This is a genomic window from Reyranella sp., from assembly GCF_965249915.1.
GTDB lineage: Bacteria > Pseudomonadota > Alphaproteobacteria > Reyranellales > Reyranellaceae > Reyranella.
The window spans coordinates 5,805,467-6,029,048 of sequence record NZ_OZ252257.1 but is presented as its reverse complement, the minus strand read 5'-3'; the positions used below and the strand labels follow the sequence as shown (position 1 = coordinate 6,029,048).

At 66.3% G+C, this 223,582-nt stretch carries 217 protein-coding genes, 1 tRNA gene, 1 other RNA gene, 3 pseudogenes and 1 riboswitch (2 of these 223 cut by a window edge); of the genes and pseudogenes, 94 read left to right on the top strand and 128 right to left on the bottom strand.

The annotated features are described in order from the left end of the window. Positions 1-40, bottom strand: partial view of an FtsH protease activity modulator HflK gene (gene hflK / locus ACP15H_RS29635; protein ID WP_425069694.1) — the start only. It extends 1,175 nt beyond the left edge of the window; the window shows 40 of its 1,215 coding nt (coding positions 1-40); it begins with the start codon at positions 38-40; its stop codon lies beyond the left edge, outside the window. Between the two features lie 150 nt (positions 41-190). Between hflK and apbC the strand changes: the two genes are divergently transcribed. Next, the gene (apbC, locus tag ACP15H_RS29630; RefSeq protein WP_425069693.1) at positions 191-1,342 is read left to right on the top strand and encodes an iron-sulfur cluster carrier protein ApbC; all 1,152 of its coding nucleotides are present in this window, start codon (positions 191-193) and stop codon (positions 1,340-1,342) included. Positions 1,343-1,403: 61 nt separating this feature from the next. After that, entirely contained in the window at positions 1,404-1,694 is a 291-nt protein-coding gene (locus ACP15H_RS29625) for a GIY-YIG nuclease family protein (protein WP_425069692.1), read from the top strand. A gap of 42 nt (positions 1,695-1,736) precedes the next feature. On the opposite strand, the gene ACP15H_RS29620 is transcribed toward ACP15H_RS29625, so the two are convergent. Both ACP15H_RS29620 and thyX read right to left on the bottom strand, forming a co-directional pair. Then, positions 1,737-2,285 carry a GNAT family N-acetyltransferase gene (locus ACP15H_RS29620; RefSeq protein ID WP_425069691.1) on the bottom strand — a complete coding sequence of 183 codons (549 nt, stop codon included), beginning with the start codon at positions 2,283-2,285 and terminating at the stop codon, positions 1,737-1,739. Next, entirely contained in the window at positions 2,282-3,220 is a 939-nt protein-coding gene (thyX, locus tag ACP15H_RS29615) for an FAD-dependent thymidylate synthase (protein ID WP_425069690.1), read from the bottom strand. The genes ACP15H_RS29620 and thyX overlap by 4 nt, the downstream gene beginning before the upstream one ends. Positions 3,221-3,300: 80 nt before the next feature. Here thyX and ssrA point away from each other — a divergent pair. The 3 genes from ssrA to ACP15H_RS29600 all read left to right on the top strand — a co-directional run bounded on the left by ssrA (position 3,301) and on the right by ACP15H_RS29600 (position 5,971). Beyond that, positions 3,301-3,621: a transfer-messenger RNA gene (gene ssrA / locus ACP15H_RS29610) on the top strand. 105 nt (positions 3,622-3,726) lie between these two features. Then, the gene (locus ACP15H_RS29605) at positions 3,727-4,287 is read left to right on the top strand and encodes an SspB family protein (RefSeq protein ID WP_425069689.1); all 561 of its coding nucleotides are present in this window, start codon (positions 3,727-3,729) and stop codon (positions 4,285-4,287) included. Positions 4,288-4,354: 67 nt separating this feature from the next. Continuing rightward, positions 4,355-5,971 (top strand): fumarate hydratase, encoded by a 1,617-nt coding sequence (locus ACP15H_RS29600; RefSeq protein ID WP_425069688.1) that lies wholly within the window; start codon positions 4,355-4,357, stop codon positions 5,969-5,971. A gap of 48 nt (positions 5,972-6,019) precedes the next feature. Here the strand turns inward: ACP15H_RS29600 and ACP15H_RS29595 are convergent, their stop codons facing one another. Further along, positions 6,020-6,493, bottom strand: a complete 474-nt coding sequence (locus ACP15H_RS29595; RefSeq protein WP_425069687.1) for a hypothetical protein — start codon at positions 6,491-6,493, stop codon at positions 6,020-6,022. A gap of 136 nt (positions 6,494-6,629) precedes the next feature. Here ACP15H_RS29595 and ACP15H_RS29590 point away from each other — a divergent pair, with 136 nt between their 5' ends. Further along, positions 6,630-7,310 carry a VOC family protein gene (locus tag ACP15H_RS29590; RefSeq protein ID WP_425069686.1) on the top strand — a complete coding sequence of 227 codons (681 nt, stop codon included), beginning with the start codon at positions 6,630-6,632 and terminating at the stop codon, positions 7,308-7,310. 102 nt (positions 7,311-7,412) lie between these two features. On the opposite strand, the gene ACP15H_RS29585 is transcribed toward ACP15H_RS29590, so the two are convergent. Both ACP15H_RS29585 and typA read right to left on the bottom strand, forming a co-directional pair. After that, positions 7,413-7,838, bottom strand: a complete 426-nt coding sequence (locus ACP15H_RS29585; protein ID WP_425069685.1) for a DUF6481 family protein — start codon at positions 7,836-7,838, stop codon at positions 7,413-7,415. 10 nt (positions 7,839-7,848) lie between these two features. Beyond that, a complete protein-coding gene (gene typA / locus ACP15H_RS29580) occupies positions 7,849-9,678 on the bottom strand; it encodes a translational GTPase TypA (RefSeq protein ID WP_425069684.1) in 1,830 nt (609 codons plus the stop codon). A 114-nt stretch (positions 9,679-9,792) separates the two neighbouring features. On the opposite strand from typA, the gene ACP15H_RS29575 reads away from it, so the two are divergent. Then, positions 9,793-10,017: a ribbon-helix-helix domain-containing protein gene (locus ACP15H_RS29575; RefSeq protein WP_425069683.1), complete on the top strand. Its 225-nt coding sequence runs from the start codon at positions 9,793-9,795 to the stop codon at positions 10,015-10,017. Here the strand turns inward: ACP15H_RS29575 and ACP15H_RS29570 are convergent. Beyond that, positions 10,004-10,834, bottom strand: coding sequence for a nitroreductase family protein (locus ACP15H_RS29570; RefSeq protein ID WP_425069682.1), 831 nt, complete (start codon positions 10,832-10,834; stop codon positions 10,004-10,006). The two genes, ACP15H_RS29575 and ACP15H_RS29570, sit on opposite strands and share 14 nt — an antisense overlap. 8 nt (positions 10,835-10,842) lie before the next feature. After that, positions 10,843-14,049 (bottom strand): AsmA family protein, encoded by a 3,207-nt coding sequence (locus tag ACP15H_RS29565; protein WP_425069681.1) that lies wholly within the window; start codon positions 14,047-14,049, stop codon positions 10,843-10,845. A 67-nt stretch (positions 14,050-14,116) separates the two neighbouring features. On the opposite strand from ACP15H_RS29565, the gene ACP15H_RS29560 reads away from it, so the two are divergent. Continuing rightward, positions 14,117-14,305, top strand: a complete 189-nt coding sequence (locus ACP15H_RS29560) for a DUF4169 family protein (RefSeq protein WP_425069680.1) — start codon at positions 14,117-14,119, stop codon at positions 14,303-14,305. Positions 14,306-14,410: 105 nt separating this feature from the next. On the opposite strand, the gene ACP15H_RS29555 is transcribed toward ACP15H_RS29560, so the two are convergent. The 4 genes from ACP15H_RS29555 to ACP15H_RS29540 all read right to left on the bottom strand — a co-directional run bounded on the left by ACP15H_RS29555 (position 14,411) and on the right by ACP15H_RS29540 (position 19,114). Continuing rightward, entirely contained in the window at positions 14,411-14,917 is a 507-nt protein-coding gene (locus tag ACP15H_RS29555; RefSeq protein ID WP_425069679.1) for a winged helix-turn-helix transcriptional regulator, read from the bottom strand. Between the two features lie 122 nt (positions 14,918-15,039). Beyond that, complete coding sequence (locus ACP15H_RS29550) at positions 15,040-15,789, bottom strand: Bax inhibitor-1/YccA family protein (RefSeq protein WP_425069678.1); 750 nt, start codon at positions 15,787-15,789, stop codon at positions 15,040-15,042. A 135-nt stretch (positions 15,790-15,924) separates the two neighbouring features. Continuing rightward, a complete protein-coding gene (locus tag ACP15H_RS29545) occupies positions 15,925-18,444 on the bottom strand; it encodes an ABC transporter permease (protein WP_425069677.1) in 2,520 nt (839 codons plus the stop codon). A gap of 10 nt (positions 18,445-18,454) precedes the next feature. After that, the gene (locus ACP15H_RS29540; RefSeq protein ID WP_425069987.1) at positions 18,455-19,114 is read right to left on the bottom strand and encodes an ABC transporter ATP-binding protein; all 660 of its coding nucleotides are present in this window, start codon (positions 19,112-19,114) and stop codon (positions 18,455-18,457) included. Positions 19,115-19,201: 87 nt separating this feature from the next. Here ACP15H_RS29540 and ACP15H_RS29535 point away from each other — a divergent pair, with 87 nt between their 5' ends. Beyond that, entirely contained in the window at positions 19,202-19,921 is a 720-nt protein-coding gene (locus ACP15H_RS29535; protein ID WP_425069676.1) for an arylesterase, read from the top strand. Beyond that, positions 19,887-20,432 (top strand): RNA 2',3'-cyclic phosphodiesterase, encoded by a 546-nt coding sequence (gene thpR, locus ACP15H_RS29530; protein WP_425069675.1) that lies wholly within the window; start codon positions 19,887-19,889, stop codon positions 20,430-20,432. Before ACP15H_RS29535 ends, thpR begins: the two co-directional genes overlap by 35 nt. A gap of 124 nt (positions 20,433-20,556) precedes the next feature. On the opposite strand, the gene ACP15H_RS29525 is transcribed toward thpR, so the two are convergent. Both ACP15H_RS29525 and ACP15H_RS29520 read right to left on the bottom strand, forming a co-directional pair. Beyond that, positions 20,557-21,600, bottom strand: a complete 1,044-nt coding sequence (locus ACP15H_RS29525) for a phosphotriesterase family protein (RefSeq protein WP_425069674.1) — start codon at positions 21,598-21,600, stop codon at positions 20,557-20,559. Next, complete coding sequence (locus tag ACP15H_RS29520; RefSeq protein WP_425069673.1) at positions 21,597-22,610, bottom strand: Bug family tripartite tricarboxylate transporter substrate binding protein; 1,014 nt, start codon at positions 22,608-22,610, stop codon at positions 21,597-21,599. Before ACP15H_RS29520 ends, ACP15H_RS29525 begins: the two co-directional genes overlap by 4 nt. Before the next feature lie 54 nt (positions 22,611-22,664). On the opposite strand from ACP15H_RS29520, the gene ACP15H_RS29515 reads away from it, so the two are divergent. Continuing rightward, on the top strand, positions 22,665-24,815 hold the full coding sequence (locus tag ACP15H_RS29515; protein WP_425069672.1) for a N,N-dimethylformamidase beta subunit family domain-containing protein: 2,151 nt from the start codon (positions 22,665-22,667) through the stop codon (positions 24,813-24,815). Here the strand turns inward: ACP15H_RS29515 and ACP15H_RS29510 are convergent. Continuing rightward, a complete protein-coding gene (locus tag ACP15H_RS29510) occupies positions 24,799-25,284 on the bottom strand; it encodes a low molecular weight protein-tyrosine-phosphatase (RefSeq protein WP_425069671.1) in 486 nt (161 codons plus the stop codon). The genes ACP15H_RS29515 and ACP15H_RS29510 overlap by 17 nt on opposite strands. 35 nt (positions 25,285-25,319) lie before the next feature. Between ACP15H_RS29510 and ACP15H_RS29505 the strand changes: the two genes are divergently transcribed. After that, entirely contained in the window at positions 25,320-26,054 is a 735-nt protein-coding gene (locus ACP15H_RS29505; protein WP_425069670.1) for an NAD-dependent deacylase, read from the top strand. A gap of 26 nt (positions 26,055-26,080) precedes the next feature. Next, positions 26,081-27,874 carry an acyl-CoA dehydrogenase family protein gene (locus ACP15H_RS29500; protein ID WP_425069669.1) on the top strand — a complete coding sequence of 598 codons (1,794 nt, stop codon included), beginning with the start codon at positions 26,081-26,083 and terminating at the stop codon, positions 27,872-27,874. A gap of 105 nt (positions 27,875-27,979) precedes the next feature. Here the strand turns inward: ACP15H_RS29500 and ACP15H_RS29495 are convergent, their stop codons facing one another. From ACP15H_RS29495 to ACP15H_RS29485, 3 genes are read right to left on the bottom strand one after another with little or no spacing between them, the layout of a single operon-like run. After that, positions 27,980-29,086, bottom strand: a complete 1,107-nt coding sequence (locus ACP15H_RS29495; protein ID WP_425069668.1) for a CaiB/BaiF CoA transferase family protein — start codon at positions 29,084-29,086, stop codon at positions 27,980-27,982. Next, positions 29,083-30,228 carry a CaiB/BaiF CoA transferase family protein gene (locus ACP15H_RS29490; protein WP_425069667.1) on the bottom strand — a complete coding sequence of 382 codons (1,146 nt, stop codon included), beginning with the start codon at positions 30,226-30,228 and terminating at the stop codon, positions 29,083-29,085. The genes ACP15H_RS29495 and ACP15H_RS29490 overlap by 4 nt, the downstream gene beginning before the upstream one ends. After that, on the bottom strand, positions 30,225-31,385 hold the full coding sequence (locus ACP15H_RS29485) for an acyl-CoA dehydrogenase family protein (RefSeq protein WP_425069666.1): 1,161 nt from the start codon (positions 31,383-31,385) through the stop codon (positions 30,225-30,227). Before ACP15H_RS29485 ends, ACP15H_RS29490 begins: the two co-directional genes overlap by 4 nt. A 154-nt stretch (positions 31,386-31,539) precedes the next feature. On the opposite strand from ACP15H_RS29485, the gene ACP15H_RS29480 reads away from it, so the two are divergent. The 4 genes from ACP15H_RS29480 to ACP15H_RS29465 are packed head-to-tail and all read left to right on the top strand — an operon-like array spanning position 31,540 to position 35,189. Continuing rightward, positions 31,540-32,514 carry a Bug family tripartite tricarboxylate transporter substrate binding protein gene (locus ACP15H_RS29480; protein ID WP_425069665.1) on the top strand — a complete coding sequence of 325 codons (975 nt, stop codon included), beginning with the start codon at positions 31,540-31,542 and terminating at the stop codon, positions 32,512-32,514. Further along, entirely contained in the window at positions 32,489-33,031 is a 543-nt protein-coding gene (locus ACP15H_RS29475) for a mismatch-specific DNA-glycosylase (protein WP_425069664.1), read from the top strand. Before ACP15H_RS29480 ends, ACP15H_RS29475 begins: the two co-directional genes overlap by 26 nt. Then, on the top strand, positions 33,028-34,440 hold the full coding sequence (locus ACP15H_RS29470; RefSeq protein ID WP_425069663.1) for a DUF1254 domain-containing protein: 1,413 nt from the start codon (positions 33,028-33,030) through the stop codon (positions 34,438-34,440). Before ACP15H_RS29475 ends, ACP15H_RS29470 begins: the two co-directional genes overlap by 4 nt. A 35-nt stretch (positions 34,441-34,475) precedes the next feature. Beyond that, complete coding sequence (locus ACP15H_RS29465; RefSeq protein ID WP_425069662.1) at positions 34,476-35,189, top strand: superoxide dismutase; 714 nt, start codon at positions 34,476-34,478, stop codon at positions 35,187-35,189. 24 nt (positions 35,190-35,213) lie between these two features. Here the strand turns inward: ACP15H_RS29465 and ACP15H_RS29460 are convergent, their stop codons facing one another. Beyond that, positions 35,214-35,657 (bottom strand): metallopeptidase family protein, encoded by a 444-nt coding sequence (locus tag ACP15H_RS29460; RefSeq protein ID WP_425069661.1) that lies wholly within the window; start codon positions 35,655-35,657, stop codon positions 35,214-35,216. Between the two features lie 130 nt (positions 35,658-35,787). On the opposite strand from ACP15H_RS29460, the gene ACP15H_RS29455 reads away from it, so the two are divergent. The 4 genes from ACP15H_RS29455 to ACP15H_RS29440 are packed head-to-tail and all read left to right on the top strand — an operon-like array spanning position 35,788 to position 39,474. Next, positions 35,788-36,702 (top strand): ABC transporter permease, encoded by a 915-nt coding sequence (locus ACP15H_RS29455; RefSeq protein ID WP_425069660.1) that lies wholly within the window; start codon positions 35,788-35,790, stop codon positions 36,700-36,702. After that, positions 36,699-37,565: an ABC transporter permease gene (locus ACP15H_RS29450; RefSeq protein ID WP_425069659.1), complete on the top strand. Its 867-nt coding sequence runs from the start codon at positions 36,699-36,701 to the stop codon at positions 37,563-37,565. The genes ACP15H_RS29455 and ACP15H_RS29450 overlap by 4 nt, the downstream gene beginning before the upstream one ends. Further along, entirely contained in the window at positions 37,562-38,515 is a 954-nt protein-coding gene (locus ACP15H_RS29445) for an ABC transporter ATP-binding protein (RefSeq protein ID WP_425069658.1), read from the top strand. Before ACP15H_RS29450 ends, ACP15H_RS29445 begins: the two co-directional genes overlap by 4 nt. Beyond that, positions 38,512-39,474 (top strand): ABC transporter ATP-binding protein, encoded by a 963-nt coding sequence (locus ACP15H_RS29440; RefSeq protein WP_425069657.1) that lies wholly within the window; start codon positions 38,512-38,514, stop codon positions 39,472-39,474. The genes ACP15H_RS29445 and ACP15H_RS29440 overlap by 4 nt, the downstream gene beginning before the upstream one ends. A 153-nt stretch (positions 39,475-39,627) precedes the next feature. On the opposite strand, the gene ACP15H_RS29435 is transcribed toward ACP15H_RS29440, so the two are convergent. Further along, entirely contained in the window at positions 39,628-41,166 is a 1,539-nt protein-coding gene (locus tag ACP15H_RS29435; RefSeq protein WP_425069656.1) for an ABC transporter substrate-binding protein, read from the bottom strand. A 36-nt stretch (positions 41,167-41,202) separates the two neighbouring features. Between ACP15H_RS29435 and ACP15H_RS29430 the strand changes: the two genes are divergently transcribed. Together ACP15H_RS29430 and ACP15H_RS29425 are read left to right on the top strand one after the other, a co-directional pair. Beyond that, a complete protein-coding gene (locus ACP15H_RS29430) occupies positions 41,203-41,535 on the top strand; it encodes a 4a-hydroxytetrahydrobiopterin dehydratase (RefSeq protein ID WP_425069986.1) in 333 nt (110 codons plus the stop codon). A 155-nt stretch (positions 41,536-41,690) separates the two neighbouring features. Then, positions 41,691-43,220, top strand: a complete 1,530-nt coding sequence (locus tag ACP15H_RS29425) for a cyclic nucleotide-binding domain-containing protein (protein ID WP_425069985.1) — start codon at positions 41,691-41,693, stop codon at positions 43,218-43,220. Positions 43,221-43,244: 24 nt separating this feature from the next. Here the strand turns inward: ACP15H_RS29425 and ACP15H_RS29420 are convergent, their stop codons facing one another. Further along, on the bottom strand, positions 43,245-43,973 hold the full coding sequence (locus ACP15H_RS29420) for a GntR family transcriptional regulator (protein ID WP_425069655.1): 729 nt from the start codon (positions 43,971-43,973) through the stop codon (positions 43,245-43,247). A gap of 91 nt (positions 43,974-44,064) precedes the next feature. Here ACP15H_RS29420 and ACP15H_RS29415 point away from each other — a divergent pair, with 91 nt between their 5' ends. The 3 genes from ACP15H_RS29415 (at position 44,065) to ACP15H_RS29405 (ending at position 46,505) form a co-directional block, all read left to right on the top strand. Next, positions 44,065-44,982: a TauD/TfdA dioxygenase family protein gene (locus ACP15H_RS29415; protein ID WP_425069654.1), complete on the top strand. Its 918-nt coding sequence runs from the start codon at positions 44,065-44,067 to the stop codon at positions 44,980-44,982. A gap of 54 nt (positions 44,983-45,036) precedes the next feature. After that, positions 45,037-46,011: a tripartite tricarboxylate transporter substrate binding protein gene (locus ACP15H_RS29410; protein ID WP_425069653.1), complete on the top strand. Its 975-nt coding sequence runs from the start codon at positions 45,037-45,039 to the stop codon at positions 46,009-46,011. 107 nt (positions 46,012-46,118) lie between these two features. Continuing rightward, positions 46,119-46,505, top strand: coding sequence for a copper-binding protein (locus tag ACP15H_RS29405; RefSeq protein WP_425069652.1), 387 nt, complete (start codon positions 46,119-46,121; stop codon positions 46,503-46,505). Here the strand turns inward: ACP15H_RS29405 and ACP15H_RS29400 are convergent. Further along, positions 46,502-46,708, bottom strand: coding sequence for a hypothetical protein (locus ACP15H_RS29400; RefSeq protein WP_425069651.1), 207 nt, complete (start codon positions 46,706-46,708; stop codon positions 46,502-46,504). The genes ACP15H_RS29405 and ACP15H_RS29400 overlap by 4 nt on opposite strands. Before the next feature lies 1 nt (position 46,709). On the opposite strand from ACP15H_RS29400, the gene ACP15H_RS29395 reads away from it, so the two are divergent. After that, entirely contained in the window at positions 46,710-47,684 is a 975-nt protein-coding gene (locus ACP15H_RS29395) for a Bug family tripartite tricarboxylate transporter substrate binding protein (RefSeq protein WP_425069650.1), read from the top strand. Positions 47,685-47,688: 4 nt separating this feature from the next. Here the strand turns inward: ACP15H_RS29395 and ACP15H_RS29390 are convergent, their stop codons facing one another. From ACP15H_RS29390 to ACP15H_RS29370, 5 genes are read right to left on the bottom strand one after another with little or no spacing between them, the layout of a single operon-like run. After that, a complete protein-coding gene (locus ACP15H_RS29390; RefSeq protein WP_425069649.1) occupies positions 47,689-47,910 on the bottom strand; it encodes a hypothetical protein in 222 nt (73 codons plus the stop codon). A 49-nt stretch (positions 47,911-47,959) separates the two neighbouring features. Further along, positions 47,960-48,958 (bottom strand): TAXI family TRAP transporter solute-binding subunit, encoded by a 999-nt coding sequence (locus tag ACP15H_RS29385; RefSeq protein ID WP_425069648.1) that lies wholly within the window; start codon positions 48,956-48,958, stop codon positions 47,960-47,962. A gap of 8 nt (positions 48,959-48,966) precedes the next feature. Next, on the bottom strand, positions 48,967-49,212 hold the full coding sequence (locus ACP15H_RS29380) for a DUF3297 family protein (protein ID WP_425069647.1): 246 nt from the start codon (positions 49,210-49,212) through the stop codon (positions 48,967-48,969). A 7-nt stretch (positions 49,213-49,219) separates the two neighbouring features. After that, on the bottom strand, positions 49,220-50,584 hold the full coding sequence (gene chrA, locus ACP15H_RS29375; RefSeq protein ID WP_425069646.1) for a chromate efflux transporter: 1,365 nt from the start codon (positions 50,582-50,584) through the stop codon (positions 49,220-49,222). Then, positions 50,581-51,411, bottom strand: coding sequence for a chromate resistance protein ChrB domain-containing protein (locus ACP15H_RS29370; RefSeq protein WP_425069645.1), 831 nt, complete (start codon positions 51,409-51,411; stop codon positions 50,581-50,583). The genes chrA and ACP15H_RS29370 overlap by 4 nt, the downstream gene beginning before the upstream one ends. A gap of 196 nt (positions 51,412-51,607) precedes the next feature. Here ACP15H_RS29370 and ACP15H_RS29365 point away from each other — a divergent pair, with 196 nt between their 5' ends. Then, the gene (locus tag ACP15H_RS29365; RefSeq protein ID WP_425069644.1) at positions 51,608-52,216 is read left to right on the top strand and encodes a hypothetical protein; all 609 of its coding nucleotides are present in this window, start codon (positions 51,608-51,610) and stop codon (positions 52,214-52,216) included. A gap of 5 nt (positions 52,217-52,221) precedes the next feature. Here ACP15H_RS29365 and ACP15H_RS29360 read toward each other — a convergent pair whose 3' ends face one another. Together ACP15H_RS29360 and ACP15H_RS29355 are read right to left on the bottom strand one after the other, a co-directional pair. Further along, positions 52,222-52,590: a hypothetical protein gene (locus ACP15H_RS29360; RefSeq protein ID WP_425069643.1), complete on the bottom strand. Its 369-nt coding sequence runs from the start codon at positions 52,588-52,590 to the stop codon at positions 52,222-52,224. A gap of 20 nt (positions 52,591-52,610) precedes the next feature. Beyond that, positions 52,611-53,372 (bottom strand): SDR family NAD(P)-dependent oxidoreductase, encoded by a 762-nt coding sequence (locus ACP15H_RS29355; protein ID WP_425069642.1) that lies wholly within the window; start codon positions 53,370-53,372, stop codon positions 52,611-52,613. 80 nt (positions 53,373-53,452) lie between these two features. Between ACP15H_RS29355 and ACP15H_RS29350 the strand changes: the two genes are divergently transcribed. Further along, complete coding sequence (locus tag ACP15H_RS29350) at positions 53,453-53,830, top strand: YkvA family protein (RefSeq protein ID WP_425069641.1); 378 nt, start codon at positions 53,453-53,455, stop codon at positions 53,828-53,830. Here ACP15H_RS29350 and ACP15H_RS29345 read toward each other — a convergent pair. From ACP15H_RS29345 to ACP15H_RS29330, 4 genes are read right to left on the bottom strand one after another with little or no spacing between them, the layout of a single operon-like run. Then, the gene (locus ACP15H_RS29345; protein WP_425069640.1) at positions 53,778-54,725 is read right to left on the bottom strand and encodes a DMT family transporter; all 948 of its coding nucleotides are present in this window, start codon (positions 54,723-54,725) and stop codon (positions 53,778-53,780) included. The genes ACP15H_RS29350 and ACP15H_RS29345 overlap by 53 nt on opposite strands. After that, positions 54,725-56,260 carry a class I adenylate-forming enzyme family protein gene (locus tag ACP15H_RS29340; RefSeq protein ID WP_425069639.1) on the bottom strand — a complete coding sequence of 512 codons (1,536 nt, stop codon included), beginning with the start codon at positions 56,258-56,260 and terminating at the stop codon, positions 54,725-54,727. Before ACP15H_RS29340 ends, ACP15H_RS29345 begins: the two co-directional genes overlap by 1 nt. Positions 56,261-56,276: 16 nt before the next feature. Beyond that, positions 56,277-56,813 carry an N-acetyltransferase family protein gene (locus tag ACP15H_RS29335; RefSeq protein ID WP_425069638.1) on the bottom strand — a complete coding sequence of 179 codons (537 nt, stop codon included), beginning with the start codon at positions 56,811-56,813 and terminating at the stop codon, positions 56,277-56,279. A 41-nt stretch (positions 56,814-56,854) separates the two neighbouring features. After that, positions 56,855-57,556, bottom strand: coding sequence for a LolA family protein (locus tag ACP15H_RS29330; RefSeq protein WP_425069637.1), 702 nt, complete (start codon positions 57,554-57,556; stop codon positions 56,855-56,857). Positions 57,557-57,622: 66 nt separating this feature from the next. On the opposite strand from ACP15H_RS29330, the gene ACP15H_RS29325 reads away from it, so the two are divergent. The 11 genes from ACP15H_RS29325 to ACP15H_RS29275 all read left to right on the top strand — a co-directional run bounded on the left by ACP15H_RS29325 (position 57,623) and on the right by ACP15H_RS29275 (position 69,531). Further along, on the top strand, positions 57,623-58,750 hold the full coding sequence (locus ACP15H_RS29325) for an LLM class flavin-dependent oxidoreductase (RefSeq protein ID WP_425069636.1): 1,128 nt from the start codon (positions 57,623-57,625) through the stop codon (positions 58,748-58,750). Between the two features lie 177 nt (positions 58,751-58,927). Then, positions 58,928-60,094 (top strand): patatin-like phospholipase family protein, encoded by a 1,167-nt coding sequence (locus tag ACP15H_RS29320; protein WP_425069635.1) that lies wholly within the window; start codon positions 58,928-58,930, stop codon positions 60,092-60,094. Then, complete coding sequence (locus ACP15H_RS29315; RefSeq protein WP_422017528.1) at positions 60,091-60,846, top strand: acetoacetate decarboxylase; 756 nt, start codon at positions 60,091-60,093, stop codon at positions 60,844-60,846. The genes ACP15H_RS29320 and ACP15H_RS29315 overlap by 4 nt, the downstream gene beginning before the upstream one ends. A gap of 25 nt (positions 60,847-60,871) precedes the next feature. Continuing rightward, the gene (locus ACP15H_RS29310; RefSeq protein ID WP_425069634.1) at positions 60,872-61,654 is read left to right on the top strand and encodes a 3-hydroxybutyrate dehydrogenase; all 783 of its coding nucleotides are present in this window, start codon (positions 60,872-60,874) and stop codon (positions 61,652-61,654) included. A 163-nt stretch (positions 61,655-61,817) separates the two neighbouring features. Further along, positions 61,818-62,777, top strand: a complete 960-nt coding sequence (locus ACP15H_RS29305; protein ID WP_425069633.1) for an OmpA family protein — start codon at positions 61,818-61,820, stop codon at positions 62,775-62,777. A 261-nt stretch (positions 62,778-63,038) separates the two neighbouring features. Beyond that, the gene (locus ACP15H_RS29300; protein WP_425069632.1) at positions 63,039-63,902 is read left to right on the top strand and encodes a TauD/TfdA dioxygenase family protein; all 864 of its coding nucleotides are present in this window, start codon (positions 63,039-63,041) and stop codon (positions 63,900-63,902) included. Between the two features lie 14 nt (positions 63,903-63,916). Continuing rightward, entirely contained in the window at positions 63,917-64,864 is a 948-nt protein-coding gene (locus ACP15H_RS29295; RefSeq protein WP_425069631.1) for a tripartite tricarboxylate transporter substrate-binding protein, read from the top strand. 105 nt (positions 64,865-64,969) lie between these two features. Continuing rightward, on the top strand, positions 64,970-66,154 hold the full coding sequence (locus ACP15H_RS29290) for an acyl-CoA dehydrogenase family protein (protein ID WP_425069630.1): 1,185 nt from the start codon (positions 64,970-64,972) through the stop codon (positions 66,152-66,154). Positions 66,155-66,264: 110 nt separating this feature from the next. Continuing rightward, positions 66,265-67,083, top strand: a complete 819-nt coding sequence (locus ACP15H_RS29285) for a Crp/Fnr family transcriptional regulator (RefSeq protein ID WP_425069629.1) — start codon at positions 66,265-66,267, stop codon at positions 67,081-67,083. Between the two features lie 54 nt (positions 67,084-67,137). Beyond that, positions 67,138-69,042, top strand: a complete 1,905-nt coding sequence (locus ACP15H_RS29280) for an adenylate/guanylate cyclase domain-containing protein (RefSeq protein ID WP_425069628.1) — start codon at positions 67,138-67,140, stop codon at positions 69,040-69,042. Positions 69,043-69,177: 135 nt separating this feature from the next. Further along, positions 69,178-69,531 carry a hypothetical protein gene (locus ACP15H_RS29275; RefSeq protein WP_425069627.1) on the top strand — a complete coding sequence of 118 codons (354 nt, stop codon included), beginning with the start codon at positions 69,178-69,180 and terminating at the stop codon, positions 69,529-69,531. Positions 69,532-69,607: 76 nt separating this feature from the next. Here the strand turns inward: ACP15H_RS29275 and ACP15H_RS29270 are convergent, their stop codons facing one another. The 5 genes from ACP15H_RS29270 to ACP15H_RS29250 all read right to left on the bottom strand — a co-directional run bounded on the left by ACP15H_RS29270 (position 69,608) and on the right by ACP15H_RS29250 (position 75,584). Continuing rightward, positions 69,608-69,937, bottom strand: a complete 330-nt coding sequence (locus tag ACP15H_RS29270) for a hypothetical protein (protein ID WP_425069626.1) — start codon at positions 69,935-69,937, stop codon at positions 69,608-69,610. A 207-nt stretch (positions 69,938-70,144) separates the two neighbouring features. Further along, positions 70,145-70,996 (bottom strand): VOC family protein, encoded by an 852-nt coding sequence (locus tag ACP15H_RS29265; protein ID WP_425069625.1) that lies wholly within the window; start codon positions 70,994-70,996, stop codon positions 70,145-70,147. 40 nt (positions 70,997-71,036) lie between these two features. Further along, positions 71,037-71,531 (bottom strand): hypothetical protein, encoded by a 495-nt coding sequence (locus ACP15H_RS29260; RefSeq protein ID WP_425069624.1) that lies wholly within the window; start codon positions 71,529-71,531, stop codon positions 71,037-71,039. A 77-nt stretch (positions 71,532-71,608) separates the two neighbouring features. Next, positions 71,609-72,724 carry an SMP-30/gluconolactonase/LRE family protein gene (locus ACP15H_RS29255; RefSeq protein ID WP_425069623.1) on the bottom strand — a complete coding sequence of 372 codons (1,116 nt, stop codon included), beginning with the start codon at positions 72,722-72,724 and terminating at the stop codon, positions 71,609-71,611. 106 nt (positions 72,725-72,830) lie between these two features. Next, positions 72,831-75,584, bottom strand: coding sequence for an ATP-binding protein (locus ACP15H_RS29250; RefSeq protein WP_425069984.1), 2,754 nt, complete (start codon positions 75,582-75,584; stop codon positions 72,831-72,833). On the opposite strand from ACP15H_RS29250, the gene ACP15H_RS29245 reads away from it, so the two are divergent. Beyond that, on the top strand, positions 75,471-75,725 hold the full coding sequence (locus ACP15H_RS29245) for a hypothetical protein (RefSeq protein ID WP_425069992.1): 255 nt from the start codon (positions 75,471-75,473) through the stop codon (positions 75,723-75,725). The genes ACP15H_RS29250 and ACP15H_RS29245 overlap by 114 nt on opposite strands. 201 nt (positions 75,726-75,926) lie before the next feature. Here the strand turns inward: ACP15H_RS29245 and ACP15H_RS29240 are convergent, their stop codons facing one another. Further along, positions 75,927-76,604, bottom strand: a complete 678-nt coding sequence (locus tag ACP15H_RS29240; protein ID WP_425069622.1) for a nitroreductase — start codon at positions 76,602-76,604, stop codon at positions 75,927-75,929. 310 nt (positions 76,605-76,914) lie between these two features. Between ACP15H_RS29240 and ACP15H_RS29235 the strand changes: the two genes are divergently transcribed. After that, on the top strand, positions 76,915-80,199 hold the full coding sequence (locus ACP15H_RS29235; protein ID WP_425069621.1) for a Calx-beta domain-containing protein: 3,285 nt from the start codon (positions 76,915-76,917) through the stop codon (positions 80,197-80,199). A gap of 110 nt (positions 80,200-80,309) precedes the next feature. Here the strand turns inward: ACP15H_RS29235 and asd are convergent, their stop codons facing one another. Then, positions 80,310-81,182, bottom strand: coding sequence for an archaetidylserine decarboxylase (asd, locus tag ACP15H_RS29230; RefSeq protein WP_425069620.1), 873 nt, complete (start codon positions 81,180-81,182; stop codon positions 80,310-80,312). A 26-nt stretch (positions 81,183-81,208) separates the two neighbouring features. Between asd and ACP15H_RS29225 the strand changes: the two genes are divergently transcribed. Further along, complete coding sequence (locus ACP15H_RS29225) at positions 81,209-82,933, top strand: aminotransferase class III-fold pyridoxal phosphate-dependent enzyme (protein ID WP_425069983.1); 1,725 nt, start codon at positions 81,209-81,211, stop codon at positions 82,931-82,933. On the opposite strand, the gene ACP15H_RS29220 is transcribed toward ACP15H_RS29225, so the two are convergent. Genes ACP15H_RS29220 through ACP15H_RS29210 form a run of 3 tightly spaced genes read right to left on the bottom strand, consistent with a single transcriptional unit; the run spans position 82,916 to position 85,163 of the window. After that, positions 82,916-83,620, bottom strand: a complete 705-nt coding sequence (locus ACP15H_RS29220; protein WP_425069619.1) for a hypothetical protein — start codon at positions 83,618-83,620, stop codon at positions 82,916-82,918. The genes ACP15H_RS29225 and ACP15H_RS29220 overlap by 18 nt on opposite strands. A 35-nt stretch (positions 83,621-83,655) precedes the next feature. Further along, a complete protein-coding gene (locus tag ACP15H_RS29215; protein ID WP_425069618.1) occupies positions 83,656-84,498 on the bottom strand; it encodes a hypothetical protein in 843 nt (280 codons plus the stop codon). After that, entirely contained in the window at positions 84,495-85,163 is a 669-nt protein-coding gene (locus ACP15H_RS29210) for a methyltransferase (protein ID WP_425069617.1), read from the bottom strand. Before ACP15H_RS29210 ends, ACP15H_RS29215 begins: the two co-directional genes overlap by 4 nt. A gap of 226 nt (positions 85,164-85,389) precedes the next feature. On the opposite strand from ACP15H_RS29210, the gene ACP15H_RS29205 reads away from it, so the two are divergent. Together ACP15H_RS29205 and ACP15H_RS29200 are read left to right on the top strand one after the other, a co-directional pair. Next, positions 85,390-85,839, top strand: a complete 450-nt coding sequence (locus ACP15H_RS29205; protein ID WP_422017566.1) for a potassium channel family protein — start codon at positions 85,390-85,392, stop codon at positions 85,837-85,839. A gap of 342 nt (positions 85,840-86,181) precedes the next feature. Then, a complete protein-coding gene (locus ACP15H_RS29200; protein ID WP_425069616.1) occupies positions 86,182-86,538 on the top strand; it encodes a response regulator in 357 nt (118 codons plus the stop codon). A gap of 111 nt (positions 86,539-86,649) precedes the next feature. Here ACP15H_RS29200 and ACP15H_RS29195 read toward each other — a convergent pair whose 3' ends face one another. Genes ACP15H_RS29195 through ACP15H_RS29155 form a run of 9 tightly spaced genes read right to left on the bottom strand, consistent with a single transcriptional unit; the run spans position 86,650 to position 98,348 of the window. Beyond that, the gene (locus tag ACP15H_RS29195) at positions 86,650-87,120 is read right to left on the bottom strand and encodes a hypothetical protein (protein WP_425069615.1); all 471 of its coding nucleotides are present in this window, start codon (positions 87,118-87,120) and stop codon (positions 86,650-86,652) included. Next, a complete protein-coding gene (locus tag ACP15H_RS29190; protein WP_425069614.1) occupies positions 87,108-87,677 on the bottom strand; it encodes a DUF2478 domain-containing protein in 570 nt (189 codons plus the stop codon). The genes ACP15H_RS29195 and ACP15H_RS29190 overlap by 13 nt, the downstream gene beginning before the upstream one ends. Before the next feature lie 2 nt (positions 87,678-87,679). After that, on the bottom strand, positions 87,680-88,009 hold the full coding sequence (locus ACP15H_RS29185) for a hypothetical protein (protein WP_425069613.1): 330 nt from the start codon (positions 88,007-88,009) through the stop codon (positions 87,680-87,682). Between the two features lie 8 nt (positions 88,010-88,017). Further along, on the bottom strand, positions 88,018-88,848 hold the full coding sequence (locus tag ACP15H_RS29180; RefSeq protein ID WP_425069612.1) for a peptidylprolyl isomerase: 831 nt from the start codon (positions 88,846-88,848) through the stop codon (positions 88,018-88,020). A 5-nt stretch (positions 88,849-88,853) separates the two neighbouring features. Next, positions 88,854-89,582: a respiratory nitrate reductase subunit gamma gene (narI, locus tag ACP15H_RS29175; protein ID WP_425069611.1), complete on the bottom strand. Its 729-nt coding sequence runs from the start codon at positions 89,580-89,582 to the stop codon at positions 88,854-88,856. Next, positions 89,579-90,349 (bottom strand): nitrate reductase molybdenum cofactor assembly chaperone, encoded by a 771-nt coding sequence (gene narJ / locus ACP15H_RS29170; protein ID WP_425069610.1) that lies wholly within the window; start codon positions 90,347-90,349, stop codon positions 89,579-89,581. The genes narI and narJ overlap by 4 nt, the downstream gene beginning before the upstream one ends. Next, positions 90,349-91,872, bottom strand: coding sequence for a nitrate reductase subunit beta (narH, locus tag ACP15H_RS29165; protein ID WP_425069609.1), 1,524 nt, complete (start codon positions 91,870-91,872; stop codon positions 90,349-90,351). Before narH ends, narJ begins: the two co-directional genes overlap by 1 nt. 14 nt (positions 91,873-91,886) lie before the next feature. Next, positions 91,887-95,633, bottom strand: a complete 3,747-nt coding sequence (locus tag ACP15H_RS29160) for a nitrate reductase subunit alpha (RefSeq protein WP_425069608.1) — start codon at positions 95,631-95,633, stop codon at positions 91,887-91,889. Between the two features lie 12 nt (positions 95,634-95,645). Further along, on the bottom strand, positions 95,646-98,348 hold the full coding sequence (locus tag ACP15H_RS29155; RefSeq protein ID WP_295132013.1) for a nitrate/nitrite transporter: 2,703 nt from the start codon (positions 98,346-98,348) through the stop codon (positions 95,646-95,648). 291 nt (positions 98,349-98,639) lie between these two features. Between ACP15H_RS29155 and ACP15H_RS29150 the strand changes: the two genes are divergently transcribed. Beyond that, a complete protein-coding gene (locus tag ACP15H_RS29150; RefSeq protein WP_425069607.1) occupies positions 98,640-99,341 on the top strand; it encodes a cyclic nucleotide-binding domain-containing protein in 702 nt (233 codons plus the stop codon). Positions 99,342-99,369: 28 nt separating this feature from the next. Then, entirely contained in the window at positions 99,370-100,584 is a 1,215-nt protein-coding gene (locus ACP15H_RS29145) for an NnrS family protein (protein ID WP_295132021.1), read from the top strand. A gap of 84 nt (positions 100,585-100,668) precedes the next feature. On the opposite strand, the pseudogene ACP15H_RS29140 reads toward ACP15H_RS29145, so the two are convergent. From ACP15H_RS29140 to ACP15H_RS29085, 12 genes and pseudogenes are all read right to left on the bottom strand, one after another. Beyond that, positions 100,669-100,820, bottom strand: a pseudogene (locus ACP15H_RS29140) (IS3 family transposase); the annotation flags it as partial. A 139-nt stretch (positions 100,821-100,959) separates the two neighbouring features. Continuing rightward, entirely contained in the window at positions 100,960-101,277 is a 318-nt protein-coding gene (locus ACP15H_RS29135; protein ID WP_295132023.1) for a TrbI/VirB10 family protein, read from the bottom strand. Between the two features lie 610 nt (positions 101,278-101,887). Next, a complete protein-coding gene (locus tag ACP15H_RS29130) occupies positions 101,888-103,336 on the bottom strand; it encodes a TolC family protein (protein WP_425069606.1) in 1,449 nt (482 codons plus the stop codon). Between the two features lie 166 nt (positions 103,337-103,502). Next, positions 103,503-106,646, bottom strand: coding sequence for an efflux RND transporter permease subunit (locus ACP15H_RS29125; protein ID WP_425069605.1), 3,144 nt, complete (start codon positions 106,644-106,646; stop codon positions 103,503-103,505). Next, positions 106,643-107,908 (bottom strand): efflux RND transporter periplasmic adaptor subunit, encoded by a 1,266-nt coding sequence (locus ACP15H_RS29120; protein ID WP_425069604.1) that lies wholly within the window; start codon positions 107,906-107,908, stop codon positions 106,643-106,645. Before ACP15H_RS29120 ends, ACP15H_RS29125 begins: the two co-directional genes overlap by 4 nt. A gap of 989 nt (positions 107,909-108,897) precedes the next feature. Then, entirely contained in the window at positions 108,898-109,317 is a 420-nt protein-coding gene (locus ACP15H_RS29115; RefSeq protein WP_425069603.1) for a c-type cytochrome, read from the bottom strand. A 359-nt stretch (positions 109,318-109,676) separates the two neighbouring features. Beyond that, positions 109,677-109,967: a copper-binding protein gene (locus ACP15H_RS29110; protein WP_425069602.1), complete on the bottom strand. Its 291-nt coding sequence runs from the start codon at positions 109,965-109,967 to the stop codon at positions 109,677-109,679. A 25-nt stretch (positions 109,968-109,992) separates the two neighbouring features. Next, positions 109,993-110,484, bottom strand: a complete 492-nt coding sequence (locus tag ACP15H_RS29105) for a cupredoxin domain-containing protein (RefSeq protein WP_425069601.1) — start codon at positions 110,482-110,484, stop codon at positions 109,993-109,995. A 19-nt stretch (positions 110,485-110,503) separates the two neighbouring features. Continuing rightward, a complete protein-coding gene (locus ACP15H_RS29100) occupies positions 110,504-111,895 on the bottom strand; it encodes a multicopper oxidase family protein (RefSeq protein ID WP_425069600.1) in 1,392 nt (463 codons plus the stop codon). 14 nt (positions 111,896-111,909) lie between these two features. Next, on the bottom strand, positions 111,910-113,346 hold the full coding sequence (locus ACP15H_RS29095) for a TolC family protein (RefSeq protein ID WP_425069599.1): 1,437 nt from the start codon (positions 113,344-113,346) through the stop codon (positions 111,910-111,912). A gap of 374 nt (positions 113,347-113,720) precedes the next feature. Further along, positions 113,721-114,146 carry a hypothetical protein gene (locus ACP15H_RS29090; protein ID WP_425069598.1) on the bottom strand — a complete coding sequence of 142 codons (426 nt, stop codon included), beginning with the start codon at positions 114,144-114,146 and terminating at the stop codon, positions 113,721-113,723. Between the two features lie 55 nt (positions 114,147-114,201). Continuing rightward, on the bottom strand, positions 114,202-114,570 hold the full coding sequence (locus tag ACP15H_RS29085; protein ID WP_425069597.1) for a metal-sensitive transcriptional regulator: 369 nt from the start codon (positions 114,568-114,570) through the stop codon (positions 114,202-114,204). Between ACP15H_RS29085 and ACP15H_RS29080 the strand changes: the two genes are divergently transcribed. From ACP15H_RS29080 to ACP15H_RS29070, 3 genes and pseudogenes are all read left to right on the top strand, one after another. Then, the gene (locus tag ACP15H_RS29080; RefSeq protein ID WP_425069596.1) at positions 114,517-116,868 is read left to right on the top strand and encodes a heavy metal translocating P-type ATPase; all 2,352 of its coding nucleotides are present in this window, start codon (positions 114,517-114,519) and stop codon (positions 116,866-116,868) included. The genes ACP15H_RS29085 and ACP15H_RS29080 overlap by 54 nt on opposite strands. Positions 116,869-116,936: 68 nt before the next feature. Further along, on the top strand, positions 116,937-117,695 hold the full coding sequence (locus ACP15H_RS29075; protein ID WP_425069595.1) for a hypothetical protein: 759 nt from the start codon (positions 116,937-116,939) through the stop codon (positions 117,693-117,695). A 77-nt stretch (positions 117,696-117,772) separates the two neighbouring features. Beyond that, positions 117,773-118,378 (top strand): annotated as a pseudogene (locus ACP15H_RS29070) (LysR family transcriptional regulator); the annotation flags it as partial. A 50-nt stretch (positions 118,379-118,428) separates the two neighbouring features. Here the strand turns inward: ACP15H_RS29070 and ACP15H_RS29065 are convergent. The 13 genes and pseudogenes from ACP15H_RS29065 to ACP15H_RS29005 all read right to left on the bottom strand — a co-directional run. After that, positions 118,429-118,644 (bottom strand): annotated as a pseudogene (locus tag ACP15H_RS29065) (DUF2274 domain-containing protein); the annotation flags it as partial. A gap of 10 nt (positions 118,645-118,654) precedes the next feature. Continuing rightward, a complete protein-coding gene (locus ACP15H_RS29060) occupies positions 118,655-119,824 on the bottom strand; it encodes a TrbI/VirB10 family protein (protein WP_425069594.1) in 1,170 nt (389 codons plus the stop codon). Further along, on the bottom strand, positions 119,821-120,768 hold the full coding sequence (trbG, locus tag ACP15H_RS29055) for a P-type conjugative transfer protein TrbG (RefSeq protein ID WP_425069593.1): 948 nt from the start codon (positions 120,766-120,768) through the stop codon (positions 119,821-119,823). Before trbG ends, ACP15H_RS29060 begins: the two co-directional genes overlap by 4 nt. Continuing rightward, positions 120,765-121,448 (bottom strand): conjugal transfer protein TrbF, encoded by a 684-nt coding sequence (gene trbF, locus ACP15H_RS29050; RefSeq protein ID WP_425069592.1) that lies wholly within the window; start codon positions 121,446-121,448, stop codon positions 120,765-120,767. Before trbF ends, trbG begins: the two co-directional genes overlap by 4 nt. Beyond that, positions 121,448-122,701 (bottom strand): P-type conjugative transfer protein TrbL, encoded by a 1,254-nt coding sequence (gene trbL, locus ACP15H_RS29045; RefSeq protein ID WP_425069591.1) that lies wholly within the window; start codon positions 122,699-122,701, stop codon positions 121,448-121,450. Before trbL ends, trbF begins: the two co-directional genes overlap by 1 nt. Positions 122,702-122,741: 40 nt before the next feature. Further along, positions 122,742-123,479 (bottom strand): P-type conjugative transfer protein TrbJ, encoded by a 738-nt coding sequence (gene trbJ, locus ACP15H_RS29040; RefSeq protein ID WP_425069590.1) that lies wholly within the window; start codon positions 123,477-123,479, stop codon positions 122,742-122,744. Then, positions 123,476-125,914 carry a conjugal transfer protein TrbE gene (trbE, locus tag ACP15H_RS29035; RefSeq protein ID WP_425069589.1) on the bottom strand — a complete coding sequence of 813 codons (2,439 nt, stop codon included), beginning with the start codon at positions 125,912-125,914 and terminating at the stop codon, positions 123,476-123,478. The genes trbJ and trbE overlap by 4 nt, the downstream gene beginning before the upstream one ends. A 10-nt stretch (positions 125,915-125,924) precedes the next feature. Further along, positions 125,925-126,188 carry a VirB3 family type IV secretion system protein gene (locus tag ACP15H_RS29030; RefSeq protein WP_425069588.1) on the bottom strand — a complete coding sequence of 88 codons (264 nt, stop codon included), beginning with the start codon at positions 126,186-126,188 and terminating at the stop codon, positions 125,925-125,927. Further along, positions 126,188-126,457: a TrbC/VirB2 family protein gene (locus ACP15H_RS29025; protein ID WP_425069587.1), complete on the bottom strand. Its 270-nt coding sequence runs from the start codon at positions 126,455-126,457 to the stop codon at positions 126,188-126,190. Before ACP15H_RS29025 ends, ACP15H_RS29030 begins: the two co-directional genes overlap by 1 nt. 53 nt (positions 126,458-126,510) lie before the next feature. Beyond that, positions 126,511-127,479, bottom strand: coding sequence for a P-type conjugative transfer ATPase TrbB (gene trbB, locus ACP15H_RS29020; RefSeq protein WP_425069586.1), 969 nt, complete (start codon positions 127,477-127,479; stop codon positions 126,511-126,513). A gap of 138 nt (positions 127,480-127,617) precedes the next feature. Further along, positions 127,618-128,061 (bottom strand): CopG family transcriptional regulator, encoded by a 444-nt coding sequence (locus ACP15H_RS29015; protein WP_425069585.1) that lies wholly within the window; start codon positions 128,059-128,061, stop codon positions 127,618-127,620. An 8-nt stretch (positions 128,062-128,069) separates the two neighbouring features. After that, entirely contained in the window at positions 128,070-130,070 is a 2,001-nt protein-coding gene (locus ACP15H_RS29010; protein ID WP_425069584.1) for a conjugal transfer protein TraG, read from the bottom strand. 129 nt (positions 130,071-130,199) lie between these two features. Continuing rightward, positions 130,200-132,305, bottom strand: a complete 2,106-nt coding sequence (locus ACP15H_RS29005) for a DUF3363 domain-containing protein (protein ID WP_425069583.1) — start codon at positions 132,303-132,305, stop codon at positions 130,200-130,202. Between the two features lie 362 nt (positions 132,306-132,667). On the opposite strand from ACP15H_RS29005, the gene tnpA reads away from it, so the two are divergent. The 3 genes from tnpA (at position 132,668) to tnpC (ending at position 135,537) form a co-directional block, all read left to right on the top strand. Then, positions 132,668-133,588 carry an IS66 family insertion sequence element accessory protein TnpA gene (tnpA, locus tag ACP15H_RS29000; protein ID WP_304845260.1) on the top strand — a complete coding sequence of 307 codons (921 nt, stop codon included), beginning with the start codon at positions 132,668-132,670 and terminating at the stop codon, positions 133,586-133,588. Continuing rightward, on the top strand, positions 133,585-133,938 hold the full coding sequence (tnpB, locus tag ACP15H_RS28995) for an IS66 family insertion sequence element accessory protein TnpB (protein ID WP_296321565.1): 354 nt from the start codon (positions 133,585-133,587) through the stop codon (positions 133,936-133,938). Before tnpA ends, tnpB begins: the two co-directional genes overlap by 4 nt. Positions 133,939-134,007: 69 nt before the next feature. Next, positions 134,008-135,537 carry an IS66 family transposase gene (tnpC, locus tag ACP15H_RS28990; RefSeq protein WP_370692526.1) on the top strand — a complete coding sequence of 510 codons (1,530 nt, stop codon included), beginning with the start codon at positions 134,008-134,010 and terminating at the stop codon, positions 135,535-135,537. A 103-nt stretch (positions 135,538-135,640) separates the two neighbouring features. Here the strand turns inward: tnpC and ACP15H_RS28985 are convergent, their stop codons facing one another. From ACP15H_RS28985 to ACP15H_RS28950, 8 genes are all read right to left on the bottom strand, one after another. Beyond that, on the bottom strand, positions 135,641-136,459 hold the full coding sequence (locus ACP15H_RS28985; RefSeq protein ID WP_425069582.1) for a lytic transglycosylase domain-containing protein: 819 nt from the start codon (positions 136,457-136,459) through the stop codon (positions 135,641-135,643). Positions 136,460-136,461: 2 nt separating this feature from the next. Further along, the gene (locus tag ACP15H_RS28980; RefSeq protein WP_425069982.1) at positions 136,462-136,968 is read right to left on the bottom strand and encodes a S26 family signal peptidase; all 507 of its coding nucleotides are present in this window, start codon (positions 136,966-136,968) and stop codon (positions 136,462-136,464) included. Then, positions 136,968-137,432, bottom strand: a complete 465-nt coding sequence (locus ACP15H_RS28975; protein WP_425069581.1) for a DUF2840 domain-containing protein — start codon at positions 137,430-137,432, stop codon at positions 136,968-136,970. Before ACP15H_RS28975 ends, ACP15H_RS28980 begins: the two co-directional genes overlap by 1 nt. Positions 137,433-137,676: 244 nt before the next feature. Beyond that, positions 137,677-138,549 carry a replication initiator protein A gene (locus ACP15H_RS28970; protein ID WP_425069580.1) on the bottom strand — a complete coding sequence of 291 codons (873 nt, stop codon included), beginning with the start codon at positions 138,547-138,549 and terminating at the stop codon, positions 137,677-137,679. A gap of 13 nt (positions 138,550-138,562) precedes the next feature. Beyond that, positions 138,563-138,844 (bottom strand): helix-turn-helix transcriptional regulator, encoded by a 282-nt coding sequence (locus ACP15H_RS28965; protein ID WP_425069579.1) that lies wholly within the window; start codon positions 138,842-138,844, stop codon positions 138,563-138,565. Between the two features lie 141 nt (positions 138,845-138,985). Then, a complete protein-coding gene (locus ACP15H_RS28960) occupies positions 138,986-139,498 on the bottom strand; it encodes a DUF2285 domain-containing protein (RefSeq protein WP_425069578.1) in 513 nt (170 codons plus the stop codon). A 16-nt stretch (positions 139,499-139,514) separates the two neighbouring features. Further along, positions 139,515-139,760 carry a transcriptional regulator domain-containing protein gene (locus ACP15H_RS28955; RefSeq protein ID WP_425069577.1) on the bottom strand — a complete coding sequence of 82 codons (246 nt, stop codon included), beginning with the start codon at positions 139,758-139,760 and terminating at the stop codon, positions 139,515-139,517. 150 nt (positions 139,761-139,910) lie between these two features. Beyond that, positions 139,911-140,174, bottom strand: a complete 264-nt coding sequence (locus ACP15H_RS28950) for a DUF2285 domain-containing protein (protein WP_425069576.1) — start codon at positions 140,172-140,174, stop codon at positions 139,911-139,913. 244 nt (positions 140,175-140,418) lie between these two features. On the opposite strand from ACP15H_RS28950, the gene ACP15H_RS28945 reads away from it, so the two are divergent. From ACP15H_RS28945 to ACP15H_RS28935, 3 genes are all read left to right on the top strand, one after another. Continuing rightward, on the top strand, positions 140,419-140,646 hold the full coding sequence (locus ACP15H_RS28945) for a helix-turn-helix domain-containing protein (RefSeq protein WP_425069575.1): 228 nt from the start codon (positions 140,419-140,421) through the stop codon (positions 140,644-140,646). A gap of 512 nt (positions 140,647-141,158) precedes the next feature. Continuing rightward, positions 141,159-141,659 carry a TSUP family transporter gene (locus ACP15H_RS28940; protein ID WP_425069574.1) on the top strand — a complete coding sequence of 167 codons (501 nt, stop codon included), beginning with the start codon at positions 141,159-141,161 and terminating at the stop codon, positions 141,657-141,659. Beyond that, a complete protein-coding gene (locus ACP15H_RS28935) occupies positions 141,659-142,024 on the top strand; it encodes a TSUP family transporter (RefSeq protein WP_425069573.1) in 366 nt (121 codons plus the stop codon). Before ACP15H_RS28940 ends, ACP15H_RS28935 begins: the two co-directional genes overlap by 1 nt. Here the strand turns inward: ACP15H_RS28935 and ACP15H_RS28930 are convergent. Further along, positions 141,996-142,397 (bottom strand): MerR family transcriptional regulator, encoded by a 402-nt coding sequence (locus ACP15H_RS28930; RefSeq protein WP_425069572.1) that lies wholly within the window; start codon positions 142,395-142,397, stop codon positions 141,996-141,998. The two genes, ACP15H_RS28935 and ACP15H_RS28930, sit on opposite strands and share 29 nt — an antisense overlap. Positions 142,398-142,465: 68 nt before the next feature. On the opposite strand from ACP15H_RS28930, the gene ACP15H_RS28925 reads away from it, so the two are divergent. Beyond that, entirely contained in the window at positions 142,466-143,128 is a 663-nt protein-coding gene (locus ACP15H_RS28925; RefSeq protein WP_425069571.1) for a cation transporter, read from the top strand. Here ACP15H_RS28925 and ACP15H_RS28920 read toward each other — a convergent pair. Beyond that, complete coding sequence (locus ACP15H_RS28920; RefSeq protein ID WP_425069570.1) at positions 143,098-143,718, bottom strand: class I SAM-dependent methyltransferase; 621 nt, start codon at positions 143,716-143,718, stop codon at positions 143,098-143,100. The two genes, ACP15H_RS28925 and ACP15H_RS28920, sit on opposite strands and share 31 nt — an antisense overlap. 161 nt (positions 143,719-143,879) lie before the next feature. Between ACP15H_RS28920 and ACP15H_RS28915 the strand changes: the two genes are divergently transcribed. After that, positions 143,880-144,212: an MAPEG family protein gene (locus ACP15H_RS28915; RefSeq protein WP_425069569.1), complete on the top strand. Its 333-nt coding sequence runs from the start codon at positions 143,880-143,882 to the stop codon at positions 144,210-144,212. 233 nt (positions 144,213-144,445) lie between these two features. Here ACP15H_RS28915 and ACP15H_RS28910 read toward each other — a convergent pair whose 3' ends face one another. The 3 genes from ACP15H_RS28910 to ACP15H_RS28900 form a co-directional block, all read right to left on the bottom strand. Continuing rightward, positions 144,446-145,159, bottom strand: coding sequence for a sulfite exporter TauE/SafE family protein (locus tag ACP15H_RS28910; protein ID WP_425069568.1), 714 nt, complete (start codon positions 145,157-145,159; stop codon positions 144,446-144,448). A 501-nt stretch (positions 145,160-145,660) separates the two neighbouring features. Further along, positions 145,661-145,984, bottom strand: a complete 324-nt coding sequence (locus ACP15H_RS28905) for a DUF736 domain-containing protein (RefSeq protein ID WP_425069567.1) — start codon at positions 145,982-145,984, stop codon at positions 145,661-145,663. Positions 145,985-146,516: 532 nt separating this feature from the next. Continuing rightward, a complete protein-coding gene (locus tag ACP15H_RS28900; protein WP_425069566.1) occupies positions 146,517-146,993 on the bottom strand; it encodes a hypothetical protein in 477 nt (158 codons plus the stop codon). Positions 146,994-147,158: 165 nt separating this feature from the next. Here ACP15H_RS28900 and ACP15H_RS28895 point away from each other — a divergent pair, with 165 nt between their 5' ends. Further along, positions 147,159-147,719, top strand: a complete 561-nt coding sequence (locus ACP15H_RS28895; RefSeq protein WP_425069565.1) for a flavin reductase family protein — start codon at positions 147,159-147,161, stop codon at positions 147,717-147,719. An 11-nt stretch (positions 147,720-147,730) separates the two neighbouring features. Here ACP15H_RS28895 and radC read toward each other — a convergent pair whose 3' ends face one another. The 11 genes from radC to ACP15H_RS28840 form a co-directional block, all read right to left on the bottom strand. Continuing rightward, a complete protein-coding gene (gene radC / locus ACP15H_RS28890; RefSeq protein ID WP_425069564.1) occupies positions 147,731-148,396 on the bottom strand; it encodes a RadC family protein in 666 nt (221 codons plus the stop codon). Positions 148,397-148,546: 150 nt separating this feature from the next. After that, the gene (locus ACP15H_RS28885; protein WP_425069563.1) at positions 148,547-149,482 is read right to left on the bottom strand and encodes a DUF2493 domain-containing protein; all 936 of its coding nucleotides are present in this window, start codon (positions 149,480-149,482) and stop codon (positions 148,547-148,549) included. A gap of 300 nt (positions 149,483-149,782) precedes the next feature. Then, positions 149,783-150,823 (bottom strand): DUF7146 domain-containing protein, encoded by a 1,041-nt coding sequence (locus ACP15H_RS28880; protein WP_425069562.1) that lies wholly within the window; start codon positions 150,821-150,823, stop codon positions 149,783-149,785. Between the two features lie 10 nt (positions 150,824-150,833). Next, on the bottom strand, positions 150,834-155,165 hold the full coding sequence (locus tag ACP15H_RS28875; protein ID WP_425069561.1) for a strawberry notch-like NTP hydrolase domain-containing protein: 4,332 nt from the start codon (positions 155,163-155,165) through the stop codon (positions 150,834-150,836). A gap of 212 nt (positions 155,166-155,377) precedes the next feature. Then, the gene (locus ACP15H_RS28870; protein ID WP_425069560.1) at positions 155,378-157,495 is read right to left on the bottom strand and encodes a ParB/RepB/Spo0J family partition protein; all 2,118 of its coding nucleotides are present in this window, start codon (positions 157,493-157,495) and stop codon (positions 155,378-155,380) included. 343 nt (positions 157,496-157,838) lie between these two features. Continuing rightward, complete coding sequence (locus tag ACP15H_RS28865) at positions 157,839-158,282, bottom strand: DUF6527 family protein (protein WP_425069559.1); 444 nt, start codon at positions 158,280-158,282, stop codon at positions 157,839-157,841. Continuing rightward, positions 158,282-159,454: a ThiF family adenylyltransferase gene (locus ACP15H_RS28860; protein WP_425069558.1), complete on the bottom strand. Its 1,173-nt coding sequence runs from the start codon at positions 159,452-159,454 to the stop codon at positions 158,282-158,284. The genes ACP15H_RS28865 and ACP15H_RS28860 overlap by 1 nt, the downstream gene beginning before the upstream one ends. Then, positions 159,429-159,827 (bottom strand): multiubiquitin domain-containing protein, encoded by a 399-nt coding sequence (locus ACP15H_RS28855; protein WP_425069557.1) that lies wholly within the window; start codon positions 159,825-159,827, stop codon positions 159,429-159,431. The genes ACP15H_RS28860 and ACP15H_RS28855 overlap by 26 nt, the downstream gene beginning before the upstream one ends. 89 nt (positions 159,828-159,916) lie before the next feature. Further along, positions 159,917-163,324 (bottom strand): UvrD-helicase domain-containing protein, encoded by a 3,408-nt coding sequence (locus tag ACP15H_RS28850; RefSeq protein ID WP_425069556.1) that lies wholly within the window; start codon positions 163,322-163,324, stop codon positions 159,917-159,919. A 1-nt stretch (position 163,325) separates the two neighbouring features. After that, positions 163,326-163,901 (bottom strand): hypothetical protein, encoded by a 576-nt coding sequence (locus tag ACP15H_RS28845; protein WP_425069555.1) that lies wholly within the window; start codon positions 163,899-163,901, stop codon positions 163,326-163,328. Then, positions 163,898-164,779: a DNA-binding response regulator gene (locus ACP15H_RS28840; RefSeq protein ID WP_425069554.1), complete on the bottom strand. Its 882-nt coding sequence runs from the start codon at positions 164,777-164,779 to the stop codon at positions 163,898-163,900. Before ACP15H_RS28840 ends, ACP15H_RS28845 begins: the two co-directional genes overlap by 4 nt. A gap of 235 nt (positions 164,780-165,014) precedes the next feature. Here ACP15H_RS28840 and ACP15H_RS28835 point away from each other — a divergent pair, with 235 nt between their 5' ends. Continuing rightward, the gene (locus tag ACP15H_RS28835) at positions 165,015-165,188 is read left to right on the top strand and encodes a hypothetical protein (protein ID WP_425069553.1); all 174 of its coding nucleotides are present in this window, start codon (positions 165,015-165,017) and stop codon (positions 165,186-165,188) included. A gap of 206 nt (positions 165,189-165,394) precedes the next feature. After that, the gene (locus tag ACP15H_RS28830) at positions 165,395-165,769 is read left to right on the top strand and encodes a hypothetical protein (RefSeq protein ID WP_425069552.1); all 375 of its coding nucleotides are present in this window, start codon (positions 165,395-165,397) and stop codon (positions 165,767-165,769) included. Here the strand turns inward: ACP15H_RS28830 and ACP15H_RS28825 are convergent. Beyond that, positions 165,766-167,061 (bottom strand): tyrosine-type recombinase/integrase, encoded by a 1,296-nt coding sequence (locus tag ACP15H_RS28825; protein ID WP_425069551.1) that lies wholly within the window; start codon positions 167,059-167,061, stop codon positions 165,766-165,768. The two genes, ACP15H_RS28830 and ACP15H_RS28825, sit on opposite strands and share 4 nt — an antisense overlap. A 201-nt stretch (positions 167,062-167,262) precedes the next feature. After that, positions 167,263-167,338: transfer RNA gene (locus ACP15H_RS28820), tRNA-Thr, on the bottom strand. Between the two features lie 131 nt (positions 167,339-167,469). Here ACP15H_RS28820 and ACP15H_RS28815 point away from each other — a divergent pair. From ACP15H_RS28815 to ACP15H_RS28775, 9 genes are all read left to right on the top strand, one after another. Then, complete coding sequence (locus tag ACP15H_RS28815) at positions 167,470-168,924, top strand: L-lactate permease (protein ID WP_425069550.1); 1,455 nt, start codon at positions 167,470-167,472, stop codon at positions 168,922-168,924. A gap of 130 nt (positions 168,925-169,054) precedes the next feature. Then, positions 169,055-169,951 (top strand): trypsin-like serine protease, encoded by an 897-nt coding sequence (locus ACP15H_RS28810; RefSeq protein ID WP_425069549.1) that lies wholly within the window; start codon positions 169,055-169,057, stop codon positions 169,949-169,951. 3 nt (positions 169,952-169,954) lie between these two features. Beyond that, positions 169,955-170,245 (top strand): DnaB-like helicase C-terminal domain-containing protein, encoded by a 291-nt coding sequence (locus ACP15H_RS28805; RefSeq protein WP_425069548.1) that lies wholly within the window; start codon positions 169,955-169,957, stop codon positions 170,243-170,245. Positions 170,246-170,367: 122 nt separating this feature from the next. After that, the gene (locus tag ACP15H_RS28800) at positions 170,368-171,984 is read left to right on the top strand and encodes an AAA family ATPase (protein WP_425069547.1); all 1,617 of its coding nucleotides are present in this window, start codon (positions 170,368-170,370) and stop codon (positions 171,982-171,984) included. Positions 171,985-172,078: 94 nt separating this feature from the next. Then, on the top strand, positions 172,079-172,786 hold the full coding sequence (locus ACP15H_RS28795; RefSeq protein ID WP_425069546.1) for a hypothetical protein: 708 nt from the start codon (positions 172,079-172,081) through the stop codon (positions 172,784-172,786). A 98-nt stretch (positions 172,787-172,884) separates the two neighbouring features. Next, the gene (locus tag ACP15H_RS28790; protein WP_425069545.1) at positions 172,885-173,754 is read left to right on the top strand and encodes an NAD(P)-dependent oxidoreductase; all 870 of its coding nucleotides are present in this window, start codon (positions 172,885-172,887) and stop codon (positions 173,752-173,754) included. Positions 173,755-173,873: 119 nt separating this feature from the next. Further along, a complete protein-coding gene (locus ACP15H_RS28785; RefSeq protein ID WP_425069544.1) occupies positions 173,874-174,500 on the top strand; it encodes a glutathione S-transferase family protein in 627 nt (208 codons plus the stop codon). Further along, positions 174,497-175,501: a Bug family tripartite tricarboxylate transporter substrate binding protein gene (locus tag ACP15H_RS28780; RefSeq protein WP_425069543.1), complete on the top strand. Its 1,005-nt coding sequence runs from the start codon at positions 174,497-174,499 to the stop codon at positions 175,499-175,501. The genes ACP15H_RS28785 and ACP15H_RS28780 overlap by 4 nt, the downstream gene beginning before the upstream one ends. A gap of 7 nt (positions 175,502-175,508) precedes the next feature. Beyond that, entirely contained in the window at positions 175,509-176,195 is a 687-nt protein-coding gene (locus ACP15H_RS28775) for an aspartate/glutamate racemase family protein (RefSeq protein ID WP_425069542.1), read from the top strand. A gap of 130 nt (positions 176,196-176,325) precedes the next feature. Here the strand turns inward: ACP15H_RS28775 and ACP15H_RS28770 are convergent, their stop codons facing one another. Then, a complete protein-coding gene (locus ACP15H_RS28770; protein ID WP_425069541.1) occupies positions 176,326-176,580 on the bottom strand; it encodes a hypothetical protein in 255 nt (84 codons plus the stop codon). Positions 176,581-176,756: 176 nt separating this feature from the next. Here ACP15H_RS28770 and ACP15H_RS28765 point away from each other — a divergent pair, with 176 nt between their 5' ends. Together ACP15H_RS28765 and ACP15H_RS28760 are read left to right on the top strand one after the other, a co-directional pair. Next, positions 176,757-177,572: an N-acyl homoserine lactonase family protein gene (locus ACP15H_RS28765; RefSeq protein ID WP_425069540.1), complete on the top strand. Its 816-nt coding sequence runs from the start codon at positions 176,757-176,759 to the stop codon at positions 177,570-177,572. Between the two features lie 29 nt (positions 177,573-177,601). Next, the gene (locus tag ACP15H_RS28760; protein WP_425069539.1) at positions 177,602-178,138 is read left to right on the top strand and encodes a dihydrofolate reductase family protein; all 537 of its coding nucleotides are present in this window, start codon (positions 177,602-177,604) and stop codon (positions 178,136-178,138) included. Between the two features lie 15 nt (positions 178,139-178,153). Here the strand turns inward: ACP15H_RS28760 and ACP15H_RS28755 are convergent, their stop codons facing one another. Next, positions 178,154-179,050: an NAD(P)-dependent oxidoreductase gene (locus ACP15H_RS28755; protein ID WP_425069538.1), complete on the bottom strand. Its 897-nt coding sequence runs from the start codon at positions 179,048-179,050 to the stop codon at positions 178,154-178,156. A 94-nt stretch (positions 179,051-179,144) separates the two neighbouring features. Between ACP15H_RS28755 and ACP15H_RS28750 the strand changes: the two genes are divergently transcribed. The 3 genes from ACP15H_RS28750 to ACP15H_RS28740 all read left to right on the top strand — a co-directional run bounded on the left by ACP15H_RS28750 (position 179,145) and on the right by ACP15H_RS28740 (position 182,134). Beyond that, complete coding sequence (locus ACP15H_RS28750; RefSeq protein ID WP_425069537.1) at positions 179,145-180,170, top strand: LacI family DNA-binding transcriptional regulator; 1,026 nt, start codon at positions 179,145-179,147, stop codon at positions 180,168-180,170. An 8-nt stretch (positions 180,171-180,178) separates the two neighbouring features. Continuing rightward, complete coding sequence (locus ACP15H_RS28745; RefSeq protein ID WP_425069536.1) at positions 180,179-180,961, top strand: SDR family NAD(P)-dependent oxidoreductase; 783 nt, start codon at positions 180,179-180,181, stop codon at positions 180,959-180,961. 84 nt (positions 180,962-181,045) lie between these two features. Further along, positions 181,046-182,134: a TRAP transporter substrate-binding protein gene (locus tag ACP15H_RS28740; RefSeq protein ID WP_425069535.1), complete on the top strand. Its 1,089-nt coding sequence runs from the start codon at positions 181,046-181,048 to the stop codon at positions 182,132-182,134. 142 nt (positions 182,135-182,276) lie between these two features. Here ACP15H_RS28740 and ACP15H_RS28735 read toward each other — a convergent pair whose 3' ends face one another. The 3 genes from ACP15H_RS28735 to ACP15H_RS28725 all read right to left on the bottom strand — a co-directional run bounded on the left by ACP15H_RS28735 (position 182,277) and on the right by ACP15H_RS28725 (position 185,942). Next, positions 182,277-182,711: a 6,7-dimethyl-8-ribityllumazine synthase gene (locus ACP15H_RS28735; RefSeq protein ID WP_425069534.1), complete on the bottom strand. Its 435-nt coding sequence runs from the start codon at positions 182,709-182,711 to the stop codon at positions 182,277-182,279. A 78-nt stretch (positions 182,712-182,789) separates the two neighbouring features. Beyond that, a riboswitch (FMN riboswitch) is annotated at positions 182,790-182,934 on the bottom strand. A 127-nt stretch (positions 182,935-183,061) separates the two neighbouring features. Beyond that, positions 183,062-184,657 carry an ABC transporter substrate-binding protein gene (locus tag ACP15H_RS28730; RefSeq protein WP_425069533.1) on the bottom strand — a complete coding sequence of 532 codons (1,596 nt, stop codon included), beginning with the start codon at positions 184,655-184,657 and terminating at the stop codon, positions 183,062-183,064. Positions 184,658-184,757: 100 nt separating this feature from the next. Then, positions 184,758-185,942: an FAD-dependent oxidoreductase gene (locus ACP15H_RS28725; RefSeq protein ID WP_425069532.1), complete on the bottom strand. Its 1,185-nt coding sequence runs from the start codon at positions 185,940-185,942 to the stop codon at positions 184,758-184,760. A gap of 28 nt (positions 185,943-185,970) precedes the next feature. Here ACP15H_RS28725 and queF point away from each other — a divergent pair, with 28 nt between their 5' ends. Genes queF through ACP15H_RS28710 form a run of 3 tightly spaced genes read left to right on the top strand, consistent with a single transcriptional unit; the run spans position 185,971 to position 188,476 of the window. Next, positions 185,971-186,429, top strand: a complete 459-nt coding sequence (gene queF, locus ACP15H_RS28720) for a preQ(1) synthase (RefSeq protein WP_425069531.1) — start codon at positions 185,971-185,973, stop codon at positions 186,427-186,429. Continuing rightward, positions 186,429-187,616, top strand: a complete 1,188-nt coding sequence (queG, locus tag ACP15H_RS28715) for a tRNA epoxyqueuosine(34) reductase QueG (protein WP_425069530.1) — start codon at positions 186,429-186,431, stop codon at positions 187,614-187,616. The genes queF and queG overlap by 1 nt, the downstream gene beginning before the upstream one ends. Continuing rightward, positions 187,613-188,476, top strand: coding sequence for a class I SAM-dependent methyltransferase (locus ACP15H_RS28710; protein ID WP_425069529.1), 864 nt, complete (start codon positions 187,613-187,615; stop codon positions 188,474-188,476). The genes queG and ACP15H_RS28710 overlap by 4 nt, the downstream gene beginning before the upstream one ends. Positions 188,477-188,628: 152 nt before the next feature. Here ACP15H_RS28710 and ACP15H_RS28705 read toward each other — a convergent pair whose 3' ends face one another. After that, on the bottom strand, positions 188,629-189,087 hold the full coding sequence (locus ACP15H_RS28705; RefSeq protein ID WP_425069528.1) for a nucleoside deaminase: 459 nt from the start codon (positions 189,085-189,087) through the stop codon (positions 188,629-188,631). A 49-nt stretch (positions 189,088-189,136) separates the two neighbouring features. Here ACP15H_RS28705 and ACP15H_RS28700 point away from each other — a divergent pair, with 49 nt between their 5' ends. Genes ACP15H_RS28700 through ACP15H_RS28680 form a run of 5 tightly spaced genes read left to right on the top strand, consistent with a single transcriptional unit; the run spans position 189,137 to position 193,277 of the window. Next, positions 189,137-189,853 carry a gamma-glutamyl-gamma-aminobutyrate hydrolase family protein gene (locus tag ACP15H_RS28700; RefSeq protein ID WP_425069527.1) on the top strand — a complete coding sequence of 239 codons (717 nt, stop codon included), beginning with the start codon at positions 189,137-189,139 and terminating at the stop codon, positions 189,851-189,853. Beyond that, entirely contained in the window at positions 189,850-190,659 is an 810-nt protein-coding gene (locus tag ACP15H_RS28695; protein WP_425069526.1) for a pseudouridine synthase, read from the top strand. Before ACP15H_RS28700 ends, ACP15H_RS28695 begins: the two co-directional genes overlap by 4 nt. After that, positions 190,659-191,237 (top strand): 16S rRNA (guanine(966)-N(2))-methyltransferase RsmD, encoded by a 579-nt coding sequence (rsmD, locus tag ACP15H_RS28690; protein WP_425069525.1) that lies wholly within the window; start codon positions 190,659-190,661, stop codon positions 191,235-191,237. Before ACP15H_RS28695 ends, rsmD begins: the two co-directional genes overlap by 1 nt. Next, positions 191,234-191,845: a histidine phosphatase family protein gene (locus ACP15H_RS28685; RefSeq protein ID WP_425069524.1), complete on the top strand. Its 612-nt coding sequence runs from the start codon at positions 191,234-191,236 to the stop codon at positions 191,843-191,845. Before rsmD ends, ACP15H_RS28685 begins: the two co-directional genes overlap by 4 nt. A 31-nt stretch (positions 191,846-191,876) precedes the next feature. Then, a complete protein-coding gene (locus ACP15H_RS28680; RefSeq protein ID WP_425069523.1) occupies positions 191,877-193,277 on the top strand; it encodes an MATE family efflux transporter in 1,401 nt (466 codons plus the stop codon). On the opposite strand, the gene ACP15H_RS28675 is transcribed toward ACP15H_RS28680, so the two are convergent. Continuing rightward, positions 193,274-194,224 carry a LysR family transcriptional regulator gene (locus ACP15H_RS28675; protein ID WP_425069981.1) on the bottom strand — a complete coding sequence of 317 codons (951 nt, stop codon included), beginning with the start codon at positions 194,222-194,224 and terminating at the stop codon, positions 193,274-193,276. The genes ACP15H_RS28680 and ACP15H_RS28675 overlap by 4 nt on opposite strands. Before the next feature lie 129 nt (positions 194,225-194,353). On the opposite strand from ACP15H_RS28675, the gene ACP15H_RS28670 reads away from it, so the two are divergent. The 3 genes from ACP15H_RS28670 to ACP15H_RS28660 all read left to right on the top strand — a co-directional run bounded on the left by ACP15H_RS28670 (position 194,354) and on the right by ACP15H_RS28660 (position 199,164). Continuing rightward, positions 194,354-195,319: a Bug family tripartite tricarboxylate transporter substrate binding protein gene (locus tag ACP15H_RS28670; RefSeq protein ID WP_425069522.1), complete on the top strand. Its 966-nt coding sequence runs from the start codon at positions 194,354-194,356 to the stop codon at positions 195,317-195,319. Between the two features lie 64 nt (positions 195,320-195,383). Further along, on the top strand, positions 195,384-197,021 hold the full coding sequence (locus ACP15H_RS28665; RefSeq protein WP_425069521.1) for a thiamine pyrophosphate-binding protein: 1,638 nt from the start codon (positions 195,384-195,386) through the stop codon (positions 197,019-197,021). Positions 197,022-197,031: 10 nt separating this feature from the next. After that, a complete protein-coding gene (locus tag ACP15H_RS28660; protein ID WP_425069520.1) occupies positions 197,032-199,164 on the top strand; it encodes an acetate--CoA ligase family protein in 2,133 nt (710 codons plus the stop codon). 176 nt (positions 199,165-199,340) lie between these two features. On the opposite strand, the gene ACP15H_RS28655 is transcribed toward ACP15H_RS28660, so the two are convergent. The 10 genes from ACP15H_RS28655 to ACP15H_RS28610 all read right to left on the bottom strand — a co-directional run bounded on the left by ACP15H_RS28655 (position 199,341) and on the right by ACP15H_RS28610 (position 211,306). Further along, positions 199,341-199,814, bottom strand: a complete 474-nt coding sequence (locus tag ACP15H_RS28655) for a hypothetical protein (RefSeq protein ID WP_425069519.1) — start codon at positions 199,812-199,814, stop codon at positions 199,341-199,343. Then, positions 199,811-201,646, bottom strand: a complete 1,836-nt coding sequence (gene mutL / locus ACP15H_RS28650; RefSeq protein ID WP_425069518.1) for a DNA mismatch repair endonuclease MutL — start codon at positions 201,644-201,646, stop codon at positions 199,811-199,813. The genes ACP15H_RS28655 and mutL overlap by 4 nt, the downstream gene beginning before the upstream one ends. Positions 201,647-201,658: 12 nt before the next feature. Next, entirely contained in the window at positions 201,659-202,981 is a 1,323-nt protein-coding gene (locus ACP15H_RS28645) for a glucose-6-phosphate isomerase (protein ID WP_425069517.1), read from the bottom strand. Between the two features lie 16 nt (positions 202,982-202,997). Then, positions 202,998-204,323, bottom strand: a complete 1,326-nt coding sequence (locus tag ACP15H_RS28640) for a M16 family metallopeptidase (RefSeq protein ID WP_425069516.1) — start codon at positions 204,321-204,323, stop codon at positions 202,998-203,000. Continuing rightward, on the bottom strand, positions 204,320-205,654 hold the full coding sequence (locus ACP15H_RS28635) for a M16 family metallopeptidase (RefSeq protein WP_425069515.1): 1,335 nt from the start codon (positions 205,652-205,654) through the stop codon (positions 204,320-204,322). Before ACP15H_RS28635 ends, ACP15H_RS28640 begins: the two co-directional genes overlap by 4 nt. A gap of 44 nt (positions 205,655-205,698) precedes the next feature. Beyond that, on the bottom strand, positions 205,699-206,283 hold the full coding sequence (locus ACP15H_RS28630) for a DUF3035 domain-containing protein (protein ID WP_425069514.1): 585 nt from the start codon (positions 206,281-206,283) through the stop codon (positions 205,699-205,701). Between the two features lie 45 nt (positions 206,284-206,328). Then, positions 206,329-206,787 carry a signal peptidase II gene (gene lspA, locus ACP15H_RS28625; protein WP_425069513.1) on the bottom strand — a complete coding sequence of 153 codons (459 nt, stop codon included), beginning with the start codon at positions 206,785-206,787 and terminating at the stop codon, positions 206,329-206,331. Positions 206,788-206,807: 20 nt separating this feature from the next. Further along, positions 206,808-209,606 (bottom strand): isoleucine--tRNA ligase, encoded by a 2,799-nt coding sequence (gene ileS, locus ACP15H_RS28620; protein WP_425069980.1) that lies wholly within the window; start codon positions 209,604-209,606, stop codon positions 206,808-206,810. A 211-nt stretch (positions 209,607-209,817) separates the two neighbouring features. Next, the gene (locus tag ACP15H_RS28615; protein WP_425069512.1) at positions 209,818-210,624 is read right to left on the bottom strand and encodes a class I SAM-dependent methyltransferase; all 807 of its coding nucleotides are present in this window, start codon (positions 210,622-210,624) and stop codon (positions 209,818-209,820) included. A 70-nt stretch (positions 210,625-210,694) separates the two neighbouring features. After that, a complete protein-coding gene (locus ACP15H_RS28610; RefSeq protein ID WP_425069511.1) occupies positions 210,695-211,306 on the bottom strand; it encodes a hypothetical protein in 612 nt (203 codons plus the stop codon). A gap of 107 nt (positions 211,307-211,413) precedes the next feature. Here ACP15H_RS28610 and ACP15H_RS28605 point away from each other — a divergent pair, with 107 nt between their 5' ends. Beyond that, positions 211,414-212,046 (top strand): TetR/AcrR family transcriptional regulator, encoded by a 633-nt coding sequence (locus ACP15H_RS28605; RefSeq protein ID WP_425069510.1) that lies wholly within the window; start codon positions 211,414-211,416, stop codon positions 212,044-212,046. Here ACP15H_RS28605 and ACP15H_RS28600 read toward each other — a convergent pair. Beyond that, a complete protein-coding gene (locus ACP15H_RS28600) occupies positions 212,030-212,956 on the bottom strand; it encodes a bifunctional riboflavin kinase/FAD synthetase (protein WP_425069509.1) in 927 nt (308 codons plus the stop codon). The genes ACP15H_RS28605 and ACP15H_RS28600 overlap by 17 nt on opposite strands. 9 nt (positions 212,957-212,965) lie before the next feature. Continuing rightward, positions 212,966-213,412 (bottom strand): MaoC family dehydratase, encoded by a 447-nt coding sequence (locus ACP15H_RS28595; protein ID WP_425069508.1) that lies wholly within the window; start codon positions 213,410-213,412, stop codon positions 212,966-212,968. 68 nt (positions 213,413-213,480) lie between these two features. Here ACP15H_RS28595 and ACP15H_RS28590 point away from each other — a divergent pair, with 68 nt between their 5' ends. The 3 genes from ACP15H_RS28590 (at position 213,481) to ACP15H_RS28580 (ending at position 215,706) form a co-directional block, all read left to right on the top strand. Then, positions 213,481-214,506 carry a phosphotransferase family protein gene (locus tag ACP15H_RS28590; protein ID WP_425069507.1) on the top strand — a complete coding sequence of 342 codons (1,026 nt, stop codon included), beginning with the start codon at positions 213,481-213,483 and terminating at the stop codon, positions 214,504-214,506. A 2-nt stretch (positions 214,507-214,508) separates the two neighbouring features. Next, the gene (locus ACP15H_RS28585; protein WP_425069506.1) at positions 214,509-214,868 is read left to right on the top strand and encodes a DUF6285 domain-containing protein; all 360 of its coding nucleotides are present in this window, start codon (positions 214,509-214,511) and stop codon (positions 214,866-214,868) included. 139 nt (positions 214,869-215,007) lie between these two features. Then, on the top strand, positions 215,008-215,706 hold the full coding sequence (locus ACP15H_RS28580; RefSeq protein ID WP_425069505.1) for an ArsR/SmtB family transcription factor: 699 nt from the start codon (positions 215,008-215,010) through the stop codon (positions 215,704-215,706). Position 215,707: 1 nt separating this feature from the next. Here ACP15H_RS28580 and ACP15H_RS28575 read toward each other — a convergent pair whose 3' ends face one another. From ACP15H_RS28575 to ACP15H_RS28565, 3 genes are read right to left on the bottom strand one after another with little or no spacing between them, the layout of a single operon-like run. Beyond that, positions 215,708-216,832 (bottom strand): DSD1 family PLP-dependent enzyme, encoded by a 1,125-nt coding sequence (locus ACP15H_RS28575; RefSeq protein ID WP_425069979.1) that lies wholly within the window; start codon positions 216,830-216,832, stop codon positions 215,708-215,710. Positions 216,833-216,852: 20 nt separating this feature from the next. Further along, positions 216,853-217,827, bottom strand: coding sequence for a tripartite tricarboxylate transporter substrate-binding protein (locus tag ACP15H_RS28570; protein ID WP_425069504.1), 975 nt, complete (start codon positions 217,825-217,827; stop codon positions 216,853-216,855). Continuing rightward, complete coding sequence (locus tag ACP15H_RS28565; RefSeq protein ID WP_425069503.1) at positions 217,824-218,462, bottom strand: HAD-IA family hydrolase; 639 nt, start codon at positions 218,460-218,462, stop codon at positions 217,824-217,826. Before ACP15H_RS28565 ends, ACP15H_RS28570 begins: the two co-directional genes overlap by 4 nt. Before the next feature lie 70 nt (positions 218,463-218,532). On the opposite strand from ACP15H_RS28565, the gene ACP15H_RS28560 reads away from it, so the two are divergent. Beyond that, the gene (locus tag ACP15H_RS28560; protein ID WP_425069502.1) at positions 218,533-219,432 is read left to right on the top strand and encodes a LysR family transcriptional regulator; all 900 of its coding nucleotides are present in this window, start codon (positions 218,533-218,535) and stop codon (positions 219,430-219,432) included. A 318-nt stretch (positions 219,433-219,750) separates the two neighbouring features. Beyond that, entirely contained in the window at positions 219,751-220,674 is a 924-nt protein-coding gene (locus tag ACP15H_RS28555; RefSeq protein ID WP_425064637.1) for an IS110 family transposase, read from the top strand. 16 nt (positions 220,675-220,690) lie between these two features. Here ACP15H_RS28555 and ACP15H_RS28550 read toward each other — a convergent pair whose 3' ends face one another. From ACP15H_RS28550 to ACP15H_RS28540, 3 genes are read right to left on the bottom strand one after another with little or no spacing between them, the layout of a single operon-like run. Then, positions 220,691-221,212, bottom strand: a complete 522-nt coding sequence (locus tag ACP15H_RS28550) for a PaaI family thioesterase (protein ID WP_425069501.1) — start codon at positions 221,210-221,212, stop codon at positions 220,691-220,693. 1 nt (position 221,213) lies between these two features. Then, positions 221,214-221,636, bottom strand: a complete 423-nt coding sequence (locus ACP15H_RS28545) for a PaaI family thioesterase (protein ID WP_425069500.1) — start codon at positions 221,634-221,636, stop codon at positions 221,214-221,216. 8 nt (positions 221,637-221,644) lie between these two features. Next, positions 221,645-222,391 (bottom strand): TSUP family transporter, encoded by a 747-nt coding sequence (locus tag ACP15H_RS28540; protein WP_425069499.1) that lies wholly within the window; start codon positions 222,389-222,391, stop codon positions 221,645-221,647. A 208-nt stretch (positions 222,392-222,599) separates the two neighbouring features. Between ACP15H_RS28540 and ACP15H_RS28535 the strand changes: the two genes are divergently transcribed. Both ACP15H_RS28535 and ACP15H_RS28530 read left to right on the top strand, forming a co-directional pair. Continuing rightward, positions 222,600-223,487, top strand: a complete 888-nt coding sequence (locus tag ACP15H_RS28535) for a LysR family transcriptional regulator (protein ID WP_425069498.1) — start codon at positions 222,600-222,602, stop codon at positions 223,485-223,487. Beyond that, positions 223,484-223,582, top strand: the beginning of a protein-coding gene (locus ACP15H_RS28530; protein WP_425069497.1) for a DUF488 family protein. 465 nt of this gene lie beyond the right edge of the window; only the first 99 of its 564 coding nucleotides appear in the window; the start codon lies at positions 223,484-223,486; its stop codon lies off the right edge, out of view. The genes ACP15H_RS28535 and ACP15H_RS28530 overlap by 4 nt, the downstream gene beginning before the upstream one ends.

Sequence of the window (223,582 nt, the reverse complement as noted above, 5' to 3'; positions counted from 1 at the left end):
CGCCCCAGGGGCCGCCGCCGCCGTTGTTATTCCACGCCATTTGTCACCTCAGGGCCCCTGCTGCCGCTTGTCACCGCGCTTGGGCGCGTTGTCGCTTTTGATTTCCAGACGCTCTGCATATATGTGACCACAGGCCCACCTTCAATCAAGCGGCGGACGTGAAATTGCGCCGCAGCGGAAGCAGCAGAACATGGCGGAAATCACCGAATCGGCCGTCCGCAAGGTTCTCGACACCGTGATCGATCCGGTGACGGGCCGCAGCGTCGCCGCACTTGGCATGGTGAGCGGTGTCGTAACCCGCGCCGGCCACGTCGCCGTCACCCTCGAGGTCGATCCGGCGCGCGGCACGGCGCTCGAGCCGCTGCGCCAGGCCTGCGAACAGGCAATCCGCGCGATGCCCGGCGTTCTCTCGGCAACCGCGGTGATGACGGCGGAGCGCGCCGCGCCGCCCCCGCCGCCTGCGGCGGGCGGCCACCACGGCCACAGCCACACCCACGGCGCGCCCGCGGCCAAGACGACCGGCGGCGGCGGCCGCATCGACGTGCCGGGCGTGAAGCACATCATCGCCGTGGCGTCCGGCAAGGGCGGCGTCGGCAAGTCGACCACCGCCGTCAACCTGGCGCTCGGCCTCGCCGCCAACGGTCTCGCGACCGGGCTGCTCGATGCCGACATCTATGGCCCCTCGATGCCACGCATGCTGGGCGTGACGGAGAAGCCCGAATCGGCCGACGGCAAGATGCTGAAGCCGATCGAGAAGTACGGGCTGAAGACCATGTCGATCGGCTACATCGTGAACGAGGACACGCCGATGATCTGGCGCGGCCCCATGGTGTCGAGTGCGCTCGAGCAGATGCTGCGCGACGTGCAGTGGGGCGACCTCGACGTGCTGGTGGTCGACATGCCGCCGGGCACCGGCGACGCCCAGCTCACTCTGGCCCAGCGCGTGGCGCTCTCGGGCGCCGTCATCGTCTCGACGCCGCAGGACATCGCCCTGGTCGACGCCCGCAAGGGCCTCAACATGTTTCGCAAGGTCGCCGTGCCGGTGCTCGGCATCGTCGAGAACATGAGCTACTTCCTCTGCCCCCACTGCGGCGAGCGCTCGGAGATCTTCGGCCATGGCGGCGCCCGCGAGGAGGCCGACAAGCTCGGCGTGCCGTTCCTCGGCGAGGTGCCGCTGCACCTCGACATCCGCACGACGTCCGACAGCGGCCATCCCATCGTCGTGTCGAAGCCCGACAGCGCCCACGCACAGGCCTACAAGAACATCGCCGGCCGCGTCTGGAAACAGCTCTCCGCCAACCAGCGCGGCGCCCGCAAGGCCCCGAACATCGTGGTGCAGTGACTAATGTCGTCCTGAGCGGCAGCGAAGGACCTCACCGGGCGGCCAGACAGGGACCTTCGTCATGGGCACCCGGCAATATTGGACCTACATCCTGGTCAGCAGCTCCGGAAACGCGATGTACATCGGCGTCACGAACGATCTCGAACGCCGGATCTGGGAACATCGCAACGGGCAAGGCAGCACGTTTGCCAAGAAATACCGGGCGACTCGGCTGGTCTATGCCGAGGAATACGACAATCCGAACGACGCCATCGCACGCGAAAAGCAGCTGAAGGGCTTGCGGCGCGAACGCAAGAACGAGTTGGTGCGTACGATCAACCCGGAGTTTCGGGATTTGATGCCGAGCGAGTAGCTGGCGTGAGGTCCTTCGCTGTCGCTCAGGACGACAAAAAATCTAGCCGCGCTGGCGGGTCTTCTTTGGCCGCCAGCCGGGGCGCCATTGGCCGATCATGCCGTGGACGCCGATCATCGAGCCGGCGACCAGTTCGAGGGCGAGGAAGCGGCGGTCTTCGACCCAGCCGGGGAGCTGGATGTTCAGCGCGAGATCGCGGCGGAAGCCGAACTGGTTGTAGTATTCGGGGTCGCCGACCAGGATGATGCGGCTGTGGCCCAGCATGCGCGACTGCGCCATCGAGTGCCACATCAGCGCCTTGCCGTAGCCCAGGCCGCGCAGTTCGGGCGAGATGGCGAGCGGGCCCAGCATCACCGCCGCCCACTTGTCGTTGATCAGGATCGGCCAGTTGCGGATCGAGGCCACCATCCTGTCCTTCTGGTCGATCGCCACGAAGCACAGTTCGCGGATCGGCTTCACGCCTTCGCGCAGCCGGTAGACCGTCTTCTGCTGACGGTCGGGGCCGAAGGCCGCCTCGTTCATCTCCTCGACCGCCGTATTGTCGCGCGGCCGCTCGCGCAGCAGCCGCAGCCGGCCGGGATCGCGGATCACGTCGCCTGACCGAGCGACGCCATCAGCTCGCGCCATTCGCGGGCGCTGAGCCCGCTCGACTTCTGCTCGACCTTCTCGCCCGCCAGCAGACGCTTCACGATGGCGAGGCCCGTCTTGGAGAGGTGCGTGCCGCCCAGGCGATATTCGACGAAGGCGTCGTGGCTGATCGGGCACCAGCGCTTCAGCGTATCGAGCATCGTCTCGGCATAGACGCGGATCTCGTACTGCGCGTGGGCATCGGCGCGCAGCGACAGGAAGTGCATCAGGTTGTGCAGGTTCGTCTTCCAGTACCACTGCGTATAGAAGCCGAGCGACAGGTTCATGCGGGCGAGCTCGCGCGCGAGGCCGGACCGTTCGGGATCGAGCGGCGCCCCGGCTTCACCCTCGTTCAGCATCTCGAGATAGTGCTCGTAGACCAGCTCGGCGTCCTGCTTCAGCAGCCCGAAGACACGCTCGGCTTCCTTGCCGGTCAGCACCTGGTCGCGGCCCTGCCGGTTCATGGCGCTCTGGGCAGCCAGATGCTCGGGCTTCGGCAGATAGAATTCGTTGTCGAGGATCGAGTAGCGCGCGGAATATTCGTTCACGTTGGCGGTGCGATGGCGGATCCACTGCCGCGCCACGAAAATCGGCAGCTTCACGTGGTACTTGATCTCGCACATCTCGAACGGCGTCGTATGGCGGTGCCGCATCAGATAGTTGATGAGGCCGCGATCCTCGCTGACCTTCTTGGTGCCGCGGCCGTAGCTCACCCGCGCGGCCTGCACCACGGCGGCGTCGTCGCCCATGTAGTCGACGACGCGGACGAAGCCGTGATCGAGCACCGGCAGCGCCTGGTAGAGGATTTCCTCCAGCGCCGGGGCGACCGGGCGCAAGGTCGGCTGGGCGCCGGCCCGGGCCTGGTCGATTTCTGCCTGCTGGTCGCTGGAGAGGGGCATCGGTTCGCTGTCCTTGGTTTCGCCGGGCTTTATGGGGGGAATCGGCCGCGGCGGGCAAGGAAGGATCGAGGGGGCGGACACGCCTTCAAAAAGCCGAGGGAAGCGCCTATATAGGGCGCGTCGGGAAACCGACTATGGCGATAAACGCCGCGTGAAATAAGCGTTTCGGACCCGGGGGCAGTACCCGGCGCCTCCACCATTTCTCTCCGTCCTCGGGCGGAACCGATGGGGGCGAACCAGGATCGACGAGCGTGGTAAAGGCGCGGTTTTTGCCCGGTATGGTTCCGCCGTGACGGGCCATTCACAAGTGCTAACGATAACACCGTTACACTCGCTGCTGCCGCCTAAACAGCGGACGTAAGCGCGGTCCGGGGGGCACCGGGCAACAGAAGCCCCCCACTCGTCCGTAGAGCCATCCCCACTTTCTTTCCCGGCAATTGCCCGCTATTGCCATCGTTGACTCTCCGGCAGGGCGGGTCGATGCTTTCACAAATTTCCGACAGGCCATGAACGATCGCTTTCACTACGACGCTCTCGTCGACGATGCGCTGCGCAGCGTCGTGCGACGCGTGCTGACTCAGGTCGCGGAAACGGGACTGCCGGGCTCGCACCATTTCTACATCAGCTTCCGCAGCAACGATCCCGGCGTGGAACTGCCGGATTACCTGCGGGCGAAGTATCCCGACGAAATGACCATCGTGCTGCAGCACCAGTACTGGGACCTGATCATCCGCGAGGACGATTTCGAGGTCACGGTCAGCTTCAACAAGCTGCAGGAGCGCATAAAGGTGCCGTTCGCCGCGCTCTCGGCCTTCGTCGATCCGTCGGTTCGCTTCGGCCTGCAGTTCGATCGCCGGGACAAGGAAACGGGCGAGAAGGTCTCGGCCGAGAAGCCGGAAGGCGCGACCGTGCCGACCCCGCTGCCCGTGCCGGAGAAGCGGCCGGCGCCGCCCGCTCAGGAAGGCGAGACCGCCGCGACCGACGGCGAGGCCGCGACCGCCGACGCGCCCAAGCCCGAGGATGCAGCCTCCAAGGTCGTCAAGCTCGACAGCTTCCGAAAGAAGTAGGTAGACGCCGCGCCCCGGCTGCGGCAGGAAACCGGCGCCCCGAGAGGGTCGCCAGGAGAGAAGACGCATGCCCGAGTTCCAGTTTCAGGAAATGTTCCCGAGCCACGAGGACACGACGCCCTACCGCAAGCTCACCTCCGACTTCGTCGGCACCACCAGGTTCAACGGCCGCGACGTGCTCACCGTCGCGCCCGAGGCCCTGACGACCCTGACGGCCGCGGCCTTCCACGACATTTCCCACCTGCTGCGCCCGGGCCACCTCCAGCAGCTGCGCAACATCCTCGACGACGGCGAGGCCTCGGCCAACGACCGCTACGTGGCGCTCGAGCTGCTGAAGAACGCCAACATCTCCGCCGGCGGCGTGCTGCCGATGTGCCAGGACACCGGCACCGCCATCGTCATGGCCAAGAAGGGCCAGGCGGTGTGGACCGGCGGCGGCGACGAGGAGGCGATCGCCAAGGGCGTCTACAAGACCTACACCGAGACCAACCTGCGTTATTCGCAGGTCTCGCCGCTGTCGATGTTCAAGGAAGTGCAGACAGGCACCAACCTGCCGGCGCAGATCGACATCTATGCGACCGACGGCGACGCCTACAAGTTCCTGTTCGTCGCCAAGGGCGGCGGCTCGGCCAACAAGACCTACCTGCACCAGCAGACGCCGGCGGTGCTGAACGAGGCCTCGCTGCTCAAGTTCCTCGATACCCAGATCCGCACGCTCGGCACCGCCGCCTGCCCGCCCTATCACCTGGCCATCGTGGTCGGCGGCACCTCGGCGGAGATGAACCTCAAGACGGTGAAGCTCGCCTCGACGCGCTATCTCGACGACCTGCCCACCGAGGGCAACAACAAGGGCGTGGCGATCCGCGATCGCGAGATGGAGCAGAAGGTGCTGGAGCTCACGCGCCAGATGGGCATCGGCGCGCAGTTCGGCGGCAAGTATTTCTGCCACGACGTGCGCGTGATCCGCATCGCCCGCCACGGCGCCTCGGTGCCGATCGGCATCGGCGTCTCCTGCTCGGCCGACCGCCAGGCCGTCGGCAAGATCACCAAGGACGGCGTCTTCCTCGAACAGCTCGAGCACAATCCGGCGCAGTTCCTGCCCGAGATCGAGCCGGCGCAGCTCTCGGGCGACGTCGTCTCGGTCGACCTGAACAAGGGCATGGCCTACACGCTGTCGGTGCTGACGAAGCATCCGGTGAAGACCCGCGTGAACCTCAGCGGCACGCTCATCGTGGCGCGCGATTCCGCGCACGCCAAGCTCAAGGAGCGGCTCGATCGCGGCGAGGGCCTGCCGGACTATTTCAAGCAGTTCCCGGTTTACTATGCCGGCCCCGCCAAGACGCCGACCGGCATGGCCTCGGGCTCGTTCGGCCCGACCACCGCCGGCCGCATGGATTCCTACGTCGACCTCTTCCAGGCCAATGGCGGCTCGATGGTCATGCTGGCCAAGGGCAACCGCAGCAAGCAGGTCGTCGACGCCTGCCGCAAGCACAAGGGCTTCTATCTCGGCTCGATCGGCGGCCCGGCCGCCATCCTGGCGCAGGACGTCATCAAGAAGGTCGAGGTGCTGGAATATCCCGAGCTCGGCATGGAAGCGATCTGGCGCATCGAGGTCGAGAACTTCCCGGCCTTCATCATCACCGACGACAAGGGCAACGACTTCTTCAGCGACCTGAAGATCTGACAGCGGAGATTTCGTCGTCCTGATCGGCGGCGCCCGAAGGGCGGGCGCTTACGGCGACTGGCGGCTGTCGATCCACACGGCGCCGGTGCGGGCGTTGATGACGCGCAGCCAGGTTCCGTGGCATCCGAGGACGCGGAAGCTCTCCGCGGCGCCCTCGGACAGTGCAAGCAGGCTGCCCATCGGCCCCGGCAGGCTGTAGAGCGCGCGGCCCGGCTCGACATCGACCCAGAGCTGGTCCGCCGGCACCCAGCCATCGAGGTGTGGGGCAGCCGCGACGGAGATGTGCGCCCAGCCGCTCTGACCGCCGGACAGGATGAGCGCAGCGTCTCCCCGAAGCGCCCCGATCTCGGGCGAGAGCAGCGTCGGCCCCGACCTCAGCGCGAGCGTGTCGCCCGACGGCAGAAGCGGATGGACATCGGTTGGCGTGCACGACCCGGCCGGGCCGGTTCTGGCGTCGACCGAACGCTCGACGACGGCAAAACCGGCCAGCACGGCGAGCGTGCCGATCATGGCGCGAATCATCGACTGCCCTTCCCGCAACGTGCCGGCTGCCCCCCGGCAACCGGCCCCCCACCGCCGTCCTTCTAGGATCACGCTGCAGCGGAGTCGCGGCAGGGTTTGTAAGAATTGTTTTGCGGCCTGCGCTACACTTCCCGCCATGAACCTCGCCAAGCAGCATCTCGACGTCGGCCTGTTCTCGAACAAGCGCGACGAACAACTCGCCTTCTGGCAGGAGACGGTCGGCCTGCCCTACGATCACATGGGCAAGCTGGGCGGCGGCATGCAGCAGCACCGCCATCACATGAACGGCTCGATCCTGAAGATGAACCACGCGCGCGGGCCCCTCCCCGACGCGCCGCCCTCCGGCATCATCGGCCTCCAGATCGCGCGCGAGGGGCTGGCGGCATCGCAGCCGCTCGCCGATCCGGACGGCAACAGGGTGACCCTCGTCCCCAAGGGCCTGGCCGGCGTCGAGGGCGTCGCCATCCTGCTGCGGGTCAACGATCCCGCCGCCCACGACCGCTTCTGGACGCACGCCATGCAGTTCGAGCGCGCAGGCGAGGGCCGCTATCGCTGCGGCGACTCGCTGGTCGTGGTGGCCGAGCAAGGCAAGGTCGAGAGCGCGGTCGGCCAGTGGCGCGGACCGGGCTATCGCTACATGACGGTGCAGGTGTGGGATTGCCTCGCCGAATACGCGGGCATCCTGGAGCGCGGCGGCGCCTCAGGGGGCGAGCCGCGCGTGCTGGGCGAGACGGTGCGTTATGCGTTCGTCTGCGATCCCGACGGCAATCACATCGAGATCAGCCAGCGCGCGTCGTTGACGGGCGGGACGCTCTGACCCTTCGGGGCCGTTCGTCCTTCGGCGCTCTCGGACATTGCAGGCTTAGCGGCTTGTAACCAAGCCGCAGCCTGTCGCTCAGCAGGCCGAGCTCCGCTCGGCCTAACGCTTGCCCTTGCGGGCCTTGCGGGCGGCGTAGCGGGCGTCGCGGGCGGCCTTCTGCTCGGCCTCGGTCAGGACCGGCTTGGCAGCGGCCCGTCGGGCGGCACGCTCGGCCTCCGCGGCTTCGGCCGCCGCAGCGGCTTCTGCTGCCGCGGCTGCAGCCTCTGCGGCCGCCTTTGCAGCGGCCGCTTCGGCCGCTTCCTTTGCCGCCGCCAATTCGGCGGCGATGCGCGCCTCTTCCTGGCGCTTGGCTTCCCGGCGCTCGGCCTCGCGAGCCTCGCGGGCGGCCGCGATGGCAGCGCGCTCGGCCTGCTTCTTGATCAGTTCCGGATCGTTGGCCTTGGCCTTGGCCTTCTCGAGCAAGGCCTGCTTGGCCGCCGCGGCGGTCGCCAGGCGATCGCCGAAATCCACGTTCCTGCCGCTCATGTCCTAGTCTTTACTCCGCCGCCGCAGCGGCCTGCTTCTTGGCGCGCTTGCGGTCCTCGGCATTGAGGAAGCGCTTGCGCAGCCGAATCGATTTCGGGGTGATCTCGACCAGTTCGTCTTCCTCAATATAGGCGATGGCCTGCTCGAGCGACATCTTGCGCGGCGGCGTGAGGCGGACGGCCTCGTCCTTGCCCGCGGCACGGATGTTGGTGAGCTGCTTGCCCTTGAGGACGTTCACTTCGAGGTCGTTGCCGCGGCTGTGCTCGCCGATCACCATGCCCATGTAAACGGGCACGCCGGGCTCGATGAACATCGGGCCGCGATCCTCGAGATTCCACATCGCGTACATCACCGCGTTGCCCGCGGCATTGGCGATCAGCGCACCGTTGCGACGGCCCGCGATCGGGCCGCGATAGGCGCCGTACTCGTGGAACAGGCGGTTCATCACGCCGGTGCCGCGCGTGTCGGTCAGGAACTCACCGTGATAGCCGATCAGGCCGCGCGACGGGGCGTAGAACACCAGGCGGGTCTTGCCGGCGCCCGACGGACGCATGTCCTGCAGCTCGCCCTTGCGCAGCGAGATCTGCTCGACGACGGCACCGGTATAGGCGTCGTCGACGTCGATCACGACTTCCTCGATCGGCTCCTGGCGCTGGCCGGTGACCGGATCGGTCTGGAACAGCACGCGCGGACGGCCGACGGCGAGTTCGAAGCCCTCGCGGCGCATCGTCTCGATCAGCACGCCGAGCTGCAATTCGCCGCGACCGGCGACCTCGTAGGAATCGGCGTTCTCGGTGTCGCTGACGCGAATCGCCACGTTGCCTTCCGCCTCGCGCATCAGGCGCGCGCGGATCATGCGGGTCGTGACCTTGTCGCCTTCGGTGCCGGCGAGCGGCGAGTCGTTCACCATGAAGGTCATGGCGAGCGTCGGCGGATCGATCGGCTGCGAGTGTATCGGCTCGGAGATCGTCAGATCGCCGATCGTGTCGGCCACGGTCGCGACCTTCATGCCGGCAATGGCCACGATGTCGCCGGCCTCGGCCGATTCGAGCGCCACACGCTCCAGGCCGCGGAAGGCCAGGATGCGCGTGATACGGGTCTGCTCGAGTTCCTTGCCGTCTCGGGCCAGCGCCTTGACCATCGAGTTGGGCTTGATCGAGCCCGACAGGATGCGGCCCGTGAGGATGCGGCCCAGGAAGTTGTCGGCCTCGAGCGTCGTCACCAGCATGCGGAACGCCGGATCGGGATCGACCTTCGGCGCCGGCACGTGGTTCACCAGCAGCTCGAACAGCGGCGTCATGTCCGTGTGCTCGGCCTCGAGCGAGGTCGCGGCCCAGCCCTGGCGGGCCGAGGCGAAGAGCGTCGGGAAGTCGAGCTGCTCGTCGGAAGCCTCGAGCGCCGAGAAGAGATCGAACACCTCGTCGTGCACTTCGTGGGCGCGCGCGTCGGAGCGGTCGACCTTGTTGATCAGCACGATCGGCTTCAGGCCGAGGCGCAGCGCCTTGCCGAGCACGAACTTGGTCTGGGGCAGCGGCCCTTCGGCAGCGTCGACCAGCAGCACGACACCGTCGACCATCGACAGGATGCGCTCGACCTCGCCGCCGAAGTCGGCGTGGCCCGGCGTGTCGACGATGTTGATACGCGTGCCATGCCATTCGACCGAAGTCGCCTTGGCGAGAATGGTGATACCCCGTTCGCGTTCGAGGTCGTTCGAATCCATGGCGCGCTCGGCCACCTGCTGGTTCTCGCGGAACGTGCCGCTCTGCTTCAGCAGGCAATCGACCAGTGTGGTCTTGCCATGGTCGACGTGCGCGATGATCGCGACGTTACGGATTTCCATAATGATTTGTCCGGAGGGTTGGTTGGGCGCGCTTATACGCACGCTCTGTGACGGCGGCAAGGCAGGTTGAGGAGGCGTGTTGCCGCTACCGGGGCCCGCTGCCACAGTCCCGTAATGCGTAAACGCTCGGTCACCATCGAAGGCCACCGCACCAGCATCTCTCTGGAAGATGCCTTCTGGAGCGAGCTTTCAGCCCTCTCCCAGGCGCGCGGCCTGTCGCTCAACGCCCTGGTCGCGGAGATCGACCGCGGCCGGGCGCAGGAGCTCACCAACCTCTCGAGCGCCCTGCGGCTCTATGTACTCCACGAGTTGAAGCAACGCACGATCAGTCGAGATTGAAGCCCTTGGCACGCACGAATGCGCCGAAATCGGCGCGCTCGGGAACCGAATATTGCCGAGCCTTGTCCTCGGACCAGCCATAGGCCGCGTCCTCGCCGAATTTCTCCACGAAGCGCTGGCTTTTGTAGGGTTGGGTCTCGTTGCGCCGCCGATCGTAGGCTTCGACCTTCTCCTGGAGGCCCGTTTCGTCGTAGCGATCGCGATGAATCGACACGTCGAGCCCCAGCCGCGGGCTCATCACGCCCTCGAAGGACGGCCAGCCGACACCGAGCCCGGCCACCGGGAAGACATGCGGCGGCAGGCCCAATACCTCGGAAACCCGGGCCGCCTGGTTGCGGATCTGGCTGATCGGGCAGGTCCCGAGCCCGACCCGGTCGGCGGCGGCGATGAAGGTCGCCAGCACGATGCCGGCATCGACGGCGGCATTGAAGAACGGGTCGAGATGGTCGTTCACGAAGGGCCGGCCGCGCCAGTCGAACAGCAGCCGGTGGCGGCGGTTGTTGCCGCAGAACACCAGCAGCGCCGGGCCGGCGGCGGCCCACGGGTTCTCCGGGATCAGGGCCTGGAGCTTCTCGCGCTGTTCCTTGTCGGTGACGATCACGATGTCGGCCTGCTGCAGGTCGCTCTTGGACGGCGCCGACAGCGCCACGGCGCACAGCGTGTCCAGCAGCGCCGGATCGAGCGGCTTGTCGGAATAGCGCCGCACGACGCGGCGGTTGGCCATCTCGGCCAGGACATCGACACCCTTCGGCGCCTCCGACAAGGCGGGCGCGGAACCGAACCGCGCCTTGAGCACGGACTTCAAACGATCGAGCACGGGTACTCCTAACGGCCGAAAATGTTGGGGATCGGAATGTTGGGGATCAGCGAGCGCGGCTGCCCCGGCAGGATCTGCTCCAATTGCTGCAGCTGCTGGGCGCCCGGCAGGGTGCTGGCCATGCCCGGCGGGTCCTTGGCGCTACCGCGCGAGACGCCGAGCGACGGCGAGGACAGCGCGCCGCGTGCGGTGGTAATCAGGTAGGGCGCCGACCCGTCCTCGGCGATGTAGAAATTGACCGTCGTGTCGGTGGTCGAGGCGCCGAGATTGGTGCGGGTCGAGATCCGCGCCGTCGCGCGGTTGCCCTGGACAGTGAGGCCCTTGTCGGTGAGCACGCCGCCCGCGATGTCGATCTGTCCTCCGATCGGGCTGTCGTGATTGACGAAGCGGTTCAGCACCAGCGAGATCGCGTTCAGCATGCTGGTGGGCGACATCCCGCGCTGGCCGACGGCACCCAGCACGTTGCCCAGCGTCTGGTCGATCACCGTGCTGGCCGCACCGGCCGCCACCGAGCCCAGCATCTGCAGCGCCTTGTCGGCACCGACGAAGATGTGGCCGCCGAGTTGCGCGCTGCCCGCCATCGAGGCCCTGATCTGGTCGGCGGTCGTGCCGGCGGCGCGCAGGGCGATGCCGTTGGCGTTGAGCTTGCCGTCGATCGTCACCTTGATGGCGCCGCCGAACTGATTGGAGCCGGAGGTGCTGCGCAGCATCTCGCCCAGGATGATGCCGTTGGCGTCGCCCTTGAAGTCGAGGGAGAGCGCCGGCTTGGTGGCGTTGACAGTCCCGGCGAGCGCCAGCGAGCCGCCATAGAGCGAGCCCTTGAAGTGCTGGACCGTGAGGATGCCGTCCTTCAGCGAGGCCGCGAGGTCGGCATTACCGATGCGCAGCGACGAGCTGACCAAAGTACCGGCCACCAGCTTCAGCGAGCCGTCGATGCTGCGCAGCGCCGCCGTGTCGATCGGCTTGGCGGCTGCCTGGCCTCTCGCCGCCGGTCGCGCAGGCGCTCCCCCGCTGCCGCCGATCCGGTCGAGGTCGAGCACGCCGGCGCGCAGGTCGGCATTCACGGTGGTGCGGCCGGTCAGGCGGGCATCGATCGAGCCGTCGACCGCCTGGCCGTTCAGCACCAGATTGCCCTTGTAGGCGGCCGACTGAGGCGCGCCCTTGGACGCGCCCGGCAGCGCCAGGGTGCCGGTCGCCTTCACGCTCTGGCCCAGGACGTTGACGGCGAGATCGCGCAGGGTGAGCTGTTCGATCGTGCCCGTGACACCCCCGCTTGCGCTCACCGCGCCGAGATCGGCCGGCGCCGTGGTGCCGGCGACCTTGAGCACGCGGCTCATGTCGGGGGCCTCGAAATTGAAGGCGATGTCGGCGCGCGGCTGTGGCGCCGAATAATTCGCAACGGAGCCGCGCACCGCGAGCCGGCCGCCGCCCAGGTTCGAGACCTTGACGTCGTTCAGGCGCAGCGTGCTGCCCTGCAGCGCCACATCGACGTCGACACCCTGGATCGTCTCTTTGTTGTAGATGAGCCTGGCCACCTTGGCCTTGAGCCCGACCGAGGGGCCGGCCACGGCCAGTACCGAAGGCGCGGCGGAGGCGCCGGCGGCAGCCGCAGGCTTCTGCCGCGCCGCGACCGGAACCAGGAAGGAATCGAGGTCGAGCGTGTCGAGACTGACGCTGGTCACGATCGACAGCGGCACGGTGAAGGTGACCGTCACGCCGCCGCTGCCCTTGAGATCGTCGAGTTCGAAGACGGCATCGCTCACCTGGACGTTGCCGCCGGTCGAGGACATGCGGCCGCGCAGGCTGAGCTTCTGCAGCTTGGAGGGCGGCACCGACGACAGGTCGACGGCAAGCCAGGACAGGGTTTCGCGCAGCTTGGGCCCGACCAGGCTGAACTGCCCGGTGACCCCGGGTCGCGCGGCGTCGCCCGTCAGGGTCGACTGCGCCTGCAGGACCATGTCGCCGGGCAGCGTGGCCGTGAGCTTCGGCACCGCGACGGCGCCGCCCTTGGCATCGATCTCCAGCACGACGTTGCGGACCGGCTGCTTGTTGTAGATCACCTCGCCGACTTCGAAGGCGACCTTGGCCGTCAGATCCCCGAGGTAGCTCTGCGACGTCGCAGCGGGGGTGTTCGCGGGCGGCGCAGCGGCAGCGGCGGGTGTTGCGGCGGGCGCGGGCTGCTGAATCGCCGCCAGCCACCGGTCGAGGTCGAGCTTCGGCACCGCCACCTTGCCCTCGACGGCGAGCTTGGGTTTCAGCGCGACGGAAAGCGATCCGGAGCCGCTGTCCTGGCCCAGGGCGATCTTGAAGTCGCGCGCGGCGAACGCCGTCTGCGAAACGTCGATGCTGCCGTCGAAGCTGAACTTGCCGGCAAGAATCGGCGGCAGGACGGGCGCTGGTTGACCCGCGAGCGTGACCAGGGTGCCGACGAAGGTCGTGAGCTGCTCGGCCGAAGCGGAGGCCACGCCGGAAATCTTTGCGGCCGCGCCCAGCTCGCTCAGCGTGCCCTTGAAGCCGAGCTTGCCGCCGCCCGCCTGCAGCGACAGGTCGGCCGTGTGTCCGTTGCTGCCGCGGGCGCCGACCGCGAGGTCGAGCCTGAGCGGCGCGCCGTTGACCGAGGCGTCGCCCGCCAACGAATAGGGACCGTCGATCGAGCCCACCGAGGCGGTGAAGTTCGCCTTCTCCGCCAGCACCGAAAGGCCCGCCTTCGAATCGCTGAAGATCAACGTACCGTTGTCGATGGTGAGCCGGCCGAGCGACAGCGGCCGCGGCGAGCTGGGCTTGGCCGCGGCGGGCTTCGCTTCGGCGACCGACGGCGCGAACTCCCAGTTGGGCTTACCCTCGGCGTTGATCTCCAGAACGATCTTGGGCTCGACCAGCGTCACCTCGCTCACTTCGATGCTGCCGCCCAGCAGCGCCAGCAGCGACGGCTTCACGGTGACCGACTTCACCTCGACCATGTTGGCGTTCTTGGAGCCGGCGGCATTGAAGAACTTCACGCCGGTGACCGACACGGTTGGCGTCGGCAGCAGCGACAGCGAGATCGGCCCGTCGATCACCAGATCGCGGCCCGTCGCCGTCTTCACCTGCGAAACGATCAGCGGCTTGTAGGAATTGACGTCGATCAGGGAGGGCAAGGCCACGAGGGCCACGATCAGCAGGGCGACGATGCCGCCGCCACCGATCAGGAGACGCTTGCGGGTGGTTGGTGTCATGGCAGGGCTCCCCGGTCCGGCGGTGCAAGACTAGCGCATCGACTGCAGGCACGGCATAGAGAAATCCATGGCCGAGATCGTCAACCTGCGACGCGCCCGCAAGGACAAGGCGAAACGCGAACGCGAGACGGAAGCAGACGCGAACCGCCGCCGCTTCGGCCGCACGCGCGCCGAGAAAGACGCCGACAAGGATGCCACAGACCGCGCCGCGCGCCTGATCGACGGCAAGCGCCTCGAACCGGATACGAAGGACTAGCTCTTTCCTGTCGTCCTGAGTGCAGCGAAGGACCTCACGCCCGTCACGCGGTACGCTGCTCGGCCAGCTAGGTCCTTCGCTGTGCTCAGGACGACTGAGGGGGCGTTACCTCGCCGGGCGATTGAGCGCCAGCCGTTCGAAAAAGGTGCGCGTGCTCTCGTCCGCGCCCGGACCCGCCACGGCGCGCACGTTGGTGAGTTCGAGACGGCGCCCGCTCTCGGCGTCGATCAGCACGGGCTCGAGGGGGCGTTTGTCGGCGCGATCCACCAGATCCATCGGCTTGCCGCCGCGCGCGGCGGGGCCGAAGCGGTCGCCCCATTGCTTCAGCCCGACGATGACGGTGAACAGCGCCGCTCCCTTTTCGGTGAGACGGTATTCGTGGCGCAGCGGACGCTGGCGATAGGCGGTCTTGCGGAAGATGCCGGCCTCCACGAGCTTCTTCAGCCGCGCGGTCAGCACGTTGCGCGCGATCCCGAGATTCTCCTGGAAGTCGTCGAAGCGGCGCACGCCATAGAAGGCATCGCGCACGATGAGCAGCGTCCACGGCTCGCCGACGACATCGAGCGCCGCAGCGATCGAGCAATTCATCTGTTCGTAGGAGGTGCGCCGCATTCGCAAAGTATAGGGCGGCAGGCGCACGGCGCAATCTTGGGAGGCGGGCCCGCTCCCTCAAAAGCAGAACGCCCGGGTCTTTCGACCCGGGCGCCCTTGGACTGTCTCGATGGTTCGGTCGGCTAGTCGCGCGACTGGCCCATGAAGCTCATGAGGAACTGGAACAGGTTCACGAAGTCCAGGTACAGGCTGAGCGCGCCGAACACGGCGACCTTCTCGATCATGTCCGTGCCCCAGGCCTCGGAATACTGTTCCTTGATCTTCTGGGTGTCGTAGGCGATCAGGCCCGAGAAGATCAGCACGCCGGCGGCGGAGATGATGAAGCTCATCGTGCCCGACGGCCAGATCATGTTGACGAGGCCGGCCAGGATGAGGCCGATCACGCCCATGAACAGGAACTTGCCCATCGCCGTCAGGTCGCGCTTCGTCGTGTAGCCATAGAGGCTGAGCGCGCCGAAGGCGGCGGCCGTCACGAAGAAGGTGCGCGCGACACTGGCGCCGGTGTAGCGGAACAGCAGCAGCGACAGGCTGACGCCCATCAGAGCCGTGACCGCCCAGTAGACCGCCTGTACCGCAGTGGTGCTCATCTGAGCAGCGCGGAACGAGGTCAGCAGCAGCAGGCCGAGCGGAGCGAAGATCGCGATCCAGCCCAGCACGTTCAGTCCGACGACGCGACCCGCCTGAACCTGGAAGAACAGGCTGGCGAGTTCCGGCGAGCTGAACAGACCGAAGGCCACGATGCCCGACAAAGCGAGCCCCGAAGCCATGTAGTTGTACACACGCACCATGTGGGCGCGCAGACCGACATCAAACGACGCCTGGTCGGCAACGGTGCCGGCGCGATTGAAGGTGCCGAAGTTCGGATTTACCATTTGGTTTCAAGCCTCCAAGGGGGCCTCGTTTGCCGAGCCCCTTCGACAGATAATCTGGGGTTACAGATCGACTGAATCAATAGCGAACTCGCCTGACGGGATTCCAATTTGGAGCCGTTCCGGAGAATAATTAGTTCACTCATTGCGCAACAAGGCAAGAGGCCTTTGCCTCAAAGCCGCTAAAGTTCCCGCGAGGCCGAACGCCAGGGTGAGCGCCATGGCACCCACGGCGACCGCCACGGCGACCATCGGCAGGAACGTCCACTCAAGGTTCATGAGCCGCCGCACCACCAGATAGGCGGCCAGGGTCCCCACGCCCACCGACGCCATCGCGGTGGCGAGGCCCAGGAAGGCGAACTCCCAGGCGAAGGTCCCGGCGATGCGGGCCCGGGTCGCGCCCAGCACCTTCATCACCACCGCCTCGTGGACGCGGCGGCGCTGGGTGGCGAGCATCGCCCCCGCCAGCACCAGCACGCCGGCCAGGATGCTGAGGAAGCCGATCACCCGGCTGGCGAGGCCGATATTGCCCAGCACCCCGGCCGCGGTCTCGATGGCATCGCGGATGCGCACCACGGTGACGTTGGGGAACTGGTCGGTGACGGCCTTGAAGATCGCGTCCTCTGCCTCGGGCGTGGATTTCACCGTGGCGAGGAAGGTGTGCGGCGCCTTGTCGAGCGTGCCGGGCGAGTAGACGAACACGAAGTTGATGGCCAGCGTCGTCCACTCGATGCGTCGCAGCGAGGCGATCTTCGCCTCGATGTCGCGGCCCAGGATGTTCACCGTGATGGTGTCGCCCAGCTTCAGGCCGAACTGATTGGCCAGGTTCTCGTCGAACGAGATGAGCTGCGGCCCTCGATAATCGGCCGGCCACCATTCGCCGGCGACGATGCGCGAGCCCTCGGGCGGCGTCGCGGAATAGGTGACCCCGCGATCGCCCTCGACCGCCCAGCGCGCATCGGAAGGCACGGCGACCTCGCTCACCGGCTTGCCGCCGATCTTGACGATGCGCCCGCGCAGCGACGGCACCTTGTCGAGCGGCCCGGCGCCGGGAATGGCGGCGATCGCCGTCTCGAAGGCCGGCATCTGGCTCGACTGGATGTCGACGAAGAAGAAGGCCGGCGCATCGCCCGGGATGCGCCGCGTGAGCTGCTCGCGCAGATTGCCCTCGATCAGGGCCGTCGCCACCAGCACGGTGAGGCCGAGCCCCAGCGACAGCATGACGATGGGCGTGGGCGCGCCCGGCCGGTGCAGGTTGGCCAGCGCCAGCCGCAGCGCGGCGAACTTGGGCTTGCCGATCCGGGCGGCGCCGAACATGAGCAGCCGCGCCAGGAGGGGAAAGGCGATGAAGGCGCCGACCGAGCCCAGCACGAAATAGGCCGCGATGCGGCGGCTGTCGGCGGTGAAGATCGTGAAGGCCGCCAGCGCCACTGCCGCGGCGCCCAGTACCAGCGCGTCGCGCCAGGCCAGCCGCCCGCCCTGCTGGACCACGGCGCCGCGCATCAACGTCGCCGCCGAAACGCTGCGGGCGCGCATCAGCGGCACCAGCGCGAACAGCAGCGAGACCAGCAGGCCGAAGCCCGCCGCCGTCGCCAGCGGCCCGGCATAGAGTGCCACCCGCGCCCGGACCGGCAGCAGGTCGGCGATCGCCGACTGGGCCACGAACGGCAGGGCCGCGCCGATCACCAGGCCGATGCCGACACCCAGCGCCGCCAGCGCGGCGAGCTGGATGAAATAGGTGGTGAAGACCAGCCGCTCCGGCGCGCCCAGGCATTTCAGGGTCGCAATGGTGCGCAGCCGTGCCGCGAGAAAGCTCGAGACGGCATTGCCCACGCCCACGCCGCCCACGAGCAGCGAGGCCAGCCCGATCAGGCCGATGAACTGTGTCAGCCGGTCGAGCCAGAAGCGGATGCCGCCGCCGGCATCGTCGAGCCCCCTCACCCGCCAGCCGGCATCGGGGAAGCGGGCTTTCAGCGTCTCGATGACCGCGCGATCGGAGCGGCCGGGCGGCAGACGCAGCCGGTATTCCCAGGTAAGCATGCTGCCCGGCTGAACAATGCCCGCTTCGATCGCCGCGTCGAGCGGGATCATCAGACGGGGGCCCAGGCTCGCGAAGGCATTGAGGCCGCGGTCTGGCTCGCGCGCGATGATCCCGCGCACCTCGACCGCCGTGTCGCCGACCCTCAGCATGTCGCCGGGCGCCATGTTCATGCGGCGCAGCGCGGACTCCTCGACGGCCGCGCCCCAGATGCCGTCGCGCTTGCCCATGGCATTGGCCAGCGTGCCGCCATCGGCCATCTCGAGCTTGCCGTAGAGCGGATAGGCAGGTTCGACGGCCTTGAGTTGCACCAAGGTCGGCCGTCCGTCGGACTTGGTCGGTCGCGCCATGGCGCGGCTGTCGAGCCAGCGCACCAGCTCGCCCTGCTCGCGCATGAAGGCAATCTGCTCTTGCGTCGCCTCGCGATAGAGCAGCGAGATCGCGACGTCGCCGCCCAGTATCTCGCGGGCGTCGGCGCGCAGCCCTTCCTCGACGGCGCGGCTGAACGACAGGATCGCCGCAATGGCGCCGACACCCAGCGCCAGGCAGGCGATGAACAGGCGGAAACCGCCGAGGCCGCTGCGCATCTCGCGGCGGGCGAGGCGGAAGGCGAGGTTCATGGAAACGCCGTCACTGCGCGGCGAGCGTGCGCAGGCGATCGTCCGCGACCAGCAGGCCGTCGGCGATGCGCAGCACGCGGTCGCACCGCTCGGCCAGACCCATGTCGTGCGTGATCAGGATCAGGGTCGTGTTGTCGGTGCGCGCGACCTCGAACAGCAGGTCCATCACCTGCTTGCCGGTGGCGCCGTCGAGATTGCCGGTCGGTTCGTCCGCCAGCATCAGCTTCGGCCGGCCGACGAAGGCGCGGGCGACGGCCACGCGCTGCTGCTCGCCGCCGGACAGTTGCGCAGGATAGTGGCCGATGCGATGGCCGAGCCCGACGCGCTTCAGCGCCGCTTCCGCCAGTTCGAACGCATCGGAGCGGCCGGCGAATTCGAGCGGCAGCGCCACGTTCTCGTGCGCCGTCATGGTCGGAATGAGATGGAATCCCTGGAAAACGATGCCGATATGGTCGCGGCGCAGCCGCGCCCGGTCGTCGTCGCCCATCGGTCCGAGATCGTTGCCCGCGACCTCGACCCGGCCCGACGTCGCGCGCTCGAGCCCGCCCGCCACCATCATCAGGCTCGACTTGCCGGCACCCGAAGGCCCCACCACCGCCGCAATCTCGCCGGCCGCGATGTCGAGAGTGACGCCGCGCAGGATATTGACCGTGCCGGCATCGCTCGCCATGTCGAGATGCACGTCGGTCAGGCGAACGATCGGAAAGTGTGCGATGGGAAGCGGCTCGGCCAAGCGGGCTCCTGGGACAGGCAAGGAATGAAACTGCAAAGTCGATATGGTGGTTTTACGGCGACGGTCAATTCGCGGATCGCGGCATTCGTGGCGCTGATCCTGTGCCTTGCGGCCCTGACAGCGCCCGCAGCGGTCCATGCACAAACCGGGCAAACCGGGGCCGAGCCGGTGAAGCTCGCGATCCTGGGCGACAGCCTGGCCGCGGGCTACGGCCTCGCCCCGGCCCAGGCCTTTCCCACCCGCCTGCAGGCGGCGCTTAAGGACAAGGGCCGCAACGTCACCGTCATAAATCACGGCGTCTCGGGCGACACGACGATGGGCGGTCTCGAACGCATCGACTGGATGCTGGCCGACAAGCCCGACATCGTGATGGTCGAGCTGGGCGGCAACGACATGCTGCGCGCCCTCGATCCGGCCAGCACCGAGAAGAATCTCGATGCCATCGTCGACAAACTGAAACAGGCCGGTGCCACCGTCTGGCTGGTCGGCATGATGGCGCCCCGCAACTACGGACCGGAGTACGTCAAGCAATTCGACGGCCTCTACAAGCGGCTCGCCGACAAGCACGGCGTGCCGCTCTATCCCTTCTTCCTCGACGGCGTGGCCCAGGATCCCGCGCTCAACCAGCCCGACGGCATCCATCCCAACGCCAAGGGCGTCGACATCATCGTCGAGCGTATCCTCCCCTTCGTTACGAAGAATCTCGACGATGCCGCGTCTGTTCGTCGCCCTGCCCGTCCCTGACGAGATCGCCGAGGAACTCTCGGCGCTGCAATCGGGGGTCCCCGACGCCCACTGGGTGCCGGCCGAGAACCTGCATGTCACCCTGTGCTTCGCGGGCGAGGTCCAGGGCGGCACGATGCGCGACTTCGAGGAGGAGCTGGGCGACATCGCCGGCCCGCCCTTCTCGGTGGCGATCGCCGGCGTCGACCAGTTCAGCAGCGGCAAGCAGCCCCGGGCGCTGGTCGCCCTGGTCGAACGCAGCGAGCGCCTCGACTGGCTGCAGCAGAAGGTGACGACCGTTGCGCGCAACTGCGGCATCGAGGTCGACCGCCGCAACTACCGTCCCCACGTCACCCTGGCGCGCTTTCCCGCAGGCGGCGAGACCGGCCATCACATCGCGCAGTTCATGGCGAGCCACGGCACGTTCCGCCTGGAACCCTGGATCGCCGAACACTTCACGCTCTATTCGAGCCGCCTCGGCCGCGGGGGTCCGATCTACACGGCGGAAGCGGAGTATCCGCTGACTTTCTGACCGTGAAAGAGGGAAAGGTCCCTCACTTCGTTCGGGATGACAACTTTGGCGGGATTGGCGCAGTGCGCCGCTACAAAAACGCTGTCATCCCGAACGAGAAGTGAGGGACCTTCGCTCTCTCTCGTCACACGAAGGTCAGCAGCCGCCGCGGATTGCCCACCAGGATGGCGTCGATCTCGGCCTCGCTGTAGCCGCGCTTCTGCATCATCGGCACGACGTTGCGGAAGATGTGGCCGTAGCCGTGGCCGCCGAAGCTCGCGAGGCGGGTGCGGTAGCAGATGTCGTGGCTGATCACGACGCGCTCCAGGTGACCGGCATCGATCAGCGCGCGGATCAGCTTGAGCCGCGTCGCGTCGTTGGGCATGTCGATATCGGAGAGGCCGTAATAACTCGATTCCTGGCCGAACAGGTCGAACTCGACCGTCACGCCGGAGTCGGCCAGCTTCAAGAGCCGCGGCTCGTCGAAGATGGTGCGGTCGATGTGGCTGATGACGATGCGCTCGGTCGGGAAGCCCGCTTCCCTGGCGAAGTCGGCGATCTCCTGCGGCTGGTCGGGATCGCGGCCGGGATGCACATTGATCGACGCACCGGTCTCGGTGGCGGCAATGAACGCGCCCTGCATCACGCGCTTCTCGGTGTCGGTCCACGGCGCCTGGCAGCCGATCTCGCCGATCATGCCGGCGCAGACGTCGGTGCCCCAGGCGCCGTCGTGGATCTGGCCGATCATCTCGGCGGCGAAGTCGTCGACCGTGCGGCCGTGGTTCTTCGGATCCTGGTAGTCGTTCACGTAGTAGCCGCAGCCCATCACCAGATGGACGCCGGTGCCGGCCGCGATGCGGCGCAGGCCGTTCGGATCGGGCGAGAGGCCGCCGCAGGACAGTTCGACGATAGCGTCGCCGCCCTCGTGCTTCATCATCGCCACTTCGCGGGTGGCGATGTCCTCGAGGTCGAGCATGTACTTGCGCCCGGCGCGCTTGAGGCCGCGGCCATAGTTGATCTGCCAGACGTTCTCCAGAGTGATCTCGGGGCCGAGATCGTTGTCGGAGCGCGTCCCGGGCGGACGGATGTCGCAGAGCACGTGTTCGTGCATCAGCGTGCGGCCGAGCTTCTCGGGCTCGATCGGCCCGAGAACGGTCTGGATCTTTCCCTTCAGTTCAGGACGGCTCATTGCGGCTCCAGTTTGGCGGCCTCGACGACCTTCTTCCACTTAACGTATTCGCTCTGCATGTGCTTCGCGAGGTCTTCCGACGAGCCGCCCAGCTCGGCGGCGCCGGCATCGCGGATCTTCTTGATGACGTCGGGCTGCTTCGACGCCTTCACCAGCTCGTCCGAGAGCTTCTTCACGATCTCCGGCGGCGTGCCGGCCGGTGCCGAGACGTACCACCAGGGCGCCGCATCGAAGCCCGCGAAGCCCTGCTCGGCGATGGTCGGCGTGTCCGGCAGCGAGAACCAGCGCTTGCCCGAGCTGACGCCCAGCGCCCGCAGCGCCCCCGACTGGATGTGCGGCAGGTAGGGCGGCAGGTTGTCCATCGTGCTGGGAATGTGGCCGGCCAGCAGGTCCTTCAGCACCAGCGAGCTGCCGCGATAGACGACATGCTCGACCTTGAAGTCGGCCAGCGACTCGAAATACTCCATCGCCAGGTGGCCGGTACCGCCGACCGCCGGGGAGCCGAAGCTCACCTTGTTGGGGCCCTGCTTCTTGCAATACTCGACATATTCCTTGGCCGTCTTCACCGGCACGTCGGGATGGACCGCGAGCACGTTGGCGACCTCGCCGAACAGCGCGACCGGCGCGAAGCTCTTCACGCTGTCATAGGGCATGTTCTTGTAGAGGAACTGGTTGGTGACGGCGGTGCCGACCGTCCCCAGCAGCAGCGTGTAGCCGTCGGCCGGCGACTTGGCGACGATCTCCGCCCCGACATTGCCGCCGGCACCGCTCTTGTTGTCGACCACGACGGTCTGGCCCCAGACTTCCTGGAGATGCGCCGCGGCGATGCGGCCCAGCAAGTCGGTCGTGCCGGCCGGCGCGAAGGGCACGACCATGCGGATCTGCTTGTTGGGATAGGTCGATTGCGCCCAGCCGTGGCGGGCCAGCATCGGTGCCGCGAGAGGCGCGAGGGCGGCACCCGCGATGAGGGCACGGCGTCGAATCGTCTTGGCGATTGTCTTATTGGTCATGGCGAAGCTCCCTGATTTCAGGCGACTATATCGGCCGCCAATTGGGAGTTAAATGTGACCGCAGCGTTGATCGGCTACTCGGACCGCATCTCGGTACGGAGCGGCGAGAAAATCTCCTTCAAGGTCTCCAGCGCGGGACCGACCCCTTACCACGCGATGCTGGTCCGCATCGTGCGCGGCGATCCCAATCCCGGCGGACCACCGCCCAAGTTCGAGGATCTGTCCGAGCTGTTCGACGGCCGCTTCGCCTCGCGCGTCCAGCACGCCTGGCCCGGGTCCTACGGCCTGGTCGAGGGCGCAAAGACTCTCGGACTTCCCGGCGCGCTCCAGGTCGAGGCGCTGATCTGGCCGACCCTGCCCGAAGATGGGCCGCAAACCGTGATCTCGCGCCGGGATGCGGCCACCGGCGCGGGCTTCGCGCTGGTGCTGACGCCGGACGGCTTGGCGCTGGAGACCGGCACGGAGCGCGTCGTGGTGGGCAAGAAGCTGCGGGCGCGCATCTGGTATCGCGTCTGGGCGAGCGCCGATCCCGAGACCGGCCTCCTGCGTGTCGGCCAGCAGCCGCTGGCGCGCGCCTTCGGCACCGACGACGAAGGCGAGGCAAGCGGCAAGGCCTCCGCCCCGGCGCTGGAGGCTGCGGCGGCCGTGATGATCGGAGCGGAGGCCGCGACGGACCGGCCGGCACGGCGCTGCTTCAACGGCAAGATCGAGGCGCCGAGCATCCAGGGCTTCGCCGCCTGGGATTTCACGCGCCGCATGGACTCGATGGACATCGAGGACACCGGTCCCAACAAACTGCACGGCAAGCTCGTCAACCTGCCGACGCGCGCCATGAAGGGCTCGGCCTGGACCGGCGCCGAGCGCGACTGGCGTCGCGCGCCGCATCACTACGCCGCCATCCATTTCCACGACGACGACCTGCACGATTGCGGCTGGCTCGACGATTTCACCTTCACGATCCCCAAGGAAATGAAGAGCGGCATCTATGGGATGCAGCTCTCCTGCGGGCCCCATCGCGACATCATCCCGTTCTTCGTGCGGCCGCAGGTCGGCAAGCCTCAGGCCAAGGTCTGCTACCTCGCCTCGACCTTCACCTATCAGGTCTATTCCAACTTCTCGCGCGGAATGTTCGACGATGCCTTCCGCAAGCGGGTCGCCGACTGGAAGGCCTATCCGCACAATCCCGACGATCATGGCGACTACGGCCTGTCGACCTACAACCATCATCGCGACGGTTCGGGCGTGGCCTATTCCTCGCGGCTGCGGCCACTGCTGACCTGGCGGCCGAACTTCCTCAGTTTCAACGACGAGGCGGGCTCGGGCCTGCGCCACCTGCCGGCCGACACGCATCTCACCGGATGGCTCGATCGCATGGGCGTGGCGTTCGACGTCGTGACCGACCACGATCTCGACGAGAAGGGCGTCGAGTTGCTCGCCTCCTACAAGGTCGTGCTGACCGGCTCGCACCCGGAATATCACACCGAGGGTACGCTCGATGCGCTGCAGGCCTATACCGAGAGCGGCGGGCGGCTGATGTATCTCGGCGGCAACGGCTTCTACTGGCGCGTGGCGCTGTCGCCCAAGGTGCCGGGCGCCATCGAGGTACGGCGGACCGAAGGCGGCATCCGCACCTGGGCGGCCGAACCGGGCGAATATTACCACGCGTTCGACGGCGCCTATGGCGGCCTGTGGCGGCGCTCGGACCGGCCGCCGAACCTGCTCTGCGGCATCGGCTTCTCGAGCCAGGGCACCTTCGTGGGCGATTCCTACCGGCAATCGCCGGCGGCGCGCGACAACACCCACGCCTGGGTGTTCGAGGGCGTGAAGGACGAGCTGTTCGGCGGCTACGGCTTCTCGGGCGGCGGCGCGGCGGGTTTCGAACTCGACCGGCTCGATCACCGGCTGGGTAGCCCGCTCAACGCCGTGGTCCTGGCCTCGTCGGAAGGACACGACCGCCGGAACTTCGTCGTGGTCCACGAGGAACGTCTGGGCTTCACGACGACGATCCCCGGCCAGACGCTGGAACAGCTCATCCGCGCCGACATGACCTATATCGAGAAGCCGAAGGGCGGCGCGGTGTTCTCCGTGGGCTCGATCACCTATTGCGGCAGCCTGCCCCACAACAAGTTCGACAACGACGTGTCGCGGCTCACCTTCAACGTGCTGAACCGGTTCGGCGAGCTCGGCCTCAAATGGCCTTTCTGACCTCGGGGGCGAGCCGGGCGACGAGGCCGCGCGTGGCGGCCTCGATCAACCCAAGGGCACGCTCATAATCGTCGGGGGTGCCGCCGAACGGATCGACAATATCGAGGACCCCGATCGGCGGTGCGTAGCTCATCAGGAGCTGCGGCCGTTCGGCCAGCTCGCGCGGCGCCAGCCAGCGCAAATCGACGAGATGGGTGCGGGTCATTGCGAGAACGTAGTCGAAGCGCTTGATGTCCTCGCCCGTCACCTGGCGGGCCCGGAGGCCGGAAATATCGTAGCCGCGCGCGGCCGCTGCCTCGACGGCGAGCCGGGTCGGCGGCTGGCCGACATGGCTGGCGCCGGTGCCGGCCGAGTCGATCTCGAACGCGTCCGCGAGGCCCGCCTTTGCAGCCAAAGACCGGAACGCGCCTTCGGCCATCGGCGAGCGGCACAGGTTCGCGGTGCAGACGAACAGAACTCCAATGGTCATGGCCGCGGACACTAGCACGGCGCTAGATTGGCGGCATGCACCAGGATTTCTTCCCGCCCGGCATCGCCGTGCTGACCGGCGCCGGCATCTCCAAGGAAAGCGGCATCGACACGTTCCGTGACGCCGACGGGCTGTGGAACAGGGTCAACCTCGAGGAGGTCGCGACGCTGGAAGCCTGGCACCGCGACAAGAAGAAGGTGCTCGACTTCTACAACGAGACCCGCAGCATGTTCCGGGCCGCCGGCATCGGCCCGAACGAGGCGCACAAGGCGCTGGCGCGGCTCGAGCGCGAGTATGACGGCGAGGTGACGATCATCACGCAAAATATCGACCTGCTGCACGAGCAGGCCGGCTCGAAGCGCGTGATCCACATGCACGGCCGCGACGGCGAGATCCGCTGCATGGAATGCAAGACGGTGTTCTCCTCCGACTACGACCTGACGCCCGCTTCGATCTGCCCTCACTGCAATTCCGTGGGCGAGCTGCGCCCCAACATCGTGTGGTTCGGCGAGATGCCGATACATCTCGAGGAAATCTACGAAGTGCTGGAGCGCTGCGGGCTCTTCCTCGCGATCGGCACGTCGGGCGAAGTCTATCCCGCCGCCGGCTTCGTCCTGCATGTGCGCCGCCACGCGCCGCGCGCCCGCACGGTCGAGCTCAATCTCGAACCGACCGACAACAAGAGCCTGTTCCACGAACACATCTATGGCCCCGCCACCGAGACCGTGCCGCCCTATGTGACGCGCGTGCTGACGCAGGGCTGGCGATAATAAGAAACGACCAGACGGAGGAAACCATGCCCGACATGACTCACGGATTGAACGAAGGGCCGCACGGCGCCCACCACATCGCCACCGACGCGCACGGCCAGAATTTCTTTTCGATCGACCGGCAGTTCCAGGACCTGATGCGGCTCTACATGGAGCCCGGCCTGCTGCGGCAGATGACACCGCATTTCGAGCTGCTGGGCGGGCTGGCCGGCGGACGGCTCGACGAACTGGCAATGGTCGCCGACAAGCATCCGCCGGTGCTGCAACCGCGCGACCGCTTCGGCCGCGACGAGGACTGGATCGATTACCACCCCGCCTATCGCGAGATGGAGAAGATCGCCTTCGAGGAATTCGGCATGCACGCGATGAGCCATCGCGCCGGCGTGCTGGGTCTGGCGGAGCCGGCCCCTCCGCTGGTCAAGTACGCCATCACCTATCTGTTCGTTCAGGGCGAGTTCGGCCTGATGTGTCCGGTCTCCGTCTCCGACACCTCGAACTTCATCATCAAGCGCTACGGCTCGCCCGAGCTGAAGAAGCTGCTGCTCGACCGGCTGCTCAGCCAGGATCCGGCCACGATGCTGAAGGGCACGCAGTTCATGACCGAGAAGGCCGGCGGCTCCGACGTCGGCGCGCTGGAGACCGAGGCCGAGCGGGTGGGAGTCGGCCCCGACGGTGTCGAGCGCTGGAAGCTCTACGGCCAGAAATGGTTCTGCAGCCATGCCGACGCCGATGTGGCGGTGATGCTGGCGCGGCCGCGCGGTGCGGCGCCGGGTACCTCGGGCCTCGGCCTGTTCGCCCTGCCGCGCCGGCTCGAGGACGGTCGCCGCAACAGCTACCGGATCGTGCGTCTCAAGGACAAGCTCGGCACGCGTTCGATGGCCTCGGGCGAGATCATCCTCGACGGCGCCACGGCCTATCTCGTGGGCGACGTGAACCGCGGCTTCAAGCAGATGATGGAGCAGGTGAACCTGTCGCGGCTGAGCCACGGCGTCCGCGCCGCCTCGATGATGCGCCGCTGCCTCAACGAAGCGCTGGCCGCCGCGCGCGGCCGCCGCGCCTTCGGTCGCTCGATCGCGGAATACCCGCTGCTGCGCCGCCAGCTCATGAAGATCATGCTGCCGACCGAGCAGGCGCTGTCGATGTTCGCCTTCTCCGCCGACGCGATGGGCCGTGCGGATAAGGGTGACCAGGACGCGGCGAACCTGCTGCGTATCCTGACCCCGGTCTACAAGTTCCGCGCCTGCCGCGACAACATCCCGGTCGCCAGCGCCGCGCTCGAGGTCAAGGGCGGGCTGGGCTACATCGAGGAATGGGTGACGGCGCGGCTGGTGCGCGATGCGCAGATCGGCACCCTGTGGGAGGGCACCTCCAACATCAACGCACTCGACGTGGTGCAGCGCGCCGTCGGCAAGTCGGGCGGTCACAAGACCCTCTCGGCTGCCCTCAAGGCGAAGTACGAGCCGAGCGGCGCCCTGCCCGGCCAGTACAAGGGCCTGCTGGGCGCCACGCTCGACCGGGTCGAACGCTTCGTCGAAGCGGTGGCCGCAGATCCCAAACACGAGAAGCGCTCCCGCCTCGCCGCCGGCGCGCTCTATCACGCGACGAGCGCGGCCTTGCTGGGCTGGGAAGGCGCCACCCTCGGCGCCGAAGGCGGCGACGCCCGCCGCCTGCTTCTGTCGCGCCTGGTCATCGAACACCGGCTCGCGCCACAGGACCCGCTGTCGCTCGGCGAGTCCGGCTGGGAGGAAGAAGCGATCAACCTCCTTCTCGACGACACGCCGGTGCCGCTGGCGAAGGCCGTGGAGCTGGTGGCGGCCTAACGAGAAAGGTCCCTTGCTGCGCTCGGGATGACAACGTTTTCTTAATGGATTGTGTGCGTTAGCAACCCATAAGTGTCATCCCGAGCGCAGCGAGGGACCTTTCTTCTAACGCCTCAACACTTCGTCCGTATGCTCACCCAGCAACGGCTCGCGATAGAGCGGGCTCGACGGTTCGTTCCTGAAGCGGACGACGGGACCGAAGTGGAGGCGGCCCTGCTCGTCCATGACCATGAAGCCGCGCTTCTGCAGGTTGGCGTCGGCGATGGCTTCGGGGAGCGTGTTCACCGGGCCGTAGCAGATGTCGAGCGTTGCCAGATACTCCATCCAGTGGGCGAGCGGCTTCGCGCTGAAGGTCGCGGCAAGGAAATCCATCACCGGCTTCTGGTGGGCGCCGGGCCATTCGCACAACGGCGCCATCTCCGGTTTGCCGAGCGCGCCCAGCAGGTTCCTGATGAACTTCATCTCCTGACCCGCGATGACCAGCTGGCGGCCGTCTGACGTATCGTAGACACGATAGAAGGCCGAACCGCCGGTCGTGCGCTGCTGCTTCACGTCGGGCGCCTTGTTCTCGGCGAAGGTCGTGCCGACGACGTTCGCACACGAGGCCATCAGCGATTCGTGCATCGACACGTCGATATAGTCGCCGCGGCCGGTATCCTTGCGGCGCAGCAGCGCCATCAGCACGCCCGCGAGACCATGAAGACCGCTCACCAGATCGGCGACCGGGATGCCGGGGATTGCAGGACGGCCATCGTCGCCCAGGGTCAGGCTCAACACGCCGGTCATGGCTTCCAGCGCAAGATCGTGCGCGGCGCGGCCGGGATAGGCGCCGTCCTGGCCGAAGGCGCTGATCGAGCAATAGACGATGCCCGGGTTCCTGGCGGCGACGGCTTCGTAGCCGATGCCGAAGCGGGCCGCGACGCCGGGCCGGAACGATTCGACCAGCACGTCGGCCTCGCAGGCGAGACGGAACAGATCGGCGCGGCCCTGCTCGCTCTTGAGGTCGAGCACGACGCTCTTCTTGCCGCGGCCCATGTTGCGGAAGAACACCGAGGTGCGTTCGTCGGGCGGCAGGATATGACGGCCGGGATCGCCCTCGCCCGGCGGCTCGACCTTGATCACCTCGGCGCCATGGTCGGCGAGCGAGGTGGTGAGATAGGGGCCCGGCAGGAACCAGGAGAGATCGACGACCTTGATGCCCTGAAGTTTCATGACGACTTGCCCAGCAGTTCTTCGTTGTCGGCGCCCAGCGGCGAACAGGCGGACTGCGCCAACCGCTCGCCATCGATGCGCAGGGGATTGGCGAGGATGCGCAGGTCGCCCTTCATCGGATGCGGCACGGTCGAGACCATGCCGGTCTCACGGGCAAAGGAACTGTCGAGCGCCTGGTCGAGGCGGTAGACCGGCGCTGCGGGCAGCAAACCGTTCATCGCAGCGAGCCACTCTTCCGTCGTGCGCGTGCGGAACGTCGCGTCCAGTTCGGCCGAAAGAATCGCTCGGTTCCTCGCCCGCGTGTTGGGATCGGGGAAACGCGGATCGGCCACGAGATCGCCACGGCCCATCACCTCGCAGAGCGCCAGCCAGAATTTCTGCGTCATGCACATGACGTAGATCCAGCCGTCCTTCGTCGGGAAGGTCTGGACCGGCGCCAGCGAGAGATGCGCGCTTCTAGGCACGCGCGGCGAGACATCGCCTTCATTCAGATACCAGAGGCCGGGATAGGTGAGCTGGTGCATGGCGACGTCGTAGAGGCAGGTGTCGACATCGCAGCCCTGCCCCGTGGTGCGGGCCCGCAGCAGGCAGCTCAGGAGACCGACGATGCCGGTCAGACCGCTCATGCTGTCGATCATCGAGACACCGACCCGCGTCGGCGGCCCGTCGGGCTCGCCGGTCAGTTCCATCAGCCCGGCCTCGGCCTGCATCAGGAAATCGTAGCCGGGCCAGTCCTTGCGCTCGTTGTCCCGCCCATAGGCGGAGATGTGCAGGCAAACGATCGCCGGCTTCAGGTGTTTGAGGCTGGCATAGTCGATGCCGAGCTTGGCGGGCTGGGTCCCGCGCATGTTGTTCACGACGCAGTCGGCGCCCTGGACCAGCGCCTCGAACTGGCGCCGTCCCTCTGCCGACTTCATGTCGAGGGTCACGCTCTTCTTGCCGAGGTTCCAGGCCTGGAAATACTCGCTGTCGTTCTCACCGAGCTTGTGGGGCCCGACCTGGCGCGAGGGATCGCCGCCCTCGGGCGCCTCGATCTTGATCACCTCGGCGCCGAGCTCGGCCAGGAACATCGTACCATAGGGGCCGGCGCCGAACTGTTCGAGCGTGAGAACGCGGATGCCTTCGAGCGGCTTGCCGCTCACGAGATCGGGTTCCGCTTGATCAGCTGCCGCGCGATGATGATGCGCTGCATCTCGTTGGTGCCCTCGCCGATGCAGGTCAGCGGGGCGTCGCGATAGAGCCGTTCGATGTCGTATTCCTTGGAATAGCCATAGGCGCCGTGGATGCGCATCGATTCGATGCTGTTCTCCAGCGCCGCCTCGGACGCGAAGTATTTCGCCATGCCGGCTTCCATGTCGCAGCGTTCACCGCGATCGAAGATGGCGGCGGCATCGAGAGTCAGCAGGCGGGCGGCGCGGGCGCGCGTCGCCATTTCGCCGAGCTTGAGCTGGATCGCCTGGTGCTCGCAGATCGGCTTGCCGAAGGTCCTGCGCATCTGCGAGTAGCTGGTCGCCAGCCTGAGCGCACCCTCGGCGATGCCGACGCCGCGCGAGGCGACGTTGATGCGGCCCAGTTCGAGCCCGCCCGCGACTTGCGCGAAGCCTTGGCCCTCGACCTCGCCGATCAGGTGATCGGCCGGGATCCTGTAGTCCTCGAACACCAGCTCGCCGGAATCGATCGACTTGTAGCCGAGCTTCTCGAGCTTGCGGCCGACCGTGAAGCCCGGCCCCTTGGGCGTGATGAACAGGCTCATGCCGGTGTGGCGCGGATTGGCCTCGGGATCGGTCTTCACCAGCATGGCGAAGCAATGGCCCTCGATGCCGTTGGAGATCCAGGTCTTGGTACCGTTGATGACATAGCCATCATTGCCGTCGCGCTTCGCCACCATGCGGATCGACTGCAGGTCGGTGCCGGCATCGGGTTCGGTGAGCGCCAGGCCGCCGCGGATTTCGCCGCTCGCGAACTTCGGCAGCCAGTGCTCCTTCTGGCGCGGCGTGCCGAATTTCTCCACGGCCAGCGCGAGCATCAGGTGGGAATTGAAGATGCCGGTGATGGCCATCCACACCGACGAGACGCGCATCACGATCTCGGCGTAGGTCGTGGCCGGCAGGCCCAGCCCGCCATATTCCGGGCTGATCGTGGCGCCGAACAGGCCGAGTTCCTTCATCTGCTCGACGATCTCGGCCGGCCATTTGTCGGCATGGTCGAATTCCTTGACGCGCGGCGCCACCTCGCGCTCGATCCAGCGGTCGATGGTGGCGAGAAGCTGGGCTTCGTCGGCCTTGTCGATCTTGTTCATTGGGTCCTCCCGACCGCCATCATGCCCGACGGCTGGGAGCGGACAAGGCCGCGGAACCTCAGGACGAAATGCAGGCAAGGGACCGCCCTAGGCGGCGCGTCACAGCTCGTGCATCATCCACGGCCAAGACATTCCGAATCAAAGGAAGAAAGACATGAGGAGACGTCACTTCACGGCCGGCCTGGCGACGCTGCCCTTCATCCCGACCTTCGCCCTGGCGCAGGGCGACGACTGGCCCAACCGCAGCGTCCGCATCGTCTGCCCCTTCACCGCAGGCGGTTCGCAGGACAACATCGCCCGACGTCTCGCCGCCAAGCTCGGCGACGAGCTCGGCCAGACCTTCGTGGTCGAAAACCGCACGGGCGCCGGCGGCTCGATCGCCGCCGACAATGTCGCCAAGTCGCCGCCCGACGGCTACTCGGTGCTGCTGGGCAATATCGGCAGCCACGCGCTCGTGCCGCATCTCTATCGCAAGCCGGCCTACAATGCCGTCACCGACCTCGAGACGGTGGCGTGGATCGGCACGCAGCCCAATCTCCTGTGCTGCAATCCCAACTTTCCACACGACACGCTGCCCAAGCTGATCGAGGCGGCGAAGAAGGAGCCCGGCAAATATTCCTTCGGCTCGTCCGGCCTCGGCACCTCGCCGACCCTGACCATGGAGCTGTTCAAGCAGAAGACCGGCGCCGACATCACCTTCATTAGCTATCGCGGCGCCGCCGCGGCGGCCGCCGACGTGCTGGCCGGCCACGTGCCGATGGTGATCTCCAACATCGATTCGCTGATGAGCCAGGTCAGCGCCGGCAAGCTGAAGCCGATGGCCTCGAGCGGCGCCAAGCGCTCGCCGGTCACGCCCAACACGCCGACCTTCGCCGAGGTCGTGTCGCCGGATCTCGTCGTCACCTCCTGGTCGATCTGGGCGGTGCCGACCGGCACGCCGGCCCGGATCAAGGAGAAGCTTCGCAACGCGACGGAGAAGGCGCTGAAGTCGCCGGACGTCGTGGAAAGCATGAAGGCCGGCGGCTTCGAGCCCGGTATCATGACGGTCCCCGAGATCGACGCCTATATCCAGACCGAGATCAAACGCTGGGGCGAGGTCATCCGTGCCGCGGGCATCAAGGCAGAATAGTCCTCTCATCCCGGACCTGCTGGCACCGGGTCTCGACCTGGTGTTCTGCGGCACCGCGCCGAGCCCGGCCTCGTTCAAGGCGCGTGCCTACTATGCCAACCCCGGCAACGCCTTCTGGCCGACCCTGCATGCGGTCGGCCTGACGCCCGAGCGACTGGCGCCGCAGCGCTACCCCGAGCTGCTGACGCTGCGCCTGGGACTGACCGATCTCAACAAGACCGAGGTCGGATCGGACCATGAGCTCACGCCCGAGGCGATGGATGCCGGCTCGCTGCATGCCAAGCTGCGGCGCTTCCGTCCCGCGGCCATCGCCTTCACCTCCAAGCACGCCGCCTCGCTGGCGCTGGGCGTTAAGGCGCCCGCCTATGGCCGGCACGCGGAGCTGCTGGAAGGGGCGGTGGCTTTCGTGCTGGCTTCGCCCTCGGGCCGGGCGCGCTCGTTCTGGACGCTGGCCCCGTGGAAAGAAGCCGCCGCCTTCGTCGCCGAACGGCGGCAGTTGCGCGAGCGCGCCGCATGAGGATCGGCCGTCGCGCCGCGCTGGCCGGGCTGGTCGGCCTGCCGGCGACGGCGCGCGCGCAGGACCCGCCGGCAACGCTGCGCGAGCTCGCCCGGCGCGCCACGATCTATCTCTTCCCGGTCTACGAGATGTATCGCGCGCGCTGGCGCGCGACGGCCGACGAAACGAACCCGCACCGCCAGCGGCTCAACCGCTTTCGCCACATGCCGGGACTCGCCGATGCGCGCACGCGCGACGTCACCACGCCGAATGCCGACACGCTCTATTCCTCGGCCTGGCTCGACCTCACGCTGGAGCCGTTGTTCCTCACCGTGCCGCCGGTCGGCGACCTCTACTACAGCTACGCCTTCCTCGACCTGTTCACGGACAACTTCCTCGTCGTCAGCCATCGCCTCAAGGCCGACGGGCTGGCGACCCACATGATCGTCGGACCGTCCTGGACGGGCGCCGCGCCGGGCGACGTGACGCTGGTCCGTGCGCCGACCAATTCGGTGTGGCTGCTCGGGCGCATCCTCGTCGAGAGCGCCGGCGAACTCGATCGCGTCCGCATCATCCAGGACCGTGTGCTGCTCGAAACACCCGACATGCGCAACGAGCGGCGCATCCTCGAAGTCGGCGAGCTGATGCGCTTCCGCACACAGCCCCCTCCCGAGCCCGCCGCCGACTGGCCCGCCGCCGATCCCGCCGATCCGCTCGACCTGTTCGACATCGGCATGCTTGCGCTTGCCGAAAGTCCCTTGCCCGAGCGCGACCGGCCGCTGTTGGAGATGCTGGCGCCGCTGAAGCTGAAGCCGGGGCGCAAGTTCGACCGGCGCGCCTTCGACGAGGCGGAGCGTCGTGCCGTTCTCGCGGGCATCACGCAAGGGCACGCCGACATCCGCGCCGCCGCGGAACGCGGCCGGACCATCGAAGGCTGGACCTACGGCGAGCGACACCTCGGCAATTTCGGCGACGACTATCTCTATCGGGCGGCCACCGCACTGACGGCGCTCGGCGCGCTGATCCCTGCCGAAGCCGCCTATGCGAGCTGCGCCGTCGACGCGGAGCGGCAGCCCCTCTCGGGCGACCGGCGCTATACGCTCGACTTCCCGGCGAACGGCCTGCCGCCCGCCCGCGCCTTCTGGTCGCTCTCGGCCTACGAGGTCATACCGGACGGGCGCGCCTTCTTCGTCGACAATCCGATCGACCGCTATTCGATCGGCGACCTCACGCCAGGACTGGTGCGCAGCGCCGATGGCTCTCTCACGATCTACATCCAGCAGGATCGGCCGTCGGACGAGCGTGCGGCCAACTGGCTGCCGGCCCCGGCGGGACCGATGCGCCTCGTGCTGCGCGCCTACGAACCCGACGAGGCCGTGGTGGAAGGCACCTATCGCGTGCCGCCCGTGCGCCGCAACTCCTCTCCCTGAAACGCGTTGCTCCAGCGAACAAGCGAGGAGCCCCCATGACCGACATCTCCCGCCGCTCCCTGGCCGCGGGCGCCGGCCTGCTGGCTGGCGCCTTTGCCTTGGGCGCACGCGCCCAGCAGATGGCCCCGCAGGTGGCAACTGCCATTCCCGTGCCGAAGGTCACCCCCAAGCCGCTGATCGTCAACCCGGACAAGGTGAAAGGCCTCTCGGGCGACCTGCTGCGCAAACACCACGACACGGTGTACGCCGAAGAGGTGAAGAAGCTGAACGCGATCGGCGAGGAACTCTCGAAGATCGACTTCGCCGAAGTGACGCCGGAGAAACTCGGCAAACTGAAGCAGGACGAGCAGGCGGCCCAGAACTCGACGCTCCTGCACGAGATTTATTTCGACGGCCTGGCCGAAGCCCCGACCCAGCCCGCTGGTCTTCTGGCCCAGGCCCTGTCGCGCGATTTCGGCAGCCTGGATCGCTGGAAGGCGGAATTCGTCCTCACCGGCAAGTCGCTCGCCGCAGGAAGCGGCTGGGTGATCTTGGCCTATGCGCCACGCGACAAGCGGCTGTTCAACTGTCGCGCCGAGAACGATTCGATGGCACCGGCCGCCGGCGTGCCGTTGCTCGCGATGGACATGTACGAGCACGCCTATGCCACCGACTACGGCACCGACACGGCGAAATACATCGAAGCCTTCGTTCAGGCGATCAAGTGGACCAATGCAGAGCGCCTCTATCGCGAGGCGATGCGGGTCTGAGCCAACGACCTTCGCAGCGCTCGTCTAGGCGCGCTGCGATTCTTCCTCGGCCTTGGCTTCGATCGCTTCCATGTCGTCGTCGCTGAGGCCGAAATGATGGCCGATCTCGTGAATCAGCACGTGACGCACGATATGCGGCAGGTCCTCACCCGATTCGCACCAATAGTCGAGGATGGGCCGGCGATACAGGAAGATGCGATCGATGTCGTTGGCGACATGACCGGCGCCGCGTTCCATCATCGACACGCCCTGATAGAGACCGAGCAGGTCGAACGGCGTTTCGAGATCCATCTGCTTCTCGACCTCGTCGGACGGGAAGTCGTCGATCTGGATGCGCACGTTCCCGACGTGCCGACGGAACTCCTCGGGAATCGTCGCCAGCGCCTCGGCTGAGATCGCTTCGAAGTCCTCGAGAGTGGGCGCAATGCCGAAACCGGGCGTACGCCGTGGATTGTTGAAGACCGGCATGACTCCCCCTTATAGGACCCGTGCGCCTTCGCCAAGCGCCGCGTCGTGACCGTTCGGGCACCTCCCCGAGGTTTGGCGCGGTATTCGCATGATCGCCTTCCCCATCGATCCGCATTAAACTCGCCCGCACATGCTTCAGTTCCTCTTACGCCGCCTCATCGTGGCACTCCTCGTGGCGGCGACGGTCATGACCCTCGCCTTCATCCTCACGCGGCTATCGGGCGATCTCGCCATCTCGATCGCCGGCCCCAACGCCACCGCCGCCGACATCGAGGCCGTGCGCAAGGCCTATGGGCTCGACCGGCCGGTCCTCAGCCAGTTCTTCGACTGGGTGGGCCGCGCCGCCACCGGCGACCTGGGCAACAGCTACTTCTTCCAGACGCGCGTTTCGACGCTGATCGCCGAGCGCATGCCGGTGACGTTGACCCTCGGCCTGACCGGCCTCTCCATCGCGCTGCTGGTGTCGCTGCCGATGGGCATCCTGGCCGCGGTGCGCGAGAACACCGGCTTCGATCGCGCCGTGCAGATGGTCGCCTTGATCGGTCAGGCGATGCCCTCCTTCTGGCTCGGCCTGCTGCTGATGATCCTCTTCGGCCTCACGCTGGGCTGGCTGCCGATCTCGGGCACCGGTTCGTGGGAAAATTTCGTCATGCCGGGCATCGTGCTCGCCTTCTCGGCCATTCCCGCGCTCACGCGCCTCACCCGCGCCGGCATGATCCAGGCGATGGGCAGCGATTACATTCGCACCGCCCGCGCCAAGGGCCTGTCGCGCGCCTCCATCCTGCTGAAGCACGCGCTGCGCAACGCCGCCATTCCGGTCGTCGCGATCGCCGCCGTGCAGCTCGGCTTCATGCTGGGCGGCTCGATCGTCATCGAGCAGGTCTTCGCCCTGCACGGCGTCGGCTTCCTCGCCTGGGAGAGCATCGCCAAGAACGACTTCCCGGTCGTGCAGGCCGTCGTGCTGGTGCTCGCCGTCATCTACGTGGCCCTGACGATGGTTTCCGACCTGATGAACGCCGTCCTCGATCCGCGGCTGCGCGCATGAGCACCGCCGTTTCGATCAATGCCGGCCCGCGTCGGGGCTGGAAGAGCGCCGGCACGTGGATCGGCGCGGTCATCGTGGGCCTTGCCCTGTTCTGCGCGATCTTCGCACCGCTGATCGTGCCGCACGATCCGTTCGCGCAGGACCTCGACCGTCGTCTCCTGGTGCCCTTCTGGATGGAGGGGCACAATCCCGACTTCATCCTCGGCACCGACCAGCTCGGCCGCGACTATCTCTCCCGCCTGATCTGGGGCTGCCGCATCTCGATGCTGATCGGCGTCACCGTCACGATCGTGTCGGGCCTGATCGGCATCACCATCGGTGTGCTGGGCGGCTTCTTCGGCGGCCGTATCGACGACGCCGTGCTGTTCGCCATCACGACACGCCTCTCGATCCCCGTCGTCCTGGTGGCGCTCGCGGTCGTCGGCCTGCTCGGCACCTCGATGACCCTGCTGGTGCTCACGCTCGGCCTGCTGCTGTGGGACCGCTTCGCCGTGGTGGCGCGCTCGACCTCCATGCAGGTGCGCAACCTCGACTTCGTCGCCGCCGCCTGGTGCGCCGGCTGCTCGCGCTTCCGCGTCCTGTCGCGCGAGGTGCTGCCCAACATCGCGAGCCACCTCGTCGTGGTGGCGACGCTCGAGATCGCACTCGCCATCCTGCTCGAAGCGACGCTGTCGTTCCTCGGGCTCGGCGTGCCGCCCCCGCTGCCCTCTTGGGGACTGATGATCGCCGAGGCCAAGGACTACATGTTCTTCAGCCCCTGGGTGATCGTGATCCCCGGCGTGGCGCTGTTCGTTCTTGTGCTCGGCATCAACCTGCTCGGCGACGGGCTGCGCGACGCCTTTGCGACGAGGTCCCGCACGTGAGCGCGCTTCTCGAAGTCGAAAAGCTCGAAGTGGGCTTCGGCGGCACCGCCGCGGTGCGCGGCGCCTCGCTCACGGTCGAGCGCGGCGAGACCCACTGTCTGGTGGGCGAATCGGGCTGCGGCAAGTCGGTGACCTCGCTCGCGATCATGAACCTGCTGGCGCGCGGCGGGCACCGCACGGCGCAGCGCCTCACCTTCCAGGGCGACGATCTGCTGAAGCTCGACGACCGGGGCATGGCGCGGCTGCGCGGCAATGCCATGGCGATGATCTTCCAGGAGCCCATGACCAGCCTCAACCCGGCCTACACGATCGGCTCGCAGATGACCGAGGTGATGCGCCGCCACAAGAAGGTGAGCCAGCGGGTCGCCACCGATCGCGCCGCCGACCTCTTGGGCCGGGTCGGCATCACCGCGCCGGGCCTGCGCCTCGGCCAGTTCCCGCACCAGCTCTCGGGCGGCCTGCGCCAGAGGGTGATGATCGCCATGGCGCTGATGTGCGAGCCGCAGCTCCTGATCGCCGACGAGCCGACGACCGCGCTCGACGTCACGGTGCAGGCGCAGATCCTGCGCCTGCTGGCGCAGCTCCAGCGCGATCTCGGTCTCGGCATGCTGCTGATCACGCACGATCTCGGCATCGTCGCGCGTGTCGCCCATCGGGTTTCCGTCATGTACGCGGGCGAAGTGGTCGAGAGCGCGGCGACCGCGCAACTCTTCGCCGATCCCAAGCATCCCTATACGCAGGGCCTGCTGCGCTGCGTGCCGGTACCGGGCAAGCAGCGCCAGGACGAGCCGCTGGGCTCGATTCCTGGCACGGTGCCGCGCATCGGCCCGGGCTTCCAAGGCTGCGGCTTCCGCGATCGCTGCAGCTTCGCCGACGCGAGTTGCGCCCATACCGTCCCGCACCAGACCGCGGCGCCGGGACACGATTATCTCTGCCGGCTGGCCCCATGAACGCGACGACCCAAGCTGCGATCGAACTCAAGTCGGTCGGCAAGACCTTCCGTGTCTCCGGCGGCCTCCTGGGCAAGGACCGCAAAGTCGTGGCCGTCGACAGCGTTTCCTTCGCCGTGCCGCCGGGCGGCGTGCTGGGCGTGGTGGGCGAGTCGGGCTGCGGCAAGTCCACCCTCGCCCGCCTGATCCTCGGCCTGCTCACGCCCGATTCCGGCGACATCGCCGTCGAAGGCCAGCGCGTCGTCGACATGGACCGCAAGGCGCGCGCCCGCCTGATCCAGCCGGTGTTTCAGGACCCGTTCTCGTCGCTCAATCCGCTGACCCGCATTCGCGACATCGTGGCGATGCCACTGCAGGCCCAGGGCAACTTCTCGCGTGCCGAGATCGCCAAGCGCGTCGACGAGATGCTGGAGCGCGTCGGCCTGCCCGGCGAAATGGGCAACCGCCTGCCGTCCGAACTGTCCGGCGGCCAGCGCCAGCGGGTCGCCATCGCGCGCGCCCTGGTGCTGCGGCCGCGCATCGTGGTGTGCGATGAGCCGACCTCCGCGCTCGACGTCTCGGTGCAGGCGCAGATCCTGAACCTGCTGGCCGAACTGCGCCGCGACCTTGGCCTCACCTACCTGTTCATCAGCCACAATCTCGCGGTGGTGGAGCATGTCGCGAGCGAAGTGGCGGTCATGTATCTCGGCCGCATCGTCGAGAAGAAGCCGACCGAGGCACTGTTTCACACGCCCGAGCATCCCTACACCCAGGCGCTGCTGGCCTCGGTGCTGACACCCGAGCCCGGTCTCGGCGTGCCCGACGTGGGCCTGGGCGACGTCATGCCCGACCCGGCCAACATCCCGCCGGGCTGCCGCTTCCATCCGCGCTGCCCGATCGCCGAACCGCGCTGCGCCACGCAAGCGCCGCCGCTCAGGCCTCGGCCCGGCGGCGGCGTGGAGTGTCTGCTGGTCCCTTAAGCGCCCCGACTCTCCTCCTCCCGTCAAACGGGGGAGGCCGGGAGGGGGAAAGCAACGCCATGAATCCCGACCGGGAGAGTTCAGACTCATGGCCTTCCCTCTCCGGCCTTCGGCCACCTCCCCCGTGTGACGGGGGAGGAAAGCTCTAGATCGTCACTTCCACTTCGCCAGATAGAAGCGCGGCAGCTCGTCCGGGAAGGTCTTGAAATCGAGCGTCTTCGAGAACGCGTAGGTGTTCACGTAGGTGTTGATCGGCAGCCAGTAGGCCTTCTCGGTCGCAATCTTGATCGCGGCCGAGTAGGCCTTCTTGCGCGCCTCGGTATTGGAAGTGGCGCCGCCCTCGGCCACCAGCTTCTCGAGCTCGGGGTCCTTCGAATAATTGTCGAGCGCGCCGGCGCCGAACATCACCGGCAGGATCGCCGAGACGTCGTTGATCGAGTAGCTGCCCCAGCTTCCCATGTAGAGCGGCGCCTCGCCCTTCTGGGCCTTCTGGATGGCCGGCGCGACCTGGAGCTGGGTGATCTTCACGCGGATGCCGACGGCGGTGAGATAGTTCTGGATGGCCGCGCCCCACGAGGTCGGCTGCACGTAGCTCACCATCTCGACGTCGAAGCCGTTGGGAAAGCCCGCCTCCGCCATCAGCGCCTTGGCCTTGGCCGGATCGTAGTCGTACTTCACCGCGGCGTCGGCATCGCAGCCGAACTGGCTGGGGAAGCATGGCGCCGGCGGCACGCGGCTGCCGCCGCCGACCAGCTTCTCGGCGAACTGCTTGCGGTCGACGGCATGCCAGATCGCCTGGCGCACCTTGAGCTTGGTCAGCGGATTGTCCGCGCCGGTACGGCCGGCGGCGTCGATCGAGAGGTAGCCGACGCGCATCGATTCCTGGCGAACCGCCTGCAGGAACGGCATCTTGTTGATGCTGTCGGCCTGGTCGGGATTGATGTTCCAGATCCAGTCGGCCTTCTGCGCCAGCACCTCGGTCACGGCCGTGGCGAGATCGGGCACGAAGCGGACATGCAGCTTCTTGATCGCGGGCACGCCCTTGGGCGAGCCCTTCCAGTAATCGTCGAAGCGCTCGAAGAATATCTCCTTGCCCTGGTCGTTCTTGACGATCTTGTAGGGGCCGGCGCCGATCGGCTTGGCCGAGAAGCCCTCGGGGCCGACCTTCTCGCGATAGGCCTTGGGATGGATCGGCGTCACCATGGCGAGGTATTCGAGTGCCGCCGGCGTCGGCCGCTTCATCTTGATGCGCACGGTCCAGTCGCCGGTCTTCTCGGCCTTGTCGATCCACGCATAGTTCGAGGGCGTCGCGACCTTGGAGGCCGGATCGGCCGCCATGTTGATGGTGTAGACGACGTCGTCGGGGGAGAGCGTGCTGCCATCGTGGAACTTCACGCCCTGGCGGATCGTGAGATCGAGCGTATTGTCGTCGGTGAACTTCCAGTCCGTGGCGAGCGACGGCTTGATCTCGAAGGTCGCGGGATCGCGATGGACCAGCATGTCCCAGGCCTGGTGCGCCAGGATCAATCCGGTGCGCTGGCTGTTGAAATACATGTCGACGTTGGGCACCGCGTCGTTGAACAGGATGCGCAGCGTGTCGGCAGCCTTCTGCGCCGAGGCGGGCGCGGCAACGACCGCGCCGAGCATGGCGGCGGTGCTGGAAAGCAGGGCAGTACGACGAGTGATTTTCAAGAAAGCCTCCGGTTTGTTGGGGGGGAGCCTAGGCTGCTGCCCCGCGATGAGGCAAGCTTCACGCCAAATGAGGAGAGACAGATGATCGCCAAACTCGCCGGAAAATCCCGCACCCAGGCCCTCGCTTCGATCAAGGGCTGGAAGAAGGTGCGCGGACGCGACGCGCTCCAGAAGAGCTTCAAGTTCGCCGACTTCAACGAAGCCTGGGGCTTCATGACGCGCGTCGCGATGGCCGCGGAGAAGGCCGACCATCATCCGGAATGGTCCAACGTCTACAACAAGGTCGAAATCGTTCTCAGCACGCACGACGCCGGCGGCCTCTCTGAAAAGGACGTGGCGCTCGCCAAGGTCATCGACTCGATCGCCTGACGCGACCGCCGAGGGCCGGCGCTTGCATGTCGAATGAAGGGCGTGGCCGCCGCTTTTCGGCAAAAGTCTAATACCGTCGACCGGCATCGGCGCGCTATCGTCCGACGGATGACGGACGATCCGAGACACATGAGCTCCGACGAAGTGTGGCTCCGCTGATGGAAGAATTCAGCCTGTCCGAGATCGCGGCCAATCCGTTCGTCCAGACCGGACTTCTGGCGTTGGCGGGCGCCGCGATCACCCACCTTTTGCTCCGCCGCTATCCGGCGCGTCGCCTCGCCTTTCAGCTCGTCTTCTTCGTGGCGCTGACGGCCCTGCTCTACAAGCATCAGGTGGTCCCCTACGAAGTCTCGCCCGACACGACGCCGATCTACGAACGGACCTTCGCCGCGCTGGCCAAGATCATCTGGTGGATCAACGGCGCCTGGGTCCTGATCGGCTGCGCCCGGGTCTTCCTCGTCTTCGAGCGGCTGCCGCATGAGGGGCGTCTGCTGCAGGACCTCGTGGCCGGCCTGATCTATCTCGGCGCTGCCCTGTCGATCGGGGCCTATGTCTTCAAGGCGCCCGTCGGTACGCTGATCGCGACGTCCGGCGTCTTCGCCATCATCCTGGGCCTCGCCCTGCAGAGCACGCTGGCCGACGTCTTCTCGGGAATCGCCCTGAACTTCAGCCGGGTCTACGAAGTCGGCGACTGGATCGTCCTGGGCGGCGACATCGAAGGCCGCGTCGTGGAGACGAACTGGCGCGCCACCCATCTTCTCAACGGGTCGAACGACCTCGTCGTCCTACCCAACAGCGTCCTCGCCAAGGCGCAACTCACCAATCTCAGCAGTCCGAACCGCAATCACGGCGTGAAGCTGCGCGTGCGCTTCACGCCCACCATGGCGCCCTCTGTCATTTCGGAGGTGATGCGCACGGTCCTTCTCAGCAGCAATTCCATCCTGAATCCGCCTTCGCCCTCGGTCGAAATCAAGTCGCTCGACGCCCGCGCGATCGAGCTGGAACTTTCCTTCCGCGTCACCGACTATGCCGCGTCTTCCGCCGCCCGCCACGAGGTCTACGATCTGATCTACCGCCATGCCAAGGCGGCGGGGCTGTCGCTTGCAGAGCCGGCCGAGGCCGTCACGGTGTTCACGAACCAGGTCGCACCGGCTCCTCTCGACGTGCAGACCACGGCTCAGCAGACCACATCGCAGCGGCTGGTCGATGCCGTGCCGCTGTTCGTCACGCTCACCCCGGCGGAAAGGACCGCGCTTGCGGAGACCCTGACACGCAAGACCTATCAAAGAGGCGAGGTCCTGGTCGCACAAGGCACCAGGCTGGACGTGCTGATGATCATCGGGACGGGCGTGGTCGCGCTCTCACGCGAAGAAGACGGCCGCGAGATCGAGCAGAGCCGGCTGGCACCGGGCGACTATTTCGGTGAGGCCGGGCTGTTCACCGGATCCGGCGAGACGGCGACCGCGCGGGCGCTGACCTTCACCGTGATCTACGAGGTCGGGCAAGCACCTCTTTCGAAGCTCATGAAAGAACGGCCGGGCATCGCCGACGAGATCAGTGTGACGCTTTCTCGACGGGCGAGCGCCGCGATGCGGGCCGGCGAGCCCGGCGCGGAGACGCGAGAAACCTCCATTTCGCGCCTCGTCGGCCGCATCCGCCAGCTCTTCAACGTGCCGCACGGCTAGGGTCGTCGATCGGCGCCTCTCGCGTCAGGCGCCGCCCCGGACGATCTCGTCGAAGTGCATCCGGACGCGAACGGCGGAATGCTCCAGCAGAAGTCTGGCCGCACGCTCGGCGCCCGCATCGTCTTTTCCCGCGACGCAGTCGGCGAGGCGGCGCCAGTCCGCCGCCGACTCCTGGCGCCCCGCCAGGGTGAGGAAGCTGCTCGCCTGGCCGCGGATCAGCTGCCACATGCCCATGCCCGCCAGCCGCTTGTACATGTCGGGCAGGTGATTGTTGCCGCATCGCTCGATCAGCAGGGTCTGGATGCGGATGGACTGGGTCGCGAAGTCCTGCGGTGACATGTCGGGGCTTGCGGCCATGGCCTCGAGCCTGGCGACGTCGGCCTCGATCGCCGCCCGTTCGGCCGGGCCGGCCTGCCGCGTGTAGCGACCGGCCGCCATCGCCAGCAGGGCCGCGCGAAGCTCGAACAGGTCGTCCAGGTCGTTGCGCGAGAATTCGGCGATCCGGGCGCCGGAGCGCGGGATCCGCACGACATAGCCTTGCCGCGCCAGGGCGATCAGCGCCTCGCGCACGGTGGCGCGGCTCACCGCATGGGTCTCGGCGAGCAGTTCCTCCTTCAACCGCTCGCCCGGCCGCAGCCGCCCCGTCATCACGTCCTCGAGGATGCGCTCGGCAAGTCGTTCCGGCAGCGACTTCACGAGCCGTCCCAGCGGCGTTTCCACCAGCGGAGGCATTGCGGCGGGGCTGGCGTCCATGATCGACGATCCCTAATCTTGTCTGACAATAAACAGTATATTGACCGATAATCACTCTGCTGGATAGAGTTGGGCCTCGGGAGAAAACAAAATGAGTGCAATCAACATCACGCCGCTGGGCTTTGCGGCCGGCGCCCAGGTCACCGGCGTCGATCTTCGCAAGCCCCTCAGCAACGAAGACCACAGCCGGATCCACGAGGCCTGGCTTGAGCACATCGTGCTCGTCTTCCCGGAACAGGATCTGACGCCGGAGCAGCAGATCGAATTCTCGCGCCGGTTCGGCGTGCTCGACGCTCACGAGTCGCAGGCGCCGTCGACGCTGCACCCGGATCATCGCGAGATCCTTGTGCTGACCAACAAGATGGTCGGGGGCAAGAAGTCGGGGACCTACAATTCCGGCCGCAACTGGCACACCGACCTCAGCTACACGTCCCGTCCCGCCAAGGGCGCGGTCCTGCATTGCAAGGAGAAGCCGCCGGTCGGCGGCGACACGATGTGGTCCAACCTCTATCTCGCGCTCGAGACGCTGACGCCGCCGATCCGTGGCCTGATCGAAAATCTCGAGGCGCTGCACGACGTGTCGATGATCCGCGGCATCGAGCAGCGCGATCCCGCCGACGTTGCCGAGATGAAGCGGCGCAATCCGCCGGTCATCCATCCGGTGGTGCGCACGCATCCCGAGACCGGCCGCAAGTCTCTGCTGGTCAACCAGCGCATCCGCCGCTTCCTCGGCATGTCCGACGAGGAGAGCCAGAGCCTGCTGGCGATGCTGAACGCGCACGCGACCTCGCCGGAATTCGTCTACCGCCACCGCTGGAGCCTGGGCGACGTGGTGATGTGGGACAATCGCTGCAGCTGCCACGTGGCGCTGGGCGACTTCGACCAGACCAAGCCGCGCGTGATGTTCCGCTGCTCGCTCGAAGGCGAGATCGAGACGGGACGCTTCGCCGACAACGCTGCAGGCGCCGATCGCGAATCGATGTTGCAGGCGGTCGCCGCTGTTTCCTGAAGCGAGCCGCAAAGGCTCGCCACAAGACAAGAAGACGTTTCGGGAGGATTGAAAATGTTGCGCTCGACGTTCATGGGGCTGCTTGCCGGCAGCCTCCTAGGCCTTGCCGTGCCCGCCGCCGCGCAGACGCCGGCCTTTCCCGACAAGTCGATCCGCCTGGTCGTGGGCTTCCCGCCGGGCGGCGCGACGGACGTCATCGCACGCCTTCTGGCGCAGGGACTGACGAGCGAACTCGGCCAGAACGTCCTGGTCGAGAACAAGGGCGGCGCGAGCGGCATCATTGCGTCGGAGATGGTCGTGAAGTCGCCACCCGACGGCTACACGCTGCTGTTCGCCCCCAGCTCGCATGCAACGCTGGGCGCGCTCTATCCGAACCTGTCCTTCGATCCGATCAAGGACTTCACGCCGGTCGCCACGGTGGCGCGCACCCCCTACCTCCTCGTCGTGCATCCGGATCTGGGCGTGAAGACCGTGGCGGAGCTGATCGCGCTGGCAAAGGCCAAGCCGAACGGAGTGGCCTATGCGTCCACGGGCATGGGCACGGCGCAGCATCTCGCCGGCGAGATCCTGCAGCGCACCGCCGGCGTCGAGATCTTGCATGTGCCCTATCGCGGCAGCGGTGCAGTGCGTGCCGACATCCTGGCCGGTCGCATCCAGACCATGTTCGACAATGTCGCGGTGATGCTGCCCTACGTGCAGCGGGGCGAGATGCGCGCACTGGCCGTGACGGGACCCAAGCGCAGCGCGCTGGCGCCCGATCTGCCGACGCTGCGCGAATTGAATCTCGCTGCCGCCGAGATCGAGGGTTGGTTCATCGTTCTCGGACCCGCGGGCATTCCGGAGACCGTCGTGAAGCGTCTCAACGAGGCGGTGAACAAGGTGCTCGCGGCGCCCGCCACCGCGGAGCGCCTGGCGACGCTGGGCGCCGAGCCTCTCGCCGGCCCGCCCCAGGACGTCGTCACCCTTGTGAGCAACGACCGCGACCGCTGGGGCAAGGTGATTCGCGAGGGCAACATCAAACCTGAGTGAGGGGACGTGACAATCGACCGTCACTGTCCTGTAACCACTGGAATTTGGACGGCGCCGTCCCAGATGGAGGGACCTGAATAAGGTTCACCATCGGAAGTCAGCCCAAAATGTCCAAGAGTATGTTCACGCTTGCTGCGGCCGTGGCCGCAGTTGCGTTTGCCCCGATCGGCGCACAGTCCGCTTGCGCTGCGGGCCTCCCAAGCATCTACGATTCCTACAGCGAGCACGATCATGCTCTCGAGGACTGCACGGTCGAAGCGCCGACGAACGATGGCCAGCGGGCGAGTGGCCGCATCGTCGCGATCGACCCCGCAGCCGGCAAGATCACCCTCGATTATCGCCCGCTTCCCCTCCTGCCCGAAGGCGGCGTGAGGGTGTTCAGCGTCGAGGACCCCACGGCGCTCAAGGGATTGAGCGCAGGCGACCGCGTCCGCTTCGAGGTCGAACGCGATGGCCGTCGATATGTCGTGACGCACCTCGAGAACAGCAACTAGGACACCAGCCGCTCGAGCATGGCGAGGCCGTTCGCCATGCCCGGTTTGTCGATCGCGTCGACGTCGCCCAGCTTGCCTGCAGGCTGGTTGGCATGGCCGCCGGCACTGTCTGACTTTCGGGACGCGGAAGGTCTCGGCGAATTCAGTGGCCCGACGCGCAGCCCGGGCGGATGCTTCCCCCAATCGATAAGGGGGAAATGCATCGTGGCTCAGAGACGGAAATTCCTGCTCGGCGGATTGGCGGCGACAACGGCCCTGGCGACCGGCTTCGGCGCGCGGGGCCAGTCCTTTCCGACCAAGCCCCTTCGCTTCATCGTGCCCTTCGCGGCAGGCGGTAATGCCGACGTCACGGCGCGGTTGGCCGGCGAAGGCATGTCGCGAAAACTGGGACAGCCGGTGCTGATCGACAACCGGCCTGGCGCCGGCGGGGTCGTCGGTCAGGAGCTGGTGCTGCAGGCGCCGGCGGATGGGTACACGATGGTGATCGCCGCCTTCGGGACGCTCTATGTGTCACCGCTGATGGCGGGCAAGCCTTCGATGGTTCCGTCCTTCGCGCCGGTCAGCATGCTGAGCACGGTCCCCATGATCGTCGTGGTGCCGGCCAACAGCCGCTTCACGGACTGGCAGTCGCTGCTGGCCGCCGCGAAGGCCAAACCGGGCACGATCAGCATGGGCCACGCCGGTAACGGCACGCCGAACCACACCGACATCCTGCGCATCCAGGAGAACGAAAAGGTGAGCTTCGCGATCGTGCCCTATCGCGGATCGGGCGTGGGTCTGAACGATGCGCTGGCCGGTCAGATCGATAGTTACTGCGATCAGCTCAGCAGCTCCCTGCCCCACATCAAGTCCGGCAAGTTGCGGGCACTCGTCGTCGTCGGCGAGAAGCGCGCGCCCGAACTGCCCGACGTGCCGACGCTGGCGGAAACCGGCTGCACGCCGTTCGACGGTGGCACGACGCTCGGGCTCTTCGTCAGGCAGGACACGCCGCCCGCGATCATCTCGACGCTCAATGCCGCAGCCGTCGCCGCGCTCGACGATCCGGCCATCAAGCAGAAGTTCGTCGAACTCGGCGCGACGGCGCGTCCGTCGACGCCTGAAGCCTTCGCAGCCTTCCTCAGGACCGAAGACGCCGGCATCGGCGAACTGGCCAAAAAGGGCCTCCTGAAGCCGGAGTAGCCGGCTACTTGGTCTTGGCCGCGCCCTGGCCCTTGGGATCGCCCGCCTTTCCCTTGGCCTCGGCAGCCTTGAGAGAGGCGGCTTCGTCGGAATCGAGTGCCTTCGCCGCGTCGCGCGCCGCGCCGTCCACCTTGTCCTTCTTCAGGAATTCGGCGGTGCGCTTGTTGTAGTCGGCGGTGGCGGTGTAGCTGCCTTCGCCCTCGATCTTGTCCTTGGCCTTGTCCATCGCGTGCTCCTCCGTTTCCAGAGGGTGAAACGCGGCAACACGGCGTTGGTTACGTGAGAAGCCCGATCTCCCGGTAGAAGCGCACGACGCCGGGATGCAATCTTTCGCGCCCGGGCACGACCGCGACCGTATTGGCCGCCGTCGTTTCGGCGAGCTGCGGCGGCGGAGAGCCGGCCTGCTGCACGGCATGCAGCGCCTTGACCATGCGGTAGGCGACCGTCTCGTCGAGACCGGGACGGGCCAGCACGAAGCTCCAGGAGCCGACCGACGGGATCGCCGCGGTCTGGCCGGCAAAGCTGCCGGCCGGCTGTGTGACCGGCTTCAGAAAAGGGTGTTTTGCGAGGATGCGCTCGATCTCGCCGGCATCGGGCGCGATGAAGCGCGCGCCGTCCTTGCTGTTGGCCATGGTGACGAAGCCCGGCCAGCCGTTGCCGCCGCCCCACAGCGCGGCAGCTCGGCCATCGAGCACCATCGCCGGGCCGTCGCCGGCGCGCTCCAGGTAGATCGGCTGGAAATCCTTCGCGGCATCGAGGCCCAGCCCGTCCATGGCGTAGCGGCCGAGAATCACCAGGCCCGAGCCGGCGGCACCCCAGGCGATCGGCTTGCCCTTCAGATCGGCGATGGTGCGATAGGGCGCGTCGGCCCGCACGACGAACATGCCGGCAGTGGCATACATGGCCGTCAGCACGCAGAGATCGGCCGGCGGGCGGCCGACGCCCTGCAGCACCTCATGCACGACCTCGCCCTGGACCAGCGCGATGTCGAGCGTGCCGGCCTCGAGCATCGGCACGTTCTCGGTGCTGCCCTTGGTATTGATCGCCTCGATCTCGAGCGTCGGATCGAAGCGGCGCACGCCCGCGACGAAGGCTGCGCCATAGACCGGGAAGCCGCCGCCCGGCGTCGCCGTACCGAGACGGACCTTCACGGGCTGGGCTCCTGCCGGTCCGGGCGCGAGCAGCAGACTGCCGACGGCGGCCGCCGCTCCCAGAACGTCACGCCGGCGCGGGCGCGATTTCGGTGCGTCTGCATGCGCGGGCGGCTGTCCCATTCGGTCTCCTAGGACTTCTTCGTCTCGAAGAACGGCTCGACCGTGCCCTTGAGCTTGATGGTCAGCGGATTGCCCTTGCGGTCCACCGTCTTGCCGACGGCGACGCGGATCCAGCCCTCGCTCACGCAATACTCCTCGACGTTGGTCTTCTCCTGGCCATCGAACCGGATGCCGATGCCGCGCTGGAGCAGCGCCTCGTCATAGTGGGGGCTCTTCGGGTTGGTGGACAGTCGGTCGGGGAGCGTGTCGGTCATGGATTTCCTATAACATCAATGCGTAGACGATGCCGGCCATCGAACTGGCCAGCAGGACCGGGATCATCCCGAAGCGGAAGCGGAATACAGCAACCGCACAGGCGACCGCCAGCGCCACGGCCGCGATGTTGGCCGAGGCCAGCACCGGCACGTCGACGGTGGCGCCGAGCAGTTGGACCGGCCGCAGCTCGCCGAACAGGACCTGCAGCCCGAACCAGACCGCCAGATTGAGGATGACGCCCACGACCGCCGCGGTGATGGCCGCCAGCGCGCCCGACAAAGCCTTGTTCGAGCGCAGCGCCTCGACATAGGGCGCGCCGACGAAGATCCACAGGAAGCAGGGCGTGAAGGTCACCCAAGTGGTGAGCAGACCGCCCAGGGTCGCCGCGAGGAGCGGATTGAGGCCTCCGTGGTCGCGCCACGCCCCGAGGAAGCCCACGAACTGCGTCACCATGATCAGCGGGCCCGGCGTCGATTCCGCGAGACCGAGCCCGTCCAGCATCTCGCCGGCCGTCACCCAGCCGTATTTGTCGACCGCCTGCTGCGCGACATAGGCGAGCACGGCATAGGCGCCGCCGAACGTCACCACGGCCATCTTGCTGAAGAAGACCGAGATCTGGGTGAACACATCGTCGGGCCCGCGCACGAGCCACAGCAGCCCCACGGGCACCAGCCAGAGCGCGAGAAACAGCGCGCCGATCGACAGCGACCAGACCAGGTTGGGCCTGGCATGCGCGGGCGTGTCCTCGCCCAGGAGCGACTCCGCATCGCTCAGGCCGGGGCGGCCACCGGCGCCGTGGCCACCGGCCTGGAATTCCGTTCGGCCAAGCTTGGTGGCCGTGAAGCCGATCAGCCCCGCCGCGACGACGATCAGCGGAAACGGCACGCCGTAGAAGAAGATGGCGACGAAGGACGCGACCGCCAGCAGGCGCATCGCGTTGTTGCGCAGGGCGCGCCCGCCGACCCTAAGCACCGCCTCGACCACGATCACCAGCACGGCGGCCTTCAGACCGAAGAACAGGCCCTGGACCAGGGTGACCTTGCCCAGCAGCACATAGACCCAGGACAGCGCCATGATGGCGAGCAGGCCCGGGAGCACGAACAGCGTGCCGGCGATCAGCCCGCCCGCGGTGCGGTGCATCAGCCAGCCGATATAGGTCGCCAGCTGCTGCGCCTCGGGACCGGGCAGCAGGGTGCAGTAGTTCAGCGCCTGCAGGAAGCGCTGCTCGCCGATCCACTTCTTCTCTTCGACGATGATGCGATGCATCACCGCGATCTGGCCGGCGGGGCCGCCGAACGACAGGGCGGCGACCCGCAGCCAGACCTTCACGGCCTCGGAGAGGGGGACGCCATGCGCGGCCGTGGGCTTCATGATTTCCTCGCGGCCGGCGGCCAGTCATGGCCCTCGTCGACGGCGTCGCGGCACCAGCGATAGAAGGCGTCGTAGAGGGCAAGCCCCGCCTCGAGCTGAGCGAGGTCGTCGGCGTACATGCGGGACAGGCCGAGGGAGGCCGCCAGCAGGCCCGCGGATTCGGGGGCGAGTTCGGGTCGTCCGGTGTCGGCCCCCCGCACGATCGTGGCCAGCCGCTTCAGCGGCTCGGTCTCGAGGCCGAATTCCTCGATCATCAGGTCGAACGTGCAGCGGTCGCCGCGATGGCTCCAGTGCACGTCCTTGTGATCGAGATCGAACGGCGTGGCACCGAACCGGTCGGCGACGTCGAGCACCTCGGAGGGAGCGACGAACAGGAAGACCGCCTGCGGATCGACGAAGCGCCGGATCAGCCACGGGCAGGCGATCCGGTCGACCTTGGGCCGGCTGCGGGTCACCCAGACGGTACGGCCGCCGGCGTCGCGCCGCGGCAGGCGTTCGGCCGGCACGGTCGGCAGCCGCGCCGCCTGCCAGGCCAGGATCCCGCCCTCGAGCACGTCAGCCGATACCCCCTCGTGGCGCAACCACGCGGCGACGCCCTGGCTGAGTTTCAGGCCCTTCCTGCAGACCACGACGGCGGGCCGCCGAGCGGCGACGAAGGCCGGTCCCCACACCGGTACCTCGGCCCACGGACGACGAACCGCCCCCGGCACGAGGTGCGGGTTGGCGGCGAAGTCCTCGTCGGTGCAGACGTCTATTAGTACGGGTGAATCGGGGCGGCCGATGAGGCGAGCGAGCTTGTCGGGAGAAATTGCGTTGGGCGAAGTCATATGCGGCGTCCTTTATGAGCGGAGCAGGACGCGATGCTTCGGCTGTCGCCTCGTGGGGAGATCGCGATCCCCATCACCACTTTCTGAAAGACGGTGCAAATAGTGTCAAGCTTGGCCGATTGCCCGGGTCGCGGGCCGCGGCTAGTTTGCCCGTGGGAATATTGGGAATGTCAGTGCAGAAACTTCCGGGGGTTTCATGACTTGGGGTCGTCTCGTTCTATTGGCACTCGCCGTCGTGGGCACGGTGGTGGCGTGCAGCCAGTCTGCTCAGGTCGTTACCTCGACGGCGCAGATCAAGCGCGCCTACTGGGGCCTGCCGCAGGACGGACCCGGGGCCGACGTCACCAGCCTGGTGACCTGCCCGGGCGGCTATCCCTGCGACGTGTTCGCCAACGGCCCGGCCTACAACGACAACCGCTTCGACCTCGCCAAGCGGCTGACGGTGATCTGGACCTGCCAGCCGCAGAACTTCGTTCTGTCGGAAGTGGCGACGCCGAGCTTCAAGGTCCGGATGGCGTGCGTCGGCGGCGCGCCGATCGTGCCGCGGCGCATCGACATCGTCGAAGCCTCATGGGGCGGTCCGACCTCCACGATCGACGTGACCCAGCAGGTCCGCGACATCTGCGGCCAGGGTCCGACCCGCTGCCAGGTGCCGGCGATGGCCTACATCTTCGGCATGCCCGATCGGCTCACGAAGACACTGCGCATCCGTTACACCTGCAATGGCCAGACCACGCCGGCGCGACAGGCGACGGAGAACAGTATTGCCGACCTGCGCTGCGAGCAGGCCGCCGACCTCAACTGACGCCGTCAGCGCCGCTCTTCGGGAACCCCGGGGGGCGGCAGACTGCGACGACATTCGCCGTGGAGCAGGCCACCGTAGTTGGCGCCGAGCGGCGTCATCGAGAAGGCGCCGTCGTTGCGGTTGTAGGTCATCGAGAATCTGGGAAAGGTCGCGCGCAGCGCCTGGAACGTGATGACCACGCTGGTGCCCTCGGCCATCGAGTTGCCATCCCAGACGCCGACGGTGTTGCGCCGGTCGTCGAACACGACGCTGAAATTGCGCACCTGGCCGCCCTGGTCGGTCACCTTGCAGGCGAGCCAGCGCGGCTCGGCGCTGGCCGGCCGGGCCACGGCCACCGCCATGACGGCCGTCATCAACAGGATCGCAAGCCGCATCGGGACGCCCTCCGGGCCGGTTACTTGGGCGCCATGCGGATCGCGCCGTCGAGGCGGATCGTCTCGCCGTTCAGCATGGAATTCTCCACGATGCTCATGGCGAGCTGGGCATATTCCTTCGGGTCGCCGAGGCGCGAGGGGAACGGCACCTGGGCGCCCAGGCTCTTCTGCGCTTCCGCCGGCAGGCTCATCATCATCGGCGTGAGGAACAGGCCCGGCGCGATCGTGCAGACGCGCACGCCGAGGCTCGCGAGATCGCGCGCGATCGGCAGGGTCATGCCGACGACGCCGCCCTTCGAGGCCGAGTAGGCCGCCTGGCCGATCTGGCCGTCGAACGCCGCGACCGACGCGGTGTTGACGATGACACCGCGCTCGCCGCCATCCAGCGGCTCGGCCTGGCTCATCGCGTAGGCGGCGATGCGGATCACGTTGAAGGTGCCGATCAGATTGACCTGGATCACCTGACTGAACATCGCGAGGTCGTGCGGGCCGGACTTGGAGATGGTGCGACCGGACCGCCCGATGCCGGCGCAGTTCACGACCACGCGCGGCGTGCCCAGCTTCTCGACGACGGTCTTCACGGAGGCCTCGACGCTGGCGGCATCGGCGACGTTGGTTTTCACGAAGAGGCCGCCGATTTCCTTGGCCTTCTGCTCGCCCAGTTCGTCCTGCAGGTCGAAGATCGCGACCTTGGCGCCCGCGGCCGCCAGTGCCGACGCCGTGGCGCCGCCCAATCCCGAAGCGCCGCCCGTAACGATGGCGGCCTGACCCTTGACGTTCATCCGTGTCCTCCGTGGTTGGGGGGCTTTTAGCATTTCCATCCCCCTTGCCAAGCGGGCCCGCCAACCCAACCTTTCCCCGCATGAGCGATGCATCCGACCTGCTCCGGAACGAGACGACCGTCCGCCGGAATTTCTGGCAAAAGGCCCGCCGCACGCTGGGTCGCGTGCCCTTCACCGAGGACGCGGTCGCTGCTTTTTATTGCGCCAGCGACAGCGCCACGCCGCTGCCGATCCGCGCGACCCTGTTCGGGGCGCTGGCCTATTTCGTGTTGCCGTTCGACGCCATACCGGACTTCCTGCTTGGCCTCGGTTTCACCGACGACGCCGCGATCCTGGTCGCGGCCTTCACCGCCGCCCGCATGCACATCACGGAAGATCATCGCGCGCGGGCGCGCGCCTGGCTGCTCAAGGAGCAGGGCCGGACCCAGGCGGGGCCGGAGGCTTCTCCGGCGGGCTGACCGCCGCGGCACGCCGCCGCTCGCGCGCCACCACATGCTCGCGATGGGCGATGTAGAGCGCCGAGGCGATGACGATCGCGGCGCCGACATAGGTCCAGACGACCGGCATCTCGTTCCACATCAGCCAGCCCATGAATACCGCGAAGGGCAGGCGCATGTATTCGAACGGCGCGATGGCCGACATCTCGCCGGACTTGAAGGCCTGCACCCAGAAATACTGGCCGACCGTGGCGGAAGAGGCGATGCCGATCGCCAGCACCCAGCCGAACAGGTCGGGCCAGCGCCACACCCAGATCGCCGGCCCCGCCAGGAACAGGGTCGAGAAGATCGCGAACTGCGTCAGGATCATCAGCGGCGATTCGGAATCGGAGAGGCGCTTCACCAGCAGGATCGAGATGGCCACGCACGCGGCGTTGGCCAGCGCCACCAGCGCGCCGAGCTGCAGGCTGCCCTCGCCTGGCCGCACCATGACCAGCACGCCGATGAAGCCCACGACCGTGGCGGTCCAGCGCCGCCAGCGGACCTTCTCCTTGGCAATCACCGCCGCCACGACGACGGAGAAGAGCGGCTGCGAGAAGGCGATGGCGGTCGCGTCGGCCAGCGGCAGCATCGAGATGGCGTAGAAGCCCAGCACCATGGAGGTGGTGCCCATGAAGGTGCGCCAGAAGTGACCCTTGATGCGCTGGCTGAGCCAGGGCTTCACCTTGCCGGTCATCATCAGCGGCAGCAGCATGATAACCGAGAGGATCGCACGGAAGAACGCCGTCTGAACGCTCTCGATCTGCTCGGAGAGCAGGCGGATCATCACGCCGGTCGAGGTGAAGATGAACCCGCCGCTCACCAGCCACAGCGCGCCTTGCACGTTGGGCGGCAGGCGCCGCAGCCAATCGCGCATCAGATCTTCCGCTCGTGACCGACCCAGTAGGGCTCGCGCAGCGTCTTCTTCAGCACCTTCCCGACCGGGCTGCGCGGCAGCGTGTCGACGAAGTCGACCGTCTTCGGCGCCTTGACGCCACCGAGTTTCTCCTTGGCGAGCTGGATCAGCTCGTCGGCCTTCACGGTCATGCCCGGCTTCAGCTCGACCACGGCCTTCACCGCCTCGCCCCACTTCTCGTCGGGTATGCCGATCACCGCGCAATCCTGAACCGCCGGATGGCTCCACAGGACCTGCTCGACCTCGCCGGGGAAGACGTTGAAGCCGCCGGAGATGATCATGTCCTTCTTGCGATCGACGATGTAGACGAAGCCATCCTCGTCGATGACGCCGATGTCGCCGGTATGGTGCCAGCCGAAGGCCGACGCCTCGGCCGTCGCCTCGACGTTGTTGTAGTAGCCCTTCATGACGAGGTTGCCGCGCACGACGATCTCGCCGCGCTGGCCACGCGGCAGCAGCTTTCCGTGATCGTCCATCACCTCGAGCCGCACCAGCGGCGAGACCTTGCCGCAGCTCGCGAGCCGGTGTCGCTTGTTGGTCTCAAGCGCGGCCACGTGATCTTGCGGTGAAAAGAAGGTGCAGATCATGCAGGCCTCGGCCTGGCCGTAGGTCTGCGTCAGCACGGGGCCGAACACCTTCACCGCCTCGACCAGCTTGTCGACCGACATCGGCGCCGATGCGTAGACGAGATGCTGCAGCGAACTGTAGTCGTACTTGCCCACGTCGGGATGCGCGAGGAGCATGTAGATCAGGGTCGGCGGCATGTAAACATGCGTGACCTTGTGCTTCTCGATTGCGGCCAGAATGCCGCCGGGATCGGCCGTGCCCATGAAGATGTTGGTGCCGCCGAACGCCAGCAGCGGAAACGAGCAGACGCCCGCCGCATGCGTCATCGGCGCCACCATCAGGTGGACCGGCGGCGACGTCACCGGCATGCAGGCCCAGAAGATCGAGTTCATCGTCTCGATGTTGCCGTTGGTGATCTGTACGCCCTTGGGCCGGCCGGTGGTGCCGCCCGAACTGGCGAGGAACGCCACGTCGTCGGGCGCGTCGGGCAGGTCGGGCGCCTCTTCCTTCTGCGCCGCCAGCCATGTCTCGAAGGATGGCGTGTCGATGCAAACGAAGCCGGTGATGCGCGGGCAGGCTTCGCGGATGCGCGCCAGGTAGCCCTCGAAGCTCGAATGGTAGAACAGCACCTCCACGTCGGTGTTGTTCAGGATGTAGAGATTCTCCTCCAGCGCGTTGCGCGCATTGACCGGCGCCCAGGTGACGCCCGCGCGCACGATGCCCAGCAGGCAGGCATAGGCCGCCGCATGGTTGGGACTGTAGACGGCCGCCTTCGAGCCACGCCCGAGGCCCATGGCCAGCAGCCCGTTGGCGACGCGATGCGTCTGGCCGCGCACCTCGCGATAGGTCCAGCCCCGCGTGCCGTCATGCAGGCAATGCCGCTCCGGATAGAGATCGGCGCCGCGGTCGAAATAATCGATCAGTCGCATGGCGTCTCTCTCCCGTTCATTCTTGCGTTTCTGGCAGCGTCGTGTCGCCCGGTCCGAGCGGCCGCTCCATGAGGACGCTGTCGAGCCAGCGGCCGAACTTGAAGCCGACGCTCTTCAGCGTGCCGACCATCGCGAAGCCGCAGGAGGCGTGGAGGTTGATCGAGGCGACATGCCTGGAATCGCCGATCACCGCGATCATCTGGCGGCGGCCGTCGCGGGCGCACAAGTCGATCAGCGGCAGGAGCAGCGCCTTGCCGACGCCCTGGCCTACCGCATCCTTGTCGATGTAGATCGAGTTCTCGACGGTGAAGCGGTAGGCCGGACGGGTGCGGTAGAGGCCGGCATAGGCATAGCCCAGCAGGCGTCCTTCCGTCTCGGCCACCAGATAGGGCAGGCCGAGATCGAGCACCGCCGCGCGGCGCCTGGCCATCTCTGCGACGTCCGGCGGGTCGACCTCGAAGGAGGCCGTGCCGTGCAGCACATGATGTCCGTAGATTTCGGCGCAACGCGCCACGTCGGCCTCGGTCGAGGCCCTCACTGTCAATCCGCTCACGTCTTCAGATCCCCACGTCGGTTCCGGCGGGGAGTATAAACCTAGTTGCGATCGACGCCGCGTCGAATGGCGCCGGCATCGGGACCGTCGAATTTGAAGAGACTTGCCGCCAGCGGCAGGCCGGTCTGAAGGCCGTTCAGGGAAACGTCGACCCGCTGGCCGCGATTGTCGATGATCGACCAGCCGCGCAGCACCATCGGGTTCTCGCCCAACCGCACGATGACCTTGCCCTCGTTGGGCTTGCGGGTCTGGCTCATGGTGAGCTGGAGCATGCCGTCGGCGCGCTCGACCTTCTCGACCGTGAGATCGCCGCCCTGCAGCACCATCGGCTCGCGCACCAGGAAGGAGGCGGCGGTCCATCCGATCGGCCACTGGCCGAAGTCGCGGTTGGCGATGTCCCACATCGTCACCTGGCTGCCGTCGGCCACGATCTTCAGTTGCGACGGCGGATCGTATTCGAAACGCATGCGGCCGGGCCGGCTCACCGAGAGCGTGCCCTGCACCACCGTGCCGCCCGGGTTCGACTGCACGAAGCGGGCCTGCATGGTGCGGATGCCGTTGAAATAGCGCTCGACCTCCGCAACCTGCGGATTGGACGCCGGCGCCGCGGCCTGTGCCTGCTGCACCGGGCTCTGCGCCTGGGCGTGGACCGTTCCAAAGGACAGGAGAGCAACGGAAGAAAGGGCAGTGAGCAGGGTTCGCATGCGGCGGATATGACGGTCGAATACGGCGGAATCAAGCATCGGCGGGGACTTCCCAATCACGTGAACGGCCGTTTACCATACGGCAAATCAGCCGGAGGTAACGCCATGCATGTCGGAATGGCTGCAGTCTTCCAGAATACGGGCCGGGCGCTGAGCGACCGCCAGATCTACCTGAACGAGTTGGCCCTGGCCGACATGGCCGAGCCGCTGGGCTTCGAATCGATCTGGTCGGTCGAGCATCATTTCACCGACTACACGATGTGCCCCGACGTCGTGCAGTTCCTGTCCTACATGGCGGGCCGCACGAAGCATGTGCGGCTGGGATCGATGGTCGTCGTGCTGCCCTGGCACGATCCGATGCGGGTCGCCGAGCAGATCTGCATGCTCGATCATCTGTCGGGCGGCCGCATGATCCTGGGCCTGGGGCGCGGTGCCGGGAAGGTCGAGTTCGACGGCTTCCGCCTCGACATGGGCGACAGCCGCGAGCTGTTCGTCGAGTACGGCGAAGCGCTGCTGAAGGGCCTCGAAACCGGCGTGATGGATTACCAGGGCAAGCACTACAAGCAGCCGCCGGTCGAGATCCGCCCCGCCCCGTTCAAGAGCTTCCGGGGCCGCACCTATGCCGCCGCCGTGTCGCCGGAGAGCGCGCGCATCATGGCGCGGCTGGGCGTCGGCCTGCTGATCATCCCGCAGAAGCCGTGGCGCGAGGTCGAGAAGGAACTCACCGAGTACAATGCGCTCTATCGCGAGGTCAACGGCACGGACGCGCCGCAGCCGATTTCGGCCGGCTGGACCTTCGTCGACGAGAGCGCCGAGCGGGCGCGCGAGATGGCCGTGAAATACATCGGCGGCTACTACCGCACGGTACTCGACCACTACCAGTTCGCCGGCGCCCACATGAAGAACCAGCGCGGCTACGAGTACTATGCCAAGATGAACGAGAAGCTCGCGGTCTACGGCGACCAGAAGGCCATCGAGTTCTTTGCCGACCTCCAGGTCTACGGCACACCCGAGCAGGTCTACGGGAAGGTCATGGCGATCCACGAACAGACGAAGAACAGCGCCTATGTCGGCGTCTTCTCCTATGCCGGCATGCCGCACGAGGAAGCGGCGCGGAACATGAACCTGTTCGCCCGAACCGTGCTGCCGGAGCTGCGGAAATTCGATGCAGGGGCGGCGGTGGACCGCGCCGGGCCCCTGCCCGACCTTCGGTTTTCCGCCGCAGCAGCGTAAAGGCCGAGCGGACCGCGCCCGCTATTCCGGCCTGCCCGCTGGTCCAGCTTCCCCTTTGTAATGTACACATCATGACGGCCGCCTAGTTTCGGCCTGCAATTTGCGGAATAGCCGGTGCCGCCATCCGGCCGGTGCTTCAGAAGCCAAGCTGCGGTGCCGCACCACGAGGGAGAACGCGTGATCAGTACCCAGTCAGCCCCCCGCCCCCGCCCGCCCTTCGAACGGATTGCCCTGTTGCTGCAGGGCGGTGGAGCGCTGGGCGCCTACCAGGCCGGCGTCTACCAGGCGCTGGCCGAAGCCAACCTGCATCCCGACTGGGTCGCCGGAATCTCGATCGGCGCCATCAACTCCGCGCTGATTGCCGGCAATCCGCCGGAGACCCGGGTGGAGAAGCTGCGTACCTTCTGGGAGACCATCACGCGCTCGCCCCTGGGGGTGCCGACGATCAAGGGCTTCGAGTTCAGCAGCGATATGCACCATCAGTTCGTGAACCAGGTGCGCTCGTTCGGAACGTTGCTGTTCGGCGCGCCGGATTTCTTCAAGCCACGGTTCCCGCCGCCGATCTTCACGCCCGCCGGCAATCCGGGCAACCTCGCCTACTACGACGTCTCGCCGCTCAAGACCTTGCTCGAAGGGCTGGTCGATTTCGACCGCATCAATGCCAAGGAAATGCGCTTCAGCGTCGGTGCCACCAACGTCAAGACCGGCAACTTCATCTACTTCGACAACGACACCCACACGATCGGGCCGCAGCACGTCATGGCCAGCGGCTCGCTGCCGCCGGGCTTTCCCGCAACCGAGGTGGATGGCGAGTTCTATTGGGACGGCGGCGTCGTCTCGAACACGCCGCTGCAATGGGTGCTCGACGCCCGTCCGCGCGCCGACACGCTCGCCTTCCAGATCGACCTGTGGAGCGCGCGCGGAGACCTGCCGCGCGACATGGTCGAGGTCGACACGCGCGTGAAGGAAATCCGCTACTCCAGCCGCACGCGCGCCGGCACCGATCAGTTCCGGCAGATACAGTCGTTGCGCCGTGCCATGGCGAAGATCCTGGCCGACATGCCACCGGAACTGCGGCAGACGCCCGAGGCCGAACTCGTGGCGCAGGAAGCCGACAGCAAGGTCTACAACATCATCCACACGATCTATCACGCGCGGAAGTACGAGGGCTCGTCGAAGGACTACGAATTCTCCCGCCGTACGATGGAGGAGCATTGGGAGTCGGGTTACTCCGACATGACGCGCTCGCTCGAGCATCCCGAGGTCTTGCAGCGTCCGGAGAGTCCGGACGGCGTATTCACGTTCGATCTGGCCCTGCAGGGCCGCAAGGAGCCGCAGAAATGAAAATCGACGACGTCCGCAAGAACGCCTTCGCGATGCCGCTCAACAATCCGAGCTATCCGAAGCCGCCGTACAAATTCTACAACCGCGAATTCGTCGTCATCACCTACCGAACCGATCCCGAGGTGCTGCGCGCGCTGGTGCCGGAGCCGCTCGAGGTCGTGGGCGATACCGTGAACTACGAGTTCATCCGCATGCCCGATTCGACGGGCTTCGGCGATTACACCGAGACCGGACAGGTCATCCCGGTGCGCTTCAAGGACAAGGACGGCCAGGTGCAGGAAGGCGGCTATGTGCACGCCATGTACCTCGACGACAATTCGCCGATCGCCGGCGGTCGGGAGATCTGGGGATTCCCCAAGAAACTCGCCACGCCGAAGATCAGCCACGAGAACGAGACGCTGGTCTGCACCCTGCACTACGGCTCTGTGCTCTGCGTCAGCGGGACCATGGGCTACAAGCACCGTGAGCTCGATCATGCGCCGCTGATCAAGGCGCTGGCCAAGCCGGCCTTCATGATCAAGATCGTGCCGCACGTCGACTGCACGCCCCGTATCTGCGAACTCGTGCGCTACTACTGCGAGGACGTGACCGTGAAGGGCGCCTGGACCGGCCCCGCCGCCCTTCAGCTCTTCGATCATGCCATGTGCGACGTCTCGCGCCTGCCGGTGCGGGAGGTCGTCTCGGCCAGCCACTATGTCACCGACCTGACGCTGGGCCTCGGTGAAGTGGTCTTCGACTATCTCGCAAAGTAACCGGCACAGAGAGAAGGATCAGCCAATGTCGCGTTTCACGGGAAGAATTGCCATCGTCACCGGCGCCGCTTCGGGCATCGGCAAGGAAATCGCCCTGCGCCTCGCCGCCGAGGGCGGCACGCCGGTGATTGCCGACCTCAATCTCGACGCCGCGACCGCCACGGCCAACGAGATCAAGGCCAAGGGCGGCGATGCCTTCGCCGTCGCCATGAACGTCACCGACGAGGCGCAGGTCGAGAAGGGCGTCGCCGACACCATCGCCAAATACGGCAAGATCGACATCCTGGTCAGCAATGCCGGCATCCAGATCGTGAAGCCGCTGGTCGACTTCCCCTTCGCCGACTGGAAGAAGCTGCTGTCGATCCATCTCGACGGCGCCTTCCTGACCACCAAGGCCTGCCTGAAGTACATGTACAAGGCCAAATATGGCCGCGTCGTCTACATGGGCTCCGTGCATTCGAAGGAAGCCTCCAAGCTCAAGGCACCCTACGTCACCGCCAAGCACGGCCTGATCGGCCTCAGCAAGGTACTGGCCAAGGAAGGCGCGGAATACAACGTGGCGTCCAACGTCGTGTGCCCGGGCTTCGTGCGCACACCGCTGGTCGAGAAGCAGATTCCCGAGCAGGCCGCGGAACTGAAGATCACCGAGGAAGAGGTGATCAAGAACGTGATGCTCAAGGACACGATCGACGGTCAGTTCACCACCACCGACGACGTGGCCGACGCGGTCCTCTTCTATGCCGCCGCCAAGAGCACGGTGCACAGCGGGCAGTCCGCCGTGGTCAGTCACGGCTGGTTCATGCAGTAAGCCTGTTTATGCATTAGTCCTGCCACACTGTTGCCCTACGGCCACGGTGGCAGGGCGAGTGCCCCAGGTTCCCAAGAAAGGGCAACTTAATCCACGCAACCCTCGTTGGTGGGGCGTGCGTCCGTCAGCCCGGACGCGTCACCCAACGAGGGATTGTTTGAAAATGAAAAAGGCACTTCTCGCTGCTGCAGCACTGATGGCTGTACCCATGGCCGCCAACGCGCAGTCGATGTGGAGCCCCGGCCCGTCCAACCCCGGTATCTACATCGGTGGTGAAGGCGGCCTGAACTGGCTGCTGAACAACAACAACTACAATATGGACCTCGGCTACGCGGTCGGCGGCTTCGTCGGCTACGACTTCGTGGGTCCCAGGATCGAGTTGGAAGGCGTGTTCCGCTCCAACAACGGCACGGGCACGGCCAACTTCGGCAATATCTTCAGCAACACCAGCGGCCGGATCGAGCAGCTCTCCGTCATGGCGAACCTGCTCTACGACTTCATCCCGGGCGCGACGGTCACCCCGTATATCGGCGCCGGCGCCGGTATCGCTTTCGCCGACTCGTCGATCAACGGCTGCTCGCTCTGCAGCACCCAGTTCGCCTACCAGGGCATCATCGGCCTGGGCTGGAACGTCGATCAGAACTTCCGCGTGAACCTCGACGGCCGTTACTACGGCACGACGAACCCGGGTGCGTACCAGAACAACAACATCACGACGATGTTGAGCGTCGCCTACAAGTTCGGCCAGCCGGCCGCGGCGCCGATGCCGGCCCCGACCGCGCCGGCCGTGGCGCCGCCGTCCTTCATGGTGTTCTTCGACTGGGATCGCGCGAACCTGAGCGACCAGGCGCTGACCACCATCCGCCAGGCCGCGTCGGCCTACAAGCAGAAGGGCAACGCCCGCATCACCGCGACGGGTCACACCGATACGTCCGGCACCGAGGCCTACAACATGGCGCTGTCGCTGCGTCGTGCGAACGCCGTCAAGGACGCGCTGGTCCGCGAAGGCGTGCCGGCGACCAACATCTCCGTCCTCGGCCGCGGCGAGCAGGGTCTGCTGGTGCAGACCGGCCCGAACGTCCGCGAGCCGCAGAACCGCCGCGTCGAGATCGTGATCCAGTAACCGGATCCCCTATCGGAAGGCACGAACGGCCGGGCAATCGCCCGGCCGTTCTCTTTTGGGGACAGGCCGAGCGAAGCTTGGCCGGAGGAGCGTCAGGACATCGCTTCGCGATGTCCGGGCGCGCGGAAGAAAGAGCGGTCCACTCAACCTCCCGCCGTCAGCGCAAGGCGCCGCGACGACCTCTGCATTTGAAGGGGCGGAAGGTCATTCTACCTGGCCCGAAAAGACCCTAGACTGGCGAAAACGACCAGGAGGATTCGCATGGCACGCGCCTTCCACATCGCTCCGCTCGACGCCACCTTCGGTGCCGTCATAACCGGCGTGAAGCTCGCCGAACTCGACGAGGCCGGGTGGCGCGACCTTCATGCGGCGTGGCTCGACTACGCTCTCCTCGTCTTCCCCGATCAGCACCTCACGCGCGAGCAGCAGATCGCGTTCGCGCGCCGCTTCGGCCCGCTCGAATTCGAGATGGCCGCGATCAGCAACGTGCGCCCCGACGGCAGCCTGCGGATCGAGAGCGACAACGACGACATGATGAAGATCCTGAAGGGCAACATGGGCTGGCATGCCGACAGCACCTACATGCCAGTCCAGGCCAAGGGCGCGGTGTTTAGCGCCGAAGTCGTTCCTACCGTCGGCGGCCACACCGGCTTCGCGGACATGCGTGCGGCCTACGACGCGCTCGACGAGACGCGCAAGGCGCGCGTCGAGACACTGCAGGCCCATCACTCGCTGCACTACAGCCAGTCGAAGCTCGGCCATCAGACGAAGAAGGCCGACGGCGAGTATAGCGGTTACGGGCTGCACGACGGGCCGGTACCGCTGCGGCCGCTGGTGAAGATCCATCCCGAGACCGGCCGCAAGTCGCTGCTGATCGGCCGCCACGCCCACGCCATTCCCGGCATGGAGCCGGCCGAGTCCGAACGCTTCCTGCAGGAGCTGATCGACTTCGCCTGCCAGCCGCCGCGCCTCTACCATCACGACTGGGCGCCGGGCGACGCGGTGCTGTGGGACAATCGCTGCCTGCTGCACCAGGCGACGCCGTGGGACATGACCCAGAAGCGCATCATGTGGCACAGCCGCATCGCCGGTGACCCGGCCAGCGAGACCGCGCTGGCGGGTTGACGTATCATCGGCGCATGAAGCTGGCCCGACGCGATGCGCTGCGAGGAACGGCGGCGATGGCCGCCGCGGCGTCGATCGGCGGCCGCGCCGATGCCGCAACGGACGCCGTTCGCCTGATCTGCGGCTTCGGCGTCGGCAACCCCACCGACCTCTGCGCCCAGCTGATCCAGGACGGGTTTTCGGCTGCGCTCAAGGAGCCGGTGGAGTTCGACTATACGCTGGGCCAGGCCGGGCGCCGGGCCGCCCTGCAGGTGATCGATGCCGAGCCCGACGGGCGGATGCTGCTGATCGCCGAAATCCTGAATCTCGTGTTGCAGGAAACGCCGGCCAGGCCGCTGCTGTCGCGCCTGCAGCCGATCGCCAAGGTGACGCGCGGCTTCTCGACCGCCTTGGTGGTGAACGAGCTGTCGGACGTAAGGGACTGGCCGGGGCTGCTCGCCGCCGCTCGCGCGACCCGCCTGAGGGCAGCGACAATGGGCGCCGACTCGACCATCGGCCTCCTGCTGGCGCTGGTCGAACGCCGCTTGAAGCTCTCCTTCGAGCCGATCGAGGTGTCGGGCAGCAATGCCGCCGTTGACCTGCTGCTGACGCGTCGCGCCGACATCGCGGTCGTCGATACGCGGACCGCGCTGCTCCACAATGCGCGCAATCGCGCCAAGCTGCGCGTGCTCGCGACCTCGGGCGCCGCCCGCTCGCCGCAACGGCCGGACGTGCCGACCCTGGCCGAACTGGTAGGGGACAAGAAGCTCGCCTACACGATCAGCTTCGGCATCTTCGCACCGGTCGCCACTCCGGCGGCCGTGGCAAAGCGGCTGACGTCCGCGCTGGTGGGATTGCGCAGCGACAGATCGGTGCAGACCCAGGCCCGCCTCGCCCAGATCCCTCTGGAGTTCGACGGACCGTCCGCCATCGCGGCGGCGGTCGCGCGCGACCGCCGCGTCGCCGCCGACATCGCGGGATAGGCGCCCCTTTCGCTGGGTAGTGGCATTCGTGGCCGATCGATTGACCGGCTGCCCGGGCGGTCCAGTATGGATGCGAGAGCAGACGACGCAGCCCCCGAGGATTCCATGGACACGCTCGTTCAGCCGGCCCCGACCCTGAGCGCCCCGGAGAGGGCGCGCGCCCTGCAGCCGCTGATCGACCGGCACGGCGCGGAGATGGACCGCCGCCGCGATCTCGTTCCGGAAGTGGTGGACGCCCTGATCGGCCAGGACATGCTGCGCCTGCTGCTGCCCCGGAGCCTGGGCGGGCAGGAATTGCCCCTGCTCGATTTCTGCAAGACCGTCGAGGCGATCGCCTGGGCCGATGCCAGCACCGCCTGGTTCGTGAACCAGTCGAACGTCTCCTCGGCGACTTCCGCCGCGGCCATGCCGCCGGAGACGGCGGCGGCCCTGTTCGGCAGTCCCGGCGTGGGCCTCGCCTGGGGCGCGCGCAACGGCACCAGCCGGGCGATCCGGGTCGACGGCGGTTACAGATTGAGCGGCACCTGGAGCTTCGCCAGCGGCGGGCGGCACACGACCTGGATGGGCGCGCACAGCGCCGTGCAGAATCCCGACGGCACGCCGCATCATCGGTACGGCAAGCCCGACGACCGCAGCTTCGTCTTCAAGCGCAGCGAGGCGAAGATCGTCGACGACTGGTTCGTGCTGGGCCTGCGCGGCACCGGCAGCGACACCTACACGGTCGAGGACTTGTTCATCCCGGAGGCCCAGGCGCCGGCGCGCGATGCGCTGGAGGAGCGGCGCGAGAGCGGGCCGCTCTACACGATCATGTCGACGCTGCTCTATGCCAGCGGCTTCTGCAGCGTGACGCTGGGCGTCGCGCGACGAATGCTCGAAGCCTATGTCGATCTGGCGCGCGGCAAGCACAGCCGCGCGTCGATCAACGCCATGTCGGCCAACAACGCGGTCCAGCGCGAGATCGCCCTGCTCGAGGCGCGCCTGTCGGCCGCCCGCGCCTACCTGCATGCCGAAGTGGCCCAGGTCTACGACGCGGCGGCCAACGGCACGCTCGACGTCGACCGCCGCATGCGGCTGCGCCTTGCGACCACACACGGCATGAACCAGGCGACCGACGTCTCGATCGCCGCCTATCGCGCCGCCGGGACGACCGCGATCCTGGACTCGGCCCCGTTCGAGCGCCGCTTCCGCGACGCCATGAGCGCCAGCCAGCATCTGCAGGCGATGATGGGCCATGTCGAGATGGTCGGCCGCCATATCCTGGGCGTCGAGAACAAGCTCCAGAATCTCTGAGAAGAGAATCGCACAACGGTCGCTTCTCTGTGCAGTAGGTCACAGACAGTCGTCGCCTGCCGTCGCATGGGAACTCGATCGCCGGAGAGGCCTCCGGGTGCGGGGTCACCATGACAGACGATCTGCAGCATCGTCCCGGCGGCGAAAGCCCGCCACTGGACGAAGCGGCCCATTCATGCGGACATCGGAACCAGGGCGCGCCGCGCCGCGTGGCGCGCATCCACGACACCGCTCCCCTCATGACGCCGCACGACCTTTTCCGCCTGCATCCGTTCCTGGGCGCCCTCACGGAGAGTGAAAGCCGCGAGCTGCTGGCGCATGCGCTGCGCCGGCGCGTTCCCGCCGGGCATGTCGTGTTCCGCAAGGACGATCCCGGCGACGGGCTCTACGGCGTGCTGGCCGGCCGGGTCGTGGTCACCGTCGAATCGGCGGCGGGCAAGGAGCTGATCCTCAACATGTTCGGGCCCGGCGAGTTCTTCGGCGAGATCGCCCTGCTCGATGGCAAGGGGCGCACGGCGACGGCGATCGCCCGCGAGCCCTCGGAGCTGCTCTTCCTCAACCGCGTGGTGTTCCAGCCGTTCCTGGCCCAGCGGCCGGACGCCACGATGCGCATCATCGCCCTGCTGTGCAGCCGCCTTCGGCGCACCACGGACCTCGTCGAGGATTCGGCCTTCCTCGGGGTCGCCACGCGCCTCGCCAAGCAGCTCCTTGTCCTGATGGATCGCTACGGCCGCCCGGAGAGAACCGACACGTCCGCCGCGACCGTCCACATCTCCCAGGAGGAGCTGGCGCGCACGCTGGGTGTCTCGCGCGAGATCGTGAGCCGGCAGCTCGCCATCTGGCGCGAAGCCGGGATCGTCGAACTGGGGCGCAGTCGCCTGACCGTCCTCGCTCCCGAGTCGCTGCACGGGATCATCGACGGCGGGTAGCCAGGGCGTGCGGTGCCTCCTAGAGTCGCTGGACAGCAAGGGGCGGATGGTCCCGTGAATCGACAACGTCGCCGGCTGGCGGCAATCCTCTTTGCAGACGTGGTGGGATCGTCGCGGCTTATCGGCCGCGACGAGAGCGGCACCGTGGCCCGGCTGCTGGAGCATCTCACGCGCCGGCTGGCGCCCATCGTGCGGCGCCATGACGGGCGCACGGTGCGGTTGACGGGCGATGGCGGCCTGGTCGAGTTCGCGAGCGCAGTCGATGCGCTGGCCGCCGCCATCGAATTCCAGCAGGCAATGGCCGCCGCCAATCGCGACCTTGCGGCCGACGATGCCATCGCCTTCCGGATAGGCCTCCATATCGGCGACGTCATCGTCGAGCACGACGACCTCTACGGCGACGACGTCAACGTCGCCGCGCGCCTGCAGGAGCAGGCGAAGCCGGGCGGCATCGTCGTGTCGCGCACCGTCTGGGAGGCCGTGGCCGGTCGGCACAAGGCCCGCTTCGAGCAGCTGGACGAGCTCGAGCTGAAGAACATCGACCGGCCGATCAGCGCCTTTGTCGTGCACTGGGATGCCGCCGACTGGCCGACGGTGCCCGACCTCTCGCCCGCAGCCCATGTGTGGCCGTCGATGGTGCCGTCGCCCCAGGCCGCGAGACGCGTGCGACTGGCCCTGTGGTCGGCCGCGGCGCTGGGCTGCATTGGTCTCGCCGGCGTCGCCTATGTTGCCTTTGGCCCTCGTCCGCCGCCGACGCTCGCCGACCTGCAGACGCTGAAGGCCGAGGATCTGGAGCGACTGCTGGTCGAACGGCGGGCGGCCGATGCGGCGGCCGCCGAGAAGAAGCGGCTCGAAGAAGAAGCGCAACGCAGGGCCGAGGCCGATGCCGAGGCGCTGCGGCAGGCCGTAGCCGATCTCGACAAGGCGCGGCTCGACCGGCAGAAGGCCGAAGCCGACCTCGCCGAGCTGCGGCTGAAGATCGAGACCAGCCGGCGCGAAGCGGCGACGGCCAGCCAGCAGCAGCTCGCCGACACCGCGGCCTCGCGCGCGGCGGAAGACGAGGCCCATCGCCTCGCCGAAATCGAGATGGCCGCGCTGCGCCAGGCCGAACGGGAAGCGCAGGAGAAGGCCGCGCTCGAAGCGGAGAACAAGCGGCGGGCCGACGAGGCGCTGTCCCAGGCACAGGCGGCGCGACAGAAGGCCGACGAGGAAGTCGCCCTTCGCCGACGCGCCGAGGAAAACCTCGAAGCCACCACCCGACAGAAGGCCGATGCGGAGGCCGCGATCGTCGCCGCGCACCGGGCAAAGGTCGAGGCCGAAGCCGCGGAGAACGGTCTCCATCTCGGCGTCACCGATCGCCAGCACCTGCAGGTCGCACTGACCTCGCTGGGCTTCGATACGCGGGGCACCGACGGCATGTTCGGCCCGCGCACGCGCGACATGATCGCCGGCTGGCAGAAGAAGACGGGCCTCCCGGCGACCGGCTTCCTGAACGCCGCGCAGCGCACGCAACTGCTTGCCGGCGCTTCCGCCGCCATCGCGCGCTGGGAGGCCGAGCATCGCCGATCGGAGGAAGCGCCGAACGTCGCGCCTGCTCCCCCTCCGTCACCGCCCGCGCCGACCAACGCTTTCGACGGCAGCTATTCGGGGGCGCGGCGGGCCCCGCAGCAAATGGTCACCGCCCGCGTCCGGATTTCCGGCGGCAGCGGTTCCGGCACGATCGACGTGCCGGGCTGCAACTCCAGTCCCTTCTCGATGACCGTCTCGCTCACCGGCGACGTTCGCGGCTCGGGCGACCTGAACTGTCCGGTGCCGATCCGCGGCACCGGTAACGTGGTCGGTCCGTTCACCATTTCGGGCCATGCCGCCGGCCGGACGCTCCAGTTCTCGGTGAACACGAGCCGCGGCGAGTTCGACGTGCTGATGGACCGCTCGACGTCGACGGCCAACGCGCCGTAGCGCGCTCCGCTTCATCGTCGCACACGCACACGAAATTCTTCGCGCCCTGTGTAACCTGCTTCACAGAGCGCTCGCCCACTCCCCGATAGCGTGAAGCCGTTCGATCAATTCGGCTGAACAATAATGGGAGACTGGATGATGCGTATCCTTGCGATGGGAAGTCTCGCGGCCTTGGCCGTGCTTTCGGCTTCCGCCCTGTGGATGACCTCGGCGACCGCCCAGCAGATGGCTCAGACGCCCTGTGGCCCGGCCTCCTACTCGACCGCCGATCAGCGCCAGGTCGTTCCCTGCGCCCCGCCGACGACCACGACCGACTCCGGCCAGCCGGCCTGCGGCGTGTCGACCTACTCGATCGCCGATCAGCGCCAGACCATGCTGCCCTGCACGCCGCCGACGCCGAAGGCCGACCAAGCCTCGGGCAAGGCGCCCTGCGGCCCGGCTTCCTACTCGATCGCCGATCAGCGCCAGGTCCTGCCCTGCACGCAGTAAGGACTGCGCCCTCATTGCGACAAAGCGGCTCCTGCGGGAGCCGCTTTTTGTTTCTGCATCCGGAGCGGCGACTAGATCACCGAGGTTCCGTAACGGCGGACGCAGCCGCCCGGCGCGGCGGCGTCAGCCAGAGCGTGCCCGGCGCGCAAAGGTTCACGACGTCGGTGATGACTTCGCCGTCGGTCTTGAGGATGACCTCGCACTTGCCATAGCCGGGACTGTTCTCGAACACGTACACCGCATCCTGCCCCTGGAGCTGCCGGGCCGCAGGATTGCGCGCCGCGAAGTCGGCCACGGTGTGTCCGACCCAGCCGGGCGAGGGCTGCGGATTGTCGCGACCGAGCCGGAAACCGTCACAGGCGGTGAGAAGAGCGAGAGGCAGGAGAAAGCTGGCGATACGAAGCATATGACAACGGTGCCGAGGAAAGGCGCGCCGCGCAACTGCGATCCTCAGGCGGACCGGACGCCAACCGCCGTCGCCGGGCGAATAGCGGCATAGCCGAGGGCACGCCTTTCCCCTGCCCATCCCTGCGTCACGGGGCAGCGGCGCGCTCGGCACGGCAATGATGGCACGAGGCACGACAGGCGGCATGACCACTCCTGACGTCGGTGATTATGGGGCGCGCGCCGCGACGAGCTGTCGGCGTGCCTCCAGCGCGCCGTCGAACACCTGCTTCACCGGCCCGAGCGCCTGCACGAACTCGAGCTGCTCGCCCTCCGGCCCGCGGCAGTAGATCAGTCGCCAGCCGTTCGACTTGCCTTCGGTGATCGGATTGGAGTTCGCGTCGAGTGGCGCCGCCTTGCGTTCGGCTTCCGAGGTGACCGTCACCACGCGGTTGGCGCGCACCTGACTCATGCCGCGCTGGGCGCTCTCGGCTTCGAGGTCGCGGATGAAGAGGTTGAAGTCGACATCGTCGTCGATGTGGAAACAGATGTGCATCATGCGCGGGAAGGCCGGACTCATAGGGTCGAGCGGTTCGGCGAAGGCGTTCGGGCCGCCCATCGGCTGACCGGCGTCGCGATACTGCAGCAGTTCGAGCACGACGTTGTCGAACTGGATGAAGCGGACGTCCAGCCGCTGCGCGCCGCCGCGCAGATCCGGCACGCCCCGGCCGCGCGGGTTGACATGCCGCTCGCGCGCCTCGATCTCCTCGGAGGTCAGCAGCGTGTTGTGGATGCGCTCACCCTGGAAATCGCCATCGCGCATGATCTCCGTCCCGCCCAGCACCTCGGTGTAGAAGGCGAAGGCGCGCTCCATGTTCTGGACCGTCAGGCCGAAATGCTGCACGCCCCGGAGGCGCGCCCCGAGCGGCGCGCCGTCTCGCGGTCTGGCGCCCGGCTGACGGGCGGCCTGGCCTACGGCCGGCGAGGCGCCGGCGGCGATGAACCCGCCGAGCATCGCCGCTCCCGCAACCTCGAGAATGGTGCGCCGCTGCGGTTCGGTCGCTTCGGGACGGTCGGTCATGATACGGCAACCTCGCTTTCACCTGGGGTCGTTGAACGGGCTAGGGCTGCGTCCTCCAGAGGCGGATCGTGGCGATCGACGCCTGCGTGTAGCCGGGCGGCTCCGTGACGCCGCCGAAGGGCGCCTTGCTGGTCAGCGTGTTCGTCGTCAGCAGGCCCCCGACATAAGGTCCGGCCTTGCCGAGCACGAGCTGGCAGCGGACCGGGAACAGACCCTGTTCGGGAAAGTCGAGCGCGAGGGCGAGACACTCGCCGTGTCCCTCCACCAGCAGCGGGCCAAGCCGGATCTCCGCGTAGAAGTTCTGGCGGGCACGCTCGGGAGTCGGACCGAAGCAGCCGCGCAGCTCGGCGACCCGCCCCGCCTGCGCATCGGTGACCCTGCCGTCCTCGGCGCGCGACTGCACGCTCCAGAAGGAGAAGAAGCGCTCCGCGTCGGTCAGGAAGGCATCGAAGCCGGTCCTGTCGGAACTGCACCAGGCCGCACCGGCGTCCTGCGGCTCACGGATGCTGCGCAGAAGATAGATGTCCTCCTTCACCCCTTGCGGGACTCCGTTCTGTGCGAATGCGGGTCCCCCTGCCATCGCGAGGAGCAAGACGAGGAACGATCGCGCGATCATCGCGGCAGCCAGCCGATCGTACGGGCATGCAGGCTCTGGATGTAGAGCCGGTCGGCGGTCTCAGTCGCCCCCGTCGTCTCGGGATAGGCGCCGTCCGGATCCTGCAGGTCTTCCAGGATCTTGCCGCTTTCGTCGATGGCGAAGACATGGCCGTAGGATCGGCCGAGCGGCAGCAGCGAGCGGGGCAATCTCAGCAGGACCTTCCGCAGGAAGGGCCAGCCGGCGAGGCTGTCGGCCGCGGGATTGCGCGGCTTGAACAGGCCGACCCAGATCCGCCCGTCGCGGCCACGCATCAGGTTGTCGGGATAGCCCGGCAGATTGTCGAGCAGCACGGTGGCCCCCGCACCTCCCCGCCTCACGTCGATGTCCTGCGCATCCGCGTCGATCTTCCAGACGCGGTAGCGGCCGGTCTCGCCGACGAACAGCGACCGGCCATCGGCGGAGAGCGCGATTCCGTTGGCGAAGGAGAGGCCGTGCGCCACGATCCGCACGGTCCGCCGCACCGGATCGTAGGCCAGCACGCGCCCGGTGGCGGATTGCTCGAGGATGTCGAGGACGCTGGCTTCGTAGGTGCCGCCCCACGTCGCGGGTGCAAAGCGGGGGGAGGCATCGGTGAAGTAGACGGTACCGTACGGCGCCACGACGACCGAATTGGCATAGCCGATCGGATCATCCGGCCGCACGCGATCGGCCAGCAGCTCGACGCGGCCCTCGGGATCGATCGCCAGCAGCCCCTTCATCGCATCGGCGGCGATCATGCGTCCGCCCGCATCGAAATCGAAGCCCAGCACCCGGCCGCCGGTCCGCGCGAACACCTCCTGCTGCGTGCCGTCCGGCTGCATCCGCACGAGGTTGCCGCTGGTCATCGCGGCGTACAGTCTCCCGTCGGGCCCGATCGCGAGATGCTCCGGCCCGAATTCCTCTCCGATGGGGATCGTCCGCAGGCCGGCGAGCCGGGTGTTGGGGGCATGGGCGCCGACATAGCCGGGCGGGGCCGCAGCCGACCACGCCACGGGATCCGCCGACACCGGCCAGAGGCAGAGGTAGCCCACCACGCCGGCCAACAGGACCAACGCAATCCCGGCCGCCTTGCGGACAACTGAGCCTCTCATCGTATCGACCACCTGCGAATGGGCACGCGCAACAGTGCGTCGCCGCTCGCCGGCCTGACGAGTTAATTGTGGTTAAGAAGAAGGATGGGCGGTCGCGCGCTTTCGATCAGCGAAGAGTCTCCATCAGCCGGCGCGCCGAACCCACTTCGGTGCCCGGACCGGCCTCGGCAAAGCGAGCAGAGGTCTTGCCGAGGATCGCGAGGGCAGCGTCGCGGCAACCGCGCGCGGCCACGGCACGCGCCAGGTCGCAGGCGGCGCGGAGTTCGAAGCTCAGGGTGCCGAGCGCGGACGCCTGCTCGATCGCGGCTTCGAACAGGCGCTCCGATGCCGGCCCATCGCCTTTCGCGCCCTCGACCCGTCCGCGCAGGCGCAGGAGTTCGGGGCCGCACCAGCGCTCACCATAGAGGGCGAGCCGCCCATCCGCATCGTCCAGCCTCTCCCCGGCCTCGTCGATCAGCCCCTGTTCCAAGAGCGCCTCGGCCAGCATGGCAATGTACATCGGCGCCCGCGTCACGAAGCCAGTCTCAAGCAGCTCGTCGAGTGCGGTGCACATGGCCGCCGCCGCCCGCTCGCCCCGTGCCTGACGGAGCGACGCCTCGAAGAAGCGCGCGAGCCGCGGCCACACCTGCGTATTGCGGATGGCGCGGTTGGTGCGCAGGAGGGCGAGGCCCGCCTCCGCGCGGTCGAGGTGTCCCGTCCAGAGCGCCAGCGGCACGCCGGCAAACACCAGACTGTTGGCGAGCGATACGGGGTGATCGAGCGCAACCGCCGCCTCGACCGCCTGCGTCGTTGTCGCGAGCGAAGAGCAGGTGCAGCCGCGCAGCCATTGCGTGAAGGCGAGCGAGCTGCGGACGATGCAGTAGCGGTCGATCGAGAAGCGCGTGACGCGAGTCTGCTTCTCGAAACGGTTGACCTGTTGCGCCAGCCGCTCGAGCGCTTCGTCGGCCTCCCTCACCTCGCCGACATAGGCCCGCGCCAGCGCCAGCAGCCGCTGCCCGTCGGGCCGTACGGAAGGATCGCCGGTGCGCTCGGCCAGCGCGTCGAACGCCCGCAGATGATCGATCGCCGCAACCGTCCGCCCGGTGAAGGTCTCGTAGGTGGCTAGCCCCCACAGCGCGCGAAGCTCATATTCGCCGTCACCCGCCGCCCGAGCGAGATCGAGGCACTCGGTCCATGGCGCCGCCGTTTCGGGAAGCCGAACCTGCGACCAGGTCAACGTCCAGGCATGGCGCAACGCGAGCTTGATCTTGAGGCGGATGTCGCAGGCCGGGAGAGTGCGAGCGGTGTCGAGGGCGTGGGCGACGCGGAGCCGGGCTTCGTCGACCGAGCACAGCTCTTCCCACAGGGGAATCGCTGCCGCGGTGAGCCGGACCCCCATGGACGGGTCTCCTGTCCCGCCGAACGCCCAGGCGAGGGCGTGGCGCAGATCATCGAGTCGCGCCCCATGGCGTCCCACCCATTCGTCCGCCACCTGCCACTGCCATTCTTCCTCGGCACGCTCGACGACTTCCAGGAGATGACGTGCGTGCAGCAGACGCGCCCGCTCGCGCTCGCCGCCGGCATCGAGCTGCACAGTGCCGTAGCGGCGCACGCTCTCGAACAGGCGATAGCAGGTCCGACCTTGTCGCAGTTCGACGGTCGCGAAAGACTTTGCGGCGATGCTTTCGAGACCTGCGAGGATGTCGGCTCCGGACAGACCGAGTGGCGCGAGCAGCGCGACCGCGTCGGCCGTTGCGAATTCGCCTGCGAACACCGCGACGAACCTCAGGACCAGGCTCTCCTGAGCCGAGAGTAGCCGGTAGCTCCAGTCAAGCGTCGCGCTCAGACTGCGCTGTCGGGCCGGCACGGCCGCATCATGCGGGTCGAGCGGACCGAGTCCGTGCTGCAGCAGCTGCAGCAATTCGGCCGGCCGCCTCGGTCCCAGTCGTTTCGCGGCAAGCTCGATCGCGAGGGGCAGGCCGTCGAGTTGCCGGCAGATTCGCGACACCGATGCCGCCTCCTCGTCGTCGCGCAGCGAGAAGGTGTCGCGGTCGCCGGCGCGGGCCACGAACAGGGCAACGGCAGGATGACGCAAGGCTTCGGCCACGGGAATCCGCGACATGTCCGCAGGACAGGCAAGCGGCGCGAGGCGAAGCACATGCTCCGAGCGGGTCCGCAACGGCTCGCGGCTGGTGGCGAGGATCGTGGATTCCGGCAGGCCGGCGGCCAGGCGCTCGGCCACCGCCGCGACGGCCGCGGCGAGGTGCTCGCAATTGTCGAGGATCAGCAGCCGCGGCGTGGTCCGCAGATGGTCGGCGATGGCTGATAGAGGATCGTGCCGATCGCCACGCAGGCCCAGTTCGACGGCGATCGACTGGACCACGTGTTGCCCATCGTCGAGCGAGGCGAAATCGACGAAGCACGATGGAACAGTGAACCTTCGCCCGAGTCTCGCGGCCGCCGCCAGCGCAAGCGTCGTCTTGCCGATGCCACCCGGTCCGACGACGGTGACCAGAGGGTGCGCCGAAAGCGCGTCGAGCAGACGTGCGATCTCCTCCTCCCGGCCGAAGAGACGCGGAAGTGCAGCGAGCGCCCGGCCAATCGATTTGCGTGCTCGCGTCGCAACAGGGGGAGCCCGCCCGCGGCACGCGACCGGGCGCGTGAAACGATAGCCCCGCCCAGGCACGTTCAGGATCGCCCGCGGATCGCCGGAAGCTTGGCGCAGGATCCGCCGCAGGGCGACGATATGAACCTTGAGGTTGCTCGCATGCACGAACGTGTCGGGCCAGGCATGTGCCTCGAGGTCGGCATGGGATACGAGCTCGCCGGCGCGCTCGACCAGCGCGGTGAGGATGTCGAGCGCCCGGCCGCCGACCCTCACGCGTTCGCCGTCGCGCAGCAGCAGCTGGCGGTGCGGAACGAGGCAGAATCCGTCGAACGAGAACGAGTGTTCCGCCGACGGAGGCTCAACGGCAGCCCGAGCTTTCATGGCGCGTCCAAGGTCGAACGACTGGAAGGCTGATGAGGACCTGCCATGCGGGGCGGCAGGGCGGGCCGGCCTGCGATGGTGCCGCTATCCTTCAAATGCGTCCAGCCAACATTGACCTGCATCCATTGCGGACGGGCCCGCCTCGTCGGGACGCTGGCCCGAGGACCGGCAAGTCGCGCCGGCGGGCCAGAGGCCGATTGGAACCACGACCGCCCGCCAGCGCCGGCGGCGCGCCTAGCCGTCGAAGCCGACGAACACCGTGGCTTCCCCGACCGACTTCCGCTCGGAGACGACGGCATTGGCCGGGAAGGTCTCGTCCGGCCAGCCGAGCGCGATGCTCTTCATGATGACCTGGTCGTCGGCGATGCCGGCATGCTCGCGCACCACGGGCGACTGCATGATGCCCTGGCTGTTGATCACGGCGCCGAGCCCGCGCGACCAGGCGGCGTTGACCAGCGCCGTCGTCACCGCGCCGCAATCGAACGGCGTGTCGTCGCTCCCGTCCAGGACACGATCGTAAGTCACGATGATGCAGACCGGCGCATCGAACTGGCGAAAACCGCGCAGCACCCAGTCCTGGCGCATCTCCTTGTCGTCGCGCGCGATCCCCATGGCGGAGAACAACTGCTTGGCGACACCAACCTGCCGGTCACGATGCGGCCCCGCGAAGGGCTGTCCCGTCCGGAACTCCCGCGACTGCGGGACGCCCGCCAGCATCCGCTCCGTGTTGCCGGCGCGGATCCGGTTCAGCGGTTCGCCAGTGATGACATAGAAATTCCAAGGCTGCGTGTTCATCGACGAGGGGGCGCGCATCGCCAGCGCGATGATCTCCTCGATCAGCGCCCTGGGAACCGGTTCGGGCTTGTAGCCGCGGATGCTCCGGCGACCGAGGATGACGTCATCGAACTGCATTTGCCTGGAACTCCGCCGAGTGCCCCCTGAACGAGCCGCAATTGTTCCGGCATTGCGGCCCTTGCGCAAGGCAGTCGCAGGCCGAGCTCAAGCACGACCCGAGCGATGTCGAGACGGCGAGCAGCGGCCTGTCCTCTCCTGCTCACGGCCGCGCTTCAGGAACGTCCTGAAGCCCGATTGCGATTGGTTCGTTGCCATCAGGGGTCCATCGCATTAGGCTGCACCATCGCTGTAAAAAGTCTCCCGGCGGCAACGCCTTCCGACCCCTGAGAAGGGTTACGGCCGACCGTTTGGGGGGGAGGAGGCCGCCATGACGTCGCTGGTCAACAATCTCGGCGGTGCCGCCGGGTTCGGCGAGTTCTCGCTGGCCGCCAATGACGACGGCTCGACCGCATTCATCGACCTCACCCCGATCTTCGGCACGCAAGGCATCAACTTCTTCGGCCGCTACCACACGGGCTTCTATCTCAACAACAATGGCAGCGTGACCTTCAACGCCGCCTCCAGCAGCTTCACGCCGAGCGCGATCACGGGCTCGACCAGCAATCCCATCATCGCCGCCTACTGGGCCGACATCGACACGCGCGGCGGCGCGGTCGCGCCGACGCCCGGCGGCACGTCGACCGGCTCGAACCTGCTCTGGTACGATCTCGATCCTGTCACCCACACCTTCACCGCCACCTGGGACGATGTCGGCTACTACAGCGGCCAGACCAACAAACTGAACGCCTTCCAGCTCAGCATCCATCAGCTCAACGCCCAGGGCGATTTCGACATCACCTTCCGGTACGAGAACATCGACTGGACGACCGGCGGTGCGTCCGGTGGCAGCAACGGTCTGGGCGGCACCCCCGCCAGGGCCGGCTACAGCGCGGGCGACGGCGTCGACTACTACGAGCTTCCGCAATCCGGCAGCGAGGCCGATCTGCTCGCGCTGGAGAACGCCAGCAACGTCGGCGCGACGGGCACTTTCGTCTTCTCGGTGCGCAACGGCGCGCCGACGGTGGGCATCACCGCCGGCGACGCGTCGATCGCCGAAGGTAACGGCGGCACCCCCCACTATGTCAGCATTCCGGTCTTCCTGACCGAGGCTTCGACCTCGACCGTCACGGTGCACTACACCACCGCGGACGCTACCGCTCTTGCCGGGCAGGACTATGTCGCCCAAAGCGGCACCCTCACCTTCGCGCCCGGGGTGACGCAGCAGAACATCCTGGTTGCCGTCGCCGGCGATGCGATCGTCGAGGGCAACGAGACCTTCACCGTCACCCTGTCCGATCCATCGGACGGCGCGTCGATCCTCGACGGCAGCGCGACGGGGACGATCGTCGACGACGATGCGTCGCTGTCGATCGCCGCCACCAGCGCCAGCAAGCGGGAAGGACAGTCGGGCAGCACGGCGTTCACCTTCACCGTGACCCGCACCGGCGATCTGAGCGGCGCGGCCAGCGCCCAGTGGGCCGTCAGCGGTCCCGCAGTAAACGGCGCCGACTTCACGGGCGGCACGCTGCCGACCGGCACGGTGAGCTTCGCCGCCGGCGAGAGTTCGAAGGTCGTCAGCATCGGGGTCGCCGGCGACACTCTGGTCGAGGCGAACGAGACCTTCTGGGTGACGCTGTCCCATCCCGCCGCGGGCACCATCCTCGGCACCGCCTCGGCAAAGGGCATCATCCGCAACGACGATTCGTCGCTGTCGATCGCCGCCACCAGCGCCGACGGGCCGGAAGGACAGTCGGGCAGCGCGGCCTTCACCTTCACCGTGAGTCGCACCGGCGATCTGAGCGGCGCGGCCAGCGCCCAGTGGGCCGTCACCGGTCCCGCAGTAAACGGCGCCGACTTCACGGGCGGCGTGTTGCCGACCGGCACGGTGCGCTTCGCCGCGGGCGAGAGCTCGAAGGTCATCAGCATCGGCGTCGCGGGCGACACCGCCGTCGAGGCGAACGAAACCTTCTCGGTGATGCTCTCCCACCCCAGCGCCGGCGCCATCCTCGGCACCGCCTCGGCGAGCGGCACGATCGTCAACGACGATGCGTCGCTATCGATCGCCGCCACCAGCGCCAACAAGCGGGAAGGCCAAGCGGGCAGCACGGCGTTCACCTTCACCGTGAGCCGCACCGGCGATCTGAGCGGCGCCGCCAGCGCCCAGTGGGCCGTCACCGGTCCCGCAGTAAACGGCGCCGACTTCACGGGCGGCACGCTGCCGACCGGCACGGTGAGCTTCGCCGCCGGAGAGAGTTCGAAGCTCATCAGCATCGGCGTCGCCGGCGACACCGCCGTCGAGGCGAACGAGGCCTTCACGGTGCAGCTGTCCGATCCCAGCGCCGGCACCGGCCTCGGCACCGCCTCGGCGAACGGCACCATCCGCAACGACGACGCGGCGCTGTCAATCGCCGCCACCAGCGCCAACAAGCTCGAGGGCGACGGCGGCGCAACGGCCTTCACCTTCACGGTCACTCGTACCGGCGATCTGAGCGGCGCCGACAGCGCCCACTGGGCCGTCAGCGGTCCCGCAGTAAACGGCGCCGACTTCACGGGCGGCACGCTGCCGGCCGGCACGGTGAGCTTCGCCGCCGGCGAGAGTTCGAAGGTCGTCAGCATCGGCGTCGCGGGCGACACCGCCATCGAGGCGAACGAAGCCTTCTCGGTGATGCTCTCCCACCCCAGCGCCGGCGCCATCCTCGGCACCGCCTCGGCGAACGGCCTCATCCGCAACGACGATTCGTCGCTGTCGATCGCCGTCACCAGCGCCGACAAGCTCGAAGGCGATGGCGGCGCAACGGCTTTTACCTTCACCGTGACCCGCACCGGCGATCTGAGCGGCGCCGACAGCGCCCACTGGTCCGTCGGCGGCCCGGCGGTCGACGGCGCCGACTTCGCGGGCGGCGTGCTGCCGACCGGCACGGTGAGCTTCGCCGCCGGAGAGAGCACGAAGGTCATCAGCATCGATGTCGCGGGCGACAGCGCGGTCGAGTCGAACGAAACCTTCTCGGTGATGCTGTCCGATCCCAGCATCGGAAGCAGCCTCGGCACCGCCTCGGCGAACGGCATCATCCGCAACGACGATGTCTCCCTGTCGATCGCCGCCACCAGCGCCGACAAGGCCGAAGACGATCTGGGCGTCACGCCCTTCACCTTCACCGTGACCCGCGCCGGCGACCTGAGCGGCACCGCCAGCGTCAGCTGGGCCGTGGCCGGAAGTGAAGTCAACGACTCCGATTTCATCCCGTTCGATGAACTTCTGGCCTCCGCCGACCAGATTTCCGTGGATGCCTCCTACATCGGTTCCTTCTTTCCCCAGATACCCTCCGACACCGAAACCGGCTTGCCGGCCTTCTCTCTCTTCGACGGCGTGATGCCGTCCGGCAGCGTGAGCTTCGCGGCCGGGGAGGCCTGCAAGACCGTCACGGTCTGGGTCCTCGGCGAGATCCTGGTGGAACGGGACGAGAGTTTCCGGGTCACCTTGTCCAATGCCAGCGAGGGAGTCGTCATCGACACCGCGTCGGCCGTCGGCACCATCCGCAACGACGACAGCGCCTACACGGTCGAGCCCTTCTCGACCCTCGTCATGAGCCCGGATCTGCTGGGCTGGTCCTGATGGACAACGACCGGAGTCCTCGGTCACCGAACTGACACGCCGCCCTCACGAGACGGCAACGAGACTGTTGCACTGGAAAGGGAGTGTCCGCCTCCCGCTCCCCGGCCGCGTCAGGGCAGAACCATCAGGCGCTGGCCCATCCGGATCTTCGTGCCGTCGGCGATACCCTCGCACAGACGAAAGCCGCGCGGCGCGAACACGATGATCGTCGACCCATGCTCGAACCAGCCCAGCTCGTCGCCGCGTCGAACGCGTGTCGAACAGGCAATGTCGGCCGCCCCGCGATAGTTCATGTTCATCACGACATCGAGGAAGTGCAGCCGGATGCCAGCGACCAGGATCGCCGCGACCGGCACCAGCGCCACCGGGTGAGCGCCCGCGGCGAGGCGAAGCCGCAGCACGGCGCGCTCGTTGCGGCAGAACAGGCGCTCGACCCGCCGGAGCGCGATCGGGTTCACGTTCCAGGTGTCGCCCGACACGTAGGTCACACGCTCGACCGTCGCGTCGTGCGGCGCATGGAAGCGATGGTACATGCTCGAGGTCAGGCGCAGCGTGACATAGGTGCCGTCACGATAGGTCTCGACCAGCGCCGGATCGATCAGCAGATCCTCGAGCCGGTAGGGGAAGCCCTTGGCTTGGAACAGCTCGGTGCCGCGCACGGTGCCGCACGCTCCGACGATCCCGTCGCTGGGACTGACCAGCATCGCGGGATCGCTGTCGATCGGCCGCGCTCCGGCGCGCAGCTCGCGCGTGAAGCAGTCGCGCAGGCTTCCGAACGACGTCTTCTTCGAGTCAGACAGATCGAGATCGGTGAACAGGCGCCAGACCGCGATCGCGGCGCGGGCGAGCGCCGGACTCTCGATGCGGCTGAACCAGCCCATCCAACGCGTCACGAGCCTTCGCGGGATGCGGTTGGTCAGCAGGAAATTGATGTCCTCCTGCTGGAGGACCTTCAGCAGTTGCGAATGAACGCTTTTGGCCACGTCGAAAACTCCGGGGAAGCTGGATGATGAACCTGATGGATGGCGAGACTGTCGCGGCGCTGGTGGCCGGGGGGCTGGCGCTGTTCCTGCTGGCCCCCAGGGTGCGCAACCGCCTGATGCTCTCGCGGGCCAAGCACCGGTCGCTGGCCGGCCACGCGCGGATGTCGCGGCGGATTGCCGGGCTGATCCCGCGCTACGTCTATGAAGGCGACCTGTTCTTTCGCGCCGACGATGCCGGCGAGGCCGTCGCGGCCCGCCGCAGGACCGGCTTCGACGCGCTGGCCGAGACCTTGCGCGCGGGAGACGGGCGCACGCTGCGGCTGACCTCGGAGGCGACGCGCCACATCTCCGACCTGCAGTTCACCGAAAGCTACCGGGTGCCGTTCCAGTTCAGTCCGCGTGTCCGGACGACGCTGCCCGCCGGCGCCTTCGTGGCCTCCTCCGAGGGCGTACAGGTCACCGACCTCGACGGCACGGCGCGCTACGACCTCAGCGGCTCCTACGGCGTCAACCTGCTGGGCTATGACTTCTACAAGGGCTGCATGGAGCGCGGCGCCCGGCGCGTCGCCGGACTGGGCCCCGTTCTCGGCGCCTATCCCGATCTCGTGGCCGACAATGCCCGGCGGCTCGCCCGCATCTCCGGCAAGCCGGAAGTGTCGTTCCACATGTCCGGCACGGAAGCGGTGATGCAGGCCGTGCGGCTGGCGCGCTACCACACCGGCCGCTCCCACCTCGTGCGCTTCTGCGGCGCCTACAATGGCTGGTGGGGCGACGTGCAGCCCGGCGTCGGCAATCCGGTGGCGGCGCACGACACCTACACGCTGGCCGATCTCTCGGAGAAGACCCTCGCCGTCCTGCGCCGCCGCACCGACATTGCCTGCGTGCTGGTCAACCCGATCCAGGCCATGCATCCCAACCAGGGCGCGCCGGCGGATTCCACCTTGATCGCCAGCCGGCCCGACCGCGGCGTCAGCCGCGAAACCTACGCCGCCTGGCTGAAGGCCCTGCGCCAGGTCTGCACCGAGCGCGGCATCGTTCTCATCCTCGACGAGGTGTTCGTCGGCTTCCGGCTCGCCGCCGGCGGCGCCCAGGAATATTTCGGCATCGAGGCCGACCTCGTGACCTACGGCAAGACGGTGGGCGGCGGGTTTCCCATCGGCGTCGTCTGCGGCGACCACCGGCTGATGAAGCGGTTCCGGGACGACCGGCCGGCCGACATCTGCTTCGCGCGCGGCACCTTCAATGCGCATCCCTACGTGATGGGGGCGATGAACGAGTTCCTGCTCCATCTCGACTCGCCCGAAATGAAGCAGGTCTATCGCGAGCTCGACGAGACCTGGGACCGGCGGGCCGCCGATCTCAACCGCCGGCTGGCCGAGCGGCGGCTGCCGGTGCGCATCGGGCATCTCTCGTCGATCTGGACGGTCTGCTACCCGACGGCCTCGCGCTATCACTGGATGTTCCAGTACTACCTCAAGGCCCATGGCCTTGCGCTGAGCTGGGTGGGCACGGGGCGCCTGATCTTCAGCCTGAACTTCACCGAGGAGCAGTTCCAGGCGGTGGCCGACCGCTTCGTTGCGGCGGCCGAGGCGATGCAACGCGACGGCTGGTGGGAGCCGGGGGCGCTGGCCACCGACCGGGCGATCAAGCGGCGCATCCTGCGCGAGATGGCATCGCACCTGTTTGGCTTCCCGCGACGGGGACGCAAGGCCCGTCTGGCCGGGCCGCGTCCCCTAGACGCCGCCCTTTGAGGCCGGGGCAACGGCGTCCTCGGCAACGGTGAGAGCCAGGTCGGGCATGACCTCGGGCAGGATCTCGTCAGGCAGGATCGGAGCGGCCACGGCCTCAGGCGTGTGGCGGCTGTGCCGGCCGCTCAAGAGTTCCCACGGCGCGCGGTGATACAGCTTGATGTCGTGGAACGGATCGGTGGCGATCTTCGTCACCCAGACCAGGCCGGTGGTCAGGTCCTTGGTCACGAACAGCTGAAGGGCGCGGAAGGCGATGCCGGCCAGGCCGACGACCAGCCAGAGCTCGCCGACATGCGTCACGAAGCCGGTCCAGTCGGCGTGCGGCGTGAAGACGCCCAACAGGGTCGGGTCGACCACCAGCAGGAGCGGCGACGCCGCCCAGACCGCGAGCAGGACGAGCTTGCGCTTGATGTTGTAGCCGACCTTGATCTCCTCCTTGTATTCGTCCGTCGCCTGGTTGACGGCGTCGTAACCGCGCGGCTCGAAGAACAGATGGCCGATCTGGCGCGTCGTCATCGCGACCAGCCAGCCGATCAGGGCCGCCATCGCGGGATCGGTGAAGGCCACGACATAGGCGAACAGGAAGCTGGTCGCGCTGAGCAGGTGCAGCGACTGGTTGACCTTGCTGTGATGGTAGTAGCGATGGTCGTCCCATCGCTGGACCTTCAACTCGTGCAACAGTCGGGTCATGGCGTTTTCCTCTGCTCGGCGGGGTGTGGGGGGCGCTACAGGTTGACGACGAAATATCCGAGGGCGGCCACGCCGATCGCGGTCGCGGCCATCGCCGCGAGCGGCACCAGCGGGTGAACGATGTTGAGGCGGCGGAACAGGTTGCAGAGATAGCCCACGGCCTTCTGTGCGGGCGTGCGCGGGCTCTTCGAGTATTCCATGGCCGCCTTGACCACGTAGAAGACGGCCGTGTTGGCCGCCAACGCGAACCGGCCCCGGACACCGGCGCCCGGGGCGGTCACGAGGTAGTTGCACTTGAGCAGGATGCGCTGGGGCGCGCCTTGCGTGTAGCTGCCCTCGACCCAGTGCAGTTCGCGATGGAAGTCGAGCAGGCCGAACTCGTAGCTGGTGAAGGCCTTCTCGACCCGGCTGTCGCCGAACACCACCTTGTAGCTCGCGTCGGACTGGAGATAGATCAGCGCCCGCACGACCATGCTCGACGACAGGAAGCGCAGGTTGCCGTCGTAGTGCCTGTCGAACAGGCCCTGGTCGCCACCGCGATCCTTGTTGTAGTGCGAGATGTAAAGCTCGTCGGTGTGCTTCATCGGCTCGAAGCGGCTCCCGGCCGGAACCTGCCGCAGGATCGGGTCGCGGATGACCGGGCTGTCGCGCAGCCGATCGATCAGGGCGACGATCTCGGCGGGAAGCGTCTCGACATAGACGTGGCAGGAGGGCCGCTGGGCGAGCTGCTCGCGGAAATGCGCCTCGACCCATCGGGACAGGCCGTCGATCAGGGCGCGGTCTTCGGCTGGCTCGAAACGGCCGAGCGTGGCGGGAAACAAGGACGAGACCGCGCCCCGCGTTGAGCCGGCGGCGGTGGAGTCGAGAATGTCGGTCACGAGGTTCCCTGGCTGAGGCGGCTCGAATCGGGGTCGTTGCCGGCGGCAACCGTTGAGGTCGCCGCCGTGACCGCAAGGATGAGGAGCCCCGCCAGCCTGATGGCCGGCCGGCGGCGCGTCCCGGCCCGTTCCATCGCGAGCAGGCCGAGGTTCAACACGACATGAAGGGTGGCAAGCGGCCACCAGGCGGCGCGGAAGGCCGGATTGAGCAGCGTCCCGCCGAAGGCCATCACGTTTCCGACGATCATCGGATGGGACATCAGGGAATAGGGAAAGGCGGTGATCCGCCGCTCGGTCAGCCCGGCGAGCTCGTGGCCATAGTAGGTCCGGTCGATCCCCAGCACCGCGGCGGCGCGGGCGGTCAGCAGAATGCCGAGCGCGATCGTGCCGAGCGAGAGAATGTCCGGTGGCGCCTGCAGGTAGACGAAGGCGAGCGCCGCGACCGACACGGCCTTGAGCAGCATCGCGTCGCGCTTGAAGACCGCGAACGAGTCGACGCCCCAGGCGAAGCCATACCAGTAGAGGCCGTAATAGACGAAGCTGACGAGGTAGATCGCGACGACCGGCTCACGGCCGATCGCGGCCCCGGCCAGCACGGCGGCGACGATCGTCCAGCACGCGAGAGACGCGCCGCGCCGGTCGAGGATGCTACGAATCCGGGACACCACGCGAAAACCCATATGCCGGGCGTGTTGCCGGCCCATGAAGGATCCGCGTCGGTTCGTTGACCCGTGTCGGGGCGGCGGGGGACGGCGCGCGCGAGATGGACGGTGCGAGACTTCGGTGGGTTGAGCGCTGCAGGCGCATGGCTGAACCAGTCCGGAGGCGTTACCGTCACCCTCTTTTGACCCTGGCTCTTCCAGGGGTTCATCGGGGAACTGTCGACAACGCATGTTTGCCAACCTCGCGCTCGCGACCTTCATGGTCAGCCTCACCGTCGCCATCCATCTCGGCGGCCTGCTCGGCCTCTTGTGGGTGCTGCGCGACAGGGCGCATCGCATCCGGGCCCACGAAAACCGCCTCGTCCCGCTCGGCGTCATCCTGTTCGTGGTCCTGGGGCTGGTGGCCATCCATTCGGTCGAGATCTGGCTGTATGGGGCCGCTTTCTGGGCGATCGGTGCCGTGGGAGATTTCGAAACGGCCCTCTATTTTTCGACCGTGACCTTCACGACCCTGGGCTACGGGGACGTCGTGCTCGAGGGCAACTGGCGGCTGTTTGGCGCGATCGAGGCAGGCAACGGGCTGATCCTGTTCGGCTGGTCCACGGCCTTCCTGCTTTCGGTCACCAGCCGGCTGAGATTGCTGGAGCATGACTGGCTGGAGAAAAGCGACGCGGATTGAGGCGTTGGTGCCGGTGCCGAAGAGACAGTCCAGGCCTGTCCCGGCCAATGACCGCTGCGAACAACACAGGCGTCGATTGTCGCTCCTCATCCCGCTGTCTCGTTGGTGAGACGGAAACGGGTGTCCAAGTGCCTGATGAACAACGACGGCGGAAAGAGAGTGGTGCCCCGAGACGGAATCGAAATTTCCTCCATCTATTTGAAACAACGTACTTTTTTGAAAGATGACTTTTCAGTGTACCCATCAATGTACCCAGGGTTAATAGCCATGCGGCTGGGGCGCTGCGGAGCCGACTGACGACACACAGGCGGCCTTTACGCGGCTGAGAAGCTGAAGCGGCTCGTGGAAAAGCGCGCGACCAGCGGCGAACTGCCGGGAATGGACGGGGTGGCGCGTCTGCAGTGTCTGCGCATGCAAGAGCTGAGTGTGCCGGCCATAGTCATGATGGGGAAGCCCAGCGCTTTCGTGCGACAGCAGGCACTGGCTGCCGGTGCTATTGCCTTCCTGGAAAAGCCGCTCGATGCAGGCCAGATCGTTTCGCTAGTCCGCGAAGGCAAAGCCGCCGCGTCGCAAGAGACGCTTCAACTCGGCAATGCCCTTGTCGTAGCGCCCGCGCTGACAGTCATCGAGCGCCAATTCGGCGCGCGCCCGCTGACCGGTATGGTGGAACGTCCAGTGTTGCTCATAGCGTGCCCATAGGACGAACAGCCTGTTGCATTCGGCGAGCCGTTCCGGCGACGCGGGCGGCGCAGCCGTGCAGGCTGTGATCGGGAGTACCGTCGCCAGAAGCAGAGCGCGCCACATCTCAATTCATCCCAACAGTCCATGCGCCCCCAGGACGGCGGTCCCTGCAACGCCAGCGCTAGCTCCAAGCAGGAGCCAATGCACCCGCGCGACGCGGCTCAGAAGGCCTGCAGGGTCGGAGCGTCCCGCCTCGAACAGGCGAACTCCGATGGCGGGCTCGACGACAAACAGGATCGTCATGAACAACAGCCAGAGCAGCAGCATCCCGCCGAGCCACCACTGTGCCGAATCGAGGAAGCGTGCCCAGGCATCCAGGCGCTCGGCCATGTAGAAGCCGCTCAGTCCCGCCACCGGCACCGACAGACGGACCTGCGCAGAGAAGCGTCGCTCGACCGACTCGAAAAGGGCAAGGCCCTCGTGCGGATCGGCGAAGCGACATGCCAGCGGTAGTACGACCAGCGTCACGACGGCCATACCGCCAATCCAATGGATGATGGCGAGCACGTGGAATGCTCGCGCGAGGGTCACGTCGTCCATGATTTGGCCAGCTCACCCGATCGTTCGCCTGCCCCGGCATCGAGCCCGTGGCCCGCCAGCCAGCGCGCGACCGCGACATCGTCCACCGGCAACTCGACGGCGAGAGCCCCGGCAAACGCGCGCCAGCGATCCAGATTGCGCGCCGGCACGCCTACCAGGACGGGGATACCGAGTTCGACCGCCTCGGCCACGGCCTGACGCAAGCCACCGCCGTCGGCCTCGATCTTGCCGAACTTGTTGATGATCAACAGGCGCGGCTCCTCGCTGCGCAGGCTCGAAAGGACAGCCTCGGCGAGTTCGGTCAGCAGACCGACATCGAGACGGCAGCCACGCGCTTCCTTGCCCCGATGTTCGGCGATCGCCGTTACCTCGCCCGTGGCAAGGTCCTCGATCAGCAGATCGCAGGCGTGGCGATCGGCCATGTCTTCGGGCGTCCGCTGCAGGGCGCCCGCGAGCGCGATGCCGCGATCTCGCAGGCCTTCGACGGTACTGGCGATCACGCGCTCGGGATAGACGCCGTCGGCATAGATCAATGCACCGATGAGAGGGGATGACATGATCAGCTCCTGTGATTGCAGCATTCGTGATCGGCATCGCAGTCCGCATGGCTGTCCTGGCGCAGCGACCAGAGCAGCATCTGGCGCAGGCAGGCCGCGGCTGGATCGGACGTGCGTTCCAGCGCCGTCATCAGCGCCAGCCAGTCCTCGTCTGACGCGAAAGCGGTGAAGCGGCCGACCGCATTGCTGGCGTAGAGCGGCGGGCTCTCGCCGAACCTGGCACCGGTGGCCTCGACATCGACCATCAGCGGAAGGTCGTCGAGGCCCAGCAGGGTCTCGGCGGCGACGCTCTCGTCGCCCAGCCGGTCGAGGACCTGTCCCAGAAGCATCATGGCGCGGCCTATTGGACGAGAGGGCCGGCGGCGGCGCCGAAATCGACGCCGGTGAGCTGCGCGCGGCCCGCCAGGATGGTTACGTACTGTCGCAGGGCGCGGCGGTGGACCGTGTCCTCCAGATAGTCGGCGATGCGGTCGCGCACGACTTCGAAGGGCATCTGGCGGCCCTCGATGCGGCGGTCGAGGCGCACGATGTGGAGCCCGTAGCGAGTCTCGATCGGCTCGGGGTGGATCTTACCGACCTCCAGTCCGCTCAGCGCAGCCTCGAACTCGGGCACGGTCTGGCCGGGGCCGATCTGGCCGAGGTTGCCGCCCTGATTGCGCGAAGGACATACCGAGTGAGCGGCTGCAATCTCGGCGAGGCGCTCCGGCTGCCGCCGCAACTCGGCAATGAGGCGCCCCGCTAGCTCCTGCGCTTGCGGCCCGTTCGCAATCAGGATGTGCGCGACCTCGCAAAGGTCGGCGGAGCGGAAGCGGCCGAGATTGGCCTGGTAGTAGCGCCGACAGGCTGCATCGTCGGCGCTCGGTACCTTCACTTCGCGCTCCACCAGCTCACGCAGGCGCGCCTCCTGCAATGTCTCTCGACGGCCTTCGCCATCCTCGACCGGCTCGGCCACGATGGAGAGCCTCTCGGCCTCCTGCGACAGCAGTTCACGGACTGCCAGTGCCTGGGCCGCCAGCATCCAGGCCTGGTCGGGATCGGCGGCCTGATGGTGCTGGGCTTCGCGGGCGATGGCCGCGCTGGGGATGACCACGCCGTTGACACTGACCGGCACGGGGCGGGTGAAGCGTCTGCGGACCGGGGGCGTGGCCGTGGTGGACTGAGACGTGCTCATGGCCCTCACTCCGCCGGCTGACGAGAGGTCGGTCGACCGGAAGCGGACAGCGGCCGCCTCCGGCGCACGACCTGGTAGCCGCGACGGCCAAGGTACCAGACCGGTGCCGACCAGACGTGAACCAGACGACTGAACGGGAAGAGCAGGAACAGCGTCATGCCCAGCACGAGATGCGTGAGGTAGGGCCAGTCGAGACCCTGCAGGGTCCTGGCATCGACCGGATGCAGGATCACGATGCCCTGCGCCCAGTGCGACAGGATCAACATCACCGACCCGTCCGAATGCGCGAAGGAGAATGGCAGCGTGGCGAGGCCGAGGGAGAGCTGGATCCACAGGATCGCCAGGATGGCGATGTCCATCACCGAGCTGTTGGCGCGGATGCGGTCATCGAACAGGCGTCGGTGCAGCAGCATGGTGAGGCCGACGAAGCAGACCACTCCCGCAATGCCACCGGCGGCGACGGCGACCACCTGCTTCTGCTCGACGGTGATGAAGAGCGTGTAGAGCCAGGTCGGCGTCAGCAGACCTACCGTGTGACCCAGCAGCAGGAACAGGATGCCGGCATGGAACAGGTTGGAGCCCCAGGTGAGCTGACGCTTTCGCAGGATCTGGCTGGAGCTGGCGCGCCAGGTGTATTGCTCGCGGTCGAAGCGGATCAGGCTGCCGAGGAGAAAGACCGTCAGGCAGATGTAGGGATACCAGACGAACAGGAGATGGTAGACATAGTCCTTCATGACCGGACTCCCGGGTTGGAGGGCGCCGTGGCGTGACGCCCGGTCGATCTTCCGTGAGTGAGGGGCGGCGCGACGCCTTCGGCCGGCCGCATGGCTGCGCGCAGCCGGGTCGAAAGCCCCTCGACACTGCACGCGCCGGTCGCGTCGGCGGCCCCCGGACCGAAAGTCACTTCCTCCTCTTCCCAGGCCGCGTCCAATGCCTCGAGATCGTCCGGTTCGGGATCGGGCTCTGCACGTAGCGTCGCCAGCGCCCGCTCATCGAGCCGGGCCTTCGAAATCGCCAGAAGCGCAGACATTACGGCGACATACGGCGAACTCCGCTTTGCCAGACGTTCCCGGAGCGCCGCAATCACGTTGGCCGGCTGGCCGATCAGCTCGATGGCCGCCTGCGGCGGGCGCGTCGACGCATACTCGAGAAACAGCGGCAGGAAGTCGGGCAGCTCGATGGCTGTCGGCGTGTAACCGCTCTCTTCGTAGAGCTTGAGCAGGTCGACCATGGCCTGGCCGCGGTCGCGGCTCTCGCCGTGAACATGCTCGAAGAGATGCAGCGACAGCGATCGCGTACGGTCGAACAGCAGTCCGTAACGCTCCTGCAGGTCGTAGAGATCGCCGCCGGCGAGGTCGTCGATCAATCGATGAAGCTCCACCCGCACTGCTGATGGCAGGATGGCATCGCCGTCGATCGCCTGACGGATTTCGTCGGCCGCCTCGATGAGGTCGGTGCTCGGGTAGGAAAGCAGTGCGGCGAGGGCCCTGAGCGTCTTCATCACACGACCTCCATCGGATTCTTGGCGCGCAGCTTGCCGCCGGAGAACAGATTGCCGCCATCGTCGCCGGACGAGCAGCCGTTGCCGAAGCTGAAGCCGCAGGCACCGCGTAGCTGATAGGCGTCCTCGGCTGTCTCGCGGTGGGCTGTCGGGATCACGAAGCGGTCCTCGTAGTTGGCGATCGCCATGATGTGATACATCTCCTCGATCTGCTCCGGGCTCAGCCCGACACGCGCGGCGACGGCGCCGTCGATGACGCCCTCGACGGTCTTGGCGCGCATGTAGGCGCGCATGGCGAGCATGCGCTCCAGGCCGTGTGCCACCGGCCCCTCGTCGCCTGCCGTCAGCAGATTGGCGAGATAGCGCAGGGGGATGCGAAGCGAGCGGACGTCAGGCATGCCGCCGTCGATGCCCATCTTGCCGGCCTCGGCCGCCGCCTGGATCGGCGACAGCGGCGGCACGTACCAGACCATCGGCAGCGTGCGGTATTCGGGATGCAGCGGGAAGGCGACCTTCCATTCCATGGCCATCTTCCACACCGGCGAGCGGCGCGCGGCCTCCAGCCAGGCATCGGGCACGCCGTCACGGCGCGCCTGGGCGATCACCGTCTCGTCGTTGGGATCCAGGAAGATGCCCATCTGGGCGTCGTAGAGATTCTTGTCGTCGGCAACGCTGGCGGCCTGCTCGATGCGGTCGGCATCGTAGAGCATGACGCCGAGGTAGCGGATGCGACCGACGCAAGTCTCGGAGCACACAGTCGGCTGTCCCGCTTCGATGCGGGGATAACAGAAGGTGCACTTCTCCGACTTGCCCGACGACCAGTTGAAGTAGATCTTCTTGTAGGGGCAGCCGGACACGCACATGCGCCAGCCGCGGCACTTGTCCTGGTCGATCAGGACGATGCCGTCCTCTTCCCGCTTGTAGATGGCGCCCGACGGGCAAGCCGCAACACAGGCCGGGTTGAGACAATGCTCGCACAGTCGCGGCAGGTACATCATGAAGGTGTTCTCGAACTGCCCGTACATCTCCTTCTGCACGCCCTCGAAATTGGCGTCGACGGAGCGCTTGGCGAATTCGCCACCCAGGATCTCCTCCCAGTTGGGGCCCCACTCGATCTTCTCCAGGCGCTTGCCGCTGATCAGCGAGCGTGGCCGCGCCGTCGGGAAGGCTTCCAGCTCGGGCGCCTTCTGCAGGTGCTCGTAATCGAAGGTGAACGGCTCGTAATAGTCGTCGATCTCCGGCAGGTCGGGGTTCGCGAAGATGTTGGCGAGGATGCGCCACTTGGAGCCGATTCTGGGCTGGATCCTGCCGTTGCGCTTGCGCGTCCAGCCGCCCTTCCAGCGCGTCTGGTTCTCCCAGTCCTTCGGGTAGCCGATGCCGGGCTTGGTCTCGACATTGTTGAACCACGCGTATTCCATGCCTTCGCGATTAGTCCATACATTCTTGCAGGTGACCGAACAGGTGTGACACCCGATGCATTTGTCGAGGTTCAGCACCATCCCGATTTGAGCGCGGATCTTCATGATACTTCTCCCCTTCACTCGGCGGCACTGAGGACGGGAACGGCGTCCTTGTGCGGGCGTTCGAGCCAGTCGACCTTGCCGAGCTTGCGCACCACGACGAACTCGTCACGGTTGGTTCCGATGGTGCCGTAGTAGTTGAAGCCATAGGCCTGCTGGGCATAGCCGCCGATCATGTGCGTGGGCTTCATCACCACGCGCGTGACCGAGTTGTGAATGCCGCCGCGATTGCCGGTCATTTCCGAGCCCGGCACGTTCACGATCTTCTCCTGCGCGTGATACATGAAGAGCGTGCCTTCCTTCATGCGCTGGGAGACGACGGCGCGCGCGACCAGCGCCCCGTTCACATTGTAGGCCTCGATCCAGTCGTTATCGACGATGCCCGCCCTGGCAGCATCGACCTCACTGAGCCAGACGATGGGTCCGCCGCGCGACAAGGTGAGCATCATGAGGTTGTCGGTGTACGTGGAGTGGATGCCCCACTTCTGGTGCGGCGTGATGAAGTTCAGCACGATCTGCTTCTCGCCATTTGGCTGGCTATCGATCACAGGTTTGACAGCGCGAAGATCGAGCGGCGGCCGGTAGACGCACAGACCTTCGCCGAAGGCCAGCATCCAGAGATGATCCTGGTAGAGCTGCTGGCGCCCGGTGAGCGTGCGCCACGGGATCAATTCGTGGACGTTGGTATAGCCCGCATTGTAGCAGACCTTCTCGCTCTCCAGCCCCGACCAGGTCGGCGCCGAGATGATCTTGCGCGGCTGAGCCACGACATCCCGGAAGCGGATCTTCTCGTCCTCCTTGGGATGCGCCAGATGGGTATGGTCGCGGCCGGTTGTCCGCGAGAGCGCCGCCCACGAGCGGACCGCAACCTCGCCGTTGGTTTCGGGCGCCAGCATGAGCAGCGTCTCCGCGGCGTCGATGTCGCTCTCGATGCGCGCCAGGCCCTTGGTCGGCCCCTCGGACGTGACGACACCGTTGAGCTGCTTCAGGAGTTCGACCTCGTGACCGGTCGGCCAGGCGATGCCTTTCACGCCGTTGCCGACCTTGTCCATCAGCGGGCCGAGCGAAGTGAAGCGCTTGTAGACGTTGGGATAGTCGCGTTCGACGACGGTGATGGCTGGCATGGTCTTGCCGGGGATCGGCTCGACCTCGCCGCGCTTCCAGTCCTTGACGTCGAACGGCTGCGCCATCTCCCCGGGACTGTCGTGCATGATCGGCGTCAGCACGACATCCTTCTCCACGCCCAGAACCTCGGGCGCCACGCGCGAGAACGCCTTGGCGATCGACTTGTAGATCTCCCAGTCGCTGCGTGCCTCCCAGACTGGATCCACCGCCGCGGTCAGCGGGTGGATGAACGGGTGCATGTCCGAGGTGTTGAGATCGTTCTTCTCGTACCAGGTGGCCGTGGGAAGGACGATGTCGGAGTAGACGCAGGTCGTAGACATACGGAAGTCGAGCGTGACCAGCAGGTCGAGCTTTCCTTGCGGGGCCTCCTCGTGCCACACCGCCTCCGCCGGCCTGGCCTTGCCTTCCTGCCCCAGATCCTTGCCCATCACGCCATGGGTCGTGCCCAGCAGGTGCTTCAGGAAGTATTCGTGTCCCTTGCCCGAGGATCCGAGCAGGTTGGATCGCCACACGAACATGTTCCGAGGCCAGTTCTTCGGATCGTCGGGATCCTCGCAGGAGAGCTTCAGCTCGCCGCTCTTGAGCTTCTGCACGACGTAATCCCTGGGCTCCATGCCGGCGGCTGCCGCATCGCGCGACACCTGCAGCGGGTTGGTCTCAAGCTGGGGCGCGGACGGCAGCCAGCCCATGCGCTCCGCACGGATGTTGTAATCGATGATCGCGCCGTCCCATTGGCCCGGAGGCGCGGTCGGCGAGACGATGTCGCCGACGTTGATCGTCTCGTAGCGCCATTGGTCGCTGTGCGCGTAGAACGCCGACGTCGAATTCTGCTGTCTTGGCGGACGCCCCCAGTCGAGGGCGAAGGCGAGCGGCAACCAGCCGGACTGCGGCCGGAGCTTCTCCTGACCGACATAGTGCGCCCAACCGCCGCCGGACTGCCCGACGCAGCCGCACATCGCCAGCATGTTGATCACGCCGCGATAGTTCATGTCGGCGTGGTACCAGTGGTTCATCGCGGCGCCGATGATGATCATCGACCGGCCATTGGTCTTCTCGGCATTGGACGCGAACTCGCGCGCCACCTGGATGATCTTGTCGCGCGAGACGCCGGTGATCTTCTCCGCCCAGGCCGGCGTGTAGGGCACGTCGTCGTCGAGCGAACGAGCGACGTTGGGCCCGCCCAGCCCCGCGTCGACGCCGTAGTTGGCGACGAACAGGTCGTGGACCGAGGCAACGAGCGTGTCGCCTTCGACCAGCTTCAACGACTTCACGGGAACGCGCCGCTTGAGCACGCCGGCATGATCCGTCGAGGCGAAATGCTCATGCTTGATGTTGCCGAAGTAGGGAAATCCCACCTCCACCGCCTCATCCCGCACGTCGGCCAGCGACAGCCGAGGGGTCACGTCCCTGCCCGTGGATTCCTTGTTCTCCAGGTTCCACTTGCCGCTCTCGCCCCAGCGGAAGCCGATCGATCCGCGCGGCGCCACGACATCGCCTGTCGCTTCATCGAAGGCGACCGTCTTCCATTCGGGATTGTTGGACTCGCCCAGCGACGTGTCGAAGTCGGACGCGCGCACGAAGCGATCGGGAACGTACATTCCGTCGCGCTTGGCGAGCTTCACCAGCATCGGCATGTCGGTGTACTGCCGGACATAGTCGCGGAAGTACTTGGCCTGCCTGTCGACGTGATACTCCTTCAGGATCACGTGCCCCATCGCCATGGCCAGCGCCGAGTCGGTGCCCTGCTTAACCGACAGCCAGATGTCGCCGAACTTCGACGCCTCCGAGTAATCGGGACAGATCACGGCGCTCTTCAGGCCGCGGTAGCGGGCCTCGGTGTAGAAGTGGGCGTCGGGCGTGCGCGTCTGCGGTACGTTCGAGCCCCAGAGGATAACGAAGCCCGCATTGTACCAGTCGGCCGACTCGGGCACGTCGGTCTGCTCGCCCCAGGTCTGCGGCGAGGCCGGCGGCAGGTCGCAATACCAGTCGTAGAAGGACATGCAGACGCCTCCGATCAGCGACAGGTAGCGCGAGCCCGCGGCGTAGGAGACCATCGACATGGCCGGGATCGGCGAGAAGCCGAAGATCCGGTCGGGCCCATGGGCCTTCGCTGTATAGGCATTGGCCGCGGCGACGATCTCGGTCGCTTCGTCCCAGCCGACGCGCACGAATCCACCATGTCCACGCTTGCTGGTGTAGGCCTTGCGTTTCTCGGGATTCTCGACGATCGACGCCCAGGCCGCGACCGGTGACAGGGTGGCGCGCGCCTCGCGCCACAGCCGCAGCAGGCGTGAGCGGGCCAGTGGATACTTCACGCGGTTGCCGGAATAGAGGTACCAGCTGTAGCTGGCGCCGCGAGAGCAGCCGCGCGGTTCATGGTTAGGCAGTTCGGGGCGGGTGCGCGGATAATCGGTCTGCTGCGTCTCCCAGGTGACGATTCCGCCCTTGACGTAGATCTTCCACGAGCACGAGCCCGTGCAGTTGGCGCCGTGCGTCGAGCGCACGATCTTGTCGTGCTGCCAGCGCTTTCTGTAGGCATCCTCCCAACTGCGGCTCTCTTCGGTGGTGATACCGTGACCGTCGGCGAACGGCTCCCTGACCTTCTTGAAGAACGTCAGGCGATCGAGGAAGTGCGACATTATCCGTATCCTTCAGCGGGCGGGTTTCGGAGTGGGAGCGGACATCGATGCGCCCTTGCGCTCGACGTCGAACAGCAGGCCGCCCCGGCGGGTGTAGAAGAACCAGGTGGCGAAGATGCAAGTGAGGTAAAAGGCCAGGAAGCCGTAGAGCGCACCCGACGCACTGCCGGTCATCGCGATCGACGATCCGAAGCTCTTGGGAATGAAGAAGGCGCCATAGGCTGCGATCGCCGACGTGAAGCCGATGATGGCGGCCGACTCCTTGTCGGACTGCATGCGCCGGGTGTCGGCGGATGCATTTGGCATCAGCCGTTCCATGTCCTTGCGCATGATCGCCGGGATCATCTGGAAGGTCGACGCATTGCCGACGCCGCTCGCGAAGAAGAGCAGCAGGAACATCGCGAAGAACCCGGCGAAGTTCTTCTCGCCGAGGAAGTGCACGACCCCCAGTGCTCCCAGCGCCATGACGACGAACACCCAGAAGGTGACGCGGCCACCTCCCCAGCGATCGGCGACCCAGCCGGTCAGCGAGCGCGACAGCGCGCCGACCAGTGGCCCGAGGAAGGCGTACTGAAGGGCGTTGATCTCGGGGAACTGCGTCTTGGCGAGCAGCGGAAATCCCGCCGAGTAACCGATGAATGAACCGAAGGTGCCGGTATAGAGCCAGCACATGATCCAGTTGTGCCGGCGCTGGAAGATCACCGACTGCTCGGCGAACGAGGCCCTGGCCGACGCGATGTCGTTCATGCCGAACCAAGCAGCGAACGCCGAGGCGGCGATGAACGGGGCCCAGATGAATCCGGCATTCTGCAGCCAGAGCCTGGTCGTGCCGCTCGCCTCCCGGGCGACCTGGGCATCGCCCCCGAGCCAGCCGAACACGCCGGTCGTGATGACGACCGGAACGATGAACTGCACGACGCTGACGCCCAGGTTGCCGAGACCGGCATTGAGGGCAAGGGCGTTGCCCTTCTCCGCCTTGGGGAAGAAGAACGAGATGTTGGACATCGACGAGGCGAAGTTGCCGCCGCCGAACCCGCAGAGCAGCGCCAGGACCAGGAAGATCCAGTAGGGCGTCGCCGGATTCTGCACGGCATAGCCAACGCCGATCGCCGGGATCATCAGCGACCAGGTCGCGAGTGTCGTCCACAGCCGCCCACCGAAGATCGGCACGGTGAAGGAGTAGAAGATTCGCAGCGTCGCTCCGGAGACGCCGGGCAGCGCCGCCAGCCAGAACAGCTGGTCGGTCGTGTATTGGAAGCCGATCGCCGGCAGCTTGGCGACGACCACCGACCACACCATCCAGACCGCGAACGACAACAGCAGGGCTGGGATCGAAATCGCGAGATTGCGGCGCGCGATCCGCCGGCCGGTCTGCTCCCAGAAGGTCTTGTCTTCCGGCCGCCAGTCCTCAAGCGTCTTGCCCGACAGCTTGCCGACATGCTCGGGACGGTGGATTTCCTGCATCTCGGGCAGCTGAGGCAGCCTGTCGAGTGCCTCACCGACCGCCTGCCGCTCCATGGCGCGGATCGCGAAATGCATCCAGGCAAGGGAGCCGGCAGCGACCAGGAACAGCAACATGAAGCAGCTGGTCCACACGCCGGTCAGGTCGTTCATCACACCGAAGAGGATCGGCAGGATGAAACCGCCGAGGCCGCCGACCAGGCCGACCACACCACCGACCGCACCGACATGGCTGGGATAATAGACGGGGATGTGCTTGTAGACGGCAGCCTTGCCCAGGCTCATGAAGAAGCCGAGCACGAATATCGCAACAGTGAATGGCAGCAGCCCCATCTCCATGGTGAAGGAGATCGGACCCTGGATGCCCTTGACGATATATTCGGTCGGGGGATAGGCGAGAACGAAGCAGGCCACGACTGACACGCCGAAGGTCCAGTACATGACGCGCCGCGCGCCATGCTTGTCGCTCAGCACGCCACCGTAGATCCGGAACAGACTCGCCGGCACCGAGTAGGCCGCGGCGATCATGCCGGCGGTGGTGATGGTGAGACCATAGACACCGATCAGGTAGCGCGGCAGCCACAGCGCCAGAGCAACGTATCCGCCGAAGACAAAGAAGTAGTAGAGCGAGAAGCGCCACACCTGGAGGTTCTTGAGGGGTGCAAGCATCGCCGCCATCGACTCGGGCTTGACACCGCTCCTGCGCCGCGCCTTGAGTTGAGGATCGTCCTTCGTGGTGAACCAGAACAGGATCGCCATGACGACCAAGGCGGCCGCCCAGATGTCGGCGACCGTCTTCCAGCCGTAGGCCACCATTATGAACGGCGCAACGAACTTGGTTACCGAGGCGCCGACATTGCCCGCGCCGAAGATGCCGAGGGCGGTCCCCTGCCGCTCCTTTTCGTACCAGCGCGAGACGTAGGCGACGCCGACCGCGAAAGAGCCGCCGGCGATGCCGACGCCCAGCGCCGCCAGAAGAAAGGTCTGAAAGTCGTAGGCAAAGGAGAGAAGCCAGGTGGCGACGGCCGCGGCCAGCATGACGACGGTAAAGACGACGCGGCCGCCATACTGGTCCGTCCACACCCCGAGGAGCAGCCGGATCAGCGCGCCCGTCAGGATCGGAGTGCCGACCAACAGGCCGAACTGGGTGTCGTTGAGGCCCAGATCCTTCTTTATCTGTACGCCGATGATCGAGAAGATCGTCCAGACGGCAAAGCACACCGTGAAGGCGATGGTGCTCATGCCGAGGGCCATGCCCCGCCCTTCTAGAGGGGCCTGTTGAACACTCGCCGATCGTTGCATTGATGCTCCCCTGCGCGTCGCACATCGACAGCGCAGATCGAGGGTCGGAGCGGGGAGCAACAGACTGCTTGATTTGAATCAAGCCGGAGGCCGGCATCGATTCTTTTGGGCTGTTTTTTATCTTTTGCGAATAGACATAGATAACATTTGGTAACACTTGAGCCTGCGCTGGATTGAGCCAGATCAACGACGCTTGCCATCTGGCAGCGCAACGATGTCGCGCGCAGGAGGCACAACCACATCATGCGTACAACCGATTTGCCGCTGATTCGTCGCTCCAGATTGTTCGCCCAGGTAGGAGAGATCGATCTCGCGGCGATGTTGACTACCTGCTTCGTCCAGACACTTCCCGCCGGCGCGGCCCTCTGTCACCAGGGCGAGAAGGCGGAGTTTCTCCATATAGTTCTGTCTGGTCGTGTCGGCTTGTTTGGCTCGGCTGGCCACGACGAGGCGTTGGTGGAATTCTTCGGGCCGGGCGACGCCTTCATCGTGCCGGCGGTAGTGCTCGACGCGCCTTACCTGTTGACCGCGCGAATTCTAGAAGAGGGGCGCATCCTGATGTGGCCTGCTGCAGCGTTCCGTGCCCAGTTGCGGGCCACGGGCAGCTTAGCCTTCGGAGCGGTGCTGCTACTGTCAGGTTACTGGCGTACACTCATAGGGCAGATCAAGGATCTGAAGCTACTTTCCGCAATAGAGCGGCTTTCGGCTTTCCTTCTCGCTTTGGCGCCACGCGAGACCGGCCCCGTCACGGTAACGCTGCCGGGAGGCCGGCGCCTCGTTGCCGGCCGGCTAGGCATCACACCGCAGAGCCTATCGCGCGCCTTCGCCGCGTTACGTCCTCTCGGCATCAGCGGTGGAGGCCGCCAGGTGACGATCGTCGATCCCGGACGCCTGCGCGAATTCGCCGGCGCCCGCGCCTTGAAGGGCCCGGATGGAGGGGCCTGATATTGGATGCGCTTGAGAAGGACCAACCATGGCTGCGATCCCTCGACTGAAGCCCTATGCTGGACCCGCTCTACTTTCCTACGGCTTCCGCCCCTTCTTCCTCCTGGGGTCGATCTGGGCAGGCTTCGAAGTGCTGGCGTGGCTGCCGATGTTCTACGGCGAATTGTCGTTCGCGACGGCCCTCTCGCCGCGTGACTGGCATGTCCACGAATTGCTGTTCGGCTCTGTATCAGCCATCGTCGCAGGCTTCCTGCTGACGGCCATCCCCAATTGGACCGGGCGGCTGCCGCTGCAGGGGTTGCCGCTGGCAGGGTTGGTGCTGGTCTGGCTTGCAGGCCGCGGCGCCATCACCATGTCCGCCAGTATAGGTTGGCTCGGTGCGACGGTCGTGGACTGCGCTTTCCTGGTCCTCATGGCGGCCGCGGTGGCACGCGAGATCTTGGCTGGCAAGAACTGGAAAAATCTCAAGATAGTCGCCCTTCTATCCCTGCTCGCAGCCGGGAATTTGGGCTTTCATCTAGAGGCGCATTTCGGGGGCATCGCGCTCTATTCATCCCGCCTCGGCATCGCGACGGTGCTCATTCTGATCATGGTGATCGGCGGCCGCATCATTCCAAGCTTCACGCGCAACTGGCTGATCAGGCGTGAACCCGGCCGGCTCCCGGTCCCCTTCGGACGTTTCGATATCGCCTGCATCACCCTGAGCAGCGCGGCGCTCGCACTATGGGTCGTCATGCCCGAAGAAGCACCAACCGGCGTCACCCTAGTCTCCGCTGCCGCTCTCAATGTCGTCCGACTCTGCCGCTGGGCCGGTGACCGCAGCTTCTCGGACAGGCTTGTCCTGGTACTGCATGTTGGCTACGCATTCGTTCCACTGGGTTTCCTGCTTGCAGGCCTCTCCGCCTTCGGCATCACGGCGCCAAGTGCGGGCATCCACGCCTGGACGGCCGGCGCCTTCGGCATCATGACACTTGCTGTCATGAGTCGCGCGAGCCTAGGCCACACCGGAAGGCCGCTTGTTGCCTCATCCGCCCTGCAGGCAGTCTACGCCTTCGCATTCATAGCCGCGCTCGCGCGCCTCGGCTCGATCATGGCACCTAACCATATCAGCCTGCTTCTCGCTGTTGCGGCGATGGCCTGGGCGGCCGCCTTCCTCGGCTTTGCCGTGCTCTACTTCCCCATTTTCTGGCTTCCACGCGCCCCCCAAATCAGATCAAATCTCATTCCGCGACTGGCGAAATGACGGTGGCCATGGGAGCCCACCTCTTGGTCCTCGCTGTCGCGTCACGACGATCTGGCTTCGGGCCTCGACGAAGTCGTAGGATCAGGCATGGGTGGGCCGCTTCGCCCGCAGACGGGTGCAGGAACTATCGTTGAGCCGCAGGCGGTCCCGTTTGGGCTACTTGTGGGGAACTTGAGCCCCTCGCGCCGTCAGATCCGCTCGACCCGCTCGTTGTTGACCTGCCAGCCCGCCTGCCGCGGACATTACGCTTCTCCTATTCGCGGGCCGGCGAAAGCACGGGGTCACGCGTCGCGATTGCCCGCACCGATTGACCGGCCGGATGGTCAGTGGACTGCATGTTGAGGTTGCGCCGCACCACTTGCTGTCCGGCCTGTTTCAGCGTGTCGCCCGCACCACTGCGCAGGCACGGACGATATCGCCATCGTTCTGGTCCGACCCGAGCTCGGCGCCGACCGCGAGGACGGTCGAGAGAAGTACCGCGTTGAACAGCGAGCCCAATGATGATCGACGCCGTCTTCCAGACCAGCCTGCCCGCTGGCATCCGCTCCGGGTTGTCGTTCGAGCATGATCGAATAGCCGTTGCGGCAGAAGCAGCCGCGTCCAGGCCAGAAGAATACGTGACTGCCCGAAGCTGACTTTGCTGTCGAAGACGTCGATCAGCCATGCCCCCTGAGGTCGCGTTGGGCCGCACAACGAGGCTCAGGCCATGGTCGTCGGTAATCGTGCCGTCATTGTACCCGGCCTTCCGCGTGTCCCCGCAGTGTACCCGAAGGAGCCGGATTCTCGCGGACGGTCGCGAACAGTGCCGAACGCCAATAAACGTTCAAAGCTTGATCTTACGAGGGTTCTGAGCAATCGGCGAACGAGCGCGGACAACTAAGAACTAGGCCGGATGGAAAATGGTGCCCCGAGACGGAATCGAAATTTCGTCTATCTAGCTGAAATAGTGATCTTTTTTTGGACGAGCATTTTTGAGTGTACCCACCAATGTACCCAGCGCATCTCAGCCATGAGATGAGTGGCGGTGCTGATCGGACTGACGACTCTGATTACTTAAGAATCCTCAGGCGTAGGAGCGTTGCCCTCCGAAAGCAGAAGTAGTGAGTTCGAATCTCGCCAGGTCCGCCATTGAGGAAGCTCTGTGAGCAAACCTAAATTGAGGCATGCCCCGCGCAACCTGGAGCTACCTGGGCGTTTGGCACGACCTTGAGCCTAGGGTTGCCACCTAGGAACACTTTCGCAGCAGTAAAACCTGCTGTCAGCGAGAGCAATTTCTTGACGCAAGAATACGGGTTCTCCTGTCTCATTGCATCGGCGTCGATGTTGATGCCACGGGCTCGTTACTCACGGATCCACCGCTGCCTATGGAGAGCGCGGCCTGCAAGTCGGCGGCGGCGAGATAGAAATCGCGGCGGGCGTCCAGCGCTGAGGCGGTGGCGCCGATGCGCACGCGGGCGTCGACGAAGAATCTGAACAGATCGACGCGCATCCCCTCGCCGGCCAGCACGCCGTTGTTGTAGCGCAATGCCACTTCGCGGGAGACCGTGTGCCGCAACGGCAAGACGCGATCACGCCAGAATCGAGCGATGTCGTAGGTGCCGCGATAGGTGTCGTAGGCGATGCGCGCCTCGGAGCGGGCATTGACAGCCTTCGCAGCAAGCCGGTTCAGCGCCCGCATGTAGGTCTCTTGCGCCGTCCGCGTGCGCGCTTCGCCAGTGTCGAAGATGGGAAGTTGGAAGTCGAGCTGAGCGCCGCCGCGGTTGATTTGGGTGTTGGTGTTAGTCAGCGGGTTAGCCGACTCGCTGTTGAAGATACCGGCCAGCTGCAGCATTGAGACGTAGCGAGTGGCCTCGGTGAGCGACAGGGATTTGGCCAGCGCGGCGACGTCGTAGCGCGCCATGATCAAGTCGACCCTGCGGTTGATGGCTTCGATTTCCACCGCCGCCATCGATTCTGGTTCACCCGGCAGCGGCGGCAACTCGGCTGGCAGGTTGAAGGCGATGTCGCCTCCCCACAGGCCCATCAGGCGGATCAGCGTCTCGCGCTCGCGGCGCGCCGTGAGTCGGGCTTGGCCCATGCGTGCGCTCAGTTCGGCATAGAAGGCCGCGAGCTCGGCCTGATCGAGCTGATCGCCGCCACCGGCTTGACCTAGTTGCATGTTCAGCCTTACCGCCGTATCGACCGTGCCGCGCGCCTGATCCAATAAGCCGACCTGCTGGTGCGCTGCAACGGCGCGGACATAGGCCCGGCGCGTGTCAGTCGCGAGGGTCAGAGTGGTTGCCACCGCCTGCTGTCGAGCACGGGCAAACTGGTCGGCAGCGATCGCTGTGCGCCGAGGTAGAGTGATCAGGCTGAGAATGTCTCCGATCAGCCTCAGCTCGAAATTTGCCACGCCCGTGCCCCCAATATTCATCAAGGAGATCCCGGGATTGGGCGGCAGGCTCGCCTGGACATAGGCCGCTTCGGAGATTCCCAGGTCGTTGTAGGCGGCCTGTAAGTCGCGGTTGTTGAGCAGCGCCACCTGCACCGCCGCATCGGCCGAGAGCGGCGCGGCCAGTAGAACAGCGATCTGCTGTTTGGCCTGCTGCGCCTGCTCGACGCTGGCAATTTTGACGACCTTTTTGCCGATGCCGGGACCGATCTCGCGGTTAACGCTTTCCGCTACCTCGGTCATGCCGCCGTCGGGCGAGAATGAGGCGCAGCCGGCGAGCAAGCCGGCGAGTATCAATACGATGGTGAAAAACCGGGTCATGGCGCACTTCCCAAGCCGTGATAAACAGTTCCCGTCATCACTGGCCGATAGGGTGCGTCGGAGGCCGGTGCAGTCGAATCGTCGGGTCCGGGCAATGGCGTCAACGTCGGCGGCGGCGGCGTTGCGCAGGCTGCAAGCGCCAGGAACGCGACAAGGGCCATCTTTCTCATGTGTCGGCCTCCGCCAAGCGAGATGATGCCGGCTGCAGATTCCAGCCCTTTACCAAGGCGTAGAGCGCGGGAATGACCAACAAGGTGAGTAGGGTCGAGCTCACCATACCGCCGATCATCGGCACGGCAATGCGCTGCATCACTTCGGAGCCTGTCCCGGTGCTCCACAGGATCGGCAGCAGGCCAGCCATGATGGCCGTCACCGTCATCATCTTGGGCCGCACGCGCTCGACCGCGCCCTCGACAATGGCGGACCGCAGGTCGGTTCGGTCGAGCGGCCGGCCTTCGACCGCGCACTGGCGGCGCCGCTCCTTCAGTGCATGGTCGAGATAGATCAGCATGACCACGCCGGTCTCGGCGGCGACGCCCGCCAGGGCGATGAAGCCGACAGCCACGGCCACGCTCATGTTGAAGCCCAGCCACCACACGAACCAAAAGCCGCCGACCAGCGAGAACGGCAGCGATAGCATCACGATCAACGTCTCCGTCATGCGCCGGAAGTTGAGAAAGAGCAGGACGAAGATCAGCAGCAAGGTCCCCGGCACGACAATCTGCAATCGGGCCTCGGCCCGCTCGAGGAATTCAAACTGGCCACTCCAAATCGCGTAAGAGCCGGGCGGGAACTTGACCTTCTCCTGCACGGCGCGGCGCGCGTCGGCGACGTAGCCGCCGAGGTCGCGGTCGCGGAAATCGACGAAGACGTAGACCGCGAGTTGGGCGTTCTCGGTGCGAATGGTGGTCGGGCCCTGGTTTGGCTTCACCTGGGCAACTTGACCCAGCGGGATCATCCCGCCGCGCATGGTCGAAATCAGCACATCTGAGGCGATCGCCTGCGGATCGGAGCGGTAATCTCGCGGATAGCGCACGTTGATCGAGTAGCGCTCGCGACCCTCGACCGTCGTGCTGACCGCCTCGCCACCCAAGGCGCTCGACACCGCCAACTGCAAGTCTTCGATCGTGAGGCCGTACTGAGCGAGCCGCATGCGGTCGGGCACGATGTCGAGGAACGAACCGCCGGTGACCCTCTCGGCAAAGGCACTTGTGGTGCCGGGCACGCTGCGCACCGCCGCTTCAACCTGGCGGGCGAGATTCTCGAGTTCGCCGAGGTCTCGGCCCAGCAGCTTGACGCCCACGGGAGTGCGGATGCCGGTAGCCAGCATATCGGTACGGGCTTTGATGGGCATGGTCCAAGCGTTGCTGACGCCCGGGAATTGCAAGGCACGGTCCATCTCGGTGATCAGAAGGTCGACGTTCATGCCCGGCCGCCAATGGTCCTTGGGTTTGAGGTTGATCACCGTCTCGAACATTTCGAGAGGCGCTGGATCGGTCGCGGATAGGGCACGGCCGGCTTTGCCGTACACCGAAGCAACCTCGGGGAACGACTTTATGATCTTGTCCTGGGTCTGCAGCAGTTCCGCCGACTTGGTGACGGAGAGGCCAGGTAGAGTCGTCGGCATGTAGAGCAGCGTGCCCTCGTCGAGGGTGGGCATGAATTCAGTGCCGATTCGCATCGCCGGCCATGCCGTGGCGCCTAATATGGCAAGCGCTAGCACGATCGTCGGCACACGCGCCCACAGCACGAGCCTTATGGCCGGTCGATAAAGCCAGATCAGAAGCCGGTTCACCGGGTTGCGGCGCTCCGGCAGGATATGTCCGCGAACGAACAGAAGCATCAACGCCGGCACCAAGGTGACCGATAGCAGCGCTGCCGCGGCCATCGACAGACTCTTCGTCCAGGCCAGCGGTTTGAACATCCGGCCCTCCTGCGCTTCCAAAGTGAAGATCGGCAGGAACGACACGGTGATGACCAGCAGGCTGAAGAACAGAGCCGGACCGACCTCGACCGCCGCCTCGATGATCGCCTCACGGCGCGACTGGCCTGGTTTGAGCCGTTCCAGATGCTTGTGGGCGTTCTCGATCATGACGATGGCAGCGTCGATCATGGCGCCGATGGCGATGGCGATACCGCCGAGGCTCATAATATTAGAGCCAATACCCATGATGTGCATGGCAAGGAACGCCATCAGCACGCCGACTGGCAAGGTCACGATCGCGACCAGCGCGGAGCGAACATGCAGCAGGAACACGAAACACACGACCGCCACAACTACGCTCTCCTCGATCAGTGTGCGGATTAGCGTGTCGATGGCGCGGTGGATCAGGTCGGAGCGGTCGTATACCGCCTCGATGCGTACGCCCTCCGGCAGGCCGCCGGCGATCTCCTTGATCTTGGCCTTCACCTTGGCGATGACGTCGAGCGCGTTCTGGCCGAAACGCTGCAAGACGATGCCACTCACCACCTCGCCCTCGCCGTCGAGCTCGGCGACGCCGCGTCGCTCGTCGGGCCCGAATTCGACGCGCGCCACGTCGCGCAGCAGGACCGGAACAGACCCTTCGGCGCGCAGCACGATATGCTCGAGGTCCTCTGTGTTCTTGATGTAGCCGCGGCCGCGCACCATGAACTCAGTCTCGGCCATCTCGACGACCCGGCCGCCGACCTCGCGGTTGGAGGCGCGGATCGCCGCGATCACGCTCGCCAGGGGCACGCTGAAGCTGCGCAGTTTGGCCGGGTCGACCACGACGTTATATTGCCGCACGAAGCCGCCGACGCTTGCCACCTCGGCCACGCCCTCGGCCTTGGCCAGCGCGAAGCGGATGTACCAATCTTGCAGCGAACGCAGCTCGGCCAGCGAGCGGTTGGCGCCCAGCACGACATATTGATAGACCCAGCCGACGCCAGTTGCGTCCGGCCCCAAGGTTGGCTTGACATCGGCCGGCAGCTTCTGGGCACCCGAGTTGAGGTACTCCAGCACGCGGCTGCGCGCCCAATAGATGTCGGTGCCGTCTTCGAAGATGATGTAGACGAAGGACACGCCGAAGAACGAAAAGCCACGCACGGCGCGGCTGCGCGGCACCGCCAGCATGGCCGTGGTCAACGGATAGGTAACTTGGTCCTCAACCACCTGCGGCGCCTGACCTGGCATCTCGGTATAGACGATCACCTGGATGTCGGAGAGGTCGGGGATGGCGTCGAGCGAGACATGGCCGATCGCATAGAGACCTCCGCCGGTCAGGCCGAGGGTTGCGATGAATACCAGCAGGAGGTTGCGCGCCGACCAGCGGATGAGGCCGGCGATCATTTGGTCTCTCCCGCGGTAAACGCCGCGAGTGCTGCCCGGAGATTGCTCTCAGCGTCGATCAAGAAGGTGGCCGCCGTCACCACTCGCTCGCCCGGCTTCAGTCCGTCGAGCACCTGGACATATCCAGCCACCCGCGCGCCGAGCTTGACCGGCCGTGGCTCGTAGCGGCCCTCGCCGCGCTCGACCAGCACGACTTGGCGCTTGCCGCTGTCGATGACTGCAGAGTCGGGCACTGCCACCCATCGGCCCGGGATAGGCGCCTCGATCTCGACAGTGGCCGCCATGTCAGCTCGCAGCAGCCCCTCAGAATTGGCCACCTCTATTCTGAGTCGTGCCGTACGGCTTTCCTTGCCGAGGCTGGGATAGATGAAGGTCACGCGACCGGAAAACGGCCGGTCGGGCCAGGAATTGATGGTGACCTTGGCCGTGTCGCCCACCTTTACGAAGGCAAGATCCTGCTCGTAGACCTCGGCCAGCACCCACATGACCGACATGTCGACGATGCGAAACAGCACCTCGCCCGGCTGGTAGCGCATTCCCTTAACCGCCATCTTCTCCACGACCGTGCCGGCCTCCGGGGCAGGCACGCCGATGGTGCGTGGTGCGCGATCTCCCCGGCGCAACTTCTCAAGATCGGCCTCGGGATAGTCGAGGTTGCGGAGGCGGCCTTCGGCACCGCTTTGTGGCGTACCGCGGGACAGCATGAATTCCTGCTGAAGAACGTTGAGTTCGGGGCTGTAGACTTCAAACAGCTTCTGACCCGCCATCACGACGTCGCCGGTCGCATTGACATAAAGCTTCTCGATCCAGCCGCCGAACTTGGGAGCGACCACCGCCTGGCGGCGCTCGTCGTACTGCACCGAGGCGAAGGTGAGTACGGCGCGTGCCAGCGCCCGCTCTTCAACGACTTCGCTGCGCACGCCGAGCCTCTGCACGCGGTCGAGGCTCACCTTGACGACATTACCGTTCTCCGGCGCACTCTCGTCCTCGCACACGGGGATGTAGTCCATGCCCATCGAGTCCTTTTTCGGCACGGGAGAGGTATCGGGCGCCCCCATCGGATTGCGATAGAGCTTCGCCGGTTTGCCATCGCAAGGCCCACCGGCCGCTGCGGCAGCCTGGACGGCCTCCATCGGGGTGCCCAGTGTGATCCCCTTCCACAGCCACAGCACAGCGCCCGCACCAAGGCCCAGGACGAGGACGAGGACGAGCAATGCCAGCGACAGAGCGCCACTCCGCTTCGAACTCGATCTGTTCGACATACGACTTCCCTTCGAAAACCACGCGCACGATGGCGCTTGTCACGCCGCGCTACGCCGCCGGGCGTGCGCTACGCTCCTGCAATGATCGGGAAGTCAGATCCGCGGTGGGAAGGGATCGGGCGGCGGTGACCGGCCGTGCAGGGCGACCGGAGGACGGAGACTAGTAATCTCTGTGGTTGTAAGCGCCGGCAGGGAAAAACTGGCCACGCCGAGGGACGGCGCAGGGGATACGCAGGTCTGCACGCAACCTGCCATCGCCGGCTGGCAGGGCCCCTCCTGGCAATCAGGGCAATGGTCGCACGGCTCGGGCGCGGCCGTCTGAACCGGTACACTATTGCTAGAAGGTGCCCACGCCAGCACCACCACCGGCAAACTAGCCGCGAGAACGGCAAGACAGCCCAATAGTCTAGCGAGGAGGCGCAGACGACGCATGATTGACATAGTGTGCTAATCGACCGGACGTGCCAACAGCGCAGTTGTCACGGTAGCGTTATGCAGAGACGCTGATTTTAGGTGTAACGGCTGGCCAAAAACACTGGGACACCGCTCCAACAACGCGACTTGTTACGTCGCTCGGAGGTATTTACGAGAGCCGCAGCGCCCAACACAAGAACGACGAAGGCCCGTAGTCCAATCAACCACCCGCCCTACATCATGGCGCCGCAGGAGATGCCACGGTGCGCCGGGTCCCCTCTCCGATGGAGCGAAAACTCTCGCGAAACAAGCTATCTCATGAAATTGAATTTTCTATCCCGACGCTTTTTATTGTCGCGGTCGACCATAAACCGAATCTTGTATCCGATCGTCTCAGCGATGCAGCGAAGTTGCGGGAGAAAGGCGCCGCAATACAACGCACAGGCCTGCGGTCGCAAAGAAGAGAGCGCTTCGAAGAACCAAACAACGTGCCTACTCCAACACGGCAGCGATGGCAGAAAGTCGCCAAACTCGCGCAATCTCATGCAGTTCGCGTGCAGCGGGTGGCCAGCCCCTCATCGTGCGCCATTGAGGCGGTTCTGCCGAACCCTGATGTCCGCCGGCCACTGGCTCTTGATATAAGCCAGGATTGCCGCGATCTCTCGATCCGAGAGGGTATCTCGAAAGGCTGGCATATCGGTCAGGTAACCCTCCGGATAGGCTGCGGGACCACGCTGCGTGACGCCCATCAGGAAGGCATCCGAATGATGCCACGTATGTCCGCTTGCGTCATGCGGCGGTGCAGGGAGCCGGCCATTGGGAAGGCGTCGCTGCCAGTCCGGCTGTCCCTCGAGAGCGGTTCCGTGGCAACTCGCGCAAGCCGTCGCGTAGAGCCGCTTGCCGAGAGCAACCTGGTTGTTGTCGCTGGGATCGATACGGACCGGTCCCTCCCGAAAGAGCACGAAACCACTCGCCGTGAGAACGATCACGAGCATCGCGCTTCCAAACCCGATCCTCCGCCAGTCGCGGCGCGGCGTGGCAAACAATCGTCTACCCATCGATCGATTCCCTGGCTGTCGTGCCTTCGTCCTCCTGCCGTGGCTTCGGCTGCAGGCGGCAGTCCGCGTCCACGCACACGATGGTAAGGACCCGGCCCGACCCTCGGCAAATCACCTCGTAGGCGGTGACCAACGGTGACAGCGCCGTCTGCTTGATTGTGCCGGGTACGCAAGCCTGCTTGACCAGTATCGCCTGCAACTCGCGATCGTCGGCGACTGCCGACGACCCTCCAATGCCTATCAAGGCGGCTAGGCAGACGACGGAGCCTACCATCTCTTGTTTCATCGGCGCGCCGTCAGTGCCCTTTGCCTATCTTGGTGACGGTGATGGCACCATTGACGCGATCGGCCTCGAATTCGATCTTGTCCCCGGCGTTCACCTTTTCGAGCATGGCGGGATCAGCGACGCGGAACACCATGGTCATGGCGTCCATATCGAGATTCTTTATGGGGCCATGCTTCAGCGTGATCTTTCCCGCAGACTTGTCCACCTTGACGACCTCAGCCTTCACCATGTTGCCGTCGGCCCATGCCGGAACCGAGAACAGGATCGCAGTCAGCACGATGGTAATGATATTCTTGAACATCTGATACTCCTTTGGTTGCGTTCGCTCACTCGACGACGATGGTGCCGAACATGCCGGCCTGGCGGTGTCCGGGAATGAGGCAAGAGAAGTCGAAGGTGCCCGCCTTGGTAAACTGCCAGAGGATCTCCCCGGTTGCCTTGGGCTTCAGACGCTTCGCATTGGGGTCGTCGTGTTCCATGTCCGGATTCTTCTCCATGTCCTTCATGTGCTTCAGGTTTTCCTCGACCGTGCCGACGACGAACTCATGGTCGACGGCGCCATTGTTGCGAAGCTGGAAGCGGACCTGTTCGCCCTTCTTGAACTTGAGCTTGTCGGGCAGGAACAGCATCTTCCCATCATCCTCGCGGAAGACGATCTGAACGACGCGCGCGGGCTTCTTGGGATCACCCGGCTTGCCGTATAACGTGTCGTCGGCGTGCGAATGGCCTTCGCCTGGCTTGTGTCCGGGGCTAGCCATGGCCGTACCGGTCAGCAGCGCGGCAGCGATTGATGCAGTGAGGAGAGTTCGAGCTTTCAAGATTACCTCCATGATTGAACTACTTATGCGAGCCGTGAGAAGACGGTTTGACCACGCGCACAGGTGCGCCGCCGGGCTTTGCCGCAGGCGTGGGTGTAGGGGCACGAGTGGTGGTGGGCTTTGGTCCCTTCCATTCCCAGGCCACGGTTCCGGGCGGATTTTGATACCAGCCGGGATCCTTGTAGTCCCCCGCTGCCAACCCCTCGCGCACCTTTACGACTGAAAGCATGCCGCCCATCTCGATGGCGCCGAACTGGCCGAAGCCGGTCATCATCGGCAAGGTGTTGTCGGGCAGCGGCATCTCCATTTCACCCATGTCGGCCATGCCCGCACTGCCCATCGGCATGTAGTCCGGCACCATGCGCTTCATCTGTCTGGCGAACTGTTTCTTGTCGACGCCAATGAAGGTCCGGATATCGTGCCCCATCGCGTTCATCGTGTGATGGGACTTGTGGCAGTGGATCGCCCAGTCACCGGGATAGATCGCATCGAACTCGTAAGCACGCATGGCCCCTACCGGAATATCGATCGTGACCTCGGGCCAGCGTGCTTCGGGCCGCACCCATCCGCCGTCGGTACAGGTCACCTCGAAGTCGTAACCGTGCATATGGATCGGATGGTTGGTCATTGTGAGGTTTCCGACACGCACTCGTACGCGGTTGCCCTTCGCGATCACCAAGGGATCGATGCCGGGGAAGACGCGGCTGTTCCAGGTCCACATGTTGAAGGCGGTCATCTCCGCGACCTTGGGCACGTAGTTGCCGGGGTCGATATCGTAGGACGAGAGGAGGAAGACGAAGTCGCGATCGACTCGATGCAGCTTGGGATCGCGTGGATGGACGACGAAGAAGCCCATCATGCCCATGGCCATCTGGACCATCTCGTCGGCGTGCGGGTGGTACATGAAGGTCCCACTTTTCATGAGCTGATACTCATAAACGAAGGTTTGGCCTGGCTTGATGTGCGGTTGATTGAGGCCACCAACACCGTCCATGCCGGAAGGCAGGAGCTGGCCATGCCAGTGAATGGTCGTGTGCTCGGGTAGGCGATTGGTGACAAAGATACGGACTTTGTCGCCTTCAACCGCCTCGATCGTGGGGCCAGGGCTCTGTCCATTGTAGCCCCACAGCCGGGCGATCATGCCGGGCGCCATTTCGCGCTCAACCGGCTCGGCAACCAGATGGAACTCTTTCCAGTCCCCGTTCTGCCGCCAGGGTAGCGTCCAACCGTTCAGCGTCACGACAGGCTGATAGTCCGGTCCACTTGTCGGATATAGTGGCGGCTGCATCGTGTTAGTCGTGGTTGTCGGCGCTTCCGGAATTGACTGGGCCTGGACGCGACCGCTAACGGCGGCAGCGCCGAGGAGGGCAAGGCCCGATGCTCCGACGAGATCGCGTCTGGAGATGCTCATGTGATTCTCCTTTTCTAAAGTCCCAGAGGAACGGTTTCGGGAGGTGGAGTCGTGTTGATGACGCCGGACGGCGGAACGGTGCCGCCAACAATCAAAGCAGCCTGCATGTCGGCGACGGCGAGGTGGTAGTCGCGTAACGCATCGAGCGAGGCGATGTTGGTCGTGATTCGCTCGCGCTCCTCGATCAGCAGCTCGAAAACGTCGATGAGCATGCCGTTGTAACGGAGGAGAATCTCAGACGAAATTTGGCGTCGAAGCGGTACGATGCGCGACTGGTAGAATCGCGCGATATCGTAGGTCGCGCGATAGGTCGTGTAAGCAACTCGCGCTTCCGAGCGGGCGTTAACGGAACGCTCAATAAGTCTGTTGACGGCGCGCATATAGATTTCGCGCGCCGTGACCACACGGGCTTCACCCGTGTCAAAGATAGGGATCACGAGGCCTAGCTCGAGACCATACCTGTTCTTTGACGTCTGTTCGCCCGCATCATTGGTTTCCACTTCGTTTCTGAAGCCGAGACCAAGTTCCAGAAACGACATGTAGCGGGTGGCGTTGACGAATTTTGACGATTTCGCAAGCGTCACGATCTCGTAGCGAAGAATGATGAGGTCGACGCGCCGCTTCATCGCCTCGACTTCAACGTCCGCCAAAGCATCAGCGGCGGCGGGCAAGGCCGGAAGACGAGCCGGCAACTTATAGCTGAGATCACTTCCCCAAATGCCCAACATCCGATTTAAAGCTTCACGTGTGGTACTGACGCTCAGTCGCGCTTGGGCCACCTGGGCGCTCAGGTCGGCATAAAAGGCGGTGACGCGCGCTTGGTCGAGCTTGTTGGCGGCACCTGTTTCGCCAAGCTGCTTCATCATCTGGGCAGAAGCATCGGCGGTCTGCCGGGCCTGCTCCAGCAGGGCGAGGCGCTGCTGGGCAGCAATCGCCTTGATGTAAGTCCGACGTACGTCAATCGTCAGGCTGAGTGTCGTCGCGACCGCGCGGTAGCGCGCTTCTTCGAATTCGCGCTTCGCAATCTCAGTCTTTCTCGGCAGCGTTGCGAACGCGAGCAAGTTCCCGACGAGCTGAAAGCCGAATTCAACGAAGTTGCCTGTACCGAAGGAACGGCCCACGGTGATGGCCGGATTTGGGGGCAGGCTGGTCTGGACATACTCAGCCTCCGACACTCCAAGATCGTTGTAGGCCGCCTGTAGCCCGCGATTATTGAGCAGCGCAATCTGTACGGCCGTATCTTCGGTCAGGGGCTCCGACAGCAAGGCCTGTACGCGCTCGCGTGCGCGACGCATATCTTCGGGTGACGAAAGCTTGACCGCATCACGGCCAATTTCCTTCCGAATGCTGTCGGTGACTGGCGCCATGCCGCCATCGTCCGTGAACTTTGCGCAGCCCGCGGCCAGCAAGCTTACGCATGCAATGGCGGCAGTTCTTGTGATGATCTTCATTGTGACCGACCCCCGCCGGGAGCGACGCGATCATTGAGCTCCCGCCAGGGCTTCAGCCCGACAGGCATGTGGGAAGCAGTGCCGGACAACACCGGCTGGTAGGGCGTGGCGACGGTCGGAGCATCCGAGCTGGACGCATCGGTAGGCGACAACTCGGGCAATGGCGGCGCGGCGCAGGAAGCCACTCCCAGCGCGAGCACGGCTAGAACCAAGGATTTCATGATGACGACCCAGACGGAATTGACGTGAACGCGACGGACGGAGCATCGCCACGGGCCGCGGCGACCTCTTTGCGTTCACGCAAGTCAGGTGTCGTGAGGTGTTGAGCCTCTCACAGGCTCTCGACCGGACACGCGCCTATGGCGCGAACGCGGTCAGACGAGTCTGGGTGGGCGTTCGGAACGATCGCCGCAACGGCCTTCAAGCATATCGCTCAGCGCGGCGAAAAGGGGCGACACCACTCTGGGGCCAATCCACGGGTCGATCGCAGGAGCAGCCATGGCAGCATGGCATGCAACAGTGCAGCAACTTCCGGTGTGTTTCGCGGGGTTGCCGGCCGGGCATGGATCTTCGCTGCGCTCGACGAACGCATGATTCCCTTCCGCTAGTTCGGCACGACCCGCTGCGATATCTTTATGCTGGGAAGCCGCTGGCAGCGATGAGACCGATTCTGATGAAGATCGCGTATCCACGCCCGCATGACCGCCGTGAGCAGATGCAACACCCGCAGTGAGCACCCATGCCGCCAGCGCAAGCAAAACTGCCTGTGCAAGCTTTCTTAGAGAAAGAGCGGCGATCATGGGGATATAAATGAGCAGGGACCGATGAGTTGTCAATTGGCAGAATGGCGAGCGGTCAGCGGCGCCTACTGTCGAGGACTTCAAGGATCTCTTCGATCTTATTCATCCTGTCCTTCTCCGAGCCTGCATGGAAGGCGTGGGCCACACAATGTTGCAGATGGTCAGCAAGCGTCTCCTGCTCGACCTTGTTCAGCGCGGCGCGCACGGCGCGGACCTGCGTCAGCACGTCGATGCAGTACCGCTCCTCCTCAATCATTCGGGCGATCCCGCGCACCTGCCCCTCTATGCGGCTGAGCCGGGCGAGCTGAGATTTCTTTAATTTGGCGTCCATGGCTTGAACCGTACCCCTGTAGGGTATAAATGGCAAGCCATGAAACACGATTGCTGCAGCGGCGGACACGCCGACCATCAGGGCCACGCCCATTCCCGGCCCACCGCGACGGACCCCGTGTGCGGCATGACGGTGAACGTCGCGACGGCCAAGCACACCACCGTGCATGAAGGCCAGACCTATTACTTCTGCAACCCGAAGTGCCTGCAGAAGTTCGAGGCGGAGCCGGCCCGCTATCTCAAGCCAGGAGACGAGACGCCCGCCACCCCCGTAGCGCCCGGCACGATTTTCACCTGCCCCATGCATCCAGAAATCCGTCAGGTCGGGCCGGGGAGCTGCCCGATCTGCGGCATGGCGCTGGAACCCGCAGAGGTCTCGCTCGACGATGGCCCGAACCATGAGCTCATCGACATGTCGCGGCGCATGTGGATTGGCCTGGCTTTCAGCCTGCCCATCGTGGCTCTCGAAATGGGCGGACACCTTACGTCGCTTCACATGTTGCTCGATCAGAAGACTTCCAACTGGATTCAGCTGGTGCTCGCCACGCCGGTCGTGTTGTGGGCCGGCTGGCCCTTCTTCGTGCGTGGCTGGCAGTCCCTGGTCACACGCAACCTCAACATGTTCACGCTGATTGCCGTCGGCACTGGTGTGGCCTGGATCTACAGCGTCGTGGCCGTCCTCGCGCCTGGTCTGTTCCCGGCGGCCTTTCGGGGCAGCGATGGTTGGGTGGCGGTGTATTTCGAGGCCGCGGCCGTCATCACGGTCCTCGTCCTGCTGGGCCAAGTGCTCGAGCTCCGCGCGCGCGCGCAGACCTCCGGCGCCATCAAGGCCCTGCTTGATCTCGCTCCCAAGACCGCGCAACGGCTCAAGGAGGACGGTAGCGACGAGACTGTGCCGCTAGACGTCATCTCGGTCGGTGATCGCCTGCGCGTCAGGCCGGGCGAGAAGGTGCCCGTGGACGGCGAGGTGCTGAGCGGCCGGTCGGCGATCGACGAGTCGATGGTCACCGGCGAATCCATGCCCGTCACCAAGGAGACGGGTGCAAGCCTGATCGCCGGCACTCTCAATTCGACGGGCGCCTTGGTCATGCGCGCGGACAAGGTGGGCCGCGACACGATGCTCGCCCGCATCGTCCAGATGGTGGCCGAAGCTCAACGCAGTCGCGCGCCGATCCAGAGGCTAGCCGACCAGGTCTCTGGATACTTCGTGCCCGTCGTGATCGCCATCTCGATTACAGCCTTCATCGCCTGGTCCCTGTTCGGACCAGAACCGCGACTTGCCTTCGGGCTCGTCGCCGCAGTCGCCGTACTGATCATCGCATGTCCCTGCGCGCTCGGCCTTGCAACCCCCATGTCGATCATGGTCGGCGTCGGGCGCGGTGCGCAGGCAGGCGTCTTGATCAAAAACGCGGAAGCATTGGAGCGCATGGAGCGCGTGGATACGCTGGTGGTCGACAAGACCGGAACTTTAACGGAGGGCAAGCCGAAGGTGGTGGCCATCGTCCCTGCCAAGGAGTTCACGGAGGTCGCGGTCCTGACGCTGGCAGCAAGTGCCGAGAGGGCCAGCGAGCATCCGCTTGCCCTAGCGATCGTCAAGGAAGCTGCCGACCGAAAGATTGCGTTGTCTGAGGTGAGCGAGTTCGACTCGCCGACCGGCAAGGGCGTGACCGGCACGGTTGACGGTCGCAAACTAGTGCTTGGCAACGCAAAGTTCCTAGCGGAGTTCGGCGTCAGTCCGGACAGTCTGCAGGAAGAAGCGGAGCGTCTCCGGCTCGAGGGCGCAACCGCGATCTTCCTTGCAGTGGATGGAGCCCCGGCGGCTGTCTTTGCCATTGCCGATCCAGTGAAGCCGACAACGCCCGAGGCGATCCGCGCCCTTACCGCCGAGAACATCCGGGTCGTCATGCTAACCGGAGACAACCGCACCACGGCGGAAGCCGTCGCGCGCCGGCTCGGCATTGCCGAGGTCGAAGCGGACGTGCTTCCCGAACAGAAGAGCGCGATCATCGAGAAGTTGCGGGCCGAAGGCCGCGTCGTCGCCATGGCTGGCGACGGCGTCAATGACGCGCCTGCCCTGGCTGCGGCAGATGTCGGAATCGCGATGGGAACCGGCACGGACGTTGCAATCGAGAGTGCTGGCGTGACGCTGCTCAAGGGCGACCTGATGGGCATCGTGCGGGCCAGACGCTTGTCCGAAGCAACGATGCGCAACATCCGCCAGAATCTCTTCTTTGCCTTCGTCTACAATGCAGCCGGCATCCCGATCGCCGCAGGCGTACTCTACCCCTCTTTCGGCATCCTCCTGTCGCCGATCATCGCAGCGGCTGCCATGGCGCTGTCCTCCTTCAGCGTCATCGCAAACGCCTTGCGGTTGAGAGCCTTTCGGCTTTAACGCCTTTGTTCGCGCAAGCTACCAATGAAACCGGCGTCTCGTGGGAGGAACGCAGGTGGCGCCGCGAGATGCGGTCCGCGTGGTTGCGGCTGCTGGTTTTCGTCGTCCTCGTGCTTAACCTTATGGCCAATAGGCACGGCGAAAGCGTACTCGTCCATATTCAAGTTATCGGCTGGTACGTAATTGCGACCGCTGTTGCGTTGGTGTTGGCTTGGAAACGACGGGGGCCGGGCTGGTCGACGGCAGTCTTCGTTGTCATTGATGCGCTGTTGGTAGTGGCCCTCTTTCACGAACATCTGTTTGCACCCGGCCAAACGTTCGATCACAGCTTAACTGCCCCTTCCCTTGCGATCGGCTTTCTGTTGCTGACGCACACAGCCTTGCGATTGCGACCAGATCTTGTTCTCCTGTTCTCCACCGTCGTGCTGACGGGCTGGCTATCGCTACTCGCCATCACCCTCTTTGTGCACGCTCACCTGCATCCGATGGCGGCCAGCGAATGGTCCTTGTTTGGTGCCGAGGGCGCGCTCGCGGCGGCTTTCGCATTCGCCGCCTTCGTCTGTTACCTGCTGACAAAGGAGCATAGCGCGATTCTTGCCGAGGCTGTGGCAAGTGAAAGACGGCGCCAAATGCTGGCTCGGTTTTTTTCCCCCAGCGTAGTCGCGGAACTCCAGAACAATGCCACCGGCCTTGCTCTCGCCCGGCGACGCGCAGTGATAATGTTCGTCGATCTTCGCTCCTTCACCCGGCTTAGCGAAACGGCCAAGCCTGAGGCGATTGCCGAGCTTCTGTCGGAATACCGGCAACGGGTATCTCCCCGCCGTTAGACCTTGCTGAGAGGCATACTGCTTACTTTTCCAGTCTTGTGGTTCTAAAATTACAAACAGGGTGCAACCCTTCGGAGATGGAATTGTTGCCGCGTAGGGCGAGAACCTCGCAGGACGCCCGGCACTTTCCTGCTCAAATTCTGCAACAGGTACGTGGTCGGAACATGAACCTCGATCTAAGTTCGTTGCGCAGTGTAATTGCTGCTGCCGAGCACGGAAGCTTTCGGCAAGCTGCGACAGCCCTTAACCTTAAACAATCGGCACTCAGCCGGCGGATTCGGCACCTTGAAGAGCAAGTCGGTTTCCCTTTGTTCGAGCGCTCGAGTGGTGGAGTACGCCTCACGCCGGCTGGTGCGAGCATGACTCACGCGGCTCGCCGCCTGTTTGACGAAATCGACCACATGGTGACAGCGTCGCGGTTGGCCGACTGTGGAGAAGCAGGCGTGCTCAAGGCAGGCTTTGGAACAGCCGTGTCCACAAACAAGGTACGTACGGTGCTGGCGGAGCATATCAAGTCATTTCCAGGCATTGGCATACAAGTCACCGAACGCTCTCCGGCTCAATTGGCCGCCGCACTCGGAGCGGGAGACATAGATGTAGCCATCGTCGCCGGACAGGCGCGACAACATAGCGGACCTTCAATGTCCCTATGGTCGGAGCGCATTGTTGCGGCGCTATCTTCGCGGCACCCTCTTTCGAACAATGAGGTCATCGATTGGAACGACCTCAAAGACGAGACCTTTCGGCGCGCTCTCGCAAAGGCTCGATCCGCAGACATGAACCGAGCCAGCATAGGAGCCACGAGTTTCGCTGGATCGATCGTCTGCTCCGTTTCACGGCCAAGCGCCTCCGCATAGACAATGAGATCCCGGTGAATTGCTGCCGGCAGATCCACTGTCAGCTTCACAGGCTTCTCGTCCAGAATGGCACCGAGCTTTAGCTTGGACATGACGTTTCTCCTATCCCGGGTAAGGCTGAAGCACGAGATCGCGGGTCACGATGACCCGTACTGGATAACCAGGGCGGATCGTGAGGGTTGGCTGGATGTTGAGGTTCCGCCGGACCACTTGCTGCCCAGCCTGATTCAGCGTGTCGCCCGCACCCCGGCGCAGGGCGCGGACGATATCATTATCGTTCTGATCCGAGCCCAGCTCGGTGCCGACCGCCAAAATGGTGGAAAGAAGCGCGGCCTTGAACAGGGGTCCCCAGTGGTGGTCGACATCGTCTTCCAGCCCGGCCTGACCGCTGGCGTCCGCCCCGGGTTGCCGTTCGAGCACGATCGAATAGCCGTTCGGCAAAAGCAGCCGCGTCCAGACAAGAAGAAGACGTGACTGTCCAAAACTAACCTGGCTGTCGTAGACGCCGATCAGCCGTGCTCCCTGAGGAATCAGCAACGCGCCGCCGGTCGGCGTGTCATAGACGTTCTCCGTCACCTGCGCGGTGATCTGCCCCGGAAGGTCGGACCGTAGGCCGGTGACGAGAGCCGCAGGAATGACGGCCCCAGCTTGCAGCACAAACGGTGAAGCGGGCCGCGCCAGACGATCGGGACCGGTCGTTTTCCGATCAACGGGCGCATTCATGAAAGCGAGCTTGCGGTCTTGTCCGTTTTGGATCGAAGCCTCATCGGCGGATGACGGCATTGCCGATGTTGATGGCTGGGATGAAGGAATGTTTCCGGCACCAGGCTGTGTCTGGCGATTGCCAGGCGCGAACAGGCGACTGACGCGGGCCGCTTCCGTCTCCTGAGCCCGACGCTGCTGCTCGGCGTCGGGCGATGACGGGACAGGCTGGCCCTGAGCTGCCACGATCGGCCGGCCGAGATCGCCCGGCAGCGGCGGCCCGAGCGGCGGGACATTCCGGGGAACCGCGGTGTAATCCCGCGGCAGCGCCGCAAGACCATCGGCCACGCGAGGCCGGTCGGTGGTGTAGAGTTCTTGCGGCGTGACGCCACGCAGCCGGTCTCCCTGCAAAGCCCACAGCACGGCGCCGCAGACCAAGATCAGGCCCAGTGCCGTTCCGCCAATCAGCACAGTGCGCGATAGACGGGTGACGCGAGGCCCCTCCGATCGCAGCCTGAAAGACTGAGCAGTTGTCGAGATTGTCGAATCCGACTGGGTTTGATCGGTCATCGTTGCTGCCTTCCGTCCGTGCGGACAATCCGGACGATCTGCTGGCTCTCGCCGCCCAGCCGCAATTCGGCCGCGGCAAACAGGCGGTCAACGATCAGGACGTTGCCGTATGCACGGGAGTTGACGAGCTCCGGCTTGCCATCCGCGCCGACGACGAAGAGAGGTGGCATCTCCCCTTGAACGATGCCGGGCGAGAACTCGACATAGACCTTGCGCCCATCGTCGTAGGCGTTGACCGGACGCCAGGGCGGCTTGTCACCCTCGATCGAGTATCGATACCGGCGCTGGGCGATCTCAGGGAGAACCGGCACTGGCGGCAGAGCGCGCAGGCTCTTGCCTCGGCTCTCCGGGTAAAACCAGGCGACCGAGGGCATATAGGGTCGCTCATGGGCCCGCAGCTCGATGAGATAGGTACGTCGGTCGGTGTTGACCACGAGGTTGGTCTCGATGGCAGGCCGGGTTGGCTTGACCAGGATATGCACGCGACGCGTATCGCCGTTACCGCTTTCCGTATCGCCAATAATCCATCGTACCGTGTCGCCGGCGGCCACTGGGCCTGAGCCGGTGAGTTGCTCGCCGGGCTCCAGGGCAATGTCGGTGACCTGTCCTGGGGCTACGTAGACCTGATAGAGGGCTCCCGGGCTATACGGAAACACCTGCACGGCGTTGAAATAGCCCTCACGGCGTGGCTCCACCCGCGCAGCGCCATTGGCGGCCTCGACGCGCGCCACCGGATCCCTTGCATCGCCGGGTCCTCCGCGCGCAGGCGTCCAGGCCGGTGGGATGTGCAGAGGCCGCGGCGGTGGATCCTCGGCGGGCGCCGAGGAGGCCGGTAGCGGCGGTACGCTCTCGTCGTAATTGATCTGCGGCGGTTTGGTCGACGCGCATCCAGTGACCACCAGGAGGGAGACGAAGATGGCTGGCCGTATGATGCGGTCCCTCATTGTGCGAGCTCCTTCGACCAGCTTATGGCGTTGACGAATACCCCGAGCGGATTCTTGCGCAGACGATCGGCGTCTCGCGGCGTTTCGATCACGATGGTGAGGATGGCGGTCCACCGCTCGGTGGCCGCGAGCTGGCCGCTTTCGTAGCGACGCTCGGTCCAAGCCACCCGGAAACTCTCGGGCGATGCCCTGATGACGCTCGAGACCTCGACGGAAATCTGCATCTTGCCGAGCTTGGCGAAAGGGTCGGCGCGGCGCGCATAGTCGTTTAGGGCCGTGGCGCCGCGGTCCGTCGTGAAGTCGTATGCCCGTAGCCAGCCCTGACGGAGCACGACCGCGTCAGATGGCAGCCCGCGCACGTCCTCGATGAACCGCGCAAGATGAAAGGCGATCTGCGGATCGGTGGGTTGATAGGAGGGATCGGCCGGAGCGATCGCCTGTGCCTGGCCAAGCCTGTCGATTTGGACGACCCAGGGCGTGATCGTGCCCCTCGTCGCTTGCCAGACAAGCCCACCGGCAAGACCGGCGGCCAGCCCCAGGCAGCCAAACGCCATCAGGCGCCAGTTCCTGGCCTGCACACGCGCCGACCCGATTCGATCGTCCCAGACTTGCGCAGCCTTCTGGTAGGGCGTCTCCGGCACGGGTGTGTGGCCGTAACGGACGGACGAACGCTTGAACATCAATGGTTCCCTTCAGAAAGGTCGATGGAGGAGCCGCCACCACCATGATCGCCGGACCGGATGGCATGCGTGGCGGCGGAAGCGCCGTGGCTTGCGGCCTGACTCCGCCTCATGCGCCGCGCCCATGCGGGCGGCGCGTCCGGCGAAGCCGCCGCAGTGCCGGCATCGGCACCGCCGGCAGCGGCGCGCCCGCCTGCCTCAAAGTTGCTCGAAACGCTTTCTGACGCCCGGCGAAGCGGGCTCGACGCGGCGGATGCGCCAGCCATGGTCACGCCGGACAGACCACCAGCGCGATAGGCAGTCGCGGCACCACCTGCCAGAGCCGCAGAGCCTCGGGCGGCCGCGCCCGCGGCACCGGCCAGCGCACTCGCGCCGCCCGTCGCAAGGGCGCCACCTGCGGCGGCAAGCCCGCCGGCCGCCAGCCCGGTTCCCACCGCCGCACCGGCACCCAGTTGGGGGCCGCCCGAGATGATGCCGTTGGCGATGCCCGGCCCGAAGATACCGAGACCCAGCAGGGCCAGGGAGGCAAGCACGAGCGCCATGGCGTCTTCGATTGATGGCTGGGCGCCGGCGCCTGAAGTGAACTGAGAAAAGAGCGTCGAGCCGATCCCGACGATGACTGCCAGCACCAGCACCTTCACGCCGGAGGACACGACGTTGCCCAGCACGCGCTCGGCCAGAAAGGCCGTCTTGCTGAAGAGTCCGAAGGGAATGAGCACAAAGCCGGCGAGAGTCGTCAGCTTGAACTCGATAAGGGTGATGAAGAGCTGAACGGCGAGAATGAAGAAGGCCAGCAGCACCACGACCCAGGCGAACAGCAGCACCACGATCTGGATGAAGTTTTCAAAGAAGCTGATGTAGCCCATCAGTCCCGAAATCGACTCCAGGAGGGGGCGTCCGGCATCAAGACCGACTTGGGCGACCCGCCCCGGTCGGAGGAAATCCGCCGCCGATAGACCGGTGCCGGCGGCCTTCAGGCCAAGGCCAGCGAAGCTCTCAAATATGATGCGGGCGAGGCTGTTCCAGTTGCCGATGAGGTAGGCGAAGACCCCGATGAACAGGGTCTTCTTAACGAGCCTGGCGATGACATCTTCGTCCCGGCCCCAGGCCCAGAACAGCGCGGCCAGCGTCAGGTCGATCGCGGCCAGGGTGGCCGCGAGGAAACCCACTTCGCTGCCCAGCAACCCGAAGCCGCTGTCGATGTAGCTGGTAAAGACTGCGAGGAACCGGTCGATAACGCCAGTGCCGCCCATCGGCTTTCACTCCGTCCCGTTTTCCCACACGCGACGGGGATCATTCATGAAACATGCGAATGGTCGACGGCTGGTAGCCGGTGTTAGGCGCAAGGAAGCGGCGAAGCTGCTCCCTCGCCTGGTCCTGGGCCGCCACGCGCGCCGCCGCCTCGAGGCTCTGTGCCCGGCCCTGCGCAGCGACCGCCGCCGTGAGATCGGCGAGCTGCTGCGCCTGAAGCGCGATGAGCTGGTTGCCGGCTTGCGCCGCCTCCAGTGCCCCGGCCGCGCCCTGGCTGGCATCAATCAAGGCGGACATTTCTGAGCGGTTGGTTTCGAGGTTACCGACGACCGTCGCCTGGATGCGCAGGGCATCCTGCAGGCCCGCGACGGAGTTTTCCCAACGCGTCCGGGCACTGGCGATCAGCGATTGGTCCGACTGGTTGGCCGATGCAGGCGCATAGGTCGTCGAGAACGCCCGATCGATCTGCTGGACGTCGTAGGCAATGTTCTGCGCCTGACCCAGGAGTTGCTGGGTCCGCCCGATCGACTGCTGCAGCTGCTGTAAGGAGGAGTACGGAAGGCTCGTAAGATTGCGGGCCTGATTGATCAGCATCTGCGCTTCGTTCTGCAGCGACAGGATCTGGTTGTTGACCTGCTCGAGCGTGCGCGCCGCGGTCAGGAGATTCTGCAAGTAATTGCTTGGATCGAACACTGTCATCTGCGCCGAGGCTGGCAACGCACTGCCGGAGAGGGCGAGGATGGCCGCAAGCGCAACACTGCAACGGCGAATGGAAGTCATGACGATTCTCCTGTGCTGAGGTCGGGGATGAGATCGGCAGCCCAGGGCACGGCCCGCGCCTGAAGCCAGCCGGCAAGGAAAGCCTCTCGGCCGTGCTCGACCAGTACGCGTTCGAGGAGGGCCTGGTCGGCCTTCGACGAGGCCGCCGTGAGGGCGAGCGTCACCGCGCCAAGGCCTAGCTCGAACAGGCGATTGCCGCGGCGGGACTGGCAGTAGTAGTCGCGCTTCGGAGTCGCGCGGGAAAGGATCTCGATCTGACGATCGTTGAGACCGAAGCGGCGATAGATCTCTGAGATCTGCGGCTCGATCGCCCGCTCGTTCGGCAAGAAGAGCCGGGTCGGGCAGCTCTCGATGATGGCCGGCGCGATGGCGCAGCCATCGATGTCTGAAAGCGATTGCGTCGCGAACACAACGGAGGCGTTCTTCTTACGCAAGGTCTTCAACCATTCGCGCAGCTGGTCCGAGAAATCCTCGTCATCCAGGGCGAGCCAGCCCTCGTCGACGATCAGAAGGGTCGGGTTGCCGTCGAGACGTGCCTCAATTCGATGGAAGAGATAGGCGAGCACGGCAGCCGCGGCATCTGTTCCGATGAGCCCCTCGGTCTCGAAGACCTGTACCGACGTGCTGCCAAGCCGTTCGGCCTCTGCATCCAGCAAACGGCCATAGGCACCTCCCAGGCAGTAGGGCTGGAGGGCCCGCTTGAGAGCGGCCGCCTGCAACAGCACCGACAGCCCCGTCAGGGTGCGCTCTTCGGCGGGCGCCGATGCCAGCGACCCGAGGGCCGACCACAGATGGTCCTTCACTTCGGGCGTGAGGTCGATCTTCTCGCGGGCCAGGAGTGCTGCTATCCAGTCGGTCGCCCAGCCTCGCTCCGCGACATCGTCGATGCCCGCCAGCGGCTGGAGGGCAACGGGATCCCTTTCCTCCTCGCCCAGCGCGCTGCCGAGGTCGTGCCAATCTCCGCCCATCGCGAGCGCAGCGGCACGGATGGAACCGCCGAAGTCGAAGGCGAAGACCTGCGCCTTGTCGTAGCGCCGGAACTGCAACGCCATAAGGGCCAGCAGCACGGACTTGCCGGAGCCCGTCGGGCCGACCACGAGCGTATGGCCGACATCGCCGACATGAAGCGAGAAGCGGAACGGCGTCGCCCCCTCGGTCCTGCCGAAGAACAGCGGCGGCGCACCGAAGTGCTCGTCGGTCGCGGGTCCCGCCCAGACCGCCGACAGCGGGAGCATGTGCGCCAGGTTCAGCGTCGAGACGGGCGGCTGGCGCACATTGGCGTAGGCATGCCCTGGAAGTGAGCCCAGCCACGCATCGACGGCATTGACCCTCTCCACCATGCAAGTGAAGTCGCGGCCCTGGATCACCTTTTCGACGAGACGCAACCGCTCGTCTGCGACGCGCGGATCCTCGTCCCATACCGTGACGGTCACCGTACAGTAGGCCGCCCCGACGGCGTCCGAGCCGAGCTCCTGCAGGGCAGCATCGGCGTCGATCGCCTTGTTGTGCGCATCGGTGTCGACGAGCGTCGTCGCCTCGTTGGTCATCACCTCCTTGAGGATGGCCGCGATGGACTTCCTCTTGGCGAACCACTGACGGCGGATTCGCGTCAGAAGCCGCGTGGCGTCGGTCTTGTCGAGCAGGATCGCACGCGTCGACCAGCGATAGGCGAAGGCCAGACGATTGAGATCTTCGAGCAGTCCCGGCGTGGTTGTTCCGGGGAAACCGACGATCGTGAGCACCCGCAGATGGCAGTTGCCAAGCTTCGGCTCAAGCCCGCCGGTTAGGGGCTGATCGGCCAGCAGCCCGTCCAAATACATGGGCACTTCCGGCACGCGCACACGCTGGCACCGGGTGGAGATGCAAGAATGCAGGTAAGTCAGCGTCTCTGCGTCGTCGAGCCAGCGGCACTCGGGCATGAAACCGTCGAGAAGATGCAGCACACGGTCCGTCCGGTCGATGAAGCCTGCCAGAATCTCACGAGCATCCGCTCCTGCAACGCGGTGGCGGCCTTCATAGAAGAAGCGCTCGGCACCAGCAGATTCCCAGGCCGGTGGGAGATACAGAAACGTCAGGTAGTAGGCCGATTCGTAATGCGTCCCCTCTTCCTCGAAGGCCGCCTTTCGCTCGGCGTCGACCAGCGCCGATGCCGCGTCCGGAAACCTTCCCTCCGGGTAGATACTGGCAGGCTGCCGCTGCGCTTCGACGAACAGCGCCCAGCCCGATCCAAGCCGACGCAGGACATTGTTCAACCGTCCCGCGACGCCCACCAGCTCTGCCGGCACCGCCGAATCGAGGTCGGGGCCGCGGAACCGCGCGGTCCGCTGGAAAGAGCCGTCCTTGTTCAGGACGATGCCGGGAGCGACGAGCGCTGCCCACGGCAAGAAATCGGCTAGGCGCGTGGCCGAGTTCCGGTATTCGGCGAGATTCATCATGACAGTCCCCTCAGATGCCGAGCCGGCCCGGGATGCGCAGGTGGCGACGCACCACCTCGACGAAGAGCGGGTCGCGCTTGGCCGCCCAGACGGCCAAACCGTGACCGACAAGCCAGATCAGCAGGCCGGCGACCCAGAGGCGCAGTCCCAGGCTGATGGCCGCCGCCAGAGTGCCGTTGAGGATCGCGATCGAGCGCGGCGCGCCGCCCAGCAGGATCGGCTCGGTGAGGGCGCGGTGGAGCGGCACCACGAAGCCGGGAACGGGCTCGGTCATCAGACCAGGACCCCCCCGCCGAACGAGAAAAAGGAGAGGAAGAAACTCGAGGCGGCAAAGGCGATCGAAATACCGAACACGATCTGGATCAGGCGCCGAAATCCACCGGAGCTGTCGCCGAACGCCAGGGTGAGACCGGTGACGATGATGATGATCACCGCGACGATCTTGGCGACCGGTCCTTCCACCGATTGCAGGACCTGCTGCAATGGCTGCTCCCAGGGCATGCTGGAGCCCGCCGCATATGCTGCCGACGAGTGGATCGCCATGCTCAATGACGAGATCGCGGCTGTTCCTACGGAACGACGGAGGATTGGGCGATTCATTGACGTTCTCCTGCAGGTGAGAGGGCGTAGTCCGAGCTGGCGCCGAGGCCCTCGACGCGGGCGAGTTCCGTCAGCCGTCGGGCACCCCCCCGCCCGGACAGCACGGCGATGATGTCGATCGTCTCTGCAATCAGGGCGCGGGGCACCGTGACGACGGCTTCCTGGATAAGCTGCTCGAGACGTCGCAACGCCCCGATAGCCGATCCGGCGTGGATGGTGCCGATGCCGCCGGGATGGCCGGTGCCCCAGGCCTTCAGAAGGTCGAGCGCCTCGGCGCCCCGGACCTCGCCGATCGGGATGCGGTCGGGCCGCAGCCGCAGGGACGAACGCACCAGCTCGGACAACGACGCCACACCGTCCTTCGTGCGCAAGGCGACGAGGTTGGCGGCGCGGCATTGCAGTTCGCGAGTATCCTCTATCAGCACCACCCGATCGGTCGTCTTTGCCACCTCGGCGAGGAGCGCGTTGGCGAGCGTCGTCTTGCCGGTCGAAGTGCCACCGGCCACGAGAATGTTGCGGCGGTCGGCAACCGCCCGTCGGAGTGCCTCGGCCTCGCCCAACGTCATGGTGCCTGCCTCGGCGTAATCGTTGAGGGTGAAGACGGCGACCGCAGGCTTGCGGATCGCGAAGGTGGGCGCCGCGACAACGGGCGGCAGCAGTCCCTCGAACCGCTCACCCGTCTCGGGCAACTCGGCCGATACGCGCGGACGGGCAGGATGGACCTCGGCGCCGACATGGTGGGCGACCAGCCGCACGATGCGCTCTCCTTCGGCGGCTGCCAGTCGCTCCTGCGTCTCGGCCAGGCCGGTCGACAGCCGGTCGATCCAGAGCCGACCATCGGGGTTGAGCATCACCTCGACGACGGACGGATCTTCGAGCCATGCCGCGATTGCGGGTCCGAGCGCGGTGCGGAGCATGCGCGCGCCCCGAGAAATGACCTCTGCCTGAAAGGAATCTATCGTCATCGTCACCCCGGGATGCAGGGCCGCAAGCAGCGGCCATCGAGCGGGGTCGATTAGAAGAAGCACCAACACGCTCGGCGCAACAACAACCGATGGATCGTAGTGCTCTGGCGTAAAAAGGCGTGCGAATGAGCGGGACCGCTAAACAGGCTCCTTGGGCGAATCGCGCTCCGCGTCCTCTTCTGGCCCGATGTCCCGCGAGATCTCTTCCGAGAGCGTCCGTCCCTTCGCCAGGCGCCGGCCTAGAGCATCGACGAAGCCTTCGTAGCGTTCGCGGCCTTTGGCGTGCGCGGCCTGTTGTGCGCCGTCAGGTAAAGACGGCGTGGTGGTCAGCCAAAAGCGTACGAAGAGCGCCAGCGCCTCATTCGAGATGGTGACATTGCGTTCCAGACGCTCGACTTGTCGAACGAGCCGATCCAAGCGACGGCCGAGCGCTCCCTCCAGTCTTTCGGAGGCATCCGGCGAGAGGAACGAGGCGAGTGCGGTCTCCACGATATGGGCCTGCGGCACACGTTTGCGCGACGCATAGTCGGCAAGCTTCAGCCCCAAATCGGGTGGCAGGCGAAACGTATGCTTGGTGCGCATCTATCCACTCACAGGTCGATGCCATCGCCAGGATCCATCGTGGCCTGGCGGGCGAGCCCCCGAGCCGTCGCGCGCAAACGGCGAGCTCGCACCGCATCTTCGTCGGCTTCATCCTCGGCAAACTCGAACTCGGGCGAAGGCGTGACGGGCTCGGCCGCGATGTCTTCATGCTCGGCAAGCTCCGGCTCTCGACGAATGCCGCCATTGGCGGGATCGTCGACGGGCTGCCCGTCCTGAAGAGCTTCGGTCCCCTCTCCGCGTGCCGCCTGAACCGCGGGAACAGCTTTGGCACTCCAATCATCCAGCGTGACGCCGGAATGTACCAGCCGTTCTGGCTCTGGCTGTGGCAGCAGACGTTCCGTGAGCTGCCAGTCCTCGTAGTACCGCGCCTTCCTGGCCCGGATCGGCGGGCATCCGGAAACCAAGACCAACTCATCGCTCGCCGGCAGCTGCATGACCTCACCGGGCGTCAACAACGGCCGTGCCGTCTCCTGGCGAGAAACCATGAGATGGCCTAGCCACGGGCTCAGCCGGTGCCCGGCATAGTTTCTGGCATCGCGAATTTCGGTCGCCGTGCCGAGCGCGTCTGAGACGCGCTTCGCGGTGCGCTCGTCGTTGGTGGCGAAGCACACACGGACATGGCAGTTGTCCAAGATGGCGTTGTTGGGACCGTAGGCCTTCTCGATCTGATTGAGGGACTGGGCGATGAGAAAGCTCTTCAATCCATAACCGGCCATGAAAGCCAGTGCCGACTCGAAGAAGTCGAGGCGACCCAGCGCAGGAAACTCGTCGAGCATGAGCAGCAACCTGTGCCGCCGCCCCTTGGCGTGGAGCTCTTCGGTAAGTCGGCGGCCGATCTGGTTGAGCACGAGGCGCACCAGCGGTTTGGTCCGGCTGATGTCGGACGGCGGTACGACCAGGTAGAGGGTCGTCGGTCGCTCGTTCTCGACGAGATCGCGGATGCGCCAATCACAACGACGCGTCACCTGGGCGACCACGGGGTCGCGGTACAAGCCGAGGAAGGACATGGCGGTCGAGAGCACGCCCGAGCGCTCGTTCTCGCTCTTGTTCAGCAGCTCCCGGGCGGCCGACGCGATGACCGGATGGACACCCGCCTCGCCGAGGTGCGCCGTGGTCATCATTGCCCGGAGCGTCGTCTCGATCGGCTGTTTTGGGTCTGACAGAAATGCGGCAACTCCTGCCAACGTCTTGTCTTCACTGGCATACAGGACATGCAGGATCGCACCGACCAGAAGAGCGTGACTGGTCTTCTCCCAATGATTGCGCCGCTCCAGCGCGCCTTCGGGATCGACCAGAACATCGGCAATGTTCTGGACATCGCGGACTTCCCATTCGCCGCGACGCACCTCGAGCAACGGATTGTAGGCGGCCGACGCCGAATTGGTGGGATCGAACAGGAGCACGCGGCCGTGCCGAGACCGGAAGCCCGACGTCAGCTCCCAGTTCTCTCCCTTGATGTCGTGAACGATCGAGCTGCCCGGCCAGGTAAGCAAGGTCGGCACGACCAAACCGACTCCCTTGCCGCTTCGCGTCGGCGCAAAGCAGAGAACGTGTTCCGGTCCTTCATGCCGCAGGTAGTCGGCGCCGAGCTTACCAAGCACCACGCCGTCCGGACCAATCAAGCCTGCATGGCGAGCCTCGACTGCAGTCGCCCAACGAGCTGAACCGTAAGTCGCCACGTTCTTCGCCTCTCGCGCGCGCCAGACCGACATGCCGATCGCGACCCCGATCGAAATAAAGCCACCCGAGGCCGCGATACAGGCGCCCTCCACGAAGATCGCAGGGGCATAGGCGTCGAAGGCGTACCACCACCAGAAGAAAGTCGGGGGAAAATAGATCGGCACCCGGGCGACTTCGAACCACGGTGGCCCGAGCTGGGGTTGATAACCGAGCCGCCAGGCCGTCCATTGCGTGGATGCCCATACGGCTACGAGCACGATCGCGAAAACGAGGGTGATCTGCCCCCACAGGATCTTCGTCGCAGACATGACGAGGAGATCAAGCGGTCGCTTGCCATCCATTCAATGCCAACAACGCGCAGAGCGCTCATGCGGCGGCCCTGGCGTGCATTTTGGTGGAGTGCCGTAAACCGGTCTGCCACTCTCTTCCTCGTCGAGTTACAGCCCCAGTCCGCGACGTCGTCCAAGCGACCAGCTGACATCGCCGCCGGGCAAGGCCACCCCTGACACCAGGCGGCCGACATGCTGTTCGAGCGCGGGCCGCCACGGAACCAGGCTGAAACCGAGCCCGTCGTCGATCATGGCGAACCGTCCACTCGAAAGCTGCGTGGAGCCGACCAGCGTCCCGGCAACGCGATTCCCCGGAATTGCGGGCTGCCATTCCCGTACCCGTTCGGCAGCGAGCGCGCGGCCGACGCGCTCGATGTCACGAGCCTCAAGCCGCTGCACCACGTCGCGAGAAATCCGGATCCGCCCGTCGCCGACTTCCGTGGCGTACCCCTTGTCCGCCAGCCATCGCCGACGCTTGGCCAGCGCGGCGGTCACGTCCCGGCCGAATCCGTCGTCTGCCAGAATGGTGCGCTGACGAGAGGCCAACTCTCGGTCGAGCCACGTCGCGCCCTCATGGCCGACTTGCTGGTCGAGACCAAATGTCGAGAGGACGGTCACCCGACCGGCCGCGCGGTCCCGCGTAAGGTCGTATGCCTGCCCGCGCTCGGCCAAGTCGGCAGGAATACGCCAGTGGTCGGCGTCGATCCGCTCGACATGGCCGGCCCGTCGCAGCGCCTCCAGGCGCCGCACATGGGATCGGACGTAAGCCGCAGGATCGCCGCCGAGACGCTCGACGGTGCCGACAGCTTGCTCCAGATGCGCGGCTGGCCGATAGATCCCCTCTTCTCCGGCAATTGCCACGATATTGCGGTCCGATGCGCGCGGTCGCGTCTCGGCGGCACCAGCAGTCACGATCATGCCGCGCTGAATATTCTCTACTCCGGCAGTATCCATCTCGAGATGATGGACATGCCCGTCCACGCCGTCGACGACCAGCCTCACGCGCTCGCCCATCTCGTCGCCCGCCAGCCCCTTGTCGAGAACTCGACCTACAACCGGCGCGGTCATCTCCTCGCGATGGAGGACATAGCCTGCGATTGAGCGGGCATGGGCCAACCCTTCGCGGTCCAGTGCCAGATGCATGGTCTTGATGATGTCGCCACGCTCTCCCAGCTCCCGCAAGACGGGTTCGGCGCTGGACGATACTGTCCATCGGCCTGGCTCCACCTCGGCGGCCAAGCCCATGCGCTCCAGCTTGCGCGCCCGCTGAATCAGCAGCCCCCGATTCTGTCGCAGGCTTTCGAGCATGTCCCGGTCCGGCCTCAGGTGGGTAAACTCATTTCGGCTCCGCTGCTCGGCGAGCAGCATGCGGTCGAGGCGCGTTAAGCGGTCACCATCGACTTCGCTCTCCAAGCCGCGGGACACTTCATGCTCGGTCTGGCGGCCGAGCTCCCGGGTTACGATTTCGCTAGCCCGCTCCCGGATGCCATAAGCGATGTAATCGCCAGCGATGTTGAGAGTCTTGCCATCGTCGGTCACGCCCCGAACGATGATGTGAGTGTGAGGGTGACCGGTGTTGTGGTGATCGACCGCGATCCAGTCGAGGCGGGTACCCAGGTCGGCCTCCATCTGCTTCATGAGTTCGCGAGTGGTCGCGCGATGATCAGAGAGCTCGACACCCTCCTCGGACGACACGATGAAGCGGAACTGGTGGCGGTCTTCCCGGCCCCGATCCACGAATGCACGACCATCCTCGACATCTTGACTGGCGGAGTAAACTTGGCCCCTTTCTCCGTCCTTGGTTACACCATCGCGCTGCAGATAGCGCAGATGGGCGTCTACGGCTCTGGCGCTGACGAACTGCCGTCCTTTGGCCGCGCCTCGCTGCGGATTGAGCTTCGCGATGCGAGCCTTGACCGCGACCCGACGTGAGCGGGTGTGGATGCCATCGAGGCGGCTCCAGGCATTCCGGCTTTTCAACGCCGCCGCTACCGAGGCACCCCGCCCCCGTTCGTTGAAACGGCCGCCGCTCTTCCCGGCCTCGCCCAATCGAGAGGGATTGCCGCCAGCCCGTCGAATAGCCTGCTGAATTTGCCCGTTGAAAGTAGACGCACGGCTACCCGGGCTCCCGGCGCGGCGTCTCCCGATCCGCGCGTCGCCGCGATCCTGGATCCTTCCGGGCCGGAGACGGAAATTGTCGTCATCACGCGACATGGCATAACGATTGGCAGCGAAACGAAGCGCCGCAAGCGTCAGAACGCAGGGATCGCTCCGTGGCGTAGAAAAGATATCTCCGGCGTAGCAATGGAAGGGTTTGTCCCCGAAGCGACGGCGCTTGGAGCATTGAATACAAAGAGAAAACTGCTTGAAGGGACGCTTCTCTGTCGCGATGAGCCGGCGCAGCGGCCTTGAAAAACAACGTGCAGACAGGCTCTTAGGAGCGCAGCGACGGCAGCGGGGCCACCCGCTTTATCTTGCCGTCCATGATCTGGGGGTAAGCGTCCGAGTCTTGCACGACCTTCAGCAAGTGCACCGTCGGTCCAAATCGGGTTCCTTCGTTCATGGGAGGTTCTCCGGTGGCAACGAAACATTTTGAGAATGCGGCGCGCCGAGAGTGGTGGGCTGTGCACATCGAGGCCTGGCAGCGCAGCGGCCTGTCGCAGCGCCGCTACTGTCGGACGCACCATCTCACGGACACGACGTTTACACGTTGGCTGCGTGCGATCGCCGATGTTGAAGTGGCCAAGATCCGTGTGCAAAACGCCCGAATCCTTGCCGAAACCGAGCACGACGAGCATCGCAGACGTCGCAAGGGGCGCCGGTTCAAGCTGTCCGAAGACAAGCGCAACCAGGCGGTCCAGGCGTACTGGGCGATGCATGTCGAGACGCTGAACTGGAGCGGCATGACCGTCAGGCAGTATGCCGCGGCGACGAAGCTCTCGCAGCACAGCCTGCGCCGCTGGCGAGATCTGATCGACAGCGGCGAGGTTGCGATCGACTGGCGCGCCCGGCTTCATCCCAGTGCTCGCCCGAAAATAAGCAGCGGTGTTAGCAGCGCTGCTAAGGATCTCTCCGTCGAAACGGCGTTGACAGAACCGCCGACGGCCGGGCCGCAGTACGATCGGCGGTCGAACAGACGCAGCTTCAGCGATGAACAGAAGCTGGCGATCGTCATGGAGTCGGAGGCGCCTGGAGTGAGCGTGGCGGCGGTGTGCCGGCGCCATGACATCTCCACCAGCATGGTGTTCCGTTGGCGCATCCAGTTCGGCTTTGGTGCGGAGCAACCGGCCAGGCTGGTGTCGGTCGCCGTGGCCGGGACAGAGAAGACGAGCGGCGCGGGTGTCAACGGAGGTGCGCTCGTGCTGCCGGATCTTCTCCCGGTTCCCGACGGCATGACCGCGGTCGACCTGTCTGACGGGCGCCGTGTGTTCGCACCCGAGGGCACCGACCCAGAGGCGGTCCGGGTGCACGTCGCCGAGCAGGAGAACAAGCGATGATGATCGTTCCGGCGGGCGTGAAGGTGCACCTGGCGCTTGGTTACACCGACATGAGGAAGGGAATGGACGGGCTTGCCGCGTTGGTCCAGGAGCAGCTGAAGCGAGACCCCTTCTCGGGCCATCTGTTCGCCTTCCGCGGTAAACGGGCGTCGATCCTGAAGGTGTTGTTCTGGGATGGGAACGGGCTGTGCCTGTTCACCAAGCGCATCGATCGGGGCGGCTTCGTATGGCCACGCATGTATGAACCCGGCGGCGCGGTGACGCTCTCGCCGGCGCAGCTGGCCATGTTGATCGAAGGCATAGACTGGCGCTCGCCCGAACGCGTCTGGAGGCCTGCGAGAGTCGGCTAAAGCGATGCAACTGAAGCACCAGGAAGGAAAAGTTCTTGGTCGCCGACTCGAACAAAAGTAGAATCGGGCATGCGGCTCGATCTCGACAATCTGCCGTCCGACATGGCCCTGCTGCACGGTCTTCTGCGCGACATGGCGGCCGTCGTCGAGCATCGTGACGGCGAGATCGAGCGACTTCAGACGATCATCAAACAGCTTCAGCGGACGCAGTTCGGCCGCCGTTCCGAGCGCCTCGATCCCGATCAGCTCGCCCTCGGTCTGGAAGATCTCGATAGCGACATCGGGCGCGCCGAAGCGAGCGATCCGAAGGAAGCCGTCGAGATCGCCGACAAGCGGCCACGGCGCAAGCCGCTGGCCGATCATCTGCCTCGCGAAGAGGTCGTGATCGACGTGGCGAACGGCGCTTGTCCGTGTTGTGGAGGTGTCCTGCACAGCATTGGCGAGAGCGTCAGCGAGATGCTGGACTGGGTTCCCGCCCAGCTCCGTGTACTGCGCATCACGCGCCCGAAATACGCCTGTCGCACGTGCAAGACCGTGGCCCAGGCGCCCGCGCCGGAACGGCCGATCGCCGGTGGGCTGGCGACACCGGCGTTGCTCGCCCAGGTGCTGGTCAGCAAGTACTGCGACCACACTCCACTCTATCGGCAAGCGCAGATCTTCGCCCGCCACGGCGTCGAGCTGGAGCGCTCGACTCTCGCCGGCTGGGTCGGCGGCGCGTGCTGGTGGCTCGAGGCGCTGGACGATCGCCTGCGCAAGGACGTGTTCGCCTCCGATCATCTGTTCGCCGACGACACGCCAATCCCGGTTCTCGATCCGGGCCGTGGACGAACGAAGACTGGGCGGCTTTGGGTCTATGCGCGTGATCAGCGACCATGGGGCGGACCGGCGCCGCCCGCGGCGGTCTACATCTTCGCGCCGGACCGGAGGGCGGAGCGGCCAGCGGCGCATCTGGAACACTTCAAGGGAGTGCTGCACGTCGATGGCTATGCCGGCTTCGAGCGGCTGACGATACGGGGCGACGTCGTGCTCGCCGCCTGCTGGGCCCATACGAGGCGCAAGTTCTATGAGGTCGCGCAAGCCGAAGATACGCCGTTGGCACACGAGGCTCTGCGCCGGATCGCCGGCCTCTATGCTGTCGAAGCGCAGGTGCGCGGTCAGTCGTCGGCGCACCGGCTGGCCGCGCGACGGACGCTCGCCAAGCCGATCATCGACGGGCTGCAGATCTGGCTGGAAACACACCTCCCGCATCTGCCTGGCCGCGGAAAACTCGCCGAGGCGATGCGGTACGCACTCGCGCGCTGGAATGGGTTGACCCGATTCCTGTACGACGGCCGCATCGAGCTCGACACGAACCCGGTCGAGCGGGCCATCAGGCCGGTGGCGCTTGGGCGCAAGAATCATCTCTTCGCCGGCAGCGATGGCGGCGGAGCCCGTTGGGCGACGGTGTGCACGCTCATCGAAACCTGCAAGTTGAATGGCGTCGAACCATACGCCTATCTGCACGATGTTCTGACGCGGATGGTCGGCGGGCACCCAATCAACCGAATCGACGAGCTGCTACCGTGGGCTTGGAAGGCCGCGAATCACGTCAAGACCTGAGCGACGTGCGAAAACCGGACGCATACATCTGGGGTTCCTGAGCCGATGACCTCATGAGGAAATCACGAGCACAGCTGAAGGATCCAACCGTCTGCTCTCCGCATCACGGCAGACGCACTGCGTTTCCATTGCGAACGAACAAGCTGTCGGTTCGTGCCTTCAATCGAGCTGAGTTCTCGGCAGGCCGGTCATGCGATGGCCGCTCAGTTGTCGTCTTGGACGCTGCCGGCGTGCCTGCGGAATCGTCGCGAGTACGCGTTACGAACAGCGGCGCTTCCTGCCAGGTAACGAAGCGACGGCTGGCGGCGACGATGTCATCGGCCTGCCGCTCTCCAATCAGCGGCGCAAGAGTTGCCACGTAGAGTTGCGTCTCGTGCGGCAATGGCCGGCCTGTGGCCAAGTGGTCGTCGTAACGACCAGGACCTGCATTGTAAGCCGCCAGAAAACCCGGTGAGCCGTAGCGCTCATGAAGCTCCTGCAAGTATGCCGCGCCAGCAAGGATGTTGTCCCGCGGATCATAGGGATTGTCACCGAGATCATATCGGATACGCAAACCAGCCCAGGTTTCGGGCATGACCTGCATCAATCCCATTGCGCCTTGGGGCGAGAGAGCGAGCACGTCACCACCGCTTTCGATCGCCATCACCGCTTCGATCCAGAATGCCGGTACGCCAAATCGCTGGGCCGCTTCGCGTACGAAGCTTGCATAGGGTCCCGTGTCCGGAGAAGTCTTTCGCAACCCCGTGGTAGCTGATTGAGCTAGCGCCGTGTCCCCGGATGATACGACGATTGCGACAATGGGAATTGCGGCCATCGATACGATCAACCGGATGGTCTTGTGAAAGGTCTTGGCCGGGACGGACGAAGGGTCACGACGTCTCACGTACGATCGGGCGGGCACTTCATCTCGGCGCAACTTCATGATCATTCCTCCTTTGTCCAAACTGGATGAGCGCGGCCGGTGACAGCGGATCGCGGCAGTGGCCCGAAATACCGCCCGTCCAGCGAGTCCGCCGATCGCGAATTCATCAGGAAGAGTGCGTCGTCAGCGACGACGCGGCAGCCCTGCCAGACCGGCAAAGGTCGCCCTCTGCGATCACGCTCGCGCGCCATTCCGACAGCAACCATATCGACGGTGACGACGAGACCCTCTCGACAAACGGTCTGGCCGGGAAGCGCCAGCACATGTTTCAGCATGGGAACGCCGCGCGGCAGGTAGTTGCCGACCGCAAGGAAGGTGGTGAGCGGCTCCGGCGGCAATACAGCAACCAGTTCAGAAACATGCCGCGTTTCGGTGGTCTCCAGTAAGTATAGGCCGACGGGCACGCTGGCCGACGCGTTCCACAGAAGCATGCGATGCGGCTGCAAGAAGGCCGGCGCCACCAGGCTGACGACGCTCAACGCAATCAGCAAAACGCACACGTGGCGCATCACGGCTCGAGCCTCTGCCGCAGCAGCCAGGCCTTATGACGTGCCATCGTGTAGGGCCTCAACGCTTCCCCGACCGCCAGACGACCGTGGACATGGCGCCAGTAATCCGGTGCCGCGTCGGCGGGATCGACGCCCAGCGCTTCGACGATGTCGATCATCTGCAACACATGCTTGACCTTCGCCCAGCCGGAAGCGCGCAGCAGGATGTCCGCACCCGGCCGGACGTAGGGGATGGTTGCGCAGGCTTCGCTTAAGCGTACGGCGCGCAGGATATCGATACGCGAGGCGATCGTGCCGTAGTCGTTGGCGCCCCATCGCACGAAGCCAAATACGCTGCCTGGAGTAAAGGAGAGGACCCGCCTTCGTCGATCCAGGATCTGTTCATCTGCGGGCCGGCCGAAGCGGATCCATCGTTCGATCTGCTTCTCGAGCCACAACAATTCGACTTGCGTGAGATCGGTCATGCGCGACCTCGTGGCCGGATCGGACCCGCGTGCTTTGGTCTGTCCCTTCCCGGCGAGGCTGCGATCCCCGGCAGTGGACAAGTATGGAGCGTTAGACAGATTCCGAAGGAATCTGGGTTAGGAAAGTTAAGGAGGCGCCAAGCCGTTGTGGGCCAAAGGGAATCCGGCGATTCTGGTCCCCGATAGCACGAGGTTCCGGTCCCCGATGGCACGAGGGCCCACGTCCCCGAAAGCACGAGCCCGGTCACAGCTTGTCCCCAGAAGGACCTACCGGGCGCTGGATGAACGGGTCGCGCGGGATGGCCACGAACTCAAGCCGCTCAGCGCCGCGGAAGCCGCGCTCGATGCAAAGCCGATAGCCGGGCAGTGCCTGTCGGCGGACGATCTCACGCACATCGTAGGCGAAGTGCTTCAGCGACGAGAGGCTGCCGGACTTGGCGTGGAGATGCGAAAAATCGAAGCTCCACCCGTCAGCCTGACGGCCGCCGTGCTTGCGGACGATGCGATAAAGCCAGCGCTCCAGGCCGCCCGTCAGATCGAAGTACGCACGGTCGATCGTGAGCACGAGCGCGTCGTCCAGAACGCCGGCATAGAACCAGTCCGGGAGGATGAGCTCGAGACCGAGCGGACGACCGTGGACGTCCGCAGTCTCCTTCCATTCGTTGATCCAGGAGAAGCGATGGCGCCGCCGCTCTGCAGGTTGACGGATGGAAGTCAGCACGGTGGTGGACTGGAGACGGTCGAAGGCCGCCTTTAGGCGATCATAGTCTCGCGCGCCGGTGCCGCGTCCAACGAACGTCAAGATCTCATAAGGCGTGGCAGCCATCAGTCGCGATGTCTTCAAGCCGGCATCCCTCGCCTCGACGATTTGCGAAGCAGCCCAGATCAGCACATCGGCGTCCCAGATGGTCGCCATGCCGTGATCCGGTACGGCCTCGACCCGTATTGCGACCGTGCGTGTGCGATAGTCGATGGGCCGGACACGCTTCGACTTGGCGAGTGAGAAGAACGGGTAGGCCATGAGATCCTGGGCGTCACGCGGTGCGAGATCGCCGGGCAACGCCCTGAATAGGTCGAGTTGGTCTCGCTCGCTGATGCGCTTGTGCTTGAAGGTCACGTTTGGCCTCCGCTCAACGCCGAGTACGAGGAGTGTTGGCGAGCGGGTTCATGTGCGACTTTGCAGGCAGCACAGTCCCCGTCCCGGGATCGGAGGTCGACGTCTTGGCCCCGCGGTCGGCCCAGGCCTTGAGATCGTCGACCGCGTACACGACTCGACCTCCGATCTTCCGATAGGTGGGACCTGTACCGTAGGTTCGGTGTTTCTCGAGGGTCCGTCCGGAGAGGCTGAGAAAGCGTGCGGCTTCCGGCGTACGCAAAAAGCGCGGCGGCAGGCCGGCGGCAGGATCGGGCATACGGATGGCTCCGTGGTTGTGACGAGAGCCGTCGAGAGGCGACGGCGTAACGACGGTCACGGTGGCGGAGATTCGCGGGCCGGGAGGATGACGAACTGGCGCCTGAGGTTGGCGATACCCCCGCCTTGATATCGGGAGTGGCTAGCGGCTGGCGCGCAGCAGCTTTCGATAGCCGCCGTCCATCATGGCCACTGCATCGGCGACCAATCGGATCGTCTGGCCCCTTACTGATGAGGTCTTCCAGGGGAATCGCTCTACCGCTTCTGGGCCATAGAGCGCCCTTGCCACCTCGCGATAACTTGCGCCCTCCAGGTGACCGTCTAGTGCACGGATCATGGTTAGAAGCCGTCTGCGGAGACGCGCTGTGATCTGCCAGGCGGACGGAAGCGGGCCTGCGGAGTGGCGATCGAGGCGGCGCTTTAGGCGGAGCAGACCGGCGAGGCGAAGGAGAACGGTCTCATCCATGGGGACGAGCGCCGCCATTGGCACCGCTCGGCGCTCACCCTTGAGCCACAAGGAATGTGGGCCATCGGCATCATTCACGATGCAGCGCCGCTCTCCACCGTGCTGTAGATCTATCGATGCCGGCAAGCGGTCAAGTGCTTCGAAGCGGTAGGCGTCATCGAAACCCTCAGGTGCGGGAACGAGCAGCACGGCATGGGGAAGCAGCTCAGGCCGCCATAGAACTCCCGCGGCAGTCGCATCGAGTGAGGGGGCGCAGGCGAAAGGATAGCCCCCAATTGCCTCCTACCGTCTCCGGGCTCAACTCTGACTCCTCCGGATCTTCGTCGATCCGGTCGTAATCTTCCTGGTAGGCCGGATTGCGTCGCAGGAATTCCCACGCGAACCCGGCACGATCGAGGTCCTTCAACGCTTCGACATAGTCGGGCGACCTCCAATCGGGTCTCTTGGACATCAAAGACTCCGTTACGCGAACTCAGGGCTAACGGGCCCGAGCCTTTCATGCGACCAAGGGTTGTTGAAGAGCCCGAACGCCGAACGCGCGATGTCGTGCGAAGACGCCCCCAAGCGGGTATCTAAAGGTCCTTTCTTGGTCGCTAGCCCGTCAATTGCGCGATGCGCGCAAGAGATCACGGAAGCCCTTCTCGGTCATCCAATGAGCCCGGGACAAATGAGTGTCGTAGACCAAGCGTGCGCGATCGGGTTCCAGCTCCGGATCTAGCTGGAAGACAATACGCACGACTTCTCGCCAGTCTGCGGCCTCGGCCGCAGCGTCCAGCAAACGTAGATACGTCGCGAAGTGCCGCTCGTCGTACGGCGTGACCACGTCGCTTTCAGGAGGGCAGTCGTCAAAAGGAGGCGTCGTCATCTCAGGAATCGCAGCGAGGGAAGAACACTCGTCCGAACTCCAACCACCGCATAGTCACAGCCCAATGCCCATTGGCGATGCAAGCCAAGCATCACCTCCATCAACTTCTATGCTCACGAAGCGCATCGTAGAGACTATTGCAGCCTGATCTGCATAAAAGCATAGAGACGTCGCCGCGCCAGCAAATTTGGCCGCGTATTATAGTACGTGGCGCCAGAATACGCGATTGCCTCCTATCCTGCGGATGGACATTCGCAAGGTGTTCGGCGCCAACGTCCGTGTCTATCGACTGGCAGCGGGCCTCAGCCAGGAGGCGGTCGCCGCTCGCATGGGTGTGGACCGGGCCTACGTCAGTGCGATCGAGCGAGGGCTGCAGAACGTCACTCTCCTGACGATCTTGCAAGTGGCAGAGTCCCTGGACGTCCGTCCGGCTGACCTGCTTGTGGAATCGCTTCAGAAATCACGGTCGTGAACACGAGGGATCGTTACCGTCAGGCAAAGACACCCTTCCCTCGCTTCAGCCGAAGGGTGGTTTGGTGCGGCCGCCAACCTTCCTAAGCGGCCTCTTAGAGCACGGTGCGGCGCAGCCGGATGCGCCACCTGATCCCGCTCTTGATATGAAGCTCGCCGAACGCCTGCCAATTGTTTATCAGTCTGCTTCCGGCGGCCATCTTCAGACTGCCGCCCTCCGCGCGAACATGTACATGATGCCGTGGCGGCGTAAGAGCGGCTGAGAGACCGCAGGCGCAAGAGACCGTAGGGCTTTGGCGCGTCGCCGCCAAAGCCAGATGTTGCCGACCGCCGCTGCCAGGAACAAGGGCGAAACCAAGTAGCCCAGCGAGGGCCAAGCCTACACCTCTTGCCGCGAACAGGGCGACGAGGGAGTTGGCGAAATGAAGCCACAGCAGGCAGCCTGTGCGCTTCGAGTTCGCTGCACCACTGTCTATCCGTAGTATTATTCAATCGAGTATAGCGAGGATGGGCATGGCGGACGCGGCGGCTCAGGGAACGGAAAAGCGGGAATCGGTTGGTGCCTTCGCCGGCGGCGTCGGGGTCCGTGCGCTGGGTGGGTTGATCGGACTGGGCGGCGCGGAGTTCCGCCTACCGCTGCTGATCGGCGCCTTCCGCTTCGGCGCGCTGGAAGCCGTCATCGTCAACAAGGCGATGAGCCTGATCGTGGTCGCCTCGGCCCTGCCGTTCCGTACCAGTACCGTCTCATTCGCCACCATCGGCAGTCACTGGATGATCGTCGCCAACCTGTTGGCCGGCAGTCTGCTCGGCGCGTGGATCGGCGCCTCTTGGGCGACGCGGCTGGAATCCGAGACGCTGTTTCGCGTGCTGGCGCTGCTGCTGGTCGCGATGGCCGCCGTACTGCTGCTCGGCCATGGCTCGGAGGGCGGTGGTGCACCGCTGTTTTTTCAGGGCCGTTGCAGGTCGTCGCGGGCGTCGTTGCGGGCTTCGCCATCGGCGTCGTCGCCTCACTGATGGGCGTTGCCGGCGGCGAACTGCTGATCCCAACGCTGATCCTGCTGTTCGGTGCCGACGTGAAGCTGGCCGGAAGCCTGTCGCTGGTCGTCAGCCTGCCCACGATGCTGATCGACTTCGCACGCTACAGCCGCGACAGCACCTTCGCTGTGCTGTCGCGAAACGGCCGCTTCGTTCTGGTTATGGCGCTAGGCTCGATCGCCGGCAGCTTCATCGGCGCAATGCTGTTGGGCGTCATCGGCTCGACCTATGTGTTGCCGCTGCTGGCCGCGATCCTCGTCATCTCGTCGGTCAAGGTTGGCGGCACAAATAGGCGCCGTCAGGCTGGCAGTGTCGTTACCTCGCCGTGCCCAGCGTCTCGATGATGCGGCAGTCGGCGATGGTGCCGCGGCGGCACTGGCCGATCATGTCCTGCAACTCCGACTGCAGCCTCTTTAGGTCGGCAATCTTGTCCTCGACCTCCTTCAGGTGCGCGTTGGCGATCCGGTCGACCTCGCCGCACGAGCAGGCGCGATCGTCGGAGAGGCGCAGCAGTGCGCGCACCTGGTCGAGCGAGAAGCCCAGCGCGCGCGAGCGGCGGATGAAGCGCAGCCGCGCCAGATGCGAGGGGCGGTAGGCGCGGTAGTTGCCCTCGGTCCGCTCCGGCGGCGACAGAAGCCCGATGCGCTCGTAGTAGCGGATCGTCTCGGCCTTGGTCTGCGTGGCGGCCGCGAGCTTGCCGATCGTGAAACTGTCCATCCCGGCTTGACCCTCTAGTAACTACAACCCCTACGTTGGGCTTGTCGCAAACGTCGTCAAGGTGCGTCATGGCCTGCTGTCAGTCGCCGGAATGCCCGAGTTCGCAAAGCCTCAACAGCCCGAGGTGGCGGCGCGCGCTGTGGATCGCGCTCGCGATCAACGCCGGTTTCTTCCTGATCGAGATCGTGGCCGGTGCGGCTGCCGGCTCTGTTTCGCTGCAAGCCGATGCTCTCGATTTCCTGGGCGACGCCGCCAACTATGCCGTCAGCCTTGGCGTGGCCAGTATGGCGCTGACCTGGCGGGCGCGCGCCTCGCTGCTGAAGGGCGCGACGCTTGGCGTGTTCGGCGTGTGGATTCTGGGCGCCACGTTCTACAACGTCTTCGCCGGTCGCGTGCCCGATGCGCATACGATGGGCATCATCGGCTTCTTCGCGCTGCTGGCCAATCTGTTCGTGGCGGTGATGCTTTACCGGTTCCGCGAAGGCGACAGCAACATGCGGTCCGTGTGGATCTGCAGCCGCAACGACGCCATCGGCAACATGGCCGTCATGCTCGCGGCGCTCGGCGTGTTCGGCAGCGGCACCAGCTGGCCCGATCTCGCGGTCGGTTCGATCATGGCGCTGCTTTCCCTCTCGGGTGCGTGGCAAATTTGCCGGCACGCTTTGTCGGAACTGCGGGAAAGTGCCAGCGACGGCACGCCTTATGAGCTGAGCCGTCGGAACGTCGCGTAGCTGAACCGTTGCTCCGCTCCCCACGGCGTCTCGTGCGTTTCGTTGGCCTCGCCTGTCAGGCTAAACGTCGGCCCGAGGCGCGTCGCCAATGTCTCCGGACTGTAGCGTTGTACCGGAAGGCCGCTGCATTTCTCGGGGCCGTCCAGGGCGAACGTCGCCATGACGACGGTGGAGCCGGGGGAGGTGCCTGTCCGTAGCGCAGAGAGGTAAGCCTCCTGCTGGGCGGGTTCGGTCAGGAAGTGGAAGACCGCGCGATCATGCCAGACATCATAGGCGCGAGCTGGGCGCCAATCGGTGATGTCGGCGACGATCCAGGCGACCTTGCTGTCATCTCCTCTCAGGCGACTTCTGGATTTCACCAATGCCGCTTCAGCGACGTCGAGAACCGTCAGGTCCGTGTAGCTCTGGGCAATCAGATCATCGACCAGCCTCGACGCCCCGCCGCCGATGTCGACAATCGCCGACGCCGGATTTGGCGCGGCCGACGCGATCAGTTCAAGCGACTGCACCGAGTGCGGCTGAAACCAGCTCACCGCCGTTTCAGCCTTCGTCGTGTAGACTTCTTCCCAATGGCTGCGCGTGCCGCTCATCGGTGCTCCCTTCATCCAGCGACACGCGCCGGCAGCTTCTGGAGTTAAGCCGCATCCTCCGGCGGGATACAGTCCAAATTTCAAGGACACAGGGAGGCTCAAGTGCAATCGTAAGCCGACGTCTCGTTGGTGACGCTCTCGGCAATCTGCGTTACTTCTGGATGGCAATCCGCGTGGCGCGTACCCACACGAAAGTAGGCATCCTCGCGCCCGTGATGAGCGGGGACCCGCTTCTTGACGCACCATCCGTGCACACCTCAACTGCTGGAGTGGTCCCGATCTTTCTGCCAGTCATGTGGCTGTTCGCGATCTATTGGAACGCCACGGCCGCTGCCTCGCTGGGTTTTGCTTGGGTGATCGGACGGATTGCCTATTTCGTCGGCTATGTTGCCGAGGCACGCCGCCGGTTTCCAGGCTTCTTCATTCCGTCGCTTGCCGCCGCAGCTCTCTTGCTCGGGGCCGCCGGCCGCATCCTGTATCTGACCTGGGCCTGAGAGGGTAGCCGGCGGATGACTGTCACCGTCGACCTCCTGGCCCGCAGCATCGCGCGGGAAATCCACGACTAAACGAGCGGCGAGCAGATGTGGGGCGGCGCCGATTACTCAGCGGTTGCGGTTGTCGGATGCTGCATGTGTAGAGAAGGCCATCCAGTTTGCCGAGATAATGGGCTGGATCGATTGCGACGGCGAGCAGGGCTTGCGTGTTACCGACGTCGGCTCACGCCTCGTCACTTCGACATGAGGCGAAACCCGGCGATCGACACCATGCCCGCCAGAATGAATCGGACTGCCTGCTCGGAGATGCGTTGGGTGAATGCAGCGCCCACGACCGCGCCCAGCAGGGCAACGGCGGCGTAAAGCGGAAACTCCGCAGCGACCGATTGCCCGGCGCAATGAGTGCCGATCAAGCCGGTAATCGAGTTGCCCAGGATGAAGGGCGCAGACAGGCCCGCGGCTTCCTTGGGCCGTGCCCAGCCCAGCACGATCAGCGCCGGCGCCACGAACACGCCGCCGCCGATTCCCGACAGGCCCGAGAGTAGGCCGGCCGCTCCACCCAATGCCGACAGACCGGCCGTCGATGGCGAAACAGCCCAGCGAGCCGCCTGCGGACGCATCACCATCAGCAGCGCTGTCGCCAGCAGCAACGCGCCGGTTACAAACGCGTAGAGGCCGGCGGGGAGCGCCACAAGTCCGCCGACGAACGCCGCCGGCAGCGCCGGGGCCGCGAGAGCGGTGAGCCTGCGCCAATCGATCAGGCCGAGCGCATGCAGGCGCCAAGTCGTGTAGGACGCCGCGACGATGTTCATAGCCAACGCCGTTGGTCGGAGCTCGACGATCGGAACACCCGCGACCGCCATGACGGCGAGAAACCCCGTCCCGCCCGCCTGGCCGACGCTGGCATAAACCGCCGAAACAGCAAGAAGAGAAAGCGCGACAAGCATCCCGCGAAGATACCTGATGCGGTCACTATTTTCTCGTCATCTCGTCGGTGAGGGTATTGCGGCATATTCCTCAGTGCGAACCGCGCTCTCAATCAGTACTAATGAGCGTAGGCTCTAGGACGTCACGCTTTTAACGGTGGGGGAGATTGCGTAGGCCCTCAGCGTGCGTCCTGCTGGCTTGATCGTTGAGTTTGCAAAGAAATCGAAGTTCCGTAAGGGATCGTCACCGTCAGGTGAAGACGCCATTCCCCTGCTTCATCCGAAGGGCGGCTTTGTGCGGCTGCCAACCTTCCAATCGGCCGCATAGAGCCCGGTCCGGCGTAGCCGGATGCGCCAACTCCCCTCAACCGATTACGTGCCGCGCAGTCGGCAAGGGCTGTCAGCGTGCCGCAATCCATATCCACGGTCATTGCGCTGGGTGGCGCGTCTGTCCCGAAGCTGACTGCCTTAAGAAAAGAAAAACCCCGCCCGGCGAACCGGGCGGGGCTTCAGGATGCGGGATTATTCGCCGTTCTTCTTGCGGCTGCGCGACCAGATCAGGCTGAAGCCCTCGCCATCCTCGTCGTCGAACAGATTGGCGAAGATCGGCGCGTTGAAGCTCGGATCGTCGAGCTTGAGCGAGAGGTAGTCGCGGCCCTCGTTGGAGCGCTTCGACCAGGCAGCCCCGATCTCGGCGCGACCGACGAACACCCGGTGGCTGGGGGCGTTGCCGTTGCTGCGGTTAGCCTCGGGGACGATGCGCACGCCCCTCGCCTGGACACTGAGCGTGACGATCTCGCCCTGGTACTCGTTGCCGGACTTCTTGAAGGTACCGATGTTGGCCATGTGACTTCTCCTGTGCTGTTTCGAGCCCCGCGACCATCGCGGCCTCGATGGCGATCTGCAGGCCCGAGGCGATCGACGCCGCACCCGTTCACGGGCCGGAGCAGAGCGGAGGATGGCGGCGGGGCGACTTTCTTGCCTCGCGAGGAATGGGCGAAGCCCAGGGGAAGAAAGTCGAACCGCCGCCGTTGCGGCTCAGGCGATCGAGGCGCAGCCGTCCTCTGGCCAGATCAGCCAACGAGAGGCCGAGGGTCGCGCGCCGAACAGCTCCTCGGGAGAAGTCATGACCAACTTGACGGTCCCTGCGGAAGAGGACCGGCACACCGGGCGAAGAGACGGCGGCCATAGCGTAGAAACAGGACGGCATCGTCCCAGCTCAACGGATCGCAGACGCACCTCGCCTTCATCCTGTCGGCTTGCCAGAGAAACGGCGCCTCGGAGTGGTCATAGAGGGCGTGCGTTCGACAGTCGCGTCGGGACAAGCGTTCACCACGCCGATCTTCGTCAACCTGTTCGATGAAGAGGTCCAGTAGCGTCAGCGCCCCTGGTCGTGCAGTCGGCCGTCAGCAGGCGAGGAAGCACTCCCCGCGCCCCGCGCGTCCGGCGACGGGGCCAACAACGCCAATCGCGAGAAAGCCGTACAGCCGGAGACAACCGCGCCGACCGCGGCGAATGCCGTCTGCCAAACACTGCCGACCATGCCGATGTCCGCCAAGGCAAATGACACTTGATAGCCGGCGATTGCAGCGGGAACGCCATAGAGCACGCCGAAGATGGCGCGAATAAGCGGCGTGCGCGTGCCCGCAAAGGCGAATTGTCCAAACGCCAAGGTCGCGCTGCCCACCAGCAATCCGACAGTGATCGCACCGGTGACACCAGCCCCGCTGTGAAACGCTGCCAATCCTGCGGTGGGTCCGGCGAAGGTGGGAAGCGCATAGATAGCCAGCGTAAACAGTAGCCGGCAGAAGAAGCCAAGCCCAACGATGCTGAGTACGATGCCGAGAGCAAGCATGGTGGATCTCCGTGACCAGGGTCGAACGGTCGCGCCTTCCACCACCACCATGGCGCCGCCGGATCTTATCAGGACTGAAAGTGGCAGAAGAGAGACTTTTGGTTGCAAATGAGCGACGCTTAATGCCCTGACTTCGAGGAACCGCATTCCAGCCAAGGGGGAAAGATGGCGAGGGTCCGCCGCAAGAACGACCTGCCGGTCTCGAAGATCCGCCGCTATCTGGAGCCAGGCCCAATCGTGCTGGTCACATCGGCGCATGGCGACGAGCGCAACATCATGACGATGGGGTGGCACACAGTGATGGAATTCACGCCGTCCCTCATCGGCTGCGTGATCGCCGGCGGCAATCACAGCTTCGGCCTGATCCGGCGCAGCAGGGAATGCGTCATCAACCTTCCCACCACGGCGCTCATCGATGAGGTCGTCGGTATCGGCAACACGTCAGGGGCGCAGATCGACAAGTTCGAGAAGTTCAAGCTGACGCCTCAAAAGGCACAGGAGGTCAATGCGCCGCTGATCGCCGAATGCCACGCCAGCTTCGAATGCCGGCTGGCGGACGGCCGCCTGATCTCGAAGTACAACTTCTTCATCTTCGAGGTGGTAAAGGCGCATGTCGCGGCATCGCCGAAGCATCCCGAGACGCTTCATTACACCGGTGACGGCGTGTTGGTGATCGCCGGCAAGGTCATCAGCCGGCGATCGCAATTCAGACCGGGAATGCTGTAAAAGCCTGCGACCTACAGAAGCCCGAGCGAGCGGAAGGAAGCATGATTGCCGTGCCCGATCACGACATGGTCATGCAGCTCGATACCGAGAGCCTGGGCGGCCGCTTTCAATTCCCGCGTCATCCCAATGTCATCCCGCGACGGCTTTGAATCGCCGGACGGATGATTGTGAACAACGATCAAAGCGGAGGCGTTTAGAATCAACGCTCGTTTGATGACCTCCCGTGGGTAGACGGGCGTGTGATTGACGGTTCCCCGCTGCTGCACCTCGTCAGCGATCAGATTGTTCTTGGTATCGAGAAACAGGATTCGGAACTGCTCAACCTGCTCGTAAGCCATTGCCGTCTGCAGGTAGGCTATCAGCGCCTGCCAGTTGCTGAGCACGGGACGCCTGCGCACTCCGGCTTCGGCCATGCGGCATGCGATGTCGCGAACAAGCCGAAACGCCGCGATGTTGCGGCCCGTCAATCCGAAGGCGCGAAGCTGTGCCGCTTCGGCGGTGATGACATGGCCAATGCTCGGAAAGTGCTGCAGGAGGGCAGAAGCTCGCTCGCTACCTTGCGAGGAAGCCAGCAAGCCGGCGAGCAGATCCTGCTCCGTGGTCTCTGTCGACGGCAGAACGGCAAGATTGCCATTCCTGATGGGGCCTTGGCGCAGCGACGCAGATGCAGAGGTCACAGTTGATATAGGCATGGATAATGTCCCGGAGAGCCGTAAAGGGCGAGCCGCTGCCCGCTCTCTCTTGAGGCCTGGCGGCTCACCCGCTCCCGGCCTTCCTCTTGCTCTTACGGGTCGGCCGTCCCCGTGGGCGCAGGAAAGAGGTGGCGCTCACGCGCCACCCGAACCAAAGCGCCAGACCGGGATGCCCAGCTTGCGTGCCTTGTCGGCGAGGTTTTCCTGGATGCCAGAACCTGGGAACACGATGACGCCGATCGGCAGGACTTCCAGGATCTGGTCGTTGCGCTTGAAGGGTGCGGCCTTGGCGTGACGGGTCCAGTCGGGCTTGAACGGAACGTGGGTGACCTTGCGGCTGTCGGCCCAGCGAGCGGCGATGCGCTCGGCGCCGGTCGGTGAGCCGCCGTGCAGCAGCACCATGTCGGGATGCTTGGCGCGAACCTTGTCGAGCGTCGCCCAGATGAGCTGGTGGTCGTTGAAGTCGGCACCGCCGGTGAAAGCGATCTTGGGACCGACCGGAACGAGAAGTTCCGTCTCGGCGCGGCGCCGCGCATTCAGAAACTCGCGACTGTCAATCATCGCGGCAGTGAGAGCCCGGTGATTGACCATCGAGCCGGTGCGTGGCCGCCAGGTCGAGCCGGTGTGGACCTCGAAGCGCTCGGCGGCTTGGTCCCGGAAGATTTCCATGGCATTGCGACGCTCGATCAGGGTCAGGCCCTCGGCGACGAGACGCTCCAGCTCGACCGAGCGGACCTCCGAGCCGTTCTGCGCCTTCTGGCTGCGCCGCTGCGCCTGCTCGTTGCCGTCGAGCTCGCGCTCGATCCGGTCGACGGCGCGATGGAACAGGTTGACGGCCGACCAAAGCAGGTCCTCGAGATCGGGTTCGAGACGGGTGTCGGTGAGGGTTGAGACCAGCGCATCGAAGATGTCGACGGCGGCGCCGGTGATGGCGTTGGCTTCCGGCAGCGGGCGGGGATCGGGCTCGTCCTGGAAGGGACGGTGGCCAAAGAGCTGCAGCTCGGTGAGGACGTTGTCGGTCGGGGATGAGCCGTGCACGGGCTCGAAGTCAGGATCGTTGTGGGTCGCCATGATGCTGTCCTTTGTCGGATCGGCCGCGCCCATCGCGGCCTTCGTGGGCGTCGACAGACGGCGGGCAGCCCGGTCCCGCACCGCGCTTGCGGCCGGAGCGCAGCGGAGGGCGGCGGGCCGAGGCTTTCTTGCCTCGCGAGGAATGCCGGCGCAGCCGGCAGGGGAAGAAAGCCACAGGACCGCCGTTGCGGGACCGGGCTGCCTGCCGTCCGATCGCCCCTCTAGAAGGCCGGGGCGCGCTCCCGTCCGGTCCGAAGGGCAGAAGAGCGACCGAGCACGAATCGATTCACTTGCCAGTGCTCATCCCGTTACGGCCGAGTCCAGGAAGCGAACCACGTCCTTCGGGACGAGCTGCCGGTGCACCGATGCCCGGAGCCCTTCGATTCCCAGGCGGCGGAGATCGTCATTGAAGTCGTCGGAGTACGGCGACAGGGCCAACGACTCGATCCCGGCGGCGTCGGCGCGATTGCACAGCGTGGCCATCGCAGCATTACCGGCCGGGTCGGAATCGTGAGCGACATAGAGACGGCGCAGTGTCGTTGGAACCAGCAGTGCTGCGAGATGGTTGGCCGAGAGGGCGGCGACCATCGGCAGAGTCGGCAGGATCATGCGCAGGGACAGCATGGTCTCGATCCCCTCCCCGGCGGCCATGACGTCGGCGGCCATGCCGAAGCGAACTCCGTGCCCTAGAAGGTGCCCCATGGCCCGTCGCGGTGAAGCGATCGGCGCCTTGTCGCGTCCGGAGGGATCGAGCCAGGTACGGTGTGCGCCGGTGACCGTGCCGCCCAGATCGGTGACAGCGGCGATCAGTGCCGGCCAGGTCTCGGTCGGGCTGTCCTCGTCGGGCCGGTAGTAGCAGCGTGGATGGAAGCGCAGTGGGTCATCGTGAGCCACGGTCGTGATTCCGCGACTGTGCAGGTAGGCTTGAGCCAAGGTGCCCGTGATCGGCCGGGACATGGCATAGAGACGCCGAGCAGACTCAGGCGAACCGCGTGGCGCAGGAAGGCGCTGAAGCTGAGGAGCGATCTGGTCCGGTGGCAAGGCCAGGAAAGTCCGTGCCTCGTCCAGGGTATCGCGCAGGCGGTCAAACCCGCGATTGAGGGCGATCAGGTCCAGAAGATCGCCATGCTGTCCCGTGGCGGAGTCGGTCCAATGCCCGGCCGCACCCTTGCCATGGTCCGGGCCGCTCAGGCGCACGAACAGGCTGCGGCCCCGGCTGTTGGCGACATCGCCGACCAGCCAGTAACGGCCCTCGCGACGGCCATTGGAGAGATAGTGATGGCAGACTGCCTTGGCATTGCGCGCGAGGCGCCGGGCGAGCTCCGCGGCGGGCGATGGCACGACTGCCTCCTCATGCCGCTGCCCGATCGGCGATGCGCACGATCGGGTAGCGTTCCATCAGCGCCGCCAAGATCTCCGGACCATTGGCGCCGGTCGGCACGAATAGCCGCAGCTTCCAGGCGATGATCTCGGACATCAGCCCCATCGCTTTCAGGCGATCGACCATGCCGTCCGTGAAGCCGAAGAGTTCCACCCGGAACAGGCCCATGACCTTGGCGCGGCGAAGTGACAGCCCGTTCTGGAGTTCGAGGATGGTCCGACCATCAAGCACGGCGGTCCAGGCATCCGCCGGCGCGAGGCTCACGCCATCGGCGCAGACGGCTTGCGCCACCCAGGCCGGCGAGACCAGCCGGCCGATGACACGCTCGCCGGCATCGGTCTGCAGGCGGTAGACCCGCGTGGACTCGTCCGGCAGGCGCTTCCAGATCGGCAGCAGTAGCCCCGTGACGATATGGAGCTCGCTCTCCGTGAAAGGCGGTATCTCGGCGAGTTCCCGTGTCCAGGCTTGAGCAAACGCCGCTCGATCCGACCGTTGCCAGTGCGACTGTTCGAGCGCCGCTACCGAAAGGGCGGTCCGCTCCATCGGCCGCAGCAGGCGGACGCGGCGTTCGACCTCGCCATCGTCCAGCATGACGCTGGGCGTCGGGACCTGTACGGCCGCCCGGCCGGACTGCGCATTCACGAGCAGGACCGCACGCGGATCGCTGGTTCTGTCCAGTGCCTCGACCAAGGCAAGCGGCTGATTGCGCTCCCGACGGCGGACAGTGAATACCTGCGTCTCGGCGCCGCTCGTCGGATGGACATGGACCACTTCGCGCTTCGTCACCGTCAGGCTCTCAGCAGTCAGCGTCTCGACGCCGACATCGTAGGTCCCGGATGCCTGCGCTCCCTCGATCTTCGCCCGCAGCAGATCCTCGAACACGCCGAACAGCGTGTCTTGCAGGTCGATGGTGAGGGCCAGCAGGCGATTGAGGAAGGTCGTGATCGGCGGCAGCTCCTCGCGCAGACTGCCGTCCTGGTCCGTGAGATGCAGTCCGGTGGCTGCCTGGAAGGCCTCCAGCGAGCAGCCCTCGACCTTGCCGGAGAACAGCAACAGGTAGAGTTGGCGCAGCGCCGCCCGACCGTAGGGCGATTCGAGATTGTCGTCGGCCCGGAACAGACCCTGACCACCCGTCTGGCGCTGGCCCTTGGTGATGGCACCCAGCGTGTCGAGACGCCGGGCGATGGTCGACAGGAAGCGCTTCTCGGCCTTCACGTTGGTGGCGATCGGCCGGAACAGGGGCGGCTGTGCCTGGTTGGTGCGGTTGCTGCGCCCCAGCCCCTGGATGGCTGTGTCCGCCTTCCAGCCTGACTCCAGCAGGTAGTGGACCCGCAGCCGCTGGTTCCGGGCTGAAAGGTCGGCATGGTAGGAACGGCCGGTACCACCGGCATCGCTGAACACCAGGATGCGCTTCGCGTCGTCCATGAAGGCCTGCGCCTCAGCGAGATTGGCGGAACCCGCCCGGTTCTCGACGCAGAGCCGGTCGCCCTTCCGAACGATCCGCCGCGATCGGCCGGTTACTTCGGCGACCAGCTCGGTACCGAAGCGCTGCACGATCTGGTCGAGCGCACCCTGTACGGGGGCGAGCGAGGCCAGCCGCTCGACCAGGCGGTTACGCCGGTCGACGGCGTCGCGGCACTGCACGGGCTGGCCGTCACGATAGACCGGCCGTGAAGAGAGATTTCCGTCGCCGTCCGTGAAGGGCTCGAACAGTTGGGTCGGGAAGCTGTGCGCTAGATAGTCGAGCACGTACTCGCGCGGCGTGATGTCGACTTGCACGTCGCCCCACTCCTCGGTCGGAATGTCGGAAAGCCGGCGCTCCATGAGCGCTTCGCCAGTGGAGACGATCTGAATGACGGCGGCATGTCCGGCCTCGAGATCACGCTCGATCGCGCTGATCAGTGTCGGCGTCTTCATCGAGGTGATCAGGTGCGAGAAGAAGCGCTGCTTGGCGGATTCGAAAGCCGAGCGTGCCGCGGACTTAGCCTGGGCATTGAGCGTGCCGCGCTCGCCGGTGACGTTGGCGGCCTGCATGGCGGCGTCGAGGTTGTTGTGGATGACCTGGAAGGCGCCGGCATAGGCGTCGTAGATGCGGATCTGCTCGCGCGACAGCGCATGCTCGACCAACTCGTACTGTAATCCCTCGTAGGACAGTGATCGTGACGCGTAGAGGCCAAGCGCCTTGAGGTCCCGAGCAAGAACCTCCATTGCCGCTACGCCACCGGCCTCAATCGCCTGCACGAACTCGGCGCGCGTGGCGAACGGAAAGTCCTCGCCGCCCCACAGTCCGAGCCGCTGCGCGTAGGCGAGATTGTGCACAGTGGTGGCCCCGGTGGCCGACACATACACGACCCGGGCATTGGGCAGCGCATGCTGCAAACGTAGGCCGGCACGGCCTTGCTGCGACGGCGCCTGGTCGCCGCGCTCACCCTTGCCTCCGGCAGCATTGGCCATGGCGTGGCTCTCGTCGAACACGATCACTCCGTCGAACTCCGACCCCAGCCAATCGACGATCTGCTGGACCCGCGAAACTCTTTCCTCGCGTGCGTCGGTCCGTAGCGTGGCGTAGGTGGAGAAAAGGACGCCCTGCTCCAAGCGGATCGGCGTGCCCTGGCGAAAGCGGGACAGTGGCGTCACCAGCAGGCGTTCCATGCCCAGGGCCGACCAGTCGCGCTGGGCGTCCTCGATCAGCTTGTCGGACTTCGACACCCACACCGCGCGTTTGCGACCCTGCAGCCAGTTGTCGAGCAGGATGCCGGCGACCTGGCGACCCTTGCCGGCACCGGTGCCGTCGCCCAGCATCCAGCCCCGCCGGAAGCGAACGGCGCCCTCGGCCCCATCGGGTGCGGCCGAGACGAGGTCGAAGGTCTCGTCGACCACCCACGATCCGGCGAGATGCCCGAGGTGTGCTTCGCCGGCATAGATGACGCTCTCGAGCTGCGCGTCCGACAACAGACCGTCGCCGATGACATTGGCCGGCAGGCTTGGCCGATAGCTCGGCTTAGGCGGCGCGACGGACGCCATCGCCGCCGACTGCACCAGCCGTGTCGGATGGGACCGCGCACCGGCAATCCGGATCGACTGCAGCTCATATTCTTCGTACAGCGTCTCGGTAAGGCTGCCGCCCTCGGCCGGCTTCCAGTCCACGGTCTCGTAGGCGAGCTCCGTACCCACTCGTTCAAGCGAATCGCCGGCAACGGCGCGCGGCTGCCGGGCGGGCTTGCGATGCGACACGACCGTGACGGAAGGGACGGATGCAGGAAGCACGGTGCCATTAAGAGGCAAGCGTCCCGGAACATGGGACGTCACCCACTGAAGCAGCGTCGCGACATCAGGTGCCATGCCCGGTGATGCCGGAAACGACCTCGGATCATCCGCCGGTATGCGGTCGATGACCGTCAGCCGAGTCTGGACCGCGGTACCGTGGCGAGCATAAACGCGACCATCGACGGCAGCGCTAAACACGACACGGCCGCGTTCCTGAAGGCGGACGAAGGCCTCGCGCCACAATGGATGGTCCGGCGAGAAGCTGGCGCCGGTGATCGCGACCAGGCGTCCGCCGTGGGCGAGTCGCGTAAGCGCCGACGAGACATGGCGCAGAGCAGCGTCTGGAACGGCACCGTCGACATTCACCGCGACCGAGAACGGCGGATTCATCAGCACGACACTCGGCCGCACAGCATCGTCGAGATGGTCGTGGATGTGTGCCGCGTCGTAGCGTGTGGTCGCCACATTCGGAAACAGCCGCCGGAGCAAGGCCGCACGGGTCTCTGCAAGCTCGTTCGGGACAAGTCTGCTCCCCGCGAGCTCGGCGAATATGGCGAGCAGGCCCGTGCCAGCTGAAGGCTCGAGCACGAGATCGGCCAGGCCTATCGAAGCAGCGGTCGCGGCGACAAACCCGAGCGCCAGCGGCGTCGAGAATTGCTGCAGCGCCCGGCTCTCCTCGGAGCGCCGCGTGTGGATGGGGAGAAGTGCCGCGATCCTGCCGAGCATGGACAGTTCGGAAGCTGGTGACCCCGCCCGTGCCCGAATGGCCGGGCCGAACTTACGCATGAACAGCACGGTCGCCGCCTCGCAGGCATCGTAGGCGGTCTTCCAGTCCCAGGCGCCGGCTGAGTCGGAACCGCCGTAGGCGTGCTCCATGGCGGCGCGCAGCGTAACCGCATCGATGCGGCTGCCACGCTCAAGATAAGGGAGAAGAAGGTGTGCGGCCGCGGCAATGCCGGCGGACGGATCCGCAGGAACGCCAGCGAGCGAGCGCAGCGGCGCGGGTGCGGCCGCCGGGAGGGAGACATTCGACATGGAGGAGACCTCGGGAGAGCGGGAACGGTCCGAACCGGGAGGCGCTCTCTCTGGACCCCGCCGGCTCAAATCCGTTCCGGCCGTCCTCTCCCTCTCGCCTTGCGCGACGAATGCGAGGAATCTCTCAAAGGAAAAGCCCGGCACGGCGGCCGGGCTTTTCCAACGATTGGCGAAGACACCGCGGGCGGCCTCGCCCGGCCGCGGCGTTCACGCTATTCCGCAGCGATGGGATGAGGCTCGGACTCGTCAGTCGCGGCATCCCCTTCGCCGGCGGCGAGGAAAGCGGGAAGCTCCTCGGCCGACTCGGCAGGTGTGTCCGACACGTCCCCGCTGTCGGCGATTCGCAGTGGGGCAGGCAACCAGCCCGTACCCTCAAGCAGCCGCTCGGCCTCCTTCGCCATCTCCGCCTTCTTCAGATGGTCGATGAGCTGTGCTGCCTGATCGCCCTTGGCCTCCCGCACCGCTTCCAGGATGCGGGGCTTGGTGACACGGCCGAGATAGTTGTCGACCGTGGGCCGCCAGCCGGCCTCGACCATGTCGAGACCGACGGCACGGGCCAGCCGGTCGGCCTGGGCGATGCGCTGCTGCACACCGTGCGCCGAGACGCCCGGCCCACCGTAGCGGTCACCCTTCTCATAGAGGGCGTTAACGCCGAACGAGACGCAATGCGCGAGCAGCGCAGCACGACGTGCATCGTCGAGCGAGGCGAGCCAGTCCCACAGCGCGTCGTCTTCCTTGGACAGCTCGGCCTTCCAGGCTTCGTGCCGATCGGCGACTGCCTTGGCCGAGGGGCTGTCCTTCAAATCGGTCGACTGGGCAGGGAAGAACACATGCCGCACCGAGGCTTCCAGGGAGGCGCCGGGAGCGCTGTGCTGGAAGGTGTCGAGCCAAAGCTTGTGCAGCAGCGCCGTGAAGGCGACCTGCGGGTTGTTCGCCACCGCGTCCCGCAGCGCGAGGGTGCGATGAGCCGTCAGCTCGCTCACGAGCCGTTCCGGGAGCGGCTTGATCGTGTCGTCGTCACCGTCGTCCTCCGGCTGGTCGCCTCCGATGGTGATGACGGTACGTTGGGCGGGAGTGGCAAACGCTGTCTCAGCCGCCCCGCCGGTCTCGCCTTCCTGCAGGTCTTCGCTGCCGACCTGCATCGGCTCGTCCTCCGGCCGGACATAGCCGCGATCGGCAGCGAGGTGTCCGTCTGCTGCGATGCTGACAAACACACCGGCACGCGCGATCGCGGCCGGCTCGTAGCGAACCGGACGGCTGTCGAAGGCGGCAAGCGCTTCCTCGATCTCGCCCAGCCGCGCGTCGACCTCGTCCGGCAGCTCGTCGGCACCTTCGTACTCGCTTTCGAGTTTGGCCTGCTCGGCGGTCAGAGCGTCGAACGTCGCCTGTTCGTCGGGCGTGAGCTCGACCTCCACCCCGTCGAGCCGCCGAAGATGCCGGGCATGGCCATACTGGAAATCGACGGCCACCTCGATCCATTTCCAGCCTTCGGCACCGATCTTCTCGGCTTCGGCCGCCAGCTTCTCGGTGGCCAGGCGATCGAGCAGGGCTACGTCCTGCAGCCAGCCGCCTCCGTCCTCCTCGAACAGGTCGCGCAGGACCACGCCGCCCGTTGCCTCGTAAGCATCGAGACCGACAAACTGCGCACGGCGGTCTGACGCGCGCACGGCGCTCTCGGTGAGCTGGCGGCGGATCAGGTAAGGCTCCTTGTTATAGGACTGCTGCAACGCCTCCCAGACCTGCTCCTGCCGGGCATGGTCGCTGGTAACGGTGAACGCCATGAGCTGCTCCAACGTCATGCCGTCCTCGGCATAGATCCCGAGCAGCTTCTCGGAGACAGAGGCCAAACGCAGCCGCTGCTTCACCACGGCAGTCGCGACGAAGAAGCGGGCGGCGATCTCCTCCTCGCCCGCTCCTTGGTCGCGCAGGATCTTGAAGGCCCGGAACTGGTCCAGCGGATGCAGGGCGACACGCTGGAGGTTCTCGGCCAGCGAATCTTCTTCGGCTGAGATGTCGGCTATCGGACTCCGTACGATGCACGGGATTGGTGCTGTCTTCGCAAGGCGCTTCTGCTTCACGAGCCGCTCGAGGGCGCGGTAGCGTCGGCCGCCGGCCGGGATCTCGAAGGTGTCGGTCTCGACGCCCTCGGTATTGAGGAGCGGTCGAACATTGAGGCTCTGCAGGAGCCCGCGCTGGGCGATGTCCTCGGCCAAGTCCTCGATCGAGACGCCCGCCTTCAGTCGGCGTATGTTGGACTGGCTGAGCGCTAGCTTATTGAAAGGGATGTCGCGTGAAGCGCTGAGGGTGATCTTCTGAACGACCTTGGCCATGAGAAATGCTCCGCGACGGACGGCCGAGAGACTTCCTCTCGACCTCCAATCCGTCACGGAAACAGGCGCAGCCCTCTCACTCTCAATACGGTACCGGCAATCCGAAATGTCGTCAGGCAGTCAGAAGTAACCGGCAGCCGAATTTGCGCCATTTCGGACCTTCGCGTTACTCAAGGACGACGACACTCCTGAACCGATAATCCCTGCCAAGTTCTGATCGTCCCCGGCTGTTCCGCGCATACTTAGAGGACATCTCTCGGCGCAGCCTGGGCGCCCAGGGTGGTGCTCAGCCGCCCCAAGCGCCGCTCCGCAGGCCAACTGCGATGCTTCCGTGCACTTTGATCTACCTTCCAGTGAACCAGGCCGTGATGCGGGCCCACCCGCGCTTCTTAGCGGTCGAAGCGTTAGCAGGTACAGGTGTGTCGGCAATCACTTGCCTCGGTGGATCAAACATTGCAGCCCGAGCCCGCCCATCGCGAAGAATCCCGGCCGCGATCTCCGCGTCTGACCACAATCCGGCACCCACAACTCGCCCTTCGCGTAGGACGTAGTGTGACCGGCACTTCAGGAGCCAGTTGCCGACCGACGGGTGGAGCGAAACCGCGTTGCCGTCGAAGGTCATCTTCCACTGCGCCGGCGCGAAAGGAGTCACCACCTCCTCCCCGCAGCCGCAGCAGCACAGGTGTGAGGCCGTGGCGTACTCCATCGAGATGTAGAGGATGCCTGGGCTCGGTTTGTCCGGCATGTGCCGGACGAACTGATGATCGAGGTGCTTGTACTTCAGCATCATTGATCCCCGTTCAGCAGCAGGTTGCCGTCGGTCGTGTACGTGCTGTGGTGCTCGCCCTCTAGGTCCCGGTAGAAACCGCGCATCTTCTTCCACTTGATCACCGCCATGACGGCGTTCAGGGCGTTGAGGTCGGCAACCTGGATGTTGGTGGCGTACAGGTCTTCACCCTTGTCGTCGCTAAAGTCGATGCGGCCGGCGTGGATGTGGTCGCGCTTGGCGGGCGTGCTGGCTGTGATGCGTAGGATACCGCCGAGCGACCCGTCGTCGAGCTGCAGGCCCATGCCGACGTCGATGAACGAGGCGCCGATCGCCTCGAGCTTATCGATCACCGCCTTCTTCGAAGGCCCGTCGTCGATACAGATGAAGGCGAACGTCACCCCGTCGAGTAGGTGTGCGTTCGTGGCGTCTATCGCGACCGGATGGGGCACGATCCCCTTGCGCATGCGTGAGTAAATCTTCGTCCAGTAGCCCACCTTGAACGGCAGCTCGCGCAGCTCTTCCAAGGAGGCCGCGCCCGGCGCCCGGAAGGCGTTGTGCGACATAAACTCGTCCGCGTCGAACAACCGGATCTCCGGCACCGGTGTCTTGGCGACGAGGTCGAAGACATACCCGCCGGTTCCGCCAAGTCCGATGATCGCGACCGTGTCCTGCACCAGCTTCTCTGCCAAGGCACCCAGCCCCGCTCGCCCCGTGGCGGTGTCGACGTAGTTGAACACCGACGCCTCTTCTTCCTCGGGTACGGCGTTACCGCGGGCAGTCACGCCCGGCGACACGGTCGTCGCCGGGCCCGAGATCACCGCGATATAGGTCGTCATCTTGTGGTGGTAGTCGCGATAGCCGCCTTCCGGTTTGTTCGAGAAACCGTGGCGGGCTATCAGGCCGTGACCGAGGTTCGTCGCGTTGTCCTGGTGGCGCAGCGCTTCGATCGGGCGGCCATCCACGCCGCACGGGTATTCGCCGATCCAGTGGATCACGTGCGTTTCAGGCGGTTGGGTCTGGTCCCCGGCCAGGTTGAGGGTGGAGACCAAGGTCCCGCGCTTCAGCTCCTGCTTGGCGTTGAGGTACGGCACCTCGCGCAAGACCAAGAGATTGCCCATGATCTGCACGAGGTAGCCGTCCTCGCGGAGCTGCTTCAGGTCGGCGCTACGAGCGAACGGTGCGGGTGACATTGAAGACCGTCCCGTTCTTCACTTCGACCTTGCCGCCCGGGCCGAGTTCGCCCGCGTGGGGGTGTGCCGCCGCGTGGCGGTAGGTCATGGAATAGACCGTGTTTTGGTCCGCAGCGCCGCCCGGGAAGGCGAGCTGCACGACCTGTTCGAACCCGGCGATCTTGCCGGGGATCTCGCGGGGGCGCGAATTCACGATGATCTCAGTCCCGCGGTGCGCAAGGGCGTCCTCGATCTCGTGCGCCGCTTTGCGGACTTCGTCTTCAGCGCGGTGTTCGGCCTCGTGGGCCAGTGCCAGGTCGTGTTCCGCCGCCTTCAGGTGGCCGAGCGCGTGCTGGATTTCGGGCGGTTCACCGCCGTTGTCGGGAGTCGTCATAGTTCAGTTTTCCTTCGTTTCGTGACCAGCCTCGTGGGCTTCAAAGGGTCAATCGATGCGAAGGCGGCGAACCGGTAAGGTCTCGAGACCTAAATCTTCAGGCTGCCGGGCGAGACTGGGCCGCAAATAAAAAATGCCGGACAACCGGGGCACGTGCGTTCCGACGGGATGGCGCTGAAGGCTCCGGCTCTGATCTTGGCGAGATAGGACGAGAGGGTCTGCTGGCGGTTGCGCAGCACCGTGGCGGTCAAACTCAAGGGCGTGACCGCCTTGTCCGTCAGGTGGACCAGCTCGACGCGGGCGCCGGATCCATGCTGCTGAGCCGCCAAGAGCAAAGAGGCCGCTGCGACATCGGAATCTTCCTTGGAGCGGATCCGGCCCGTACGCACCCGCCGGAAGACCAGCGTCCCGTCGGGCGCTGTCACCACATCCTCGGCGCGGAACATGAGCTCATCACCACCCAAGTTGAGGCGAAGCCCCGTGGGCGTGACGGCGGTGGCGCCGGCGCGCGTGGACCGGAAGTAGCGGACCATATCGACTGCGGCGGCTTGCAGCTCGGCGAGCACACCGCATTCCTCGAGGCCGTGGTCGATGCACGCGCGCGCGACATACTGAACAAGGTCCGCATCGGCCGTTATGTCGATCTTGCCCGCCACGACGGCTTGGGTGACCACTCGCACGGCCTCGTGCATGAGCATGTAGATGGTCTCGGAACGACGGCCGCCTATCTGAAGGACATGGGTGTAGAAGAAGCGCCGCGGACATGGCTCATACAAGGACAGCTGCGAACCGGTGAACTGGAGCTTGCCGCTAACCACGAGGTTGATCGGCGCGTCTTCGGGCTTGGACGGCAATGTCCGCGTTGGCGTTATCGATCGACGCGCCAAGTTACCCCCAAGCCTGTCGAGGAACGGCGACAGAGGCCGCGCCGCGTCGTTGGACTTGTGGGTGACCGCGTAGAGGAAGAGACGGTCGCGCGCCCGCGACGCAGCGACGTAGAACAAGCATTCCCGCTCCTCCGCATCGCCCGCGCGGAATACCGTCAAGGCGTCGCCCTCGCCGCCGGCGATCATGCCGTCTGGCGGCAGACACGTCGGGGACTTGGCATTGCCCGGCAGGGTGTCCTGGTTCAGCCCGGGCAAATGGACGACCGGGAACTCCAATCCCTTGGCGCCATGCACGGTCATGAGCCGTACCGCGTCGAGGCTTTGCGCCGCGGCCGGCAGCTGGCGTAGGTCGCGATCATCGCCGATCCGGACCAGGCGTCGGACGCGGTCGAGCAGGCGCCGCACCGGCCACCCGCGCCCGCGCCCGCGCCCGCGCGGCTGGACGCGCAAGAAGTTCATGAACTGCCAGATCGCGATGCCGCGCGACCGATCAGACACCAACGTCGCAGTTGCGATGTCTGCGGCGATCCGCGTCCGTTCGAGCAGGACCGCGGCTAGGACATCCCATGGTGAGGAGGTTTCGGAAAACCCCGCGAGCGTGGCCTGGAGTCTCGCCCAGGCCTCGCGGCCCGGTTCGCTCAAGATCGCTGGATCTATCTTCGACCAGCCCCCAGGAACATCGTCCTCTTCCGCGTCACGCAGCGCGCCGAGCACCATAGCGACGTCGGCGAGCGACAACGCAAACTGCGGTAGGGCCCCAACCCGGACGACGCCCATCGCGCGCGCATCGACGAGGAGCGACAGGATCGCCAACAGATCCTTGACCTCGGGGCGTTCGAACAGGCTGCCCAAGAAGAGCACCGGAATCCCGAAGCGTTCGAGGTCTCGCCCGATCGACGACAGGCGTTCGTTGCCAGTGCAGAGCACGGCTTGGTCGCGATACTTGTAGCCGCCGGCGCGCATCGCCTCGATCGCTTCAGCAATGACGACGACCTGTTCGTCACCCTGTCGGACCGCGTGGAGCTCGACGGGTGCGCCGACCGCGCCGCGATCAGCGTCGAGACCAGTATCGCCGTTCGACACTTTCATCTGGGTGGCGAAGGCCGAAAAGGCGTCGACCACCTCCTTGGATGAACGGTAGTTACGCTTCAACCGGCCGCGTGCGCCGCCGGGGAAGTCCTTTTTGCCGAACCGAGCCGTGTTGAACGATGAAGCACCCCGGAACCGATAGATTGACTGCTTGGCGTCGCCCACCACCCAGAGGTTCTCGCCCGTCGGGCAGATCGCCTCTAGAAGGCGAACGCTGCTTCGATTGACGTCTTGGTACTCGTCGACCAGCACATGGTCATAGGCGCCTTGGATGCTTGCACGGACGCGCGCGTCACTTTCGAGGAGCCGCACGGGCATCGACACGAGATCACCGAAGTCAATGCAGTGGGTTTGGCGCTTGAGGCGTTCGTAGGCCTCATAAACCACGGCGACTTCTGCCGCCTTCTCGGCCTGGTCAATCTGATCGCTCGTCGTCGACTTCGCCCGCATCGCGGCTGCTAGGGCCGCGTACTCGTCGGCATCGACCACCTCGTCCTTAGCGCGCGAGATCGCCGAGAGAATATCGGCGATGTTGCGGGTCGGGTCGTAGAGGTCCTGGTAGTGCTTCAGATGAAGCCGCGGAAACTCTTGCTCGAGCAGCTCGACAGCCTCGGTGCGGTCCATCATCCGCGGGTCGTTTGGTAGGCCGAGCTTGGGGGCAAAGCGCCGCACAATGTCCAGGCCAAAGGCGTGGAACGTGCCCATCCACATTGCGGCGGCCGCTTCGGGGTTCTTGCGCGCGATCCGCTCGGTCATCTCGCCGGCGGCCTTGTTGGAGAAGGTCAAGACGAGGATGCGTCGGGGATCGACCCCGTCCGCGAGAAGCCCTTCGATGCGGCCCGTCAGCGTTTGGGTCTTGCCGGTGCCCGGACCGGCTTCAAGCAGAAATGCGCCGCCCCGGTGCCTGGCCGCAGCGCCTTGCAGGTCGTTGAGAGGCCGCTCGATGTGCGCCTTTTCAGCGATCAGGGGTTCGATTGGCAGCAGCAAAGCGTCGAGCAGCTGCTGTGAGACGACATCGATGGGTGCCCCCATCTGTGCCGCGATCTGCGCCGCGGTCAGCCCCTCCTCGACGTGAAGTCGCCGCACGAGGGCACGGGGTAACAGGAACTCGCGCGCAAAGAGGTCCATCTGGACCTCGCGGCGCTGGCGGCGACCATAGTCGACCACCCGATCGAAGCCGACAGGAGACGGTTCGGATGGACGGAGCGGGTCGATCTCGTTGACGGTCACCGGTCCGGTTTCGTCACCGAGTTCAACGTGGCCCAGCTCATGGGCGACGAGGAACGCCTGCTCAAAGTCCGAGCCGATGTTCTCGTGGATGATCAGGCCATCGGCGGGAACGTAGGTTGCCCGCCCGCCGTCGAGTATTCCGGCCCCGGGATTCGCCTTTTCAATGTCGAGCCCGCGACGCGTGGCTTCAGCGAGCGCAAACGCATACGGCTGCCGCGGGTCTTTGCCAGTTGCAGCCGCTTGCTCGTGCAGATCGGCTGCCCGGCGTCGGCCAAGTTCGGCGGCGTCCATCCTAGTCGACGTCCGCTAAAAGCCGAGCCCGGTCGTCGTCCGAAACACCCGCATCGATCAATACGTGCTCGAACGACAGCTGCGCGGCCGCGCCCGGCTGGGCGTCGGACCGGTAGCTGCGGGCGAACGCGGCCGCGGGCGCCGGCGATAGCCAGGCGGAAAGATCGTCGGCCGAGATCGAGAGCGCTCCGGCGAACCGCCGCAAGAAGCCTCTCGGTACTGATGCCGGCTGAATGCGACGTTCGCGGAAAGAGGTCACGACCTGGCGTGGAATGCCCATCTCGACCGCGATTTCGCGACTACGGGTGGGCGAGAGCGTCGCGAACGGGTCGGCCACTGATTTCGGTTGGGCGGCGGCGTGCTTCAGCCAGCCGGCGTCGATCATGGCCAAGTCTGCGCCCGAGAGCTCGTCCTTCGCCGGGAGCGCGTGCATGAGCTCGCGCGACAGATCGATCAGCTCGCCAGCGTACTGCGGATACGCGGTCAAATAGCTATCGAGCGTCGCCTTCGCGTGGGTTTCTTCCATCGCGAAAGCGTCGAGGACGTCTTCAAGCCGGCTAGCGTTTGGATCGGTCATTGGTCGTCCCCTTCGATCAGCACGCTACGCAATGTCTTCATCGCCCGATCGCGGTAGTTCCAGATCGTTTTGGGCGTCTTTTTCAGCACCGTGCAGATCGTGATGACGTTCGGGTCCTCGGAATGGATTTGATATTCTAGCATAAGCATCTGGATGGTCCTGCTTTGTTCTGATGGCAGGGCCTCAATCGCCGCATCCAATCGCAATCGGAAAGCCTCGTCGTCGATTTCCATCGCTTCGAACGGATTGGTGCTCCCCGACGCCCGTTCGATCTCAGGACTGAGCTCGCCGCTGTCACCTTCATAGGTGAGCGGCTGAGAGCGGTTTTCGTCGCGCCAAGCTTGCCTTTGAGCGTCCTGACGTAGGCGCTTGAGCGCCATGTCGAACCGGATTTCGAAGAAATCGAGCCGCTCGTCATAAACTTGGCGGTCGCCCGCCAGCATTTCGACGAAACGGCCATAAACCTTCTCGCGGATGCGCTCCCTCGTCAGCGAGCGCGACGCGCCGTCGGCAGCGTCCGCAGTCGGCAGAGCGCGAAGCACCCGGGCGGATAGGATCTTGTAGAGCCGCTCGAACCACGCATCCGAGTTATCGGCCCGGCTCACTCGCACGAAATAGATCAAGCACTCGCTTGGGATAAACTTCGCGTCGTCGCGCGCACGGATTTGGGCGCGAGCGAGAAACTCGGCGCGCGAGAGGCCCTCCAGTGTCTGCAGTAATGCCTCGATCTTCGCGGGCCGGCGGTATTGCGACTTGTCCGGCTTCTGCTTCCTCAGCGCTGTGACCAAATCCACCCTCCGCCCTTTACTGATTCTCGCCGTCGCCCGTGCGCGAAGGCGACAGGCGTCGTTCAACTGGCGGGCAACCGTCTCAGCCACCCCTACAGGGTAATCGGAGCCGAATAGGCAAACCGGAAACCGTCACGTCGAATATTTTTAGACAGGTCAAATTACATTATATTATCGTAATTTTCCTGCATGCTCAAGGTGTAGTCTGGTTTCTGGTCGATCAGGCCCTCTGCGAGGTTGACGAGGTGGCAGCGAAGTCGCGGGGCCTGCAGGGCATGGTGGGTATGCTTACAATCCGGATGGAAGCTGGACGCAGCAGCACCAGATGAGCCTGAACGGCAAGCGCGATCATTTCGAGCTGTCCGACCTTATTCAATTCGGGGGAGATGCATACGCAGGTCGAAAATTGGCAGCGTTTGCAGAACAGGCCGGCGTAGCCGAGAAGACCGCACGAGCTATTCACCAAGCCATGCGGCGCGAAATCATTATCTCAGCCTGAGACACAGGACCTAAACCACTCTTCGCGATGCCATCGTAGCACCCTGCGGCGGGTGATGTGACCTACGAATTTCAAATCTGCTTCAAGAGGCCAACCATCCGAATCGCACTCCACAGCACCCTAGAGCTCGCGACGACGTCAAAGCCCTTTGGTTCAGTTACCGTTGAGCGCCTAGATCGACGCAGCAAGGCAATGGGAGAGTGTCGATGGCGTCGAAACAGGATGAAAGTGAGCGCAGCAAGCATCCCAACGGTGGGGGTCTCCCCAGCGAGAGCGCGTTGACACCAAGCGTAAAGATTGAACAGCTTGCGTATGCAGCACGGCCTGATCATCCGATCAGGACAGAATGTTTCAGCGCACTTTCACGAACAATGCTCAACAATGGCGACGCAAAGCAGCGTCGACTCGTAGAATTCAAGCATGGGTGCCGCTATGGGCAATTCGGAAAGACCAAGGCTTACGAATTGATCGCCCAGCAGCGTATCAGGGCCTATAAAATGGGAGGAAAGACCATGATCGACCTCGACAGCGTGGACGAATTTCACGCCTCGCTGCCCAGGGTTGAATCAAGAGCAAGCTAGGCCGCGGATCTGTTAAGCAAGACGGTGCGCCGTTCATCGCGAAGGCTGTCAAGCCGATCAGCCCAATGCTGCATTAGACGCACGCGCTCGGCCCAATAAGCGGCACGGTTATAGATGCCGCGAATCTTGTTCTTGTCGCCCTTGCCAAGTTGGCGCCGCACCACCTCGTCGCGTCGCCGCCGCTTCTTTTCCTCCGTCGAATGGGCAAGTTGGGATTCAACGACATCACCGTCGAACGCGCCCTCCTCGTTGAGCAAGGTCGACGCGGTCGAGCGGAAGCCGTGCGCGCAGTGGTCGCCCCCGGGACCAGTATCGTAGCCCATGATTCGTAGAGCCTTGTTGAGCGTGTTGTCGGACATAGGCACATCATCGTCGTACGAGAACAAGTAGCGGCCTCGGCTGCTCAACGGGTGCAGCTTAGAAAGGATAGCAAGCGCCTGGCGGGAAAGAGGCACTTCGTGATCATCGCGCATCTTCATCTTCTCGGCGGGGATCAACCATACCCGGTTCGCCTCGTCGAATTCGGTCCACTCCGCTAGCCGAAGCTCGCCCGGCCGCACCATGGTCAAGGCGATCAGCTTGAGCGCGTAGCGCACTAATCCGCCGTTTTTGGCGTCGTAGACTTCAATGCGCCGCATCAGGTCGCCAACCTCGTCCGGGTCGGTCAGAGCCGGGCGCGGGTTTGCCTTGGGTGCCTTGGTAAGCGCGTGCTTCAAATCGCGGGTGGGATCGCTGCTGCAATACGACGCGCCAATACCAAATTGGAAGACCCGCGAGGCCGTCGAGCGCAGCCGGCCGACGGTATAGTAGCGGCCGCGGGCTTCGACGCGCCGCATCGCCGTCAGCAAATCGGGAGGCTCGATCTCACACAACGGTCGATCGCCGATCTCGCGATTGAGCTGGCCGAGATTCCAACGCTCTCGCTTGATCGTCGCTTTGGCCTTGTTTTCCTTCTCGAGCTTCTTGCTCACCCATTCCTCGCCGACCGTGCGAAAGGTGTGCTTGTGCTTCTCGTCGTCCTTTCGCTGCGCCTCGCGCACTGCGGCCGGATCCTGCCCCTGGTCTAGCAATTTCTCTGCGTCGTGCCGCTTCTCGCGGGCGGACTTCAGTCCGACGCCGGGAAAGGTGCCAAAGGACAGGTTCTTGCGTTTGCCGCCGAAACGGTAGCGGTAGAGCCACAGCCTAGTCCCATTGGGTCGCACCACAACGCTTAGGCCCTGGCCGTCAGCGAGCGTGTACTCCTTGTCGGCCGGCTTGGCATTGCGGATTTTGGTGTCGCTCAGTTCATCCATGGGAAAGGTCCCTCGTAAACTGCGAGTCGCCAGTGTACCCAGTCCTTCCAGCGTACCTACAGTGTACCCAGAGAAGCCGGATTCTTTCGGACGGCCGCGAACGGCGCCGAGCGCCAATATACGCTCAAAGCCTGATTTTACGAGCGTTCTGAGTGGTCGGCGAACGAGCGCGGACGACAAAGAACTAGGCTGGATGAAAAATGGTGCCCCGAGACGGAATCGAACCGCCGACCCCATCATTACGAATGACGTGCTCTACCAGCTGAGCTATCGGGGCATCGGCGGCGGGTTTAAGGGAAAGGGAGCGCGGGCGCAAGGCGCTGTTTCGCCCCCGGCCCTCCCCAACCGGGCCCCGCTTCGGCCGAAACCGAAGCATGCGGCGCGCGGGAAGGCTATAGAACCCCCGCCATGACCGCCCTGCTCTCGCTCCTGCCCCTCCTCCTGGTGCTGGGCCTGCTGGCCTCGGGCCGCGCCAGCGCGCTGGTCGCGGGCCTGACCGGGCTCGCGGCCACCCTCGCCGCCTCGGCGACGCTTGTTCTCCAGGCAGATGGCCCGGCCGCCGTGGCCCTGCTGTTCCGCCGCGAGGTGCCGGCGGGCCTGTGGCTGTCCTGGCACGTCATCGCCATCATCGTCACCGGCGTCTTCTTCCACCGCGCCACCCTGGCGCGCGGCGGCGGGCCCGGCGCCGGCACGCTCGAGGCCTCGCCGCGCCGCCTGTTCTCGGTCTGCTTCCTGCTGGCGCCCTTCGCCGAATCGGTCACCGGCTTCGGCGTGGGCTACATCATCGCCCTGGCAGCGCTGCGGCGGCTGGGGATCGGCGGGATGCCGGCCCTGCTGCTCGGCCTCTACAGCCAGTCGCTGGTGCCGTGGGGCGCGCTCGCCATCGGCACCACTGTGGGCGCCACCCTGGCCGGCCTGACGCCCGCCCAGCTCGGCCTCAGCTCGGCGGTGCTGCAGGTGCCGATCCACGCGATGTACCTCCTGCTCTACTGGCGCTTCGCCCGCGAGGCCGGCGTCGCGGTGCCGGCGCTGCAGAAGCTCGACGATGCGCTGTGGACGGCGGCGCTGCTGGCGCTGGTGTGGCTGGCCAACCGGTTCAGCGACGTCGAGATCGCCGCCGCGGCGCCCACCGCCCTGCTGTTGGCCGTGCGCTTCTGGCGCGACGAGCGACCGGACGGCGCCCGCCTGCGCTCGACCCTGCGCACCGCCGCGCCCTATGTCGCGCTGACGCTCGCCCTCTGCGCCACCCGCCTCGTGACGCCGCTGCGCGACCTGCTGAAGCCCCTGTGGGCGGTGCGCCCGTTCGACAACCAGCCGGCCTTCGCGCCCTTCTACGCGCCGGGCTTCTGGCTGCTGGCGATCGGCCTCGCCGTGGTGCTCTTGGCGCGCGCGCCGCTGGCCAGGGTCGCGGCCGAAGCGGCACGCGGTGCCTGGCGCGCCTGCGCCGTGACCTTGGCCTTCGTGATCATGGCGGAATTCTATGTCGGCTCCGGCATGGCGACCTCGATCGCCGAGGCGCTGCGGGCGGTGGCGGGACGCGGCGCGGCGCTGGGCGTGCCGCTGTTCGCCGCGGTCGGCGGCTTCCTGACCGGCAGCGGTGCTGCGGCCAACGCCATGCTGATGCCCATGGAGACCGCGCTGGCCCGCGCCCTCGCCCTCGATCCGGCCTGGATCGCCGCGGTCCAGAACAGCGTCACCGCCAACCTCACCATGCTGTCGCCGATCCGCGTCTCGATGGGCGCCGCCATCCTGGCGCTCTCGACCTCCGACGCCGCCCTCTACCGCCGCGCCTGGCCGCTGGCCCTGCCGCCGCTGCTGACCGGCGTCGCGGCGGTGCTGGCACTGCTGGCCCTCGGGAATTGACCGAATCCGGGCCAAGACCCGGGGGGTGCGACATCCGTTTCAGTTGTTTCGTTTATTTCGTTTATTTCGATTAAGCGGCCGATGACGCCCTTGCCGGCCTCGCCGCCGCCGGCCATCCTGCGTTCGATCCATGACCGTCACCCGCCGCCATCTGCTCGCCGCCGGCCTCGCCGGACTCCCCGCCCTGCCCGTCGCGCGCCCCGCCGGCGCCGTCATCGTGCTGGACCGCACCTGGCGCGCCGAGGGCGGGAGGCCCGGCCATGAGAGCGAGGGCTTCCGCGCCCACGAGGCGCTCGCCAATCAGAGCCAGTTCGCCCCCGTCATCCCGCTCTCGACCGACGGCGGCGAGGACTGGGGCATCGGCTCGGCGACCTGGCTCGGCAATTACGGCGGCAACGCCTGGGTGCTCAGCGCCTCGCACCTGTTCACGCGCGACAATTCGGTCTTCGACTTCACCTTCCGCGCGCCCGACGGCACGCTGTGCAAGGGCGACCGCCAGATCCGCCATCCGCTGTTCAACGGCGACAACGACGAGACCACCGGCTACGACGTCGTCCTGCTGCGCATCAAGGGGCCGATGAACGGCGGCGGCCCGGCGCCGCTGCTCTATGGCGGCACGCGCGAGCAGGGCGCCCCGGTCGTGATGGTGGGCTACGGCGCGCGCGGCATCGGGTCGATCGGCGAGAACGAGGCCTATGACGGCCCCTCGGGAGCCAAGGCCGCCGCCACCAACGTCGTCCACGAGACGATGGACCTGGTACAGCCGCCGCCGCGCACCGGCGACCGCGGCAATTGGCTCTCCGTCACCCTGCGCCGCGAGACCGAAGGCGCCGGCCGGCTCGACGGGCTGCTGGGCTCGGGCGACAGCGGCGGCTCGCTGTGGATGCAGACGCCAGCCGGCTGGGCAATCGTCGGCGTGAACGCCAATGGCGGCGACCGCTACGGCGACTCCTCGTACTTTGCGCGGGTGTCGGGCCTGCGCCCCTGGCTCACCTCCCACGTGCCGGGGTTGCGGTTCGGGGGGTGAGCGGTGGCGCTAGCGCTCAGCCGGCTCAGCCGCGAGGCCGAGAAGCGTGACGACACGCGCCCCCACCTCTTCGACCCGCGCGATCCGGGCTCGATCGAGCAGGACGCCGACGTGGTGATGTTCGCTTTCCGCGAGGAGTACTACCTCGCCCAGGGAGCCGAAGAGGCCAAGCTCGCAAGGTCGCGCCAGGCCGAGGCCGACATCGCCAAGAACCACCGCAGCCCTGCCGGCACCCCGAAGCTGAGCTTCGACGGCCAGACGACGAGTTTTGGGGATGGGGCCTCGCAGGCTTAGTGCTATTGACCCAACCATCCCCGCATAAAATCGAGGGTCTCGCCGACAAGTGGCTCGCCTGCCATTTTTATCTAGGCGATGCTGAATACCAGCGGTGAGGACACTGAAGGGGGAGAAAGTTGGTGGAATTTCCGTTTACGATTCCTCGGATCGGCAGACCGGCTTTCACGTCGTCGATAAAAGTCGGCGGCGTATTGATCCTCGTAGGCGCCAATGGCAGCGGCAAATCCGGCCTCGTCCAGGCAATGTTCATGTTGCACAATGCTTATGCGTTCCGAATCTCCGCACACCGTCAAAACTGGCTACAACCGGACGATGGCGGAATGACCCCCTTGGCTCGCACCCAGTTCGCTCAAAACATTCGTAGCTGGGACAACAGCCCAACTGCCCGGCATGTTGAACACGGCGCGCACACCCGTCCCACTGCTGCACTATTTGACCTTGTCGAGGCTCACAATCGTCAAGAGCGTGAAGTTGCAAAGCTGGCGCGGGCCCAGAACCAAGAGGAGTTGAGTAAGCGGATCTCAGAGCCTTCTGCCGTCGAAGTGGTGAACATGCTGTTCCGGCTTTGCGGCATGTCGGTCTCCATTGAGATAGCGGACTCCGGCGTGCTTATGGCCCGCCGACAGGGCGGTGAGGCCTACTCTATCTCCATGCTCTCGGACGGTGAGCGAAGCGCTTTGTTCACGGCCTCTACGGTGCTGACAGTTCCTCCGGAAACACTAATCTTGATCGATGAACCGGAACGTCATCTCCACCGTTCGATTAGTGCGCCGTTATTGAAACTGCTTGTTGAAATGCGGCCCGATTGTGCGTTTGTCATCTCAACGCATGAAGTGCAGCTTCCAAGTGACTTGCCTGGCGCGCGAACCATCCTCGTTCGGGATTGCCGACTGTCAGCCAATATCCCGCAGAGTTGGGACGTCGATGAACTGGAACCAAATGCGGACATCGACGAAGTTCTGAAGATCGATATTCTCGGTGCGCGGCGCTCGGTCATCTTTGTCGAGGGAGACAATCGCAGCTTGGACAGGCCGTTCTACTCCCTGCTCTTTCCCGAAGTTTCCGTCATAGCGAAGCGCACCTGCAAGGAAGTCGAACACGCAGTGGAAGGTGTTCGCGGCGCCAAAGAGCTTCACTGGGTGCATGCTTTCGGCATCGTCGACAATGACCGCCGGGCAACGGCAGATGTAGTTGCCCTCAAAGCCAAGGGCGTTTACGCCCTGCCTCTGCTCAACGTCGAATCGATCTACTATCACTCCGAAATTCAGAGACGTGCTACCGCACGGCAAGCTGAAGTGGATGGCGGAGACCCGACAGCTCGGCTTGCTTCAGCGAAGGCGAAAGCCCTGGCAGCGATCCGTCCTCATAGGGATCGGCTTTGCAATCTTGCGGTTATGAATGTCGCTCGAGTCGAAATCTTCGCGTCGTTGCCCGACATGAATGCCATCAAGCAGCGCTCGAATATTGCTATCTCCGTCGACGTAGGAAACATCGCGGCAGCAGAGGAGAAAAAACTGGCTGACCTGCTTGCCGGTGACCAACTGGACAGCATCATCAGCGCTTACGACGTGCGCAGCACGCCGGCGCTTCACGCGATTGCTGACGCGCTCGGCTTCAAAGGCAGATCGCAGTATGAAGCGGCGGTCCGGAAGCTATTGGAGAGCGACGCAGCGGCCGTCGATTTTGTCCGCACCACCTTCTTTGCAGAGCTTTGGGCGGATCTGCCGAGGCAGTAGGCGCTACTCCATCACCCGCCGTCGGTTGCCGAATGACACCTTGGAGCGTATACTTGAGCTGAGCGGACATTCCGCCCAACTCAAGGGGATTCCCATGACATCTCTCGTTTTGCCCGACCTCCGTCAATTCGTCCTCGACGCCATAGAGATCCTCTATGGCGATGCAAAGGATGCCCGCGAGCTGATGGGCTCCGACCTCGGCATCAACAGTGACACCGTCCGCCTCTGGATGCGCGGCCGCCGGTCGCCGTCGGCCGATCACATCGCGGCCATCCGGGCCATGCTGATCGCGAAAATGAGCAAGGCCGAGGCTTTCCGACACCGCCTAGATCACGCCATGCCACTACTGGCATGCCCGATCTGTGGCGCGGGCATCGTTGTGCACCACCACGCGACAGGCCGAACCGTCCAGTGCAGAAAGCAACCTGGAGACCACGTCTTCGAGCCGGCTGCTGGCATACCGATCGGTGAGGCCGGCGAGGAGCGGTTCGACTTGGTGCCCGGTGGCCTGTCCGAGATCGAGCGCCGCGACTTCAATGCCGATTGTGTTGATCTCGTAGTGGGCGAGACTGTGCGCTTCCCCGGTCAACTGCCTCCTGTCGCGAAGTTCTTCAGGATTGCCGTGGGTGACGCAGCCGATCAGCCGGCACAGAAGGCTTGGCTTGTCGAACGCAGCGAGCAGAGGCTCAGCATGGGCGTCGGCGACTCGATATGGGTTCTCGCTGCCGATCCTCCTGGCCAGCTCAGAAGCTGGACTATTGCGGCCAAGCTGCCGCTCGCTGCGGAAACTCTCCCTCGCTGAGGCACCGCCGCCCCCACTTCACCCCCTCTGGCACTGCCCCATTTTGCCTCTATGATCGCGCCGCCCCGCGGATGGGGCGGATTTCGCGGGAGGGAACGATGGCCAAGGTGGCATTTCTGGGACTGGGCGTGATGGGCTTTCCGATGGCGGGGCACCTCGCCGCCAAGGGCCACGAGGTCACGGTCTACAATCGCACCTTCGCCAAGGCCGAGGCCTGGACGCAGAAGCACAAGGGCAAGGCCGCGAAGACGCCGCGCGAGGCCGCGGCCGGCCAGGAGATCGTGTTCTGCTGCGTCGGCAACGACGACGATCTGCGCTCGGTCGTGCTGGGCCCGGACGGCGCGTTCGCCGGTATGGGCAAGGGCACCATCTTCTTCGACAACACCACCGCCTCGGCCGACATCGCGCGCGAGCTCCACGCGGCGGGCCAGAAGCTCGGCATCGACTTCATCGACGCGCCGGTCTCGGGCGGCCAGGCGGGCGCCGAGAACGGCCAGCTCACCGTGATGTGCGGCGGCGATCAGGGGCCGTTCGACAAGGCCAAGCCGGTGGCCGACGCCTTCTCCAAGGCGGTCACGCTGATCGGCCCGTCGGGCTCGGGCCAGATCACCAAGATGATGAACCAGATGTGCATCGCCGGCATCGTGCAGGGCCTGGCCGAAGCGCTGAACCTCGGTCAGCGCGCCGGCCTCGACATGGAGAAGGCGCTGGGCGCCATTTCCAAGGGTGCGGCGCAGAGCTGGCAGATGGAGAATCGCTGGCAGAACATGATCGCCGGCAAGTTCGACTACGGCTTCGCCGTCGACTGGATGCGCAAGGACCTCGGCATCGCGCTGGCCGAGGGCAAGCGCCAGAAGGCCGGCATGCCGCTGGTGGCACTTGTCGACCAGTTCTACGAGCGGGTGCAGGCGCGCGGCGGCGGCCGCTGGGACACGTCGAGCCTGATCCAGCCGCTGCAGAAGCCGTAAGGCGCTTGTGTCGTCCTGAGTCGCGCGGGGTAACCCCCGCGCTTAAGCGAAGGACCTGACAGAGCAACCTGCGAGTCTGGAGGAAATGTGAGATCCTTCGCTACGCTCAGGATGACATCATGACCTACACGCTGTGGGGCCGGCCGGGCTGGGGCTCGGCCCTGGTCGAGGCGCAGCTCGACTGGTACGGGCTGCCCTTCACCTACGAGACGGTCGGGGACCTGTTCAAGGAGCCCGACGCAAGGGCCAAGCTCGAGAAGGTCAACCCGCTGGCCCAGGTGCCGACGCTGGTGATGCCCGACGGCAGCGTCATGAGCGAGAGTGCCGCCATCACGCTGCTGCTGGCCGACGCGACCGGCAGCGACTCGCTCGTGCCCGGACCGGGCGCGCCGGAGCGCGCGAAGTTCCTGCGCTGGCTGGTGTTCCTGGTGGCCAACATCTATCCCACCTTCACCTATGCCGACGATCCGGCGCGCTTCGTCTCGGTCAACAATGCCCGCGACCCGTTCCGCGCCGCCGCCGACGCCTATGCCCAGCGCCTGTGGCGCCAGGTCGAGAGCGCGGCCGGCGCGCCCTGGTTCCTGGGCGAGCGCTTCTCCGCCCTCGACATCTATATCGGCGTCATGACCCGCTGGCGGCCGCGGCGCGGCTGGTTCGAGGCCGAGACGCCCAAACTCTTCGCCATCGCGCGCAAGGTCGATGCACGGCCGGAACTGAAAGAAACCTGGAGGAAGAACTTCCCATGAAAAGCCCCCTGAAACGCCGGAGCTTCGTGGCACTCGCCACCGCCACGACCGCGACCGCCGCCCTTGCCGGCACCGCCAGCGCGCCCGCCTTCGCGCAGGCCAACTACCCCGACAAGCCGATCACCATGGTGGTGCCGGCGCCGCCGGGCGGCGGCACCGATCTGGTGGCGCGGCTCTATTCCGACCTGCTGAGCCAGGAGCTGGGTGTGCAGGTCATCATCGACAACAAGGGCGGCGGCAACGGCAATATCGGCACCGCCATCGTCGCCCGCGCCAAGCCCGACGGCTACACGCTGCTGATGCAGTATTCGGCCTACCATTCGGCCAATCCGGCGCTGATCAAGGACCTCAACTGGAAGCCCGACGATTTCGTGGGCGTCGCCATGGGCGCGGTGGCGCCGCATGTCATCGTGATCGCCAAGAAGGTGCCGGCCGACGATCTCAAGAGCTTCATCGCCTACGCCAAGGCCAATCCGGGCAAGCTGAACTATGCCTCGGTGGGCGCGGGCTCGGTGCCGCATCTCGGCGGTGTGCTGCTGAACAAGGCGGCCGGGCTCGATCTCGTCCACGTGCCCTACAAGGGGTCGGGGCCGGCGACCGCCGACATCGTGGCGGGCCAGGTCGAGATGCTGATCGTGACGCCGCCCGCCGTCTCCGGCCACATCCGCAGCGGCAACGTGAAGGCGCTGGCGCTGGCCAGCGAGAACCGCCTGCCCTCCTTCCCCGACATTCCGACGGCGGCGGAAGCGGGCCTGCCCGGCTTCATCCTCGACGGTTGGTTCGCGCTCTTCGCGCCGGCCGGCACGCCGCAGCCGATCGTCGACAAGCTCAACGCCGCGATGCGCATGGTCGGCAAGATGGAAGCCGTCGTCGCCCGCGCCAACCAGCTCGGCACCGTGCTGAAGGACTGGCCGGCCGCCCAGATGGACAGCTTCGCCAAGGGCGAGGTCGAGACCTGGGGCAAGGTGATCCGCGACAACAACATCACCTTCACCGAGTAGGTCCCTCGTGGCCTGCGTCGGCATCGTGGGTGGGCTGGGCGTCGGCGCGACCGTCCACTATTACGAGCGCATCGCCGCGGCATGCAAAGCGCGCGGCGTGACGCCCGACCTGGTCATCACCCATGCCGATGTCGACCACGGGCAGGGCCTCGTTCGTGCCGGCAAGCTCGACGAGCTGGCGGCCTATCTCTGCGGCTTCCTCGACCGCATGGCGCGGGCCGGCGCCGACTTCATGGTGCTGCCCGCGGTCACGCCGCACATCGCCATCGACCGGCTGAAGCCGCTGAGCCCGCGGCCGCTGATCGACATCGTCGAGACGCTGGGCACCGAGCTGCGCGCCCGCAAGCTCCGGCGCGTGGCGCTGCTGGGCACCGTCTTCACCATGAACGGCAGCCTGTGGGGCCAGCTCGAACGCCACGCGCCCGACGTCGAGATCGTGAAGCCGCGGCCCGACGAGATCGCCTTCGCGGGCGCTGCCTATCAGCGCATCCTCGACACCCAGCGCGCCGATCCCGCCGATGCGGAGGGCTATCGCCGCCTCGCTGCCGAGCTGCAGCGCCGCGACGGCGTCGAGGCGATCCTGCTGGCCGGCACCGACCTCGCCCTCATGTTCGACGAGACGACGGCAGGCTTCCCCGCGATCGACGTCGCCCGGCTTCACATCGACGCGATCGTCGAGCGGTTGGCGGCTTAAGCCGTTCCGCCCCCTCATCCTGAGGAGCGCCGCTTCGCGGCGCGTCTCGAAGGATGGGCACAAGCACCATGCCTGTAGCCCATCCTTCGAGACGGCCCTTCGGGCCTCCTCAGGATGAGGTCGTTACTGATCAGAACACGTGCCGCACGCCGACGATCTGGCCGAGCGAGCGGCCGACATGTTCGGCGGTCGCGGGCTCCAGCCCTTCCACTTCGATCTCGACGTTGAGACCGTCGCCGTCGGCCTGGGCGAAGACGCGGGCCGGGACGAGGCCGCGCTTGGCGATCAGTTCGAGCGCGCGCGGCAGCACGCCGGGCTCGGCGTCGGCCTCGAAACAGTAACGGACGGCGGAATTGCTACGCTTGAGGGAGAGAACGGCAGACATCGGACGATTCCTTGGACGAAAGACAGGCGAACGCGGCAACGCAACGGTTTGCAGTGCAAACCGTGGTGCTAATTCGCTTTCCAAGGAGGTCCGTGCGGGCCATGCGGTCAGTGTAGCGCGGGAGCGGGCCGCCGCGCTAGGGTCCCGGCAACGAACCCGCCGGGAAGGAAACAAAGATGCGTTCGACACCCATCTACGAGGTGCATGCGGTCAAGTATGCCCACCTGCCGCGCAAGGCATGGGAAGTGCAGATCAACCCCGACCCGCACGATGCCGACTTCCCGATGGACTATTTCGTCTGGGTCGCCATCCCGCTCGACGAGAGCGGCCACCGCACCATCGGCGGCAAGCCGATCGTCATCGACACCGGCTTCAATGCGACCGTGGGCAAGCAGCGCGGCCGCGAGGTGAAGAAGAATCCGGCGGACCTGCTGAGCGAGATCGGCATCGACGCGAAGGAGGTCGAGGACGTCATCGTCACCCATCTCCACTACGATCATATCGGCAACTGGGACCGCTTCCCCAAGGCGCGCTTCCATCTCCAGGACAAGGAGATGAACTTCGCGACCGGGCGGCACATGTGCAAGGGACCGTTCCGCCACGCCTACGAGTGCGAGGACATCGTGGGCATGGTGCGCGCGCTCTACGGCGGCCGGCTGGTGTTCCACGACGGCGACGAGGAGCTGCAGCCCGGCATCTCGCTGCACCTGATCGGCGGCCACACCGCCGGCATCCAGTCGGTGCGCATCATGACCCGCAACGGCTGGCTCGTGCTGGCCTCCGACGCCAGCCACTATTTCTGGGGCGTGAACAACGACAAGCTGTTCTCGATCGTCTACTCGGTCGCCGACATGCTGGCGGGCTACGACAAGCTCAAGAAGCTGGCCGAGGGCCGCGTCGAGATGGTGATCCCCGGCCACGATGCCGAGGTGATGGTGCGCTATCCGGCGTCGGGCAAGGGACTGGAAGGCATCAGCGTCCGGCTCGACTGATCGCCTCGCGCGCCAGGAAAGGAAACCGCGTGGCCCGCCTCGTCTTCGGCATGAACCAGTCGCTCGACGGCTACGTCGATCACCTGTCGTTCGGGCCGAGCCTCGCGCTCTTCCGCCACTTCATCAAGGAGGCGCAGGAGCAGGCCGGCAGTGTGTACGGCCGCCACATGTACGAGCTGATGCGCTACTGGGACGAGGATCAGCCCGACTGGGACGCGGACCGCCATGCCTTCGCGGCGGCCTGGCGAAAGCAGCCGAAGTGGGTCGTCTCGCGCTCGCTGGACTCCGTGGGCCCCAACGCCACGCTCATCAAGGACGATGTCGAGGGCGCGATCCGCAGGCTCAAGGCCGAACGCGACGGCGAGATCGAAGTCGCCGGTCCGACCCTGGCCAAAAGCCTCACCGAACTGGGCCTGATCGACGAGTACCGGATCTACCTGCACCCCGTCGTGCTGGGCCACGGCACGCCCTACTTCGCCGGCGCGCGCCCGCCGCTCCGTCTCGTGAGCCATGACCGGATCGGCGAGGACGTGATCCGTTTGAGCTACGTCCCCGCCCGATCCTGAAAACGCCGCCGCCCGTCAGCCCTTGATCTCGACGCCGGCCCACTCCTCCAGCACCTTCGCCACCATGGTGAAGTCGGAGTCGGCGCCGAACCGCGCCTTGGTGACGGCGAGCATTTCGAGCACCGCCGCGCCCACAAGCATGGGCACACCCATGTTCTGCGCCTCGTCGAGGCAGAGACGCACATCCTTGTGCGACAGCGCGGTAGCGAAGCCGAAGTCGAAGGTGCGCGGCAGCACGGCGCGCGGGAACTTGTCCTGGCTGGCACTGTTGCGGCCGCTCGACACGTTGATGATGTCGATCAGCACCTTCGCGTCGAGGCCCGCCTTCACGCCCATCGCCATCGCCTCGGACGTGGCGACCAGCGCCGTCGCCGCCAGCATGTTGTTGGCGAGCTTGGCGGTCTGGGCGAGCCCGGGCTTCTCGCCGGTATGGAAGAGCTTGCCGAAGGTCTTCAGCACCGGCTGCAGCGCCTCGTAGGCCGGCATCGGGCACGACACCATCACCGCGAGCGTTCCCGCCTTCGCGCCGGTCACGCCGCCGCTCACCGGCGCATCGACCCAGCCGATGTCGCGCTCGGCCAGTCTGGCCGCGACTTCGCTGGCGACACCGGGGCCGGTGGTCGACAGGTCGATCAGCGTGCGGATCGACGAGCCGTTGACGATGCCGGCGTTCCCGCCCAGCACCACCTCGCGCACGATGGCGGGCGTCGGCAGGCTGATCAGCACGGTCTCGGCGGTCGAGGCCACGTCGGCCGGCGACTGGGCGAGCAGCGCGCCGCGCGCCACCAGTGGCTTGGTCGCCTCCTCCGACACGTCGTAGACGCAGAGCCGGTAGCCCGCATCGAGCAGGCGGTGCGCCATCGGCCCGCCCATGCGGCCCACGCCCACGAAGCCCAGCATTTGACCCGTCATGATCGTTTCCTCCGGCTTGGCGCCACTCTTTCGTTTTTCTGGTAGCGCTACCAGCATATGATCGCGACGTGAGAGCATCAACGGGCAGGCTGGGATGAGCGGCAAGGCGCGGCAGGGCGAGGGCGGAACCCTGAAGATGCGCGACATCGCCCGCCATGCCGGCGTGTCGCCGATGACGGTGTCGCGGGCGCTGCGCGAACCGTCGGCGGTGTCGGAGGAGATGCGGCGCAAGGTCGAGGCGGCGGTGCGCGAGTTCGCCTACGTGCCCAACCGCATCGCCGGCAGCCTGTCGTCGAGCCGCACCAACGTGGTCGGGCTGGTCGTGCCCAGCATCCGCAACTCGCTCTATGCCAGCATGATCCAGGCGGCCTCCGACGTGCTGCGCGCCAACGGGCTGCACCTTATGATCGCCGACAGCGGCCATCGCCTCGAGGACGAGGAGGCGCTGGTCTCGGCCTTCCTGGCACAACGCGTCTGCGGCCTGATCCTGCACAACACGATCCACAGCAAGCGGGTGCGCAAGCTCGTCGAGGCGAGTGGCGTGCCGGTGATCGAAACCGGCAACCTGCCCGACGATCCGCTCGACATGGCCGTCAGCTACTCGAACTTCGACGCGGCCCGCGCCATGACGCTCCACCTCGCACGCCTCGGCTACCGCAAGATCGGCTTCGTCACCCTGCCGGTGCGCGACAACGACCGTTCCGAGGAGCGCCGCCGCGGCTACTTCGCGGCGCTGGCCGAGCTCGGCCGGCCGGCCGACGAGAGCCTGGTGCTCGAAGCGGCCGGCGGCTTCAGCGAGGGCGCCGATGCGCTGGTGCGGTTGGTGAAGGCCCATCCCGATCTCGATGCCGGTTTCTTCGCGGGCGAGGTGCTGGCAGTGGGCGCGCTGTTCGAATGCCAGCGCCGCGGCTGGGCGGTGCCGGGACGCATCGCCATCGCGAGCTTCGACGATGTCGATCTGTTGCGCCACGCGGTTCCGAGCGTGACGACGCTGCGGATTCCGCGACAGGAGATCGGCCGGCGCAGCGCCGAGCTGCTGGTCGGCCGCCTCCAGGGTGCGCCGGCCGAACGACTGAAGGTCGATCTCGGATTCGAAATCGTGCAACGCGAGAGCAGTTGAGGAACGGGATGCTGAAAGGCAGATGCGCGCTCATCACCGGATCGACGCAGGGGCTGGGCCAGGCGATGGCGCGGCGGCTCGCCGCCGAGGGCTGCAACATCGTGTTGAACGGGTTCGGCGAGGCGGCCGAGATCGAGGCGGGACGCCGCGCGCTCGAGGAGGAGCATGGCGTCCGCGCGCTGCATCATGGCGCCGACCTCGCCGAGCCGCGCCAGATCGACGACCTGATCGAGACGGCCGTGCGTGAGTTCCACGGCGTCGACATCCTGATCAACAACGCCGTCGTCCGTCACTTCGCGCCGGTCGAGGCGTTCCGGCCGGAGGACTGGGACCGGGCGCTGGCAGTGAACCTGTCGGCCGCCTTCCACACGACGCGTCTGGTGCTCGCGGGCATGCGCGAACGCGGCTTCGGCCGCATCCTCAACATCTCCTCGGTCTACGGCCTGTTCGGCGGCGTGAACCGGGTCGACTACATTACGACCAAGACGGCGCTGATCGGCCTCACCCGCGCCGTGGCGCTGGAGACAGCGCGCGACAACATCACCTGCAACGCGATCTGCCCCGGCTCCTCGCCCAGCCCGGCGATCGAGCAGCGGCTGCAGGCGTTCATGGCGGCCGAAGGCCTGGCGCGCGACGCGGCGATGGAGAAGTTCATGGCCGGGCGCCAGCCCTCGGGCCGCTTCGTGGCGATGGCGAGCGTGGCCGCCCTGGCCGCCTTCCTGTGCGGCCCCGGCGCCGCCGACATCACCGGCGCGGCCCTGCCGGTCGACGGCGGCTGGAGCGCGAGCTGATCGTCTCTCGGCTTTTTTATGGTAGCGGTACCAGAGACTCCCTCCTAGAATTTTGCACAACAAGGCAAAAACAGGAGGAAACCCATGAGCGTCACGCGTCGACAGTTCGGCCCCGTCGCAGCCTCCCTGGCTGCGGTCGCGGCGGCTTCACCGGCCTTCGGCCAGCAGACCAGCGAGGTGGTGAAATGGCGTCTCACCTCCAGCTTCCCCAAGAGCCTCGACACGCTCTACGGGGCGTCGGTCACGATCGCGCGGGTCGTGGGCGAGATGACCGACGGCAAGTTCACACTGACGCCGTTCTCCGCCGGCGAGATCGTGCCCGGCCTGCAGGTGCTGGACGCGGTGTCGAACGGCACGGTCGAATGCGGCCACACCTATACCGGCTACTACATCGGCAAGAATCCGAGCTTCGTGTTCGACGGCTCGGTGCCGTTCGGCCTGACGCCGCGCATGCACAATGCCTGGATGATGTTCGGCGGCGGTCGGCAATTGATGGACGAGGTCTATGACGGCTTCAACGTCGTGGCCCTGCCGGCCGGGCAGACCGGCGGCCAGATGTTCGGCTGGTTCCGCAAGGAGCTGAAGACGCCGGCCGATTTCGCCGGCCTCAAGATCCGCACCGCCGGCTTCGGCGGCAAGGTCTTCGCCAAGCTGGGCGCGGTGCCGCAGCAGATCGCCGGCGGCGACATCTATCCGGCGATGGAACGCGGTACGCTCGACGCCTGCGAATGGGTCGGCCCCTACGACGACGAGAAGCTCGGCTTCAACAAGGTCGCCAAGTACTACTACACGCCGGGCGTCATGGAGCTCGAGGCGGTCAACCAGCTGATGATCGGCAAGGCGGCCTGGGCGTCCCTGCCGCCGCGCTACCAGGCGATCCTGAAATATGCCTGCGACTACTCGATGACCGAGATGCTGGCCTCCTACGACGCCAAGAACGCCGTGGCCATCGCCCGCCTGGTCGCCGCCGGCACCCAGCTCTCGGTGCTGCCCGACGAGGTGATCAAGGCGCTGCGCGTCGCGCTGGAATCGGTACTCGACGAGGAAGCCGCCCAGAACGAGCAGTTCAAGAAGATCCTGGCCAACTGGCGCGCGTTCCGCGCCAACCAGCACCGCTGGTTCTCGATCGCCGACACCCGCGCCGAGTTCGCGGTCTATCGTAGCGACCGCTGACGCGCACTTTGCTATCCCGAACGAAGGGAGGGACCTTTCGCGATGTCCGCAAAGGTCCCTCGCTCACGCTCGGGACGACAGCGATGGCTCAACGACTGCTACGCGTCATTTCTTCTTGGCGGCGCACGGCATCCTGCGAGGCTTACGTCGCGAGGGCGGCGCGGGACTTGCCGATCATCAGCGCGGCGCGGGCGGCTTCGCGGCCCTTCTCGACGAAGTGCGCACGGAAGATCCCGTTGTGGTGCTCGGTCTCCTGGTAGTGATGCGGCGTCAGCGACACCGAGAGGACCGGCACGCCGGTGTCCAGGCCGGCGCGCATCAGCCCGTCGACGACCGCCTGGGCCACGAAGTCGTGGCGATAGATGCCGCCATCGACCACGAAGGCGGCAGCGGCGACGGCGGCATATTTGCCGGTCGCCGCGAGGTCGCGCGAGAACAGCGGCAGCTCGAAGGCGCCCGGCACGTCGAACACGTCGACCTGTTCGGCAGGAATCAGTTCGAGGAAACCGTCGAGCGCACGGTCGACGATGTCGGCGTGCCACCTGGCTTTGACGAAGGCGTAGCGGGCTTGTGTCATGGCAATCTCCTTTGGCGAACAGACACATCACCCAAGGCGATCACGCGCGGGCCTGCTGCTCCGCATGAGCAGCAGGACACACGTTCTCTTTCATCCGGACTATGACCGTCGGCTCAGGCCTCGCACCTGATCTGCTGACCCTTCCTTGCGGAAGGCGCTCGCGGGCTCGCGGCTCGCGCCGCATACCGCCGGTAGGGAGTTTCACCCTGCCCTGAGAACGCAGAAACCATAAGGGCAGGGTCGGGAGCTTGCAACGATTGGAGCGAGGCCTAGCAGAGAGGCCTTGCCCGATCGAGGCGAGACCCTTCGGCTACGCGCCGCGCGCTTCGGTCAGGGTGACCGCTAAGCGGTCACTTCTTCTCGAGGCCCCACATGGCGAGCGTCGGGGCGAAGACCATTCCGCTCACGTTCGCGCGCACGGCGGTCGGCGAGGTGAACTGGCCGAGCGGCACATGCGTCGGGTACTCGAGCACGCGCAGCTGGACCTGCTCGGCGATGGCCTTCTGCTTCGCCGGATCGGATTCGGCGGCATAGGCATCGCGCAGCTTCTCGAGCTCGGCATCGCACGGCCAGCCGAAGGTCGCCTTGTCGCAGGACGCGTTGAGGAAGGCGGCCGCGGCCGGGTTGATCACGTCGACCGCACCCCACGAGGTGAAGAAGACGTTCCAGCCGCCGGCGCTGGGCGCGTCCTTCTTGGCGCGGCGCGCGACCAGCGTCTGCCAGTCCATGGGCTGCAGGTCGACCTTGAAGCCGGCCTTCTCGAGCTGCGGCTTGGCCACGGTCGCCAGGTTGTTGTGGCCGGCCACGTCGGTCTGGTGGAGCATCACCACCGGCGTGCCGTCATAGCCCGCCTCGGTCAGGAGCTGCTTCGCCTTCGCGGCATTGCCCGAGAGCTTGTCCTCCCAGCCCTTGGTCGATTCGAGCGGCGAACCGCACGGAAACAGCGAGTTGCAGACCTTGTAGTATTCCGGGTCACCGACATTGGCGTCGAGGAATTCCTTCTGGTCGAGCGCGTAGAGCGCGGCGAGGCGGATCTTGGCGTTGTCGAACGGCTTGTGCAGCACGTTGAAGCGCATCGTGTACTGGCGGCCGGCCTTGTTGCCGACGAACACCTTGACGCTCTTTTCCTTCTTGAGGAGCGGCAGCAGGTCGGCCGGCACCATTTCCACCAGATCGATCTCGCCGCTCAGCAGCGCGTTGACCTGGGTCTGCGTGTCGGGGATCCACACCCACTCGATGCGGTCGGCCTTGGCGACCTTGCCGCCGGCGAAGCCCGACGCCGGCTCAGCGCGCGGCTTGTACTTCGGGTTCTTGACGTAGACCGCCTTCTCGCCGGGCTTCCACTCGTCCTTCTTGAAGATGAACGGGCCGGAGCCGGTGGCGTCGGTGATCTGGCTGTTGGGATCGGTCGAGGCGACCGACTTGGGCATCATGAACGGCACGTTCGAGCCCGGCTTGCCCAGCGAATAGAGCAGCAGGCCATAGGGCTGCTTCAGCACGAACTTGATGGTCTTGTCGTCCGGCGCCGAAAGGTCCGACGTCACCGCCATCAGCTTCTGGCCCATCGCGTCGCGCGCGCCCCAGCGCTTGATCGAGGCGACGCAATCCTCCGCCGTGACCGGCTTGCCGTCATGCCATTCCAGCCCGTCGCGCAGGGTCAGCGTGTAGGTCAGCTTGTCGGGCGAGACCTCCCACTTGTCGACCATCTGCGGCTTGACCTCGAGCTTGTCGTCGACCGCGAACAGCGTGTCGTAGATCATGTAGCCGTGGTTGGTGGTGATCAGCGCCGAGGTCCAGATCGGATCGATGATCTTGAGGTCCGAATGCAGCGCGACCTTGAGGGTGGAGGGCGTGGACTGCGCCGAGGCGGGCGCGGACGCGGCCAGCGGCATCACCGCGGCGGCGGCGGCGAGCGCGCCCATGAAACGACGACGTAACTTCAGCATGGAAACTCCTGTACTCTTGGCCTTCCCCGTAGGGCGCAAGGTATAGAGCCGCAGAAGCCCGCGCGCGACAGGCGAAATGCCCGCGCCCCGCGACGAACGGTCAATCGCCCTGCGCGACGTCGAGCAACGCCTGCCAGTCGACGAACTTGACCCGCGGCCGTCCCTGCGCGGCGCCGGCGGCGATTTCCGCCTTGTCGATGCGGCGCCAACCCTCGGCATCGACGCAGAGCGGCAGGATGTCGGGGCCGCTCTTGAGGTCGCGGTCCTCGAGGAAGTCGATCACTTCCTTGGCCACGGCATGACTGTCGGCGCGATTGGTCGGGATGGTGCCGCTCGGGCCGCGGCGCGCCCAGCCGACCGGGAACACGTTCTCGGCCTGCGGGAAGGGCTCGCCGGTATAGCCGATGCAGGTGACGACCAGGTCGGCGGCGAGTGTGCCCGTCGAGAGTTCGATCTCGCCCGGGCGGATCGCCTTGGGCGTCTCGTGGAACCGGAAGTGCACCGTCACCGGCTTTTCGCCCGGCGTCTGCGCGGCGAAGCGCTTCAGGGTCTCGATGTTCTTGGTCTTGCGCAGCCGCTCCGGCGTCGGATCGGCGGCCGGCGCCTCGGCGGTCAGCACGCTGGCATCGGCGACGGAAACGGCGCGCGCCAGCCGGCCCATCTCGGCCAGTTCGTTGGTGGTGAAGGAGGCTTCCCCGGCGCCGCGCCGTCCGATCACATGGATGTCGGCGATCGGCGCCGCCGCGATCGCCGCCCCCGCCTCCGGCACGATGTCGGACTTGGTCATCTCGTCCGGGCTCTTGGCCAGCAGCCGCGCGACGTCGAGCGCCACGTTGCCGTTGCCGATCACCGCCACGGATTTCACGCCCGAGAGGTCGGGACCGCCGCGGAAATCGGGATGGCCGTTCAGCCAGGCGACGAAGCGCCACGAGCCCCAGACATGCGGCAGATCCTCGCCGGGAATGCCCAGCTTGCGGTCGACCACCATGCCGGTGGCGACGATCACCGCGTCGTAGGACTGGATGACCTCGTCCCAGGTCAGGTCGCGGCCGATCTCGATGTTTCCGGCGAAACGCAGGTCGGGCTGGGCGAGCAGCCGGTCGAACTGGCGGACCACGGCCTTGGTGCCCTGATGGTCGGGCGCGACACCCGCCCGCACCAGGCCGAACGGCGTCGGCAGGCGGTCGATGATGTCGATGCGAAGGTCGGGACGGCCGCGCAGCAGCCCGTCCGCGGCATAGAAGCCGGACGGGCCGGCGCCGACGATTGCAACCCTGTGAGTCATGGCGGCCCGCTTAGCATATGATGGGCGGATGGCTAAATATGCAAAACTCCGTCAGCTCGGACAGGCGACCGCCCTGCCCGCCTCCCCCGCGGAAGCCGTACTCGAGACGGTGCCCAACCCGCATCCGGGCACGCTCTATCTCGCCCGCTTCACGCAGCCGGAATTCACCTCGCTCTGCCCGGTGACCGGCCAGCCCGATTTTGCGCATCTGGTGATCGACTATGTCCCGCGCACCAGGCTGGTCGAGAGCAAGTCGCTGAAGCTCTATCTCAACAGCTTCCGCAACGAGGCCGCCTTCCACGAGGACTGCACCGTGGGCATCGGCAAGCGCCTGGTGAAGGCGCTGGCGCCGCGCTGGCTGCGCATCGCGGGTTACTGGTATCCGCGCGGCGGCATGCCGATCGACGTGTTCTGGCAGACCGCCGCACCGCCCAAGGGCCTGTGGCTTCCCGACACTGGCGTGGCGCCCTATCGCGGCCGGGGTTGATGGCCAAGCTGCCGCCCCGTCCGAAGCGGCCCCCGAAGCCCGCAACGCCGCGCGAGCTGCGCGATGCGATTGCCGCGAAGGCGCTGGAGCTGGGCTTCGACGCCGTGGCCTTCGCACCGGCGCAGCTCTCGCCCGAGGCGCGGCAGTTGCGGCGGGACCGCATGGAAGCGTTCCTGGCGCGCGGCTTCCAGGGCGACATGGGATGGCTGGTCGACCGCGCCGAGCAGCGCATCGATCCGGCAGGCCTCTGGCCCGAGGCGCGCACCGTCGTGTCTGTCGCGCTCAACTACGGGCCGGCCGGCGATCCGCGCTTCACGCTCTCGGAGCGCGAGCGCGGCGCGGTCTCGGTCTATGCGCAGGGCCGCGACTATCACGACGTGATGAAGAGCCGCCTGAAGCAGCTCGGCCGCTTCATCTGGGACACCTATCACGAGAGTCTGAAGGTCTTCGTCGACACCGCGCCGCTGATGGAAAAACTCGCCGCGCAGCAGGCCGGCCATGGCTGGCAGGGCAAGCACACCAACCTGGTGTCGCGCCGCTTCGGCTCCTGGCTGTTCCTGGGCGAACTGCTGCTGTCGATCGAACTGCCGCCCGACGCGCCCGAGACCGATCATTGCGGCCAGTGCCGCGCCTGCCTCGATTCCTGCCCGACCAATGCTTTCCCCGCGCCCTATCAGCTCGATGCGCGGCGCTGCATCTCCTATCTCACCATCGAACATGCCGGCCCGATCGATCGCGAATTCCGGACGGCGCTGGGCAACCGCATCTATGGCTGCGACGACTGTCTCGCCGCCTGCCCATGGAACAAGTTTGCCCGAGAGTCGCGCGAAGCCGCCTTCACGCCGCGCGCCGAGTTGCAGGCGCCGCTGCTGGCCGAGCTTGCCGAACTCGACGACGCGACCTTCCGCACGCGCTTCTCGGGCACCGCCGTGAAGCGCATCGGCCGCGACCGCTTCCTGCGCAACGTCGCCTACGCGCTGGGCAACAGCGAGGCGCCCGCCACCGCGCTGCCGGCGGTCGAGCGGCTGCTGGCGGATGCCTCGCCCCTCGTGCGCGGCGCCGCGGTCTGGGCCCTGTCGCAACTCGCGCCGGCCGAGGTTGCGCGGCGCGGTCAAACGACCGATGACTGCGATGCCGGTGTCCGCGCCGAATGGGCGGAGGCGCTCCGGCAGGGAGTGCAACAATGAGCTTCAAGAGACGGGCGATGATCGCGGGCGCGGCCCTGCTTCTCGCCGCCGGGCCGGCCGCGGCGCAGCAGCCCAACTCGCCGGCCCGCATCGCCGAAATCCTGGCGAGCCCCGACCGCAGCGCCGCCGACCGCACCAACGACCAGCGCCGCAAACCCGCGGAGATGCTGGCCTTCATCGCCATCGTGCCGGGCATGACCGCGCTCGATCTCAGCGCCGGCGGTGGTTACACGACGGAACTGCTCGCCCGCTCGATCGGCCCGACCGGCGCGGTCTATGGCCAGAGCCGGCCGCCGCGCGACCCCAGCCAGCCGGCGCCGCGTCCGGCCGCACCCGAAGGCAATGCCAATCCGACCGCCGCACCGGTGGCCGCACCGGCCACACCACCCGCCCCGCCGCGTCCCTCACCCGTCGCGCTGGCCGATCGCAGCGAGAAGATGAAGGCGGCCGGCGTCGCCGCCGCGCCGATCACGGCGCTGTCCCGCCCCTTCGAGGATCCGCTGCCCGCCGAACTGGCCGACGGCCGCTTCGACCTCGTCACCCTGATGTTCAACTATCACGACCTCGGCTTCCTGGGCGTCGACCGCGCCAAGATGAACGCGGCGGCCTTCAAGGCGCTGAAGCCCGGCGGCTTCTACGTCATCGCCGACCATGCAGGCCGCCCGGGCACCGGCATCTCGGAGTCCGGCACCCTGCATCGCATCGAGGAAGCCTTCCTGCGCAAGGAAGTCGAGGCCGCGGGCTTCAAGCTCGTCGCCGAGGGCAACTTCCTGCGCAACCCCAACGACCCGCGTGACAAGAACACACCCGACCCGCCGCAGCCCAAGGACGAGTTCGTCCTGAAGTTCGTGAAGCCTTAAGCGTTCAACTCTTCGCCTCCCCGTCTTACGGGGGAGGCTGGGAGGGGCAAAGCAACGCTAAGATCGTTCGTTGGGAAGAGTTCAGACTCATGGCCTTCCCCCTCCGGCCCTTCGGGCCACCTCCCCGTTTGACGAGCGAGGAGTGCGATTCTTCAACGCCGCTCCCTGAAGAAGCGGCGCAGCAGCTCGCCCGCCTCGCGTTCGCCGACCCCGGGATAGAGTTCGGGGCGGTGGTGGCAGGTCGGCTGGTCGAAGATGCGCGGGCCCTGCTCGATGCCGCCCCCTTTGGGATCGGCGGCGCCCCAGTAGAGCCGGCGCAGGCGCGCGAAGGAGATCGCCTGGGCGCACATGGGGCACGGTTCCAGCGTGACGTAGAAGTCGCAGCCGACCAGGCGCGGCGAGCCCAGCGCGGCAGCGGCGGCACGAATCGCCAGCAGCTCGGCATGGGCGGTCGGGTCCTTCAGCTCCTCGGTGCGGTTGCCGGCCTCGGCCAGCACGGCGCCGTCGGGACCCACGATCACGCAGCCGATCGGCACCTCGCCCCGCGCGCCGGCCGCGCGGGCGGCGGCGAGGGCTCTGTCCATGGGCGTCGACTTGTATGAATCCGGCATCGCGGCCGCACTATAGCGCGCGGCGGCCCGCGCGCGTATCTTGGCGCACATGCCCCGTCCCCTCATCGGAGTCACCCTGGATGCTGAAAAGCCAGGCGGATACTCCAAGTTTCCCTGGTATGCGCTGCGCCAGAACTACCTCGACGCGATCGACGCGGCGGGTGGTCTGGCCGTTGCGCTGCCGCACGAGCCCGACCGGGTCGCCGACTATCTGGAGCGCATCGACGCGCTGGTGGTGACCGGCGGCGCCTTCGACGTCGACCCGTCCTACTATGGCGGCGGCGCGAAGCATTCGACGGTGGTCACCAAGGACCGCCGCACCGCTTTCGAGTTCGGCGTGACCAAGGGCGCGCTCGCCCAGAACAAGCCGGTGCTGGGCATCTGCGGCGGCCAGCAGCTGCTGCATGTCGTGCTGGGCGGCAAGCTGATCCAGCACATTCCCGACGCCATCGAGGATGCGCTGGCGCACGAGCAGCCCAACCCGCGCAACGAGCCCGGCCACGTCGTGAAGGTGGCCCGGGGCACGCAACTCCACGGCATCGTCGGCGCCGAGGAGCTGCAGGTGAACAGCGCCCATCATCAGGCCGCCGCCGATCAGCCGGAAGGCATCGTCGTCAACGCGACCGCGCCGGACGGCGTGATCGAGGGCATCGAAGCCCCCGCCTACCGCTTCTGCATCGGCGTGCAGTGGCATCCTGAGTTTCATATCTCCGAAGGCGACGCGAAATTGTTCCGCGCCTTCCTGGGCGCGGCGGGCACAAAGTGAACGAACAACCTGTCAAGGAAGGCGAGCGCATCGCCAAGCGCCTCGCGCGCGCCGGCCTGTGCTCGCGCCGCGATGCCGAACGCTGGATCGAGGAAGGCCGGGTCAAGGTCGACGGCAAGGTGCTGGAGACCCCGGCCTGCGTCGTCACCGACAAGAGCGTGATCGAGGTCGACGGCAAGCCGTTGCCTGCGGCCGACCGGGCGCGCATGTGGCGCTATCACAAGCCGCCGGGCGAGATGGTGACGGCCCGCGACCCCGAGGGACGCCGCACCATCTTCGACTCGCTGCCCAAGGGCATGCCGAGGGTCGTCACGATCGGCCGCCTCGATTACTTCTCGGAAGGGCTGCTGCTGCTGACCAACGATGGCGGGCTGGCGCGCCAGCTCGAACTGCCGGCCAACGGCTGGACGCGTCGCTATCGCGCCCGCGTGCACGGCGCCGTCGACGAGGCGAAGCTCGCGGAACTGGCCAACGGCATCACCATCGAGGGCGTGCGCTACGGCTCGATCCAGGCCAGCCTCGACCGCCAGCAGCGTTCCAACGCGTGGATCGACATCGCGCTGACCGAGGGCAAGAACCGAGAGGTGCGCCGCGTTCTGGCCCACCTGGACCTGCCGGTGGTGCGCCTGATCCGCGTGGCCTTCGGGCCGTTCCATCTCGGCGAAGTCGAACGCGGCCATGTCGACGAGATCCCGCCGCAGGCGCTCGAAAACCTGCTGGGCGTCAAGCGTCCGCCGCGCAAGGAAGGCTGGGCCAAGCCCAAACCGAAGCCCGCGCCGCCCCACGCCAAGCGCCGGAGGCACTGATGATCCGCATCATCGGCGGCAAGCATCGCGGCCGCATGCTCGAAACGCCGGTTGGCGAGGCCACGCGCCCCACCTCCAACCGCGCGCGCGAGGCGCTGTTCAACATCCTGATGCATGCGAACTGGCGCGAGGACGAGGACGGCGGCACCTCGCCGCTGATCGAGGCGCGCGTGCTCGATGCCTATGCCGGTTCCGGCGCGCTGGGCCTCGAGGCCCTGTCGCGCGGCGCGGCCCATGTCACCTTCCTCGACAAGGATGCCGCCGCGATCAAGTCGATCGGCGACAACCTGCGCAAGCTGGGCGAGACCGGCGCGGCCAAGGTCGTGCGCGCCGATGCGACGCGGCCGCCGCCCGCGCGCGAGCCGTGCGACCTCGTGTTCCTCGATCCGCCCTATCGTTCGGGCGAGGCGGCGGCGGCGATCACGGCGCTGGCCAACGCCGGCTGGATGGCACCGGGCGCGGTCGTCACCGTCGAACTGGCGTACAACGAGGATATCGCACCGCCTCACGGCTTCGAGGCGATCGACGAACGCCGTTACGGCGCGGCGAAGATCGTGATCCTCAAACGGACGGCATGAGGCTCACCGCACCGCTCTACATGCTGCGTCATGGCGAGACCGCCTGGAACACCGAACGGCGCATGCAGGGCAGCAAGAACTCCGACCTGACCGCGCGCGGCCGGGTCCAGGCGCTGGCGATGGGCCGCACGCTCCGGCGCGAACTCGAGCGCGCGCCTGGACCGACGATCTTCCTGCGCAGCCCCTTGGGGCGCACGCGCGAGACTTCGGAGATCATCGGCCAGGAGCTGGGGCTGTCCTCCTCGGAATGGCGCGAGGACATCAGGCTGGCGGAACTCTCCTACGGCACGTGGGAGGGCTTCTCGTGGGCCGAGATCGAGATCGATCACCCGACGGCTCTTGCCGACTGGCGTGCCGATCCGCACGGCTACTGCCCGCCGGGCGGCGAAACCCATGCCGACCTGCGGCGGCGTTGCGAGACCATGCTGTCGGAGATTGCCGCCGCCAACACGCGCACCGTCGTGGTGAGCCACGGCGTCAGCGGCGCGGTGATGCGCGGCCTCCATCTCGGACTCGATGCCCGGGCCATGTTCGTGCTGGAGAAGCCGCAGGACGCGTTCTTCCGTCTGGTCGACGGCATCGAGCACCGGATCGCCTGCGACCTGTGATCGTAACGGGGTGCCGGCTATAAGCGCCGGCATGAAAGAGGAAGCGCAGATCGCGGCGGCGGGCCGAATGAGTTGGGCGGGGGAAGCGCGCGCGACGCTCGGGCTCGCCTGGCCGCTCATCCTGACCAATCTCGCACAGACCCTGATGACCGCGACCGACGTGGTGATGATGGGCTGGCTCGGCGCCGATGCGCTGGCCGCCGGTGCGCTGGGCTCCAACCTCTATTTCGCCACCATGATCTTCGGCCTCGGACTCACCACGGCGACCGCGCCGATGATCGCGCGCGAGCTCGGGCGCAAGCGCCATTCGGTGCGCGACGTGCGTCGCACGGTGCGCCAGGGCCTATGGATGGCGGCCGGCGCGACGGTGCCGATCTGGATCGTGCTGTGGCAGAGCGAGGCGATCCTGCTGGCGATGGGACAGGAGCCGGCGCTCGCCAAGGCCGCGGCCCAGTATGTGCGCGCCCTGCAATGGTCGCTGCTGCCGTTCTTCTTCTTCCTGGTGCTGCGCTCGTTCGTCTCGGCGCTGGAGCGCCCTCTCTGGGCGCTCGCCGCCGGCGTGGCCGGCGTGGTCGTCAATGCCGCGGCGGCGTGGATCCTGATCTTCGGCCATCTCGGCTTTCCCAGGCTCGGGCTGGTCGGCGCCGGCTACGCCACCACCTTCGCCGACACGCTGATGTTCGCGCTGCTCGCGGCCGTCGTTCTCACCGATCGCAAGTTCCGCCGCTATCGCCTGTTCGGCCGCTTCTGGCGTGCCGACGGACCGCGCTTCCGCGAGCTGTGGCATCTCGGCCTGCCGATCGGCGCGACCCTGGTGTTCGAGGTCGCCGTCTTCAACGGCGCCACCTTCCTGATGGGGCTGATCGGCGCCGCCGCACTGGCAGCCCACTCGATCGCCATGCAGCTCGCCTCGCTCTCCTTCATGGTGCCGCTCGGGCTGGCCCAGGCCGCGACCGTGCGGGTCGGCCGCGCCTTCGGCGCGCACGACAAGGAGGGCATCCGACGCGCCGGCTGGACGGCCTACGCGATGGGCGTGGGCTTCATGGCGCTGACGGCGCTGGCAATGGTCCTCGTCCCGCGCACCCTGGTCGGCCTCTTCCTCGATCTCGACACGCCGGCCAATCTTCCCGTGATCGACCTGGCGGTGAGCTTCCTGATGGTCGCTGCCCTGTTCCAGGTGGCGGATGGCGGCCAGGCGGTGGCGGCCGGGATGCTGCGTGGCCTGCACGATACGCGCGTGCCCATGGTCTATGCCGGCATCGGCTACTGGGGCATCGGCCTGCTGCTGGGCGTGGCGCTCGCCTTCCAGGGCGGGCTGGCCGGCTTCGGCCTGTGGATCGGCCTGGCCACCGGCCTCACCGTCGTGGCGATCCTGCTGCTCGTCCGCTGGCTGAGGCGCGAACGGCTGGGGCTGATGGCGCCGGGCCGCTAACCTCTGCGGGCGCGCGTCCGCGCCTTCTCCGCGGCGGCGAACCTGGAGAAGTGCGCCCGGATGACCTCCTGGAAACCCAGCGCCGCTTCCGACATGGGCCGCCCCTTCAGGCGCATCAGCGCCAGCGTGCCATGAAATTCCCGCGGGTCGATGGGCAGCGAGCGCAGCAAGGGATCGTTCGGCAGCGACGTGTTCACGAGGATGGTCACGCCCATCTTGCGGCGGACGAACTGGGCGAGCGCGCTGTAGGTATTGAGGGTGATCGTATAGTCGAGGCGGAAGCCCGCCTTCGCCGCCGCGCCGTCCATGATCCGCCGCATGTTCGAAGCGGGCGGCATCGAGACCAGCGCTTCGCCGCGAAGATCGGAAAGGTGCAAGCGGTCGCGCGCAGCGAAGCGATGATCCTTGTGGAAGACCGCGTGATAGGTGGTCTTGCACAGCTCCTCGATTACAAGGTCGTCGTGCGGCTCGGTGGGCGCGCCGATGCCGAAATCGACATGCCCCGAGCGGACCAGACCGATGGAACTGTTCTGGATGCCCTCGTGGACGTTCACGACGACGTTGGGCCGCGAACGCTTGTACTTGATGATCAGCTCCGCGAGCATGTTGGTCGCGAAGGCCATCGGACAGGAGATGGCGAGATGGCCGCGCGCCTGCTGCTTGAGCTCGCGCAGCACGCCCGAACTGAGTTCGAGGTCGTGGAGGATGCGTTCCGCCAGCGGCACGAACTCCACGCCCGCACTCGTCAGGGTGACGTGCCGGGTCGTGCGCTCGAACAGCGAGGTTCCCAATTCCTCCTCCGCCGACCGGATCATGCGCGAGAGGCCGGGCTGCGACAGCTCCAGCTCGGCGGCGGCGGCGATGAAGCTCGAATAGCGCGCGACCGCCGCCACGGCCCTGAGCTGCCGAACCGAGAGATTGGGAATCTGGGAAGGCGGGCGCTTCATATGCTTCACGAACTTGTAAAATATATATGCGAAACTCGCATCAATTGCTCTTATCAGAACCTTATTGATATGAGAAAGGCCCACTCCTAGCGTTGCTTTCGAATTCGGGACGGTTCGGAGGCACGGCGAATGGGCAAGGTACTCGGCGCCATCGGCACCTTTCTCATGGTGCTCCTGACGGGACTCGGCGCCGGGGCGCAGCCCTATCCCGACAAACCGATCAAGCTCGTGATCCCGTTCGCGCCCGGCGGCAGCGTCGACATCGTCGGCCGCATTCTGGCCCAGGCGCTGGGCGAGGAGCTGAAACAGTCGATCGTCGTCGAGAATCGCGCCGGGGCTGGCGGCAACATCGGCTTCGAGGCCGTCGCCCACGCCAAGCCCGACGGCTACACGCTGCTGATGGCCAGTTCCAACCTGGCGGTGAATGTCAGCCTGTACCGCACCATCGGCTACGACCCGCTGAAGGACTTCGCGCCGGTCTCGCTGGTCGCGATCCAGCCCAACGTCCTGATGGTCCATCCCTCCCTGCCGGTGAAGACGGTTCCCGAACTGATCGCCTATGCCAAGGCCAATCCCGGCAAGCTGAACTTCGGCTCCTCCGGCATCGGCGCCTCCCAGCATCTGGCCGGTGAGTTGTTCAAGAGCCGAACCGGCGTCGACATGGTCCATGTTCCCTACAAGGGCGGCGGACCGGCCATGGCCGATCTGGTCGGCGGCCGCATCCAGCTGATGTTCGAGACCATCCCGAGCTCGATGTCCTATGTCCGGTCCGGCCAGCTTCGCGCCATTGCGGTGACGACCGAGGAGCGCTCCTCGCAATTGCCCGACGTGCCGACCGTGCAGGAAACCGTGACGGGCGTCGTCTCGCGAGGCTGGCTGGGTGTCGCCGCCCCCGCCGGCACGCCGCAGCCGATCGTCGACCGGCTGAATGGCGCGGTCCACAAGGTGATCGCCCTTCCGGACGTGACGAAGCGGCTGACCGACCTCGGGCTCCAGGTGAAGGTTTCCACGCCTGCGCAGTTCTCGAGCTTCATCGCCAGCGAGGTGAAGGACTTTCACACGCTGATCAGCGACGCGAAGATTCCCGTGGAATAGGACGCGCCGGACGTTTGCATCCGCAATAGACAGCAAGAAAAGCAGAGGTAACGCTGTGACTGTGATGGGCTATGAACTGCTGGCGCGCGCGCTTCAGCAGCAAGGTGTCGATACGTTCTTCTTCATCATGGGCGCGCCCATGTCGTCGGCCGAAAAGGCCGCGATCGATCTCGGCATCCGCGGGATCGACGTGCGCCACGAGCAGGCGGCGGCCATGATGGCCCATGCCTATGCCCGCCTGCGCAACCGCCCCGGCGTCTGCATGGCCTGCTCCGGCCCCGGCACGCTGAACTTCGGCACCGGCCTCGCCAACGCGCTGATGGATTGCGTGCCGGTGGTGGCGCTGGGCGGCGCGAGCCCGATCGGCGAATTCGGCCGCGGCGCCTTCCAGGAATTCGACCAGCTCGCCGCGATGAAGCCGCTGACCAAGTGGGCCGACCGCATCCTCGAGGCGCGACGCATCCCCGAGATGGTCAACCTCGCCTTCCGCCAGGCCCTCGCGGGCAAGCCGGGCCCGGTCTATCTCGATTGCCCCAGCGACGTGCTCTATGCCGAGATCGACGAGGCCACGGTGGTGTGGCCGACCGAGCCGGCGGCGGCGGCGCGCGCCCGTCCGGCCGGCGACCCGGCCGCGATCGAGAAGGCGCTCGATCTTCTCTCCAAGGCCGAACGGCCCGTCGTCATCTCGGGCAGTGGCGTGCTGTGGTCGGACGCGGCCGCGGCCCTGGCGCGCTGGGTCGAACAGGCCGGCATGCCGCTCTACACCACGCCGCAGGGTCGCGGCGTGGTGCCGGAGGACGGACCGCATACCTTCCCCAACGCGCGCTCGACCGCCCTGCGCGAGGCCGACGTGGTGCTCGTGGTCGGCACGCGGCTGAACTACGTGTTCGGTCACGGCCAGGCCCCGCGCTTCGCGAAAGATGCCCGTCTGATCCGCATCGACATCGATGCGGGCGAAATCGCCTCGACGCCGCAGGTCGAGATCGGGATCGTGGGCGACGCGCGCACCGTTCTGGAGCAGATGACCGCGGCGGCCGGCGGGCGCGTGACGCCTGAGCGCTACGGTGCCTGGCGGGAGCGGCTCGCAGGCATCGAGACTGACAAGGCGGCCAAGTTCGAGGCGCAGATCTCGACCGACCAGACGCCAATCCATCCGTTGCGCCTGTGCAAGGAGATCCGCGATTTCCTGCCGCGCGACGCGATCCTGTCCGTCGACGGTCAGGAGATCCTGAACTTCGGACGCCAGACGATTCCCACCCACGTCTTCGGGCATCGCCTGAACTCCGGCACCTTCGGCACGATGGGCGTGGGCCTGCCGTTCGGCCTCGGCGCCAAGGCCGCCAAACCCGACGCCTTCGTAATGGTGCTGCATGGCGACGGATCGTTCGGGCTGAACGGCATGGAACTCGACACCGCTGTCCGCCACAAGCTGCCGGTGCTGGTCGTCATCAGCCTCAATGGCGGCTGGACGGCCGATCCCAAGCGCATGAAACCCGGCCGCGACCTCGGCTACACGCGCTTCCACGAGCTGGCGGAATCGCTGGGCTGCGTCGCCGAATATGTCGAAAGGCCCGAGGATATCCGCCCCGCTCTCGAGCGGGCGGCGGCCGCGGTCAAGGCCGGACGGACGGCGCTCGTCAACGTGCGCACCGATGCCGATGCCCAGGCGCAGACCGTGCGCTTCACCAAGACCATGACCTGAGCCAGAGACCATGACCTCCTCGATGGACTTCCTCAAGCCGCGCTCGGTCGCGGTCATCGGCGCCTCGCGCGATCCCGTGAAGCGCGGACACCGCGCGATCAAGACCCTGCTGGGCGACGGCTACAAGGGCCGCATCCTGCCGATCAATCCCAAGGAAAGCGAAATCCTGGGCCTCGCCTGCTATCCCGACCTCGCCTCGGCGCCGGGTGAGATCGACCTCGCGCTGGTCTGCACGCCAGCCGCCGCCCTGCCCGACGTGATCCGCCTGTGCGGCCAGCGCGGCGTGCGCGCGGCCCTCGTGCTGGCCGGTGGCTTTAGCGAAGCCGGGCCGGACGGTGCGGCACTCGAAGCCCGCAGCATGGAAGCCGCCCGCGAAGGTTCGGTGCGCGTGATCGGTCCGAACACCGCCGGCATCTTCGACGCCTATACCGGCTGCAACCTGGTCGGCTGGCCCGGCGTCTATGCCGGCAAGCTGGGCGCGCTCTGCCAGTCGGGCAATGTCGCCATCGCCTTGCTGGCGCAGAGCCACAAGAACGGTCATGCCGGCTTCACCACCTTCGTGGGCGTCGGTAACGAAGGCGACATCCGCTTCCACGAATATCTCCGCTTCTATGGCGACGATCCCAACACCGGCGCGGTCATCGTCTATGTCGAGGGCTTCAAGGACGGCCCGGCCTTCCTCGAGGCGCTGCGCGACGTCTCCGCGCGCAAGCCGGTCGTCCTCTACAAGGCCGGCCGCACCGACAAGGGCGAGGGCGCGGCCCGCTCGCATTCCGGGTCGCTGGCCGGCAACTATGCCGTCGCGCGCGCCGCGCTGCGCCAGGCCGGCGCCATCCTGGTCGAGCGCTCCGACGAGATGTTCGCGGTCGCCGACATGGTCTCGCGCACCGCCGGCCGTCCGACCCGCCGTGTGGCCATCCTGTCGGAAGGCGGCGGCCCGATCTCGCAGGCGGTCGATGCGCTGGCCGAGCGCGGCCTCGACCTGCCGGTCCTGTCCGGCGAGACCGAGGCGCGCCTCAAGAAGATCACGCCCAACGCCACGCAGTTGAACAACCCGGTCGATGCCGGCGGCGGCACCGATCCGCATCCGCGCTACATGCCGGCTTGCGGCGAGGCGATTCTGGCCGACCCCGCCGTCGATGCGCTGCTGATCGTGGGCTATTTCGGCGGCTATCAGGTGCGCTACGGCACACCGCTTGCCGAGGCCGAGAACGAGGCTGCCCTAAAGCTCGCGGCCTTCGCCAAGCAGGCCGGCAAGCCGGTGATCGTGCAGTGCCACTATGCCGAGTTCCCGACCGAGGCGATCGACATCCTGCGCGCTGCCGACATCACGGTCGTGCGCTCGATCGAGATCGCCGCAGCGTGCCTGGCCGGCGCCGAGGAATTCCATCGCATCGCCACCGCCGCGCGCGAGACCAAGCCGAACACGGCCGCGCCGCACCCCAGCCAAGCGTCGGCCCGGCTGGTCGCCGCCGCCCGCGCCGAGGGCCGCCAGAGCCTGCTCGAACCGGAAGCCCTCGAACTGCTGGCATCCGAGGGAATCGCAGTGCCGCCCTTCGCCCTGCTGCGCACACCTGACGACGTGAAGACCTTGCCGGCCGCGCTCGCCGCGGCGCCGGTGGCGCTGAAGATCGTCTCGAAGGACATCCTGCACAAATCCGACGTCGGCGGCGTGAAGCTCGGCATCGCGGGCACGGCGGAGATCGAGGCCCAGAGCGCGGCGCTCCGCGCCCATATCGGCAAGACCGTGCCGTCCGCCGACATTGCCGGCGTGCTGGTCGCGCCGATGGCCGCCAAGGGCGTCGAAGTGATCATCGGCGTGACCAGCGACCCGCAATTCGGACGGGTGTTGATGTTCGGCTTGGGCGGCGTGTTCGTCGAGGTGCTGAAGGACGTGGTCTTCCGCACCCTGCCGATCGATCGGCGCGAGGCCGGCCTGATGCTGGACGAGATCCGCGGCAAGGCCCTGCTCGACGGCGTCCGCGGCAGCGCCCCCGTCGATCGCGAGAAGCTCGTCTCCCTGCTCCTCGATGTGTCGCGCCTCGCACTGGCGCATCCGGAGATCAGCGAAATCGACCTCAACCCCGTGATCGTGAACGCCGACGGCTACACCATCGTCGACGCGCGTATGCTGCTGGGCTGAACAAGACTGCGTCTTGTCGCCTCAGATTCACCAAGACTACCTCACCCTGAGGGGCCGCATCGCGGCCGTCTCGAAGGGTGGGCAGCAGGCTCGGTGCCTGTAGCCCATGCTTCGAGACGCGCTCCTGCGGAGCGCTCCTCAGCATGAGGTTGGGGTGATTCAATCCTGCTCAGCCTCTAGCGCGAGAGGCGGGCGGTGCGGCGGCAGCCGCCGTTCTCGGTCACGATCAGGCCGGAGGCGTCGCCCCGGGCGGTGAGCTGGATGCGGCGGTGTTCGGGGCCCTTCACCGAGGCGAGACTCAGGAGATTGAACGGCGCGCCCACCTTGGCGACGCCGTGGATCTGCCACAGGCCAGGGCCCGGCGGCGGCGGTGCCGACTTGTTGGGATTGGGCACCGGCCCACGCGCCGTGGTGTCGTAGGCCGAGCCGTCGACGAAGCCCGATTCGATGGTGAGCAGGTAATCGAGCGGCGCATTGCAGGAGCCGCCATCGCTGGTGCCGCGCCACGTGCCGTCGAGCGGCGAAGCCGGCGCGGGAGTGGGCACCGTGCCGGGCGGCGGCGCGCTGGGCGGCGCCGGCGCGCGGGTCTGGGCCGAGGCGCCCGAAGCGGCGGCACAGGCGATCAGGAGCAACGCGAGAAACTTCTTCATCGTCTTCCGAACAGCCGCTCGATGTCGGCCAGTTTGAGTTCGACATAGGTCGGGCGGCCATGATTGCACTGGCCGGAGTGCGGTGTCGCCTCCATCTGGCGCAGCAGCGCGTTCATTTCCTCGACGGTCAGCCGCCGGCCGGCCCGCACCGAGGTATGGCAGGCCAGCGTGCCGCAGACTTCCTCGACCTTCTCCTTGAGCGACAGATGATCGCCCATCTCGGACAGCTCGTCGGCCAGGTCGCGCACCAGTCCCTGGATGTCTAGTTCGCCCAGCACGGCGGGCGTCTCGCGCACCACCACGGCGCCGAGACCAAACGGCTCCAGCACCAGGCCCATGTCGGCCAGCTCGGCGGCGCGCTGCGTGAGGCGCCGTGCACCATCCTCGCCGATCTCCACCACCTCCGGCAGCAGCAGCGCCTGTCGCTTCACGCCCTCGGCCTCGAGCTGGGTCTTCAGCCGCTCGTGGACCAGCCGCTCATGCGCGGCATGCTGATCGACGATCACCACGCCCTGGTCAGTCTGGGCCACGATGTAGGTCTCGTGCAGCTGGGCCCGCGCCACGCCCAGCGGATAGTTGCCGGGCGCGATGTTTGCCGGCTGCTCCTCGACCCGCGCCGACAATCCATCGAGCGGTGCCATGAACTGCATCGCGGCTTCCGCGAGGCCGCGCGGCACCGACGAATAGCCGCCGCCATTGCCATATCCGTAGCCCCCACCGCTTCCTCCGCCCATCGGCAGCGGCGTCGAGAAGCCGGTGTGCGGGCGGAAGGCGCCGAGTGCGGCGTCGGACACGGTCGTACTGGCGCGATGGCCGGCCGCCGAGAGCGCGGTGCGCAGCGCGCCGACGATCATGCCGCGCACGATGCCGGCGTCGCGGAAGCGGACCTCGGTCTTGGCCGGGTGCACGTTGACGTCGACCATCTCGGTCGGCGCTTCGAGGAACAGCGCCACCATGGGATGGCGGTCGCGCGCCAGGAAATCCTGGTAGGCGCCGCGCACCGCGCCGGCCAGGAGCTTGTCGCGCACCGGGCGGCCGTTGACGAAGAGATACTGGTGCTGGCTGGTCGGCCGGTTCAGCGTCGGCAGGCCCGCGAATCCGGTGAGCCGGAAGCCCTCGCGATTGGCGTCGATCGCCACGGCATTTTCCGCGAACTCGCGGCCCATGATGGCGGCCAGCCGCTCCAGCCGCGCGGCATCGCCCGACAGCAGAGAACCGTTGGCGGCGGCGAGGTCGATCAGCGCCCGCTCCTCGCTCTCCAGCCGGAAGGCGACCTCGGGATGGGCCATGGCGAGCCGGCGCATCGCATCGGCGACGTGGCTCGACTCGGTGCGCGGCTCCTTCAGGAACTTGAGCCGCGCCGGCGTCGCGAAGAACAGCTCGCGGACTTCCACGCGTGTGCCCTGCGGATGCGCGGCGGGCCGCGGCTCACCCTTGGCGCCGCCGTCGATCTCCAGGCTCCAGGCGGTGTCGGCGCCGGCCGGGCGCGAGGTGATGGTGAAGCGGCTGACCGAGGCGATCGAGGGCAGCGCCTCGCCGCGGAAGCCGAGCGTACGGATGTCGGTCAGGTCGTCGTCCGGCAACTTCGAGGTGCAGTGGCGCTCGACCGCGAGCCGCAACTCGTCGGCCGACATGCCGACGCCGTCGTCGACCACCGAGAGAAAGGTGCGGCCGCCCTCCTTCAGGGTGACCGCGATGCGCCGCGCGCCGGCATCGAGCGCGTTCTCGACCAGCTCCTTCACGGCGCTGGCCGGACGCTCGACGACCTCGCCGGCGGCGATGCGGTTGACGAGCGTCGAGGGCAGGCGACGCAGGGTACGGATGGCGCTCATGGCGCCGTCATTTTAGGGCCGATGGCCTGTGGAAGATACGCGGGCGGCGAGATACTGGCGGGTCAGGATCTTGCCCTCCTCGACCGCCGGCTGGTCGAAAGCGTCGACCCCCAGAAGCTGCGCGGCGAACATCGTCTCCAGCATGTAGTGCATCATCAGCGCGCCCATCACCCTTTCGTCGAGTGTGGTGATGCGCATGATGCGCGTCGGCCGGCCATTCTTCGCCAGCGTCGCCGCCGTGGCATCGGCCTCGGCCAGCAGCAGGTCGCCCAGCGACCGGTTCTCGAGATAGGCCAGCGACTTGTCGCCGCCCAGCGCCGACGACGAGATCGGCTTGCCCTTGCCAGCGGTGTCGAGGATCAGCACGGTGAACATCTTGTCCGCCGGGCCGCCGAGATAGAGCTGCAGCTGGCTGTGCTGGTCGACGGTGCCCATGGCACGGACCGGCGTCGTGCCATGGCCGCCCTTGCCCAGGCTCTCGGCCCAGAGCTGGCGATACCAGAAGCCGAAGTATCCGAGCCGGTCGCAATAGGGCATCAGCACCGTGGTGCCGATGCCGCGTTCCCGGGCGAGCCCGACCGAAAGCGCCGCACCGACGGCCGGCGGCAGATCGCCGGCGTCGCTGGCCTCGAGCACCGGATCGAGCACGCTGGCCGCCCCCTCGCGCACCGCGCCGACATCGAGACCGGCAATCATCGCCGGCAACAGGCCGACCAGCGACAGGACGGAGAAGCGGCCGCCGACCTTGGGATCATGATCGAGGATCGGGCAGCCGATGCGGCCGGCCAGGCGGCTGAGTGCATTGTCGCTTGGCTCGGTGATGGCGATGACATGCTCGGCGAGCCTGTTCTTGCCCACCTTGGCCTCGAACTCGGGCAGCAGGGTCAGGAACTGGGTCAGCGTCTCGGCCGTGGTGCCGGACTTGGAAATCACGATGAGCCCGGTACGGGCGAGCGGCAGCCGGGCCGCGAGTTCGGTGAAGGTCGAGGGATCGACATTGTCCATGAACCACAGTTTCGGCCGCCCGTTCTGGGGCCCGAATCCCTGGTCCTTGAGGGCCACCAAGGTCTGGCCGCCAAGGCTCGACCCGCCGGTGCCCAGCACGATCACATGCTCGAACTTCGCGAAGCGCTCGGCATGCGGCTTCAGCAAGGCCAGATCGTCGCGCGTGCCGGGCAGGCTGAGCAGCGGCAGCGTGCCGTCGGCCTTCCACTGCCGGAACTTGTCCAGCGCCTTGGTGGCATTCGCGAGTTCGCGGTCGAGCGCGGCGCGATGCAATCCCTGCTTGCCGACCTTGTTTTCGAGCGCGTCGTCGATCACGTGGCTGTAGAACATGGGGAAGCGGATCTCCTCAGGGTTCGGGCGTGACGCCGACCGGCTTGCCGACCACCACGGTGGTCAACGCCTCATCGCGCAGGAGGTGCCGCGCGACCTTGCGAACGTCGTCGCGCGTGACCGCGGCGATCAGCGCCGCGCGCCGCGTCAGATGATCGGGCGACAGGCCGTCGATCTGCATGGAATGCAGCAGCCCCGCGATCGCGGCCGACGAATCGAGCGACAGGGCGAGCGCGCCCGTCAGATAGGTCTTGGCATCGGTCATCTCGGCCTCGGTGACGCCGTCGTTGCGCATCCGTGCCATCTCGGCGCGGATCACCGCGAGCGCCTCGGCGACACGCTCGTTGGCGCTGCCCGTCGACATCACCAGGAGCGAGGCGCGCTTGTAGGTGCGCAGTCCGCTCGACACGCTGTAGGCCAGGCCGCGCTTCTCGCGCACCTCGTTGAACAGTCGCGACTGTTGGCCGCCGCCCCCCAGCACGTGGTTCATCACCAGCGCGGCGTACCAGTCGGGATCGTCGCGCGCGATGCCGGGCAGCGCCAGAAGCGCCGAGCTCTGCGGCACAGGCCGTTCGACGACGACGACACGCGGGTTGGTCGGCGGCACCCATTGCGGCGGCAACGCCGGCGGCGTGCCCGTGGGCAGCAGGCCGAACGACCGGTCGAGCTGGCGCGCCAGTTCGGCCTCGCCGATGTCGCCGACCGCCGAGACGATCAGGCCGTTGCGCAACAGCAGTTCCGCTGCCCGCTTCTTCAGGAGTTCCGGCGTGGCGGCCGCCAGTCCCTCCGGCGTGCCGTCGGGATCGGCGGCGTAGGCATGGCCGGCGAACAGCGTCTCCATCAGCGTCCGCCCCGCCACCGAGCCCGGTCGCTGGGCGGCCTGGTTGATGCTCGCGATGGTCTGGGCGCGGCGCTGGGCCAGCATGTCGAGGTCGAAGCGCGGCTGGGTGAGCGCCAGCCGCAACAGTTCGAAGCCCTCGTCGCGATTGGCCGACAGGACACGCAGCGAGCCGGTCAAGCGGTCGAGCGAGGCGCTGAACCCGAGCGATGCGGCGGCATCCTCCTGGCGCTGGCGGAAGGCCTGCGCCTCCATCGAACCGGCGCCGTCGGTCAGCAGGCCCGCCATGAGATCGGTGATGCCGGCCTGCCCGGCCGGATCGGTGGCGGTGCCGCCCGAGAACGAAAAGGAGAGCGCCACGACGGGCGTGCTCTTGTCCTCGACCAGCCAGGCCTTGATGCCCAGCGGTGTCGTGATTTCCCGAATCTCGATCGCGCCCGCTACGGCAGGCAGGAGGATCAACAGGCCGGAGACCGCGGCCGCAAGGACGCGCAATCGCTTCATCCGCCGCTCCGGGCAGCCGGCGTGAGCAGCGCCGTGACGGCGCCGTCGTCACGCCAGACATGCCGGGCAGCCGCCACCACCTCGTCCGGCGTGACGGCCGATATATGTTGCGGCCAGGCATCGACGTCGGCGACCGTGCCGCCTGTGCTGAGCGCCGAAGCGTAGATGCGCGGACCGCTCGCCAGCGAGTCCTGCGAATAGATCGCGGCGGCCAGCAGCTGGTTCTGCGCGCGCACGACTTCCTCGGGGGTGACGCCGCCGTCGAGCAGCTTCTTCATCTCGGCGGTCACCGCCTGCTCGACGTCTTCCATGCTGCGCGACTTCGCGGGATGCACACCGATGTCGAACGAGGTGAGGCCGAGGCTCGAGGGGCCGTAGGATGCCCAGGCCGACAGGCCGATCCTGCGTTCCTCAACCAGGACGCGCGACAGGCGGCTGGTCTCGCTGCCGCCGAACAGGCGGGCCAGCACCTGGAGCGCATAGGCGAATTTCGTCTCGCCGACGCGGTAGGACGGCGCCAGCCACAGGCGCGACCAGCGCGGCTCGGCGACGCGCGCATCGGCGCGGACCACCTTCTGCGGCAGGTCGGTGCCGCCCTGCGAGGGCCGCAGACGCGGTCCGATCTCGCGGCGGGCGATCGGCCCGTAATATCTCTCGGCGAGTTCACGCACCCGTTCGGTCGTGATGTCGCCGGCCACGATCAGGATCGCGTTGTTGGGCGCATAGTGGCGGCGATAGAAGCTCGCGAGATCGTCGACGCTGAGGTTCCGGATGTCGTCGGGATAGCCGATCACCGGCATGGCATAGGGCTTGTGAAGGCCGAAGAGCTGCTCGCGCACCGCCTCGTCGAGCAGCGATGCCGGCACGTTGTCGGTGCGCATGCGGCGTTCCTCGAGGATGACCTGCCGCTCGGGCACGATCTCGCGCTCGGTGAGATGCACGTTGGTCATGCGGTCGGCTTCCATGCGCATCACCAGCTCGAGCTGCTCGGCCGCGATGGTCTGGTGGTAGCCCGTGGAGTCGAAGGTCGTGTAGGCGTTGTCGCGCCCGCCGTTGCGCGAGACGATGCGCGAGAATTCGCCGCCCGGCACCTGGTCGGTGCCCTTGAACATCATGTGTTCGAGGAAATGCGCGGCGCCGGTACGACCGAACGTTTCGTCGGCGCTGCCGACCTTGTAGACGACGACCTGGGTCACGATCGGCGCGCGCCGCGACGGCAGCACGATGACCTCGAGGCCGTTGGCCAGGGTGAAGGTCTCGGCGTTGCGCTTTTCGACGGCAAACAGCTTCGCGAGCGCCGGACCGGACGGCGCGACGGCCGCGCCCGCCAAGAGGCCGCCGAGCAGAGCGCGGCGGCCGGGGAGCGGAACGGAACTCAGAAGATGCCTTCGAGCAGGCCGCGCTTGCGACGGGTGATCGTAGGCGTCGGGCCGGCGGCCGGCTGGCCGGCAGCCTGGGCATCCTGGATGCGCTGCTGCTCCTTGGCCGGATCGACCAGCACGCCCGGCGGCGGCGAGCTCTGCCAGAAGATCAGGCCATCGATGAACGACTTGTCGCTCTCGGCCAGGGTCTTGGTGTCGGTGTTGACCTGGCCCCTGATGTTGGGATCGATGCCGCCCTTGCCGGCGCGGGCGACGAGGGATTGCTCGGCGCTGCTGCCCGAGCGCGGCGCATCCGGTCCGGCATTGACGCGGGCCTGCGTGCGACCGGCGAGCGCCGGCGACAGCGCTTCCTTGGCCTGGTCGGCTGGCGTGACTTCCTGCGGACGGGGCTCGCCCGGCCGCGGCGGCCGCAGCTCGGCATTGGGGGGCATCGTCAGCGGCGAATGCGAGACGATCTTGAACTCGTCAGGCGACACTTTCTTGCTGCCGCCGAAATTCTCGAAGGCGCTGCAGCCGCCCAACGCGAGGGTGCCGCAGGCCAGAAGGGCCAATGGAATCGGGAGAAGAGTCGGTTTCATCGTCCGTCCTTGGTAGTAGGCTTTTGTCCGCCGATCATGGCCGCTTCAGGGCGACGGTTTCTTTTCGCCCAGCAGCGAGTCGATGAGCATGAGCCCCACACCGACGACGATCGCCGCATCAGCGACATTGAATGCCGGCCAGTGCCAGTGTCCAATGTGGAAATCGGCGAAATCGAACACTGCGCCCCAGCGCGCACGGTCGATAACATTGCCGATGGCTCCCCCCATGACAAGGCCGATGCCCCATCCGGTGAGGGGGCGGTCGGTTCGTCGCAGCCACAGGAACAGTCCGACGCAGACGGCGATCGCCACGCCCGAGAGCACCCAGGGCGGCAGAGCCTGATCGCCGCCCAGGAGGCCGAAGCTGACGCCGCGGTTCCAGACGATGACCAAGCGGAAGAATCCGTCGATCACCGTCACGATGGCGCCGGCCTTGACCAGGAAGGACAGCAGGAGTTGCTTGGAAACCTGATCGGCCACCAGGGTGACGACGAGCAGGGCCATCGCCTGGCGGTCGATCGGTCTCATGCAGACACCGCCTCCTCGCAGCGCAGGCAAAGCAGCGGATGGGCCGGCGACTTGCCGACCTCCTCCAGCACCTGCCAGCAGCGCGCGCACTTGGTGCCTTCGGCAAGCGTCGGCACCACCGCGACACCGGGAACGTCGGGCAGCGTGAAGGCACCGACCGGCGCTTCGCCCGAAACCAGACTGCCGCCCGAGGTGATGCAGTAATCGCGCAGATCGAGCCCCTCGAACGCCTTCAGGTATTCCGGGGTGGCATAGACGACCGGTGCGGCCTGGAGGCTCGACCCGATGCGCTTCTCGGCGCGCTCGAGTTCGAGGGCGCCGGTCACGACGCGGCGCAACGCCCGCACGGTCTTCCACTTCTCGCCCAGCGCGGCATCGAGCCAGGCCGAAGGGATGATGGGATAGAGACGCAGGTGAACGCTCTCGGCCTTGCCGTCCGGCATGTCGCCCGGCCGCGCGAGCCAGGCCTCCTCGGCCGTGAAGCAGGTGATGGGCGCCAGCCAGGCCGTCAGGAACGAGAAGAGCTCGGCCATCACGGTGCGCGCCGCGCGGCGGCGCGGCGTGTCGGCGGCATCGCAGTAGATCGAATCCTTGCGGATGTCGAAGTAGAAGGCCGACAGATCGACGGCGCAGAAATTGTGCAGCTCCGTCGCGATCGTATGGAAGTCGTAATCGTCGACCGCGCGGCGCATCACCCCGTCCAGCTCGGCCAGGCGATGCAGCACCCAGCGCTCCAGCTCGGGCATCTCGGAGAACGCCATCGTCTCGTCGGACGAGTAGCCTTCGAGACTGCCCAGCAGATAGCGCAGCGTGTTGCGCAGGCGGCGATAGGCTTCGGCCTGGTGCTTCAGGATCTCCGGCCCGATGCGCTGGTCCTCGGTATAGTCGGTGCCGACCACCCACAGACGCAGGATGTCGGCGCCGTACTGGTCGCAGACCGTCTGGGGCGCCGTGATGTTGCCCAGCGACTTCGACATCTTGCGGCCCTGCTCGTCGAGCGTGAAGCCGTGCGTCAGCACGCCGTCATAGGGCGCGCGACCGCGCGTGCCGCAGCTCTCCAGCAGCGAGGAATGGAACCAGCCGCGATGCTGGTCGGAGCCTTCGAGATAGAGATCGGCCGGCCATTTCAGCCGGTCGTTGCCTTCGAGCGTGAAGGCGTGCGTGCAGCCGGAGTCGAACCAGACGTCGAGAATGTCGGTCACCTGCTCGAACTCGGCGGCGTCGTACTTGTCGCCGAGGAAGCGCTCGGGCGGACTCTCGAACCAGGCATCCGCGCCCTCGGCGCGGAAGGCCTCGACGATGCGGGCCATCACCTGCGCGTCGCGCAACGGCTCGCCGGTCTTCTTGTCCACGAACACCGCGATCGGCACGCCCCAGGCGCGCTGGCGCGAGACGTTCCAGTCGGGACGGGTCTCGATCATCGAGCGCAGGCGGTTGTAGCCGGCGCGCGGGACGAATCGCGTCACGTCGATCGCCGCCAGCGCCTTCTCGCGCAGGGTGCCGCCGATCTCGGGGATCGGCCTGTCCATGGCGATGAACCATTGCGGCGCGTTGCGGAAGATGACCGGCGCCTTGGAGCGCCAGGAATGCGGATAGGAATGCGTGATGCGCCCCGAGGCCAGCAGCTTGCCCGCCTCGTCGAGCAGCGCGATGGCGGTGCGGTTGGCATCGCCCTTCTTGCCGTCCTGCGTGTAGACGCGCTTGCCGGCGAACAGCGGGACATGCGGATAGTAGGTGCCGTCCTCGGCGACCGTGTCCGGCACCTCGACGCCGTTGGCGACGCCCAGCTCGTAGTCGTCGGCACCATGACCCGGCGCGATATGCACGAAGCCGGTACCGGCATCGGCGGTCACGAACCCGCCCGGCAGCAGGCGCACGTCGAACTCGTAGCCCTGGCCGCGGAACGGATGGGCGGCGAGCAATCCTTCCAAATCCTCGGCCGAAACCTCGGCCACGACCGTCGGCGTGAACTTCGCTTCCGCGGCGACCGCATCGACCAGATCACGCGCCAGCACCAGCCGCTCGCCGACGCGGGCCTTGCTGCCCTCGGCGACGGCAGCCACCTCGACCAGCGCGTAGGCGATGTCCTCGCCGTAGGCCAGCGCCCGGTTGCCCGGCATGGTCCAGGGCGTGGTCGTCCAGATCACGATCGAGGCGCCGTCGAGCTTGCCGCCTTTCGACTGCACGACCGGGAAGCGCACATGGATCGTGTCCGACGTATGGTCGTGATACTCGATCTCGGCCTCGGCCAGCGCGGTCTTCTCGACCACCGACCAGAGCACCGCCTTCGAACCCTTGTAGAGGCCGCCGTTCAGCAGGAACTTGCCGAGCTCCTGGACGATGACCGCCTCGGACTCGTACTTCATCGTCGAGTAGTAGTTGTCCCAGTCGCCGTCGATGCCGAGGCGCTTGAACTCGTCGCGCTGCACGGTGATCCAGTGATCGGCGAAGGCCCGGCATTCGCGCCGGAACTCGACGATCGGCACCTGGTCCTTGTCCTGCTTCTTGGCGCGATACTGCTCCTCGATCTTCCATTCGATCGGCAGACCGTGGCAGTCCCAGCCCGGCACGTAGTGGCTGTCCTTGCCCATCATCTGCTGGGTGCGGCTGACGAGATCCTTCAAGATCTTGTTGAGCGCATGGCCGATATGGAGGTGACCGTTGGCGTAGGGAGGTCCGTCGTGCAGCACGAACTTCGGACGGCCCCGGCTCTCGCTGCGGATCCGTTCCCAGAGATTCATCTCGGCCCAACGCTTCAGGAGCTCAGGCTCCTTCTTGGGCAGGCCGCCCCGCATGGGGAAGTCGGTCTTGGGGAGGAAAACGCTGGATTTATAGTCAGTTGTCACAAGAAACTCATCTCAGGAGGGAGCAAATTCCAACCACCCGTCAGGCGGCCATTGGCAGGCAAGACGACCCGGCCGCGGTCAGCGGACCGGGCGGGTAATTCGCTCCTGGAAAGCCCTGGTGAACATAGGGCGCGCAATCTAGGGATGGGGGTCCGGGGGGTCAAGGAGCGCAAGCCGGCCCCGGCGGGCGCCTGACCCGCACGATCAGCGCCTGCGGCACGACGCGCGTGTCGGCAACCACCGGCTGGGCGGCTGCCAGTTCCGCGGTGGCACGCGGTTCGACCATGCGTTCCACGACGAAACCGGCGCCGACGAGCGCATCGACCCACTGCGACAGGGTGCGGTGGAAGCGCGGCACCTCGAAGAGCGGGCTGGCCGCCTTCTCCGCCGCCGGTACACTTCCGAAGCCCCATCGCTCGACGTCGCCGTGCCGGCCGTTGAAATAGTCCGCGACCTCGACCGCCCTCGTCTCGCCGCTGGGATCGCGCAGCACCTTGCGGTGCGGCGGCGAAAAGCAGGGATGCAGGATGGAGAATTGCAGGAAGCCGCCCGGCCGGACGACGCGCCACGCCTCCGCCAGCACGCCGTCGATGTCGGGCATGTCCATCAGCGACATGAAGGCGGTGACGAAATCGAAGCTCGAAGCGGCAAAGGGCAACGATGTGCCGTCGGCCACGGCATAGGAGATGCCGAGCGGCTCGGCGGATTCGGCGGCGCGCGCATGGCGGATGAAGGTCGGCGCGATGTCGATGCCGTCCATGCGGGCGCCGCGCCGGGCGAGGTGTCGCGTATTGGTACCTTCGCCGCATCCCATGTCGAGGCCGCGCCGGCCTTCGACGGGCGGCAGCGCGTCGAGGAAGGTCGGAGAGTTGAGCGCGTCGCGGTAGATGTCGTAGCCGGCGCGCACGTGGCGCGTCCATGTCTCGGCGTTGCGTTCCCAGAACGCTCCCGCTTCGGACGCCTTCATCCGCCTTCTCCCGTCAGGTGACGGGCTTCAATACCTCACGAGCGCCCGCCAGTCTGCCGTCCCCGCACCGTCAGGCCGGTGTCGATCGCAACCTCGTCCGTCGCCGCGCGGCAATCCTCAGGCCCAGGAGGACCAGCATCAGGACGACCGGCAGGGCATAGAGCGGGCTCTGACCGATCCGCTTGCCGTTGGTCACGATGAACGACATCCAGAGATAATATCCCCCCAGCCAATGCAGCATCCGCCACGCTGCCGGCCCCACCCAGGCGGCCGTTCGGTCGAAAGAGGTCGCCGCCATCGCGACGATGAAGGCATAGGCGATTCCGCCGCTCACCAGCGTCCCCGGCATTGCATGTTCGTGGAATCCCTGCGGGTCCATGCGGGCGAAGGCCAGGATGGCCGCGGCGTGGATCATGTGCGAGACGGCGAAGGCGAGGCCGAGTTGACGACGGTTGCGGCGTTGCCAGCGCGTCAGGGCAGAGGGCCACAGCGTCAGCATCGCCTGCGCGCCGAAGGCCACGGCGAACAGGAGCAGCGAGGTGCGCGCGGTGATCCGGATCACCATCCTCACGCCCGCGACCTCGTATGCGAAGCTTGCGAGGCAGAGACCGGAAATCGCCAACAGCAACAGGGACACAAGGCCCAGCAGCGACCAGCCTTCGAGCAATCGGGTTTTCGTCATAGCGCCCTCCACAATGTAAGCGATGCTTACTTTACGGCTCGGGAGGCGGTCAACGCAGTGTATGCACTGCTTACATTCACATGCCCGTGATGCTAGCCTTGGCCGTGATGGCCAAACGCCCCGTTGCCAAAGCGAAGAAGAAGCCCAGCCGCACCTATCACCACGGCACGCTGCGCGCGGCGTTGATCGACGCGACGCTGCGGCTGGTCGAGGAAGGCGGGGCGGAGGCGGTTACGGTGCGCGAAGCGGCACGACGCGCCGGCGTTTCATCGGGCGCGCCGTTCCGCCACTTCCCCAACCGGACCGTGCTCATGACGGCCGTGGCCGAGGAGGCGACGCACCGGCTGCATGCCGCGGTCATGGCGGCGGTCGAGCCGGTTACCGCCGAGCCGCCGCTCGTCCAGCTCAGGGCGATCGGCCGCGCCTATCTCCAGTGGGCGTCTGAAAATCCGACCCACTTCGCCGTCGTCTCCAACCGCGGGCTGATCGACTATGAGAGCTCGCCGTCGATGCAGCGCGAGAACGAGGACATCCAGGCGCTGATGGGCCGCCTGCTCGATGCGGCCGGCGCACCCGCCGGCGCAAAGCTCGCCGCGCGCGCCCTCGTCTACGGACTGGCGCGCATGCGCATCGACGGCCACCTGCCGCAATGGGGCGTCGCGTCTTCGCAGGAAGCCCTCGCGGCGATGGACGCCGCGCTCGATCTCTTTCTCGAAGGTCTGCTCAGGCCGCGAGGATAGCGCGGGCGCGCTCGCCGTCGGCCGCGATCTGCGCCTTCAGCTGGTCGAGGCCGGAGAACTTCATCTCTGCACGAATGAAGTCGATCAGCGCGACGCGCAGCACCTTGCCGTAGAGGTCCCCCGCGAAGTCGAACAGGTGGACCTCGAAATTCTCCTGCAGCTTGCCGAAGGTCGGGCGCTTGCCGAGGTTGGCGACGCCGTTGCGCCACTGGCCGTCGACCAGGGCGCGGACGGCATAGACGCCGAAGCGGGGGCGCAGATGCTCGCCCAGCGCCACATTCGCCGTCGGAAACCCGATGGTCCGGCCGCGCTGGTCGCCCAGCTCGACCTGGCCCTCGATCTCCCACTGATGTCCCAGCAGCCCAGCGGCCTCGCGCGCCCAGCCGTGCCGCAGCGCCTCGCGAATGCGGGTCGAGGAATAGATCTCGCCCTCGTGCGTCACCGGATCGAGTACCGAGACGTCGAAGCCGCGCGCCTTGCCTTCGGCCCGCAGCATCTCGACGTTGCCGCTGCGCCGGGCGCCGAAGGTGAAATCGTAGCCGCAGACGACATGGCGGGCTCGCAGTCCCTTCACCAGCACGTCTTCGATGAACGACGACGCCGCAAGAGCCGCGAACGCCGCATCGAAGTGCTGGGCCAGCACCGCCTTGACGCCGTGTTCGGCGAGCAGCCGCGTCTTGGCCGGCGCGAGCGTCAGCCGGAACGGTCCCGTGTCGGGCACGAAGAAGCCGCGCGGGTGCGGCTCGAAGGTGAAGGCGAGAAGCGGCGCGCCGAGTTCAGAGGCCTTCGCGCGCGCGTGCGCGAGAAGCGCCTGGTGGCCGTGATGCACGCCGTCGAAGTTGCCGAGCGCCACCACGCCGCCCGTCCACTCGGGCGGCACCGAATGCCAGTCGTCGAACACCGGAACCATGCGATCCGCTCAGGCCGCGTCGCGCCGCGGCACCAGCACGACCGCTTCGCCGTCGATCACCACCTTGTCACCGTTCAGGCACTGGGTCTTCAGCGTGACGCGGCGGCGCTTCTCGTCGATCGCGGTGATGGTCGCGACGGCCGTGATGGTCTCACCGACCAGGACCGGCGCCATGAAGTTCATGGTCTGGGAAATATAAACCGCGCCCGGTCCCGGCAGCTTGGTGCCGATCACCGTCGAGATGAAGCTGCCGCTCAGCATGCCGTGCGCGATGCGCTGGCCGAAGCGGGTGGTGCGGGCGAAGCCGTCGTGCAGGTGGATCGGGTTGGTGTCCCCCGAAACCCCGGCGAAGGCCACGATGTCGGCGTCGGTCACGGTCTTGCCGAACATCGCCGACATGCCGGGCTTGAGGTCTTCCAGGAACAGGCCGTTCATCGCGGCGAAGGCACTCGACACTTTGCTGATCTCCCCAGTTGGCGCGGTCCTCTTACCATGCGGCGAAGCCTGTGCCACAGTCCCGGTAAATGAACGTTCACACGTCGACCGAAACAGAAACCGTCGCCCGCATCCTCGCCGAGGCGACCCATCGCCATTTCGGCGCGCCCGCCGCCATCGAAGACCTGTCCAGACAGTCCGGCGGCGCATCGCGCCAGACCTGGAGCTTCGACGCCGTGGTGAAGGACGAGCGCCACGCGCTGATCCTGCGCCGCGATCCGCCGGCCCAAGGCAAGACCGCGCGCGAACGCGCGGTCGCGATCGATCGCGCCACCGAGTTCCGCGTGCTGCGCGCCGCCCATGAGGCCGGTGTCCGCTCGCCCGAGCCGTTGTTCGAGCTCACGCCCGAGGACGGGCTGGGCGACGCCTATGTCATGCGCCGGGTCGGCGGCATCGCGATCGCCCGCAAGCTGCTGCGCGATCCGCCCTACGAGGCCGCGCGCGGAAAGATCGCGGGCCAGCTCGGCGAAATCCTGGCCCGCATTCATGCGACCGATCCAGCCACCCTGCCGCCGCTGCCGCGCCGCGAGGCCGCCGACCATATCGCCGAGCTGCGCCGCTCGCTCGATGCGCTGGGCCAGCCCCAGCCGGTCTTCGAACTGGCCCTCACCTGGCTCGACCGCCGCAAGCCCGCGTCGCTCGAGCGGCCGGTGCTGGTGCATGGCGACTACCGCACCGGCAACTATCTGGTCGACGAGACGGGCGTGACGACGATCCTCGACTGGGAACTCGCCCATCTCGGCGACCCGGTGGAGGATCTCGGCTGGCTGTGCGTGAAGAGCTGGCGCTTCGGCGCGATCGACAGACCGGCCGGCGGCTTCGGCAGCCGCGAGGAATTGTGGGCGGCCTACGAGCGCGCCGGCGGGGGCAAGGTCGATCCGGTTCGCGCCCACTGGTGGGAAGTCTTCGGCACCGCGCACTGGGGCATCATCTGCCTCAACCAGGCTTGGAAGCATCTCTCGGGTTCGATCAAGTCGATGGAGCACGCCTCGATCGGCCGGCGCGCCGTCGAGACCGAAGTCGACCTGTTGCAACTCTTGAAGCAGGGAGCCTGACCGTGGCCCAGGACCGTCCCACCGCCGCCGAACTCTTGGCCGCCATCGCCGACTTCCTGCGCGAGGAGGCGACGCCGGCGCTCGACCGTGCCGAGCCGCGGCTCGGCTTCCAGATGCGGGTCGCCGTGAACTCGCTCGCCATCCTCGAACGCGAGGTGCGCCTCGGACCGGCCGCCGATGCGCGCGAGCACGAGCGTCTCATCGCACTGCTCGGCCGCGACGCCCCGCTTGAAGAATTGAACCGCGAACTGGCGCGCCAGCTGCGCACCGGCGAGCGCGACGAGAGAGATGCCGCCCTGATGGCCCATCTCGAAGCGACCATCGCCGACAAGATCGCCATCGCCAATCCGAAGTGGCGTTGACGTTCCGAGCCCTTCACAAATCTTGTCATCCTGAGCGCAGCGAAGGATCCTTCGCTGCGCTCAGGATGACAACTATACTTCGGCGCTCACCGAACCATTGACCGTGGCGAGCGCGGACGGCCGGGCCTAGAGTTTGGGCATGACCACCGTGAACGCCCTCTCCGAAATCGCCGCCCTGATGGGCGATCCGGCGCGCGCCTCGATGCTGTCGCTGCTGATGGACGGCCGCGCCCACACCGCGTCGGACCTCGCGCACAATGCAGGCATCACCGCCCAGACCGCGAGCGGTCATCTCGCACGCATGGTCGAGGCGGACCTGCTGGCGGCCCGCGCTCAGGGCCGCAACCGCTTCTATCGGCTCGCCTCGCCCGAGGTGGCGCACGCCATCGAATCGCTGATGGCGCTGGCCGGTACGCGGGCGACGCCCGCCTCGAAGAGCGCGGCGTGGCGGCGCGACCCCGATCTTCGCTTCTGCCGCACCTGCTACGATCATCTCGCCGGCCAGGTCGGCATCGCCGTCACCGACTCGCTCACCCGGCAGGGCCATCTCGAACCCAGGGGCCCGCGCGACTGGCAGCTCACGGCGTCCGGCGAATTGTTCTGCGACCGGCTGGGCGTCGATCTCGGCACGGCGCGCCAGGCGAGCACGCGTCACTTCGCGCGCCAGTGCCTCGACTGGAGCGAGCGCCGGCCGCACATCTCGGGCGCGCTGGGCGCCGCCATCGCCGACACCTTCTTCAGGCGCGGCTGGGCCGAGCGCCTGCGCCGCAGCCGCACCGTGCGCCTCACCGACTCCGGCCGCCGCGCGCTGGGCAGCCATTTCGGCGCGACGGTCTAGCCTACCACCCCTGGAAGCGCGGCCAGCTCGTGGCGTCACCGGCCGGCGTCACGGCCAGGTAGGCCGGGTACTGCGCGCCGGTCGCGCAGGCGTGGTTGGGCAGGATGCGCAGCCGCGCGCCGATCGGGAAGCGATCGACGAGGCCCGCATCGGCCGTGCCGTCGCGGCGCGCGACGATGCCATGCTCCTGGTTGGCGCCCGACACGATCAGCCCGTCGATCACGTTGCCCTCGACGTCGCATACGGCGCCGTAACCATAATCGATCTTCTGGCGCTGCGTGCCGCGGTCGCGGCTCATCGCCATCCAGCCGGCATCGACGATCACCCAGCCCTTCTCGGGCTGGTGGCCGATCACCGTGGTCAGCACGGAGAGCGCGACGTTCTCGGGTTTGCAGACGCCGACATTCGACATCACGAGGTCGAAGAAGACGTAGACGCCGGCCCGCACCTCGGTGACGCCTTCGAGATGCTGCGCGGCAATCGCGGTCGGCGTCGAGCCGATGCTGACTTCCGGGCAGGCGATGCAAGCGGCGCGCAGGCGCTCGGCGGCGCGTACGCACAGCGCCCGCTCCTGCTCGGCCAGCGCCTGCAGCGCTTCCAGCGTGTCGAGATCGTAGGAACTGCCGGCATGGGTCAACACACCCTTTACCGTCGCGCCGCCCGCCTGCAGCACCTGGCCGATCGCAATCAGCTCCGGCGCTTCGGGCTGCACGCCCGAGCGATGGCCGTCGGAATCGATCTCGATCATGACCTCGAAGCGCTGGTTCGCGTCCCGGCCCTTCGCCACGACGGCCTCGGCCGCCGCCACCGAATCGACCAGCAGGGTCAACGCGCAGCCCTTACGGATGAGGGCCAGTGCGCGGTCGAGCTTGTCCGGCACGATGCAGACCGCATAGAGCACGTCGGTGAAGCCCGCGGCGAAGAACTGTTCGGCCTCCTTCAGGGTCGAGACCGTGATGCCCACGGCGCCCGCGTCCTGCTGGGCACGCGCGACCTCGATGCACTTCGAGGTCTTCACGTGCGGTCGCAGGCGCACGCCCAGCGAAGAGAGATGGTCCTGCATGCGCGCGATGTTGCCTGCCATGCGGCGCTCGTCGATCAGCGCCGCCGGGGTCTCGATGTCCATAAGCTTCACGTGTTCACCCTTCAGTCGAGATACTCGCCGCGCGCCTTCAGCGCCGGCACGTCCTTCTCCAGCCCCCGCGCGATCAGTGCCGTCACGGTCGCAGGCTGCAATGCCTCCGGCGACGGCAGATCGACACCGACCGCATTCATCTGCTTGACCAGCGCCGGGTCGGCCACGGCCGCCCGCAGCGCCTGGTTCAGCCGCGTCATGACCGGTTGCGGCGTGCCCTTGGGCGCGAACAGCGCGTTCCACGAGCGCAGGTTCACGTCGTAACCCTGGCTGGCCGCCGTGGCCACGCCCGGCAGCTGCGGCAACGACTGGTCGCTCAGCACGGCAAGCGGCTTGATCTTGCCGCCGGCGATCTGCGGCAGCGCCGTGGTCGTCTGGTCGCACATGAAATCGATGTGCCCGCCCATCAGGTCGTTCATCGCCGGCGCCACACCGCGATAGGGCACATGCGTGATGTTGAGCTTGAGCGCCGACAGCAGCACGACGCAGGCATAGTGGGAGATCGAGCCCACGCCGGCGCTGCCATAGGTCATGTCCGCCTTGTGCTGCTCGGCATAGGCGATGAACTCCTTGAGGTTCGACACCGGCAGCCCGGCCTTGGCGACCAGCAGCAGCGGCGCCGTGCCGGCAAGGCCGATCGGCTCGAAGCCCGTCAGCGGATCGTAGGGCAGCTTCTTGAACAGGGCCGCATTGGCCACGTGCGTGCCGATCGTGCCGAAGCCGATCGTGTAGCCGTCGGGCGCGGCGTTCGCGAGCTTCGCCAATCCGATCGTGCCGCTGGCGCCGCCGATGTTCTCGACCACCACGGTCTGCTTCAGATCCGCCGCCATGCCCTGCGCGATCGCGCGGGCCAGCGCGTCGCTGGGACCGCCCGCCGGGAACGGCACGATCAGGGTGAGCGGCTTGGTGGGAAAGCCCTGGGCGGCAGCCGTGCCGGCCGTCAGCAGGAGCGGCGCGAGGGTGAGCAGAAGTCGGCGCAAGATCATGACAAACGTCCTTCCAGCCAGGGGAGAAGATCGTCGAGCGTCGGCCGCTCGAGCGCGGCGGGCGGCGCACCTTCTGGGCGCGCGAGGCCGACGCGGTTGTGCCAGTACGTCTTGAGCCCGACGGCGGAGGTGCCGAACAGGTCGTAGCCGGATCCCGCGACGAAGGCCGCTTCCTGCGGCGCGACGCCCAGCACGTCCAGCGCCCGGCGATAGGGCCGTGGGTCGGGCTTGTAGGAGCCGGCCTCCTCGGCGGTGATGACGCAGTCCCAGTTCGTCTGCAGCCGCCCCGCCGCCTGCCGGCCGAGCCGGATCGAGCAGTTGGTCACCACGCCGAGCTTCGTGCGGCCGGCCAAGGCGTCGAGAGCGGCCTGCGCGCCGCTCCAGGGCGGCAGTTCCAGCCAGCGCGCTTCCAGCGCGTCCGCCGCGCCGCCGGCCAGGCCGGTCGACACCGCTGCCTCGCGCACGAGCTGCTCGTAGGGGACGTAGGCGCCGCAGCCATAGGTGAGCCGCAGATACTCGGCCCGCCAGGCGCGGCCGCGCTCGGCCGAGCCCGCCACGTCGTTCCACAGGGTCCAGGAGTCGAGGAGCGCCGTCAGCAGATCGAACAGGACGGCTTTGGGAAAGGTCGTCGTCATGCCCCCAACGTAGCAAGCCGCAGGCCGTTGGTGCTTAAATCGAACGAACAGTTCAGTTAAGGAAAACTGAATGATCACCCTGGCCGACCTGCAATTCATGGAAGCGCTGGCGCGCACCGGCTCGTTGAGCGGCGCCGCCCGGTTGCTCAACGTCACCCCGCCCGCGCTCTCGCTGCGGCTCAAGAAGCTCGAACGGACACTCGGCGTCAGCCTTGTCGTACGCAGCTCGCGGCGCCTGCGCTTCACCGGCGAGGGCGAGCACCTGGTGAGCGAAGCGCAGGCGATGCTGGCGCGGATGGGCGCGCTCACCGACCTGCTGGGCAAGGAGGGTGGCGCGCTCGCGGGACCGTTGAGGGTGGTCGCACCGTTCGGCTTCGGCCGGCTGCACGTGGCGCCGCTCGTCGCCCGCTTCGCCCAGCGGCACGAGGCGATCCGCGTGACGCTCGATCTCTCCGAACGCCCCTGGACCGACAGCGAGGACGCCGATGTCGTGGTCCATATCGGCGCGGTCCGGGATTCGACCTGGGTCGCGCACGTGCTGGCGCGCAACGACCGCTGGGTGTGCGCCGCGCCCGCCTATCTCGATCGCCGCGGCACGCCGGCCGATCCACGCGATCTGCTGGCGCACGATTGCCTCTGCGTGCGCGAGAACAACGAGGACGTGACGCTGTGGCGCCACCGGCGCGGCGGTCGCGCAGGCGCCGTGCGCGTGACGCCGACCTTGACCAGCAACGACGGCGAGGTGGTGCGCAACTGGGCGCTCGCCGGGCTCGGCCTGGTGCTGCGCTCGCAGTGGGACGCCGGGCCCTTCGTGAAGCGCGGCGAGCTCAAGCGCGTGCTGGCGCCGTGGTCGTTCGAGGGCGCCGACATTCTCGCCCTGGTGCCGGCGCGACGCGGCATCTCGGCCCGCGTCACCTCCTTCGTCGACTTCCTGAAATCGTCCCTCAGATCTCGCCCGCCGGGGCGTTAGCCTCTATCCGAGCGGGATGGATCACACACCCATCCTCATGCTGAGGAGCGCTCCGCAGGAGCGCGTCTCGAAGCATGGGCACGAGCACCACGTTTGCAGCTCACCCTTCGAGACGCCGCGCCGTGCGCGGCTCCTTGTATCAAGACACGGCCGCGCCGGCGTAGAGTTGCAGGTGCGGTCTCGGTGGAGAGCCCGCAGGCTCCTGGGGCCTCCAAGCCCGTCCCTGAGCTCGGCGCCTCCACCGTTGATTTTGTGATCCCGAACGGTCGCCTGGGCCGAACCGCGAGCCCGCATGCGCAAGGATGGGAGCCAAGATCCATGTTCGTAGGTATCGATGTGGCGAAAGAGCGCCTGGATGTTCATGTGCGCCCCGCCGGCGAGGCCTTCACCGTTGCCCGCGACGGAGAAGGCATCGAGGACCTGATTGGGCGGCTGAGTAAAATGGCACCTGCTCTGATCGTGCTCGAAGCAACCGGTGGCTTCGAGACGATCGTGGCGGCAGGCCTGGGCGCGGCGGGCCTGCCCGTGGCGGTCGTCAATCCACGGCAGATCCGAGACTTCGCCCGGGCCACCGCACGGCTGGCCAAGACCGATGCGCTGGATGCCGCTGTCATCGCCCACTTCGCCGAGGCGGTGAACCCACCGGCGCGACCGCTCGCTGACGAGCAGTCCAGACTGTTGGGCGAACTGATGGCCCGCCGCCGTCAGCTCGTCGAGATGATCGGGGCCGAGAGCAATCGCCGGCGCATGCTCACAGTTCGACGCACCCTCAAGAGCGTCGATCGCGTGCTTGCCACCTTGAAGGCCCAGCTCGAACAGATCGACGACGACATCGACACCGCCGTCCGGGGAACACCGACCTGGCGGGAAGCGGAGGACCTTCTGATCAGCGTTCCCGGCATCGGGCCCAGGATCGCCCGCACCCTGATCGCCGAACTGCCTGAACTGGGCCGTCTCGGCCGACGCGAGATTGCTTCCCTGACCGGCGTCGCCCCGTTCAATCGCGACAGCGGCACCTTGCGTGGCCGCCGTACCATCGCGGGAGGACGACCCGTCGTACGGGCTGCCCTCTACATGAGCATCCTCGTCTCCATCCGCCGCAAGCTGCCCTTGGCGCTGACCTATCATCGCCTGCGCGCCGCAGGAAAGCCGGCAAAGGTCGCCATCGTCGCTTGCATGCGCAAGCTCGTGACCATCCTCAACGCCATCCTCAGGGACAGAAAACAATGGGCAAACGCTTGACCAACACGACGGTCGCTCAGGGTGAGCGTGGTTGGTTGGCTGGAGACGGAGGAACGCCAGTGTCGCTCTTCGTGTAACCCAGCCCGTCGCCGGACGAGATTTTGGCGATCGAGGAGGCGCGCAGGATCTTCTGCTCGCCCACCGTGAGGTAGATGTTGGTGAACAGCAGCGTGCGCGTCTGGCGGATCAGTTCACCGCGGCCCTCGACCCAGTCGCCGACCCGCGCCGGCGCCACGAAGTCGAAGGTCATGCTGACGGTCGGCAGGAACTTGCGCAGACCCGCGAGGTAACCGCCGCCCATCGTGCCCACGAGGTCGGCAACCATCATCATCATGCCGCCATGCAGGCCGCCCGCCGGGTTGCACATGTTCTGTTGCACGCGGATCGCCAGCACGAACTCGTCGCGCGTGCCCTTCTCGCCGCGCTTCACGTACATGTTGCCGACATGGGTGTTGAAATTCGGCTCGGGCCGGCCGCGGGCGAAATCGACGAGCTTGAAACCTTCGGGCGGATCGTCGGGTATTTCGTATGAAGACACTCTAGCTCCGGACTTTCAGGGGGCGTCCCGGCCGCAGCAGCGCGAAGTCGCCCAACCCGGCCAGCACATCGTGGCGCGGACCATAGAGACGGCCCCTCACCTGCGCCACATGCTCGTCATGGCCCAGCAGTTCGCCCGTGGCCTCGATCCAGTCGCCGACCCGCGCCGGCGTCAGATAGTCGAGCGTGAGCTTCAGGGTGACGCAGCGCCGGTCGATGGCGTGGTAGACCACGGAGCCAAGGGCCGCGTCGATGAAGGCCGCGAGCATGCCGCCATGCACGATGCCGAGCGCATTGGCATGTTGCGGGCCGGGCATGAAGCCGCGCCAGACCTTGTGCCCTTCGACCTTCTCGAACCACGGCCCGTTGGCCGCGGTGAATCCGGTCGCCTCAGTGAGTTCTCGAAAGCCTGCTGGAATGTCCACGCGCCATCTTACGCAATCCCGGTCAACAGCACCAAGCCATAGCCGACATAGTAAAGACCCAGCGCGGTGATGAGGCGTCCCGCCCAGGTGCGAAACTGGGCATCCGACAGGCGTTCGAGGATCTGCTTGCCGAGCGACGTGCCGAGCATCGAGGCGCCCACCGCCATCACCAGCACCCAGGGCTCGACCGAGCCCGCGCCCTCGATCAGCGCGCCGAAGTAGAGCAGCTTCGAGCCGTGGCCGAACACCTGGCACGAGGCCTTGGTGGCAACGATCTGCTGGCGGTTCATCGGCGAGCGCAGGAAGAGCTGGTCGACGAGCGGACCGGTCACGCCGGTCAGCAGCATCAGCGCCATGCAGGCGATGCCGCCGCCCAGCGCCTGCAGGGGTCCCAGCGTGGCCGGCATCCACCGTGTCGGCACGACCCGCAGCACGAAAGGCGAGAGGCCCAGCATCAGCAGGGCGACGGCCTTCTCCGGCACGTAGAGGGTCAGCGACCAGATCCCCACGGCGATGAAGCAGCCCACCACGTAAAAAACGGTGATGCGCCACTGGATGTGGCGCCGCCACAGCAGCGCGCGCCAGCCGTTCGACGCCATCTGCGTCACCGCATGCAGCACCATGGCCACGGGCAGCGGCAGCACGAACAGCAGCACGCCGATCAGCACCATTCCGCCCGCCATGCCGAAGATGCCGGACAGGAAGGCGGTGAACACCATCAGGAGGCCGAGCCCCAGAGCCATCGTTATCGTCATGCTGCCCTCGCCGATCAGGCGACGTCCTCATGCTGTGGAGCCGCGCAGCGGCATCTCGAAGCATGGGCACCCCGCCCGGTCCGTTGCCCACCCTTCGAGACGTGCGCCTTGCGCGCCCCTCGGGGTGAGGACGAGGGCTTGTCTAGGGCCGGCCTATGCAGTGTTCAAATATATGATAACTTCTCTTTCCATACTTTCTGGATATGACATGGAACTGCGACACCTCCGCTATTTCGTCGCCGTGGCGCACGAAGGCCATGTCACGCGCGCGGCCGAGAAGCTGCACATGCAGCAGCCACCCCTCAGCCAGCAGATCCGTGCGCTCGAGCAGGAGATCGGCGCGCCGCTGCTGCTGCGCCATCCGCGCGGCGTCAGCCTGACCGATGCCGGCCGCTCGTTCCTGGCCGACGCCGAGGCGATCCTGACCGCCGTCGATCGCGCGACGGTGAAGGCGCGGCGCACGGCGCGCGGCGAGACCGGCCGCATCGCCGTGGGCTTCACCACGTCGGCACCGTTCCACCCGCTGGTGGCCCGCGCCATCCGCGAGTTCCGCCGCGAGCGGCCCGACATTTCCTTCGTGCTGGAGGAGAACAGTTCCGGCGACCTGCTGGCCGCGCTGCGCGACGAGCGGCTCGACATCGCCTTCATCCGTTCCGGCCTCGTCGAGCCGCAGGGACTTCAACTGTACGAGCTGCTGCACGAGGAGATGTCGGCCGCCCTGCCGGCGCGGCACCGGCTCGCCCGCCGGCCGAAGCTCGCGCTGAAGGATCTCGCGACCGAGGATTTCATCCTCTACCGCCGGGCCGACGGGCGCGGCCTCTACGACGTCATCATCGCGGCCTGCAGCGCCGCGGGCTTCAGTCCCCATGTCAGCCAGGAAGCGCCGCGCATCGTCTCGACCCTCAACCTCGTGGCCGCCGGTCTCGGCATCACCATCGTTCCGGCATCGCTCAGCAGACTGCCGCTCGAAGGTGTAACCTACCGTCCCCTCACCGGGCGGCCCGCGATCAAGGTGCCGCTCAACCTCGCCTGCCGGCGCGACGATCCCTCGGCCGCGACGCAGGCCTTCATCGACCAGGTGCGCCGCCTCGCATGAAACCGATCAAGACCATCGGCCATTCCAACCATCCGATCGAACGCTTCGTGGCGCTGCTGAAGGCGGGCGGCGTCGAACGGCTGGTCGACGTACGC

Excerpts from the sequence above, each read along its gene's own strand:
- ACP15H_RS29025 (WP_425069587.1), bottom strand. The coding sequence starts at position 126,457 with ATGGCGATCCACTCGTCGGCAGCATATGCGGCGGGCTCCAGCATGCCC.
- ACP15H_RS29385 (WP_425069648.1), bottom strand. The coding sequence starts at position 48,958 with ATGGGACAGCCGCCCGCGCATGCAGACGCACCGAAATCGCGCCCGCGC.
- ACP15H_RS29300 (WP_425069632.1), top strand. The coding sequence starts at position 63,039 with ATGGCACGCGCCTTCCACATCGCTCCGCTCGACGCCACCTTCGGTGCC.
- ACP15H_RS29075 (WP_425069595.1), top strand. The coding sequence starts at position 116,937 with ATGCGGTCCGCGTGGTTGCGGCTGCTGGTTTTCGTCGTCCTCGTGCTT.
- ACP15H_RS29325 (WP_425069636.1), top strand. The coding sequence starts at position 57,623 with ATGCATGTCGGAATGGCTGCAGTCTTCCAGAATACGGGCCGGGCGCTG.
- ACP15H_RS28785 (WP_425069544.1), top strand. The coding sequence starts at position 173,874 with ATGACCTACACGCTGTGGGGCCGGCCGGGCTGGGGCTCGGCCCTGGTC.
- ACP15H_RS29565 (WP_425069681.1), bottom strand. The coding sequence starts at position 14,049 with ATGACACCAACCACCCGCAAGCGTCTCCTGATCGGTGGCGGCGGCATC.
- ACP15H_RS29480 (WP_425069665.1), top strand. The coding sequence starts at position 31,540 with ATGAGGAGACGTCACTTCACGGCCGGCCTGGCGACGCTGCCCTTCATC.
- trbE (WP_425069589.1), bottom strand. The coding sequence starts at position 125,914 with ATGATGAATCTCGCCGAATACCGGAACTCGGCCACGCGCCTAGCCGAT.
- ACP15H_RS28795 (WP_425069546.1), top strand. The coding sequence starts at position 172,079 with ATGACATCTCTCGTTTTGCCCGACCTCCGTCAATTCGTCCTCGACGCC.
- ACP15H_RS29450 (WP_425069659.1), top strand. The coding sequence starts at position 36,699 with ATGAGCACCGCCGTTTCGATCAATGCCGGCCCGCGTCGGGGCTGGAAG.
- chrA (WP_425069646.1), bottom strand. The coding sequence starts at position 50,584 with ATGAAGCCCACGGCCGCGCATGGCGTCCCCCTCTCCGAGGCCGTGAAG.
- ACP15H_RS29350 (WP_425069641.1), top strand. The coding sequence starts at position 53,453 with ATGAGCGATGCATCCGACCTGCTCCGGAACGAGACGACCGTCCGCCGG.
- ACP15H_RS29380 (WP_425069647.1), bottom strand. The coding sequence starts at position 49,212 with ATGACCGACACGCTCCCCGACCGACTGTCCACCAACCCGAAGAGCCCC.
- ACP15H_RS29465 (WP_425069662.1), top strand. The coding sequence starts at position 34,476 with ATGACCGACATCTCCCGCCGCTCCCTGGCCGCGGGCGCCGGCCTGCTG.
- ACP15H_RS29410 (WP_425069653.1), top strand. The coding sequence starts at position 45,037 with ATGTTGCGCTCGACGTTCATGGGGCTGCTTGCCGGCAGCCTCCTAGGC.
- ACP15H_RS29315 (WP_422017528.1), top strand. The coding sequence starts at position 60,091 with ATGAAAATCGACGACGTCCGCAAGAACGCCTTCGCGATGCCGCTCAAC.
- ACP15H_RS29190 (WP_425069614.1), bottom strand. The coding sequence starts at position 87,677 with ATGTCATCCCCTCTCATCGGTGCATTGATCTATGCCGACGGCGTCTAT.
- ACP15H_RS28730 (WP_425069533.1), bottom strand. The coding sequence starts at position 184,657 with ATGCTGAAGTTACGTCGTCGTTTCATGGGCGCGCTCGCCGCCGCCGCC.
- ACP15H_RS29360 (WP_425069643.1), bottom strand. The coding sequence starts at position 52,590 with ATGCGGCTTGCGATCCTGTTGATGACGGCCGTCATGGCGGTGGCCGTG.
- ACP15H_RS28740 (WP_425069535.1), top strand. The coding sequence starts at position 181,046 with ATGAGCGTCACGCGTCGACAGTTCGGCCCCGTCGCAGCCTCCCTGGCT.
- ACP15H_RS28610 (WP_425069511.1), bottom strand. The coding sequence starts at position 211,306 with ATGACGAAAACCCGATTGCTCGAAGGCTGGTCGCTGCTGGGCCTTGTG.
- ACP15H_RS29495 (WP_425069668.1), bottom strand. The coding sequence starts at position 29,086 with ATGAAACTTCAGGGCATCAAGGTCGTCGATCTCTCCTGGTTCCTGCCG.
- ACP15H_RS29295 (WP_425069631.1), top strand. The coding sequence starts at position 63,917 with ATGAAGCTGGCCCGACGCGATGCGCTGCGAGGAACGGCGGCGATGGCC.
- ACP15H_RS28645 (WP_425069517.1), bottom strand. The coding sequence starts at position 202,981 with ATGTTCTACAGCCACGTGATCGACGACGCGCTCGAAAACAAGGTCGGC.
- ACP15H_RS28825 (WP_425069551.1), bottom strand. The coding sequence starts at position 167,061 with ATGGATGAACTGAGCGACACCAAAATCCGCAATGCCAAGCCGGCCGAC.
- ACP15H_RS29110 (WP_425069602.1), bottom strand. The coding sequence starts at position 109,967 with ATGTTCAAGAATATCATTACCATCGTGCTGACTGCGATCCTGTTCTCG.
- ACP15H_RS29180 (WP_425069612.1), bottom strand. The coding sequence starts at position 88,848 with ATGAGCACGTCTCAGTCCACCACGGCCACGCCCCCGGTCCGCAGACGC.
- ACP15H_RS29145 (WP_295132021.1), top strand. The coding sequence starts at position 99,370 with ATGGCTGCGATCCCTCGACTGAAGCCCTATGCTGGACCCGCTCTACTT.
- ACP15H_RS29285 (WP_425069629.1), top strand. The coding sequence starts at position 66,265 with ATGACAGACGATCTGCAGCATCGTCCCGGCGGCGAAAGCCCGCCACTG.
- ACP15H_RS28900 (WP_425069566.1), bottom strand. The coding sequence starts at position 146,993 with ATGCTTGCTCTCGGCATCGTACTCAGCATCGTTGGGCTTGGCTTCTTC.
- ACP15H_RS28555 (WP_425064637.1), top strand. The coding sequence starts at position 219,751 with ATGTTCGTAGGTATCGATGTGGCGAAAGAGCGCCTGGATGTTCATGTG.
- ACP15H_RS28935 (WP_425069573.1), top strand. The coding sequence starts at position 141,659 with ATGGGCGTTGCCGGCGGCGAACTGCTGATCCCAACGCTGATCCTGCTG.
- ACP15H_RS29525 (WP_425069674.1), bottom strand. The coding sequence starts at position 21,600 with ATGAGCCGTCCTGAACTGAAGGGAAAGATCCAGACCGTTCTCGGGCCG.
- trbF (WP_425069592.1), bottom strand. The coding sequence starts at position 121,448 with ATGTTCAAGCGTTCGTCCGTCCGTTACGGCCACACACCCGTGCCGGAG.
- ACP15H_RS29310 (WP_425069634.1), top strand. The coding sequence starts at position 60,872 with ATGTCGCGTTTCACGGGAAGAATTGCCATCGTCACCGGCGCCGCTTCG.
- ACP15H_RS28790 (WP_425069545.1), top strand. The coding sequence starts at position 172,885 with ATGGCCAAGGTGGCATTTCTGGGACTGGGCGTGATGGGCTTTCCGATG.
- trbB (WP_425069586.1), bottom strand. The coding sequence starts at position 127,479 with ATGACGATAGATTCCTTTCAGGCAGAGGTCATTTCTCGGGGCGCGCGC.
- trbL (WP_425069591.1), bottom strand. The coding sequence starts at position 122,701 with ATGGGCGGCACTGGCGTTATCGACCGGTTCCTCGCAGTCTTTACCAGC.
- thyX (WP_425069690.1), bottom strand. The coding sequence starts at position 3,220 with ATGCCCCTCTCCAGCGACCAGCAGGCAGAAATCGACCAGGCCCGGGCC.
- tnpB (WP_296321565.1), top strand. The coding sequence starts at position 133,585 with ATGATGATCGTTCCGGCGGGCGTGAAGGTGCACCTGGCGCTTGGTTAC.
- ACP15H_RS28915 (WP_425069569.1), top strand. The coding sequence starts at position 143,880 with ATGGCAATCCGCGTGGCGCGTACCCACACGAAAGTAGGCATCCTCGCG.
- ACP15H_RS29095 (WP_425069599.1), bottom strand. The coding sequence starts at position 113,346 with ATGAAGATCATCACAAGAACTGCCGCCATTGCATGCGTAAGCTTGCTG.
- trbG (WP_425069593.1), bottom strand. The coding sequence starts at position 120,768 with ATGAGGGACCGCATCATACGGCCAGCCATCTTCGTCTCCCTCCTGGTG.
- ACP15H_RS29340 (WP_425069639.1), bottom strand. The coding sequence starts at position 56,260 with ATGCGACTGATCGATTATTTCGACCGCGGCGCCGATCTCTATCCGGAG.
- ACP15H_RS29225 (WP_425069983.1), top strand. The coding sequence starts at position 81,209 with ATGAACCTGATGGATGGCGAGACTGTCGCGGCGCTGGTGGCCGGGGGG.
- ACP15H_RS29090 (WP_425069598.1), bottom strand. The coding sequence starts at position 114,146 with ATGATCGCCGCTCTTTCTCTAAGAAAGCTTGCACAGGCAGTTTTGCTT.
- ACP15H_RS29605 (WP_425069689.1), top strand. The coding sequence starts at position 3,727 with ATGAACGATCGCTTTCACTACGACGCTCTCGTCGACGATGCGCTGCGC.
- ACP15H_RS29550 (WP_425069678.1), bottom strand. The coding sequence starts at position 15,789 with ATGGTAAATCCGAACTTCGGCACCTTCAATCGCGCCGGCACCGTTGCC.
- ACP15H_RS29030 (WP_425069588.1), bottom strand. The coding sequence starts at position 126,188 with ATGACCGAGCCCGTTCCCGGCTTCGTGGTGCCGCTCCACCGCGCCCTC.
- ACP15H_RS28975 (WP_425069581.1), bottom strand. The coding sequence starts at position 137,432 with ATGACCGATCTCACGCAAGTCGAATTGTTGTGGCTCGAGAAGCAGATC.
- ACP15H_RS28755 (WP_425069538.1), bottom strand. The coding sequence starts at position 179,050 with ATGACGGGTCAAATGCTGGGCTTCGTGGGCGTGGGCCGCATGGGCGGG.
- ACP15H_RS29440 (WP_425069657.1), top strand. The coding sequence starts at position 38,512 with ATGAACGCGACGACCCAAGCTGCGATCGAACTCAAGTCGGTCGGCAAG.
- ACP15H_RS28750 (WP_425069537.1), top strand. The coding sequence starts at position 179,145 with ATGAGCGGCAAGGCGCGGCAGGGCGAGGGCGGAACCCTGAAGATGCGC.
- ACP15H_RS29460 (WP_425069661.1), bottom strand. The coding sequence starts at position 35,657 with ATGCCGGTCTTCAACAATCCACGGCGTACGCCCGGTTTCGGCATTGCG.
- ACP15H_RS29085 (WP_425069597.1), bottom strand. The coding sequence starts at position 114,570 with ATGGGCGTGGCCCTGATGGTCGGCGTGTCCGCCGCTGCAGCAATCGTG.
- ACP15H_RS28735 (WP_425069534.1), bottom strand. The coding sequence starts at position 182,711 with ATGACACAAGCCCGCTACGCCTTCGTCAAAGCCAGGTGGCACGCCGAC.
- narI (WP_425069611.1), bottom strand. The coding sequence starts at position 89,582 with ATGAAGGACTATGTCTACCATCTCCTGTTCGTCTGGTATCCCTACATC.
- ACP15H_RS28605 (WP_425069510.1), top strand. The coding sequence starts at position 211,414 with ATGGCCAAACGCCCCGTTGCCAAAGCGAAGAAGAAGCCCAGCCGCACC.
- ACP15H_RS28860 (WP_425069558.1), bottom strand. The coding sequence starts at position 159,454 with ATGTCACCCGCACCGTTCGCTCGTAGCGCCGACCTGAAGCAGCTCCGC.
- ACP15H_RS29560 (WP_425069680.1), top strand. The coding sequence starts at position 14,117 with ATGGCCGAGATCGTCAACCTGCGACGCGCCCGCAAGGACAAGGCGAAA.
- ACP15H_RS28770 (WP_425069541.1), bottom strand. The coding sequence starts at position 176,580 with ATGTCTGCCGTTCTCTCCCTCAAGCGTAGCAATTCCGCCGTCCGTTAC.
- ACP15H_RS28925 (WP_425069571.1), top strand. The coding sequence starts at position 142,466 with ATGGCCTGCTGTCAGTCGCCGGAATGCCCGAGTTCGCAAAGCCTCAAC.
- ACP15H_RS28985 (WP_425069582.1), bottom strand. The coding sequence starts at position 136,459 with ATGAAGTTGCGCCGAGATGAAGTGCCCGCCCGATCGTACGTGAGACGT.
- ACP15H_RS28865 (WP_425069559.1), bottom strand. The coding sequence starts at position 158,282 with ATGCTGAAGTACAAGCACCTCGATCATCAGTTCGTCCGGCACATGCCG.
- ACP15H_RS29195 (WP_425069615.1), bottom strand. The coding sequence starts at position 87,120 with ATGGACGACGTGACCCTCGCGCGAGCATTCCACGTGCTCGCCATCATC.
- ACP15H_RS29520 (WP_425069673.1), bottom strand. The coding sequence starts at position 22,610 with ATGACCAATAAGACAATCGCCAAGACGATTCGACGCCGTGCCCTCATC.
- ACP15H_RS29150 (WP_425069607.1), top strand. The coding sequence starts at position 98,640 with ATGCGTACAACCGATTTGCCGCTGATTCGTCGCTCCAGATTGTTCGCC.
- ACP15H_RS28810 (WP_425069549.1), top strand. The coding sequence starts at position 169,055 with ATGACCGTCACCCGCCGCCATCTGCTCGCCGCCGGCCTCGCCGGACTC.
- rsmD (WP_425069525.1), top strand. The coding sequence starts at position 190,659 with ATGATCCGCATCATCGGCGGCAAGCATCGCGGCCGCATGCTCGAAACG.
- ACP15H_RS29185 (WP_425069613.1), bottom strand. The coding sequence starts at position 88,009 with ATGATGCTTCTGGGACAGGTCCTCGACCGGCTGGGCGACGAGAGCGTC.
- ACP15H_RS28540 (WP_425069499.1), bottom strand. The coding sequence starts at position 222,391 with ATGACGATAACGATGGCTCTGGGGCTCGGCCTCCTGATGGTGTTCACC.
- ACP15H_RS29265 (WP_425069625.1), bottom strand. The coding sequence starts at position 70,996 with ATGACCGACCGTCCCGAAGCGACCGAACCGCAGCGGCGCACCATTCTC.
- ACP15H_RS28765 (WP_425069540.1), top strand. The coding sequence starts at position 176,757 with ATGCGTTCGACACCCATCTACGAGGTGCATGCGGTCAAGTATGCCCAC.
- ACP15H_RS29555 (WP_425069679.1), bottom strand. The coding sequence starts at position 14,917 with ATGCGGCGCACCTCCTACGAACAGATGAATTGCTCGATCGCTGCGGCG.
- ACP15H_RS29590 (WP_425069686.1), top strand. The coding sequence starts at position 6,630 with ATGAACCTCGCCAAGCAGCATCTCGACGTCGGCCTGTTCTCGAACAAG.
- ACP15H_RS29130 (WP_425069606.1), bottom strand. The coding sequence starts at position 103,336 with ATGACCCGGTTTTTCACCATCGTATTGATACTCGCCGGCTTGCTCGCC.
- ACP15H_RS28710 (WP_425069529.1), top strand. The coding sequence starts at position 187,613 with ATGAGCTTCAAGAGACGGGCGATGATCGCGGGCGCGGCCCTGCTTCTC.
- ACP15H_RS29120 (WP_425069604.1), bottom strand. The coding sequence starts at position 107,908 with ATGTCGAACAGATCGAGTTCGAAGCGGAGTGGCGCTCTGTCGCTGGCA.
- narH (WP_425069609.1), bottom strand. The coding sequence starts at position 91,872 with ATGAAGATCCGCGCTCAAATCGGGATGGTGCTGAACCTCGACAAATGC.
- ACP15H_RS29010 (WP_425069584.1), bottom strand. The coding sequence starts at position 130,070 with ATGTCTGCGACGAAGATCCTGTGGGGGCAGATCACCCTCGTTTTCGCG.
- ACP15H_RS28830 (WP_425069552.1), top strand. The coding sequence starts at position 165,395 with ATGGCGTCGAAACAGGATGAAAGTGAGCGCAGCAAGCATCCCAACGGT.
- ACP15H_RS28655 (WP_425069519.1), bottom strand. The coding sequence starts at position 199,814 with ATGAAGAAGTTTCTCGCGTTGCTCCTGATCGCCTGTGCCGCCGCTTCG.
- ACP15H_RS29290 (WP_425069630.1), top strand. The coding sequence starts at position 64,970 with ATGGACACGCTCGTTCAGCCGGCCCCGACCCTGAGCGCCCCGGAGAGG.
- ACP15H_RS28895 (WP_425069565.1), top strand. The coding sequence starts at position 147,159 with ATGGCGAGGGTCCGCCGCAAGAACGACCTGCCGGTCTCGAAGATCCGC.
- ACP15H_RS28670 (WP_425069522.1), top strand. The coding sequence starts at position 194,354 with ATGGGCAAGGTACTCGGCGCCATCGGCACCTTTCTCATGGTGCTCCTG.
- ACP15H_RS28675 (WP_425069981.1), bottom strand. The coding sequence starts at position 194,224 with ATGAAGCGCCCGCCTTCCCAGATTCCCAATCTCTCGGTTCGGCAGCTC.
- ACP15H_RS29470 (WP_425069663.1), top strand. The coding sequence starts at position 33,028 with ATGAGGATCGGCCGTCGCGCCGCGCTGGCCGGGCTGGTCGGCCTGCCG.
- ACP15H_RS28600 (WP_425069509.1), bottom strand. The coding sequence starts at position 212,956 with ATGGTTCCGGTGTTCGACGACTGGCATTCGGTGCCGCCCGAGTGGACG.
- ACP15H_RS28615 (WP_425069512.1), bottom strand. The coding sequence starts at position 210,624 with ATGAAGGCGTCCGAAGCGGGAGCGTTCTGGGAACGCAACGCCGAGACA.
- queF (WP_425069531.1), top strand. The coding sequence starts at position 185,971 with ATGGCTAAATATGCAAAACTCCGTCAGCTCGGACAGGCGACCGCCCTG.
- thpR (WP_425069675.1), top strand. The coding sequence starts at position 19,887 with ATGCCGCGTCTGTTCGTCGCCCTGCCCGTCCCTGACGAGATCGCCGAG.
- ACP15H_RS28815 (WP_425069550.1), top strand. The coding sequence starts at position 167,470 with ATGACCGCCCTGCTCTCGCTCCTGCCCCTCCTCCTGGTGCTGGGCCTG.
- ACP15H_RS29305 (WP_425069633.1), top strand. The coding sequence starts at position 61,818 with ATGAAAAAGGCACTTCTCGCTGCTGCAGCACTGATGGCTGTACCCATG.
- ACP15H_RS29595 (WP_425069687.1), bottom strand. The coding sequence starts at position 6,493 with ATGATTCGCGCCATGATCGGCACGCTCGCCGTGCTGGCCGGTTTTGCC.
- ACP15H_RS28910 (WP_425069568.1), bottom strand. The coding sequence starts at position 145,159 with ATGCTTGTCGCGCTTTCTCTTCTTGCTGTTTCGGCGGTTTATGCCAGC.
- ACP15H_RS29365 (WP_425069644.1), top strand. The coding sequence starts at position 51,608 with ATGACTTGGGGTCGTCTCGTTCTATTGGCACTCGCCGTCGTGGGCACG.
- ACP15H_RS28870 (WP_425069560.1), bottom strand. The coding sequence starts at position 157,495 with ATGGCCAAGGTCGTTCAGAAGATCACCCTCAGCGCTTCACGCGACATC.
- ACP15H_RS28875 (WP_425069561.1), bottom strand. The coding sequence starts at position 155,165 with ATGTCGAATGTCTCCCTCCCGGCGGCCGCACCCGCGCCGCTGCGCTCG.
- ACP15H_RS28580 (WP_425069505.1), top strand. The coding sequence starts at position 215,008 with ATGACCACCGTGAACGCCCTCTCCGAAATCGCCGCCCTGATGGGCGAT.
- ACP15H_RS28945 (WP_425069575.1), top strand. The coding sequence starts at position 140,419 with ATGGACATTCGCAAGGTGTTCGGCGCCAACGTCCGTGTCTATCGACTG.
- ACP15H_RS29205 (WP_422017566.1), top strand. The coding sequence starts at position 85,390 with ATGTTTGCCAACCTCGCGCTCGCGACCTTCATGGTCAGCCTCACCGTC.
- ACP15H_RS29585 (WP_425069685.1), bottom strand. The coding sequence starts at position 7,838 with ATGAGCGGCAGGAACGTGGATTTCGGCGATCGCCTGGCGACCGCCGCG.
- ACP15H_RS28705 (WP_425069528.1), bottom strand. The coding sequence starts at position 189,087 with ATGCCGGATTCATACAAGTCGACGCCCATGGACAGAGCCCTCGCCGCC.
- ACP15H_RS29455 (WP_425069660.1), top strand. The coding sequence starts at position 35,788 with ATGCTTCAGTTCCTCTTACGCCGCCTCATCGTGGCACTCCTCGTGGCG.
- ACP15H_RS28845 (WP_425069555.1), bottom strand. The coding sequence starts at position 163,901 with ATGACCGATCCAAACGCTAGCCGGCTTGAAGACGTCCTCGACGCTTTC.
- ACP15H_RS28950 (WP_425069576.1), bottom strand. The coding sequence starts at position 140,174 with ATGACGACGCCTCCTTTTGACGACTGCCCTCCTGAAAGCGACGTGGTC.
- apbC (WP_425069693.1), top strand. The coding sequence starts at position 191 with ATGGCGGAAATCACCGAATCGGCCGTCCGCAAGGTTCTCGACACCGTG.
- ACP15H_RS29240 (WP_425069622.1), bottom strand. The coding sequence starts at position 76,604 with ATGCAGTTCGATGACGTCATCCTCGGTCGCCGGAGCATCCGCGGCTAC.
- ACP15H_RS29125 (WP_425069605.1), bottom strand. The coding sequence starts at position 106,646 with ATGATCGCCGGCCTCATCCGCTGGTCGGCGCGCAACCTCCTGCTGGTA.
- ACP15H_RS29405 (WP_425069652.1), top strand. The coding sequence starts at position 46,119 with ATGTCCAAGAGTATGTTCACGCTTGCTGCGGCCGTGGCCGCAGTTGCG.
- ACP15H_RS29500 (WP_425069669.1), top strand. The coding sequence starts at position 26,081 with ATGCCCGACATGACTCACGGATTGAACGAAGGGCCGCACGGCGCCCAC.
- ACP15H_RS28680 (WP_425069523.1), top strand. The coding sequence starts at position 191,877 with ATGAAAGAGGAAGCGCAGATCGCGGCGGCGGGCCGAATGAGTTGGGCG.
- ACP15H_RS28630 (WP_425069514.1), bottom strand. The coding sequence starts at position 206,283 with ATGAAACCGACTCTTCTCCCGATTCCATTGGCCCTTCTGGCCTGCGGC.
- queG (WP_425069530.1), top strand. The coding sequence starts at position 186,429 with ATGGCCAAGCTGCCGCCCCGTCCGAAGCGGCCCCCGAAGCCCGCAACG.
- ACP15H_RS28745 (WP_425069536.1), top strand. The coding sequence starts at position 180,179 with ATGCTGAAAGGCAGATGCGCGCTCATCACCGGATCGACGCAGGGGCTG.
- ACP15H_RS28565 (WP_425069503.1), bottom strand. The coding sequence starts at position 218,462 with ATGACGACGACCTTTCCCAAAGCCGTCCTGTTCGATCTGCTGACGGCG.
- ACP15H_RS28850 (WP_425069556.1), bottom strand. The coding sequence starts at position 163,324 with ATGGACGCCGCCGAACTTGGCCGACGCCGGGCAGCCGATCTGCACGAG.
- ACP15H_RS29100 (WP_425069600.1), bottom strand. The coding sequence starts at position 111,895 with ATGAGCATCTCCAGACGCGATCTCGTCGGAGCATCGGGCCTTGCCCTC.
- ACP15H_RS29625 (WP_425069692.1), top strand. The coding sequence starts at position 1,404 with ATGGGCACCCGGCAATATTGGACCTACATCCTGGTCAGCAGCTCCGGA.
- ACP15H_RS29060 (WP_425069594.1), bottom strand. The coding sequence starts at position 119,824 with ATGACCGATCAAACCCAGTCGGATTCGACAATCTCGACAACTGCTCAG.
- ACP15H_RS28685 (WP_425069524.1), top strand. The coding sequence starts at position 191,234 with ATGAGGCTCACCGCACCGCTCTACATGCTGCGTCATGGCGAGACCGCC.
- ACP15H_RS28940 (WP_425069574.1), top strand. The coding sequence starts at position 141,159 with ATGGCGGACGCGGCGGCTCAGGGAACGGAAAAGCGGGAATCGGTTGGT.
- ACP15H_RS29420 (WP_425069655.1), bottom strand. The coding sequence starts at position 43,973 with ATGGACGCCAGCCCCGCCGCAATGCCTCCGCTGGTGGAAACGCCGCTG.
- ACP15H_RS29540 (WP_425069987.1), bottom strand. The coding sequence starts at position 19,114 with ATGGCGAGCGATGCCGGCACGGTCAATATCCTGCGCGGCGTCACTCTC.
- ACP15H_RS28905 (WP_425069567.1), bottom strand. The coding sequence starts at position 145,984 with ATGGCCAACATCGGTACCTTCAAGAAGTCCGGCAACGAGTACCAGGGC.
- ACP15H_RS28930 (WP_425069572.1), bottom strand. The coding sequence starts at position 142,397 with ATGGACAGTTTCACGATCGGCAAGCTCGCGGCCGCCACGCAGACCAAG.
- ACP15H_RS28590 (WP_425069507.1), top strand. The coding sequence starts at position 213,481 with ATGAACGTTCACACGTCGACCGAAACAGAAACCGTCGCCCGCATCCTC.
- mutL (WP_425069518.1), bottom strand. The coding sequence starts at position 201,646 with ATGAGCGCCATCCGTACCCTGCGTCGCCTGCCCTCGACGCTCGTCAAC.
- ACP15H_RS29275 (WP_425069627.1), top strand. The coding sequence starts at position 69,178 with ATGATGCGTATCCTTGCGATGGGAAGTCTCGCGGCCTTGGCCGTGCTT.
- ACP15H_RS29235 (WP_425069621.1), top strand. The coding sequence starts at position 76,915 with ATGACGTCGCTGGTCAACAATCTCGGCGGTGCCGCCGGGTTCGGCGAG.
- trbJ (WP_425069590.1), bottom strand. The coding sequence starts at position 123,479 with ATGACTTCCATTCGCCGTTGCAGTGTTGCGCTTGCGGCCATCCTCGCC.
- ACP15H_RS28955 (WP_425069577.1), bottom strand. The coding sequence starts at position 139,760 with ATGTCCAAGAGACCCGATTGGAGGTCGCCCGACTATGTCGAAGCGTTG.
- ACP15H_RS29005 (WP_425069583.1), bottom strand. The coding sequence starts at position 132,305 with ATGTCGCGTGATGACGACAATTTCCGTCTCCGGCCCGGAAGGATCCAG.
- ACP15H_RS29545 (WP_425069677.1), bottom strand. The coding sequence starts at position 18,444 with ATGAACCTCGCCTTCCGCCTCGCCCGCCGCGAGATGCGCAGCGGCCTC.
- ACP15H_RS29330 (WP_425069637.1), bottom strand. The coding sequence starts at position 57,556 with ATGCTTGATTCCGCCGTATTCGACCGTCATATCCGCCGCATGCGAACC.
- ACP15H_RS29080 (WP_425069596.1), top strand. The coding sequence starts at position 114,517 with ATGAAACACGATTGCTGCAGCGGCGGACACGCCGACCATCAGGGCCAC.
- ACP15H_RS29400 (WP_425069651.1), bottom strand. The coding sequence starts at position 46,708 with ATGCATTTCCCCCTTATCGATTGGGGGAAGCATCCGCCCGGGCTGCGC.
- ACP15H_RS29485 (WP_425069666.1), bottom strand. The coding sequence starts at position 31,385 with ATGAACAAGATCGACAAGGCCGACGAAGCCCAGCTTCTCGCCACCATC.
- ACP15H_RS28575 (WP_425069979.1), bottom strand. The coding sequence starts at position 216,832 with ATGGACATCGAGACCCCGGCGGCGCTGATCGACGAGCGCCGCATGGCA.
- ACP15H_RS28965 (WP_425069579.1), bottom strand. The coding sequence starts at position 138,844 with ATGCCCGATCCTGCCGCCGGCCTGCCGCCGCGCTTTTTGCGTACGCCG.
- ACP15H_RS29220 (WP_425069619.1), bottom strand. The coding sequence starts at position 83,620 with ATGACCCGACTGTTGCACGAGTTGAAGGTCCAGCGATGGGACGACCAT.
- ACP15H_RS28920 (WP_425069570.1), bottom strand. The coding sequence starts at position 143,718 with ATGAGCGGCACGCGCAGCCATTGGGAAGAAGTCTACACGACGAAGGCT.
- ACP15H_RS29575 (WP_425069683.1), top strand. The coding sequence starts at position 9,793 with ATGCGTAAACGCTCGGTCACCATCGAAGGCCACCGCACCAGCATCTCT.
- ACP15H_RS29155 (WP_295132013.1), bottom strand. The coding sequence starts at position 98,348 with ATGGCCCTCGGCATGAGCACCATCGCCTTCACGGTGTGCTTTGCCGTC.
- ACP15H_RS29370 (WP_425069645.1), bottom strand. The coding sequence starts at position 51,411 with ATGACTTCGCCCAACGCAATTTCTCCCGACAAGCTCGCTCGCCTCATC.
- ACP15H_RS29345 (WP_425069640.1), bottom strand. The coding sequence starts at position 54,725 with ATGCGCGATTGGCTGCGGCGCCTGCCGCCCAACGTGCAAGGCGCGCTG.
- ACP15H_RS29415 (WP_425069654.1), top strand. The coding sequence starts at position 44,065 with ATGAGTGCAATCAACATCACGCCGCTGGGCTTTGCGGCCGGCGCCCAG.
- ACP15H_RS29510 (WP_425069671.1), bottom strand. The coding sequence starts at position 25,284 with ATGACCATTGGAGTTCTGTTCGTCTGCACCGCGAACCTGTGCCGCTCG.
- ACP15H_RS29390 (WP_425069649.1), bottom strand. The coding sequence starts at position 47,910 with ATGGACAAGGCCAAGGACAAGATCGAGGGCGAAGGCAGCTACACCGCC.
- tnpC (WP_370692526.1), top strand. The coding sequence starts at position 134,008 with ATGCGGCTCGATCTCGACAATCTGCCGTCCGACATGGCCCTGCTGCAC.
- ACP15H_RS29505 (WP_425069670.1), top strand. The coding sequence starts at position 25,320 with ATGCACCAGGATTTCTTCCCGCCCGGCATCGCCGTGCTGACCGGCGCC.
- lspA (WP_425069513.1), bottom strand. The coding sequence starts at position 206,787 with ATGGCCCTGCTCGTCGTCACCCTGGTGGCCGATCAGGTTTCCAAGCAA.
- ACP15H_RS28835 (WP_425069553.1), top strand. The coding sequence starts at position 165,015 with ATGAGCCTGAACGGCAAGCGCGATCATTTCGAGCTGTCCGACCTTATT.
- ACP15H_RS29600 (WP_425069688.1), top strand. The coding sequence starts at position 4,355 with ATGCCCGAGTTCCAGTTTCAGGAAATGTTCCCGAGCCACGAGGACACG.
- ACP15H_RS29355 (WP_425069642.1), bottom strand. The coding sequence starts at position 53,372 with ATGAACGTCAAGGGTCAGGCCGCCATCGTTACGGGCGGCGCTTCGGGA.
- ACP15H_RS28640 (WP_425069516.1), bottom strand. The coding sequence starts at position 204,323 with ATGAAGCGATTGCGCGTCCTTGCGGCCGCGGTCTCCGGCCTGTTGATC.
- ACP15H_RS28780 (WP_425069543.1), top strand. The coding sequence starts at position 174,497 with ATGAAAAGCCCCCTGAAACGCCGGAGCTTCGTGGCACTCGCCACCGCC.
- ACP15H_RS28665 (WP_425069521.1), top strand. The coding sequence starts at position 195,384 with ATGGGCTATGAACTGCTGGCGCGCGCGCTTCAGCAGCAAGGTGTCGAT.
- ACP15H_RS28725 (WP_425069532.1), bottom strand. The coding sequence starts at position 185,942 with ATGACTCACAGGGTTGCAATCGTCGGCGCCGGCCCGTCCGGCTTCTAT.
- ACP15H_RS29015 (WP_425069585.1), bottom strand. The coding sequence starts at position 128,061 with ATGCGCACCAAGCATACGTTTCGCCTGCCACCCGATTTGGGGCTGAAG.
- ACP15H_RS28885 (WP_425069563.1), bottom strand. The coding sequence starts at position 149,482 with ATGGCGACCCACAACGATCCTGACTTCGAGCCCGTGCACGGCTCATCC.
- ACP15H_RS28570 (WP_425069504.1), bottom strand. The coding sequence starts at position 217,827 with ATGATCTTGCGCCGACTTCTGCTCACCCTCGCGCCGCTCCTGCTGACG.
- narJ (WP_425069610.1), bottom strand. The coding sequence starts at position 90,349 with ATGAAGACGCTCAGGGCCCTCGCCGCACTGCTTTCCTACCCGAGCACC.
- ACP15H_RS28980 (WP_425069982.1), bottom strand. The coding sequence starts at position 136,968 with ATGCGCCACGTGTGCGTTTTGCTGATTGCGTTGAGCGTCGTCAGCCTG.
- ACP15H_RS29535 (WP_425069676.1), top strand. The coding sequence starts at position 19,202 with ATGAAACTGCAAAGTCGATATGGTGGTTTTACGGCGACGGTCAATTCG.
- ACP15H_RS28660 (WP_425069520.1), top strand. The coding sequence starts at position 197,032 with ATGACCTCCTCGATGGACTTCCTCAAGCCGCGCTCGGTCGCGGTCATC.
- ACP15H_RS28855 (WP_425069557.1), bottom strand. The coding sequence starts at position 159,827 with ATGACGACTCCCGACAACGGCGGTGAACCGCCCGAAATCCAGCACGCG.
- ACP15H_RS29115 (WP_425069603.1), bottom strand. The coding sequence starts at position 109,317 with ATGCTCGTGATCGTTCTCACGGCGAGTGGTTTCGTGCTCTTTCGGGAG.
- ACP15H_RS28535 (WP_425069498.1), top strand. The coding sequence starts at position 222,600 with ATGGAACTGCGACACCTCCGCTATTTCGTCGCCGTGGCGCACGAAGGC.
- ACP15H_RS28560 (WP_425069502.1), top strand. The coding sequence starts at position 218,533 with ATGATCACCCTGGCCGACCTGCAATTCATGGAAGCGCTGGCGCGCACC.
- ACP15H_RS29255 (WP_425069623.1), bottom strand. The coding sequence starts at position 72,724 with ATGAGAGGCTCAGTTGTCCGCAAGGCGGCCGGGATTGCGTTGGTCCTG.
- typA (WP_425069684.1), bottom strand. The coding sequence starts at position 9,678 with ATGGAAATCCGTAACGTCGCGATCATCGCGCACGTCGACCATGGCAAG.
- ACP15H_RS28700 (WP_425069527.1), top strand. The coding sequence starts at position 189,137 with ATGCCCCGTCCCCTCATCGGAGTCACCCTGGATGCTGAAAAGCCAGGC.
- ileS (WP_425069980.1), bottom strand. The coding sequence starts at position 209,606 with ATGCGGGGCGGCCTGCCCAAGAAGGAGCCTGAGCTCCTGAAGCGTTGG.
- ACP15H_RS29160 (WP_425069608.1), bottom strand. The coding sequence starts at position 95,633 with ATGTCGCACTTCCTCGATCGCCTGACGTTCTTCAAGAAGGTCAGGGAG.
- ACP15H_RS29245 (WP_425069992.1), top strand. The coding sequence starts at position 75,471 with ATGCACGAACGTGTCGGGCCAGGCATGTGCCTCGAGGTCGGCATGGGA.
- ACP15H_RS29270 (WP_425069626.1), bottom strand. The coding sequence starts at position 69,937 with ATGCTTCGTATCGCCAGCTTTCTCCTGCCTCTCGCTCTTCTCACCGCC.